This is a genomic window from Burkholderia contaminans (genome assembly GCF_029633825.1).
Classification (GTDB): domain Bacteria; phylum Pseudomonadota; class Gammaproteobacteria; order Burkholderiales; family Burkholderiaceae; genus Burkholderia; species Burkholderia contaminans.
This window is the reverse complement of the sequence record NZ_CP090640.1, coordinates 2,232,627-2,463,312: the sequence shown is the minus strand read 5'-3', so window position 1 is coordinate 2,463,312 and position 230,686 is coordinate 2,232,627. Positions and strand designations below refer to the sequence as shown.

At 67.5% G+C, this 230,686-nt stretch carries 199 protein-coding genes, 4 tRNA genes, 6 pseudogenes and 1 riboswitch (2 of these 210 only partly in view); of the genes and pseudogenes, 75 read left to right on the top strand and 134 right to left on the bottom strand.

All coding sequences use genetic code 11. From position 1 onward, the window contains the following. The 6 genes from carB to gloB form a co-directional block, all read right to left on the bottom strand. Positions 1-546 carry the beginning of a carbamoyl-phosphate synthase large subunit gene (gene carB / locus LXE91_RS11490; RefSeq protein ID WP_039347683.1) on the bottom strand. 2,709 nt of this gene lie to the left of the window's left edge, so only the first 546 of its 3,255 coding nucleotides appear in the window; its start codon is at positions 544-546; its stop codon lies beyond the left edge, outside the window. A gap of 49 nt (positions 547-595) precedes the next feature. After that, positions 596-1,255 carry a leucine efflux protein LeuE gene (gene leuE / locus LXE91_RS11485; protein ID WP_039347686.1) on the bottom strand — a complete coding sequence of 220 codons (660 nt, stop codon included), beginning with the start codon at positions 1,253-1,255 and terminating at the stop codon, positions 596-598. A gap of 37 nt (positions 1,256-1,292) precedes the next feature. Further along, positions 1,293-2,438 (bottom strand): glutamine-hydrolyzing carbamoyl-phosphate synthase small subunit, encoded by a 1,146-nt coding sequence (gene carA, locus LXE91_RS11480; protein ID WP_039347690.1) that lies wholly within the window; start codon positions 2,436-2,438, stop codon positions 1,293-1,295. Between the two features lie 355 nt (positions 2,439-2,793). Continuing rightward, positions 2,794-4,011 (bottom strand): MFS transporter, encoded by a 1,218-nt coding sequence (locus LXE91_RS11475; RefSeq protein WP_039347692.1) that lies wholly within the window; start codon positions 4,009-4,011, stop codon positions 2,794-2,796. 157 nt (positions 4,012-4,168) lie between these two features. Continuing rightward, positions 4,169-5,728 (bottom strand): transglycosylase SLT domain-containing protein, encoded by a 1,560-nt coding sequence (locus LXE91_RS11470; protein ID WP_039347695.1) that lies wholly within the window; start codon positions 5,726-5,728, stop codon positions 4,169-4,171. Between the two features lie 151 nt (positions 5,729-5,879). Further along, entirely contained in the window at positions 5,880-6,686 is an 807-nt protein-coding gene (gene gloB, locus LXE91_RS11465) for a hydroxyacylglutathione hydrolase (RefSeq protein WP_039347697.1), read from the bottom strand. An 18-nt stretch (positions 6,687-6,704) separates the two neighbouring features. Between gloB and LXE91_RS11460 the strand changes: the two genes are divergently transcribed. From LXE91_RS11460 to dnaQ, 3 genes are read left to right on the top strand one after another with little or no spacing between them, the layout of a single operon-like run. After that, positions 6,705-7,517, top strand: a complete 813-nt coding sequence (locus LXE91_RS11460) for a class I SAM-dependent methyltransferase (protein WP_039347700.1) — start codon at positions 6,705-6,707, stop codon at positions 7,515-7,517. Continuing rightward, entirely contained in the window at positions 7,514-7,957 is a 444-nt protein-coding gene (gene rnhA, locus LXE91_RS11455; RefSeq protein ID WP_039347704.1) for a ribonuclease HI, read from the top strand. Before LXE91_RS11460 ends, rnhA begins: the two co-directional genes overlap by 4 nt. 38 nt (positions 7,958-7,995) lie before the next feature. After that, positions 7,996-8,727, top strand: coding sequence for a DNA polymerase III subunit epsilon (gene dnaQ, locus LXE91_RS11450; protein WP_039347707.1), 732 nt, complete (start codon positions 7,996-7,998; stop codon positions 8,725-8,727). Between the two features lie 34 nt (positions 8,728-8,761). Here the strand turns inward: dnaQ and LXE91_RS11445 are convergent, their stop codons facing one another. After that, positions 8,762-9,094, bottom strand: a complete 333-nt coding sequence (locus LXE91_RS11445; RefSeq protein ID WP_039347710.1) for a YnfA family protein — start codon at positions 9,092-9,094, stop codon at positions 8,762-8,764. Between the two features lie 539 nt (positions 9,095-9,633). Here LXE91_RS11445 and proP point away from each other — a divergent pair. Continuing rightward, positions 9,634-11,121, top strand: a complete 1,488-nt coding sequence (proP, locus tag LXE91_RS11440) for a glycine betaine/L-proline transporter ProP (RefSeq protein WP_046543655.1) — start codon at positions 9,634-9,636, stop codon at positions 11,119-11,121. A gap of 109 nt (positions 11,122-11,230) precedes the next feature. Here the strand turns inward: proP and LXE91_RS11435 are convergent, their stop codons facing one another. After that, a complete protein-coding gene (locus LXE91_RS11435) occupies positions 11,231-11,425 on the bottom strand; it encodes a hypothetical protein (protein WP_039352510.1) in 195 nt (64 codons plus the stop codon). A 215-nt stretch (positions 11,426-11,640) separates the two neighbouring features. Next, positions 11,641-12,270, bottom strand: a complete 630-nt coding sequence (locus LXE91_RS11430) for a glutathione S-transferase (protein ID WP_039352474.1) — start codon at positions 12,268-12,270, stop codon at positions 11,641-11,643. A gap of 261 nt (positions 12,271-12,531) precedes the next feature. Between LXE91_RS11430 and LXE91_RS11425 the strand changes: the two genes are divergently transcribed. After that, positions 12,532-13,749: a polyhydroxyalkanoate depolymerase gene (locus tag LXE91_RS11425; protein ID WP_039352471.1), complete on the top strand. Its 1,218-nt coding sequence runs from the start codon at positions 12,532-12,534 to the stop codon at positions 13,747-13,749. 7 nt (positions 13,750-13,756) lie between these two features. Here LXE91_RS11425 and LXE91_RS11420 read toward each other — a convergent pair whose 3' ends face one another. From LXE91_RS11420 to madL, 11 genes and pseudogenes are all read right to left on the bottom strand, one after another. Beyond that, positions 13,757-14,401: a phosphoribosyltransferase gene (locus tag LXE91_RS11420; protein ID WP_039352468.1), complete on the bottom strand. Its 645-nt coding sequence runs from the start codon at positions 14,399-14,401 to the stop codon at positions 13,757-13,759. Between the two features lie 125 nt (positions 14,402-14,526). Beyond that, on the bottom strand, positions 14,527-15,048 hold the full coding sequence (locus LXE91_RS11415) for a phospholipase D-like domain-containing protein (RefSeq protein ID WP_039352466.1): 522 nt from the start codon (positions 15,046-15,048) through the stop codon (positions 14,527-14,529). Positions 15,049-15,165: 117 nt separating this feature from the next. Then, positions 15,166-16,097 (bottom strand): annotated as a pseudogene (locus LXE91_RS11410) (acyltransferase domain-containing protein). Then, positions 16,094-16,959 (bottom strand): annotated as a pseudogene (gene mdcB, locus LXE91_RS11405) (triphosphoribosyl-dephospho-CoA synthase MdcB). The pseudogenes LXE91_RS11410 and mdcB overlap by 4 nt, the downstream one beginning before the upstream one ends. After that, a complete protein-coding gene (gene mdcG, locus LXE91_RS11400) occupies positions 16,956-17,624 on the bottom strand; it encodes a malonate decarboxylase holo-[acyl-carrier-protein] synthase (protein WP_039352500.1) in 669 nt (222 codons plus the stop codon). Before mdcG ends, mdcB begins: the two are co-directional and overlap by 4 nt. After that, on the bottom strand, positions 17,611-18,318 hold the full coding sequence (gene mdcE, locus LXE91_RS11395) for a biotin-independent malonate decarboxylase subunit gamma (RefSeq protein ID WP_039352453.1): 708 nt from the start codon (positions 18,316-18,318) through the stop codon (positions 17,611-17,613). The genes mdcG and mdcE overlap by 14 nt, the downstream gene beginning before the upstream one ends. Then, a complete protein-coding gene (locus tag LXE91_RS11390; RefSeq protein ID WP_039352452.1) occupies positions 18,305-19,243 on the bottom strand; it encodes a biotin-independent malonate decarboxylase subunit beta in 939 nt (312 codons plus the stop codon). Before LXE91_RS11390 ends, mdcE begins: the two co-directional genes overlap by 14 nt. Continuing rightward, positions 19,240-19,557 carry a malonate decarboxylase acyl carrier protein gene (gene mdcC / locus LXE91_RS11385; protein ID WP_039352451.1) on the bottom strand — a complete coding sequence of 106 codons (318 nt, stop codon included), beginning with the start codon at positions 19,555-19,557 and terminating at the stop codon, positions 19,240-19,242. The genes LXE91_RS11390 and mdcC overlap by 4 nt, the downstream gene beginning before the upstream one ends. 10 nt (positions 19,558-19,567) lie before the next feature. After that, positions 19,568-21,214 (bottom strand): malonate decarboxylase subunit alpha, encoded by a 1,647-nt coding sequence (gene mdcA, locus LXE91_RS11380; protein ID WP_039352450.1) that lies wholly within the window; start codon positions 21,212-21,214, stop codon positions 19,568-19,570. A 131-nt stretch (positions 21,215-21,345) separates the two neighbouring features. Next, positions 21,346-22,113 carry a malonate transporter subunit MadM gene (gene madM, locus LXE91_RS11375; protein ID WP_039352449.1) on the bottom strand — a complete coding sequence of 256 codons (768 nt, stop codon included), beginning with the start codon at positions 22,111-22,113 and terminating at the stop codon, positions 21,346-21,348. 11 nt (positions 22,114-22,124) lie between these two features. Then, positions 22,125-22,520 (bottom strand): malonate transporter subunit MadL, encoded by a 396-nt coding sequence (gene madL / locus LXE91_RS11370; protein WP_039352428.1) that lies wholly within the window; start codon positions 22,518-22,520, stop codon positions 22,125-22,127. A 327-nt stretch (positions 22,521-22,847) separates the two neighbouring features. On the opposite strand from madL, the gene LXE91_RS11365 reads away from it, so the two are divergent. Together LXE91_RS11365 and LXE91_RS11360 are read left to right on the top strand one after the other, a co-directional pair. Further along, the gene (locus tag LXE91_RS11365) at positions 22,848-23,696 is read left to right on the top strand and encodes a LysR substrate-binding domain-containing protein (protein WP_039352412.1); all 849 of its coding nucleotides are present in this window, start codon (positions 22,848-22,850) and stop codon (positions 23,694-23,696) included. A 166-nt stretch (positions 23,697-23,862) separates the two neighbouring features. After that, entirely contained in the window at positions 23,863-24,144 is a 282-nt protein-coding gene (locus LXE91_RS11360) for a DUF4148 domain-containing protein (protein ID WP_039352410.1), read from the top strand. A gap of 34 nt (positions 24,145-24,178) precedes the next feature. Here LXE91_RS11360 and LXE91_RS11355 read toward each other — a convergent pair whose 3' ends face one another. Continuing rightward, entirely contained in the window at positions 24,179-25,096 is a 918-nt protein-coding gene (locus tag LXE91_RS11355) for a 3-hydroxyacyl-CoA dehydrogenase NAD-binding domain-containing protein (RefSeq protein ID WP_039352407.1), read from the bottom strand. Between the two features lie 247 nt (positions 25,097-25,343). On the opposite strand from LXE91_RS11355, the gene LXE91_RS11350 reads away from it, so the two are divergent. Continuing rightward, the gene (locus tag LXE91_RS11350) at positions 25,344-25,784 is read left to right on the top strand and encodes an Hsp20/alpha crystallin family protein (RefSeq protein ID WP_039352404.1); all 441 of its coding nucleotides are present in this window, start codon (positions 25,344-25,346) and stop codon (positions 25,782-25,784) included. A gap of 16 nt (positions 25,785-25,800) precedes the next feature. Then, positions 25,801-26,211 carry an Hsp20/alpha crystallin family protein gene (locus LXE91_RS11345; RefSeq protein WP_039352402.1) on the top strand — a complete coding sequence of 137 codons (411 nt, stop codon included), beginning with the start codon at positions 25,801-25,803 and terminating at the stop codon, positions 26,209-26,211. A gap of 87 nt (positions 26,212-26,298) precedes the next feature. Here the strand turns inward: LXE91_RS11345 and LXE91_RS11340 are convergent, their stop codons facing one another. Both LXE91_RS11340 and LXE91_RS11335 read right to left on the bottom strand, forming a co-directional pair. Then, positions 26,299-26,634, bottom strand: coding sequence for a TFIIB-type zinc ribbon-containing protein (locus tag LXE91_RS11340; protein ID WP_039352399.1), 336 nt, complete (start codon positions 26,632-26,634; stop codon positions 26,299-26,301). Positions 26,635-26,737: 103 nt separating this feature from the next. Further along, positions 26,738-27,493 carry a TerC family protein gene (locus tag LXE91_RS11335; protein ID WP_039352397.1) on the bottom strand — a complete coding sequence of 252 codons (756 nt, stop codon included), beginning with the start codon at positions 27,491-27,493 and terminating at the stop codon, positions 26,738-26,740. Positions 27,494-27,601: 108 nt separating this feature from the next. Here LXE91_RS11335 and LXE91_RS11330 point away from each other — a divergent pair, with 108 nt between their 5' ends. Both LXE91_RS11330 and LXE91_RS11325 read left to right on the top strand, forming a co-directional pair. Continuing rightward, on the top strand, positions 27,602-28,495 hold the full coding sequence (locus LXE91_RS11330; RefSeq protein WP_039352394.1) for a LysR family transcriptional regulator: 894 nt from the start codon (positions 27,602-27,604) through the stop codon (positions 28,493-28,495). A 115-nt stretch (positions 28,496-28,610) separates the two neighbouring features. Beyond that, positions 28,611-29,725, top strand: a pseudogene (locus LXE91_RS11325) (DUF2242 domain-containing protein). Between the two features lie 275 nt (positions 29,726-30,000). On the opposite strand, the gene LXE91_RS11320 reads toward LXE91_RS11325, so the two are convergent. Then, positions 30,001-30,921, bottom strand: a complete 921-nt coding sequence (locus LXE91_RS11320) for a pyridoxal-phosphate dependent enzyme (RefSeq protein WP_039352391.1) — start codon at positions 30,919-30,921, stop codon at positions 30,001-30,003. Between the two features lie 156 nt (positions 30,922-31,077). On the opposite strand from LXE91_RS11320, the gene LXE91_RS11315 reads away from it, so the two are divergent. After that, positions 31,078-31,998, top strand: a complete 921-nt coding sequence (locus tag LXE91_RS11315; RefSeq protein ID WP_039352498.1) for a LysR family transcriptional regulator — start codon at positions 31,078-31,080, stop codon at positions 31,996-31,998. Between the two features lie 478 nt (positions 31,999-32,476). On the opposite strand, the gene LXE91_RS11310 is transcribed toward LXE91_RS11315, so the two are convergent. Beyond that, a complete protein-coding gene (locus LXE91_RS11310; protein WP_135370766.1) occupies positions 32,477-32,662 on the bottom strand; it encodes a hypothetical protein in 186 nt (61 codons plus the stop codon). 71 nt (positions 32,663-32,733) lie between these two features. Between LXE91_RS11310 and LXE91_RS11305 the strand changes: the two genes are divergently transcribed. From LXE91_RS11305 to LXE91_RS11285, 5 genes are all read left to right on the top strand, one after another. Continuing rightward, entirely contained in the window at positions 32,734-33,939 is a 1,206-nt protein-coding gene (locus LXE91_RS11305; protein WP_039352388.1) for an MFS transporter, read from the top strand. Positions 33,940-34,514: 575 nt separating this feature from the next. Further along, a complete protein-coding gene (locus LXE91_RS11300; RefSeq protein WP_039352385.1) occupies positions 34,515-35,018 on the top strand; it encodes a Csu type fimbrial protein in 504 nt (167 codons plus the stop codon). A 15-nt stretch (positions 35,019-35,033) separates the two neighbouring features. After that, a complete protein-coding gene (locus LXE91_RS11295; RefSeq protein ID WP_039352382.1) occupies positions 35,034-35,753 on the top strand; it encodes a fimbrial biogenesis chaperone in 720 nt (239 codons plus the stop codon). 169 nt (positions 35,754-35,922) lie between these two features. Further along, the gene (locus LXE91_RS11290; protein ID WP_222181017.1) at positions 35,923-38,145 is read left to right on the top strand and encodes a fimbria/pilus outer membrane usher protein; all 2,223 of its coding nucleotides are present in this window, start codon (positions 35,923-35,925) and stop codon (positions 38,143-38,145) included. Next, positions 38,127-39,104, top strand: a complete 978-nt coding sequence (locus LXE91_RS11285; protein ID WP_046196275.1) for a Csu type fimbrial protein — start codon at positions 38,127-38,129, stop codon at positions 39,102-39,104. Before LXE91_RS11290 ends, LXE91_RS11285 begins: the two co-directional genes overlap by 19 nt. A gap of 47 nt (positions 39,105-39,151) precedes the next feature. Here LXE91_RS11285 and LXE91_RS11280 read toward each other — a convergent pair whose 3' ends face one another. The 4 genes from LXE91_RS11280 to LXE91_RS11265 form a co-directional block, all read right to left on the bottom strand. Further along, a complete protein-coding gene (locus tag LXE91_RS11280; RefSeq protein ID WP_039352374.1) occupies positions 39,152-39,448 on the bottom strand; it encodes a hypothetical protein in 297 nt (98 codons plus the stop codon). 104 nt (positions 39,449-39,552) lie between these two features. Beyond that, entirely contained in the window at positions 39,553-40,575 is a 1,023-nt protein-coding gene (locus LXE91_RS11275) for a histone deacetylase family protein (protein ID WP_039352371.1), read from the bottom strand. 49 nt (positions 40,576-40,624) lie between these two features. Next, complete coding sequence (locus LXE91_RS11270; protein WP_039352369.1) at positions 40,625-41,896, bottom strand: Zn-dependent hydrolase; 1,272 nt, start codon at positions 41,894-41,896, stop codon at positions 40,625-40,627. Between the two features lie 31 nt (positions 41,897-41,927). Continuing rightward, complete coding sequence (locus LXE91_RS11265) at positions 41,928-43,238, bottom strand: MFS transporter (protein WP_039352367.1); 1,311 nt, start codon at positions 43,236-43,238, stop codon at positions 41,928-41,930. Between the two features lie 189 nt (positions 43,239-43,427). Between LXE91_RS11265 and LXE91_RS11260 the strand changes: the two genes are divergently transcribed. Next, complete coding sequence (locus LXE91_RS11260) at positions 43,428-44,384, top strand: LysR family transcriptional regulator (RefSeq protein ID WP_039352364.1); 957 nt, start codon at positions 43,428-43,430, stop codon at positions 44,382-44,384. A 60-nt stretch (positions 44,385-44,444) separates the two neighbouring features. On the opposite strand, the gene LXE91_RS11255 is transcribed toward LXE91_RS11260, so the two are convergent. From LXE91_RS11255 to LXE91_RS11215, 9 genes are all read right to left on the bottom strand, one after another. Then, the gene (locus LXE91_RS11255) at positions 44,445-45,515 is read right to left on the bottom strand and encodes a porin (RefSeq protein ID WP_039352361.1); all 1,071 of its coding nucleotides are present in this window, start codon (positions 45,513-45,515) and stop codon (positions 44,445-44,447) included. A 161-nt stretch (positions 45,516-45,676) separates the two neighbouring features. Continuing rightward, positions 45,677-47,107, bottom strand: coding sequence for a purine-cytosine permease family protein (locus LXE91_RS11250; RefSeq protein WP_039352359.1), 1,431 nt, complete (start codon positions 47,105-47,107; stop codon positions 45,677-45,679). Between the two features lie 303 nt (positions 47,108-47,410). Beyond that, positions 47,411-48,088: an SOS response-associated peptidase family protein gene (locus LXE91_RS11245; RefSeq protein ID WP_039352354.1), complete on the bottom strand. Its 678-nt coding sequence runs from the start codon at positions 48,086-48,088 to the stop codon at positions 47,411-47,413. 229 nt (positions 48,089-48,317) lie between these two features. Next, positions 48,318-48,947, bottom strand: a complete 630-nt coding sequence (locus tag LXE91_RS11240; RefSeq protein ID WP_039352351.1) for an NAD-dependent epimerase/dehydratase family protein — start codon at positions 48,945-48,947, stop codon at positions 48,318-48,320. Between the two features lie 434 nt (positions 48,948-49,381). Further along, on the bottom strand, positions 49,382-50,773 hold the full coding sequence (gene lpdA / locus LXE91_RS11235; RefSeq protein ID WP_039352496.1) for a dihydrolipoyl dehydrogenase: 1,392 nt from the start codon (positions 50,771-50,773) through the stop codon (positions 49,382-49,384). A gap of 5 nt (positions 50,774-50,778) precedes the next feature. Then, positions 50,779-52,107 (bottom strand): dihydrolipoamide acetyltransferase family protein, encoded by a 1,329-nt coding sequence (locus tag LXE91_RS11230; protein WP_039352344.1) that lies wholly within the window; start codon positions 52,105-52,107, stop codon positions 50,779-50,781. A gap of 1 nt (position 52,108) precedes the next feature. Further along, a complete protein-coding gene (locus tag LXE91_RS11225; protein WP_039352341.1) occupies positions 52,109-53,149 on the bottom strand; it encodes an alpha-ketoacid dehydrogenase subunit beta in 1,041 nt (346 codons plus the stop codon). 2 nt (positions 53,150-53,151) lie between these two features. Next, positions 53,152-54,384, bottom strand: coding sequence for a 3-methyl-2-oxobutanoate dehydrogenase (2-methylpropanoyl-transferring) subunit alpha (locus tag LXE91_RS11220; RefSeq protein WP_039352338.1), 1,233 nt, complete (start codon positions 54,382-54,384; stop codon positions 53,152-53,154). Positions 54,385-54,821: 437 nt separating this feature from the next. After that, positions 54,822-55,448 (bottom strand): flavin reductase family protein, encoded by a 627-nt coding sequence (locus tag LXE91_RS11215; RefSeq protein WP_039352336.1) that lies wholly within the window; start codon positions 55,446-55,448, stop codon positions 54,822-54,824. A gap of 1,071 nt (positions 55,449-56,519) precedes the next feature. On the opposite strand from LXE91_RS11215, the gene LXE91_RS11210 reads away from it, so the two are divergent. The 8 genes from LXE91_RS11210 (at position 56,520) to LXE91_RS11175 (ending at position 65,174) form a co-directional block, all read left to right on the top strand. Further along, on the top strand, positions 56,520-57,635 hold the full coding sequence (locus tag LXE91_RS11210) for a hypothetical protein (RefSeq protein WP_039352331.1): 1,116 nt from the start codon (positions 56,520-56,522) through the stop codon (positions 57,633-57,635). 320 nt (positions 57,636-57,955) lie between these two features. Then, positions 57,956-58,981 carry a LacI family DNA-binding transcriptional regulator gene (locus LXE91_RS11205; protein WP_039352327.1) on the top strand — a complete coding sequence of 342 codons (1,026 nt, stop codon included), beginning with the start codon at positions 57,956-57,958 and terminating at the stop codon, positions 58,979-58,981. 69 nt (positions 58,982-59,050) lie between these two features. Further along, entirely contained in the window at positions 59,051-60,079 is a 1,029-nt protein-coding gene (locus LXE91_RS11200; protein ID WP_039352324.1) for an ABC transporter substrate-binding protein, read from the top strand. Positions 60,080-60,096: 17 nt separating this feature from the next. Further along, complete coding sequence (locus LXE91_RS11195) at positions 60,097-60,921, top strand: ABC transporter permease (protein WP_039352321.1); 825 nt, start codon at positions 60,097-60,099, stop codon at positions 60,919-60,921. Positions 60,922-60,931: 10 nt separating this feature from the next. Continuing rightward, positions 60,932-61,828, top strand: coding sequence for an ABC transporter permease (locus tag LXE91_RS11190; RefSeq protein WP_011351507.1), 897 nt, complete (start codon positions 60,932-60,934; stop codon positions 61,826-61,828). 13 nt (positions 61,829-61,841) lie between these two features. Beyond that, positions 61,842-62,873 (top strand): ABC transporter ATP-binding protein, encoded by a 1,032-nt coding sequence (locus LXE91_RS11185; protein ID WP_039352318.1) that lies wholly within the window; start codon positions 61,842-61,844, stop codon positions 62,871-62,873. Positions 62,874-62,957: 84 nt separating this feature from the next. Continuing rightward, the gene (locus tag LXE91_RS11180) at positions 62,958-63,782 is read left to right on the top strand and encodes a phosphodiesterase (protein ID WP_039352316.1); all 825 of its coding nucleotides are present in this window, start codon (positions 62,958-62,960) and stop codon (positions 63,780-63,782) included. 192 nt (positions 63,783-63,974) lie between these two features. Continuing rightward, positions 63,975-65,174, top strand: a complete 1,200-nt coding sequence (locus tag LXE91_RS11175; protein ID WP_039352313.1) for an MFS transporter — start codon at positions 63,975-63,977, stop codon at positions 65,172-65,174. A 21-nt stretch (positions 65,175-65,195) separates the two neighbouring features. On the opposite strand, the gene LXE91_RS11170 is transcribed toward LXE91_RS11175, so the two are convergent. Further along, positions 65,196-66,440: an EamA family transporter gene (locus LXE91_RS11170; RefSeq protein WP_278068079.1), complete on the bottom strand. Its 1,245-nt coding sequence runs from the start codon at positions 66,438-66,440 to the stop codon at positions 65,196-65,198. A gap of 504 nt (positions 66,441-66,944) precedes the next feature. Between LXE91_RS11170 and LXE91_RS11165 the strand changes: the two genes are divergently transcribed. Beyond that, entirely contained in the window at positions 66,945-67,298 is a 354-nt protein-coding gene (locus tag LXE91_RS11165) for a type II toxin-antitoxin system RelE/ParE family toxin (RefSeq protein ID WP_039352308.1), read from the top strand. Beyond that, positions 67,295-67,576 (top strand): helix-turn-helix domain-containing protein, encoded by a 282-nt coding sequence (locus LXE91_RS11160; protein ID WP_039352305.1) that lies wholly within the window; start codon positions 67,295-67,297, stop codon positions 67,574-67,576. Before LXE91_RS11165 ends, LXE91_RS11160 begins: the two co-directional genes overlap by 4 nt. Positions 67,577-67,656: 80 nt before the next feature. On the opposite strand, the gene LXE91_RS11155 is transcribed toward LXE91_RS11160, so the two are convergent. From LXE91_RS11155 to LXE91_RS11145, 3 genes are all read right to left on the bottom strand, one after another. Further along, complete coding sequence (locus tag LXE91_RS11155; RefSeq protein ID WP_039352302.1) at positions 67,657-68,445, bottom strand: molybdopterin-dependent oxidoreductase; 789 nt, start codon at positions 68,443-68,445, stop codon at positions 67,657-67,659. Between the two features lie 29 nt (positions 68,446-68,474). Then, entirely contained in the window at positions 68,475-69,107 is a 633-nt protein-coding gene (locus LXE91_RS11150; protein ID WP_039352299.1) for a cytochrome b/b6 domain-containing protein, read from the bottom strand. 93 nt (positions 69,108-69,200) lie between these two features. Further along, positions 69,201-69,476: a pentapeptide MXKDX repeat protein gene (locus LXE91_RS11145; protein ID WP_039352296.1), complete on the bottom strand. Its 276-nt coding sequence runs from the start codon at positions 69,474-69,476 to the stop codon at positions 69,201-69,203. A gap of 271 nt (positions 69,477-69,747) precedes the next feature. After that, positions 69,748-69,864, top strand: a riboswitch (TPP riboswitch). 124 nt (positions 69,865-69,988) lie between these two features. On the opposite strand from LXE91_RS11145, the gene thiC reads away from it, so the two are divergent. From thiC to LXE91_RS11120, 5 genes are all read left to right on the top strand, one after another. Continuing rightward, positions 69,989-71,920: a phosphomethylpyrimidine synthase ThiC gene (thiC, locus tag LXE91_RS11140; RefSeq protein WP_039352294.1), complete on the top strand. Its 1,932-nt coding sequence runs from the start codon at positions 69,989-69,991 to the stop codon at positions 71,918-71,920. A 250-nt stretch (positions 71,921-72,170) separates the two neighbouring features. Beyond that, complete coding sequence (locus LXE91_RS11135; protein ID WP_039352291.1) at positions 72,171-72,383, top strand: glycine zipper 2TM domain-containing protein; 213 nt, start codon at positions 72,171-72,173, stop codon at positions 72,381-72,383. A gap of 192 nt (positions 72,384-72,575) precedes the next feature. Continuing rightward, positions 72,576-72,824 (top strand): hypothetical protein, encoded by a 249-nt coding sequence (locus tag LXE91_RS11130; protein ID WP_039352288.1) that lies wholly within the window; start codon positions 72,576-72,578, stop codon positions 72,822-72,824. A gap of 143 nt (positions 72,825-72,967) precedes the next feature. Then, a complete protein-coding gene (locus LXE91_RS11125; RefSeq protein ID WP_039352285.1) occupies positions 72,968-73,894 on the top strand; it encodes a DMT family transporter in 927 nt (308 codons plus the stop codon). A gap of 451 nt (positions 73,895-74,345) precedes the next feature. Continuing rightward, entirely contained in the window at positions 74,346-75,626 is a 1,281-nt protein-coding gene (locus tag LXE91_RS11120) for a sensor domain-containing phosphodiesterase (protein WP_039352495.1), read from the top strand. A gap of 58 nt (positions 75,627-75,684) precedes the next feature. Here the strand turns inward: LXE91_RS11120 and arfB are convergent, their stop codons facing one another. The 4 genes and pseudogenes from arfB to recC form a co-directional block, all read right to left on the bottom strand. After that, positions 75,685-76,089 (bottom strand): alternative ribosome rescue aminoacyl-tRNA hydrolase ArfB, encoded by a 405-nt coding sequence (arfB, locus tag LXE91_RS11115; RefSeq protein WP_039352282.1) that lies wholly within the window; start codon positions 76,087-76,089, stop codon positions 75,685-75,687. After that, entirely contained in the window at positions 76,086-78,395 is a 2,310-nt protein-coding gene (locus LXE91_RS11110) for an AAA family ATPase (RefSeq protein WP_039352494.1), read from the bottom strand. The genes arfB and LXE91_RS11110 overlap by 4 nt, the downstream gene beginning before the upstream one ends. Before the next feature lie 2 nt (positions 78,396-78,397). After that, positions 78,398-82,108 (bottom strand): exodeoxyribonuclease V subunit beta, encoded by a 3,711-nt coding sequence (gene recB / locus LXE91_RS11105; protein ID WP_039352279.1) that lies wholly within the window; start codon positions 82,106-82,108, stop codon positions 78,398-78,400. Next, positions 82,105-85,442: pseudogene (gene recC, locus LXE91_RS11100) on the bottom strand (exodeoxyribonuclease V subunit gamma). The gene recB and the pseudogene recC overlap by 4 nt, the downstream one beginning before the upstream one ends. A 182-nt stretch (positions 85,443-85,624) precedes the next feature. Here recC and LXE91_RS11095 point away from each other — a divergent pair. Further along, positions 85,625-87,916 (top strand): FUSC family protein, encoded by a 2,292-nt coding sequence (locus LXE91_RS11095; protein ID WP_039352276.1) that lies wholly within the window; start codon positions 85,625-85,627, stop codon positions 87,914-87,916. A gap of 290 nt (positions 87,917-88,206) precedes the next feature. Next, entirely contained in the window at positions 88,207-89,574 is a 1,368-nt protein-coding gene (locus tag LXE91_RS11090) for an amino acid permease (protein WP_039352275.1), read from the top strand. Between the two features lie 147 nt (positions 89,575-89,721). Here LXE91_RS11090 and LXE91_RS11085 read toward each other — a convergent pair whose 3' ends face one another. After that, positions 89,722-89,883 carry a hypothetical protein gene (locus tag LXE91_RS11085; protein ID WP_006476417.1) on the bottom strand — a complete coding sequence of 54 codons (162 nt, stop codon included), beginning with the start codon at positions 89,881-89,883 and terminating at the stop codon, positions 89,722-89,724. A gap of 243 nt (positions 89,884-90,126) precedes the next feature. Here LXE91_RS11085 and LXE91_RS11080 point away from each other — a divergent pair, with 243 nt between their 5' ends. From LXE91_RS11080 to LXE91_RS11070, 3 genes are read left to right on the top strand one after another with little or no spacing between them, the layout of a single operon-like run. Then, on the top strand, positions 90,127-91,170 hold the full coding sequence (locus LXE91_RS11080) for a Fe(3+) ABC transporter substrate-binding protein (RefSeq protein ID WP_039352274.1): 1,044 nt from the start codon (positions 90,127-90,129) through the stop codon (positions 91,168-91,170). After that, the gene (locus tag LXE91_RS11075) at positions 91,160-92,836 is read left to right on the top strand and encodes an ABC transporter permease (protein WP_046196278.1); all 1,677 of its coding nucleotides are present in this window, start codon (positions 91,160-91,162) and stop codon (positions 92,834-92,836) included. Before LXE91_RS11080 ends, LXE91_RS11075 begins: the two co-directional genes overlap by 11 nt. A 4-nt stretch (positions 92,837-92,840) precedes the next feature. Beyond that, on the top strand, positions 92,841-93,614 hold the full coding sequence (locus LXE91_RS11070) for an ABC transporter ATP-binding protein (protein ID WP_039357677.1): 774 nt from the start codon (positions 92,841-92,843) through the stop codon (positions 93,612-93,614). Positions 93,615-93,683: 69 nt separating this feature from the next. On the opposite strand, the gene LXE91_RS11065 is transcribed toward LXE91_RS11070, so the two are convergent. The 4 genes from LXE91_RS11065 to LXE91_RS11050 all read right to left on the bottom strand — a co-directional run bounded on the left by LXE91_RS11065 (position 93,684) and on the right by LXE91_RS11050 (position 96,153). Next, positions 93,684-94,154: an Lrp/AsnC family transcriptional regulator gene (locus LXE91_RS11065; RefSeq protein ID WP_011351482.1), complete on the bottom strand. Its 471-nt coding sequence runs from the start codon at positions 94,152-94,154 to the stop codon at positions 93,684-93,686. A gap of 253 nt (positions 94,155-94,407) precedes the next feature. Then, on the bottom strand, positions 94,408-95,049 hold the full coding sequence (locus LXE91_RS11060; RefSeq protein WP_039357674.1) for an NAD(P)-dependent oxidoreductase: 642 nt from the start codon (positions 95,047-95,049) through the stop codon (positions 94,408-94,410). 129 nt (positions 95,050-95,178) lie between these two features. Next, positions 95,179-95,634, bottom strand: a complete 456-nt coding sequence (locus LXE91_RS11055; protein WP_039357672.1) for an Rrf2 family transcriptional regulator — start codon at positions 95,632-95,634, stop codon at positions 95,179-95,181. 90 nt (positions 95,635-95,724) lie between these two features. After that, on the bottom strand, positions 95,725-96,153 hold the full coding sequence (locus tag LXE91_RS11050) for a BCAL1086 family glycoprotein (RefSeq protein ID WP_039357669.1): 429 nt from the start codon (positions 96,151-96,153) through the stop codon (positions 95,725-95,727). A 192-nt stretch (positions 96,154-96,345) separates the two neighbouring features. On the opposite strand from LXE91_RS11050, the gene LXE91_RS11045 reads away from it, so the two are divergent. The 3 genes from LXE91_RS11045 to LXE91_RS11035 all read left to right on the top strand — a co-directional run bounded on the left by LXE91_RS11045 (position 96,346) and on the right by LXE91_RS11035 (position 100,232). Next, positions 96,346-96,681: a hypothetical protein gene (locus LXE91_RS11045; protein WP_278068129.1), complete on the top strand. Its 336-nt coding sequence runs from the start codon at positions 96,346-96,348 to the stop codon at positions 96,679-96,681. Between the two features lie 233 nt (positions 96,682-96,914). Further along, positions 96,915-98,108 carry an ammonium transporter gene (locus tag LXE91_RS11040; RefSeq protein ID WP_039357663.1) on the top strand — a complete coding sequence of 398 codons (1,194 nt, stop codon included), beginning with the start codon at positions 96,915-96,917 and terminating at the stop codon, positions 98,106-98,108. A 159-nt stretch (positions 98,109-98,267) separates the two neighbouring features. Further along, a complete protein-coding gene (locus tag LXE91_RS11035) occupies positions 98,268-100,232 on the top strand; it encodes a PhoX family protein (RefSeq protein ID WP_039357660.1) in 1,965 nt (654 codons plus the stop codon). Positions 100,233-100,365: 133 nt separating this feature from the next. Here LXE91_RS11035 and LXE91_RS11030 read toward each other — a convergent pair whose 3' ends face one another. From LXE91_RS11030 to LXE91_RS10970, 13 genes are all read right to left on the bottom strand, one after another. Further along, on the bottom strand, positions 100,366-100,974 hold the full coding sequence (locus LXE91_RS11030) for a type II secretion system protein (RefSeq protein WP_039357658.1): 609 nt from the start codon (positions 100,972-100,974) through the stop codon (positions 100,366-100,368). Continuing rightward, entirely contained in the window at positions 100,971-101,387 is a 417-nt protein-coding gene (locus tag LXE91_RS11025; RefSeq protein ID WP_039357655.1) for a type II secretion system protein, read from the bottom strand. The genes LXE91_RS11030 and LXE91_RS11025 overlap by 4 nt, the downstream gene beginning before the upstream one ends. Positions 101,388-101,396: 9 nt before the next feature. Further along, positions 101,397-101,939 (bottom strand): type II secretion system protein, encoded by a 543-nt coding sequence (locus tag LXE91_RS11020; RefSeq protein WP_039357652.1) that lies wholly within the window; start codon positions 101,937-101,939, stop codon positions 101,397-101,399. Between the two features lie 3 nt (positions 101,940-101,942). Next, a complete protein-coding gene (locus LXE91_RS11015) occupies positions 101,943-104,234 on the bottom strand; it encodes a type IV pilus secretin PilQ (RefSeq protein WP_039357649.1) in 2,292 nt (763 codons plus the stop codon). After that, positions 104,235-104,840, bottom strand: a complete 606-nt coding sequence (locus LXE91_RS11010) for a hypothetical protein (RefSeq protein ID WP_039357646.1) — start codon at positions 104,838-104,840, stop codon at positions 104,235-104,237. Beyond that, positions 104,837-105,403: a hypothetical protein gene (locus tag LXE91_RS11005; RefSeq protein ID WP_039357643.1), complete on the bottom strand. Its 567-nt coding sequence runs from the start codon at positions 105,401-105,403 to the stop codon at positions 104,837-104,839. Before LXE91_RS11005 ends, LXE91_RS11010 begins: the two co-directional genes overlap by 4 nt. Beyond that, positions 105,400-105,930 carry a hypothetical protein gene (locus LXE91_RS11000; protein ID WP_039357640.1) on the bottom strand — a complete coding sequence of 177 codons (531 nt, stop codon included), beginning with the start codon at positions 105,928-105,930 and terminating at the stop codon, positions 105,400-105,402. The genes LXE91_RS11005 and LXE91_RS11000 overlap by 4 nt, the downstream gene beginning before the upstream one ends. Then, positions 105,927-106,802: a hypothetical protein gene (locus LXE91_RS10995; RefSeq protein ID WP_039357639.1), complete on the bottom strand. Its 876-nt coding sequence runs from the start codon at positions 106,800-106,802 to the stop codon at positions 105,927-105,929. Before LXE91_RS10995 ends, LXE91_RS11000 begins: the two co-directional genes overlap by 4 nt. Further along, complete coding sequence (locus tag LXE91_RS10990) at positions 106,783-108,510, bottom strand: GspE/PulE family protein (RefSeq protein WP_039357636.1); 1,728 nt, start codon at positions 108,508-108,510, stop codon at positions 106,783-106,785. The genes LXE91_RS10995 and LXE91_RS10990 overlap by 20 nt, the downstream gene beginning before the upstream one ends. Before the next feature lie 18 nt (positions 108,511-108,528). Continuing rightward, positions 108,529-109,731: a type II secretion system F family protein gene (locus tag LXE91_RS10985; RefSeq protein WP_039357633.1), complete on the bottom strand. Its 1,203-nt coding sequence runs from the start codon at positions 109,729-109,731 to the stop codon at positions 108,529-108,531. 47 nt (positions 109,732-109,778) lie between these two features. After that, complete coding sequence (gspG, locus tag LXE91_RS10980) at positions 109,779-110,261, bottom strand: type II secretion system major pseudopilin GspG (protein WP_046196279.1); 483 nt, start codon at positions 110,259-110,261, stop codon at positions 109,779-109,781. 151 nt (positions 110,262-110,412) lie between these two features. Beyond that, complete coding sequence (locus tag LXE91_RS10975; RefSeq protein WP_223274458.1) at positions 110,413-111,147, bottom strand: response regulator; 735 nt, start codon at positions 111,145-111,147, stop codon at positions 110,413-110,415. Then, on the bottom strand, positions 111,147-111,773 hold the full coding sequence (locus LXE91_RS10970; protein ID WP_039357683.1) for an SCO family protein: 627 nt from the start codon (positions 111,771-111,773) through the stop codon (positions 111,147-111,149). The genes LXE91_RS10975 and LXE91_RS10970 overlap by 1 nt, the downstream gene beginning before the upstream one ends. 626 nt (positions 111,774-112,399) lie before the next feature. Between LXE91_RS10970 and LXE91_RS10965 the strand changes: the two genes are divergently transcribed. Continuing rightward, on the top strand, positions 112,400-113,518 hold the full coding sequence (locus LXE91_RS10965; RefSeq protein WP_039357628.1) for a sensor histidine kinase: 1,119 nt from the start codon (positions 112,400-112,402) through the stop codon (positions 113,516-113,518). Positions 113,519-113,530: 12 nt separating this feature from the next. Here the strand turns inward: LXE91_RS10965 and LXE91_RS10960 are convergent, their stop codons facing one another. Next, positions 113,531-114,310, bottom strand: coding sequence for a response regulator (locus tag LXE91_RS10960; protein WP_039357627.1), 780 nt, complete (start codon positions 114,308-114,310; stop codon positions 113,531-113,533). A gap of 523 nt (positions 114,311-114,833) precedes the next feature. Between LXE91_RS10960 and LXE91_RS10955 the strand changes: the two genes are divergently transcribed. Then, positions 114,834-115,457 carry a lytic transglycosylase domain-containing protein gene (locus LXE91_RS10955; RefSeq protein WP_039357624.1) on the top strand — a complete coding sequence of 208 codons (624 nt, stop codon included), beginning with the start codon at positions 114,834-114,836 and terminating at the stop codon, positions 115,455-115,457. Between the two features lie 48 nt (positions 115,458-115,505). Here LXE91_RS10955 and LXE91_RS10950 read toward each other — a convergent pair whose 3' ends face one another. The 11 genes from LXE91_RS10950 to LXE91_RS10900 form a co-directional block, all read right to left on the bottom strand. Next, on the bottom strand, positions 115,506-116,015 hold the full coding sequence (locus LXE91_RS10950) for a hypothetical protein (RefSeq protein WP_039357621.1): 510 nt from the start codon (positions 116,013-116,015) through the stop codon (positions 115,506-115,508). A 132-nt stretch (positions 116,016-116,147) separates the two neighbouring features. Further along, positions 116,148-117,371 (bottom strand): c-type cytochrome biogenesis protein CcsB, encoded by a 1,224-nt coding sequence (gene ccsB, locus LXE91_RS10945; protein WP_391527319.1) that lies wholly within the window; start codon positions 117,369-117,371, stop codon positions 116,148-116,150. 146 nt (positions 117,372-117,517) lie between these two features. After that, positions 117,518-118,189, bottom strand: coding sequence for a c-type cytochrome (locus tag LXE91_RS10940; RefSeq protein WP_039348192.1), 672 nt, complete (start codon positions 118,187-118,189; stop codon positions 117,518-117,520). A 43-nt stretch (positions 118,190-118,232) separates the two neighbouring features. Then, positions 118,233-119,621, bottom strand: a complete 1,389-nt coding sequence (locus LXE91_RS10935; RefSeq protein WP_039348458.1) for a hypothetical protein — start codon at positions 119,619-119,621, stop codon at positions 118,233-118,235. A 158-nt stretch (positions 119,622-119,779) separates the two neighbouring features. Beyond that, a complete protein-coding gene (locus LXE91_RS10930; protein ID WP_423191621.1) occupies positions 119,780-121,387 on the bottom strand; it encodes a c-type cytochrome in 1,608 nt (535 codons plus the stop codon). Between the two features lie 76 nt (positions 121,388-121,463). Further along, positions 121,464-122,294, bottom strand: a complete 831-nt coding sequence (locus LXE91_RS10925; protein WP_039348198.1) for a LolA-like protein — start codon at positions 122,292-122,294, stop codon at positions 121,464-121,466. A 5-nt stretch (positions 122,295-122,299) separates the two neighbouring features. Further along, entirely contained in the window at positions 122,300-123,139 is an 840-nt protein-coding gene (locus LXE91_RS10920) for a LolA-like protein (RefSeq protein ID WP_046543654.1), read from the bottom strand. Between the two features lie 64 nt (positions 123,140-123,203). Then, the gene (locus LXE91_RS10915) at positions 123,204-123,707 is read right to left on the bottom strand and encodes a hypothetical protein (protein ID WP_039348204.1); all 504 of its coding nucleotides are present in this window, start codon (positions 123,705-123,707) and stop codon (positions 123,204-123,206) included. Continuing rightward, complete coding sequence (locus LXE91_RS10910) at positions 123,704-132,631, bottom strand: choice-of-anchor Q domain-containing protein (protein WP_223274330.1); 8,928 nt, start codon at positions 132,629-132,631, stop codon at positions 123,704-123,706. Before LXE91_RS10910 ends, LXE91_RS10915 begins: the two co-directional genes overlap by 4 nt. Before the next feature lie 17 nt (positions 132,632-132,648). Further along, positions 132,649-134,298: a multicopper oxidase domain-containing protein gene (locus LXE91_RS10905; RefSeq protein WP_039348207.1), complete on the bottom strand. Its 1,650-nt coding sequence runs from the start codon at positions 134,296-134,298 to the stop codon at positions 132,649-132,651. Positions 134,299-134,365: 67 nt separating this feature from the next. After that, entirely contained in the window at positions 134,366-135,949 is a 1,584-nt protein-coding gene (locus LXE91_RS10900; protein WP_039348209.1) for a multicopper oxidase domain-containing protein, read from the bottom strand. Between the two features lie 775 nt (positions 135,950-136,724). Between LXE91_RS10900 and LXE91_RS10895 the strand changes: the two genes are divergently transcribed. The 5 genes from LXE91_RS10895 (at position 136,725) to LXE91_RS10875 (ending at position 146,153) form a co-directional block, all read left to right on the top strand. After that, positions 136,725-137,549, top strand: coding sequence for an IclR family transcriptional regulator (locus tag LXE91_RS10895; RefSeq protein ID WP_039348211.1), 825 nt, complete (start codon positions 136,725-136,727; stop codon positions 137,547-137,549). Positions 137,550-137,803: 254 nt separating this feature from the next. After that, positions 137,804-139,174 (top strand): MdtA/MuxA family multidrug efflux RND transporter periplasmic adaptor subunit, encoded by a 1,371-nt coding sequence (locus LXE91_RS10890; protein ID WP_039348213.1) that lies wholly within the window; start codon positions 137,804-137,806, stop codon positions 139,172-139,174. Positions 139,175-139,189: 15 nt separating this feature from the next. Then, complete coding sequence (locus tag LXE91_RS10885) at positions 139,190-142,309, top strand: MdtB/MuxB family multidrug efflux RND transporter permease subunit (RefSeq protein WP_039348218.1); 3,120 nt, start codon at positions 139,190-139,192, stop codon at positions 142,307-142,309. Positions 142,310-142,312: 3 nt separating this feature from the next. After that, complete coding sequence (locus LXE91_RS10880) at positions 142,313-145,621, top strand: efflux RND transporter permease subunit (RefSeq protein WP_039348220.1); 3,309 nt, start codon at positions 142,313-142,315, stop codon at positions 145,619-145,621. A gap of 148 nt (positions 145,622-145,769) precedes the next feature. Next, positions 145,770-146,153, top strand: coding sequence for a VOC family protein (locus tag LXE91_RS10875; RefSeq protein WP_039348224.1), 384 nt, complete (start codon positions 145,770-145,772; stop codon positions 146,151-146,153). Between the two features lie 79 nt (positions 146,154-146,232). On the opposite strand, the pseudogene LXE91_RS10870 reads toward LXE91_RS10875, so the two are convergent. Beyond that, positions 146,233-147,724 (bottom strand): annotated as a pseudogene (locus LXE91_RS10870) (NYN domain-containing protein). 327 nt (positions 147,725-148,051) lie between these two features. Here LXE91_RS10870 and LXE91_RS10865 point away from each other — a divergent pair. Next, on the top strand, positions 148,052-148,681 hold the full coding sequence (locus LXE91_RS10865; RefSeq protein WP_039348230.1) for an NAD(P)H-binding protein: 630 nt from the start codon (positions 148,052-148,054) through the stop codon (positions 148,679-148,681). A gap of 87 nt (positions 148,682-148,768) precedes the next feature. On the opposite strand, the gene LXE91_RS10860 is transcribed toward LXE91_RS10865, so the two are convergent. Next, positions 148,769-149,320 (bottom strand): peroxiredoxin, encoded by a 552-nt coding sequence (locus LXE91_RS10860; RefSeq protein ID WP_039348233.1) that lies wholly within the window; start codon positions 149,318-149,320, stop codon positions 148,769-148,771. A gap of 279 nt (positions 149,321-149,599) precedes the next feature. Between LXE91_RS10860 and cdpA the strand changes: the two genes are divergently transcribed. After that, positions 149,600-151,342: a cyclic di-GMP phosphodiesterase CdpA gene (gene cdpA / locus LXE91_RS10855; protein WP_194128506.1), complete on the top strand. Its 1,743-nt coding sequence runs from the start codon at positions 149,600-149,602 to the stop codon at positions 151,340-151,342. 27 nt (positions 151,343-151,369) lie between these two features. Then, entirely contained in the window at positions 151,370-152,869 is a 1,500-nt protein-coding gene (locus LXE91_RS10850) for an HDOD domain-containing protein (RefSeq protein ID WP_039348240.1), read from the top strand. Positions 152,870-152,987: 118 nt separating this feature from the next. Here LXE91_RS10850 and LXE91_RS10845 read toward each other — a convergent pair whose 3' ends face one another. The 7 genes from LXE91_RS10845 to LXE91_RS10815 form a co-directional block, all read right to left on the bottom strand. Next, a complete protein-coding gene (locus tag LXE91_RS10845; RefSeq protein ID WP_039348242.1) occupies positions 152,988-153,782 on the bottom strand; it encodes an ABC transporter substrate-binding protein in 795 nt (264 codons plus the stop codon). A 354-nt stretch (positions 153,783-154,136) separates the two neighbouring features. Beyond that, a complete protein-coding gene (astE, locus tag LXE91_RS10840; RefSeq protein WP_039348244.1) occupies positions 154,137-155,186 on the bottom strand; it encodes a succinylglutamate desuccinylase in 1,050 nt (349 codons plus the stop codon). Then, positions 155,170-156,510, bottom strand: a complete 1,341-nt coding sequence (astB, locus tag LXE91_RS10835) for an N-succinylarginine dihydrolase (protein ID WP_039348245.1) — start codon at positions 156,508-156,510, stop codon at positions 155,170-155,172. Before astB ends, astE begins: the two co-directional genes overlap by 17 nt. A gap of 14 nt (positions 156,511-156,524) precedes the next feature. After that, entirely contained in the window at positions 156,525-157,988 is a 1,464-nt protein-coding gene (gene astD / locus LXE91_RS10830) for a succinylglutamate-semialdehyde dehydrogenase (RefSeq protein WP_039348246.1), read from the bottom strand. Positions 157,989-157,995: 7 nt separating this feature from the next. Then, entirely contained in the window at positions 157,996-159,027 is a 1,032-nt protein-coding gene (astA, locus tag LXE91_RS10825) for an arginine N-succinyltransferase (RefSeq protein ID WP_039348249.1), read from the bottom strand. Next, positions 159,024-160,076 carry an arginine/ornithine succinyltransferase subunit alpha gene (gene aruF, locus LXE91_RS10820; RefSeq protein WP_039348251.1) on the bottom strand — a complete coding sequence of 351 codons (1,053 nt, stop codon included), beginning with the start codon at positions 160,074-160,076 and terminating at the stop codon, positions 159,024-159,026. Before aruF ends, astA begins: the two co-directional genes overlap by 4 nt. 30 nt (positions 160,077-160,106) lie before the next feature. After that, positions 160,107-161,339, bottom strand: coding sequence for an aspartate aminotransferase family protein (locus tag LXE91_RS10815; RefSeq protein ID WP_039348254.1), 1,233 nt, complete (start codon positions 161,337-161,339; stop codon positions 160,107-160,109). Between the two features lie 306 nt (positions 161,340-161,645). Here LXE91_RS10815 and LXE91_RS10810 point away from each other — a divergent pair. The 5 genes and pseudogenes from LXE91_RS10810 to LXE91_RS10790 form a co-directional block, all read left to right on the top strand. Beyond that, positions 161,646-162,333: pseudogene (locus LXE91_RS10810) on the top strand (transposase); the annotation flags it as partial. 548 nt (positions 162,334-162,881) lie between these two features. Next, positions 162,882-163,511, top strand: a complete 630-nt coding sequence (locus tag LXE91_RS10805) for a DUF1120 domain-containing protein (protein WP_039348257.1) — start codon at positions 162,882-162,884, stop codon at positions 163,509-163,511. A gap of 47 nt (positions 163,512-163,558) precedes the next feature. Beyond that, on the top strand, positions 163,559-164,197 hold the full coding sequence (locus LXE91_RS10800) for a DUF1120 domain-containing protein (protein WP_039348259.1): 639 nt from the start codon (positions 163,559-163,561) through the stop codon (positions 164,195-164,197). Positions 164,198-164,244: 47 nt separating this feature from the next. Next, on the top strand, positions 164,245-164,862 hold the full coding sequence (locus LXE91_RS10795; RefSeq protein WP_046196592.1) for a DUF1120 domain-containing protein: 618 nt from the start codon (positions 164,245-164,247) through the stop codon (positions 164,860-164,862). 47 nt (positions 164,863-164,909) lie between these two features. Then, positions 164,910-165,530: a DUF1120 domain-containing protein gene (locus tag LXE91_RS10790; RefSeq protein ID WP_046196593.1), complete on the top strand. Its 621-nt coding sequence runs from the start codon at positions 164,910-164,912 to the stop codon at positions 165,528-165,530. A gap of 446 nt (positions 165,531-165,976) precedes the next feature. Here the strand turns inward: LXE91_RS10790 and LXE91_RS10785 are convergent, their stop codons facing one another. From LXE91_RS10785 to hpnI, 9 genes are all read right to left on the bottom strand, one after another. Continuing rightward, the gene (locus LXE91_RS10785) at positions 165,977-167,020 is read right to left on the bottom strand and encodes a GlxA family transcriptional regulator (RefSeq protein ID WP_039348267.1); all 1,044 of its coding nucleotides are present in this window, start codon (positions 167,018-167,020) and stop codon (positions 165,977-165,979) included. A gap of 21 nt (positions 167,021-167,041) precedes the next feature. After that, on the bottom strand, positions 167,042-167,842 hold the full coding sequence (locus tag LXE91_RS10780; protein ID WP_039348269.1) for an ABC transporter ATP-binding protein: 801 nt from the start codon (positions 167,840-167,842) through the stop codon (positions 167,042-167,044). Between the two features lie 20 nt (positions 167,843-167,862). Next, the gene (locus tag LXE91_RS10775; protein WP_011351456.1) at positions 167,863-168,576 is read right to left on the bottom strand and encodes an ABC transporter permease; all 714 of its coding nucleotides are present in this window, start codon (positions 168,574-168,576) and stop codon (positions 167,863-167,865) included. Further along, on the bottom strand, positions 168,573-169,262 hold the full coding sequence (locus tag LXE91_RS10770; protein ID WP_039348273.1) for an ABC transporter permease: 690 nt from the start codon (positions 169,260-169,262) through the stop codon (positions 168,573-168,575). The genes LXE91_RS10775 and LXE91_RS10770 overlap by 4 nt, the downstream gene beginning before the upstream one ends. Before the next feature lie 276 nt (positions 169,263-169,538). Next, positions 169,539-170,096 (bottom strand): hypothetical protein, encoded by a 558-nt coding sequence (locus tag LXE91_RS10765; protein WP_011351454.1) that lies wholly within the window; start codon positions 170,094-170,096, stop codon positions 169,539-169,541. An 87-nt stretch (positions 170,097-170,183) separates the two neighbouring features. After that, a complete protein-coding gene (locus LXE91_RS10760) occupies positions 170,184-171,227 on the bottom strand; it encodes a lysylphosphatidylglycerol synthase domain-containing protein (protein WP_039348276.1) in 1,044 nt (347 codons plus the stop codon). Then, entirely contained in the window at positions 171,224-172,108 is an 885-nt protein-coding gene (gene hpnK / locus LXE91_RS10755; protein WP_039348278.1) for a hopanoid biosynthesis-associated protein HpnK, read from the bottom strand. The genes LXE91_RS10760 and hpnK overlap by 4 nt, the downstream gene beginning before the upstream one ends. Before the next feature lie 3 nt (positions 172,109-172,111). After that, on the bottom strand, positions 172,112-173,554 hold the full coding sequence (gene hpnJ, locus LXE91_RS10750) for a hopanoid biosynthesis associated radical SAM protein HpnJ (protein WP_306453768.1): 1,443 nt from the start codon (positions 173,552-173,554) through the stop codon (positions 172,112-172,114). A 135-nt stretch (positions 173,555-173,689) separates the two neighbouring features. Beyond that, positions 173,690-174,865 carry a bacteriohopanetetrol glucosamine biosynthesis glycosyltransferase HpnI gene (gene hpnI, locus LXE91_RS10745; RefSeq protein WP_039348284.1) on the bottom strand — a complete coding sequence of 392 codons (1,176 nt, stop codon included), beginning with the start codon at positions 174,863-174,865 and terminating at the stop codon, positions 173,690-173,692. Between the two features lie 640 nt (positions 174,866-175,505). On the opposite strand from hpnI, the gene LXE91_RS10740 reads away from it, so the two are divergent. Then, positions 175,506-176,504, top strand: coding sequence for an LLM class flavin-dependent oxidoreductase (locus LXE91_RS10740; protein ID WP_039348464.1), 999 nt, complete (start codon positions 175,506-175,508; stop codon positions 176,502-176,504). Positions 176,505-176,540: 36 nt separating this feature from the next. Here LXE91_RS10740 and LXE91_RS10735 read toward each other — a convergent pair whose 3' ends face one another. Then, positions 176,541-177,602, bottom strand: a complete 1,062-nt coding sequence (locus LXE91_RS10735; protein WP_039348467.1) for an alpha/beta fold hydrolase — start codon at positions 177,600-177,602, stop codon at positions 176,541-176,543. Positions 177,603-177,775: 173 nt separating this feature from the next. On the opposite strand from LXE91_RS10735, the gene pdxY reads away from it, so the two are divergent. The 3 genes from pdxY to LXE91_RS10720 all read left to right on the top strand — a co-directional run bounded on the left by pdxY (position 177,776) and on the right by LXE91_RS10720 (position 182,573). Next, positions 177,776-178,636 (top strand): pyridoxal kinase PdxY, encoded by an 861-nt coding sequence (pdxY, locus tag LXE91_RS10730; RefSeq protein WP_039348286.1) that lies wholly within the window; start codon positions 177,776-177,778, stop codon positions 178,634-178,636. A gap of 275 nt (positions 178,637-178,911) precedes the next feature. Next, the gene (locus LXE91_RS10725; RefSeq protein WP_039348288.1) at positions 178,912-181,056 is read left to right on the top strand and encodes a phosphocholine-specific phospholipase C; all 2,145 of its coding nucleotides are present in this window, start codon (positions 178,912-178,914) and stop codon (positions 181,054-181,056) included. 368 nt (positions 181,057-181,424) lie between these two features. Beyond that, complete coding sequence (locus LXE91_RS10720; protein WP_039348291.1) at positions 181,425-182,573, top strand: branched-chain amino acid ABC transporter substrate-binding protein; 1,149 nt, start codon at positions 181,425-181,427, stop codon at positions 182,571-182,573. A gap of 137 nt (positions 182,574-182,710) precedes the next feature. Here the strand turns inward: LXE91_RS10720 and LXE91_RS10715 are convergent, their stop codons facing one another. Continuing rightward, positions 182,711-183,460, bottom strand: coding sequence for a FadR/GntR family transcriptional regulator (locus tag LXE91_RS10715; RefSeq protein ID WP_039348294.1), 750 nt, complete (start codon positions 183,458-183,460; stop codon positions 182,711-182,713). A 358-nt stretch (positions 183,461-183,818) separates the two neighbouring features. On the opposite strand from LXE91_RS10715, the gene gudD reads away from it, so the two are divergent. After that, positions 183,819-185,171, top strand: coding sequence for a glucarate dehydratase (gene gudD, locus LXE91_RS10710; RefSeq protein WP_039348297.1), 1,353 nt, complete (start codon positions 183,819-183,821; stop codon positions 185,169-185,171). 92 nt (positions 185,172-185,263) lie between these two features. Here gudD and LXE91_RS10705 read toward each other — a convergent pair whose 3' ends face one another. The 3 genes from LXE91_RS10705 to LXE91_RS10695 form a co-directional block, all read right to left on the bottom strand. Continuing rightward, positions 185,264-185,728, bottom strand: coding sequence for a DUF2214 family protein (locus tag LXE91_RS10705; RefSeq protein ID WP_039348300.1), 465 nt, complete (start codon positions 185,726-185,728; stop codon positions 185,264-185,266). A 39-nt stretch (positions 185,729-185,767) separates the two neighbouring features. Beyond that, positions 185,768-186,574, bottom strand: a complete 807-nt coding sequence (locus tag LXE91_RS10700; RefSeq protein WP_039348303.1) for a hypothetical protein — start codon at positions 186,572-186,574, stop codon at positions 185,768-185,770. A 237-nt stretch (positions 186,575-186,811) separates the two neighbouring features. Then, positions 186,812-187,876, bottom strand: coding sequence for a glycosyltransferase family 4 protein (locus LXE91_RS10695; protein ID WP_006476459.1), 1,065 nt, complete (start codon positions 187,874-187,876; stop codon positions 186,812-186,814). Between the two features lie 563 nt (positions 187,877-188,439). Here LXE91_RS10695 and LXE91_RS10690 point away from each other — a divergent pair. Further along, a complete protein-coding gene (locus LXE91_RS10690) occupies positions 188,440-190,272 on the top strand; it encodes an ABC transporter ATP-binding protein (RefSeq protein ID WP_039348308.1) in 1,833 nt (610 codons plus the stop codon). A 77-nt stretch (positions 190,273-190,349) separates the two neighbouring features. Here the strand turns inward: LXE91_RS10690 and otsA are convergent, their stop codons facing one another. Together otsA and otsB are read right to left on the bottom strand one after the other, a co-directional pair. After that, positions 190,350-191,729 (bottom strand): alpha,alpha-trehalose-phosphate synthase (UDP-forming), encoded by a 1,380-nt coding sequence (gene otsA, locus LXE91_RS10685; RefSeq protein ID WP_039348312.1) that lies wholly within the window; start codon positions 191,727-191,729, stop codon positions 190,350-190,352. Then, positions 191,726-192,478, bottom strand: a complete 753-nt coding sequence (gene otsB, locus LXE91_RS10680; RefSeq protein WP_039348314.1) for a trehalose-phosphatase — start codon at positions 192,476-192,478, stop codon at positions 191,726-191,728. The genes otsA and otsB overlap by 4 nt, the downstream gene beginning before the upstream one ends. Before the next feature lie 282 nt (positions 192,479-192,760). Between otsB and LXE91_RS10675 the strand changes: the two genes are divergently transcribed. Genes LXE91_RS10675 through LXE91_RS10665 form a run of 3 tightly spaced genes read left to right on the top strand, consistent with a single transcriptional unit; the run spans position 192,761 to position 194,735 of the window. After that, positions 192,761-193,396 (top strand): SCO family protein, encoded by a 636-nt coding sequence (locus LXE91_RS10675; RefSeq protein ID WP_039348316.1) that lies wholly within the window; start codon positions 192,761-192,763, stop codon positions 193,394-193,396. Between the two features lie 12 nt (positions 193,397-193,408). Beyond that, positions 193,409-193,855 (top strand): copper chaperone PCu(A)C, encoded by a 447-nt coding sequence (locus LXE91_RS10670; protein WP_011351435.1) that lies wholly within the window; start codon positions 193,409-193,411, stop codon positions 193,853-193,855. A 10-nt stretch (positions 193,856-193,865) separates the two neighbouring features. After that, entirely contained in the window at positions 193,866-194,735 is an 870-nt protein-coding gene (locus LXE91_RS10665) for a cytochrome c oxidase assembly protein (protein WP_039348319.1), read from the top strand. A 25-nt stretch (positions 194,736-194,760) separates the two neighbouring features. On the opposite strand, the gene LXE91_RS10660 is transcribed toward LXE91_RS10665, so the two are convergent. Both LXE91_RS10660 and LXE91_RS10655 read right to left on the bottom strand, forming a co-directional pair. Then, positions 194,761-195,246: a GNAT family N-acetyltransferase gene (locus tag LXE91_RS10660; protein WP_039348323.1), complete on the bottom strand. Its 486-nt coding sequence runs from the start codon at positions 195,244-195,246 to the stop codon at positions 194,761-194,763. 126 nt (positions 195,247-195,372) lie between these two features. Then, entirely contained in the window at positions 195,373-196,245 is an 873-nt protein-coding gene (locus LXE91_RS10655; RefSeq protein WP_039348325.1) for a pirin family protein, read from the bottom strand. 109 nt (positions 196,246-196,354) lie between these two features. Here LXE91_RS10655 and LXE91_RS10650 point away from each other — a divergent pair, with 109 nt between their 5' ends. After that, positions 196,355-197,272, top strand: a complete 918-nt coding sequence (locus tag LXE91_RS10650) for a LysR family transcriptional regulator (RefSeq protein ID WP_039348327.1) — start codon at positions 196,355-196,357, stop codon at positions 197,270-197,272. A gap of 102 nt (positions 197,273-197,374) precedes the next feature. Beyond that, positions 197,375-197,878 carry a GAF domain-containing protein gene (locus LXE91_RS10645; protein WP_039348330.1) on the top strand — a complete coding sequence of 168 codons (504 nt, stop codon included), beginning with the start codon at positions 197,375-197,377 and terminating at the stop codon, positions 197,876-197,878. A 157-nt stretch (positions 197,879-198,035) separates the two neighbouring features. Here LXE91_RS10645 and map read toward each other — a convergent pair whose 3' ends face one another. Together map and LXE91_RS10635 are read right to left on the bottom strand one after the other, a co-directional pair. Continuing rightward, the gene (gene map / locus LXE91_RS10640; protein WP_039348332.1) at positions 198,036-198,842 is read right to left on the bottom strand and encodes a type I methionyl aminopeptidase; all 807 of its coding nucleotides are present in this window, start codon (positions 198,840-198,842) and stop codon (positions 198,036-198,038) included. Next, positions 198,842-199,078 (bottom strand): ParD-like family protein, encoded by a 237-nt coding sequence (locus LXE91_RS10635; protein WP_039348336.1) that lies wholly within the window; start codon positions 199,076-199,078, stop codon positions 198,842-198,844. The genes map and LXE91_RS10635 overlap by 1 nt, the downstream gene beginning before the upstream one ends. 141 nt (positions 199,079-199,219) lie before the next feature. Between LXE91_RS10635 and LXE91_RS10630 the strand changes: the two genes are divergently transcribed. Together LXE91_RS10630 and LXE91_RS10625 are read left to right on the top strand one after the other, a co-directional pair. Then, on the top strand, positions 199,220-199,843 hold the full coding sequence (locus tag LXE91_RS10630; protein ID WP_039348340.1) for a helix-turn-helix domain-containing protein: 624 nt from the start codon (positions 199,220-199,222) through the stop codon (positions 199,841-199,843). A 58-nt stretch (positions 199,844-199,901) separates the two neighbouring features. Then, positions 199,902-200,450, top strand: coding sequence for a GNAT family N-acetyltransferase (locus LXE91_RS10625; RefSeq protein WP_039348343.1), 549 nt, complete (start codon positions 199,902-199,904; stop codon positions 200,448-200,450). Positions 200,451-200,566: 116 nt separating this feature from the next. Here the strand turns inward: LXE91_RS10625 and LXE91_RS10620 are convergent, their stop codons facing one another. The 7 genes from LXE91_RS10620 to uvrC all read right to left on the bottom strand — a co-directional run bounded on the left by LXE91_RS10620 (position 200,567) and on the right by uvrC (position 204,505). Beyond that, positions 200,567-200,896 carry a GNAT family N-acetyltransferase gene (locus tag LXE91_RS10620; RefSeq protein WP_223274327.1) on the bottom strand — a complete coding sequence of 110 codons (330 nt, stop codon included), beginning with the start codon at positions 200,894-200,896 and terminating at the stop codon, positions 200,567-200,569. 257 nt (positions 200,897-201,153) lie between these two features. Next, positions 201,154-201,227: transfer RNA gene (locus LXE91_RS10615), tRNA-Cys, on the bottom strand. Positions 201,228-201,327: 100 nt separating this feature from the next. Beyond that, positions 201,328-201,403 (bottom strand) — tRNA-Gly (locus tag LXE91_RS10610). Positions 201,404-201,454: 51 nt separating this feature from the next. Continuing rightward, positions 201,455-201,530, bottom strand: a tRNA-Gly gene (locus LXE91_RS10605). 52 nt (positions 201,531-201,582) lie between these two features. Further along, positions 201,583-201,658: transfer RNA gene (locus LXE91_RS10600), tRNA-Gly, on the bottom strand. 135 nt (positions 201,659-201,793) lie between these two features. Next, on the bottom strand, positions 201,794-202,381 hold the full coding sequence (gene pgsA, locus LXE91_RS10595) for a CDP-diacylglycerol--glycerol-3-phosphate 3-phosphatidyltransferase (RefSeq protein WP_039348345.1): 588 nt from the start codon (positions 202,379-202,381) through the stop codon (positions 201,794-201,796). Between the two features lie 90 nt (positions 202,382-202,471). Beyond that, on the bottom strand, positions 202,472-204,505 hold the full coding sequence (uvrC, locus tag LXE91_RS10590) for an excinuclease ABC subunit UvrC (protein WP_039348348.1): 2,034 nt from the start codon (positions 204,503-204,505) through the stop codon (positions 202,472-202,474). Positions 204,506-204,581: 76 nt separating this feature from the next. Here uvrC and earP point away from each other — a divergent pair, with 76 nt between their 5' ends. The 3 genes from earP (at position 204,582) to LXE91_RS10575 (ending at position 208,115) form a co-directional block, all read left to right on the top strand. Then, a complete protein-coding gene (gene earP / locus LXE91_RS10585) occupies positions 204,582-205,775 on the top strand; it encodes an elongation factor P maturation arginine rhamnosyltransferase EarP (protein ID WP_039348351.1) in 1,194 nt (397 codons plus the stop codon). A 127-nt stretch (positions 205,776-205,902) separates the two neighbouring features. After that, positions 205,903-206,460: an elongation factor P gene (gene efp / locus LXE91_RS10580; RefSeq protein WP_011351421.1), complete on the top strand. Its 558-nt coding sequence runs from the start codon at positions 205,903-205,905 to the stop codon at positions 206,458-206,460. 269 nt (positions 206,461-206,729) lie between these two features. Beyond that, complete coding sequence (locus LXE91_RS10575; RefSeq protein ID WP_039348354.1) at positions 206,730-208,115, top strand: sigma-54-dependent transcriptional regulator; 1,386 nt, start codon at positions 206,730-206,732, stop codon at positions 208,113-208,115. A gap of 190 nt (positions 208,116-208,305) precedes the next feature. Here the strand turns inward: LXE91_RS10575 and nagZ are convergent, their stop codons facing one another. Beyond that, a complete protein-coding gene (gene nagZ / locus LXE91_RS10570) occupies positions 208,306-209,334 on the bottom strand; it encodes a beta-N-acetylhexosaminidase (protein ID WP_039348357.1) in 1,029 nt (342 codons plus the stop codon). 83 nt (positions 209,335-209,417) lie between these two features. Here nagZ and LXE91_RS10565 point away from each other — a divergent pair, with 83 nt between their 5' ends. Next, positions 209,418-210,479: an RNA-guided endonuclease InsQ/TnpB family protein gene (locus tag LXE91_RS10565; RefSeq protein WP_039348360.1), complete on the top strand. Its 1,062-nt coding sequence runs from the start codon at positions 209,418-209,420 to the stop codon at positions 210,477-210,479. A gap of 33 nt (positions 210,480-210,512) precedes the next feature. On the opposite strand, the gene acpS is transcribed toward LXE91_RS10565, so the two are convergent. The 21 genes from acpS to LXE91_RS10460 all read right to left on the bottom strand — a co-directional run bounded on the left by acpS (position 210,513) and on the right by LXE91_RS10460 (position 229,249). Next, positions 210,513-210,941: a holo-ACP synthase gene (acpS, locus tag LXE91_RS10560; RefSeq protein ID WP_011351418.1), complete on the bottom strand. Its 429-nt coding sequence runs from the start codon at positions 210,939-210,941 to the stop codon at positions 210,513-210,515. 72 nt (positions 210,942-211,013) lie between these two features. Continuing rightward, entirely contained in the window at positions 211,014-211,790 is a 777-nt protein-coding gene (gene pdxJ / locus LXE91_RS10555) for a pyridoxine 5'-phosphate synthase (RefSeq protein WP_039348363.1), read from the bottom strand. After that, entirely contained in the window at positions 211,787-212,623 is an 837-nt protein-coding gene (recO, locus tag LXE91_RS10550) for a DNA repair protein RecO (RefSeq protein WP_011351416.1), read from the bottom strand. Before recO ends, pdxJ begins: the two co-directional genes overlap by 4 nt. Then, the gene (gene era / locus LXE91_RS10545) at positions 212,610-213,509 is read right to left on the bottom strand and encodes a GTPase Era (protein WP_006476493.1); all 900 of its coding nucleotides are present in this window, start codon (positions 213,507-213,509) and stop codon (positions 212,610-212,612) included. Before era ends, recO begins: the two co-directional genes overlap by 14 nt. A gap of 60 nt (positions 213,510-213,569) precedes the next feature. Then, entirely contained in the window at positions 213,570-214,796 is a 1,227-nt protein-coding gene (rnc, locus tag LXE91_RS10540; RefSeq protein WP_039348367.1) for a ribonuclease III, read from the bottom strand. 153 nt (positions 214,797-214,949) lie between these two features. Further along, positions 214,950-215,843, bottom strand: coding sequence for a signal peptidase I (lepB, locus tag LXE91_RS10535; protein ID WP_039348369.1), 894 nt, complete (start codon positions 215,841-215,843; stop codon positions 214,950-214,952). 16 nt (positions 215,844-215,859) lie between these two features. Further along, entirely contained in the window at positions 215,860-217,653 is a 1,794-nt protein-coding gene (lepA, locus tag LXE91_RS10530; protein ID WP_039348372.1) for a translation elongation factor 4, read from the bottom strand. Between the two features lie 171 nt (positions 217,654-217,824). Next, positions 217,825-218,067 (bottom strand): glutaredoxin family protein, encoded by a 243-nt coding sequence (locus tag LXE91_RS10525; RefSeq protein WP_039348375.1) that lies wholly within the window; start codon positions 218,065-218,067, stop codon positions 217,825-217,827. A gap of 7 nt (positions 218,068-218,074) precedes the next feature. Next, positions 218,075-219,577 (bottom strand): DegQ family serine endoprotease, encoded by a 1,503-nt coding sequence (locus LXE91_RS10520; protein WP_039348378.1) that lies wholly within the window; start codon positions 219,575-219,577, stop codon positions 218,075-218,077. Between the two features lie 16 nt (positions 219,578-219,593). Then, positions 219,594-220,646, bottom strand: coding sequence for a MucB/RseB C-terminal domain-containing protein (locus LXE91_RS10515; RefSeq protein ID WP_039348382.1), 1,053 nt, complete (start codon positions 220,644-220,646; stop codon positions 219,594-219,596). A 5-nt stretch (positions 220,647-220,651) separates the two neighbouring features. Beyond that, a complete protein-coding gene (locus tag LXE91_RS10510) occupies positions 220,652-221,269 on the bottom strand; it encodes a sigma-E factor negative regulatory protein (RefSeq protein ID WP_027788009.1) in 618 nt (205 codons plus the stop codon). A gap of 86 nt (positions 221,270-221,355) precedes the next feature. Beyond that, positions 221,356-221,955, bottom strand: a complete 600-nt coding sequence (gene rpoE, locus LXE91_RS10505) for an RNA polymerase sigma factor RpoE (protein ID WP_006490873.1) — start codon at positions 221,953-221,955, stop codon at positions 221,356-221,358. A gap of 91 nt (positions 221,956-222,046) precedes the next feature. Continuing rightward, positions 222,047-222,511 carry a hypothetical protein gene (locus LXE91_RS10500; protein WP_039348392.1) on the bottom strand — a complete coding sequence of 155 codons (465 nt, stop codon included), beginning with the start codon at positions 222,509-222,511 and terminating at the stop codon, positions 222,047-222,049. A 12-nt stretch (positions 222,512-222,523) separates the two neighbouring features. Next, the gene (gene fabF / locus LXE91_RS10495; RefSeq protein ID WP_039348395.1) at positions 222,524-223,756 is read right to left on the bottom strand and encodes a beta-ketoacyl-ACP synthase II; all 1,233 of its coding nucleotides are present in this window, start codon (positions 223,754-223,756) and stop codon (positions 222,524-222,526) included. A gap of 167 nt (positions 223,757-223,923) precedes the next feature. Next, positions 223,924-224,163, bottom strand: a complete 240-nt coding sequence (gene acpP, locus LXE91_RS10490) for an acyl carrier protein (protein WP_004197638.1) — start codon at positions 224,161-224,163, stop codon at positions 223,924-223,926. Between the two features lie 144 nt (positions 224,164-224,307). Next, positions 224,308-225,057 carry a 3-oxoacyl-ACP reductase FabG gene (fabG, locus tag LXE91_RS10485; RefSeq protein ID WP_006476504.1) on the bottom strand — a complete coding sequence of 250 codons (750 nt, stop codon included), beginning with the start codon at positions 225,055-225,057 and terminating at the stop codon, positions 224,308-224,310. Positions 225,058-225,093: 36 nt separating this feature from the next. Then, on the bottom strand, positions 225,094-226,026 hold the full coding sequence (gene fabD / locus LXE91_RS10480) for an ACP S-malonyltransferase (RefSeq protein ID WP_039348400.1): 933 nt from the start codon (positions 226,024-226,026) through the stop codon (positions 225,094-225,096). A gap of 83 nt (positions 226,027-226,109) precedes the next feature. Continuing rightward, complete coding sequence (locus LXE91_RS10475) at positions 226,110-227,099, bottom strand: beta-ketoacyl-ACP synthase III (RefSeq protein ID WP_039348403.1); 990 nt, start codon at positions 227,097-227,099, stop codon at positions 226,110-226,112. Continuing rightward, positions 227,100-228,206: a phosphate acyltransferase PlsX gene (gene plsX / locus LXE91_RS10470; RefSeq protein ID WP_039348406.1), complete on the bottom strand. Its 1,107-nt coding sequence runs from the start codon at positions 228,204-228,206 to the stop codon at positions 227,100-227,102. Between the two features lie 129 nt (positions 228,207-228,335). Then, positions 228,336-228,515, bottom strand: coding sequence for a 50S ribosomal protein L32 (rpmF, locus tag LXE91_RS10465; RefSeq protein WP_006051932.1), 180 nt, complete (start codon positions 228,513-228,515; stop codon positions 228,336-228,338). Between the two features lie 98 nt (positions 228,516-228,613). After that, positions 228,614-229,249, bottom strand: a complete 636-nt coding sequence (locus tag LXE91_RS10460; protein ID WP_039348421.1) for a YceD family protein — start codon at positions 229,247-229,249, stop codon at positions 228,614-228,616. A gap of 230 nt (positions 229,250-229,479) precedes the next feature. Here LXE91_RS10460 and LXE91_RS10455 point away from each other — a divergent pair, with 230 nt between their 5' ends. Together LXE91_RS10455 and LXE91_RS10450 are read left to right on the top strand one after the other, a co-directional pair. Continuing rightward, positions 229,480-230,112: a Maf-like protein gene (locus LXE91_RS10455; RefSeq protein WP_039348423.1), complete on the top strand. Its 633-nt coding sequence runs from the start codon at positions 229,480-229,482 to the stop codon at positions 230,110-230,112. Then, positions 230,109-230,686, top strand: partial view of an SAM-dependent methyltransferase gene (locus LXE91_RS10450; protein ID WP_039348425.1) — the 5' portion only. 145 nt of this gene lie beyond the right edge of the window; 578 of the gene's 723 nt are visible here — the first part of the coding sequence; its start codon is at positions 230,109-230,111; its stop codon lies beyond the right edge, outside the window. Before LXE91_RS10455 ends, LXE91_RS10450 begins: the two co-directional genes overlap by 4 nt.

The window sequence follows — 230,686 nt, the reverse complement described above, 5'->3', positions numbered from 1 at the left end:
GCCGAGCGTGAACGACGGACGGATCACGACCGGGTAGCCGCTGCCGCCGGTGAGCGCCATGATCTCGGCGTGCACCTGGGTCGCTTCTTCCATCGAGTGCGCGATGCCCGACTTCGCGGAACCGAGACCGATCTTGGTCATCGCTTCCTTGAACTTCTGGCGGTCTTCGGCCTTGTCGATCGCTTCCGGCGACGCGCCGATCAGCTCGACGCCGAACTTCTCGAGCACGCCGTGGTGGTGCAGGTCGAGCGCGCAGTTCAGCGCGGTCTGGCCGCCCATCGTCGGCAGGATCGCGTCCGGGCGCTCCTTCTCGATGATGCGCGCGACGACTTCCCACGTGATCGGCTCGATGTAGGTCACGTCGGCCGTGTTCGGGTCGGTCATGATCGTCGCCGGGTTGCTGTTGACGAGAACGACCTTGTAGCCCTCCTCACGCAACGCCTTGCAAGCCTGCGCGCCCGAATAGTCGAACTCGCACGCCTGGCCGATGATGATCGGGCCGGCGCCGATGATGAGGATGCTTTTGATGTCTGTGCGTTTTGGCATGGCTTGTGAATTCAATAAGTAATCGTTGTCGTGGGTCGGCCGGCTGCGCTCAGCTCATCGTGGCGAGCGCGAGCTTCACCGAGAATCCGATGAACAGGCCGCCCACGCTGCTCGCCGCGCCTGCTGCAAGCTTGCGGCGGCGGCGGAAGTGCTCGGCAAGCCGCGCACCCGCGAAGATCAGCGTGCTCAGGTACAGGAAGCTCGCGCATTGCGCGATCGCCCCGAGCACGACGAACGACAGCGCGGGATGCGGGAATGCCGGGTCGACGAACTGGATGAAGAACGAGATGAAGAACAGGATCGCCTTCGGATTCAGCAGGCTCACGATCAGCGCCTTGCGGAACGGCCGTTCGCCGTCCACCGCGGGCGCTGCCTCGACCGGCTCGTCGCCGCGCGCGCGCAGCTTCTGCCACGCGCTGCGCAGCATGCCGGTGCCGATGTAGAGCAGATACGCGGCGCCGCCGTACTTGACGACGGAGAACAGCAGCGGGTTCGCCTTCAGCAGCGACGCAACACCGGCGGCGGACAGCACCATCAGCACCGTGTCGCCGACGAACACGCCGCACGCCGCGCGATAGCCGGCCTTCACGCCGCGCTGCGCCGCGAGCGACAGCACGTACATCGAGTTCGGCCCCGGCAGCAGGATGATGAAGATCACGCCGAACACGTAGGTCCAGATATCCGTGATGCCGAGTGCGTGGCCGAACATGATGCGAATCTCCCGTTCTTCGGTTGCGTCGTTGACGTCAGGCGTTGCGCCGCTTCGCCGCGTCCATCAGCGCGGTGAAACGGTCGAACAGGTAGCCGATGTCGTGCGGGCCGGGCGACGCTTCCGGGTGGCCCTGGAAGCAGAATGCCGGCTTGTCGGTCAGCTCGAAGCCCTGCAGCGTGCCGTCGAACAGCGACACGTGCGTCACGCGCGCGTTGGCCGGCAGCGAATCCGCATCGACCGCGAAGCCGTGGTTCTGCGACGTGATCACCACGCGACCGTCGCCGAGATCCTTCACCGGGTGGTTCGCGCCGTGGTGGCCCGTCTTCATCTTCAGCGTCTTCGCGCCGACCGCGAGGCCCATGATCTGGTGACCCAGGCAGATGCCGAAGGTCGGCACGCCGCGCTCGATGAACTGCTTCGTGGCCGCGATCGCGTAGTCGCACGGTTCCGGATCGCCGGGGCCGTTCGACAGGAACACGCCGTCCGGATTCAGCGCGAGCGCATCTTCCGCGCTCGCCTGCGCCGGCAGCACCGTCACGTGGCAGCCGCGCTCCGCGAGCATGCGCAGGATGTTGTACTTGACGCCGAAATCGTACGCGACGACGCGGTACTTCGGCGCTTCCTGCATGCCGTAGCCGCCTTCGAGGCGCCATTCGGTCTGCTTCCACTCGAACGGCTTCGTGGTCGACACGACCTTCGCGAGATCCATGCCGGCGAGACCCGGGAACGAGCGCGCGAGCTCGATTGCCTTCGCTTCGTCGTCCGAGCCCGTCAGGATGCAGCCGTTCTGCGCGCCCTTGTCGCGCAGGATGCGGGTCAGCTTGCGGGTGTCGATGCCGGCGATCGCGACGACGCCTTCGTCGCGCAGGTAGTCGCCGAGCGTGCGGTCCATGCGGAAGTTCGACGCGAGCGAGGGCAGATCACGGATGATCAGGCCGGCGGCATGGACTTTCGTGGCTTCGACGTCTTCGGCGTTGACGCCGACGTTGCCGATATGCGGATAGGTGAGCGTGACGATCTGGCGCGAGTAGCTCGGGTCAGTCAGGATTTCCTGATAGCCGGTGATCGCGGTATTGAACACGACTTCGCCGATCGTGTGGCCTTCGGCCCCGATCGAATAACCACGAAAGACCGTGCCGTCGGCGAGTGCAAGCAAGGCGGGAGTAAAAGACGGCAACACGGGAGGCTCCTTGGGGAACACCCTGCTGCCGACCTGCTTACCCTGCCGCGCAAGCGCCGCGCTGCGTGGGCGCGCGCGGTCGCTTGCTGGACGCGGCCTGCGTTGTCGAGACGCGAACCCGGCGCGTGGCGCACGAGGCTTCGCGGCATCGCCCGGCAGGCGGCGTGCGGCGGATGAACGGGATGAATGAGGTAGGCGCTAGGGTGCGAGGTTGATCAGCACAAACTTTCAAATTATAGCCTGAAAATGGCCCTATCTTCAATTGATATGGCCGTCCGATCGTCCGCGCGCCGCGTCCGGCACCGCGCTGCGGCCCCGTTTACGCGGCCGCCCTACCCGCCAGCGTACCGCCGGATCAGTGCGCTTGACCAGTGCCGCGCGCGGGCCAGACGTACCAGACCGCGCTCGCGAGCTGCAGCGCGAGCAGCACGCCCCAGGCGGTGAAGTGCGCGGCGGCCGGATAGCGGCCGTCGACCGCCGGCCAGTGCGACAGCACCGCGCCGACACCGATCTGGAACGCAAAGATCAGCAGGAAGATCACGAGCGTGAGCGTCGTGTTCGCGCGGCCGATCAGGTGAGCGGGAAAATGCCCGGCCATCACCGCGTAGGTCAGGATGCCGACGCCGCCGAACATCCCGTAGGCGGCCCACAGCACGGCCGGCGGCACCGGCACGCGCGCGACGATCGCGGCCTGCGTTGCGACGAACAGCGCCATGCCGACGCCGCAGAATGCGTACACCGATACGCCGCGCCGCTCGAGCACGCGCGCCGCGGCGCCGAAGCCGACACAGCCGGCCATCATCGCGAAGCCGAGCACCGATACGAGGCGCGCGGCATGCGGCGCATCGAACCCCGCGACATCGCGCAGGTACGGCCCGACCCACAGCGACTGCATCGCATAGAACACGCCCTGCGTGACGACGGAGAACGACGAGATCTTCCAGAACGCACGGCTGCTCAGGATGTGCCACGTCCCCTTGAACTGGCTGACGAGCCCACCCTGGTGGCGCACCTGCTTCGCTTCCGGTGCGCCCAGCCCGATCGACGCGGCGACGATCACCGTCAGCACCGCGAGGCCGAAACAGATCGCGCGCCAGCTCGTCCAGCCGAGCAGCCAGGTCAGCGGCGAGCCGACCATCACGCCGCCGAGGCCGCCCACGGCCATCACGAGGCCGTTGACGAGCGGCAGCCGGCCAACCGGGAAATGCTGCGCGAGCGCCTTGAACGCTGCACCGAGACACACCGAGACGCCAACACCGATCAGCAGCCGGCCGACCATCATCGTGCCGAGGGTGTGCGCGGTGCCGAACACGGCCGCCCCGGCGGCCGCGAACAGCAGCATGCCGGCCGTCACGCGGCGCGGGCCGAAGTGGTCGAGCATCACGCCGGCGGGGATCTGCGCGCCCGCGAAGCCGAGGAAATAGAGGCTGGTGAGCAGGCCGAGATCGGCGGCCGACAACCCGAGCTCGTGCGTGACGAACGGCGCGAAGCCGAGATTGACGCCGCGAAACACATACGACACGAAATACCCGACCGAAAACAGCGCGAGCACCCTCACCTGCACCGACGACATCACTTCCCCTTGTCATATGAAGACATTCGAAGCAGCGCCCCCGCGCCGCGCACAAACAAAAACGCCGTCACCTCGGTGACGGCGTTTCCCTGCATTTCGTCGGATGATAGCGCAATCGCGCGAACCGGGCCGGCCGCACGACGCGATCGCGACTGCGTTACTTCTTCTTGCCCTTGTGCGCGGCGGCCTTGGCCGGTGCCGCTTTCGCCGATTTGGCCGCCGGCTTCGCCGCGCCGCGCTTCGCACCGTGCGACTTGCCGCCCACCGCCAGGCTCGCGCGCTCGATGTGCGCGCCGCCGGCCGACGTCGCGATCCGCTCCGGACCGGGTTCCGCCGGTACCGAACGGCCGACCGGCACGTGCAGCACGAGCGCCTGGCCCGGCATCGCCAGATCGCGGTGCGTGCGGTTCCACGCCTTGAGCTGGCCGACCGACACGCCGTAGCGGCCGGCGATCGCCGCCATCGACTGCTTGCGGCGCACGCGGATCAGCATCTTGCGCGTGTCGGGTACGTCGGGTTCCATCGCGAGCGCGCCGTTTTCGGCGACGTCCGCGCTGATGTCCTCGTCGTCGTCATCGCCGCGCGGCACGACAATCGTCGAGCCCGGCTTCAGGCGCATGCCGGCCGGAATCTTGTTGATCGACATCAGCGTATCGGCGTCCACGCCGATCTTCTCGGCGATCGCGGCCGGCCGCGCCCGTTCGCTGACCGTATAGGTGGTCCACGACGAAAGCTGGCCGTTGTACGCCTTCAGGTTCTTCTCGAACGCCGACGCGTTGTCGAACGGCAGCAGGATCTGCGGCTCGGTCGCGCCGAGGATCACCGGCTTCGAGAACGACGGGTTCAGCGAGCGGAATTCGTCGAGCGACAGGTTCGCGAGCTTCGCGGCCACCGCCACGTCGATGTCGCGCGACGTCGTGACCGTCACGAAATACGGGTGGTTCGGGATGTCCGGCAGCGCCAGGCCGTACTGCTGCGGATTCGCGATGATGTTCTTCACCGCCTGCAGCTTCGGCACGTAGTTGCGCGTCTCGTTCGGCATCCGCAGGCTCAGGTAGTCCGTCGGCAGGCCGGCCGCCTGGTTGCGCGCGATCGCGCGCTGCACGTTGCCCTCGCCCCAGTTGTACGCGGCCAGCGCGAGATACCAGTCGCCGAACATGTCATGCAGGCGCGACAGGTAGTCGAGCGCGGCGCTCGTCGACGCGAGCACGTCGCGGCGCTCGTCCTGCCACATGTTGCGCTTCAGGTTGTACGTGCGGCCCGTGCCGGGCATGAACTGCCACATGCCGGCCGCCTTCGCGACCGACAGCGCCTGCGGGTTGTATGCGGACTCGATGAACGGCAGCAGCGCGAGCTCGGTCGGCATGTGACGCGCCTCGAGTTCCTCGACGATGTGGTACAGGTACTTCTGCGAGCGCTCGGTCATGCGCTGCACGTAGTCCGGGCGCTGCGTGTACCACGTGGTCTGCATGTCGACGAGGTCGGTCTGCAGGTCGGGCATCTGGAAACCGCGGCGGATGCGACCCCAGAGATCGGAGTCCGCACTGGTCAGGTCGCCGACGGATTGCTTGTCGACGTCGACAGTTTCTTTGGCGGTGGCTGATTTACGGAGGTAGGTGGACGTCGCCTGAGAATCGGCGGCGTTGTTGGCGACAGGGGCCTGGCTCGCACAAGCGGCGAGCAGCAGAACCACCATCGCACTCAATATAAGTCGCATGAAAATCTCTGCTTCCGACGGCTGGAAATTGCAGGCGATACTACGGAAGTGCGTGCTTCACGTCAATAAAAACACCGAAAACTCAGCGAAATCCTACATTTGGAGCAATTTTTACAGACACCGCTTGAGCTTTGGAGTCCTCCGGAAATCGTCATCGGAACCGGTTTTTCCATTCGCGCATCAGCGTGAACGCCGTCAGGCGATCCGGCACCGTTTCGTGCAGTTCGGCCTCGAGCGTCGCGCGGATCGCATCGCTGTCCGCACGCATGAACGGGTTAACGGCACGCTCATGCGCGATCGTAGTGGGCAGTGTCGGCACGCCGCGCGCGCGCAGCGCCTGCGCGTCGTCGCGCCACGTGGCGAGCGCCGCATTGCCGGGTTCGCACGCGAGCGCGAAGCGGATGTTCGACAGCGTGTATTCGTGTGCGCAATGCACGTGGGTGTCGCCCGGCAACGCCGCGAGCGCGTCGAGCGACGCGAGCATCTGCGCGGGCGTGCCCTCGAACAGGCGCCCGCAACCGCACGAGAACAGCGTATCGCCGCAGAACACGTGCGGCGCCGCGTTGCCCGGCCCGGCCGCCTGGAAATAGGCGATGTGGCCGCGCGTATGGCCGGGCACGTCGAGCACGTCGAACGTGGCGGCGGGCGCCTCGAGCGTCACGCGCGCGCCGCCCGAAAGCGGCTGCGTAACCACGCCGATCGCCTCGGCCGCGGGGCCGTAAACAGCGAGCGGAGCATCGTCCGGTTGGCTATCGCGCAGTGCCGCGACACCGCCGACGTGGTCGGCGTGATGGTGCGTGAGTAAAATAGCGGTCAACCGCCAGCCTCGTTCGGCTAGAACCCGGCGTACCGGCGCGGCTTCACCCGGATCGACGGCGATCGCATCGCGGCCGTCCGAGACGAGCCAGATATAGTTGTCATCGAATGCCGGAACCGGCACGTATTCCAGCTCGTTCATGGGCGCGCAATCATCGTTATGTCTGACCGTCAAATTATAGACTGGCCCGCCTGGACCGACTCACCGCCCGGCCGCTACGTGCTGGGCTGGGAACAGGCGCAGCTCGACCGGATCGTGTCCGACGTCTTCGGGTTCCACGCGCTGCAGCTCGGCCTGCCCCAGCTCGACGCGCTGCGCGAGAACCGCATGCCGTATCGCGGCCTCGTGCTCGATCCGGCGAGCGGCGCGAGCGCGCCTTACCAGTATCCGTGGGCGCGCGAAGCGCATGCGCCCGAGCACGCGCCCGACGGCCGCAGCACGACCTGGTGCGACCTGCTCGACCTGCCGTTCGAGTCGCAGAGCGTCGACCTGATCGTGATGCCGCACACGCTCGAATTCACGTCCGACCCGCACCGCCTGCTGCGCGAGGCCGAGCGCGTGCTGATGCCGGAAGGCCAGTTGGTGATCACGGGCTTCAATTCGCTCAGCCTGTGGGGCATGCGGCAATCGTTCGGGCGCATGGCGAACCATCCGTTCGTGCCGGCCACGCGCGACCAGATCGCATTCATCCGCCTCAAGGACTGGATCAAGCTGCTCGGCTTCGACCTCGAACGCGGCCGCTTCGGCTGCTACCGGCCGCCGCTCGTCACCGACAAGTGGCTGGCCCGCTATGGCTTCATGGAAGCCGCCGGCGACCGCTGGTGGCCGATCTTCGGCGCCGTCTACATGGTGACGGCCGTCAAGCGCGTGCGCGGCATGCGCCTCGTCGGCCAGATCCGGATGAAGAAGCCCGTGCTCGCACCGGGCCTGACGCCGGCGGCCTCCCCGACCACTCATCAAGAACATTCATGACTACCGATACGATCGACATCTATACCGACGGCGCCTGCAAGGGCAACCCCGGCCCCGGCGGCTGGGGCGCACTGATGCGCTACGGCGACAAGGAGAAGGAGCTGTTCGGCGGCGAGCCCAACACGACCAACAACCGCATGGAGCTGATGGGCGTGATCGCCGCGCTCGAAGCGCTGAAGCGGCCGTGCCAGGTGATCGTGCATACCGACTCGCAATACGTGCAGAAAGGCATCAGCGAGTGGATCCACGGCTGGAAGAAGAAAGGCTGGGTCACCGCGGCGAAGACGCCCGTGAAGAACGCCGACCTGTGGAAGCGGCTCGACGCGCTCGTCGCGCAGCATGAGGTCGAGTGGCGCTGGGTCAAGGGTCACGCGGGCCATCCCGAAAACGAGCGCGCGGACGCACTCGCGAATCGCGGCGTCGAATCGCTCACGGCCTGAACGCGGGCCGCTCCCCTGTTTCCTACGTATTTCCCGACATGCGCCAGATCATTCTCGATACCGAAACCACCGGCCTGAACGCCCGCACGGGCGACCGCCTCATCGAAATCGGCTGCGTCGAGCTGCTGAACCGTCGGCTCACCGGCAACAACCTGCACTTCTACGTGAACCCCGAGCGCGACAGCGATCCGGGCGCACTGGCGGTGCACGGGCTCACGACCGAATTCCTCAGCGACAAGCCGAAATTCGCGGAAGTCGCCCACCAGATCCTCGACTTCGTGAAGGACGCCGAGCTGATCATCCACAACGCGCCGTTCGACCTTGGCTTCCTCGACGCGGAATTCGCGCGGCTCGGCCTGCCGCCGTTCACCGAGCACTGCGGCGGCGTGATCGACACGCTGGTGCAGGCCAAGCAGATGTTCCCGGGCAAGCGCAACTCGCTCGACGCGCTGTGCGACCGCTTCGGCATCAGCAACGCGCACCGTACGCTCCACGGCGCACTGCTCGACTCGGAGCTGCTCGCCGAGGTGTATCTCGCGATGACGCGCGGCCAGGACAGCCTCGTGATCGACATGCTCGACGACGTGGGCGCCGACGGCGGTGCGGGCAACGGCCAGCGCGTGTCGCTCGCCGCGCTCGACCTGCCCGTGGTGGCCGCGAGCGACGACGAACTCGCCGCCCACCAGGCGCAGCTCGACGAGCTCGACAAGTCGGTCAAGGGCACCTGCGTATGGCGCACGTCCGCCGACGCCGCCGCCGAAGCGGCTTGAAGCAGGCGGCCGGCGGCACGCGCCGCAGCCGCGCTCACGCGCGCGGCTGCAGCGCGATGACCGCCATTCCGCCGAGCGCGAGCACCGCCCCGGCCACGTCCCAGCGGGTCAGCGCGACACCGTCGACCACCCGCAGCCAGGCCAGCGCCACCGCGATATACACGCCGCCGTACGCCGCATAGGTGCGCCCCGCCGCGCTCGGGTGGAGCGTCAGCAGCCACGCGAACAACGCGAGCGACAGCGCGGCCGGCACCAGCAACCACGCCGGCCGCCCCTCCTTCAGCACGAGCCACGGCAGATAGCAGCCGACGATTTCGGCCAGCGCGGTGGCGGCGAACAGCGCCGCGATCCTCATCAGTTCGGTCATCCGGTTCCTCGTGAATTCGGCCACCGTCACCCGGGGCCGCACGGCCCCGCCGTGCGCCGCCGATCATACCCGAGCCGCCCCCGCCGGATGCCCCGCCAGCCGGGCGTTTCCCGGCAATTTGCACGATCATCAGTCATCGTGCTATCATGTCGCCTGTTTCAACATTCAATCTCTGTCTATTCGATTTCGAGAGAAGTCCGTCCGCGCGTTGCGGGTCGGCGCTTCGACCGAAATTGCACACACAGGAAAGCCCGCCCGACAGGCCCGCTTTTCTCGTTTCGCTGCCCCTCCGGGGCGCTTGCCGGAACGCTGGACACCGTCCGCACCGGCATCTGCCGCCTGCATCACGCGGCCCATTCTTCATGAGCGCACTGTCGCGACGGCCCATCGGGCCCGCGTCGAAGCAGCCCCTTACGGCCCATTACCGCCTGTCATGCAGTAAGTGCTTAAAGGTCTGCCCCGACGCGTCGCACTCGACACCGCGCTCGCCGGCAAACCGTGTCGGACGGCCCGCCCGTTCGGCGCAGTCAAAGGAGTGCATGACCTTGACCGCAACACACGTCAGCCCGACCGCTGCTTCTTCCACCGCTTCGTCGTCCGGCGAAGCCCCGCTCGTCGCTGACGACATCACCGTCGTCGACCAGAGCCTCCTCAAGCGCGCCGTCAGCGCCATGGCCATCGGCAATGCGATGGAATGGTTCGACTTCGGCGTCTACAGCTACATCGCCGTCACGCTCGGCAAGGTGTTCTTCCCGTCCAGCAGCCCGTCCGCGCAGCTGCTCGCAACCTTCGGCACGTTCGCCGCTGCCTTCCTCGTGCGCCCGCTCGGCGGCATGGTGTTCGGCCCGCTCGGCGACCGCATCGGCCGCCAGCGCGTGCTCGCCGCCACGATGATCATGATGGCAGTCGGCACCTTCGCGATCGGCCTGATCCCCAGCTACGCGTCGATCGGCATCATGGCGCCCGTGCTGCTGCTCGTCGCCCGCCTCGTGCAGGGCTTCTCGACCGGCGGCGAATACGGGGGCGCCGCCACCTTCATCGCCGAATTCTCGACCGACAAGCGGCGCGGCTTCATGGGCAGCTTCCTCGAGTTCGGCACGCTGATCGGTTACGTGATGGGCGCGGGCGTCGTCGCGCTGCTCACCGCATCGCTGTCGCAGGAAGCGCTGCTGTCGTGGGGCTGGCGCGTGCCGTTCCTGATCGCCGGCCCGCTCGGCCTGATCGGTCTCTACATCCGGATGAAGCTCGAGGAAACGCCCGCGTTCAAGCGCCAGGCCGAAGAGCGTGAAGCGCAGGACAAGGCCGTGCCGAAGACGCGCTTCCGCGAAACGCTGATGCGCAACTGGCGTGCCCTGCTGCTGTGCGTCGGGCTCGTGCTGATCTTCAACGTGACCGACTACATGGTGCTGTCATACCTGCCGAGCTTCATGTCGTCGACGCTGCATTTCGACGAATCGCACAGCCTCGTGCTCGTGCTGATCGTGATGGTGCTGATGATGCCGCTGACGCTCGCCGCCGGCCGCCTGTCGGACAAGATCGGCCGCAAGCCCGTGATGCTCGCCGGCTGCGTCGGCCTGCTCGTGCTGTCGATCCCGTCGATGATGCTGATCCATGCGGGCACCACCGTGTCGGTGTTCAGCGGCCTCCTTATCCTCGGCGTGCTGCTGTCGTGCTTTACCGGCGTGATGCCGTCGGCGCTGCCGGCGCTGTTCCCGACCGAGATCCGCTACGGCGCGCTGGCGATCGGCTTCAACGTGTCGGTGTCGCTGTTCGGCGGCACGACGCCGCTCGTGACCGCCTGGCTGGTCGACGTCACGCACAACCTGATGATGCCCGCGTACTACATGATGGGCGCCGCCGTGATCGGCATCGTGTCGGTCATCGCGCTCGCCGAAACCGCGCGCCAGCCGCTCAAGGGCTCGCCGCCGGCCGTCGCGTCGCGCCGCGAAGCCCATCAGCTCGTGCGCCAGATGCGCGAGGGCGACGAATCGGATATCTACAGTGTCGCGTCGCCGGCACGCGCCTGAGCGTCACCCATGAAAAAGCCCCGGCCGAAGCCGGGGCCTGATCGAACCCGATCCGCCCGACCGGCTTGCGCCGGCCGGGCTTTTTTTCATCCATTCGACGCCTGCGCGCTCATGCCTGCGCTTCGCATTGACGGCAGAAAATCAGCGCCCGCGAGCGCGACACGGCGGCCTGCGCACCGCGCGCCGCGACGATCAGCCCGACCTGACCGAGATTGAAATCGCGCTCGACCATCAACTGCGTCAGCGCGGCCAGCGGCAACACGAGGGACGGGTGGTACAGGCTCGATTCGATCAGGGCTTTCATCTGCGGCTCCATCAGGCAAGGCGTCATTCGATGGAGTGGATTCTAGGGATCGGCCGCGTCCCGATAAACCGCGCGAATGCGAAGTCACTTGTCAGTTGCCGAGAACAATCGACAGCGGCTTGCCCGACAAGGCCGAGCGGGCGACGGGCAGCGGCACGGGGCCCCGCCGCACGTCGCCGCGACGCCCTGGGGCCTGTTCACGCTAATAGCGGGCCCTAGACGAGCGGTGTTTCGACGAACGCCGGCAGCGTTTCCGCCCGCGCCGAATGCGCGGCCAGTGCCGGATAACGGGCCGGATCGATCCGCGCGAGCACCGGGTAGTCGGCCGCCATGAACTGCGTGAAGCGCCATGCGACCGCGACCGTCACGTCGGACTGCAGCAGGCGCGCGCCGCCGAACCAGCCGTTCGCGCCCGCGACGAGCGGCTCCAGCGCGCCGTACGCGCCCTCGATCTGGCTCAGCACGCGCTCCAGCCACGGCGCATGCTGCTTGTCGGCCGGACGCAGCGCCTGCTCGTAGATTACCTGCACGGTCTTCTCGGCGGCCGCCAGCGCGAAACCGACCGGCACGAGCGCGCGCAGCCGTGCATCGGCGGTATCGGGCAGCAAGCGCCGCTCGGGCGCAACCAGGTGATCGAGATAGTCGACGATCAGTGACGAATCGAGCAGCGTCGCGCCGTCGCCGGTCACGAGCGTCGGCGCCTTGACGACCGGGTTGGTCACCCTGAACTGCTCGAAATGACGGAACACCGAGAGCGACTCGTGTTCGAACGGAAGGTCGAGCAGCTTCGCCGAAATGGCGACCCGACGCACGAACGGGGAATCCAGCATGCCGATCAGCTTCATCGCGAACGCTCCGCTTGATGGGGATGGGAGCGACGACTGTAGCAGCACCGCTCGGCGTCGCCTAGGGCCCGTTCCCGCCGGCAACGGGCGGGTGCCGGCCCCGCAAATGCGTTTGCCGCAATGACGGAACGTGCTCGGCCGGCCTTCGCGCCCGTGCGCCTGATGCACCTGATGCACATCAACCGACCTCGCGCGGGACTCACGATGTCCGGCCACAGTGACCATAATGCAAGTTCCCCCCCTTCCGCCCCAAGGTTCGCCATGTGGTACGCCCTCGTCGAGCAGCAGCGGGAATGGATGCGTGCCTGGCGCGCGGCGACGCGGCACGCGTTCGACGCATGGCCCGCGGCCACGCTGCCGCACGCAGCGTCGTCGTGCTACGACGACCTGTTCGAGCCGCTGCTCGGGCCGCCGGACGGGCCCCCGCATTTCGACATCGGATGGCCCGCGCTCGGCGAGCGCGTCGTCGCGCGCACGCCGTTCTGCGACCTGCGGCGCTTCACGCGCGCGGATGCGCCGCGCACGGTGCTGCTGTGCGCGCCGCTTGCCGGGCACGCGGCCGTGATGATGCGGGAAACCGTCGAGACGCTGCTCGCGGACGGCGATGTGTGCGTGACCGACTGGCGCAATGCACGCGACGTGCCGCTCGCGGCGGGCCGTTTCGGGCTCGACGAGTACGTCGCGACGCTCGATGGCTTCGTCGACGGGCTCGCGCACGACGACCGGCCGCTGCATGTCGTCGCCGTGTGCCAGGCGACCGTGCCGGTGCTCGGCGCGCTCGCGCTCAGGGCGGCGCGCGGTCTCCCGTCGCCCGCGAGCCTCACGCTGATCGGCGGCCCGCTCGACGCGCGCCGGAATCCGAGCGCGCTCGGCACCGCCGCTGCCGCCCATTCGCTCGGCTGGTGCCGCCGCCACCTGATCGACGTCGTGCCACCCGGCTTCGCGGGGCACGGCCGCCACGTGTTTCCCACCTATCTGCAGCAGGGCGAGATCGCGCTCGTCTACCCGCAGCGCTTCCTGTCGCTGATCGAAGGATACGCGCTGGCCGCGTCGCGCTTCGACATGACCGGACTCGCCTGCGCGCGGCGCGCGCTGCTCGAATACACGGCGCTGCTCGACATGCCGGCCGAGTATTTCCTCGATACGGTCGACATCGTGTTCCAGCGCATGAGCCTTGCGCTCGGCACGTGGGACGTGGGCGGCCAGCGCGTCGAGCCGGCGGCTTTGCGCGGCATCGTCCTGCTGACCGTCGAAGGCGCATGCGACAAGGTCACGGGCGCCGGCCAGACGCACGCGGCGCTCGACCTGTGCAGCGGCCTCGCCGACGACGAGCGCTTTCGCATCGACATCGACGATTGCGATCACTACGGGCTGTTTACAGGGGCGCGCTGGCACGGGGATGTCCATCCGATGCTGCAGCGCGTGTTCGCTTGGGCCGAAGCCCGCAGCCCTCGCCCGCGCCGCATCCGGCGGACGTGACGCCGAATCAGCGCCGCGCCGCGTCGAGCAACGCGCGCACCTCGTCGTCACTCGTCTGCTCGAAGCGCGCGTAGAATTGGCTGATCCCGAAGAACGGCTGCGGCAGCGTCACCGTGACGAACGCGTCTGCCAGATCGTCGAACACATGCCGCGCGCCCGCCGGCGCGACCGGTGCAGCCGCGATGATCCGCGCCGGGTGCCGCTCGCGCAACGCCTGCAGCGCGACACGCATCGACGCGCCGGTCGCGACGCCGTCGTCGACGACGATCGCAATGCGCCCTTCGACCGGCAGCGGCGGCGCGGCACCGCGATACAGCGCTTCACGTCGATGCAGTTCGGCCGTCTCGCGCGCGATCACGTCGGCGAGCTGCGCGTCGGACACCTTCATCGAACGCAGCACCGAACGCTGCAGATGAATCGCCCCGCCCGTCGCGATCGCGCCCATCGCGAGCTCGGGATCGTACGGCACGCCGAGCTTGCGCACGACCAGCACGTCGAGCGGGGCATGCAGCGCGCAAGCGACCGGATAGGCGACGGGCACACCGCCGCGCGGCAATGCGAGCACGACGACATCGTCCCGCCCCGCGTATTCGCGCAATGCACCGGCCAGCTGGCGGCCGGCATCGGCGCGATCGGCAAAACACTCGAACACGATCGGCTCCCTGCCGTTGCGCCGGATGCGCGAAACCCGCGTCGGCGCCTGTCAACGAGCATGGTTCATCGGCCGCGCCGATGCAAGCAGGGTCATACCGGCGCGCGTGGCGCCGAGGGAAAGGGTCAGAGGCCGGCGGCCTGCCGGTACAGCCGCCAGAACGACTGTGCATAGGATTGCGCGAGCTCGGGCGCACGCTGGAACACGTTCACCGTTTCCGCATGTGCGGCCGCCCCTTCGGACAGCGTGGTCAGCGCGACGCTGTCGTCGACGATCACGAAGCGCGGCGCAGGATCGCCGTGCCGCGAATCGATCGCCACGTCGATACCGGAAGATTTCAGATAGCCCGCACCGCTGTATCTGCCCGCGCGCGGCGAACGCAAGAGCACGACACGCACCTCGACCCCGCGCGCGCGGGCCGCGCACAGCGCGCTCGCGACCGCCGGCGGCACGTGCGTGTAGCCGGCCAGCAGCACTCGGCGCTGTGCCTGCCCGATCAGGTCGACGGTCGCGTCGGCCGCCGCATTGTCATACGAAAAGTATGTGCCGACCGATGCGGCATCGGACGGAATCTGGCTGGCGTGGGCGCTCGCCGCGCAACAAAGCGCAGCGAGAAGGAAGGCGGCTGGTCTCATGGCGGGCGCCATTGTAGCGACGCCAATTCGCGTGGCAAGCACCGACTGCGATGCTGCTGCGCCGGCGCAACACACAGCGCAAAACCGGGGCCCGGCGAACGGGTTACAGCGCGTTTTTCACGCGGTCGATCAGCCCGCGGCGACGCGCGCGAGCCAGCTCTCGATGCCGTCGACGGAACGGAAATCCGCGAGACTGCGCGCCGGCAGCGCCGGATAGGCGCCGCCCGCCATCTCGGCCAGCGCGCGGCCGGGACCGAGCTCGAGGAACGCGGTCGCACCGGCCTCCACGCAGGCGGCAAGACAGGCCGCCCACTCGACCGGCTCCGCGATCTGCCGCGCAAGCTTGTCGAGGCCGGCGTCGACGTCCAGTACCGATGCGCCGTCGATCCCCGAAACGAGCCGCGTGCCGGGCAACGGCCGCCGCACGTCGGCCACGGCGAGCGACGCGCGAAACTCCGGCACGGCCGCGGCGAGCCGGCGCGTGTGCGACGCGATCCGCACGCAGACGGGCGCGACACGCAGCGCGCCGGCGCGCGACGCGTCGTCGGCCACCGCGTCGACATCGGCCTGCCGGCCCGCGACCACGAACGCGTCGCCGGGGTTCGCGATCGCGATCGCCGCGTCGCGGCCTTCGCACAACCGCGCGAGTCGGGCGCGCGTCAGGCCGCGGACGAACACCATCCGCTCGTCGCCGCCGCTCGCGGCATCCATCGCGCGCGCACGTGCATCGGCCGGTCGAGCGCGGCGTGGGGCTCGATCATCCCGGCGACGCTCCACGACGCGACTTCGCCGACGCTGTAGCCTGCGACGCAGCGCCGGCGCGGCCACAGCGCGTCGAGCAGCGCGGCGGCGGCGAGCGCCTGGACCGTGCAGAGAATCTGCGCAGCACGGTTCTCGCGCAGCGCATCCGGCCCGGCCTGCCGGACCCACGCGCGCGGATCGTCGCCGAGGAGCCGGCCGGCGTGCGCGAACAGTGCGTCGGCCTGCGGCGCGGTGCCGGTCAGGTCGAACATGTCGGCGCGCTGCGCACCCTGCCCCGAACAGAGGATGGCCAGCGTCATCGCACGCCCTCGTCAACGTCGAGCGCATCGACGAAGACGCTCATCGCGAGCAGGTCGGCCGCGCCGCCCGGGCTCAGTCGCCGCGCCACGAACGCACGATGCGCGGCGGCCGCGCGCAGCCGCCAGTCGCGCGCACGCACGCCGCCACGCGCCACGAACGCGCGTGCGGTCGCCCGCGCGAAGTCGAGGCCGGCCCGCCGCCCCGGTGCAGCAGGTTCGTATCGTCGAGCGCGGCGATCAGCTCGAAGCACGCTTCGACGCGCGCGGCTTCCCGGTCGCCAGGCAGGTCGCGCTGCGCGCGGCGCAGCGCGGGCAGCCCGACCGCATAGACGGTCGCGAACCCGTCGGCCGCCTCGCGACGCGCACCGCCGACGCCGTAGCGGCGGCTCGCGCGTTCGCCGTGGCTGTCGGGCAAGCGTGGGCCGCCGAGGATATCGGCACCCCAGCGGCGAGAGACGAACGCACCGAGCGTCATCCCCGTCGGCATGGCTCCCGGCATCGCGCGCCGACCGGCAGCCGCACACAGCAGCCCGAGCCCGAAGATTGCGCCGCGATGCGTATTGACGCCGCCGGTCGCGGCGAGCATCGCGTGCTCGGCGCGCAGGCCGATCTTGCGCAGCACGGCCATGTCCGCATCGCGTGCGCCCGCATCGGCCAACTCGGCGAAATACGGCCGCAGCACGGCAGCGCTGCGGGCGAACGTCGCGGCATCCATATCGGTATGACTGCCGGTGTCGACGTGACTGACGAGCCCCGGCTTCGGATAGGTTTCGATTTCGAGCACGAGGCTGCGCTCGGCCAGTTCAGCGATGCGCTCGGCGTCGGACGGCGCCGGTACGCGGCAGGCAGCCCATGCGCTCATCGCGCACCTCCGATGAACGCGTCGGCCGGCATCAATTCAACGGTGATCGCGGTCTTGACAGCGACTTCAGGCTGCCGCGCGTGCAGCTCGCGCCAGTTGACGCCCGCGCCATCGTCGCGCAGCAGTTCGCCATCGATGCGCATCGGCGCGCGCGCGTCGATCGCCGCGAGGCCGTCGAGCAGCGGCGCGAGCGATGCGGGATGCGGCAGCGGGAACACGATGTCGAGATCGGACGATGCCCCCAGGTAGGGCTCGCCCGTCAGCGCCTGCCATGCAAGGCTGCCGAACACGCGACCCTGCACGCCGTAACGCGCGCCGAGCGCATCGAGCTCGCGCAACGCCGTGCGCCATGCGTCGGGCGCGGCGGCAAGCACGTCGGACAACGCCGGCAGCGGGCCGACCGTCGCGAGCGCGTCAGCGGCCGCGTTCAGCGCGATGCGCCGCTTGCCCGCGGAAGGCGGCAGCGGCAGGCCGAGCGGCACGCGGCCGGCATCGGCCTCGTCGGGCGACGCGCGGCGCACGATCAGCGGCCAGCCGCGTTCGGCCCACGCGCGCACGAGCGGATCGGCCGCGAGCGCGGCGTCGCGCGCGAATGCCGCGCCCCACCCCGCCGCCGTCAGCGTGACGAGCGTGTGGCGGCGCAGCGGCAGCTCAGCGTGCGGCACGCGCGAGTGCCTCGACGCGCCGGGCGACATCGGCGGCAACCGGCCGGCCGCGTGACGCACGCGGGTCGACGCGGTCGGCCGGCTTGCCGAGCCATTCACCGACCTGCGCGTCGAGCGCACGGGCCGGATCGAGCACGGCGTCGACGGCGCCCATCTTCACGAGATTGTCGAGCCCCGGCGCGAACACCGGCGTCGAGCGCGACATCTCCTTCAGTACGTCGATCGGCAACTTGGTCACGCGCGACATCGACGGCAGGTCCATCACCTCCGGCTCCGCGCCCGGCACCGCGAGCAGCGTGCGGGTCGCGAGCGCGGTCGCGATGAACGCGCCCGCGGCCGTGTGGCCATACAGCACGCCGATCGTCCGGTGCCCGGCGAGATCCGCGTGCATCAGGCATTTCGCGAGATGCGACAGCCCTTCGTTCAGGCCGAGCAGTTCATCGCGCTTGCTCATCCGCTGGCTGTCGCTGTCGACCAGCACGAGGATCGGCGTGTCGCCGCCGCGCTCGATCGTGTCGAGCACGTGCGCCGCGAGCGTCAGCGCCTCGTCGATGCCGAACGGCAACCGGTCGGCGACGCCGATCACGTCGACACGCGTGCCGGCCAGTTCCGCGTGGCCGGTCAGCAGGCCGCCGTGACGGGCGATCGAATGGCCTGGCGGGAACAGCGAATTCAGCACTTCATCGAGCGTCATGCGAGCTCTCCTGCAATTGGTCGGCGAGCGTGACGAACGCATCGTCGGGCATCCCCGGGATCGCTTCCGGTGCGCTGGCACCGAGCGAGCACCACACGTCGAGCGCATCCTTGCACGCGCCGAACCGTTCGACGCGCGCTTCGAGGCGGGCCTGCTCCGCGCGCAGCATCGCCGCATCGAACTTCGGCGCACGGCCGATCAGCTCGAGCGCCGCCGCACGGAATGCGTCGGGCGTATCGGCTACGTAGCGCTCCGCGCCGCCGATCAGCCGCCGGTGCTTGCCGCCCATCGTGCGCCAGATCAGCGCGCGGTCCTTCGCATCGAATTCCTCGACGCCGCGATTGGTCTCGATCACTTCGGGGCCCGACACGCTGATGCGGCCCTGCTCCGATACCGCGAGCGCCGAGCAGCACGCGGCGAGCAACCCGCCGCCGCCGTAGCAGCCCGCGCGCCCGCCGATCAGCCCGATCACCGGCACGCCGGCCGTGCGCGCTTCGACGAGCGCGCGCATGATCTCGGCGATCGCGAGTTCGCCCGCGTTCGCTTCCTGCAGCCGCACGCCCCCCGTATCGAACAGGATCAGCACCGGCTTGCCGACTTCACGCGCGGCGCGCAGCAGCCCGGTGAGCTTCGCGCCGTGCACTTCGCCGAACGCGCCGCCCATGAAACGGCCTTCCTGCGCGGCGACGAACACCGGCTGGCCGTCGAGCCGGCCGTGGCCGACCACCATCCCGTCGTCGAACTGCTGCGGCAGGTCGAACAGCGGCAGGTGGGGGCTCGTCACGCGCTCGGCCGGGCCGAGGAATTCGCTGAAACTGCCCGCGTCCAGCAGCCCGTCGATGCGCTGCCGTGCAGATGCTTCGTACCAGCTCGCGGCATTCGCGACGAACGCGGGGGCGTCGTGATCGTGCTTCACGTCGTTCATGCTGCCTCTCCCTCGATCGCCCGCACCGCCTGCGCGAGCCGCAGCGACACCATGTCGGGCCGCGCGCCGCCGTCGTTGATCGACAGCTTCAGGCCGCCCGGCGTGCGCCGCTCGACGAAATCCGCGACGACGGCCTGCCATACCGCGCCGAACCCGACCGCCGCCGTGCGGATGTCGATCTCGCATTCGTTGCCCGGCAGCACGCGCTCGACGAGCACTTCGAGATTGCCGGATGCCACCACGCCGACGAGCGCCGCGGCCTGCTCGCCCTTCGCGCGCTCGCGCGCGGTGAAGCGATAGTTCAACTGTTCCATGCCGTTGTCCTTACCAGTTGCGGAACCGGGCCGGCGGCGCATACAGGCCGCCCGACCAGTGCACGAGATCCTTGATCGAACGCGCGGCGAGCCAGCGGCGATCGGCGTCGAGCGGATCGATGCCGAGATCCTCCGGGCGACGGATCACGCCGCGCTCGCGCAGCCGTTCGACCATCTTCCGGTCGCGGCCGCGGCCGATCTCCGTATAGCCGGCGACACCGCGGATCGCATGCTCGCGTTCGTCCTTGTCGCGGCACATCAGCAGGTTCGCGATCCCTTCCTCGGTGACGATGTGCGTGACGTCGTCGCCGTAGACCATGATCGGCGCGAGGTCGAGCTGCAGCTTGTCGGCGAGCTTCAGCGCGTCGAGCTTCTCGACGAACATCGGCACGTTCTTGTCGCCGAACGTCTCGCCGATCTGCACGACGAGCTTGCGGCCGCGCCTGAGCGCCGCCGGCGTGTCAGGGTCGGCTTCCGCGCCGGCCTTCAGCCACGGCTCGCTCGGATGGCGCCGGCCGCGCGCGTCGCTGCCCATGTTCGGCGCGCCGCCGAAACCGGCGATGCGCTCGGCCGTGACCGTCGACGAATGGCCGGACAGGTCGATCTGCAGCGTCGAGCCGATGAACATGTCGCACGCATAGAGGCCGGCCGTCTGGCAGAACGCGCGGTTCGAGCGCAGCGACCCGTCGGGGCCCGTGAACCAGATGTCGGAGCGCGCGCGGATGTAGTCGTCCATCCCGACTTCCGAGCCGAAGCAGTGGATCTGCTCGACCCAGCCCGACTCGATCGCGGGGATCAGCGTCGGGTGCGGATTGAGCGCCCAGTGCGAGCAGACCTTGCCCTTCAGCCCGAGCTTCTCGCCGTAGGTCGGCAGCAGCAGCTCGATCGCGGCCGTGTTGAAGCCGATCCCGTGGTTCAGGCGCTTGATGCCGTACGGCTCGTAGATGCCCTTGATCGCGAGCATCGCGGTAAGAATCTGCGTTTCGGTGATCGCGGCCGGATCGCGCGTGAACAGCGGCTCGACGTAGAACGGCCGGCCGGCCTCGACGACGAAATGCACGCGGTCGCCCGGGATGTCGACGCGCGGCACCTTGTCGACGATCCGGTCGACCTGCGCGATCACGATGCCGTCCTTGAACGCGGTGGCCTCGACGACGGTCGGCGTGTCTTCGGTGTTCGGGCCGGTGTACAGGTTGCCGTCGGCGTCGGCGCTGACGGCCGCGATCAGCGCGACCTGCGGCGTGAGGTCGATGAAGTAGCGTGCGAACAGCTCGAGATAGGTGTGCACCGCGCCGAGCGCGATCTTGCCGCCGAACAGCAGCTTCGCGATGCGCTGCGACTGCGGGCCCGAATACGCGAAGTCGAGACGCTTCGCGATGCCGCGCTCGAACACGTCGAGATGCTCGGGCAGCACGACGCCCGACTGCACCATGTGCAGGTCGTGGATCTTCGCGCTGTCGACGTCGGCGAGCGCGGTGGCGAGCAGGTCGGCCTGCTTCTGGTTGTCGCCTTCGAGGCACACGCGATCGCCGGGCCGCAGTACCGCTTCGAGCAACGCGACGGTGTCGCGCGCATCGACCCGCTTGCCCTGCGCGTAAGCCGCGCCGGCCGCGAGGCGTGCATCGCGCGCCTGCCGCGCGTGATTCCATCCGGTCATGAACAGTTCTCCGCTTCGATGGTTCAGCGGCATTCTAAGCCTGGCGCCGCCGCCGATTGATGATGTTGACGAATGCGACTCAGAGGACGCCGCGATGGATACGGCCCGCATGCGGGCCGCGTCGCATCGCCCTACGCACCGACCAGCGCGCGCGTCGTGAAGAACAGCAGCGAGGGCCCGAGCAGGCAGCCGACGCCGGTATGGAACGTCGCGACCAGCGCGCCGTACGGCACGAGCCGGCGGTCGGTCGCCGCGAGCCCCGCGCTCACGCCGCTGACCGTGCCGGCCAGGCCGCCGAAGATCATCGCGGAGCGCGGCGTCTTCAAGCCCATGAAGTTGGCCGCGACCGGCGTGCCGACCATCACGATGATCGCCTTGACGAGCCCCGTTGCGATGCTGAGCGCGATCACGTCGGAGCTTGCGCCGATCGCCGCGCCCGTCACGGGGCCGACGATGTAGGTGACCGCGCCCGCGCCGATCGTCGTCATGCTGACCGCGTCGGTATAGCCGAATGCGCGCGCGATGCACGCGCCGACGATGAACGGCAGCACGGTGCCGAGCAGCAGCGACACGACGCCGATCAGCCCGGCCTTGCGCGCCTCGGCGGGCTGCACTTCGAACGCGGTCGCGACGATCGCGAAATCGCGCAGCATCGCGCCGCCCATCAGGCCGATGCCGGCGAACAGCTTGACGTCCGCCAGCCCCTTCTCGCCGCCGGTGAATGCGCCGCCGACATAGGCCAGCACGAGACCGATCACGATCGCAATCGCCGAGCCGTGCACGCGGCCGAACGTGAGCTTGCGCGACGCGATCGACGACAGCCACATGATCAGGCCGACCAGCGCGAACGACGCGACGAGCCCGTTGTGGGCGACGGTTTTTTCGAGCATCTGCAGCATGGCGGCCTCCGTTACTGTTCTTCGAACTGCGGCACGCCCGCGAAGGCCGTGTCGTCGCGCCCGGTGCGCACCAGTACCGCGATGCAGCATGCGCAGATCGCGACCGCGGCGACTGCGGCCAGCAGCGCAACCGGGCCGCCCTTCAGCGCGGCGACGACGTTCTGGTTCGCGGCCATCGCGACCACGACGGGGATGTACATCGCGCCCCAGAAACCGACGCCGGCCTCGGTCTCCTTCGGCAGCCAGCCTCGGCGGTGCAGCCACAGGCGCAGGCAGATCAGCAGCAGCATCGCGATGCCGACGCCGCCGACGTTGGTCTTCACGCCGATCGCACTGCCGAGCAGGTCGCCGAGAAACAGTCCGGCCAGGTGGCAGAACGCCAGCAGCGCGGTTCCGTAGATGATCATGAGTCGTCTCCAGTCTCTTCGTGACGGGCGCATTGCCGCCAGCAGGAGCCGAACCTTGCCCGCCGATCCCGTGCCGGGCGTGTCTCCTGCGGCGGTGCGCCGCGGCCCGGCGGCTCGTCGTGCGAGCGCGTTCTCGGGGGTCGATGGGATGATGCGGTTACGGGCCGGACGCCGGATGCCGTAGACTGAATGAAGCAGCCGCCGGCACGACGCGGGTTACGCGTCCGGTGCGCCCCGTTGCGGGCCGCACCGGGGCGTGATCCGATACTAGCGCCGCAATATCCGGCCATTTATGAAGTTGTCGAAACCGATTCAGTGGATTTAGCAATGCGTCCGTTACCGCCCGAGCTGCTGCGCAGCTTCGTCGCCGTCGCCCAGTCCGGCAGCTTCACCGCCGCGTCCGAGCGCGTGAGCCTGTCGCAGTCGACCGTCAGCCAGCACATCCGCCGCCTCGAGGAGCTGCTCGACCGGCCGCTGTTCGAGCGCGACACGCGCAACGTGCACCTGTCGCAGCACGGCGACGCGCTGTTCCGCTACGCGGTGCGCATTCTCGAACTGATGGACGAGGCCGTCACGTCGGTATGCGGGCCGCCGCTGTCGGGCAAGGTGCGGCTCGCGATGTCGGAGGATTTCGCGTCCGCGCACCTGACGGCCGCGCTCGCCAGCTTCGTGCAGCGCAATCCGGAAGTCGAGCTCGCGATTTCGACCGGGCTATCGGGCGACCTGTTCGACGCGCTCGACGAGGGGCGGCACGATCTCGTGTTCGCGAAGCGCGTCGCCGGCAGCCGGCGCGGCCGCGTGATCCGCAGCGAACCGCTGTACTGGTGCACCGGCCCCGATTCGCGGATCACCGGCCACGAGGCCGTGCTGCCGCTCGCGATGCATCCGGAGCCGAGCGTGTCGCGCCGCCGTGTGCTCGAATCGCTCGAGGCGGTCGGCCGCCCTTACCGGATCGCCGTCGTGAGCAGCAGCATCGCGGTGCTGCGCGCGGCCGCGAGCGCGGGGCTCGGCGTCAGCGCATTCGCCGGCTACGTGATTCCGGCCGGGCTCGCGCGGCTCGACGCCGGGTTGCCCGAACTCGGCGAACTCGAATACGTGATCGACCGGCCGGCGGCTGCGTCGCGTTCGACGCTCGCACTCGAAGCCACGCTGATCGCGGCGGCGTCGGAGTTGTAACCGTAGCGGGTGCGCCGTACGCAAGAGCACCCACACCCGCACCTGACAGCTTTGCCCGGAACGCGTCATCGTCCGCGCAGCACCCGCTCGCGACAATGGGATCCATCGGAACGCACGGCCAGCCGCCGCGCGCATCCGGTGTCCCGTCCCTTGATCGGAGCACGCCATGAAAGTCTTGCGATTCGCCGTCGCGACCGCCGCCGCCGCGCTGCTGTCCCCCGCCTTTGCCCAGACGTCCGACGCCGCGGCGCCCGCGCAGGGGCTGACCCGCGCGGAAGTCATTGCACAACTCAAGCAGGCCTATCTCGACGGCGAACTGCCGACGAACGACGGCAACTACCCGCCGAACGCCGCGACCCGCGCGCGCAACCGCGAACTGGTGCAGGCCGCGAGCCCGGCGTGGCTCGCGCAGACGCCGCAGGCACCGCAAACCGCCGCGCAGCAGTAGCCGGCCGCAGCCCGTACGCGACGCCGCCGCGCAATCACGGCAGGAAGCTGCGGCGCCGCGCGTCGATCAGCTCGACGAGCAGGCGGTCACGTTCGGCCGCCAGTTCCTGCATCGAATGCTCGCCCTGGATCGCGCGCAATGCGTCGTTCAGCTTGCGATCGACTTCCGGGTCGAATGAAGGCGTGCCGAGATCGTCCCACCAGCTCGTGATCGGCCCCGACAGGTGTTCGAGAAAGTGCGCGATCCCGCCCGCGCCGCCGCCGAGGTGATAGGTCAGGCACTGCCCCATCAACCCCCAGCGCAGGCCGGGCCCCCATGCGACAGCCTTGTCCGCATCGGCGACGCTCACGACACCTTCGCCGACGAGGTGATACACCTCGCGGAACAGCGCGGCCGCGAGCCGGTTCGCGACATGGCCGGTCATCTCCTTGTTGAGGACGATCGTCTGCTTGCCGAGCGCATCGTAGAAATCCTTCACGCGTGAGATCACGTCCTGGCTGGTGGCATCGCCGCCGACCAGCTCGACGAGCGGAATCAGGTGCGGCGGATTGAACGGATGCGCGATCAGGCAACGCTCCGGGTGCTTGTCGCACGCGGTCTGGATGTCCGACATCTTCAGGCCCGACGAACTCGATGCGATCGGCACGTGCGCAGGCAGCACGTCGTCCATCCGCCGGTACAACTCGCGCTTCAGGTCGAGCCGCTCCGGGCCGTTCTCCTGCACGAAGTCGACGCCGTCGAGCGCGCGCACGAGATCGGCGTCGAACGACAGCCGCGCGGAAAGTTCGGCCGCCCGGTCGCCGAGAAACGCGGCGAGTGCGTCGCGCAACCGCGCGTCGGCTTGCGGCGCCGGATCGGTCGCGACGACTTCAAAGCCTTGCGTCAGATAGAAGGCGGCCCAGCTTGCGCCGATCACGCCGGCGCCGACGATCGCGATGCGTCGAATGTCCATGATTGTCCCGTGTCGTTGGTCTGCAAAAACATCGCGGCGATTGTCGCATCGAATCGCGCGGGCCTGCATTGACGCAGATTGCGGATTCCCTCTTGAAATGCGCCTCGGCTGCCACTAATTACGCGTCGTCGGGCAGTGCAACATGCAACGCACTGCCCCCGTTTCGACCCAGTGGAGCTTCCACGACGCGCCCGCCGCAGGCGTCGCGCCGTCACGTCTCCCGCGTTCCCTGTTCAGGAGGACCAACATGAGCGGTATCCATTTCGGCAGCGACCTGTTCGACGAATTCGCCCGCGTGCAGCGGCAAATGGCCAACCTGCTCGGCGATCGTCCGGCCGGCATTCGCGCGGTACGGCCCGGCGCCTTTCCCGCACTCAACGTCGGCGCCACCGACGGCGCCATCGAGATCGTCGCGTTCGCCCCCGGCATGGCCGCGGCCGACTTCGACGTGTCGATCGACAAGGACCTGCTGACGATCAGCGGCGAGCGCAAGCCTGCGCCGCGCGGCGAAGGCGACGATCTGCGCACCTATGCGCAGGAACGCTTCCACGGCGCATTCCGCCGTGTCGTCGAGCTGCCGCGGGACGCGGATCCCGACCAGGTCAGCGCCCGCTACGAAAACGGCTGCCTGCTGATTCGCGTCGGCCGGCGCGAGGCATCGAAGCCGCGTGCGATCACCGTTCAATAATATTCAGGATACCGACATGAATACGAACCCGACCCTGGCCGAGCGTCAGACGAACACCGTCCACCCCGCTGCCGCCGAAGCGGCCCGCCGTCCGGCGATCACGCCGGCTGTCGACATCGTCGAGAATCATCTCGGCGTCACGCTGCGGGCCGACCTGCCCGGCGTGCCGCGCGAGAATCTCGACGTGAAGGTGCACGACAACACGCTGACGATCGAAGCCGACACGCATATCGACACGCCGGCCGACCTGCGCGTGCGACATGCCGAAATCCGCGCGACGCGCTATGCGCGCAGCTTCGTGCTGAGCCCGGATCTCGACACGTCGAGGATCGACGCGAACCTGCGCGACGGTGTGCTGACGCTGACGATTCCGCGCCGCGAGGAAACCCGGCCGCGCCGTATCGACGTGACGGCCGGCAACGCGTAAGTTCCCGGGCGGGCGACCCTCCCGCACGCATGAAAAAGCCCCGCCGGGTACGCGCCCGGCGGGGCTTTTCTGCGACATGCGGCGCAATCAGTCGAAGTCGAACAGGTCGAACACGGATTTCTTGCGACGCTGGCCGTCGTGCTTGTAGCGATCGTCGTGCGAGCGGCCATCGTATCGGTCACGGCTGTCATGCGAGCGAGCGTCGCGCCCCCACCCGCCGTCGCGGCCGCGCGGTGCTTGCGCATCGTGCCGCACGGGCGGCTCGTCGCGACGCGCTGGCGCATCGCCGGTTTCGCGCGCGATCAGCTTGTCGAGCTCACCACGATCGAGCCACACGCCGCGGCAGGTCGGACAGTAGTCGATCTCGATCGACTGGCGCTCGGCCATCAACAGGTCGGGCGTCTTGCAGACAGGGCATTTCATCGCGCTTCTCCTTTCCGTGCGAATTTCGTCTGGATTCCGGATGAGTCCGGATGACGCGCGTGACGCCGGCCGCCGCAGCGGCAGCCGAGTCACGCGCGGTGGCTCAGTGGCCTTCCGTCGGTGCCGAGCGCTTCGCCTTCGCGCGCCGCGCCAGCATGTTCATGCCTTCGACGAAAGCCGAGAACGCCATTGCCGCGTAGATGTAACCCTTCGGCACGTGCGAACCGAAACCTTCGGCAATCAGCGTCATGCCGATCACGACCAGGAACGACAGCGCGAGCATCACGATGGTCGGGTTGCGGTCGATGAAACGTGCGAGCGGCTGTGCAGCGAACAGCATCACGGCGACGGCGACGATCACCGCGACGAACATGATCGGCACGTGCTCGGTCATGCCGATCGCGGTCACGATGCTGTCGATCGAGAACACGATGTCGAGCATCACGATCTGGCCGATCGCGGCCCACATCGTCAGGCCGACCGCACCGCCGGCACCGCCCGCGCCCTCACCGTCGCGCGACACGTGGTGATGGATCTCGGTGGTCGCCTTCCACACGAGGAACAGGCCGCCCGACAGCAGGATCAGGTCGCGCCACGAGAACGCATGGCCGAACAGCGTGAACACCGGTTCGGTGAGGCTCGCGATCCACGCGACGCTGCCGAGCAGCGCGAGGCGCATCACCAGCGCGAGCGCGATGCCGAGGCGCTGCGTGCGGGCGCGCTGCGCGTCGGGCAGCTTGTTGCTGAGGATCGAGATGAAGATCAGGTTGTCGATGCCGAGCACGACTTCCATCACGACGAGCGTCAGGAGCGCCGCCCAGACGGCGGGGTCAACGGCAAGCGTCAGCAGGTAGTCCATGAAATGGGCCGATACGAAAGTGGAAAGCCAGATCATAGGCCGCCCCGAACTTCGAAAAAATCAGAGAGAATCTGATTTTTGGTTCGGTTTTTCCGAAATCACGATCCGATGCTGAATTTTCGCCACCTGTACTATTTCTGGGTCGTCGTGAAGGAAGGCGGCTTCGCGCGCGCGGCCGCGCGGCTCGACATGGCCGTGCAGACCATCAGCGCGCAGGTACGCGAGCTCGAAAAAGCGCTCGGGCACCAGTTGCTGCGCCCGGCCGGGCGCGGCGTCACGATGACCGACGCCGGCCAGGCCGCGTTTGCGCGCGCGGAGGCGATCTTCGAGATGGGGCGGCTGATTCCCGACGAAGTACGCGCGGCGGCCAGCCAGCCGACCGTGCGGCTCGCGGTCGGCCTCGCGGACGGCATTTCCAAGCTCGCCGCGCACGCAATCCTCGCACCCGTGCTGGATACCCCCACGTTGCGGCTGCTGTGCCACGAAGGCGAGCACGATGCGCTGCTCGCGGAGCTGGCGCTGCATCATCTCGATCTGGTGCTGGCCGGCCAAGGCGCGCCGTCCGGTTCGAACCTGCGCGTGACGAGCGAGCGGCTCGTCGCGTCGCCGGTCGACTGGTATGGCCCCGCATCGCTCGTCACGCCGGCCGCGCGGCAGCACTTTCCGCTGTGCCTGGCCGACCTGCCCGTGCTGTTGCCGACCGCGCATTCGGCGCTGCGCGCGCGCCTCGACCGGTGGCTGGAGGGTGAACGGATCGTGCCGCGCGTGGCGGGGGAATTCGAGGACAGCGCACTGATGGCCGTGTTCGCGGCGCGCGGCCTCGGCGTGTTCCCGCTGAGCGAACTCGGCGCAAACGATGCGTCGCTGCTGCGCGGGTTGCGGCGGCTCGGGCGGGCGGGCGACGTGACCGAGGAGATCCACGCGATCCGCTCGCGACGCGGCGAACACCATCCGCTGACGTCGCAATTGCTGGCCGCCGCACGCCGCGCACCGGCCGACTGAAGCGAGCGCGACATCAAACGAAACTATAATGGCGCCCCGGCCTTACGAGATTGCCGCGCGCTTCATCCAGGCACCGCCGTTGCGCGAGCTCTCGCCAAGCCTTCTGAAAGACGCCATGCACAACCGATTTCGCCTGTTTTCCGTTTCGTGCGCGCTCGCGGCCGCGACCGTGCTGGCGGCGTGCTCGTCGCCGCCCAAGCCGATCTACCAGCAGGAACAGTTCGACGCGACCAGCAGCCCGTACGCGCATACGTTCCACTCGAAATCCGACGCAGCCTGCGAGGCCGCGCGGCGCGCGCTGCTGAGCCAGGGCTATGTGGTGTCGTCGTCGCGCAGCGATGCGGTCGACGGCAGCAAGAATTTCCAGCCTAACAACGACATGCACGTCGTGATCGAGTTTCATGTCGTGTGCGCGGACGCGAACGCGGACGGCTCGTCGAGCATCGCGTACGTGAATGCGGTGCAGGATCGCTACACGCTGAAGAAGTCGAATACGTCGGCCAGCGTGGGCTTGAGCGTGTTCGGCTCGCTGTCGCTGCCGATCGGGTCGAGCGATGACGCACTCGTCAAGACCGCCAGCGAGACGATTCCCGCCGGCGTGTTCTATGAGCGCTTCTTCAATCTCGTCGAGCATTTCCTGAAGATCGACCCGGCCCGCCGCGACCGTGCGACCGTCAAGGCCGCCGAGAAGGAGCCCGTCACGCCGCTGCCCGAACCCGCGCCGACGCCGCAGGGCGAGCCGATGAAGATGACGACCCCGGTCGTGCCGACGCCGCCCGCGGCGCCAGTGCCGCTTTCGTTGCCGGCGGTCGCGCCCGAGTCGGGGCAAACGCGGTGCCGGCCGCCGCGTCGGCCGTGGTCGCGCCGGCGGCGATGCGGGCTGCCGCGCCGGTGGCAGCGTCGGGTTCGGGGTCGGTATCGGCTTCGGGTGCGGCGCCTGCGGCAGCCGCGTCGTCGACGCCCGCACCGGCATCCACGCCGGCTTCAGCCCCCGTGCCGGCTTCCGCCTCCGGCCCGGCATCGTCACCTGCCGCGGCAGCATCGACGCCTGTGGTATCGGCACCGGCGGCTGCAACACCGGCACCGGTCGCGCCTGCGCCCGCACCCACCGCTTCGGTCCCCGTATCGGCATCGGCATCGATTCCGGCAAGTGCATCGCCTGCGCCCGCTGCCGCCAATCCCGTCGCATCGTCCGCACCGTCCGGCGCGAGCGCACCGGCCGCACACTGACCGGCCGTCCGTATCGTCGCGCGCGGCCGCATCCGGCGCCGCGCGACGATACGCATCCTTCCCTTTCATTCATCACGGAAATGCTGCGCCGCCGGCGGCCTACCCGCCGGGTCGCTGAATTGCTTCGATGCTTCGCGACGGACACACACGATCGATGTCGACGTTCGCCGGGATCGACGGTCGCCGTCACGCCACCGCAGGCGATCACGGTGACATCCGTCGTCGACCGCCATCCGGCCATCCCACGACAAACCGGCCAGCGCCGGCCGCCCCGCCTACCGCAACGTCGCGCGCAGCGTCTGCATCTGCTCGACGGTCGCCGTCACGCCGCCGCAGACGATCACGGCGACATCCTTCGCCGACGCGAGCACGGGCACCGGCCGCTCGAGCACGGCCAGCGCGGCACCGCACGCGGGCTCGACGACGATCCGGTGCTCGTCGAGGAATCGCAGTGACGCAGCCACCGCATCGGCATCGGACACGACAACCGGGTGAATCTCGTGTCGTGCGGCCCATTCGACCGCCGCGTCGCACGGACGCTTCGCGCCGAGCGACGTCGCGATGCTCGTGATCGCCGGCAATTCGACCACCTGCCCCTGCGCGAGCGAGCGCGCATAGCAGTCGGCGCCTTCCGTTTCGGCCGTGACCACCGGCACGTCGTGCCAGCCGTTGCGCGCCAGCCCTTCGAGCACGCCGCACAGCAACCCGCCTCCGCCAACCGCGAGCACGATCGCGTCGGGCTTCGGGCCGGCCGCCGCCATCTCGTCGATCATCGTCGCGTGGCCCTGCCACAGCATGCGATCGTCGAACGGATGCACGAACGCATCGTGCTCGCCGAGCGCCGACTGCGCGAACGCGTTCGCCTCGGCCCAGCTCGCACCGTGCACGACGAGCTCGGCGCCCTCGACGCGGATCAGCTCGCGCGCACGGGCCGATGCGCTCTCCGGTACCACGACGAGCACCGGCACACCGAGTTCGCGGCCGCAATACGCGACCGCGATGCCCGCGTTGCCGCCCGACGACGACACGAAGCGCCGCGCGCCGGCCGCATGCCGCGCTTCGCAGACTGCGCCGATGCCGCGCAACTTGAACGAGCCCGACGGCTGCAGCGCATCGAGCTTCAGCCGGACGGTCCTGCCGAACCGGCGGGATGCGATTTGCGAGCGGATATAAGGGGTCGGGATATGAATCGGCATGGGGCAGGACCAATGGGAACGGAGAGAACGCACGCGACGTGCAACGGCGAGCGGCAGTGACGGTCATCGTACGGCACGCCACCCATGCTTTCCAATACCATCGAATGGCGTTTGCTATGCTCCACAGGTATATCGATGAACCTGAATGGATGCCGCATGCGCCAGATCGAATTTCGTCACCTGCGCTACTTCGTGGCCGTCGCGCAAGCCGGCAGCGTAATGGCCGGCGCCCGCGCGGCCGGCATCGTCCAGCCCGCGCTCTCGCGACAGATCCGCGAACTCGAGGACGCGATCGGCACGCCGCTGCTGGTGCGCCGCGCAACGGGCGTCACGCTCACGGCGGCCGGCGCCAGTTTCCTGCAGGACGCGACCGGCCTGCTCGCGACGCTGCAGGACAGCCGTGAGCGCGCACTGCGCAGCGCGGCCGGGCAGCTGGGCGAACTGCGGCTCGGTGCGTTGCCGAACTGCCTGCCGCTGCCCGTCGTCGGAACCGTCCTCAAGGCGTTTCGCGACGCATGCCCGGACGTGAAGCTGTCGATCGCGCCGATGCTGTCGGCCGAGCAGGCGAACGCGCTGATGCGCGGCCAGCTCGACGGCGGGATCATGGCGTGGCGCCGGGACGAGGCGCCGCACCTGTCGGGCGTGCGGCTGCTCAGCGACCGCTTCGTGCTCGCGATGCCCGCGCCGCCGGGCGGGCGCTTCACCGCGCCGCGCACGCTGGCCGACGTCGCGAACGAGCCGTTCGTCTGGTTCGACGCGCAGCGCTCCGCCGCGCACCACCGGTTCCTGATGGCGCAGTGCCAGCAGGCCGGCTTCACGCCGCGCATCGCGCAGGTCGGCAGCGACATTCCGACATTGATCGGCCTCGTTGCGGCCGGGATGGGCTGTGCATTCGTGCCGGAAAGCGCGTCGCCGACCTGCCCGCACACGGTCCGGCTCATCGCGCTCGACGAACTCGCGAGCCGCTTCGACATCGAGTTCGTGTTCGACGGTGCGGCCGTGCCACCGTCGCCCGTCGTCGCGCGGTTTCTCGAGGCCGTGCGCGATGCGACCGGCGACGCGGGCCGAGCGGGCTGAACATGCGGCAGATGCGGCGACCTCGCCCGGCACTCGAGCGCCCCGATTCGCGGTGCCGAATGCCGGCGGAATCCCCTTTCATCCAACCGTCGCTTCGGCTGTCGAAACACGCTAAACAACCGCATCATTTTTGCGCAAATTCTTTCAAAATGATAACGCGCGACGCCATCGCACCGGTGTTTTTAAATTGGCACCAAAAACAGCCGTTTAACGTCGATTCGAATCGTCATGGCTCGAAATATACTGCGCGCGCATCCAACCCTCGTGCCAAAGAGAGGATGCATTTCCGCCCCGGTCACGGTCCCCCTGTGATCGGGGCTTTTTTTGCCCGCGATCCTTGTGGGCAAAGAGTTTGCGGTGATGATGCGAGATTCGCCAGGCGTGATGCCAGCCGCCTGAACGGCCCGTCCGATCTGCGCGGCCACCCGTCGCCGGGCAGTCTGTGGACGGCTTCCGGTTCATCCGGCGGGAGCGACCGTCAGTCCGCGTCGGAGCGTCGATGGATCGCGATCGCCGGGCCTGAAGCCGCCCGCCGATCTTTACGAAAATCTTTCACAAGAACATCGCTTTCACCCGCTCCGCCACCGGCTCCAAGCGCCCGCTGCATTGTTGACATGAAATCAAGATAATTTCGTCCGCACATGGCTTTTTCCGCAAAAGTCATGCAGGCACACTTCGTCCTGTCCTCAACGGCCCCGTGCCGGTCGTTATCCCTCGACTACAGGAGCCCATCGCGTGAACTCCACGACTTCCTCTCCTTCCCGCCCCGGCGGCAGCGCCGCACTGCCGCTGCTGGCACTGGCCGCCGGTGCGTTCGGCATCGGCACGACCGAGTTTTCGCCGATGGGCCTGCTGCCCGTGATCGCCGACGGCGTGCACGTGTCGATTCCGCAGGCCGGCATGCTGATCAGCGCGTATGCGATCGGCGTGATGATCGGCGCGCCGCTGATGACGCTGCTGCTCGCGCGCTGGTCGCGCCGTTCGGCACTGATCGCGCTGATGTCGATCTTCACGATCGGCAACCTGCTGTCGGCGTTCGCGCCGGACTACACGACGCTGCTGCTCGCCCGCCTCGTGACGAGCCTCAACCACGGCGCCTTCTTCGGACTGGGCTCGGTGGTCGCGGCCAACCTCGTGCCGCGCGAAAAGCAGGCCAGCGCGGTCGCGACGATGTTCATGGGTCTCACGATCGCGAACGTCGGCGGCGTGCCGGCCGCGACCTGGCTCGGCCAGATCATCGGCTGGCGCATGTCGTTCGCGGCGACCGCGGGCCTCGGCCTGGTTGCGATCGCCGGGCTGTTCGCCGCGCTGCCGAAGGGCGAAGCCGGCACGATGCCCGACCTGCGTGCGGAACTCTCGGTACTGACGCGCCCCGTCGTGCTCGGCGCGCTCGGGACGACCGTGCTCGGCGCCGGCGCGATGTTTACGCTCTATACGTATGTCGCGCCGACGCTCGAACACGTGACCGGTGCGACACCCGGCTTCGTGACCGCGATGCTGGTGCTGATCGGCGTCGGCTTCTCGATCGGCAACATCGCGGGCGGGCGCCTCGCCGACCGCTCGCTCGACGGCACGCTGATCGGTTTCCTGCTGTTGCTGATCGCCACGATGGCCGCGTTCCCGGTGCTCGCCCGCACGCATGCCGGCGCCGCCGTCACGCTGCTCGTGTGGGGTATCGCCACGTTCGCGGTCGTGCCGCCGCTGCAGATGCGCGTGATGCGGGCGGCCCATGAAGCGCCGGGCCTCGCGTCGGCCGTCAACATCGGCGCGTTCAACCTCGGCAACGCGCTCGGCGCGGCCGCCGGCGGCGCGGCGCTGTCGGCGGGCTTCGGTTATGCGGCCGTGCCGCTCGTCGGCGGGCTGATTGCCGCGGCCGGGCTCGCACTGGTCTTCCTGCAGATCGCGCAGCAGCGCCGCGCACCGGCCGCCGCGAATTCGTAATCGCGACACGTCGCGCACCGGCATGCATGCCGGACCGCCAATCCGTACCGACGCATGGTCACGGCCGCTCAATGCGGCCGTTTTCGCTTTCCACGGTCCATTCCGATCCAGCGCGCATCAATCGGAAAATATCCTGAATCTTCTCCAATCTTTCAGCCCCCCCGATTCAATACATTTGCAGAGTGGAATACGACTCAATTCATTCGCATGACTCACTTTCATTTCTTCTTCACCGCATCCAGCACATTACTTACCCCATTCACCACCGACCGGCTCGCCCCCCCAATCGGCCCGCCAAACAGTCTCGAACCCCGCATGAATTACCCGCTTTTGCTGCGAAGCAAGGTAATGATATATGCGAATCCCACACGAAAAATCGAAAAACGAAATACTCCCGACCTTTATTCAATCAATAGCCCCATTAAATGTAACAAAATGAAACAGAGTGAATTTAAAGATTGAAAGAATTGCCGATTCGTATCAGGATTTGCGAAAAAGCAGCACGATCAAGCGCGGCATAAATCCAACGAAAAATCGATCGATGAGGGATCAGTGTGAAAGTCGCCATCGCTTCCATGACATTGTCGCTCGCGCTGTCAATCGGCCTGTCGACACCCGCCGCCGACGCAGCCACCTATTCGAACGGCACCGCGACCGCCACCTTCACCGTCACGCTGACGCTGCAGCCGAACTGCACGATCGCCGCGAACCCGCTCGCGTTCGGCACCAACGGGGTGCTGGCCACCGCGATCAACCAGCAGACGACCGTCAGTGTCACCTGCACCAATACGACGCCGTACAACGTCGGCCTCGACGCCGGCACGGTCACCGGTTCGACCGTCGCGAGCCGCCTGATGGCCGGCACGGCGACCGGCAACACGACGACGACCGTCGACTTCCAGCTCTACCAGGACGCCGGGCGCACGACGATCTGGGGCAACACGCAAGGCACGAACACCGTGGCCGGCACCGGCACGGGCGCGGCACAGTCAATTACCGTCTACGGCCAGGTGCCCGCGCAGGCGACGCCGAAACCGGACACCTATCAGACGACCGTCACCGCAACCGTCTACTTCTGACCGGCGCCGCATCGCATGACTGCATTCCGTCGAACGCTCGTCGCGCTGCTGTGCGCGGCCGGCGCCGCGCACGCCGCGTCGCTGCAGATTTCCCCCGTCACGATCGAGTTCGGCGCCGACGACACGGCCAGCGGGATCACCCTGCGCAATCCGGGCGAACGCCCGGTGTACGGACAGGTGCGCGTGTTCCTCTGGAACCAGGCCGATGGCCAGGACACGCTGACGCCCACGCAGGATCTGCTGGCCAGCCCGCCGCTGATCGAGGTCGGCACCCAGTCCGAGCAACTGATTCGCGTGGTGCGCGCGTCGCGCGTGCCATCCGGCACCGAGCAGGCCTACCGGCTGCTGATCGACGAATTGCCGCCGCCGGGCGAAACACCGGCCAACGGCGTGTCGATCCGGCTGCGCTATTCGATTCCGGTGTTCGTCGAGCCTGCCGCCGACGGCGCGCCGCAGCTCGACTGGGCGCTGCTGCGCAACAACGGCGGCTGGGTGCTGCGGGTGCGCAACGGCGGCACGCGGCGCGCGCAACTGGCGTCCGTCGAACTCGTGACCGGCGACGGTCACACGTACCCGCTCACGCGCGGCCTGCTCGGCTATGCACTCGCGGGCCGCACGGGCCAGTGGAGCGTGCCGCTGCCGGCCGGCGTCACGCTCGGCGGCAAGGTCACGGTGCGGGCAGCCGTCAATTCGCAGCCGGCCAGCGCGGTCGTCGCGGTGGAGCCGCCGGGCTGAGTCCGCCGGTGCGCCGCCCGGCCCCTCCCCTTCGCCACACACCGGCTCGGTCCCGGCCGACGGACGCGGTGCGCCGCGACGCTCCCCGCGCACCGCGGTCGCGGCCGTCGTGGCCGGCGGCCTGTTCGCGTTCGGCTGCGCGCATGCGGACGAACCCTCGGCGCTCGTGATGACCGACAGCACACACGACGTGATCCTCGAAGTCAGCGTCAACGGTGAGAACACGACGCTGCTCGCGCACTTCCGCGAACGCGACGGCCACCTGTCGGCGAGCGGCGCAGACCTGCATACGATCGGCGTCGCGACCGACCGGCTCGGCATCGCCGATGCGGCGACGGTCGACCTCGACACGATTCCCGGCCTGCGCTACCGCTACGACGCGGCACGCCAGAGCGTCGAACTGCAGATGCCCGATACGCTGCGCCGCCCCTACGCGATCGACAGCCGCGCATTGCCGCCCACGCAGGCGGCCAGCGCGTCGCGCGGGCTCGCGATCAACTACGACGCGTACGCGCAGACGCTCGGCGACCGGCAGTACTCGCTCTACACCGACGTGCGCTACTTCGATCCGGGCGGCGTGTTCGACACCACGGGCGTCGCGACCTTCTATGACGGCCGCCGGCGTTACACGCGCTTCGATACGTCGTGGAGCCGCTCGGACCCGGCGCGGCCGAGCACGACGCAGATCGGCGACACGATCTCGGGGTCGCTCGCGTGGACGCGCTCGGTGCGCCTCGGCGGCTTCCAGTGGCGCAGCAATTTCGCGCTGCGCCCCGATCTCGTGACGTTCCCGATCCCGTCGCTCGCCGGCTCCGCAGCCGTGCCGTCGGCCGTCGACCTGTACATCAACAACGTGCGCCAGTACACCGGCAACGTGCCGAGCGGCCCGTTCATCATTCACGACGTGCCGGGCATCACGGGCGCCGGCCAGGCCACCGTCATCACGCGCGACGCGCTCGGGCGCACCGTCGCGACGTCCGTGCCGCTCTACGTCGATACGCGGATGCTGTCCGCCGGGCTGTCGAGCTATTCGTTCGAGGCCGGCTTCCTGCGGCGCAATTACGGGCTGCAGTCGTTCGACTACGACGCGCGGCCGGCCGTCAGCGGCTCGCTGCGGCGCGGGATCAGCAACGCGCTGACCGTCGAAGGGCATGCGGAAGCAACCGGCGGCGTGGTGAACGCGGGCGTCGGCGGGCTGCTGCGCCTCGGCTACGCGGGCGTCGTGAGCGGTGCGGTCGCGGGCAGCGCCGGGCGCTTTCCGGGCACGCAGGTGAGCGCCGGCTACCAGTTGATCGAACCGCGCTTCTCGATCAACGCGCAGACGATCCGCGCGTTCGGCCGCTACGGCGATCTCGCCTCGCGCGACGGCGCCACCGTGCCGGCGGCAACCGACCAGGCGACGCTCGCGCTGCCCTTCATCCACCGCCAGACACTGTCGCTCAGCTACATCGGCTTCCGGATGCCGCAAGGCCCGAGCGCGCGGATCGGCACCGTGTCGTACACGCTGGGCCTCGGCGATCTCGCGTCGCTGACCGTGAGCGCGTACCGCGATTTCGCGCAGCAGGGCGCGAGCGGCGCGTTCATGTCGCTGAACGTCGGGCTCGGTCGCAACACGTCGATCAACACGACCGTCGGGCGCCAGCGCGGCCAGTCGAACTACACCGTCGACGCGAGCCGCCCGCCCGACTACGACGGCGGCTGGGGCTGGGGCGTACAGGCCGGCGGCACGGGCGCGGTGCCGTACCGGCAGGCGCAAGTCCGCTATCTCGGTCATGCGGGCGAAGTCATCGCGGCTACGCAGAACATCGATCGCCGGACCGGCGCGTCGCTCGACGTCAGCGGCGCGCTCGTGTTCATGGACAGCAGCCTCCTGTTGTCGCGCCGCATCACCGACGGCTTCGCGCTCGTGTCGACCGACGGCGTCGCGGGCATCCCGGTGCTGCACGAAAACCGCGTGATCGGCACGACCGATCGTGCCGGGCACCTGCTTGTGCCCGACCTGAATGCGTACCAGAACAACCGGATCGCGATCGATGCGATGAAGCTGCCCGCCGATGCGCGGATCGCCCGCACGTCGATGACGGTCGTGCCGCAGGCGCAATCGGGCGTATTCACGCATTTCGGCGTGTCACGCTATCGCGCGGCATCGGTGATCCTGCATGACGATACCGGCCGCGCGCTGCCGGCCGGAGCGCGCGTGCATCACGCCGAAAGCGGCGCGGATACGATCGTCGGCTACGACGGGCTCACGTTCATCGACGGATTGAAGGACGACAACCACCTCGCGATCGACTACGGCACGCAGCACTGTGTCGCGGCATTCGCGTTCACCGCGCCCGGCAACGGCACGCTGCCGACCATCGGGCCCGTCACTTGCCGGACGACACCGTGAAGATCGCGCTGCTGGTCCTCGTCGCCTTCATCGCGTGGTGCGGCTCGCCCCGTCACGCACAGGCCGAAAGCTGCACGGCGACCGCATCGAACGTGAGCTTCGGCTCGGTCAGCCCGATCTCGAACGCGCCGGTCGCCGCGACCGGCACGGTCAGCGTCACCTGCACGTGGTCGACCGTCTCGCTGACGCCAAACGTGCTCGTGTGCCTGAACCTCGGCGGCACGAGCCCGCGCAGCCTCGTCAACGGCAGCAACGCGATGCAATACGACCTCTATCTGGACGGCGGGCATTCGGTCGCGTGGGGCTCGGTGTATTCCGGCACGACACCGGCATCCGTCACGCTGGTCAAGCCCGCGCTCGGCACGAGCGCGTCCGCGACGGTCACCGTGTACGGACAGATCACCGGGAACCAGCCGACCGTTCCGACGACCGGCAACAGCACCACCATTTACTCGCAGACGTTCGGCGGCAACACGACATCGATCAACACCGGGTTCTACCTGCTCGGTGCGCCGACCTGCGCGACGCTGACGACATCGAACGGCACCTTCCCGTTCAGCGCGACGGCGAACGTCGTCAACAACTGCAACATCAGCGCGACCAATGTGAGCTTCGGCACCGCGAGCCTGCTGTCGGGCTCGCTCACGGCGAGCGGTTCGATCACCGCGCAGTGCACCAACGGCGACGCATGGCAGATCGCGCTGAACGGCGGCAGCAGCGGCAGCGTGACGGCGCGCCAGATGCAGCGCAGCGGCGGCGGCGGCGCGATCGGCTACGGGCTTTACACGGACGCCGCGCGCTCGATCGCGTGGGGCGACGGCACGGGCGGCAGTTCGACGGTCACGGGTGTCGGCACGGGCACGTCGCAGGTCGTGACCGTGTACGGCGCGGTGCCGGCGCAAACCACGCCCGCGCCCGGCAACTACAGCGACACGATCACCGCGACGATCAGCTTCTAGCGTTCAGCAGTACCAGCGGGCACGAGCGCACGCGCCGCGCCGCCCGCTCAAAACATGACGGTCCATGCGGACGGCGCGCCCGCCCCGCGCGACGCCGACCGTGCATCGGGCAGCGGCGCGTGGCTGAGCATGAACGGCGTGCCGTGCGCGCAACTGACACTCGGGATGCCGGCATCGGCAGCGCCCTGCAGCGCGCCGGTGCCGATCGTGCAGGTTTCCGGAATGGTGAGACTGACGCGCAGCGGAATCGAGGGCTCCGTCGCGTTCGCGACGGACCCTACGCCGGGCGCGGCCAGCGCGATCGCGATCGAGATCGCACCGCGTCTGATTGGGTCGGCTGTCATCGTGCGGCTCTCCTTCGTGCATCCATTCAGCATATGCGCGAATTATCGGCGGGCGGGCGGAAAACCTGAACCCGCACGCACGTGGCCGTGCCCCGCCGCGCCGGTCAGCGCGCGGCGGCGAACCCGCCGAAAAACGCACGCGCATTCGCATCGAGGCTGTCGAGGTGATAGCCGCCTTCCTGCACGATCACCGTCGGCAGCCCGAGTGCGCCGATCGCGCCGCCGAGCCGCCCGAAGCCGTCGGTCGTGACGGCCACCTGCGATTGCGGATCGTCCTTGTAGATATCGAAGCCGAGCGCGAGCACGAGCGCATCGGGCTGGAACCGCGCCAGCGCGCGCAGCGCGTCGTCGAGGCGCGCGAAGAACGCCGACTCCGGCGCGCCGTGCGGCATCGGCAGGTTGAGGTTGAAACCGTCGCCGGCCCCGGTGCCCGTCTCTTCCTCATAGCCCGCGACGACCGGGTAGAAGTTGGTCGGGTCGCCGTGGATCGACACGTAAAGCACGTCGTCGCGGCCGTAGAAGATCTCCTGCACGCCCTGCCCGTGATGCATGTCGGTGTCGAGGATCGCGACCCGGCGATGGCGGCCGAGCAGCGACTGCGCGGCGATCGCCGCATTGTTCAGGTAGCAGAAGCCGCCGGCCCCGTCGCGGCGTGCGTGATGGCCGGGCGGCCGGCACAGCGCGTAGGCCTCGCGTGCGCCGTCGTTGACGTCGGCCGCGGCCGCCAGCGCGCCCTGCGCGGACCAGTACGCAGCGCGCCACGTGTTCGCACCGACCGGACAACTGCCGTCGGCGAGGTAGCGCGCGGCTTTCGCGAGCACGCCGCGCAGCGGGTTCGGGTCGCGCACGAACACGTTCGACATCACTTCGTCGCCCCAGTCGTCTGGCATCTGCTTCCAGTCGCGATGCGCTTCCTCCAGGAAGCGCAGGTAGTTCATGTCGTGCACGGCCGCGATCGGCGCGGTGCCGCGGTCGGCCGGCTCGCGCACGTCGAAGTCGAGCGACCGGACGGCGGCGACGAGCCGCGCCGCGCGCTCGGGCACTTCCTGCGGCTCACGCATCTGGCCGCGCGACAGGTAGCTGCGCGGATGGTGCAGCAGCTGTTCGGGATGGAAATAGGTTTTCATCGTTCGCCCTCGTCGGTGTTTCGATTTGCCGGCTTGCCGGTTCGCCGCGTCATGCGTCCTGCGTGGCGGCCGCCACCGCAACGCCCGATGCAACACCCGCACGCGCGAGCACCGCATGAAGCAGCACGTTCGTGCCGCGCGTCACGTCATCCGGCAGCGCATCCTCGGCCTCGTTGTGCGACAGGCCGTCGACGCACGGGATGAACACCATCGCGGTCGGCACGCGACGCGCAAGCAGGATCGCGTCGTGCCCGGCGCCGCTGACGATCCGCTCGTTCGTATAGCCGAACGCGGCGGCCGCCTGCGCGACCTGTTCGACGCAGTCGCGATCGAACGGCGTCGCCGGGCTGCGCCAGCACGTTTGCATCGCCACCTGCACGCCGCGCGCAGTGGCGACACGTGTGCACGCATCGCGCAACTCGCGCTCCATCGCGTCGACTTGCGCATCGTCGTGATGGCGAAGGTCGACCGTGAACGTCACCTCGCCGGCAATGGTGTTGCGCGACGCATTGCGAATGCCGACCTGACCGATCGTCGCGAGCCCGCGCGGTGCATGACCGGCGACGATCCGTTCGAGTTCGAGCGCCATCTGCGCGCTTGCGAAATACGCGTCCTTGCGATACGGCATCGGCGTCGTGCCCGCATGCGCGGCCACGCCCGTCACCGTCACGTCGAGCCAGCGGATCGCCTGCCCGCCCGTGACGACGCCGATCGTCGTGCCGTTCGCCTCGAGCACGGGGCCCTGTTCGATATGCGCTTCGAAATACGCATCGACCGCGCCGCCTGTCGCACGCGTGCCGCGATAGCCGCAGGCGTCCAGCGCCGCGCCGAGCGTGATACCGTCGGCGTCCTGCTTCGCGAGCGCTTCGTCGAGCGGCAATGCGCCCGTGAAGACGGCCGAGCCGAGCATGGCCGGCGCGAAGCGCGCGCCCTCCTCGTTGGTCCAGGACACGATTTCCAGCGGCTTGTCGGTCGCGATGCCTGCGTCGTTCAGCGTGCGCACGAGTTCGAGCGCGGCGAGCACGCCATAGACGCCATCGAAGCGGCCGCCTTCGGGCTGCGTGTCGAGATGGCTGCCGATCAGCACGGGAGCTGCCTGCGCATCGGTGCCGTCGCGCCGCGCGAACAGGTTGCCGACGGCGTCGACGCTCACCGTCATCCCCGCGTCGCGGCACCACTGCGCAAACAGGTCACGCCCGCGACGATCGTCGTCGGTGAGCGCGAGGCGCCGCACGCCGCCGCGCGGCGTCGCGCCGACGCGCGCCATGTCCTCCAGGCTCTGCCACAAACGGGCGCCGTCGATTTCCAGCAGGTCTTTCATGTGCACTCCGGATGAATTCGTTCGTTGAGGTTCACTGCGAGCCGAGCGCTTCGGCGGCGGCCGGCCGTGCCGCGCGGCGCGCGTCGAGTGCGACGATGCACAGCAGCGAGATGCCGGCGAGACACGTGTAGAACACCGCGAGCGGCCACCACTGGCCCGCGAAGCGATGCGCGAGCCACGTGCCGACGAGCGGCGTCAGGCCGCCCGCGATCGCGCCGCAGATCTGGTAGGCGAGCGAGATCGCCGAATAGCGCACGTGCGCGGGAAACACATCGCTCACGAAACCCGCGATCACCGAATAGAAGCCCGCCATGCAGACCACCGCGAGCGCGATGCCCGCGATCAGCGACGCGGACGTGCCGCCCTGCACGAGCATGAACATCGGATACGGCGACAGCATCGCGAGCAGCGCCGCGAGCTTCAGGAAGCGTGCGCCGCCGATGCGCTCGGCGATCCACGCGGCGATCGGTTGCGCGATGAACTGGATGATCGCGACCGCGAACAGGCTGTCGAGGATCAGCGAGCGCGAGACGCCGACGTACTGCGTCGTGTACGCGATCATGAACGTGTTCGTGAAATAGACGCCCGCGATACCGATCGTGTTCGCGCCGATGCAGAGCGCCACGAGCCCCGACGCGGAGCGGAACACTTCCGCGACCGGCAGCTTCACCGTGCGGTTGGTTTCCTTCACGCGCGCGAATTCCGGCGATTCGTTCACGCCGAGCCGGATCAGGATGCCGACCACGAGCAGCACCGAACTCGCGAGGAACGGCAGGCGCCAGCCCCATGCGAGGAAGTCGGCCTTGTCCATCGACGTGACCGCGCGAAACGCGATCAGCGACAGGATCAGCCCGGCCGGGCTGCCGAGCTGCGCGAACGACGCGAAGAACGTGCGGCGCCCCTGCGGCGCATGCTCGCCCGCCATCAGCACCGCGCCGCCCCATTCGCCGCCGACCGCGATCCCCTGCACGACGCGCAATGCGACGAGCAGCACCGGCGCGAGCATGCCGACCTTCGAATAATCGGGCAGCAGCCCGACGCAGACGGTCGCGACGCCCATCATCATCAGCGTCGTCATCAGCGCCTTCTTGCGGCCGATGCGGTCTCCAAGATGGCCGAAGATCACGCCGCCGAGCGGCCGCGCGAAGAAGCCGACCGCGAACGTCGCGAACGACGCCATCGTGCTGACGAAGCGGTCATGCGACGGGAAATAGAGTTCGCCGAATACGAGCGCGGCGGCGGTCGCGTAGATGTAGAAGTCGTACCACTCGATCATCGTGCCGATGAACGCGGCCGTCGCGGCGCGCCCCGGCTGACGGGCGGAAGGAAGGGACTGGGTCATGCGGGCTCCTGACGCGCGCCGCGGCAGGCGGCGCGCAATGTCGTGTGACGGCCGTCTGTCGCGGCGTTGCGCCGCACGCTGCGGCACCCCTCCTTTATCGGCGACCGCAAATCATTAGTCAAATTTCAAGTTATTATTCGCTGTATAAATTCAACTAATGTCATTGACGATGCCCCGCCCGGAGACCCGATGCGCCCCGACCTCGCCCCGTTCCTGAACGACCGACTCGACTGGAACCTGCTGCGCACGTATCTGGTGATCATCCAGGAGCGCAGCGTGAGCCGCGCGGCCGCGCGCCTGCACGTGACGCAGCCGGCCGTGAGCCAGGCATTGCGGCGGCTCGAGGACACGCTCGAGCGCAAGCTGATCGAACGGCGCGGCACGCACTTCGCGCCGACGCCGGCCGGCGAAGCCGTCTACCGGATCGCGAGCGACATCTACGGCGGCATCTCGCGCCTCGAAACCGAAATCGACGACAGCACCGCCGACCTGACCGGTTCGATCCGGCTGCTGACGGTGAGCCGCATCGAGTCGCCCGTCTATGACGAATTCCTCGCGGACTTCCATCGCGCGTATCCGCGCATCGACCTGCAGATCGAGGTGATGCGCTCGTCGGACATCCTGTCTTCGCTGCTGCAGAAGACGGCCACGGCGGGGCTCGGCCTGTGCCGCACGCCGCACGACAAGCTGGAGATGCGCTGCTTCCTGCGCCAGCGCTATGCGATCTACTGTGGCCGCCATCACAGGCTCTTCGGGCAGACGCAACTGCGGATGGACGATCTGCTCGCCGAGAATTTCGTGTCGTTCACGAGCGACCAGATCGGCGACAGCCTGTCGCCGCTCACCGTGTTTCGCGACCAGAAGGGCTTCACGGGGCGCATCGTCGCGTCGTCGCCGAGCCTCGAGGAAGTGCGGCGGCTGATCTTCGCCGGCTACGGGATCGGCTGCCTGCCCGAGCACATCGTGCGCGACGACATCGCGCAGCAGCGGCTGTGGCGGCTGCCGCCCGACGACGGGCTCGTCGACGTCGACGTGTTCCTGCTGTGGCATCGCGATCGCAAGATGAACGCGGCCGAGCACGCGTTTCTCGACGCAATGGAGCGCTGCATGCAGCGCCATTCGCTCGCCGAGCGGCTGGGGAAATAACGGCGCGATGCGCCCCCCGCGGCAAGCGCCGGGCGCACACGGCCCGGCGCGCCGGCTGCATCAGAACCGATGCACGACGCCGAGCTGCACGCCGCGTGCATTCGCCCCCGGGTACGCGAGCGGCAGCCCCGGGTTCGCCGCACCGGCGAGCGTATAGCCGGCCTGCTTGCGGTTGCGCAGGTAGGACAGCGCTCCGTAGAAGCTCGTGCGCTTCGACAGGTCGTACTCGTACATCAGCCCGAGCTGGTCCGCATGGTTGCCCTGCGACGACTGGTCGTGCAGATACGCGTAGCCGAGCGCCACGTAGTTCGCCGGATTGAACTGGTATTTGACCGACAGCCCGTACACGCGCGAGTCGATGCCGAGATCGGCCCACTTCACCGCGGAGAAGCCGCCGTACACGGTGGCCTTGCCGATCGCGTACGACGCGCCGGCCATGATCGTGCGATCGGTGGTGGTCGCCGTCGCGTTCTTCAGCCACTGGCCCGCGACGAACGCGCCGAACGGCCCGTGTTCGTAAGTCAGGTCGAACTGCTGGCTGGAGCCTGCCGAGCGCACGCCGCCCGCATCGCCGAACCCGAAGTACAGCCCGCCCTGGAAGCCCGCGATCTCCGGGCTCTGGTACGACAGCGTGTTGCTGGTGCGGAACGCGAACACGGTCAGGTTGTCCATGCCGGACGCCTGCGTGACGCCGCCGAACGCATCCTGGCCGCCCTGGTCGTTGAACAGCGGAGAATTCTGGCGGCCCGCGCGCACCTTGCCCCACTGCCCCGCGATACCGACCCACGCCTGCCGATTGAACAGGCGGCCGGAACTCGCGAGCGAACCGTCGTTCGGGTTGAAGCCGTTCTCCAGCGCGAACTCGATCTTCTGCCCGCCGCCGATGTCCTCGCCGCCTTTCAGTCCGAACCGGCTGCCCCACTGGCCGCCCGAATTGATCGCCGCCGTGTAGCCGTTGCCCGTATTCACGTATTGCGCGAATTCGTCGATCACGCCGTACAGCGTGACGCCGTCCTGCGCGAACGCGGCGCCCGGTCCGGCGATGCACGCCACTGCGAACGTCATGCGAAGACCGGCGTGCGCCGTCCGCGCCCGGGAGTCGCTTCCGCGGGCTGTCTTTTGTTTAGTCATACTATTCAATGGTCAGAGAATGAAACGACACCGGGCACGGCAGTCGTGCCACACCGGCATCGCGGGAAAGGAAGCGTGGGGGAAGCGCCGGGCGCAGGCAGCGCCCGGCTCGCGCAACGGTCAGGACCGCAGGCGGCCGGCCCGATGCGCGTGACGTGTCGTCAGTGGTGAACTTCGCCGCGTTCGAGCGGCAGGATCAGGCGTTCGGGAATGCTGCGGCGCGACGCACGCGCGCCGATGTAGTACAGCACCGCCGGCACGACCAGGCCGAGAATCCACGAGATGTCGGTGCCGCCGAGCGCATCGACGAGCGGCCCCGTGTAGATGTGCGTCGACATGAACGGCAGTTGCACGAGGATGCCGACCACGTAGATCGTGATGGCCATCATGTTCCAGCGGCCATAGCGTCCGTCCGGATCGGACAGCGCCGGCACGTCGTAGCGCGAACGCGTGAAGCAGTAGTAGTCGACCAGGTTGATCGCGCTCCATGGCGTGAAGAACGCAAGCAGGAACAGGATGAACGCGGTGAACTCCTTCAGGAACGAATGGCGGCCCGCGAGCGCGATGAGCGTGGATACGCAGATCATCCCGAAGATGTACACGAGGCGGCTCTTCGACGACACCGCACCCTTGCCGCGAAAGCCGCTGACGATCGTCGCCATCGACATGAAGCTGCCGTATGCGTTCAATGCCGTCACCGTCACCTTGCCGAACGCGATGCTGAAGTACAGCAGCGCGGCCACGGCGCCCGTCGAGCCGAGGCCGACGATATACGACACTTCATGGTGCGCGAACTGGCTGCCGGCCAGTGCCGCCGCGAACACGCCGAACACCATCGCCGCCTGCGCGCCGATCACCGAGCCGAGCCCGACCGCGACGAACGTCGCGACCGACGACGTCGAGCGCGGCAGGTAGCGCGAATAGTCGGCGACGTACGGGCCGAACGCGATCTGCCACGACGCGGACAGCGACATCGACAGCAGGAAGCTGGCGAGCGAGAAATGCTTGTTCGCGAGCAGCGCGCCGATGTCGTGGTTCGCGAACAGCTGCGAGAACATGTAGACGAACGCGGCGATGCCGACCACGCTCGCGATCCGGCCGACGGCGTGGATCGCGCGATAGCCGAATACCGTCAGCACGACGATCACGGCCGCGAACAGCAGGATGCCGGCCGCGTCGTCGACGTTCAGCAACTGCGCGACGGCCTGCCCGGCCAGCACCGAACCGCTGGCGGAAAAGCCGATGTACATCAGGCACACGAGCACGATCGGGATCATCGCGCCATACACGCCGAACTGCACGCGGCTCGAGATCATCTGCGGCAGCCCGAGCTGCGGCCCCTGCGCGCCGTGCAGCGCCATCACGGCGCCGCCGATGAACTGGCCGAGCAGCAGCGCGACCAGCGACCAGAACACGTCGCCGCCGAGCACGACCGCGAGTGCGCCCGTGACGATCGCCGTGATCTGCATGTTCGCCGACAGCCACAGCGTGAACTGGCTCAGCAAGCCGCCGTGGCGCTCGGCGTCGGGAATGAAGTCGATCGAACGGACTTCGATCAGGCCGCCGGCTTTTCCACTGGGATTCGTTGACACGGGGAAATCTCCAAAATACTCAGGATCACAAATGGTTTGAACGTGGCAGGAAGCTGCGAGCCGCCCTTTCGGCTCTTTGAATGCGGGGCGCCGTGGATCGCCGGCATGCGCCACGCACGCACGGTCTGCACGCTGGCGCGCAAGCGGCACGACGTGTGCCGACATTGCCAGCGGATGATCTTGTATATACAACTTGTGAGGTATCCGTGATTACCCGGTATCGACCGATTTTCGAATTCGTTCGAATAATCGGCGCACGCTCGGGCAATTTCGCCGCAAGCCAGGCGTTGGAAAAATGAAAGGTCAGGTACCGGCCGGCGGCGCCTGGTCAGGTTCGGCCGTCATGTCGTCGGCGGGAAACGGGTTCAGCATGCGCCGTGCGGCTTCGATGTCGCGCGTATGCAGCCATTCGTCGTAGTCGTCGCTGCGCAGGATCACGACGCCGCGCTTCTCGTCGCCGGGCCGATGCATTCGCGCGAACAGCGGATGACCGTCGGCATTCACCGTGAGCATCGTCATGCCGATGCATACGCGCCCGTCGCTGTCTTCGTAGCGGCGCCAGATACCGGCGACGCAGTACGGCTGCCAGCCGTCGATGCCGATCCGGTGCCACACGTTGCGGCCGGTCTCGTAGCACGGCTCGCAGATCCAGCGCACCGGGATCAGGCAGCGCTGGCCGTTGCGCCAGGCATTCGCGTAGAGCCGCGACGCGCCGACCGTTTCCGCACGCGCATTCACCGTGTCGAGCTTCTTTTTCTTCCGGCCGTTCTCGTCGAGCCGCTCGGGCTGCATGAATTTAGGCCAGAAGCCGAACACGGCCGCGACGACCTCCAGGCCGTCGCCAGCGGCGCGCGCGATCGGTGCCGCGTAGTCGGGATACACGTCGGGTGCCCAGGGGTCGCGACGGTACAGATCGCCGATGCCGATCTTCAGTTCGCTGATGCCCGGGTCTTCGTCGGGGGCGCGGTAGTGGGTGCACACGGCTCTGCGGACGTTGGACGCAATGTTTCCATCGTAGGACAGTACAGGCGCCGCGAGCACGCTATCGCTGGGTATGACGAAACAGTTTTACGAACCGATGATGCGCCGCGCGTTACCCGACGCGTGCCGTCACGCGCGTGGTTAGGCGTTCACGGCGGCGCTCGCCGAACAGTTCGGCGAGCGCGACGGTTTCGCCGGTCAGTGACCGGCGCGCGCCGCCCATGTTGCGTCAGACGAGCCGGTCCGACGCGATGACCTGCACGCCCGGCCGCGCGTCGATTGCCGCGTCGAGCATCGCGCGGGCGATCCGCGACGCGGGATTCACGCGCCACTTCGCCGGCAAAACAGGCTGGGCCACGTTCAACACGAACACGAGCAGCCGCTCGCCGAACCTGAACTCGTCGCGGCTGCCGCCGATCAGGCCGGGGCGCACGCAAGTGAGTGACGCGAACCCGACACCGGCGAGCGCCTGCTCGACCTCGCCCTTCACGCGGTTGTAGAAGATGCGCGACGCCGGATCCGCACCGAGTGCGGAATTCAGCACGTAAGCCGGTGTGCCGTAGCGGTGCGCCAGCCGCGCGACCGCGAGCGGATAGTCGTGGTCGACGCGCCGGAATGCCGCCTGCGAGCCTGCAGCCCGCATCGTGGTGCCGAGCGTGCAGATCACGGCATCGGCGTGCCACCAGTCGGCCGTGTCGGGCAAATGATCGAAATCGACCTCGAGCGCACGCATCTTCGGATGCGGCGACAGCGGCCGGCGCGCGAGAACGATCACCTGGTCGACCCGCGCATCCGCGAGCGCGATTTCGAGGACGTGGCGCCCGACGAGTCCGGTCGCGCCGACGAGCAGCAATTTCATGTCCGGTTTTTCCATGTGGAGCCGGCGTCGGGGGCAAGGAACGACCCGCTTTCCGGCTTCCTGCATGATCGCCGGCCGACTCGGCGACGACAACCTCCCAACATCTCGAAAAATTACAGGATGCGCCTGCTTCGCCGGGGTGCACGCCACGAACCGGCCGCCGCCTGTCTCGACACGCCCGGCGCGACACTTGTCCGGCGCCTGTACACCTGCGAGAACGACGACATGCCGCCGAATCCCGGGTTCCGCGCGATTTCCTCGATCGACAACCGCCGTTGCGCGATCAGCGCCTGCGCGCGGATCTTGCGCACCGCGCCCGACATGTCCCTGACGCATGCGCCGTCGTCCTGCAACCGGCCGAGCCGGCACGGCAAACGAAAAGCCGCCGATGCGCACGCTGCTCATCGGCGGCTTCGTGTCACGCGCGAGACGCGTCAGACGTGCAATGCGTGCCCGAGCGCGCGCAGCGCGGCTTCCTGCAGCGCTTCGCCGAGCGTCGGGTGCGCGTGAATCGTGCCGCCGATGTCCTCCAGCCGTGCGCCCATCTCCAGCGACTGCGAGAACGCGGCAGCCAGTTCCGACACGCCGCGCCCGACCGCCTGCCAGCCGACGATCAGGTGGTTGTCGCGCCGCGCGACCACGCGCACGAAGCCGTCGGTCGCCTGCAGCGTCATCGCGCGCCCGTTCGCCGCGAACGGGAACGCCGCGTGTACGCAATCGACATCGGCCGCCCGCGCGTCGTCCGGCGACCAGCCGGCCGTGACGATCTCCGGATCGGTGAAGCACACGGCCGGGATCGACGCGGGCACGAACTTGCGGCGCTTGCCGGCGATCAGCTCGGCCACCATCTCGCCCTGCGCCATCGCACGATGCGCAAGCATCGGCTCGCCGGCGACGTCGCCGATCGCCCAGACGTTGCGCATCGAGGTCCGACATTCGTCGTCGATCCACAGCGCGCGGCCGTTGCGATCGAGCGGCAGCGACTCGAGCCCGAAACCGTCGACCCGCGGCCGGCGGCCCACCGCGACCAGCACGCGATCGGCCGGCAGCGTCTGCTCCGCGCCGTCGGCGGCCTGTACGCGCACCGCGCCGTGTTCCGCGAGCCCGAGCACCTTGTGGCCGAGCAGCAGCCGCACGCCCAGCCGCGCAAGCGAATCGGCAACCGGCCGCGCGAGTTCGGCGTCGTACGCGGGCAGTACGCGCTCCGCCGCTTCGACGACGCTCACGTCGACGCCGAGCTTGCGATAGACGATCCCGAGTTCGAGCCCGATATACCCGGCCCCGACGACGACCAGCCGCTTCGGCAACGTCGCGGGCGACAGCGCCTCGGTGGACGACACGACGTGTCCGCCGAACGGCATCGACGGCAGCGCGACCGGCTCGGAACCGGTCGCGAGCAACAGATGCTCGCAGCTGATTCGCGCCGCGTGGCCGCCGGCGACGACGTCGACGGTCTTGCCGTCGACCACGTGCGCGTCGCCGTGCAGCACGCGCACGCCGTTCTTCTTGAGCAGCGCGCCGACGCCGCGCGTCAGCCGGTCGACGATGCCGTCCTTCCAGGCGACGCTTTTCGCGATGTCGATCTCGGGCGTGCGCACGCGGATGCCGATCGCGCCTTCGCCCGCGTGGCCGCACGCCTGTTCGAATGCGTCGGCCACATGAATCAGCGCCTTCGACGGAATGCAGCCGATGTTCAGGCACGTGCCGCCGAGCCGGTCGCGCTCGACGAGCACGGTCGGAATGCCGAGCTGGCCGGCGCGAATCGCGGCGACGTAGCCCCCCGGGCCGCCGCCGATGATGAGCAGTGTGGTGTGTTCGTTCTTCATCGTGCTCACTCCACGAACAGCAGGGCCGGGCGTTCGAGCACCGCGCGCACGGCCTGGATGAACTCGGCCGCGTCCGCGCCGTCGACGACGCGATGGTCGAACGACGACGAGAGATTCATCATCTTGCGCGCGACGACCGCGCCGTCGCGGATCATCGGCCGCTCGACGATCCGGTTCACGCCGACGATGCCGACCTCGGGATGATTGATGACCGGCGTCGACACGATGCCGCCGAGCGCACCGAGGCTCGAAATCGTGATCGTCGAACCGCTCAGGTCGTCGCGCTGCGCACGGTTCGCGCGCACGGCGTCGGCAAGCCGCGCGATTTCGGCGGAGATCGACCACACGTCGCGCGCTTCGGCATGACGCAGCACCGGCACCGTCAGCCCGCCGTCCGTCTGCGTCGCGACGCCCATGTGCACCGCGCCGTAGCGCGTGACCACGCCGGCTTCGTCGTCGAAGCGCGCGTTGATCTGCGGGAAGTCGCGCAGCGCGAGCACCATCGCGCGGATCAGCAGCGGCAGCGGCGTGAGCTTGCCGCGCGTATCGCCGTAACGGCGGTTCAGTTCGGTGCGCAGCGATTCGAGCTCGGTCACGTCGATTTCCTCGACGTAGCTGAAGTGCGGAATGCGGCGCTTCGCTTCCTGCATCTTGCGCGCGATCGCGCGCCGCAGGCCGATCACCGGTACGTCGGTTTCGTCGTTGCGTTCGTCGTAGCCGCGCGCCTGCGACGCATGGCTCGTCCCGCTGCCCGTACGCGCATACGCATCGAGATCCGCGTGCAGGATCCGCCCCGCTTCGCCGGTGCCGCGCACATAGCGCAGCTCGATACCCATGTCCCACGCGCGCTGGCGCACGGCCGGCGACGCGAGCGGCCGTTCACCCGGCGCGAGCGCCGCCCGCGGCGGTTCCGCTTTCTCCGCGTGATCGGCAGGCTTCGCACGACGCGGCTCCGAGGGTGCGTGCTTCGCCGCCGGCTTGGCGGACGATTCCGCCGGCGCGTCGGTAACCGCCTGCGACGGCGCCGACGCGACCGGTGCGGTTGCTACCTTTGATTCCCGCACCGGTGCGCCGGCCTTCAGGTTGCCGTCGCCTTCGACCTCGAGGCGGATCAGCTCGCTGCCGACCGCCATCATCTCGCCGATCCGGCCGCCGAGCTCGATCACCTTGCCCGTCACCGGCGACGGAATCTCGACCGCCGCCTTGTCGGTCATCACGTCGGCGAGCGGCTGGTCTTCCTTGATCGTCTGCCCGACTTCCACGTGCCAGGCCACCAGCTCGACCTCGGCAATCCCTTCGCCGATATCCGGCATCTTGATGACATGAATCCCCATCTCACGCCTCCATCACGCGTCGCAACGCTTCACCGACCCGGGCCGGGCCCGGAAAATACGCCCACTCCTGCGCATGCGGGTACGGCGTGTCCCAGCCCGTCGTGCGCTCGACCGGCGCTTCGAGGTGGTAGAAGCAGTGTTCCTGGACCAGCGACACCAGTTCCGCACCGAAGCCGCAGGTGCGCGTCGCCTCGTGCACCACGACGCAGCGCCCGGTCTTGCGCACCGACGCGACGATCGTGTCGAGGTCGAGCGGCCACAGCGTGCGCAGGTCGATCACCTCCGCATCGATGCCCGTCTCCTCGGCCGCGGCGAGCGACACGTGCACCGTCGTGCCGTAGGTCAGCACCGTCACGTCGTTGCCGGGCCGCACCACGGCGGCCGTATCGAGCGGCACCGTGTAGTAGCCCTCGGGCACCGCGCTTGCCGGATGCTTGAGCCACGACGTGACCGGCCGGTCGTGATGGCCGTCGAACGGCCCGTTGTACAGCCGCTTCGGTTCGAGGAAGATCACCGGATCGTCGTTCTCGATCGATGCGATCAACAGCCCCTTCGCGTCATACGGATTCGACGGCATCACCGTGCGCAGCCCGCACACCTGCGTGAACATCGCTTCGGGGCTCTGGCTGTGCGTCTGCCCGCCGTAGATCCCGCCGCCGCAGGGCATGCGGATCGTCATCGGCGCGGTGAACTGGCCGGCCGAGCGATAGCGCAGCCGCGCGCCTTCCGACACGATCTGGTCGGACGCCGGGTAGAAATAATCGGCGAACTGGATCTCGCACACCGGGCGCAGCCCGTATGCACCCATCCCCACCGCCGCGCCGACGATCCCGCTTTCGGAGATCGGTGCATCGAACACGCGCGACTTGCCGTATTTGTTCTGCAGTCCTTCGGTACAGCGGAACACGCCGCCGAAATAGCCGACGTCCTGCCCGAACACCACCACGTCGCTGTCGCGCCCGAGCATCACGTCCATCGCCGAGCGCAGCGCCTGGATCATCGTCATCGGCTGCGTTGCCGTGCCTGTCTCTTGTTGCGCCATGATCACGCTCCCAGTTCCTGGCGCTGACGGCGCAGGTGCGCGGGCAGCTCCTTGTACACGTCGTCGAACATCGAGGCCGGCGACGGAATCCGGTCGTCGGCCAGCGTCCCGTACTTTTCCGCCTCCTTCTGCGCGGCGATCACCTCGGCCTCGAGCTCGGCCGTCAGCGCTTCATGCGCGCTGTCCGACCAGATGCCCTTGACGATCAGGTGGCGCTTGAAGCGCTCGACCGGATCGCCGAGCGGGAAATGGGACCAGTCGTCGCTCGGCCGGTACTTGGTCGGATCGTCCGACGTCGAATGCGCGCCCGCACGGTAGGTCACCCATTCGATCAGCGTCGGGCCGAGATTGCGGCGCGCGCGTTCGGCCGCCCAGCTCGACGCCGCATAGATCGCGAGGAAGTCGTTGCCGTCGACGCGCAGCGACGCGATCCCGCAGCCGACGCCGCGGCCGGCGAAGGTCGTGCCCTCGCCGCCCGCGATCGCCTGGAACGTCGAGATCGCCCACTGGTTGTTGACGACGTTCAGCACGACCGGCGCGCGATACACGTGCGCGAACGTGAGTGCGGTATGGAAGTCGGATTCGGCCGTCGCGCCGTCACCGATCCACGCGGACGCGATCTTCGTGTCGCCCTTGATCGCCGACGCCATCGCCCAGCCGACCGCCTGGATGAACTGCGTCGCTAGGTTGCCGGAGATCGAGAAGAAGCCGGCTTCGCGGTCCGAGTACATCACGGGGAGCTGGCGGCCTTTCAGCGGATCGCCTTCGTTCGACATCAGCTGGCAGATCATCCGTTCGAGCGGGACGTCGCGCGCGATCAGGATGCTCTGCTGCCGGTAGGTCGGGAAGCACATGTCGCCGTCGCGCAGCGCCATCGCATGCGCGGTGCCGATCGCCTCTTCGCCGAGGCTCAACATGTAGAAGGAGATTTTCTTCTGACGCTGCGCGATCATCATGCGCGCGTCGAAAATGCGGGTCTTGAGCATCGCGCGCAGGCCGGCGATCAGCCGCGCATCGTCGAGATCCGGGGCCCATGGGCCGACGGCCTTGCCGCTGTCGTCGAGCACGCGCACGAGGCTGCGGGCGAGATCGGCGGTGTCCGCCGCGGCAACGTCGATCGGCGGGCGGCGAACGGCGCCGGCCGGCGATAGATGCAGATAGGAAAAGTCCGTCTTGCAGCCCGGGCGCCCGGTGGGCTCCGGCACATGCAGACGCAATGGCTCTGACAGGCTCATCGTGTCGTCTCCACGCTCGATTGTGTCTCACGCTGTTTGGGAACGCGCAGGCCGGTTGCCGGCCTGCGCGCGAGCTGGCGTGCGGATAGGCACGTCAACCTTGGAAATCTATGCCTTGCGGCGGCGGGCGTCGATGCCCAAGCCGCTCGTTCGTCGTGAGCAGATTTGCCATGGGGAATCGCTTTGGCGCGTCGGGGCGACCGGTGGCCGGCGCAGCGTGGGTTTGCTGCGGTGCAGGGTCGCTGGGTCGCCTGGCCGGCGGCGATCGGGCATCGGCGCACGCACGGGTCGGCGCGCGGCGGCCGTGCGAAGGTGCGACGTAAAAGACCCCGCGAAATCATCGATCTCGGCGGGGTCTTTCGGGGCGGGCGCGGCCGGGCCCGGTGGCCCGGTGGCCCGGTGGCCCGGCTTGCCGGCCTACTCCGGCGCGCGACCGGTCAAGCGTCCGGGCGGAAGATGTCGAAGCGGCTGTCGGGCTTCACGTGCACGTAGGCGGACGGGCCGCCCGCACGAAGAATGATGCCGGCGCCGAACGTATCGAAGATGCCGTCCTTCAGCAGGTCATGGCGGATATGGACCGCGACGACCTCGCCCAGCACCAGCGTGGCCGGCGTCTCGACGCCATGATGATCGCGCAGCCGGATCACGTCGGTCACCTTGCATTCGAAGTTCACGCCGCTTTCCGCGACGCGCGGCACGTTGACGACACGCGACGGCACCGCGGTCAGGCCGCCGAGTTCGAATTCGTTGACCTCGTACGGCACGGCGGCGCAGGTCTGGTTCATCCGCTCGGCGAGATCGCGCGTCGCGAGGTTCCACACGAACTCGCCGGTCTCCTGCACGTTGCGCAGGCTGTCCTTCGCGCCGGTGCTCGAAAAACCGATGATCGGCGGACGATAGTTGAACGCATTGAAGAAACTGTACGGCGCGAGATTGAGCGTGCCGTCGCTGCCGCGGGAAGCAATCCAGCCGATCGGGCGCGGGCCGATGATCGCGTTCAGCGGATCGTGCGGCAGGCCGTGGCCTTGCGAGGGTTCGTAATAGTGGTGGGTCGAGTCGGTCATGACGGGTGGTGTGGCGCAAGCGATGGCGGAATCGGCCGGCGCGCTGCGTTCGCCGGTGGCGGCGAGCGCGTGCGGCGCGACGTGCGTGTCAGTATCACATGGCGCCGTTTTCGCCGCAGCGAAGCAGCACGGACGATGAAGGCTTCACGTGTCGCACCAACAAAAAACCCGCGAGAAATGAAGCGCTCGCGGGTTTTTCACACCTTCGCCAAATCGAATCGCGTCGACGCATTCGATGGTGCCGGGGACCGGACTCGAACCGGCAAGCCAGTTAAGGCGGCGGATTTTCGTCACACTGCTTCTTTCAAAGCCGGCGTCGCGTGTGCGAACCGTTCGTGCGCTGGACTATGCCTTCGCCATCGCGCATGGGCGTGCCTGCTGCCCGTGCGCCTTAGGCGCCCCCCGTCTAGTCTCTACACCTTCCTCGCGGATGCCGCGAGGCTTGGCTCGGCGTTGCCTCGATGCGCGCATCAGGGGTTTCGCCGAATTTGAAGGGTTCTGCACCGATCGTTTCCGGTCGGGCACTCAATCGTTTAAGTCCGCTATGTTTACCAATTTCATCACCCCGGCAAGAGGGCGGACCGGATTCTACCACTGCCCGGCCGGATCTTCCGCATTTGACCCTGTCACCCCGCAATCGCCGACACCCGACTTCACCGTCGCCGTCCCGGCAGCCCATGCCTCCTGCCGCGTTGCGTCCGCCATCGAGTCTCAATCGCATGACGCTCGCTGGATGCCAGCCAAATCGATGCCGCCATTCGGCACTCGCCATTTCAGTCGCATCACGAATATATTTGATTTTGCTTGATATCGACTTACGAATTTCGCTCATTCCCTCGCGCCATTTTCATTGAATATTCGCCGGTCCGCACGATTCGAACGACACCCTTAATCCCGGCTTAAGCTTCGCCGTGCTAGCGCCGGCAATCCTTTCGCGCAATCGCGGAGGGTGCGCGACATTTGTCACCGAAAAGAAACATGTGCGGCATAGCCTCACCCGCGTTGCCCGTAACAGACGGTAATAAGCACATTCAATCCATCCTGCAGCATCAATTCAGTTAGGAAACCATAATGTTAAGAAAGCCCCTGTTAATCGCCATGTCGGCATCGGTCTTTCTTGCCGCCTGCGGCGGCGACGACACAACGTCCACCCCCGGCATCGCACCGACCAATACCGCGGCCGTGCCGAACACCGCCACCGCGTCCGGCTATACGTTGTCCGTGTTCGCCAAAGCACCGACGTCCACGGACAAGCCCGATTCGATCGTCCAGTTCAACAACACGGTCTTCATCGGCTACCAGAAGGCAGGTGACGTAAAGGACGGCTCGGTGCCCAGCCTGACCAACGACATCGTCCAATACGACCTGAGCGGCAACGTGCTCAAGACGTACACGGTGCCGGGCCACGTCGACGGCCTGATGGCCCGCGCCGATACGAACACGCTATGGGCGATGGCCAATGAGGACGGCAATCCCGAACTGACGATCGTCGACCTCAAGGCCGGCACGCAGAAGACCTACACGGCGACCGTCAATCCGACCGCACACGGCGGCGGCTACGACGACATGCAGTTGCTCAACGGGAACGTGTACGTGAGCGCGTCGAACCCGACGACGCCCGGCGCCGCCGCACCGACCGTCGGACAACTCACGCTGAACGCGAACGGCACGACGTTCGACGTCGCACCGGTGCTCGCCGGTAATGCACAGGCCACCGACGTGACCCCGTCCGTTGGCGGATCGCCGAATCCCACCTTCAACCAGCAGGTGACACTGAGCCTGACGGACCCCGATTCCGAAGCGATCGATTCCGCCGGCGATCTCGTGCTCGACAGCCAGGCCGACGGCAAGCTGGTGTTCATCCACAATCCGGGCGCGAGCCAGACCGTCAGCGTGCTGACGCTCACCCTTTTCAGCGACAAGGACGGCCCCGTCTATCCGGTCGACGATACGCGCTGGGTGCCGGCTCCGGGCCCGCAAGGCAAGACCTTCATGCTGTTCACCGATGCCAGCAACACGACCTACCGCGTCGATGCGCCGTTCTCGCAAGGCGACGCCTACAGCGCCGGCCAAGGCCAGGTGATGAAACTGGACCCGAAGTCCGGCCACCTGACGCCCGTCGCGACGAGCGTCGGCAATCCGTCCGCCCTTCAGGACCCGCACGGCATGCTGTTCGTCGCGCTGTAACGCCAGCCCGCCCCGCGGCAGCGCCGCGTGATCGCCGCGGACCAGCGGCGAGACGCGGCGTGCGCATCCCGCCCGCAAGCGGGTGCACGCCCGGCCGCCTCGCACCCGACGACGGACATCGCGCACCGCGCCCGCGTTCGCCGATACAATCCACGGCGGCGCCGCGCGGCCGATCCTTCACATGAATCCACCCTGCCCGGCGCGCCAACCGTCTGACGTTTGTATCGTACTTTCCGCGAAACAACGTCGCGTGCGTCATCGCGAAGTCACAAACGTTTTCGATAATTCCCCGGCCGAAAACGTTTACATCGCATGACTTCATGACCTCGACCATCAAGGACGTCGCTGCTCTCGCGGGCTTCTCGATCGCCACCGTTTCACGTGCGATCAACGCACCGCATACCGTCAGCCCCGCCACGTTGCAGACGATCCGCACCGCGATCGACACGCTGCAGTTCCGCCCGAGTCCGCTCGGCCGGCAACTGCGCGGCGAGCGCACGCGGCTCGTCGGCGTCGTCCTGCCGACGCTCTCGAACCCCGTGTTCGCCGACTGCCTGCAGGGCATCGACGAGCTCGCGACCGCAGCCGGCTTCAAGCTGATCCTGATGACGACCGAATACGATGCCGCGCGCGAGCGTCATGCGATCGAGACGCTGCGCGAGCAGCGCGTCGAAGGGCTGATCCTCACCGTCGCCGACGCGGACACGCACCCGCTGCTCGACATGCTCGACCGCGACGGCCCGCACTACGTGCTGATGCACAACGACACGCAGCGCCGCCCGTCGGTGTCGGTCGACAACCGCCGCGCCGCGTATGACGGCGTGCGGCTGCTGACCGCGCACGGTCATCGCCGCGTGCTGATGCTGGCCGGCTCGCTCGCGGCGTCGGATCGCGCGCGCCAGCGCCATCTCGGCTATGCGCAGGCACTCGAGGAAAGCGGCGTCGCCGCACTGCCGCCCGTCGAAGTCGACTTCAACGCGCCCGAGCTGCCCGACGCCGTGCTTGCGCATCTCACCGCGCACGCGACGCGTCCGACCGCCCTCTTCTGCAGCAACGACCTGCTCGCGATGGTCGTGATGCGCGGGCTGCGCCGCGCAGGCTTCTCGGTGCCGGACGACCTGTCGGTGCTCGGTTTCGACGGGATCGCGATCGGCGAGTTGCTCGCACCGCCGCTCGCGAGCGTCGCGACGCCGAACCGCGACATCGGTCGCCATGCGTGGCAGCGTCTCGTCGAATGTATCGGCGGCGTCGCCATCGAACGCACGTCACTGATCCTGCCGCACGTGGTGCGCGACGGCGCGACGATCGCGCCGCCGGCCACCGACCTGCAATTGCGCAAGGCCTGAACGCGCGCACCGCATACCCCGCACACCGCCACGCCACCCCAGCGCCTCACCCTCGCCCGGAGACCTACCGTGTCCTTTCGCCTGACCTCGCTGCTGCGCGCGCTTGCCGCTCCCGTAGCCCTTGCCGCGCTCATCGCCGGCGCACCCGCCGCTCACGCCGACGAAACGGCGATCTGCTACAACTGCCCGCCCGAATGGGCCGACTGGGCCGCGCAGATCGCGGCGATCAAGCAGAAGACCGGCATCCGCGTGCCGTTCGACAACAAGAACTCGGGCCAGTCGATCGCGCAGCTGATCGCCGAGCAGAAAAGCCCGGTGGCCGACGTCGTCTATCTCGGCGTGTCGTCGGCGTTCCAGGCGAAGGACAAGGGCGTGATCGCGCCGTACAAGCCGGCGCACTGGAACGACATCCCCGCGAACCTGAAGGACCCGCAAGGCTACTGGTTCGCGATCCACTCGGGCACGCTCGGCTTCTTCGTCAACAAGGACGCGCTCGACGGCAAGCCGGTGCCGCGCTCGTGGGCCGATCTGCTGAAGCCGGAATACAAGGGCATGGTCGGCTATCTCGATCCGTCGAGTGCGTTCGTCGGCTATGCGGGCGCGGTCGCCGTGAACCAGGCGCTCGGCGGCAGCCTCGACAACTTCAAGCCGGCGCTCGACTGGTTCAGGAAGCTGAAGGCCAATGCGCCGATCGTACCGAAGCAAACCGCCTATGCGCGCGTGCTGTCCGGCGAGATTCCGATCCTGCTCGACTACGACTTCGACGCGTATCGCGCGAAGTACAAGGACAGCGCGAACGTCGAGTTCGTGATTCCGAAGGAAGGCACGATCGCGGTGCCGTACGTGATGAGTCTCGTGAAGGGCGCACCGCACGACGCGAACGGCAAGAAGGTGCTCGACTTCGTGTTGTCCGACGAAGGCCAGAAGCTGTGGGCCAATGCGTACCTGCGCCCGGTGCGCGCACAAGCGCTCGGGGCCGACATCGCATCGAAGTTCCTGCCGGCGAGCGAGTACGCCCGCGCGAAACCGGTCGACTTCGGCAAGATGGCGGCCGGTCAGCAGGCATTCGGCCAGCAATACCTGCAGGTCATGCAGTAAGCGGCCGGACATCATCGATGCTTGACCTGACTTTCCCGCTGCGCTGGCGCGTCGCGCTCGTCGCGCCGGCGCTTGCGGTGTTCGCCGCGTTCTGGCTGCTGCCGATGGCGGCACTCGTGCAGGTGTCCGCCGACGGCGCGTTCTTCTCGCACTACGCGGCCCTGCTCGGCAATGCGCGCTACATGAAGAGCCTCGGCGAGACCGTCGCGCTGTCCGCGGGCGTCACGCTCGCGACGCTCGTGCTGTCGACGATCTCGGGCCTGCTGCTCGCACGCCGCGAATTCGCGGGCAAGCGCGTGCTGCTCGCGCTGCTCACGTTCCCGCTCGCGTTCCCGGGCGTCGTGGTCGGGTTCATGGTGATCATGCTCGCGGGCCGGCAGGGGCTGATCGGCATGCTGTCCGCGAAGCTCACCGGCGACAAGTGGGTATTCGCGTACTCGGTCGCCGGGCTGTTCGTCGGCTACCTGTACTTCTCGATTCCGCGCGTGATCGTTACCGTGATCGCGGCGGCGTCGAAGCTCGACGCGTCGCTCGAGGAAGCCGCACGCTCGCTCGGCGCGTCGCCGTGGCGCATCTTCGTTGACATCGTGCTGCCCGCGCTCGCGCCGGGCCTGATCGCGGCCGGCGCGATCTGCTTCGCGACCGCGATGGGCGCGTTCGGCACCGCGTTCACGCTCGCCACCGACCTGAACGTGCTGCCGATGACGATCTATACCGAGTTCACGCTGAACGCGAACATCGCGACGGCGGCCGGCCTGTCGATCGTGCTCGGCATCGTCACCTGGGCCGTGCTCGCGCTCGCGCGCCGCTTCACCGGCCACACCGCCGCCGCCGCGGCCTGAGGATTCCTGCATGCAATCGCTTTCCGGCTCTTCCGCGCCATCGCCGGCCCCCGCTCCCGCACAGGCGAACGGCGTCGCCCGCCGCGCGCCGCGCGTCACCGGCGCGCGCGCGATCGCCGCGCTGCAATGGGGCGTCACGCTGCTGCTGTGCGCGTTCCTGATCGTGCCCGTCGTGATGTCAGTGCTCGCGGGTCTCACCGTCAACTACTTCCGCGGCCTGTCGAGCGGCCTCACGCTGCGCTGGCTCGAGCAGGTGTGGCAGCAGTATCACGGCTCGGTCGCGCTGTCGCTCTACGTCGCATTCGCGACGCTCGCGATCGTGCTCGTCGTCGGCGTGCCGGCCGGCTATGCGCTCGCGCGCAGCAAGAGCCGCGTCGCGCGCGCGATCGAGGAGGCGCTGGTGCTGCCGGTCGCGCTGCCCGGCCTCGCGTCGGCGCTCGCGCTGCTGGTCGTGTACGGCGGCTTCACCGCGTTCCGGATGAGCCTGTGGTTCATCGTCGTCGGCCACGTCGTGTTCACGCTGCCGTTCATGGTCCGTGCGGTCGCGGCCGTCGCGGCCGGCGCCGACCTGCGCACGCTCGAGGAAGGCGCGGCGAGCCTCGGTGCGTCGTTCGTCACGCGCTTCGTCACGATCGTGCTGCCGAACCTGCGCCCCGGCATCGTCGCGGGTGCGCTCGCCGTGCTCACGCTGTCGATCGGCGAATTCAACCTCACGTGGATGCTGCATACGCCCGACACCAAGACGCTGCCGGTCGGGCTCGCCGATACGTATGCGTCGCTGCGCCTAGAAGTGGGCAGCGCGTACACGATCCTGTTCCTGCTGATGACACTGCCGCTGCTCGTCGCGATGCAGTGGCTCGGCGTCGATCCGTCCGGCACGCGGGCACTCAAGAAGCGCCCGCGCTGAATTTCTCGCAGACATGAAACTCGATTCCACTCCCATCACCCTGACCCGCTGCGCGAAGACGTTCCGCGGCACGCGCGTGCTCGAACCGCTCGACCTGTCGATCGGCGCGGGCGAAACGCTCGTGCTGCTCGGGCCGTCGGGCTGCGGCAAGACCACGACGCTGCGCCTGATCGCGGGCCTCGACACGCCGGACGCCGGCGGCACGATCGCGTTCGGCAACGACGACGTCACCGCGCTGCCGATCGAGCGCCGGCAGGTCGGCATGGTGTTCCAGAACTACGCGCTGTTTCCGAACCTGACGGTGCGCGGCAATGTCGGCTACGGGCTGAAGATCCGCAAGACCGAGCCGCGCGCGCTGCGCGAGCGTGTCGACGAGCTGCTCGCGATGATGCGGCTCGACGCGCACGCGGACAAACCGATCGACCAGCTGTCGGGCGGCCAGCGCCAGCGCGTCGCACTGGCCCGCGCCCTGGCGGTGCGGCCGCGCGTGCTGCTGCTCGACGAGCCGCTGACCGCGCTCGACGCGAAGCTGCGCGACACGCTGCGTCGCGAGATGAATACGCTGCTGCGCGAACTAGGTGTGACGACGGTCTACGTGACGCACGACCAGGCCGAGGCGATGGAGCTCGGCGACCGGATCGTCGTGATGGGCGCAGGCCGCATCGAGCAGATCGGCACGCCGCGCGACATCTACTACCATCCGGCGAATCGCACGGTCGCGCAGTTCATCGGCACGCTGAACCGGCTCGCCGGGCAATGGCGCGACGGCACGCTGGTGACCACGGGCGGCGCGATCGCGACGCCGCACGCCGCCGACGAGTGGTTCTTTCGCCCCGAGGATGCACAACTCGCCGATCCCGCGCATGCGCCGCTGCGCGGTGCCGTGAGTGCGTGCGCGTTCCTCGGCGAGCGCACGCGGCTCACGATCGAGCACGCGGCACCCGATGCGCTCGTGATCGACGTGCCGGGCCGCATCGCGCTTGCACGCGGCACGGCGGTCGGCCTCACGGTCGCGCCGGAAGGCCTGATCGCGCTCGGCGCCTGATCCGTCATTCCGGCATCATTCATGCAGCACCCCACCGCGGCGCACGACGCCGCGACAACAACCATACGATTCCGAGGAACGACGATGCTGCTTGCTCAAATCAGCGATCTCCACATCAAGCGCCCGGGACAGCTCGCGTACCGGCGCGTCGACACCGCGGCCGCGCTCACGCGTTGCATCGAGAGACTGAACGCGCTCGTGCCGCGCCCCAACGCCGTGCTCGTCACCGGCGACCTGACCGATTTCGGCCACGACGAGGAGTACGACAACCTGCACGGGCTGCTCGCCGCGCTCGAGATTCCGTACTACCTGATGATCGGCAATCACGACGACCGCGCCGGGCTGCGCCGCGCGTTCGCCGATCGCGCCGAGCTGCAGGCGGGCGAATTCGTGCAGTACGCGCTCGACATCGGCGCGGTGCGCGTGCTCGCGCTCGATTCGCAGGTGCCGGGCGCCAGCTACGGCGACCTGTGTGACGCACGGCTCGCCTGGCTCGCCGCGCAGCTCGACGCCGCGCGCGACCGGCCCGTGATCGTCGCGCTGCATCACCCGCCGTTCGCGTCGGGAATCGGCCACATGGACAAGCTGCGCCTCGCGCCCGCCGCTTCCGCGAAACTCGACGCGCTGCTGCGCGGCCACCCGAACGTCGAGCGCGTGCTGTGCGGCCACGTGCATCGCACGACGTTCACGCGCTTCGGCGGCACGCTCGCAGTTGCGGTGCCTTCGCCCGCGCATCAGGTCGCATTCGACCTGCGAACCGATGCGCCCTCCGCGTTCCGGCTCGAACCGCCGGCCTTCGCGGTCCATCACTATGTGCCCGATGCGGGGATGACGTCGCATCACGTGTATGTCGACGAAGGCGCCGGGCCTTATCCGTTCTATGAACCGACGGGTGAGCTGGTCGACTGACGGGTCGACGCACGCGCGATGACGGGCAGCGGCCGGCCGGATACACCGGTTCGGCCGGTTTGGCCGATTTGCCGCCGTCCGGCAGGATTCACGTCGCTCCGGTATGATCGGCAGCCTCGACGGCGCCCCGCCCGCCTGCGCACCCGACGCGTGCGCCGCGCGCTGCGCCGCCCCACTTCCGTTCGCGCAGCCATGTCCACCGCCTCCACCGACCGCCCGACCGACGCCGCCTCGCCCCACTATTCGCGCAGCCTGCTGTTGCTGCTCGCGACGATCGCGGGGGTGTCCGTCGCGAACATCTACTACAACCAGCCGCTGCTCGACAGCTTCCGCTCGGCATTTCCCGACGGCGCGTCGTGGATCGGCGCAGTGCCGACCGCGACGCAGCTCGGCTATGCGGCCGGCATGTTCCTGCTCGCGCCGCTCGGCGACCGCTTCGACCGCCGCGGGCTGATCCTGATGCAGATCGCCGGCCTGTCGATCGCGCTGATCGTCGCAGCTACCGCGCCGTCGCTGGCCGTGCTCGCCGTCGCGAGCCTCGCGATCGGCGTGCTCGCGACCATCGCGCAACAGGCCGTGCCGTTCGCCGCCGAGATCGCGCCGCCCGCCGAACGCGGGCATGCGGTCGGCACCGTAATGAGCGGCCTGCTGCTCGGCATCCTGCTCGCGCGAACGGCTGCCGGCTTCGTCGCCGAGTATTTCGGCTGGCGCGCGGTGTTCGCCGCGTCGGTCGCGGCGCTCGTCGCGCTCGCCGCCGTGATCGTGCTGCGGCTGCCGCGCAGCTCGCCGACGTCGACGCTGTCGTACGGCAAGCTGCTCGGCTCGATGTGGCATCTGGCGGTTGAATTGCGCGGGCTGCGCGAGGCGTCGCTGACGGGCGCCGCGCTGTTCGCGGCATTCAGCGCGTTCTGGCCCGTGCTGACGCTGCTGCTCGCCGGCGCGCCGTTCCATCTCGGCCCGCAGGCCGCCGGCCTGTTCGGGATCGTCGGCGCGGCGGGAGCGCTCGCGGCACCGTACGCGGGCCGCTTCGCGGACAAGCGCGGCCCGCGCGCGATCATCTCGCTCGCGATCGCGCTGCTCGCGCTGTCGTTCGTGATCTTCGCGCTGTCGGGTTCGAGCCTCGTCGGGCTCGTGATCGGCGTGATCGTGCTGGACGTCGGCGTGCAGGCCGCGCAGATCTCGAACCAGTCGCGCATCTATGCGCTGAAGCCCGAGGCGCGCAGCCGCGTCAACACGGTGTACATGGTGTGCTATTTCATCGGCGGCGCACTCGGCTCGTCGGCCGGCGTCGCGGCATGGCACGCGTTCGGCTGGATCGGCATGTGCACGACCGGGCTGGTGTTCACCGCGCTTGGGGGCTGGTCCCACCATCGCGGAGGCCGGCGCGGCTGAGCGCGACCGGCCACGGCCGCGTCACGCGTCGGCGCGGGGTGCGGCCGGTTCGGCGGCGCGCGGCGGCGCAAATGCCGGTTCCGGTTCGGTAATGGGCGGCGGCACGAACGCCTGCTCCGGCTCGGCGCTGGGTGGCGTAGCAAACGCCGGTGCCGGGTCGACGACCGCGGCAGGATCCATCACGGCGCTCGGCGTCGGCACGGCCAGTTGAACGGCCGAAGGCGCCAGGATCGGTGCCGCATCCGGCACCGCGATCGGTTCGGGCGCCGATGCAGCCTCCACCGTAGACGCGGCTGCCGCGGCCGCCGAACTGGCAGCTGCCGCGCGCGCCGCGGGCCGGCGCGCCGGATCGAACACGAACGACAGCCCGACGCTGCCGAGGATCGCGACGGTCGCGACCACGGTGGCCATCGTCACCGGCTCGCCAAGCAGCAGCGCACCGAGCGCGACCGCGACGATCGGGTTCACGTACATGCAGCTGCTCGCGATGATCGGGCTCGTGTGGCGGATCAGGTAGCCGTACGCGACGTACGCGGCCATCGTGCAGAACACCATCAGGTACAGGAACGCGAACACCGGCCCCACCATCAGGTGTTCGACGCGTTCGCCGACCAGCCACGCGACGAGCGTCGAGATCATGCCGCCGAGACCGATCTGCAGCGACGTCGACAGAAACAGGTCGGACGGCAGCTTGAGCCGCGTCGCGAGATGCGCGCCGCCGGCCCAGAACAGGGCGCCGGCCAGCACGCAGATCGTGCCGAGCGCCGAACTCTGCGCGGCCGCGCCGCCGGAGTTCAGCACGACGATACCGACCATCCCGAGCGCGACGGCCGACCACTCGCCTTTCGTGACCGGCCGCCCGGCCACCGCCGCGATCACGGTCGCGAACAGCGGCACCGTCGCCACCATCACCGCGGCCGAGCCGCTGCTGACCAGACTGATCCCGAGCGCGATCGTGCCGGACGACAGCGCGACGAGCATCGTGCCGACGATCCCTGCATTGCGGATTTCGAGCAGCGTCGGCCATTCGGGCTTGCGCCGCAGCGCGAAGATGAACAGGCCGATCCCGCCGAGCAGGTTGCGCAGCCCCGACAGCAGCAGCGGCGGGAACGACTGCAGCGCGAAATGCAGGCCGCTGTAGGTCGAACCCCAGACGAAATAGATGAAGACGAGCGCCAGCGCGACGCGACCGCCGCGACTTTGCGGCAGGCGGATCCGGAACGAGAAGCGGGCGAAGAAATCGAGGAGACGGTCGAGCGGCGTCATTGCGCAGCCTGCCCGCACATCACGCCGAGTGCTCCGCTGAAAGACGCCGGCGATGCCGGCAAACGGCCCTGGCGGGACCGGGAAGGCAGAGCGAACGTGCGGAACGACATGGCAGTGCGAACGGCGACGAAAGAGAACCGGCAAGCGGCGGCAGAGGGACAAAAAAACGCGCGCAACCGTTTCGGCTGCGCACGCTCGGCATTATGGCATCAAGGATTCGAAAGCATCGTCGGACCTGTCTGAAAGGAACCCGAATGATGTTTCCGCGCGACATTTCCCGGCCGGCGGGCGGGTGAAATCGGGGGCCGGATACGCGACACGCATGCGTTGCCGGGATGTCGATCCGACCCGCCATCCACGCCCTCCGTCGCAACCGGGTCAGCCATCGGCCGAACGGCCAGTCCTGCACGCCGGCCAGCGCTTCCCCCTTATCGTGACGGTCGGCTCACGCACCTCATGCGCCGGACGACCTTCCTTCGACACCCGCACTATCTATACAAAATTTTGTATAATCCAGCCATTCTCCCGCCGAAACCTGTTGTTTTCGTCGGCAGCGCGCTCGCGGATCTTCGCGGCTTTCCGCTGCCTGCGCGACGCGAAGCCGGCCACCAGATCGACCAGGTACAACGCGGGTTCGCGCCCGACGACTGGAAGCCGATGCGTACCGTCGGTGTCGGCGTGCGGGAAATTCGCCTGCGCGATGCGAGCGGCGCGTTCCGGATCATTTACGTCGCGACATTCGCCGACGCCGTCTACGTGCTGCACTGCTTCCGGAAGCAAGCGGCGCGCACGACCCGGGCCGATATCGAACTGGCCGCCCGGCGCTATCGCGCGCTGACGATGGAGAGGAAACGATGACCAACGACCGTTATTCAAGCGTCTGGGACGCACTCGAGGGCCAGCCGGCCGAAGCCGAGAACATGAAGCTGCGATCCGGGCTGATGATCGCGCTCAAGCAGCGCATCGCGCAGCTCGAGCTCAGTCAGGCCCAGGCCGCGAAACAGCTGGGCGTCACGCAGCCGCGCGTCTCCGACCTGATGCGCGGCAAGATCAACCTGTTCGGGCTCGACGCCCTCGTGAACATGGCGGCGGCCGTCGGCCTGCGCGTCGACCTCCAGGTGCGCGAATCCGCGTGACGCATCACGTGCGATGCCGCGATGCCCGATGCATCGCGGCACGCGCATGCGCCGCCACCGCCCGCCACGCACCGCACCGCTCACGATCCGCCGAACCAGTTGTACCCCTGGTCGACCCAGTAGCCGCCCGGAAACGTATCGGTCACGAAGATCTCCATGATGTGTTTCGGATTCTTGTAGCCGAGCTTGGTCGGCATCCGCAGCTTCATCGGGAAGCCGAACTCCGGCGGCAACCGCTGGCCGTCGTAGTCGAACGCGAGCAGCGTCTGCGGATGCAGCGCGGTCGGCATGTCGATGCTCTCGTAGTAATCGTCGGCGCACTTGAAGCCGACGTACTTCGCCCGCGTATCGGCGCCGGCGCGGGCGAGAAACGCACCGAACGGCGTACCGCCCCAGCGGCCGATCGCGCTCCACCCTTCCACGCAGATATGCCGCGTGATCTGTTCCGCGTGCGGCAGCGCATACAGTTCGTCGAGCGTCCACACGCGCTTGCCCGTCACGCGGCCGGACAGCACGAGCCGGTACGTCGACGCATCGACGTGCGGCACGTCGTCGATCCCGTAGTACGCGTTGAACGGGAACGGTCGCGTAATGTCGGCTTCGGTGTAGGTCGGCGCGAGCCGCTCGCCGCTGAACAGCCAGGCCTGCACGCGGTCGTTCATGCGCGACACCGTTTCGAGGAACGTGTTGACCGACGCGTCGTCCTTCAGCGTGCAGCCGGTCAGCATCGTCAAGCCGCCGAGCGTCAGCACGCGCCGGTTGAACAGCCGCCGCGACGGCATCTCGAGCTCGCGGCGCACGTCGAGTTCGAGCGACTTCCGGTCGAGCGTCCAGCGCGAACCGTCGCGCTTGTTTTCGGATTCCGACATGATGATTTCCTTCACCCGAGGTTGACGGGTCAGCGTCCGCGCAGCATCGCGAGCAGCGAGCGCGGCACCAGCAGCGCCATCGCGACGTGAACGACGACGAATGCGACGAGCAGCGACATCGCCCAGAAGTGCACGACACGCGCGTTGTCGTAGCCGCCGAACAATTCGCGCAGCAGCGGGAATTGCACGGATTTCCAGATCGTGAGCCCGGAGAGCACCAGCACGACGAGATCGACGATCGCGGTCAGGTAGGCGGCACGCTGTACCGCGTTGTAGACGCTCAGGTCGGCGTGCGACAGCCGCCCGCCCAGCGCGGCACGGACATCGCGCCAGATCGACGCCGGCGTGACGGGCAGCATCTTGCGCGCGAGGCGCCCCGTCGCAATCGACATCGTCAGATAGAACAGCCCGTTGAAGACGAGCAGCCACATCGCCGCGAAATGCCATTGCAGCGCGCCGCCGAGCCAGCCGCCGATCGTGATCCCGTGCGGGAACGTGAACGGCGGATAGATCGGCGACGCGTCGTAGATGCGCCAGCCGGACAGCACCATCAGGATCGCCGCGAGCGCGTTGAGCCAGTGGCTCGCGCGCACCCACAGCGGATGGATCGGGCGCGCGGGCGGCGTGGCGGCCGCGCGGCCGGTGGCGGGAACGGTTTGCATGATGAAGACTCCCGGTATGAGTCGACGGGACGGGACGCGATGCGGGCGGCCGTCGTGCGACGCACGCGCCGGCCGCGCCGCGTCCGCCTTTCGTCAGTTCGACGGCGCCATCTTGTCGCCCGACGGCTTGCCCATCTCGTCGTGCGACATCGCGTCCTTCTTCATCGCGTCTTTCTTCATCGCATGCTTCTTCATGCCGTCCTTCTTCATCGCGTCATGGCCCATTGCATCCTTGGCCATCGCGTCGTGACCCATCGCGTCCTTCGACATCGACGAACCCGGCTGCGACATCGCATCGTTCTGTGCATGGGCGCCCGTGGCGATCGTGGCGAAAGCGGCGACGCAAGCGGCAATCAGTACTTTTTTCATGACATCTCTCCAAAACAACATGGGTTTAAGGAGCCGAATAGACGGACGACGTCGCGGGAAATGACAGCCGCTGCGAAATTTTTTTTGAAGTTGCGCGAAAGCGCGTCATGCTGCACCGCTTCGCCGTGGCCGGCCATGCCGGGAGGCCATGCGGCGGCGACGCGCGCTGCCATTTCGACGGGCCACCGTACCGCCCGTCATGCTGCGGCCGCACCGGGACAGCCGATCCTCTGCCGGTTGAAACCGCCGCCAAGCCAGTGTATCGTGTGCCCTGCTAACGCGGGGGTCCTGCAATGCGCCCGGTCAAACAACCGGCATTGCGGGTGAGAAATACCCTTTGAACCTGATCTGGATAATGCCAGCGCAGGGAAGCGTACGGAATTCGCCGCCATCCTTCTGACGAAATCCGCCGCCTCACCAAGCCTCGTCTCCTGCTTAGCTCGAGCCCCACATACGTCAAGGGCTCCGGGCAAGCGCCGAAGCGCCTGTCCGGCGCTCACACAGGAGATTGCATGAACGCCAATCCGAAGTTTCTGTCCGCCGACGCTCATGTCGATGCCGCGGCCGTCGCCCCGCTGCCCAATTCGCGAAAGGTCTATGTAACCGGCTCGCAGCCCGACATCCGCGTGCCGATGCGTGAAATCACGCAGGCCGACACGCCGACCGGCTTCGGCGGCGAGAAGAATCCGCCGATCTACGTGTACGACACGTCGGGCCCCTACACCGATCCGGACGCGAAGATCGACATCCGCGCGGGCCTGGCCCCGCTGCGCCAAGGCTGGATCGTGGCACGCGGCGACACCGAAGTGCTCGGCGGCCTGTCGAGCCAGTACGGCCTCGAGCGCGCGGCCGACCCGGCCACCGCCGACCTGCGGTTCCCGGGCCTGCACCGCAATCCGCGCCGTGCCCGGGCCGGCAAGAACGTCACGCAGATGCACTATGCGCGCCAGGGGATCATCACGCCGGAAATGGAATACATCGCGATCCGCGAGAACCAGCGCCGCGCCGAGTACCTCGAGAGCCTGAAGGCGAGCGGCCCGAACGGCGCGAAGCTCGCCGCGATGATGGGCCGCCAGCACCCGGGCCAGGCGTTCGGCGCAGCGGCATTCGGCGCGAACGCGCCGGCCGAGATCACGCCGGAATTCGTGCGCTCGGAAGTGGCGTGCGGCCGCGCGATCATCCCCGCGAACATCAATCACCCGGAATCCGAGCCGATGATCATCGGCCGCAACTTCCTCGTGAAGATCAACGCGAACATCGGCAACTCGGCCGTCACATCGTCGATCGGCGAGGAAGTCGACAAGATGACGTGGGCGATCCGCTGGGGCGGCGACACGGTGATGGACCTGTCGACCGGCAAGCACATCCATGAAACGCGCGAGTGGATCATCCGCAACAGCCCGGTGCCGATCGGCACGGTGCCGATCTACCAGGCGCTGGAAAAGGTCAACGGCAAGGCCGAAGACCTCACGTGGGAAATCTTCCGCGACACGCTGATCGAACAGGCCGAGCAAGGCGTCGACTACTTCACGATCCACGCGGGCGTGCGCCTGCAATACGTGCCGCTCACCGCGAACCGGATGACGGGCATCGTGTCGCGCGGCGGCTCGATCATGGCGAAGTGGTGCCTCGCGCACCACAAGGAAAGCTTCCTGTACGAACACTTCGAAGAGATCTGCGAGATCATGAAGGCATACGACGTGAGCTTCTCGCTCGGCGACGGCCTGCGCCCCGGCTCGATCTACGACGCGAACGACGAAGCGCAGCTCGGCGAGCTGAAGACGCTCGGCGAGCTCACGCAGATCGCATGGAAGCACGACGTGCAGGTGATGATCGAAGGCCCCGGCCACGTGCCGATGCAGCTGATCAAGGAGAACATGGATCTCCAGCTCGACTGGTGCAAGGAAGCGCCGTTCTACACGCTCGGGCCGCTGACCACCGACATCGCACCGGGCTACGACCACATCACGTCCGGCATCGGCGCCGCGATGATCGGCTGGTTCGGCACCGCGATGCTCTGCTACGTGACGCCGAAGGAGCACCTGGGCCTGCCGAACAAGGACGACGTGAAGGAAGGCATCATCACGTACAAGCTCGCCGCGCACGCCGCCGATCTCGCGAAGGGCCACCCGGGCGCGCAGGTGCGCGACAACGCGCTGTCGAAGGCGCGCTTCGAGTTCCGCTGGGAAGACCAGTTCAACATCGGCCTCGATCCGGACAAGGCACGCGAATTCCACGACGAAACGCTGCCGAAGGATTCCGCGAAAGTCGCGCACTTCTGCTCGATGTGCGGCCCGCACTTCTGCTCGATGAAGATCACGCAGGACGTGCGCGAGTTCGCGGCGCAGCAGGGCGTGTCGGAAACCGAAGCGCTGAAGAAAGGGATGGAAGTGAAGGCGGTCGAGTTCGTCAAGACCGGCGCCGAAATCTATCATCGTCAGTAAGCGAACGCGCGGTCCGGCGAGGGCTGCCGCACCGCCTCGCCAGGCACGAAGCCCGCTTTCGAGCGGGCTTTTTTGCGCATGTCGCGTGCCTGCCGCCGCACCGGAAAACCACCCGAAACAATTCATTACGAAACCGCGCGAGCCTTAACAAGTGCTTACAGCAGCGTCGGAGGACGGCGCGTAGATTGGGTTCATGCGCGGCCGCCGGCCGGTCGCGCGTCCTCTGTTCACAACCGCAAGGACAACGATCATGAATTCGATACGGCGTATTGGGATATGCACGCTGCTCGTCGCGACCGTGGCCAGCCTCTCGGCCTGTGACTCGATGTCGAGACGCCAGCGCGACACGGCAATCGGTGCGGGCGTCGGCGGCGTCGCCGGCGCGGCAATCGGCGGCAGTGCGCTGTCGACGCTGGGCGGCGCAGCGGCGGGCGGCATCATCGGTAACCAGGTCGGCAAGTAAGCGGCGCAACGCGCCGCGACGGTCAGCCAGACGGCGTTTCCGCGATGCGGAAGCGCCGTTTTCGCATGCGGCGCCGCAACGTGACGGGCAGCCTGCCGCGGAAATGATCCGTTACCGTTTTGCACACCGTGTCATCGGCGCGCGGCCTAAGCTTAAGCATCTGCCGATTGCCGGCTCCGCCGGAGAGACATCATGAACAGGACCCTCGTCGCTGCGGCGCTCGCCTGCGTGACGCTCGCCGGCTGCTACTACCCGTACGGCTATTATCCCGGCGGTTATTACACGGCGGCTCCGGTGCAGCCGGCTCCCGTCTACGTCGATCCGGGCCCGGCCTATTACTATCCGGCACCGGCCTATGCACCTGCGTGGGGCGGCTATTGGGGACCGGCGGTTTCGCTCAACTTCGGCTTCGGCGGACGCGGCGGCTGGCGCCATCACTGATCGGGCAAGACCGCCGGCGGGCGGCCGCCCCACGCCGCCCACCGGCGACATTCCCGTTTCTTGTCATTTCATCGAAACGTGAAACGACGGCACGGTAACGCGGTGTAAGATTCTCCGCATCCCGTCCCTGCCCTTCACGATCGATGTCACCCAAGAACGCCCTGCTGCTGACCGTGCTCGCTGCCCTGTGGGGTGCGTCGTTCCTGTTCATCCGGATCGGCGTCGTCGATCTCGGCGTCGCGCCGCTGATGGCGTTGCGGGTGGGCATCGGCGCGCTGTTTCTCGGCGGCTTCGCGCTCACGCGCTTCAAACCCGCCGATCTCGGCGCCCGGCTGCGCCGTCATGCGTGGCCGCTGTTCGTCGTCGGCGCGCTGAACTCGGGCATCCCGTTCTGCCTGTTCGCATTCGCCGAACTGACGCTGTCGGCCGGCGTGACGTCGGTGATCAACGCGACGACACCGCTCTGGGGCGCGCTCGTGGCCTACCTGTGGCTGAAGGACAAGCTGTCGCTGCCGCGCGCGCTCGGCCTCGTGATCGGCTTTGCCGGCGTACTCACGCTCGTGTGGAACCAGATCGCGAATGCGCACGGCGAGGCGGGCGCCGCCGCGACCGCGCTCGCCGCCGCGGCAGCCCTCGGCGCGACGCTGCTGTACGGCATCGCGGCCAACTACACGAAGCGCAAGTTGACCGGCGTCGATCCGCTCGTCAACGCGACCGGCAGCATGATCGGCTCGACCGTCCTGCTGCTGCCGTTCGCGATCGCCACCTGGCCGGCCGCGCCGGTCAGCGCGCACGCGTGGGCCTCGGTGCTCGCCCTGGGCGTCGCCTGCACGGGCATCGCATATTTCATCTTCTTCCACCTGATCGCACACATCGGCCCCGCGCGAGCGATTACCGTGACGTTCGTGATCCCCGTGTTCGGTCTGCTGTGGGGCGCGCTGTTCCTCGGCGAACACGTGTCGGCCGTGATGATCGAAGGCTGCGCGATCGTGCTCGTCGGCACCGCGCTCGCGACCGGCGTGATCAAGCGGATTCCGGGGATCCGGCCGCGCAGCGGCGAAGCGACCTGACGATACATTCGGGTGCACGCGCCGCCGTTCGTTCCGGCCGTCATGCCTGACGACCGGGCGCCGATCGTTCATCGCCGCGCCGCGGATGGTGCCGCAGCGCGGCCGGCATTCCGCTGACGGCGACCGTCGCTCGCCATGTGCCGGCTGTCGGGATTTCCCGCCTCGCCGCGCGCCTGCCATGCTGACGGATTGTCATGTGCGGCGGCGACGCCCGACGCTACGCGGCGATCTTGCGCGGCGCGCATGCGGGCAGCGCCGGCCGCAGTCGCATTCCCGCGTGCGTCTGGAGTTTCCCTGATACGCGAGCGGCCGCATTCCCGTTACACTCCAGACACTTACCCGCAGAAGGCGGTCTCGATGCCCCACGTCCTTTCGCGTCCGCCGGCGCGTGCGACTGCTTCGGCGTGGCGGCGCGCTGCCGTTGCGCCGCTCATTCCCGGGCATCGTTGACATGAAGCCCGCCCGCGACCTCTCGCTCGACTCCCTGCTCGAACGCCTCACGCCGACACCCGGCGGCTGGGTCGCCACCTATCGCACCACGACATTGCGCAGCGTGTTCCAGCCCGTGCTGTCGATCACGCACAAGCGGGTCGTCGGTTACGAGGCGCTGCTGCGCGTCGTCGATTCGAACGGCGCAATGATCTCGCCCGCCGCGCTGTTCGACAGGACGCGCGCCGACGCCGACGCGCTGCTGCTCGACCGGCTCGCGCGCTGCCTGCATACGGCCAACTTCGTCGCGCAGGGTATCGGCGACGGCTGGCTTTTCCTGAACGTCACGCCGCGCGTGCTCGACTCGGGCCTCGTGCAGCGCGAATTCGTCGAGGCGCTGTGCCGGCATTTCTCGCTGCCGCCGAACCGCATCGTGCTGGAAGTCGTCGAACAGCCTGCACGCGACGAAGCCGCGCTCGCGCGCACGATCGACATGATCCAGCATCGCGACTTCCTGATCGCGATCGACGACTTCGGCACGGGATTCTCGAACTTCGACCGCGTGTGGCGCACGCGACCCGACATCGTCAAGCTCGATCGCTCGCTCGTCGTACGCTCGACCGGTTCGGCCGAGGACCGCCGCATCATGCATCACCTCGTGTCGATGCTGCATCAGGCCGGTGCGATGGTGCTCGCCGAGGGTGTCGAGAGCGACGACTCGCTGCAGGCGCTGATGGAAGCCGACATCGATTTCGTGCAGGGTTTCCAGTTCGGCCAGCCCGATGCATCGATCGCGCATGCCAGCGCGGCAGCGCCCGCGATGCTCGACGCCGCGTGGCGGCGCTTCATCGCACGCCGGCACACGCCGGTCGCCGCCGAGCAGCCCGGCTTCGACGCGATCGAGCGGCTCGTGCTGTCCGGCGCGGCGGCGTTTTCCGCGAGCGGCAACCTGCAGGACGCCGCGCAACGCGTGTTCGCGGTACCGGCCGCGCGCCGCGTGTTCGTCACCGACGAAACCGGCGAGCAGTTCCTGCCGTCGATCGGCGCGCGCACCGACGACGGCCAGGCGGGCGTCACCCGCCTTTCACCGCTCTTCCCCGAAACCCACAGCAACTGGTCGCGGCGCCCATATTTCCAGCGCGCGATCGCCGCGCCCGGACGCGTCGCGCTGATGGGCCCGCACTTCTCGCTGACGGAAGGCCGCGACTGCTATACGGCCGCCGTCGCGATCCACGCGCTGAGCCGGCTGGTCGTGTTCTGCGTCGACTTCGTGCTCGACAGCGCCGGGACCGTGATGCGCTAGCCGGCACGACGGCGGACGACCGGCTACCGCACCCGTCGTTCGTCCGCTCATCCGTTCGTCAGTCGATCACCTTCCCTCTCCCCGACTTCACCACGCTGCGGCGCGACTTGTGCTCGAGCCGCCGCTCCTTCGACGCACGCGTCGGCCGCGTGGCGACCCGCGCGCGCGGCGTGAACGCAACGCCGCTGATCAACGCATCGAGTCGCGCCAGCGCGGCTTCGCGGTTCTTCTCCTGGGTGCGATATTCCTGCGACTTGATCACGACGATGCCGTCGCGCGTGATGCGCTGGTCGGACAGCGCGAGGAGCCGCTCCTTGATGACGGGCGGCAACGACGACGCGCGGATATCGAAGCGCAGGTGGATCGCGCTCGACACCTTGTTCACGTTCTGCCCGCCCGCGCCCTGCGCGCGCACGGCCGTCCATTCGACTTCGGCCGGATCGAGCGTATAGCGGATCATCATCGCGAAGCCTCCGTGCGACGCCGTGCAAGCGCCTCGTCGACGCGTGCCGCGAGCCCCGAATCGCGCTGCGTACGCGTCGCGACCGCCTGCGCCAGCACGCGCCGCGGCCCGATCACCTGCACGCGCGTGCGGGCACGCGTGACGGCCGTATAGACGAGTTCGCGCGTGAGCACGCGGCCGAACGACGCCGGCAGCACGAGCGCGGCTTCGTCGAATTCCGAGCCCTGCGATTTGTGGACGGTCAGCGCGAACGCGGTTTCGTGCGGTGGCAGCGCGGCCGGCGACACCGCGCGCGCGGTGCCGTCCGCACGCCTGAACCACACGCGCAGCACGCCTTGCGCGTCGGGCAGCGCGATGCCGATATCGCCGTTGAACAGCCCGAGCGCATAGTCGTTGCGCGTCACCATGATCGGCCGCCCCGTGAACCAGTGCGCGCCGACCGCCAGCGGCACCCGCGCCGCGTGGCGCACGTGCGCGGCCACGAGCGCATTGACGTGCTCCGCGCCGCGCAAGCCGCTGCGGGTTGCGCACAGGATCCGGAACCGGTTGAGCGCGTCGAACAGCGGCAGCGGATCGGGCACCGGCGCGGCCAGCGTGTCGCGCAACGCGTCGAGGTAAGCACCGAAGCGGCGCGCGAGCCGCTCGACCGTCGACGACGCGAGCGACTCGCCCGCATCGTCGTGGAATGACGCGGCGGCCGAATCGTCGGCGGGCAGCGCGTCGAGCGCGGCCTGCACGTCGCCGCTGCGGATCGCGAGCGACAGCCGCCCGATCGGCGAATCGAGACCGAAGCGGTAATTGCGCTCGAGCCAGACCACGCAGTCGGCGAGCGGTGCGGGTGCGGGCGCGGCGGGCGTGGCTGGCGCGGCGGCCGGTTCGCCGGGCAGTAGCGACGTGACCGATGCAAGCGCCGCGTCGCCCGCGTCGAACGGCGGCAGCTCGACGGCGTCGAGCCACGCAAGTTCGTCGACCTCGATCCACGCGGGGGCCTCGCCTGCCGCGCCGGCCTCGCCCGGCTCACCGGTTTCGGTCGGCACCGGACCTGCGACCGGCGGCGGCGCGACGCTGGTCGGCGAAACTTCGTCCTCCTGCGGTTCGTCGTCGAAGAGCGATGCCTGTCGCTCATCGACTTTCCGGCGCGACGCAGGTTTGGGCGTAGCGGCCGCGGCCGGCGCCGGCGCCCGGGCCACGGCGCTCGCCGGATGCGCGACGTGAATCGCTGCGGTCGCGGCTTCGTCCTGCACCGGCAACGCCGCGACGAATGCCGCCTCGTCGATGCCGAGCGCCTGCGCGATGCGCGTGCGCGCCGCGGCGGTAAACGCCGGCCGCGCGCTCAACTCTGCAAACACGGCGCCCGCCTCGACCGCGGCCAGTTGGTCCTTGTCGCCGAGCAGCACGAGCCGCGCACCCGGCGCGAGCGCATCGAGCAGATGCGCGGCGAGCGCAACGTCGATCATCGACGCCTCGTCGACGACGATCAGGTCGTACGGCAGCGGATTGTCTCGGTGATGCCGGAAGCCGGCCGCCCCGCCGCCGCCCAGCAGCCGGTGCAGCGTGAACGACGTCTCCGGCAGGCGCGCCGCGAGTTCGGGCGGCAGGTCGCCGGCCCGTGCGTGCAGTGCTTCCTGCATCCGCTGCGCGGCCTTGCCGGTCGGCGCGGCCAGCGCGACGCGCAGCCCCGGATGCGCGTCGAGCAGACAGGCCAGCACGCCGACGACGGTCGTCGTCTTGCCCGTGCCCGGGCCACCGCTGACGATCGTCACGCGGCCCGTCAGCGCGACGATCGCCGCGACGCGCTGCCAGTCGACTTCGCCGGTTGCCGGCCCGAAGTAACGCGCGAGGCTGTCGCGCAACCGGTCGGGCGCGAGACCTTCGTCCGGCGCGGCCACACCGGCCTGCGCGACGAGCGCATCGGCAAGCCGCCGTTCGTAGTCGAAATAGCGCGACAGGTACAGGTGGTCGTGGCGGTCGACGATCAGCGGCCGCTCGTCGCCGCGTGCGAGCGTGCGGAATGCGACCACGCCGCTCGCGGCGAGCGCCGAGCGGACTTCGTCGAGCGGTGCTTCGTAGCGCTGCGCGAGCGCGCCGAGCGCGACGCATACGTGGCCGCCCGCGGTCGCGCGACTCGTCGCGAACGCGGCGCGCGCCGCCCACCGCGCGGCCGCGGCCGGCGCACCGGCGCGACGAGCCAGATCGCCGATGCGGCGCGCGAACCCTTCCGCGAGTGCAATGCCGAAATCGGCGGGTTCGGGCAGCCGCGCGACGAGGCCGCCGGTAAATTCGAGCGTGTCGTCCTGCACGTTCATGTTCATGCGCGGCCCCCTTCCATCATCCGGTCGAGTGCGTCGACGAGCGCGCGCTCGGGCCGCCGCGCATGCACGCCGGCCGGTTCGCCGCCGCTGCGCCAGCCGGGGCGCACGCCACGCACGAACAGGTACAGGTAGCCCGCGACATGCGTGTCGTAGTCGTAGTTGGGCAGCCGCCCGCGCAGGTAGCGATGCAGTGCGACCGTATAGAGCAGCGCCTGCAGGTGATACGCGTGATCGGCCATCGCGACGTCGAGCGCGCGCGGGCCATAGGCGTCCGGCGTCGTGCCGAGATGGTTCGACTTCCAGTCGACGATCCAGAAGCGGCCGTCGTGTTCGACGATCATGTCGATGAAACCCTTGATGAAACCGGCGAGCATGCCCGCCTCCAGTGCAACGTCCGGATAGCCGTGCGCGACCAGCAGCCGGCGCAGCGCCATCAGGTCGAGCGCGGGCGCCGGGAACAGGAAACCCATTTCGTCGAGCCGCTTCGCGGGATCGAGATCGGCGAGCCGCATGCCCGGCACGAGCTCGGTATGCACGACATCGTCGACCAGTTGCACCATCATTGCCGGCAGGCGCGCGGCCAGCTCGGGCACGGCCTCGACCGGCCGGTCGTGCAGCGCGCCGAGCGCGGCCCTGGGCCACGACTCGGGCTCGGTGAAGCGGCTGAGCTCGAACAGGCGGTGCAGGCACTCGCCGGCCGCCGCGCCGCGCGGGAACACGAGGATATCGTCGTCCGGCGGCTCGGGCGCGACCGTATCGGCCAATAGCCATTCGCCATCCGGCACCACCGCGGCAAGCGCATCGTGATCGGGCCGCAGCTCGTCATCCGGCACGGCCGCGACGCCCGCCTCCTCGCGCGCCATCGACGCGGTCAGCGAACTGAAGCTGGCCATCCGCCACGCATCGCGCAGCACGCGCGTCGCATGGCGCGCCGCGAGGGTCTGCGATGCGTCGTGCCCGGCCGCGAGACGCTCGGGGCGCGCGGGCGCCGGCAGCGGCGCGACGCTCACGGGGCCACCCGCGAGCGCCTGCCACGCTGCATCGAGCACCGCTTCGTCGGGCGGCTCGTCGAGCCATGCATCGAACGACTGGCCCGCGCCTGCGACGAGCCAGTTGAGCACGCTGCGTCGTGATTCACGCGTCGAGCGCGACGACAGGTACGGCCCGGCGACGACGTAGCAGCGATAGACCGCGCGCGTGAGCGCCACGTAGACGAGCCGCGCGCGTTCCGCCGCCTGCTCGCGCAGCGCCTGCCGCGCCGCATGCTCGGCTGCCTCGTCGTCGCACCCGTAATGCAGCACCGCGTCGCCCGCGTCGTCGTGATACTCGCGCGCATCGGGCAACGCGGACGCGGGCGGCTCGCGCAACCCGCCGTCGTTCAGGAACGGACAGAACACGATCGCGTATTCGAGGCCTTTCGACTTGTGCACGGTGACGATCTGCACGAGGTTGCGATCGGATTCGAGCCGCAGCTGCGCTTCCTCGCCGCCGCCGTCGAGCCGTTGCGCGGCGAGCCAGCGCAGCGTCGGCGCGATGCCCGGCTGCGCGGACGCGCGAGCCTGCGTCAGTTCGGCCAGATGGTTGATGTCGGTCACGCGGCGTTCGCCGTCCGCGCCGGCCATCAGGCGCTCGGCAATCCTCAGTTCACGGGTGAACGTGCGCCACATCACCGCGAAGCCGCGTTCGCGCCACAACAGCCGATAGCGCGAGAAGCGCTCGACCCAGCTCATCGCGTCGGCGCTGTCCGCCGCCGATGCTTGCCGTTGCGGGTCGCCGTCGCCCTGCTCCATCCGCCACAGCGCGCCGGCGTCGAGCCCGAACCAGTCGGATGCGAGCGCCGCGCGCAAGCGCCGCAGGTCGCCCGGTGCATCGATCGCCGCCAGCACGCGTTCGAGCTGCTCGGCGTCGCCGGTCGAGAACACCGAGGCCTGCGCCAGTTCGACGCTGCCGATGCCCCACGTGGCCAGCACGCGCTTCACGAGACTGCCCTGCCGGTGCGTCTGCACGAGCACCGCGATGTCACCCGGCGACAGCGGCGACTCGCCGAGCCGCACGCGCCCTTCGCGCGCGCCGCGCATCAGCCGTGCGATCTCGGCGGCACAGGCCTGCGCGGCCTGGGCCTGCGCATCACGCTTGAGCAACGTGCCTTCGCCTCCCGGCAACGCCCATACCCGGAAGTCGCCTGCCGGGCCCGGATCGGTTGCGTCGACGAACGGCGCGCGCACGCGCGTGCCCGCGCGCACCGCGTAATAGTCGAGCCCGTCGAGCACGAACGCGCGCGGATTCGACATGAAGAAGCGGTTGCACGCATCGACGATCGCGGGCGTCGAACGCTGGTTGACCGCGAGCGTGTAGCACGCGCTCGCCCGTGCGCGCGCGGCAAGATAGGTATGCAGATCGGCCGCGCGGAAGCTGTAGATCGCCTGCTTCGGATCGCCGACCAGAAACAGCGGGCCGCCCGGTGCGAAGATCCGGTCGAAGATCGCGAACTGCAGCGGGTCGGTATCCTGGAACTCGTCGATCAACGCGGCCGGATAGCGCGCGCGCAGCGTCTCGGCAAGCCACGGATGCGCATGCAACGCGTGGTACAGGTTCGCGAGCAGATCGTCGAACGAGACGACGCGCCGCGTGCGCTTGCGCTCGGCCAGCTCGCCCGGCGCCATGTCGAGCCATTCGGCGATCAGCGCGAGCCAGCGTGCGCGCTGCGCGGCCTCGGCCGCCGCCACGGCCGCTTCGAGCGCGTCGGCCACGTCGAAGAATGCATGCTCGGGCGTCGCGCCGCCTTTTTTCGTCGCCTTCACGAGCGCGGTGCGCGTGAGCTTCAGCGCGGCCTTCGGCAGCGCAGCCGTCGCGTCGCCCTGCGCGAAATGCGCGGCCCACGCGGCCAGTGCATCGGCCACGGCTTCGGGCTTGTGCGAACGCTGATTGAGCGCGGGCTGCGCGGCGCGCAGCAACGCATCGATCGCTTCGCGCTCGTCCGCCCACATCCGCCCGGCCTCGGCAAAGCACTCGGCCGCCGCCGCCTCGGCCGATTCGTCCGGCTCGGTCACGCCGTCCCAGCGCAGCGCGGCGAGCGGCTTCTTCAGCCGCCGCGCGAGCTGCGCATCGAGCGCGGCCGGGCCGGCGCCCGATTCGACGAGCCAGGTCGCGAAGCCCGGCCAGCGCGCGGCCGCCGGTTCGACCCGTGTGCGCCAGAAATCCGCTGCGAGCTCGAAGCGCAGCGACGCATCGTCGGCCTCCATGTCGAACGCGAACGGCATCGCCGCCGCGAACGGCGCTTCCTGCAGCGCGCGCTGGCAGAACGCGTGGATCGTATGGATCGCGGCCTGGTCGAATGCGCGCAGCGCGCGCCGGATCCGCTTCGCGGCCGTTTCGGGATCGAGCGCACCGTCTTCGCCGAGCGTGGTTTCGAGCAGACGCTCGATGAACGGATCACCACCGTCGTCACCCGTGTCGAGCGCATGCGCGAGCTGCGCGAGCCGGCCGCGAATCCGCTCGTGCAGCTCGGCGGTCGCCGCTTTCGTGAAGGTCACGACGAGGATTTCGTCCGCGCCGAGATCCTTTTCCAGCAGCAGGCGCACATACAGCGCGCAGATGTTCCAGGTCTTGCCGGTGCCGGCCGACGCCTCGATCTGGTTGACGCCGTCGAGCGGGCACGCGAACACGTCGAGTTCGAGCGCCTGCTGCGGCTGCGACACGGCGCTCATGCGACCTCCTTCAGATGCTCGACGAGCGGATCGAACACGAGGTGCGCGAGCGTGCCGAACGGCTCGTCGAGCGATGCATGCGCACCGCGCCACGCGATCGCGATGGCAGGATCGTCGGCTTCGCTCACGACCCGTTCGTTGATCCAGACGCTGGCGGCCTTCGCCTCGCCGTCGGACACCCTCGCCCACGCGCTGCGCGGGAAAAACCGCAGCGGCATGCGCCGCCCCGCGCGAAATAGCGCGGCCAGCGGCGCGAGCTGCTCGAGCGGCGCCGCGACGGGCGTCAGCTCGAATGCGCCGCCGCTGCCGAACCACAGCGTGCGGCGCGGGCCGCCGGGCTCCACCGCGCAGTAGACGAGATGGGCGAGCCACGCGGACAAGTAGTCGCGCGCACTCGGCCGTGCATAGCGATAGATGATCTGCCCGGCCGGCGTAAGCCGGTTCAGCGTGCCGTGCAGGTCGAGCGGCGCGCTCACCGCGTCGGCCGACAACCGCGCGTCGTCGGCGCCGAACAGCGCTTGTTCAGTGTCCGGCCAGGCCGGCACGACGGTGAGCGTGAACGGCCGCCGCTCCATGCCGTCGGCCAGCGCGCGGCGCACGTTCGACGCCAGCTGCGTCATCGAACCGAGCGCCTGGTCGCGCCATACGGCGCCTGTCGCACCGCCCGGCAGTTCGGGGCTCGCGTCCGCAATGCGTAGCGCGTGATCGTGCACGCCGCCCTCGTCCGACTCGATCAGTAACGGCAGCACGCGCTCGGCGAGCGCATCGCTGCCGGCGAAGTCGAGCGCGAACGGCTCGGTGTCGAGCAGCTCGGCCTGCGCGTCGGCGAGCACGATGCCGAGCCGCGCGCGCAGCAGCGCACGTGCGGGATGGCGCCAGAAGCGTTCGAATTCGCTGAATGCGACCGGCTCGACCGGTTCGGCCGGCAGCGGCTGCGCGAAGAACGGCAGCTCGCGCGGCCCGTCGCGCGACGCCTCGGCGGCCAGCAGCGACGCGAGCGTCGCACGCTCGGCGTCGAAGGAAACGAGTTCGCTGCCGGGCTGGAAATACGCGGCCGCGAACGGTTGCAGCGGATGCTCGACGACGAATGCGCGCCGCGCGGCATCGACCGCGTCCGGCGCCGCGTCGGGCCCTGCCGTGACGAGCGCGAGATGGTCGAGCAGCTCGTCGACGAGTGCCGCGGGCGGCAACGGCGCGTTGTCGCGAATGCTGCGGCCCGTGTAGGCGATCATCAACCGGTCGCGCGCGGCGAGCAGCAGGTCGAGAAAGAGGTTGCGCTCGTCGTCGCGGCGCTGGCGGTCGCCGAGCTTCGGCAATACGGCCATCAGATCGAATTCGTCCGCGCGCGCGAGGCTCGGCAGCACGCCATCGTCCATCCCGAGCAGGCAGACGACGCGATACGGCAGGCCGCGCAGGCTCGTCAGCGACGAGAACGTGACACCGCCCCACGGCACGCCGCCGCGCGCCGGGTCGTCGAGCGCGGCGGCCAACCCCGCCCGGACGACGGCCGCCGGCAACGCTTCATCGGGCGCGCCCTCCGTCATCGCGGCCAGCATCGCGTCGAGCGCGTCGCGCACGCCCGCGAGCGCGTCCGCGTACGCAGCGCCCGAATCGAAGAAACGTGCGAGCGTATCGGCGAACAGTTCGCTCCAGCCTTGCGGCGTATGCGATTCGGCCAGCCGCCGCGCGAAGCCGTCGAGATCGTCGGTGAAGCGCGCGAGCCGGCCGAGCAGTTCGGCCTCGCTGCCGGTGGCCGCCTCGATCGGCAGCCACGCGCCGACCGGCGCCGCGCCCTCCGGCATCGCGTAACCGAGAAAGAGCCGCGCGAGCGCATCGGAGAACGTATGGCGCGGCGACGGCACCGCCGCGTCGTCGCTCGCGCGCGGCGACAGCCCGCGCCGCGCGCCGGCGGCCGCGAGCCGGTCTGCACCGTCTCCAGCGCCGCCGCATCGATGCCGTAGCGCGCCGCCACCGCGTCGACGCGCAACCATTCGACCAGTTCCGGCGCGCCGACCTGCCGCTCCGGCAACGCGAGCCAGTCGAGCAGCACGCGCGCGACCGGGTTCGCCTGCGACGGCGGCAGGCCGGTGATCCGGTAAGGCACACGCGAGCCGCCGGCGCCGGCCGTGCCGAACACCGCGTCGATCAGCGGCCCGGCCGCGGCGAGATCGGCCACGGCGACGAGCACGTCGGACGGCTGCAGGCTCGCGTCGGCATCGAACCATGCGAGCAGCCGGTCGTGCAGCACCTCGAGCTGGCGCGCGAGGCTGTGGCACACGTGCACTTCGATCCCGCGCTCGGCCGGCGTGTCGCCGGTTTCCGCCTCCGGCCGCAGTTCGAGGATCGCGTTCTGCACGCGCGCGAGCCACGTCGGCGCGGGATTCTCGACGAAACGCGACGCGTCGCCCGACGCGGCGCTTTCGGTCAGTTCGTGCAGCATGTGCAGCTGCGCCTGGGTCTGCCTGCCCCATTCGGCGAGCAGCGGATGGCCGACTTCCTGGTAGTCGAGCCGCCCGGCCGCATCGAGCGCCTCGGCATGCGCGGCGGTCACGATGTCGAACCAGAATTCGCGGCACGGGTTCAGCGCATAGACGCGCACGTCGATCCAGCGCGACAGCTCGCGCAGCAACGCGACGTGCAGCGGCGGCATCGTCGGCAGCGCGAACACGCTGACCGATTCCGGCCAATCCGCACGCGCGATGGTTTCGGGATCGAGATGGCGCGCCTCGACGAGGAAACGGTGCGCCGGCGGCGTGCCGCTGTCGCTCAGCTCCGCGAGCAGCGCGCGCCACAGCGCGGCCTGCCAGCGCTCGTCGTCGCGCGCGGCGTCGCTGACCCCGCGCGGCGCGCCGTCGCCCGCGAGCACGGACTCGCCGGCCTGCCATGCGGCCAGCCATTCGGGGCGATAGGTCAGGTAATGATCGAGCACGGCCGCCACGCGGTGTGCCAGCTCGTAGCGCATCGCATCGTCGGACGCGGACAGGTAGGCGGCCAGCCGCGGCGATGCGAGCCACGGCGCCCCGTCGTTCGCCTGTGCAAACAGCCGGTAGCAGCGCCACACGAGGCGGTCGGGTGCGAACGGCGAACGCTTGGGGACCTCCATCACGTGGCCGATCTGCGCCCACAGCCATTGCGCGAGATAGGTGAACTCGACGTTCGCACACACGCCGTTGCGCGCGGCGATGTCGAGCTCGAGACGGCGGCGCAGCGCCGCACTCGGCACGATGACCTGTTGCGGCGCCCACGGGCCATTGCGGGCCGGGAACGCGGCCAGATCCTCGAGCAGCGCATCGGCCAGCGTTTCGTGACGGTTCGAATAGAAGAGATGGAGCATGAAGCGGGCGTCGGAACCTCGCGCCGGCCGGGCCGGGCGAACAGGATCACCAAGGATAGCAAATGGGCCGCCGTCGCGGACCTCGTCCGGATAGCCAGGTTTTACGGATCGCGAAATACGATAGACTCGTCGCCAGTCAAGATGCCGCCCCCGGGCGTCTTCGTCTGCCATTCAGCCCATCGATGCGCTATTCGGTCGAAATCAGAAAGTTTTTCTACAGCCAGTACTTTTTCGGCGGCCTGCGGATCGCGGTCGGCGTTTCGCTGCCGGCCGTGCTGTGCCTGATCGTGTTTCACAACCGGGAGCTCGGCTTCACGATCTCGACGGGCGCGCTCGGTGCCTGCGTCGTCGACATGCCGGGCCCGCTCAAGTACAAGCACAACGAAATGCTCGCGTGCAGCGTGATCGGTTTTCTGGCAGCGCTCGCCACCGGCCTCGCGACGCCGAACATCTTCGTGCTGTGGCTCACCATCGTGCCGCTCACCTTCGTGCTGTCGCTGATCGTCGTCTACGGCAACCGCTGGCCGCAGATCAGCTTCGCGACGCTGTTCATGATGGTGATGACGCTCGAGGAGAAGTTTACGCCGCTGCAGGCGTTCATCAACGCCGGCTGGATCCTCGCGGGCGGCCTCTGGTACACGTACTGGGCCACGCTCGTGTCGCAATGGCAGGCGCGCCGGATCGAGCAGCAGGCGCTTGCCGAGAGCCTGTTCGCGTGCGCCGACTACCTGCTCGCGCGCGCGCAGTTCTACGATCTCGATGCCGATCTCGACGAGTGCTACCGCAATCTCGTCGCCAAGCAGATCACCGCGGTCGAAACGCAGGAAACCGCGCGCGACATCGTGCTGCGCAACCTGCCGAAGCTGCGGCGCGGCAAGCTCGACCCCGGCCGCACGACGATGTACAACCTGTTCATCAACAGCGTCGACCTGCACGAGCTGTTCGTCGGCGCCCATACCGACTACCCGCTGGTGCGCAATACGTTCGGCGGCTCCGATCTGATCATTTTCTACCGCGACCTGATCCGCAAGGCGGCCGCCGATCTCGAGGAGATCGGCCTCGCGGTGCTCGAGAACCGCGCACCGCATTCGCGGATCAGCGTGAAGGCCGAGCTGCGCGCGATCGAGTACGAGATCGAGCTGATGCGCAAGAAGAACTTCCCGGCCACCAACGCGGAAGCGTACGCGGCCGTGCTGGCCACGTTCCGGCGCATCTGGAGCGCGACGCGCCTGATCGACCGGATGCGCCGCAACCTGTCGGGCCACGCCGATCCGCAGCAAACCGAACTGAAGATCGACAAGGCGCTCACGCGCTTCCTGCAGCGCCGCCGGATGTCGCCGCTCCTGATCTTCTCGAACCTGAACATGCGCTCGCCGAGCTTCCGCCACGCGCTGCGCGTGACGATCGCGGTGGCGGTCGGGTTCTGGCTCGGCCGGCTGCTGCCGCTCACGAACGCGTACTGGATCGTGATGACCACCATCATCATCCTGAAGCCCGGCTACTCGCTCACCAAGCAGCGCAACGCGGCGCGTATCGTCGGGACGCTGATCGGCTGCGCGGCGAGCGTCGCGCTGATCTACACGGTCAAGGATACGCACCTGCTGATCGCGATCATGTTCGGGTCGATGGTGATGAGCTACAGCCTGCTGCTGTTCAACTACGCGGCGAGCGTCGTGTTCACGTCGTCGTACGTGCTGCTGATGTTCCACCTGCTCGCGCCGGGCAGCATGCGGATCATCGGCGAGCGCGCGATCGACACGGTGGTCGGCTGCATGATCGCGATCGCCGCGAGCCGGCTGTTCCCGTACTGGGAATACCGGCTGATGGGCAAGCAGGTCGCCGACATGCTCACCGCCACCCGCAAGTATTTCGAGGCGGTGTGGCGCGCCGGGCGCGGCATGTCGCCGCCGCCGGTGCCGGCCGCCGACGGCGCGGCCGTCGTGCCGGTCGTCGCCGCGGCCATCGAAACCCCGGCCACGGCCCTCGACGACGACTACCGCTACCGCCTCGCGCGCAAGGACGTACACATCGCGTTCGCGAATCTCGGGCAAGCGTTCCAGCGGATGATGATCGAGCCGAAGGCGCACCAGCGCTTCGTGCCCGAACTGAACGACCTGCTCGTGCAGACGCACGTGCTCGGCGCGCAGATCACGGCCGCCGCGCCGCTGATCCGTGCGGCCTGCGCGGCCGACGGCAGCATCCTCCACGACGACGCGCTGCATCGCGGCCTCGCCGCTGTGCTCGACAATCTCGAGAAGGCCGAAGCAGGCGAGCCGCCGCCCGCCGACCAGCTCGACGCGTCGAAGCAGATCACGCGCGACCTCGACGCGATGGTCGTGTCCGCGGAGAAATCCGATGCGGTGGGTGCCGAGCTCACGCACGACCTGAAGGTACTCGCGCACCAGTGCAAGCAGATGCTGGCTTCGTCGCTGCTGATCCGCAAGGATGCGAGCGTGATCCGCCTGCCCGCCTGAGCGCGGCTCTACCCCGCCGGTGGCCGGCCCGCGCGTGCCGCGGATCGGCCCCGGCGCTCCCCGATTCAACGATCCCCGAAGCATGACCTGCCCGTTCCATGCGGCCTGCGCCCTCGAAGCGCGACCGCCCAGCCCCCTGTTGTGCCCGTCGCGCCAGTCAGGGAATACCCGATTCCGGTCACCCGGCCCGGCTTGTTATCATTCGTTCACATTTAAGTTGTATAGACAACTTGAGTCAATCGGATCGGCCCCGCTCGCGCGGTCCGTCGCATAACGATATCGGAGACACGATGAAAAACTTGCAGCGCCACCTGAGCGCGCGGCACATACGCTTCCTCGCGCTGGGGTCGGCGATCGGCACGGGCCTGTTCTACGGTTCGGCGTCCGCGATCCAGCTCGCGGGCCCGGCCGTGATCCTGGCGTACATCCTGGGCGGCGCGGCCGTCTACATGGTGATGCGCGCGCTCGGCGAGATGGCCGTGCGCGACCCCGTCGCAGGCTCGTTCGGCCACTATGCGACCGAGAACCTCGGCCCGTTCGCCGGATTCGTCACCGGCTGGACCTACACGCTCGAAATGGTGATCGTCGCGATCGCCGACATCACCGCGTTCGGCATCTACATGGGTTTCTGGTTTCCGGATGTCCCGCAATGGATCTGGGTGCTCGGCGTGGTCGCGATCATCTGCGGGCTGAACCTGTGCCACGTGAAGGTGTTCGGCGAGCTCGAGTTCTGGCTGTCGATCATCAAGGTCGGCGCGATCATTGCGATGATCGGCGGCGGCGTCGCGATCCTGCTGACCGGCATGCACTTCGGCCACTCGGCCGACGTGCCGACGTTCGCGAACCTGTGGAACCATGGCGGCTTCCTGCCGAACGGCGTCGGCGGGCTGATCGCATCGCTGTCGGTCGTGATCTTCGCGTACGGCGGGATCGAGGTGATCGGCATGAGCGCCGGCGAGGCGAAGGATCCGGAGCGCGTGATTCCGCGCGCGATCAATGCGGTGCCCGCGCGCATCCTGCTGTTCTACGTGCTGACGATGGTCGTGCTGATGTCGATCAGCCCGTGGACGGGTGTCGGCAACGACGGCAGCCCGTTCGTGCAGATCTTCTCGGCGCTCGGCGTGAAGTCGGCGGCAACGATCCTCAACCTGGTCGTGATCAGCGCGGCGATCTCCGCGATCAACAGCGACATCTTCGGCGCGGGCCGGATGATGTTCGGGATGGCGCGCCAAGGCCAGGCGCCGGCCGTGCTGATGACGACGTCGCGGCACGGTGTGCCGTGGGTCACGGTGCTCGTGATGGCGGTCGCGCTGCTCGTCGGCGTGCTGCTCAACTACCTGATGCCGAAGGACGTGTTCCTGATGGTCGCGGCGATCGCGACGTTCGCCACCGTGTGGGTGTGGCTGATGATCCTGCTGTCGCAGGTCGCGATGCGCCGCCGGCTGTCGAGCGCCGAAGTCGCGGCGCTGAAGTTCAAGGTGCCGTTGTGGCCGGTCGCGCCGGCGCTGACGATCGCGTTCATGGGCTTCGTGATCGTGATGCTCGGCTGGTTCGAGGACACGCGCGTCGCGCTGTATGTCGGCGCGGCCTGGCTCGCGCTGCTCGCGGCCGTGTTCTACGCACGGATCCGCCCGAAGTTCGCGCCTGCGTCACGTTGACGCACGACTGACTGCATACGCGGCGCGCCGGTTCCGGCGCCCGCTTCTCTCCCGGCTCAGCGCGGCATCCAGCGCGCCAACCGCCGGGAATTCATCCCCTTCGCATGCCCGCTGCGTGCGCGGCCCGCCGGGCCGCGCATCGGCACGTCAGTGCGACGCCGCGCTCGCGGCCTCGGCCGGATGGGCCTCGTCGTACGCGTGCTTCTGCGAAATCGCGTTGTACAGGATCGTCCCGATCACGAGCAGCACGGCCACGACGATCAGGATGCTCACGTTGCGGACAGGGTTCTTCTTGCGCTGATCGTTCATGGTCGGGGCGACTCCGTCAAATTCATCGAAGCGGGCATTCTACGCGCTTGCGCGCCCGCTGCGACGCGCCTTTGCCGGTCCCCATCCTTCGTCGCCTCCCGCCCGCCGCAAGCTTTCATTTGATAATCATTCCCATTTCGATCTAGAATCACGAGTCTTTCATTTTGTAATGTTCCGGGTCGCTCGGGCGGCAGGCGTGCCCCGGAACGCTCCCATCGTCCACCTGCCCCTTCCGGAGTCTTCATGTCGAATCCGCGCACCCGCCTGCTGCCGCTTGCCGGCGCCCTCGCCCTTGCCGCCGCCGCATTCGCGCCGCTGGCCCACGCGGCCGAGGAAGTGAGCCTGTACACCACCCGCGAACCGAAGCTGATCCAGCCGCTCATCGACGCGTTCACGAAGCAGAGCGGCGTCAAGGTCAACACGGTGTTCGTGAAGGACGGCCTGCTCGAGCGCGTGAAGGCGGAAGGCGCGCAGTCGCCGGCCGACGTGCTGATGACGGTCGACGTCGGCAACCTGCTCGATCTCGTCGACGGCGGGCTCACGCAGCCGGTGCGCTCGAAGGCGCTCGACGACGCGATTCCCGTGAACCTGCGCGGCGCGAACGGCGACTGGTACGCGCTGTCGCTGCGCGACCGCGTGCTGTACGTCGAGAAGGACCTGAAGGTCGATGCGTTCCGCTACGAGGATCTCGCCGATCCGAAATGGAAGGGCAAGGTCTGCATCCGCTCGGGCCAGCACCCGTACAACACGGCGCTCGTCGCGGCGATGATCGCGCACGATGGCGAAGCGGCAACCGAGAAGTGGCTGCGCGGCGTGAAGGCGAACCTCGCGCGCAAGGCGACGGGCGGCGACCGCGACGTCGCGCGCGACATCCTCGGCGGCATCTGCGACGTCGGCCTCGCGAACGCGTACTACGTCGGTCACATGAAGAACGCGGAGGCCGGCAGCGACGCGCGCAAATGGGGCGACGCGATCAAGGTCGTGCGGCCGACGTTCGCGAACGCGAAGAGCGGCGGCACGCACGTGAACATCAGCGGCGCGACGGTCGCGAAGCACGCGCCGCACAAGGCCAACGCGGTGAAACTGCTCGAATACCTCGTGTCGCCGGAAGCGCAGGCGCTGTATGCGCAGGCGAACTACGAATACCCGGTGCGCGCGAACGTGAAGCTCGACCCGGTGATCGCCAGCTTCGGCATGCTGACGATCGACCCGCTGCCGCTGGCGGACATCGCGAAGCATCGCAAGCAGGCGAGCCAGCTGGTCGACAAGGTCGGTTTTGACAACTGACGCGACCCTCGCCGGCGCGCGCCGGCCGCGCGTGCTGCCGCGCGCGGGCAGTCTGTGGCTGCTCGCGGCGCTGGCGATCGCCGCGGCGGTCGCGGCGCCGCTCGCGGTGCTCGTGGCCGCCGCGTTCGACGCCGATCTCGCGCACTGGCGCCATCTCGCCGAATTCGTGCTGCCGCAGGCGCTCGTCAATACGCTGCTGCTGCTCGCGGGCGTCGGCGCGATCGTGTCGATCGTCGGCACGGGCTGCGCGTGGCTCGTCACCGCGTACGACTTTCCCGGGCGCCGGATGCTGACGTGGGCGCTGCTGCTGCCGCTCGCGGTCCCCACCTATATCGTCGCGTTCGCCTATCTCGACCTGCTGCACCCGATCGGCCCCGTGCAGGGCGCGGTCCGCTGGCTGCTCGGCTTCGACAGCCCGCGCCAGTTCCGCCTGCCCGACCTGCGCTCGCTGCCCGGCGCGATCTTCGTGCTCGGCTTCGTGCTGTATCCGTATGTTTACCTGAGCACGCGCGCGATGTTCGTCACGCAGTCCGCAAGCCTGCTCGAAGCCGCCCGCACGCTCGGCGCGGGACGCGTCGCCACGTTCTGGCGCGTCGTCGTGCCGCTCGCGCGGCCCGCGATCGCGGTGGGCATGAGCCTCGCGCTGCTCGAAACGCTGAACGATATCGGCGCGTCGGAATTCCTCGGCGTGCAAACGCTGACCGTGTCCGTCTACACGACGTGGATCACGCGCTCCGATCTCGCGGGCGCCGCGCAAATCGCACTCGCGATGCTCGCGATCGTCGTCGGCATGATCGTGCTCGAACGCTACGGGCGGCGGCGCCAGCGCTACGCGCATGGCCGGCGCATGCGGCCGATCGCGCCGCGCCGACTGACGGGCACGGCCGCATTCGGCGCCGCCGTGCTCGGCTGGCTGCCCGTGCTGCTCGGCTTCGGCGCACCGGCCGCGTACCTCGCGGTCGAGACGGCCAAGCGGCTGCATCTGGTCGGCGGCGTATCCGCACAACTGATGACGGGGCTCGCGAACACGCTGACGATCGCCACCGCCGCCACCCTCGCGACGCTCGCGTGCGGACTCGTCGTCGCATGGGCCGCGCGCGCGCAACGCGACAGCGCTCGCGCGGGGCCGGCCCGCGTATGCGCGAGAATCGCGAGCCTCGGCTATGCGGTGCCCGGCACCGTGCTCGCGATCGGCCTGCTGATCCCGTTCGCGGCGGCCGACCGGCTGTTCGGCGCGGCGCTCGGCCGCGACGGGCTGCTGCTGATGGGTTCGACCGCCGCGCTCGTGATCGCCTATACCGTGCGCTTTCTCGCGATCCCGGCCGGCAGCATCGAGGCCGGCCTCGCGCGCATTCCGCCGTCGCTGGAACAGGCGGCCCGCTCGCTCGGCGAAACGGCCGGCGGCACGCTGCGCCGCGTGCACCTGCCGCTGCTGCGGCCCGCGCTCACGACGAGCGCGCTGCTGGTGTTCGTCGACGCGATGAAGGAATTGCCGGCGACGCTGTTGCTGCGCCCGCTGAACTTCGACACGCTCGCGACCTGGCTGTATGCGGAAGCCGCGCGCGGCACCTACGAGGAAGGCGCGGTCGCCGCGCTCGCGATCGTGCTGGCCGGGCTCGTGCCCGTGATCCTGCTCGCCCGCACCCGCCACAAGATCGGAGCCTGACACCGTGAACCTGCTCGAACTCGATGACCTCTGCCTCGCCTACGACACGCCGCACGGCCGCCGCACCGTGGTCGACGGGCTGAGCCTCGCGCTGCCGCGCGGCGACATCGGCTGCCTGCTCGGCGCATCCGGCTGCGGCAAGACCACCGTGCTGCGCGCGATCGCCGGCTTCGAGCCGGTGCGGATGGGGCGCATCGTGCTGGACGGCGTGCCCGTCGCGGCGCCGTCGCTCGACGTGCCGCCCGAGCGGCGGCGCATCGGCATGATGTTCCAGGACTACGCGCTGTTCCCGCACCTGAGCGCGGCGGACAACGTCGCGTTCGGCCTGCGGCGCATGCCGAAGGCCGAACGGCGCCTGCGTGTCGCGGAGATGCTCGAACTCGTCGGCCTCGCCGATTCCGGCGGCGCGTATCCGCACGAGCTGTCGGGCGGCCAGCAGCAGCGCGTCGCACTCGCGCGTGCGCTCGCGCCGTCGCCGGAGCTACTGCTGCTCGACGAGCCGTTCTCGAATCTCGACGTCGATACCCGCGAGCGGCTCGCGTTCGAGCTGCGCGACATCCTGAAACGCACGGGCCACACCGCGATCCTCGTCACGCACAACCAGGCCGAAGCGTTCGCGATCGCCGACCGGATCGGCGTGATGAAGGACGGCCAGCTCGCGCAATGGGATACGCCGTACGCGCTGCATCACCATCCGGCCAGCCCGTTCGTCGCGGATTTCGTGCGCCGCGACGCGCTGGCCGACGAACGCGCACGCGCACTGGCGCGCGGCCGCTGAACTCGCGGGCGCGATGCGCGCGCCCGTGTCGTTTCATCGCCGCGTTTCGTTGCTGCGTTTCATCGCGCGTCAGGCCGGCTCGGCAAGGTCGCGCACGGGCAGCGCGGTCGAATACTTGATCTGCTCCATTGCGAACGACGAACTGACGTCGAACAGCGGCACCGCACGAATCAACTGTTTGTAGACGCGGTCGTAATCGTCGATGCCGGCCACCACGACGCGCAGCAGGTAATCGGTCTCGCCGCTCATCCGGTAGACCTCGACCACTTCCGGCATGTCGCGCACGGCCTGCGTGAAACGCTGCGCCCATTCCTCCGTGTGCTGGTTGGTGCGGATCGCGACGAACACGGTCGTGCCGACCCCGAGCTTGCGCGGATCGCACAGCGCAACCTGCGCGCGAATCGCGCCGGTTTCCTTGAGCCGCTGCACGCGCTTCCAGCACGGCGTCTGCGACAGGTTCACGCGCTGCGCCAGTTCCGCGATCGGCAGCGTGGCATCCGCCTGCAACAGCTCCAGCAGCTTGCGATCGATGGCGTCCATTTCTCCAGTCCCTCGTAGATAGAAATTTATTCTATTCATCCTGCACAACGGGGAACAATATGGAAACGGCTTTGCCGCGTCGACCGGTATAAATACCGATCCGGTACGCGCGCGGAGCGAGCGAATGCTCCGCCACGCCGCATGCGCCAAATGAAACAGGCGATCCCGCCCGTGAAGGTGGAATCGCCTGGCGTTACTGCACGGTGCGGCCAGCCGGGCGCTCACGCGCCACTGGCCAGCGTCAGCGCACCGCTCAATACGCGACCGTCGCGATCTCGCGCACGAAGCCGTCTTGCTCGAGCGCGTCGACGAACGCGATCGCGTAGTCTTCCGCCGAGATCTTGCTGTTGCCTTGTGCGTCCACGATCAGCTTGCCGACGCCCGTGCGGAACGTACCCGTGCGCTCGCCCGGGGCGATCAGCGCGGCCGGCGCGAAAAACGTCCAGTCGAGATCGCCAACCGTCTTCAGGTAGTCGAACGCGTCGCGGTGCGCGAGCGCGACCGCCTTGTATGCTTCCGGGAAACCTTCGCTGTCGACGAGCTGCTTGCCCGGCGCAACTTCGAGCGAACCGGCGCCGCCCACCACGACGAGCCGCTTCAGCCCCGCCTGGCGCGTGCCGGCGACCAGCGCCTTCGCAGCTGCGACGACCTTCGCCGCATCGTCCTGCTTCGGACCGTACGCGCTCGCGACGACATCATGGCCCGGCAGTGCGGCCGCAATGCTGGCCGCGTCGAACAGGTCGGCCGCCTTCGCGGTAATGCCGTCGGCGGCTGCACCCGGATTGCGCGACAGTGCCGTCACGCGATGGCCGCGTCGTGCAGCTTCCGCGGCGATGCGCGAGCCGATCGTGCCGGTGGCGCCGAACAGCGCGATATTCAAGGTACGTTGCGTCATATCGATTCTCCAGTAAGAAAAATATGTAACGTAGTTAATTACATATAAGACCGAAAAAAACGGGGCAAAGCCCCCGTCACGCCGGTCGCCGCGCCTCTCGCGCCGTCCGGCTTCCTGCCCTGCCGCCTTTCACCCGCCGGCGCGTGCCGCCTGCTGCGTGCGCTGCTCCAGATCCAGCACGTCGGCCGTGACGTCGGCCAGCGTGCGCGTAGCCAGCGATGCTTCCATCGCCCGCTGTGCGTCGCCGATGTAGCCGATCAGCGCGCCCTGGATGTGCCGCCCGACGAGACACGCGGGATTCGGCGCCTCACGGTGCAGCGCGAACAGTTGCGCATCGTCGACCGCGCGATACACGTCGAGCAGCGTGATCGCGCCAGGCTCACGCGCCAGCAGCGCACCGCCGCCCGCGCCCAGTTGCGACGTGGTCAGCCCTGCGGCCGCCAGCATCGACAGCAAGCGGCGGATCAGCGCCGGATTCGTGTTCACGCTGCCCGCGATGATGTCGGACGACAGCGGCACGCCTTCCTGCATCGACAGCAAGGCAAGCACGTGGACGGCAAACGCGAACCGGCTGCTGGTATTCATTCCTGACTCACTTGACGACGCCGGCCCATCCCGCAGCCGGCGACATATGTAACTATCATAATTACATTTAACGGATCTTGCAAGCCCGTGTCACTCGCCGCTCGCGGGCTTCGCGCCCGGCGCGTTCTGCTGGCTCCACTGCTGGAGCTTCTTGCCGGCTTCGGCGATCTTCGCGCCGGCTTCGGAAGCCGCATGCGCGACGACCGCGGAGGCGGCCGCGTCGATCTGTGCCTGCGCGGCGGATGCGAGACCGCTCGCGGACAGCGGCGGCACGGCCGACGCCGCGGACGCGATGCCGGCCTTCGCGGCGTTGAGCTGCTGGTTGACGGTGCTCGCCACCTGGTCGATTGCCTTGGCCGCATTGTTCGCGGCATCGGCGGCCGCGCTCGCGGCCGTATCGGGTTGGGTGGCCGGCGCACCGGACTTCTCGCAGCCCGCGAGCAACAGCAGCGCACCGGCGGCCACGGCCGCCAGTACGGACCCGGGCACGCGACGCGCCCGCGAAGTCTTCATGTTCATCAGCAATCTCCGGCCGCGCGCCGCGCGGCCTCGTGGTTGGACCGATGTCGATGATACCGCCTGCGGCACTGGGCCAATCGCGCGCCGTGATTAAAAATGGCTTTCAATTTCGGACTCGTCTGATTTAATCGCACACGCGAGAACATTAAAGTGGGCACGCTTCAATCCGCTTTGGACGTGCCCCTTTTTCTCATGGATTTCCTCGTCGACTGGTTCATCGCCCTGGCCGCCGTGCTCGCCGCCACCCTGTTCCTGTGCCTGCGCCCGCCGTCGGCGCGCCGCCCGGCCGAATCCGGGCGCCCGCGCCGCGTCGCGTGCGCGCGCCTGCTCACGCAGGCCGTGATCGGCTTCTGGACGGCCGCGCTGATCGTCGCGGAAGGCATCCTCGGCTCCACCGCCGACGGCCAGTCGCTGGCGGGCTTCGCGGCACTCGCGTTTGCCGCGCTCGGGCTGACGACCGTCGCCGCCTACTGGTCGGCGTGCGCGCTGCGGCTGCGCCGGCCGCCGCTGCTGTTCCCGCGCCACTGACGCGCCGCAACGGTGCGCGGCAATGCCCCACCGCGCACCAGTTCTGCACGCGTCGCACCACACGCGTGCACCCGGCATCCCGTCACGTCCGCACCGGCCGCGCCCCCTTCCCGTGCACGATTCACCGGATTGCCGCACCACACCGTGCTGAAGCACCAACTCCACGCAGTCGTTCACCAAGTTGGCTCGATACTTGCGTTCCTTGCCCGTTTTTTGCGCAAGGAAGCCACGGCATGGTTGGTCTGAAATCCGGCATCGACACACTGTTCCTGTTGATCGGCGCCGTCATGGTGCTCGCGATGCACGCGGGCTTTGCATTTCTCGAACTTGGCACGGTCCGCAAGAAGAACCAGGTCAACGCGCTCGTGAAGATCCTGGTCGACTTCTCGGTGTCGACGCTCGCGTATTTCTTCATCGGCTACACGATCGCGTACGGCGTCGAGTTCTTCGACGACATCGGCACGCTGTCGCAGCACAGCGGCTACGCGCTCGTGCGCTTCTTCTTCCTGCTGACCTTCGCGGCGGCGATTCCCGCGATCGTGTCCGGCGGCATCGCCGAGCGTGCGAAGTTCAATCCGCAGCTCGTCGCGACGCTGATCATCGTCGGCTTCATCTATCCGTTCTTCGAAGGGATCGCCTGGAACGAGCGCTTCGGCGTGCAGGCCTGGCTCACGCACGCGTTCGGTGCGCCGTTCCATGATTTCGCGGGCTCCGTCGTCGTGCACGCGTTCGGCGGCTGGGTCGCGCTGCCCGCCGTGCTGCTGCTCGGCGCGCGCCATGGCCGCTATGCGAAGGACGGCCGGATCGCCGCGCACCCGCCGTCGAACATCCCGTTCCTCGCGCTCGGCGCGTGGGTGCTCGCGGTAGGCTGGTTCGGCTTCAACGTGATGAGCGCGCAGACGCTCGACAAGATCAGCGGCCTCGTCGCCGTGAACTCGCTGATGGCGATGGTCGGCGGCACGCTCGCCGCGTGGATGGCCGGCCGCAACGACCCGGGCTTCACGTACAACGGGCCGCTCGCGGGCCTCGTCGCCGTGTGCGCCGGCTCCGACGTGATGCACCCGATCGGCGCGCTCGTCACGGGCGCCGCGGCCGGCGCGCTGTTCGTCGCGATGTTCACCTGCGTGCAGAACAAGTGGCGCATCGACGACGTGCTCGGCGTGTGGCCGCTGCACGGCATGTGCGGCGCGCTCGGCGGCCTCGCGGCCGGCGTGTTCGGCCTGCCCGCGCTCGGCGGCCTCGGCGGCGTGTCGTTCCTGTCGCAGCTCGTCGGCACGCTCGGCGGCATCGCGATCGCGACCGCGGGCGGCACGCTCGTCTACGGCGCGCTGAAAGCGACCGTCGGGCTGCGCCTCGACCGCGAAGCCGAGTTCGACGGCGCGGACCTGTCGATCCACCGCATCTCGGCAACGCCCGAACGCGATTGAGCACCTGACGAACGCCCGACGCATCATTACGTTTTCAATTCAAAAAACTTTCATCGAGCATCCTTACACTTCCGTCCAGTTTTCAATAAGCCTTCGCAAAGCTTGCCGACCGCCTGCTCCGCGAAGGCCATTCTTCCAACAACCGAAACTGGACTCCACATGCCCGCGTTGCCCAACACTTCCCGTCGTCAGGCCCTGAAGATCCTCGCCGGCGCGCCGATGCTTCCGCTTTCCGGCCTCGCGCTGCCGGCCCTGCTGACGGGTTGCGGCGGCGACGACAATCCGGCGTCGACGCCGGCCCCGGTCGCCGCCGCGTACACGTCGGCGACGTTCTCGGCGATGGCCGCCCCCTCGCTCGACAACGCGGCCGCGATGGCCACGACGACGGTCGGCTCGACGCTGTCGGTGTCGTTCTCGGACGGCTCGGCACGCAACTTCAAGCTGGCCTACCGGCCGTTCTTCGTGACCGGCGACCTGATGCCGGACGGCAAGGGCGGCACGACGCTCGCGGGCGGCTACTACGACATCAACAACCAGCCGATCATCGATCGCTCGGTGGCCGGCAAGGAGCGCCAGTTCTATTCCGACTGCCCGGACGGCAGCTCGCTGCTGACGCTGAAGAACGCGAACGTGCCCGGCGTGAAGGGCAACACGGTGTTCGCCGTCGTGCAGTTCGAATACACGACGCGCGACCAGGCCAGCGCATCGCAGTACGGCCAGTTGCCGTCGCCGATCGCGGTGCTGACGCTCGACCAGGATCCGGCCAACGGCGCGCTGAAGGTCGTGAAGTACCACAACGTCGACACGTCGAAGGCGCACGGGCTGTGGATCACGTGCGGCGCGAGCCTGTCGCCGTGGGGCACGCACCTGTCGAGCGAGGAATACGAGCCGGACGCGACGAAGGCCGCGACCGACGCGCAGTTCAAGGCGTTCAGCAAGAACACGTTCGGCGACGAGACGAAGGCGAACCCCTACCACTACGGCCACCTGCCCGAGATCACCGTGAATCCGGACGGCACGGGCACCGTGAAGAAGCACTACTGCCTCGGCCGCATCTCGCACGAGCTGATCCAGGTGATGCCGGACCAGCGCACCGTGATGATGGGTGACGACGCCACCAACGGCGGCCTGTTCATGTTCGTCGCCGACAAGGCGGCCGACCTGTCCGCCGGCACGCTGTACGTCGCGAAGTGGACGCAGACGTCGTCCGCCGGCGCAGGCGCCGCGACGCTCACGTGGATCAGGATCGGCCACGCAACCAGCGGCGAGATCGAAGCGCTCGCGAACACGCTGAAGGCGTCGGACATCATGGACCTCGCGACCACCGACCCGAACGATGCGAGCTACACGAAGATCCACTTCGGCGGCAAGTTCAACTGGATGCGCGTGAAGCCGGGGATGGAAAAGGCAGCCGCGTTCCTGGAGACGCACCGCTACGCGGCGCTGCTCGGCGGCAGCATGGGCTTCACGAAGCTCGAAGGCACGACCGTGAACGCGAAGGACAAGATCGTCTACACGGCGATGTCGCGGATCGAGACGTCGATGGTCAAGGGCAACGCGGTATCGCGCGACGTCGCGGTCGACAAGAAGATCGCCGCGGGCGCCGTCTATGCGCTGAACCTGAAGGGCAGCCAGCGCGACACGACGGGCGGCACGATCGACAGCGAGTGGGTGCCGGTCGACATGAGCGCGCCGGCCGCGCTCGTCGGCGAGGATCTCGCCGCGGCCGACGGGCTCGGCAACCTTGCGAACCCGGACAAGATCGCGAACCCGGACAACCTGAAGTTCTCCGAAAAGCTGCGCACGCTGTTCATCGGCGAAGACTCGGGCATGCACGTGAACAACTTCCTGTGGGCGTACAACGTCGACACGAAGGCGCTGGTACGCGTGCTGTCTTGCCCGGCCGGCGCCGAATCGACGGGCCTGCACGCGGTCGACGAGATCAACGGCTGGACCTACATCATGAGCAACTTCCAGCACGCGGGCGACTGGGAATCGCCGCTGCACGACAAGGTCAAGCCGACGCTCGACCCGCTCGTGCGCGCGAACTTCAAGGACCGCTTCGGCGCCAGCGTCGGTTACCTGACGGCCGAGCAGACCAGCATCAAGCTCGCGAAGGCCTGACCCGGTCACGCGAGGCGGGTCCGCCACCGCTGGTGGGCCCCTTTCTTCATCACGTTCATTCGTCGGCGCTCCACGCCGTTTGATGCGCGATGCCCGTTGCGGGCGTCGCGCTTTTTTTTGTGCGGCCGGCGCGTCAATGCCGGCCGGCCAGGCCCTGCCCCGGCAGCGCGCCCCCCGGAAAACCGGACAGGCTCGGCGCACTGGCCGGCATCGCCGGGGCAATCGCCGGCGCGTCGGCAGCCGGTGCGGACAGCCCGGGCGCGAGGTACAGGAACTTCCATTGCCGATAGGTCTCGGCCCCTTCGAAATCCATGTACCGATCCGGAAATCCCGCGCGCTTGATCGTCGCGCCGTCCGAGCTGCTGAACACGCCGTAGAAGCGGTCGCCCCGCCACAGGAAGGACCAGTCGTTCTTGCCGCTGACCGGATCCGGATACGCACGGCGCAGGTGGTGCATGGGCTTCGCGAAGCGGGTGTCCTCCAGCAGATCGTCGACCGTCTGCGGGTACGCGCGCGCGAGCCGGTAGTAGCTGACGATGGCCTTGCGGTACTGGTCGCCGACGAACAGCAGTTGCCGCTCCTGCTCGCGGCGCCGCTGCAGCGACCAGACGTCCAGCGCGCCGGCCAGTGCGATCGACATCAGCATCAGCGCGATCAGCAACGCAAGCAGCACGAGCCCGCGCTGCCGCCGGCGGCAGCGGCCATGCGGCGCGCGCGCGACGCGGCGCCCGGCCCGCTTCATTTCGCCGCCCCAGCCGGAGCCCCGGCCGCAGCTGTCGCCGCACCGCCCGGCAGCACGCCCTGCGCGCCGCTCGCGGGCCCGACGTCGTACACGCCGGGCTTGTTCTCGTCCGGCGATGCCAGCGTCGCCCATTTGTCGTCGCCGTTGACCGGATCGACCGGCACCGCCCGCAAATAGTGCTTCGCGACCAGCTCGTCAAGCGTCTCGGGATACTGCCCGTTGTCGCCGTAATACTGGTCGATCGCATTGCGCATCACCGCAAGGTTCTGCAGCCTCACCTGCTCCTTGCCATGCTCGATGCTGTGCATGTAGCGCGGCACGGCCAACGTCAGAAGCAGTCCGATGAGCGCCATCACGACCACGATTTCGATCAGCGTGAAGCCGCGGATCCTGCGGATGCGAGCGAGTTTCATGATGGACGGTCACCACTGTTTGTACGGAATGCCGTTGATGCCGATACGCGCCGATTTCGACGTCACGTCGAACACGTCCTTGCCGGGCTCCATGCCCCCCGGAGGCCCATCGGCCGCGGGCTCCGGCGGCGTGCCGTACGCACGCACGTCCCAGGTGTCCTCGTCCGGCGTATCGGGGTCTCCGGTGAAGAACGGATCGCGCGGCACGCGGCGCAGGAACATCACCAGGCCGCCCTTCGGGTCGCGGGCGTTTTTCACGCCCGTCACGAGCACGGTCAGCGACGGCGGATAGCCGGACGATTCGGCCTCCTTGTCAATCTTCCCCGCGTCGCTCGCCTCCTTGTACGCATCGAGCGCGGTGCGGATCTCGCGCAACGCGGCGCTCAACGCCTGCTCCTTCTGCCGCTGCACGAGCAATTCGGAGAACGGCATGATTGCGAGCGCGAGGATCGCCACGAGCGCGAGCGTGATGACCATCTCGATCAACGTGAAGCCGCGCTGGCCGGTGCGGCTGCCGCGGCCGACGCAAGTCGCTGCATTGCGCGCGGCCACGGCTCACTTCCCGACCGGGCGAAGCGGGTTTTCGCTCGGAATGTCGCCCGCCGGCATCTGCAGCGTCGGGGGCGGGGCCGCCGGTGCGGCGGCGGGTGCATTGGCGGCCGCGGCAGACTGCTCGGCCGGCGCGGGCGACGCAACCGGCGTCACGGTAGTGCCCGGCGCGGGCGCGACTTCATTGCCCGTGGGCGGCTCCGCCGCGGCTGCCCCGCCGACCCCGCCGGCAGGTGCAGGCAACGCCGTTTGCGGCCTCGAGAACCGCCCGCCGTAAGGTTCGGGGGGCGGCGTCGTACGCGGTGCGGCCGGCATCTGACCGAACGCGCCGCTCTCGGGCGACGGCTGCGCGCGGATCGCGGCAGCCTCCAGGGGCGTCGGCGCCCTGCCGCCCGACGTCCCGCCCCCCACGCTGCCCGGAACGACCTTCGCCGTCGGCGCGGCGGTTACCTCGGCGTTCTGCGCCTCCGCGTTCAGCGCAACCGGATCGAGTCGCAGCTGGTCGGCGTGCACGTTGACGTCGGTGCCCGACCATACTTCCTGGGTGTCCGCATCCGCCGCCACCTGCGGCCGGACGATATGCGGCGTGATCTGCAGCACGATCTCGGTCTTCTTGTGATCGCCGCCGTGATCGGAGAACAGGCGGCCGAGCACCGGCAACTGCCCGAGCCCCGGCACCTTGTTCGCGTTGCGGCGATCCTCGTCCGAAATCAGGCCGCCCATGATCTGCGTTTCGCCGTCCCGCAGCCGCAGGCTGGTCGCCGCACTGCGCGTACCGATCTGGTAGGCGAGCGAACTCAGCCCCTGCGAGTTGCCGCTCGAGATCGTGTTGGTGATGTTGCTGACCTCGAGATTCAGCTTGATGCCGACGTCACCGTCGCGATAGACCTGCGGCTCGACCTCGAGCTTGATGCCCACGTCGAGGTACTGGATCATCTGCGTAAACGACGGACCGCTGGTGCTCGGCGTGCTCGAGCTCGAAATCACCGGGACCTTGTCGCCGATCATGATGCGCGCCTTCTCCTTGTTGCGCGCGCGGATGCGCGGACTCGCGAGCAGGTTCGCGTCGGTATCGGTCAGCTTGAAGTCCGCGGTGGCCGACAGGCTGCTGACGTTCAGCGCATTGATCGGCAGATGGTGCAGCACGCCCCAGGTGTCGGCCGAGCTCGGCGTCGACACCGTAAAGGAGCTGGGCCAGTTGATGCCCAACTGCGACATCCGGTCATGCGACACCTCCAATACCTCGACCTCGAGCATGACTTCCGGCTCCGGCAAGTCCTGGGCGGCGATCATCTCCTCGGCGACCTTGATCATGTCGGGCGTGCCGCGGATCGTCACCGTGTTCGCGCGCTCGTCGATCACGGCTTCCTTCACCTTCAACAGACTCTTCAGCAGCGACTGCACCTGCTTCGCGTCGACGTTCGACAACTGGAACGTCCGCACCTTGAGCTCCTGGTACTCGAGTTCCTTGGCCGGCGTCGCCGGGTAGATGAACAGCGTGTTCGCGTTCATCTGCTTCTTGTCGAGCTGGTTCTGCAGCAGGATCATGTCGACCGTGTCCTGCAGCGACGCGTTCTGCACGAAGATCGTCGTCTTCAGGTCGGCGCGCACGTCGCGATCGAAAATGACGTTCAGCCCGGATGTCCGCGACAAGGCCTCGAACACCATCCGCACGTTCGCGTCGCGGAACTGCAGCGATACCGGCGTGCGCATGATCGACGACGCCGCGAGCTTGTCGTCGCGCTCCGCGTGTTGCTGGCGGCGCTTCTCGCTGAGCTCCGCCTGCATGCGTGCCGCCATCGCATTGGCCGGATCCTCGACCAGCACGCGATGCACGCGCTCGGCCGCCTGCGCGTACGAACCGCGCTTCATCATGCGGTCCGCTTCCTGCAGAATCGCGAGATGCTTGCGGTCCTGGTCGATCATCGTGCCGATCCGGCGCGCGCGCTCGCTGGTCGGATCGAGTTGCATCGCCATGTAGACGGAGCGTGCCGCGTCGTCGAACTCGTTCTTCTGGCGAAACGCGTCCGCGTTGTCGAGCAGATCGTCGACGGCCTCCTTGCGGTCGTGCATTGCGTCGATCTTCACCTGTGCGTTGGTCGGATCGTCGTGAAGGTTCGGCACGTGCGCACATCCGCCGCACGCGAGCAGCGCCACGGCGATCGCCAGCGCGCGTTTCGTCGCGCAGCGGCCGGCCGGCGGCGCCGATCGCGCAGCGGCCCGGGGGGCGGAGCAAAGACATGTCGACCGGCCGTCGTCCCCATCGCGGCGCGCATCCCGTGTACGTATGGTTTTCATTTACTTTCCTTCCACTGGAATGAGCACCGTCTGGACCTGGTTCAGCGGCAGATAGGTAAGCACCACGTTCGACCCGGACACCGACTCGACCCGATACTGGCCGCCGATCACGTCACCCGGCGAAACGATCAGCAACTGATCTCCGTTGCCGAGAAACACCTGCGGCTTCGCCGACCTGGCATCCTGCTGGCCGAGATAGACGAACGGCACCGGCGGCGCGGTCGGCGGCGCCGGACGCGTTTCGGGCGGCGGCGGCACGACGGGAGGCGGCGGCAGCCACGACGACGCCGTGAACGGATCGTGTGCGGCTTCGACGGACACGGGCGCACGCAACGCGGCGAGCTGCTCGCGCGGGGTCGGCGCCGCTGCATGCGGCGCGGGCGCAGGCGCAGGCGCTGCGGCATGAGGGGCCGGCGCGACGTGCGCACGAACCGGCGCGGACGCCGCACGCACACCGTCGTGACGAACCACGATGCTTGCGGCAGCCGGCGCCGGCTGCTGCATCGCCGCCACCAGCACGCGATATCCGGTACCGGCGACGACGAGGCAAGCCAGCGCGAGCGCGAGCCGATGGCGCGAAGCGGGCTTCATGGCGGCGGAGATCATGGCTGGGCGCTCCGGTAGACGAGCTCGAAACGCACCCGCGCATCGAGAATGCTGCTGCCCACTGCCGGACGCTCGACGTGGATCTCCTGCAGCGCCGCGTTCGGCACGTTGTTCAGCACCGAGGCGAGAAAATGCCGGATCGCGCCGTACTGGTCCTTCACGGGCAGCAGCACCTGGTAGCGCGCGAAGCGCCCGCCCGACTCGGTCGTCATCTGGTACTCGGCCGACCCGAGTGTCAGATGGCTGTCGCGCGCCTGCTCGAAGATCGACGCGATGTCTTCCGCGCTTTGCGAAGAAGCCGGAAAGAGCGCGGGCAGCGCGTCGAGCGTGGTCGCGTCCGCCGCCGTGCCGCGCACGTCGACGAGACGATGGCCCGGTGCGGCGCGCACCACGCCGGCCGGCGCAAGCATCGCGCGCGTGTCGGACTCGACACCCGCGATCGCCGCGTACGTGATGGCGGCGGCGCCGAGCATCAGCACCCCGGCGAGCCCCGGCAGGCCGAAGGCGCGTCGCCACTCGAAGCGAAGCGTGAGCAGGCGGTCCGCGAAACGATCGGCTTTCATGATTTCCTCCAGACGGCCGTGATCTGGAAACGCACCGGTTTGCCCGCCACGTTCTCCTCGACGAGATGACCGTTGAGCGTCGCCTCGCGCAGCACGACGCTCGTCTGCAAGTACTTCAGGTACGCGATCATCGCGTCCGGATCCTTCGCTTCGGCCGTGATGCGAATCTGGCCTTGCGCCGGGTTCTGGTCGATGCCGATCAGTGCGACGTCATGGCCCGGATAGTCCTCGACGATCGAGAAGAGCGTCTGCCACGGCACGGTCAGCTCGCGCAGCACGGCCTGGCTCTGCTTTTCCGCAAGCCGGGCGGCCGCGGCCGGCGGCGGCTTCGCGACGTGTTGCTGCGCGAGCATGCGATGCTGGACGACCGTCAGGCTCTCCCTGACGCGGTCGTTTTCCGCGTACGTGTGCCAGAGCCGGACGGCGCACGCGCTCCACAGCAACGCGGCGACACCGAGGAGGATCATTCCGCCGGCGCCGATGCGCGCGCGGCGCCGGCAAAAATCGATGTCGAGCGTGCGGATCATGGCGCGTACTCCAGCAACCGGCGCGCGGGCGAACCGTCGTGCGCCGCGCGGCCCGGCAGCGCGACCGCGGCGAAACGCGCGTCGAACGGCGCAACGTCGATGTCGGCGCCGGACAGATAGACCTTGCAGGCGTCGGGCTTCAGGCCCGTGCGCATCGCCGAACGCTCGAACAGCTGCTCGGCGAGCTCGGCGAGTCGCGACGCGTCGCCGGACTCGCCCGGAAAGAGGCGCTGCGTGTCGTACGCGGCCCACTCGCCGCGCTCGATCATGACCGCTTGCAGCAGCGTCTCGTCGACGACGAGCAGCATCGCATCGCCGTCCGGCTTCACCGCGAACCGGTTGAGCGTCTCCGGAAGGGCCGCGCGCAGGCAGCGGATCGGCACGTCGCCGGATGCACCGGCACCGAGGATGCCGTCGTACAGCGTGCGCGGCAGCGCGCTGGCAAAGAGCACACGGCCACCGCGCCGCACGTCGAAGCGCGCAACCAGCGACTCCGCGGCGACGCCGTACGTGTCGGAGAAATGCGCGAGTGCGATTTCCTCCAGCTCGCGTGCGTGCAGCGCGCGGAAGTCTCCGCGCAGGATCGCATGGCAACACCAGAAATCGTCGAGCACGACATGCGCGCCGCCGCGCACCGGCGCGCGCTTCGCGCCGGCATCGGCATCGGCATCGTGCGTCGCGGCCAGCGCGGCGCGCAGCGCATCGAGCATCCCCGTCTCGCTGCCGAACTGCTCATCGGGAATGGCGACGCTGAGCGGATCGGCGGCGAACCCGCGCCGGTCCGGCCGCCACGGTGCGCGCGTGCGGATGCCGACGGCGATCTCGCGCGTCCCGACACCGACGGCAAGACGATCATTCGACCATGGTGACACGATTGATCTCCTCGAGCGTCGTTTCGCCGCGCCTGACCAGGTCGAGCGCCGACGCGCGCAACGTCGTCATCCCGTAGCGCAGCGCCGCGGCCTTGATGTGCCCGAGCGGCGCGCGCTCGGACAACAGTTGCCGCAGTTCGTCGTTCATGCGCAGCGCCTCCGCGATCGCCCGCCGGCCGCGATAGCCGCTGCCGCGGCACATCGCGCACCCGGTGCCGCGTCGAAACAGGTAGCTGCCGGCCGTATCCGGGTCGATGCCCGAACGGGCGAGCGCATCCGCGTCCACCGTGTCCTCGTCGAGACAGTCCGTGCAGCACTGGCGCAGCAGCCGCTGCGCGATGACGCCGTTCAGCGCCGATACGAAGCTGTACGGATCGACCTCCATGTTCGTGAAGCGGCCGATCACGTCGAACACGTTGTTCGCGTGCACGGTGGTAAATACCTGGTGGCCGGTCAGCGCCGCCTGCACCGCGATCTGTGCGGTTTCGGGATCGCGGATCTCGCCGACCATGATCTTGTCCGGGTCGTGCCGCAGGATCGAACGCAAGCCGCGCGCGAACGTCAGGCCCTTCGCCTCGTTGACCGGAATCTGCAGGATCTCGCCCAGCTGGTACTCGACCGGATCCTCGATCGTCACGATCTTCTCGAGCCCGTTGTTGATTTCGGTGAGGATCGCGTAAAGCGTCGTGGTCTTGCCGCTGCCGGTCGGCCCCGTGACGAGCAGCATGCCGTACGGCATCGACGCGACCGAGCGCATGAAGCGCGTGTCGGCCGGCTGGAACCCGAGCGCCTCGAGCGTCAGGCCGCCCGACGCCTGGGAGAGCTGATAGCGGTCGAGAATCCGCAACACGGCATCCTCGCCGAACTGATTCGGCATGATCGACACGCGGAAATCGATTTCGCGTCCCGCGTACATCGCCTTGAAGCGCCCGTCCTGCGGGATGCGGCGCTCCGCGATGTCGAGTTCGGAAATCACCTTCACGCGCGACAGCACCTGATCCGCGACGTCGCGCCCCTCCACGCGCCCCACCACCGTGAGCACGCCGTCGACGCGGCACTTGATCATCAAGCCGGCCGCCCTGCATTCGAGGTGGATATCGCTCGCCAGCATCTTGAGCGCATCGTAGATCGTCGAATTGAGCAGGCGCACCACCGGGCTGTCGTCGCTGCTGATGCCCTGCAGCGTCAACGCGAGCGACGCCGGATCGGGCGCGCACTGGATCGGGTCGTCGAACGCGAGCGAATCCATCGCGCGGATGTCCTTCTCGCGCACCGCAAGATAAGCACTCAGGTCGCCCGCGCTCGCGAGCGCCCATCGGTACGGCAGCGTCGGATGCGCGCGCATCCGGTGTTCGACCCAGCCGCGCGTGCGGGCATCGAGCGGATCGGCGACCGCGAACAGCAGCGCGCCGCTGTCGGGATCGCGCAGGCACACGCAGAGACGCGCCATCGCCTCGACGAACGGCACGAGCTCGAAATCCGGCTCCAGGCGGTTCAGCTCGCGTATGCCGATCGGCTTCATCCTGAACTGCATGGCGAGCCGCTCGCGGATTTCGTCCGCGCCGAGCGCCGTGTGCGCCGTCAACGCCTCGAGCGCGCGAATGCCGGACCCGTGGCGCTCGCCGAGCGTGCGAAGCAGGTCGCGCAGGTCGCGCCGGCCGGCATCCGCGTCGGGATCGGGATCGACGGGAGAAGTGACGGTGTCCATGCGAGTCTCCGGGGCGGCCTACTGAATGCTCGACGCGATCTCGAAGATCGGCATGTACATCAACACGACGATGCCGCCGATCACCACGCCGATCACGATCATCATCGCGGGTTCGATCAGTCGCGAGATCAGGTCGATCGTGCGCGAAACCTGCGCTTCCTGGAATGCGGCGATCCGGTCGAGGACGGGCCCGAGCGCGCCGGTCTTTTCGGCCACCGTCAGCAGGCGATAGCCGATCGCGTCCGCGAGGCCGGCCTGCTGGAACGCATCGGACATCTTCGCGCCGTTGCGGATCTGCTGAAGCGCGGCTGCGAGCGCGGCCTGATCGGCACGGCCCACCAGGCCGCGCGCGAGGTCGAACGCGCGAATCGCGGGAATCCCGCCGTCGACCAGCATCGCGGTCGTGCGATAGAACTGCGACTGGCGGAACACGCGGAAGTGTTGCCCGATGCCGGGCAGCGCCAGCAGGCGATCGGCGAGCCAGATCCGCAGGGCCGGCCGCCGCAGCGCGATGCCGGCGGCGACCGCCAGCACGGCCAGGCCGACGGCCAGCCCGGTGCCGTGCGCATGCACCATGCCGCCCCACGCCATCAGCAGCCGGGACATCAGCGGCAGTTCGCGCCCGCTGTGTTCGAGGAGCGTGGCGAACCGTGGCACCACGAAGCCGAGCAGGAACAGCACGACGGCCGCGCCGACGAACAGCAGCACCGTCGGGTAGATCGCCGCCGACACGACGCGTGCGCGCAGTTCCCGCAGCGTCGCGCTGTTGACCGAATAGCGCGTGAGGCTGTCGGCCAGTCCGCCGGTCTGCTCGCTCGCCTTCACGCACGCCACCAGCACCGGCGGAAAGATCGGGCTCGCGTGCTCGAGCGCCATCGACAGCGCCTGCCCTTCCTCGAGATGCCGCAGCAGGTCGTGATACACCTGTACGGACGCTTCGCGCCGGGTGCTGCCGCCGAGCGTGCGCAATGCGTCGACGAGGCCGACACCCGCATCGAGCAGCGCCGCCAGCTCACGCGCGAACATGTCGACGTCGAAGCGCGCACGCGGCATTCCGAACCGGTTCGCGCCGCGCCGCTGCCGCGCGGCGTCCGCGCTGACCGACACGACGCGCAGGCCGCGCGCGCGAGCGAGCGATGCGGCGTTCGACGGCGAATCGCTGTCGATCCGCAGCGTCTGCACCGAACCGCTCGTATCGAATACCCGCAGCACGAATTTCACGTCGACTCTCCTTGCGGCGGCTCACGCCACGCACAATGACCGCGCCCCTACCACGACGAGATCGTCACGTTCTCGCCGGTACCGCCCCCGCGTCCGTCCTTGCCGAGCGAATACAGGTCGTAGTCGCCGTGTTCGCCCGGTGAACGATACTGATAGGGCCGATCCCACGGATCCACCGGGACGGCCTTCTGCAGATACGGGCCGCTCCACCGCGATGCGCTTTGCGGCTTGTTCACGAGCGCATCGAGCCCTTCCTCGGTGGTCGGATACGAACCGACGTCGAGCCGGTATTGATCCAGTGCCTGGCCGAGCGACACGATCTGCGCGCGCGCGACCTTCACGTTCGACTTGCCGACCTGTTCGAAATACCGTGGCGCGACGAGCCCCGCCAGCAACCCGATGATGACCATCACGACAAGCAGTTCGAGCAACGTGAAGCCGCGGCTCGCGCATGCGCGGCACACGCTTCGTTCGTCGCGCGGCCGCCGGCCCGGCGCGCCGGCCGGTATCGAGGACGATTCATGGCTCACGGCTTTCCTCCCTGTATCAACCCGCGGCGTCGGCGCCGCGGATGCCGTTGATTGCATTCTTGTTCACGCGGGTACGCGCCAGAAGTAGGGAGTGCCGTCCATCCCCATGGGTAGATCCCCCCCAGTTGGGCGATGCGCCAATGGAGGGAATTCACACACGGTCGTCGTCGTTCAGCGCGAGCACGCCGATGTCGATCGCGAAATGAACCAGGCCGGTCAGGTTGGCGATGCCGAGCTTGCGCATCAGATTGGCGCGGTGCTTGTCCACGGTTTTCGGACTGACCTTGAGGCACTCGCCGACCTGCCGGCTCGTGTGCCCCTCGACGACGAGGCGCAACACCGTGCGCTCGCGATTGGTCAGCGCGCTCCACAAGCGCGCCTTGTGCGCGTTCGCGTCGCGCACCCCATGCAGGCCGGCGCGGGCGCGATAGGCGTCGAGGCTGACCACGCACTTGCCCTGCATCACGAAGCGCATCTCGCGCACCAGGTCGGCGAACGGCGAGTCCTTGAGCACGTAGCCGTCCGCACCCGCGGCGAACGCGTCGTTCACGTCGTCTTCGCTGTGATGAACCGTGAGGACGATGATCCGCGCATGCGGCACGTTGCGCTTGATCGTCGCGATGGCCTCGAAGCCGCTGCCGCCCGGCATCGACAGATCCATCAGGACCAGGTCGGGCCGGGTCTTCTCCGCGAGATGACAAGCCTCGACCCCACCGCTCGCCGCGCCGACGATGCAGTAGTCGGCCAGCTCGGACACCAGATGACTCAGGCCGACTCGCAACAGATGCTGATCCTCGACGATCAGCACACGATGCTTATTGTCCAATTTCGACGCTCCCTCGCAGAAACGTGGCACCCACGGCCCACTGTCGGCGGGAACGGGCACTAGTTGGACGCGACGACGTCGCGGTAGGCCGCGAGCAATTCGGTGGGCGTCGCGAAACCGTCGATCCGCAGCCACGGCTGGCCCGGCGTGGCCCGCACGAACGTCACCGGCGTGTGGTTCATCTTGTCGCCGCGATACACGTTGAACGCGCGCTGCGCGGCCACGCTCGCATCGACGGTCCCGGTGTAGTGCTGCCATTCGGGACCGGCGCCGAAGCGCGCCGCGTAGCTCCTGAGCCGCTCGGGTGTGTCCGCCTCCGGATCGATCGAGATCGACATGATGTGGACCTTGTCGCGATCGGCGCCGAGTTCGCCCTGCAATTGCTCGAGCGTCTGGCTGATCATCGGGCAGATGGTCGTGCAGCTGGTGTAGATGAACGTCAGGATCACCGGCCGGCCGTCGTCGAGCTCCCTGGCCAGCGAGACGGTCCGACCGTCGTCGCGCACGAGCTGAACCGTCGGCACCGCATACCGGACCATCGTGTGCACGGTGCCCGGCATCACCGCGTGATGCATGTGCATGCCGGCGGCGCCCGTCGCGCCCTCGGTCATGCCGGCCTTGTCGACCGCGTTGCCGGCAGGCGCGGCCGGTGCAGGCTGCGCGGGGGCGTCGGCCGGGGGCGCCATCGCGGGTCCCGCGGCGGGCTCCGCGGCGGGGTCACTCGCCGGCTCCATCGCGTGCTCCATCGGGTGCGCCATCGGGGGCTCCGACACGGGCGTCGCCGCGCCGGCGGCGGCATTTCCGTCGGTGCCGTCCGCTGCGTTTCCGGCAGCGTGTTCGACACCGTTCTGCATGTCCTTGTCCATCGAATTGTCGACGGCTTCCGGTGCCGCGTTTTCCGTGGCGCTCCCGTTCGCCGCCGCGCTTTCGACCGCCGCTGCGCCGCCGTCCTCCATCGCGCCGCCATCGGACGCGCACCATGCGGGCGCTGCGGCGAGGGCGACGCCCGCGACCACGAATGCGCCCATCGTCGATCTGGCGATCCTGTTCATACCGGCCTCCATGACACGAGCGAGGCAGCGGACAATTCCGTGCCTCGCTCATGCAGTGTCATGAATTTGCCGCAGAGCGTCATGGGATGACGCCCCCCAAAGGCCGGTAGGACATGCCCGCCCGGCACGATCCCGAGATGCGCGCGGCAGGCGTTTCCCCATGACGAACGCGCGCAATCCCCATGTTGCGGCCCGCATCGGTCACGTCCTAGAATGGTCGAAACCTTACGTTTTCCTGAAGACGCGCCTCGGGAGCCACCATGACTGAACGCCAGCCGGAAGGGCCAAGGATCAGGCTGCTCGATCTGATCGACGCAATGCGCAAGCTGCGCCGTGCGCTTCGTCACGACGATCGCCGCCGCGCCATCGTCACCGACGCACGGGGCGCAGCGCTCGCCATTCTCGCCGATGACGGCGCCTTCGTATCGGTCAATCGCAGCACCGCCGCGCTGTTCGGATACAAGAGCGCCGAACTCGTTGGACGGCCGCTGCGCGACCTGGCACCCGACGACACCCAAGTCGCGCTGGCGGACGAACTCTCCGCGAGCGCCGCGCTCGAGCATCATTCGTTCACGGCGATGCTCGGCGGGCGAAGCGGCCATCCCGCGCAATTCGTCATACATCGGCAGGCACTGCCCGGCACCCGGATGTGGCTGACGCTGTTCGAGGAATCGCCGATGCCCGAGCCCGCACGACGCGGCGACGCGGCCAACGATGCGGGCGTGCATGCGTGCCACACGTATCTGCTGATGGGCCAGCAGAAGGAGCGGCATCGGCTCGCCGCGGAATTGCACGACGGGCTCGGCCAGGCGCTGACGCTCGTCAAGCTGATGAATGAGGACGCGCTCATGCGGCTTCGTCGCGGCGAGATCGCCGACGCGACGGCACTGCTCGACGTCGCCGTGCTGCGGATTCGCGAAACGATCGGCGAAGTGCGCCAGATCTGCGGCGAACTGAAGCCGCCGATGCTCGACAGGCTCGGCCTGCCGGCCGCGCTCGCGTCGCTGTGCCGCCGGATCGAGCGTGACGCGAGCCAGCTGTCGGTCGAGTTCAATTGCGACGTCGACGACGACGAGATTCCCGAGCATCTGAAAGCGGACATGTTCCGGGTCGCGCAGGAGGCGCTGCACAACGTCGTCAAGCATGCGCAGGCCACCGAAATCATGCTCGGCCTGCAACACGATGCCGGTGGGCTGCTGCTGACGATCGACGACAACGGCGTCGGCTACGAGCGCCATCCGCTCGCGACGGACGACGCACGCGCGGCGGGTCTCGGGCTGATCGGCATGCAGCACCGCATCGAGTCGCACGGCGGCACGTTCGGGATCCAGTCGTCCGCCACGACGGGCACGCGCGTCTGCGCAACCTGGCCGCTCTGATACCGGCAACGCTCAGCGCTTCGCGCCGCCGGCGGGATAGTCGTCCAGCCGCGCGACGGCGTCGGGCACCTGCACGCCGTCGACGGCCGGCCTGGCCGGCACGTCGGCCACATCCGTTTCCGCGCATTTCGCCGCGAGCGTGGTCAACAGCCCCATGTTCATCGCGACGAGCACCAGTTCCGTCAGGTTCGCGAGATGGAGCTTGTGCATCATGCTCGCCCGGTACTTCTCGATCGTCTTCGGGCTCAGGCTCAGGTACTGACCGACCTGCCGGTTCGTGCGCCCTTCCGCGATCAGCTTCAGCACGCTGCGTTCGCGCGCGGTCAGGATGTCCCACGCCTTCTTGGGCGCGGGCGTTTCGCGGCCGGTCACGAACGAGTCGACCATGTAGCCGTACACATCCGCGCTCAGGTGCCGCTTTCCCTGCATGACCATGCGCATCGCGAGCAGCAATTCGTCGAACGAAACGTCCTTGAGCACGTAGCCTTCGACGCCTGCACGCAGCGCCTCGCGCACGTACTCCTCGTTCTGATGCACGGTGAGCACGACGATGCGGATCGTCGGCGCACGCCGCTTGATCGTCGCACTCGCATCGATACCGTTCATCCCCCGCATCGACAGGTCCATCAGGATCAGGTCCGGAGCGAGCGTCATGGCCAGGTGGCACGCTTCCTTGCCGTCGCGCGCTTCGCCGACGACTTCGTAGTCGCCTTGCGCGGAAAGCATCGACCGTAGCCCGTTTCGCAGCAGATCGTGATCCTCTGCGATCATCACGCGACATTTTGTATTCACGGCTTCCCCCAAGTTTTCCGCGCTTGCACCACGTCGGATCTCGACGCCTCGTTTGCACGGTGCCGGACATGTTCTTGTTGCCTTGTCCGGTCTGGCAACCTGTCTCGCGAACGACGGGTCGCACCCGTGTTCAGTGCAAGGATCGGGCCAGCGCGCCGCGCGCGAGCGTCCGCGACGGACACGCACTCGCCGAAACGTGGCGCACTGGCGGGAATGTTTCAGGGCTGAATCGAATTGACTGCGTGCGTCCCATCAGTAGGACTACGGATGGCGGGACTCCCCGATCGTTTACCGCACGCAGGAAACAAATCATTCTGCAACGGCGCGGGCAGTGAGCAGAAACCAACTGTTCCGCGTAAGAATCGTCAACTTCGCCCGTCGACCGGGTATTACCGGCGATTTCTTTTGTAACAGTTTTGCATCGCCGCGCAGGGTGCCGCTTGCGGTATCGAAGTGTAGGAGGTCGCCCCATTGCCGATCCGATGTACCCGCAACGACAATGCAGATGCAGGAGGCCAGAAAGATGCACAGCCGCCCTTCATCCGTATTGGGAACAGCGCTCGTTGCCGCATGCGCGGGATTCGGCTCGGTGTGGTCGTGCACCGCGCACGCGCAGATCTTCGGCACGGTGGCGAGCAATGGCACCATCGTCCTGACCAACGAGCCCGGCACGGCCAATCTGAAAGTGATCGTCGCCGCCGAAAGGCCGAGCGCACCGGAAGCGAAGCGCGCCGCGCCGAAATCGGCGATCGCGTCGTCATTGGCGGACGTCATCGCCGAGGCAAGCCGGTCGTTCAACATTCCGCCCGAGCTCCTTCGCGCGGTGATCGACGTCGAATCGGGATACAACCCGAAGGCCGTCTCGGACAAAGGCGCGCTCGGGCTCATGCAATTGATGCCGGAAACGGCGCGGCGCTTCGCCGGCGTCGACATGTTCGATCCGCGCGACAACGTGCTGACCGGCGCGCGGTATCTGCGCTTCCTGCTCGACCTGTTCAAGGAGAACGTCGAGCTCACGCTCGCTGCCTACAATGCCGGGGAGAATGCCGTGATTCGGGCAGGTTATCGCATTCCGTCGATGCCGCAGACGCGCGAGTACGTGCCTCGCGTCCTGGCGCGCTACAAACGGCTGCTCGCCGCGAGTTGAAACGCCGGCGCCGGCCGGCGCGACACCGGCCGACGGGGCAAGCGGCGATCACGGAAACGCCGGGATGGTCGGATCTTCGCCCTGCAGATGCGCATCCGTGTGATGAAGCTTGATCGCGTCTTCGATCTCGTGAACGCGGTCGGTCGGAACGTCGATCATCATCAGCAATTCACCGTGCTCGATGCCGTCCTCGAAGCGCTTCAGGCGCGTGCTCGGCACGTCGACGCCGATCATCGTCGCCACCCATGCGCCGAAGGCCGCGCCGAACAGCGTGATCGCCACGACGACGCCGCCGCCGATGTGCAAACCATCGGGCGGGAACACCATCAGGAGCAGCCCGAGCAGCATGCCGGTCCCGAAGCCGACGGCGGTGCCGCGCGCGAGCGACGGCAGCAGGTCGCTGCGCTGCGCGAGCGTCGCCTCCGGCAACCCGTCGCGCATCACGGCGTGATTCGCGAGGCAATGGATATGTCGCCACTCGATTCGCATCGACAGCAACTCGCCGACGATCGACTGCGCGCATTGCGTCGTCGGCAACAGGAAATAGACGCGTCTCATGGCTCCTCCTACGTCACCGCGCAATGCGGCGATACGCCCTTGAAACATTCTGGTTCGGCGCGCATCCGGCTTGTAGTGGTAATGCTCGCCAAAGTGCATGGGTAGAACACGGTAGGCGCCGCCGTGCGCGCGTCAGAGCCGCCCGTAGCTGTGCAGCCCGGACAGGAACATGTTGACGCCGAGGAACGCAAAGGTCGTCACGAGCAGGCCCGTGAGCGCCCACCATGCGGCCACCGTACCGCGCAGGCCCTTCATCAGGCGCATGTGCAGCCACGCCGCGTAGTTCAACCACACGATCAGCGCCCAGGTTTCCTTCGGGTCCCAGCTCCAGTAGCCGCCCCATGCTTCGGCGGCCCACAGCGCGCCGAGGATCGTCGCGATCGTGAAGAACGCGAAACCGACCGCGATCGACTTGACCATCACGTCGTGGAGCACGTCGAGCGTCGGCAGGCGATCCGCGAGCACGCCGCGCTCCTTCATCAGGTACGCAACCGACACCATCGCCGACAGCGCGAAGCTGCCGTAGCCGATGAAGTTCGCCGGCACGTGGATCTTCATCCACCAGCTTTGCAGCGCCGGTACGAGCGGCTGGATCTGCTGCGCGTCGCGCGCGACCGAGTACCACATCAGGAAGCCGACGGCCGCGCTGATCACCAGCAGCACGAACGCGCCGAGCGCGCGCGTGCCGTAGTGGCCTTCGTAATACAGATACAGCAGCGCGGTGATCAGGCTGAACAGGACGAACACCTCATACAGGTTCGACACCGGAATGTGCCCGACGTCCGCCCCGATCAGGTAGGACTCGTACCAGCGCACCATCAGGCCGGTGAAGCCCATCAGCACGGCGACCCACGTGAGCTTCTGTCCGATCGCGGAACCCGACGCCGAGCGCGCGAGCAAGCCGATCCAGTAGAAGATCGTCGCGAGCACGAACAGCGCGCTCATCCACAGGATCGCGGACTGGCTCGACAGGAAGTACTTGAGGAAGAACGCCGAATCGGCGCGCGCGAGATCGCCCTGGTAGATCCGGATCGACAGCAGCGCCAGCACGGCGATCGATGCCATCATCAGCCGCGCGGGCTTCCAGCGCCAGCCGAGCGCGATGAGCGCCGGCACGGTGCCGATCATCACCGCCTTGTCGTAGTCATCCATGCGCGCGTGGTAGTGCACGAGCGCATGGCCCGCGCCCACCACGAGCGCCAGGGCGAACAGCCAGTCGACGACCGACAGGCGCGCGAGGAACGAACGATCGTCGCCCGGCTCGCGCGAGCGAACCGCGGCCGGCGCACGAAGTCGCCGATGCAGCGACGCGGCGACGGACGCCATGCTGCCGCGCGGGGTTTGAATGGCCTTCATGTGCTTCACCGGAATGGAACTGCCAGTTTTAAAAGAAGGTGCCCCGCCCCGGGGAAGACGAGACACCCAAATGGTCGCCGCCGGCGCCGTTCGTCTGTCCGCTGCGCGGCACCCGCCGCATGCGACGCCGATTCAGCGGCGCGTGTTCATTGCTCGGCCGCCGGGCTCGCCGGTGCGCCGGCTTCCAGCGGAAACGCCTCGACGTATGCCGCGACGGCGCGCATGTCCTGCTCGCTCATGTTCGCGCACACCGACTTCATGACAGCGCCGCGCGGCCGCGTGTCGGTTTCCCGGAAAACCCTCAGTTGCTTCAGCACGTAGTCCGCGTGCTGGCCGGCGAGCCGCGGGAACCGGCTCATGCCCTCGCCATGCTGGCCATGACACCCGACACAGGCCGACACGCCCTTGTCGGGCAGCCCCGACACGAAGATCGCCTTGCCCGCATCGAGCAGCGCGTGATCGTCGGACGCGCCGAGGACCGGCGGCTGGCCCGAAAAATAGTCGGCGATCTCGTCGATCTGCGCATCGGTCAGATGCGTGAATCCCCACATGTAGCGCTTCGCATTCGGATCGGCGCGCGCGTGATGCTTGAAGTCGGTCAACTGATCGACGAGATATTCCTTGCGCTGTCCGGCGAGTTTCGGAAACATCGGCGACACCGACACGCCGGTCGCGCCGTGGCAGTTCGAGCACACCTGCAGCGCGATGGTCCTGCCCGAGACGGCCGGATTGTCGACTTCCCGCGACCGCTCCAGGTCATGACAACCCGATGCCGCCAGCACCAGCGCAAGCCAAGCGAAATGGGTCACCTTGTTCATGTCAGCGCTCTCCCTGCCGTAATGTCCGCTGCCCCGCCCGATGTCAGAACGAAGCGAGCCATAGATAGATGAACAACGTATCGTTGTCCCTCGCATTGCGTCCGTTGCCGTCGTAGTTGGTCGTCGCGCCGAGGTACTTGGTGAAATGCGTGTACTGGATGCCGACGCGCACGTGTTGATCCGGCATCCAGAATATTTCCGGCGTCCAGCCCTGCGTATTCGGATGGAAGTTCGCACTCGCCGCATAGGCAGTACTGTCCGCGGTGCCCGTCGTGTTGAAGAACGACAGGCTGACGCCGTACTTGGCCTGGTAGACGTACGACGCCTTGAGCCGCAGCGAATTCAGGTTCGCGGACGTGTTGTCGCTCACGATGAAATTGTTCGGATCGTGAATGTTCTCCCGCACGTAGCGCGCCTGCGCGGTGATCGTGTGCGGCTCGAGCAAGTATTCGTATTGCGCGTCGAGACCATAGTCGCGAAAACGCGTGACGCCGGTTCCGAAAATCGGGAAATTGTTCGCGTCGTTCGGGTAGATGTCGACGCTGAAGCCGAATGCGCCGACCATCACGCTATGCGGGCCCCAATCGTGGGTCAGCGCGATGCGCGCATACGGGTTGTAGCCGCGCAGATAGATCTGCGGGTGATTCGGATTCCCTTCGTTGTTCCCGTGGCTCAGGAACGACCAGATGCCGTCCGCGGTGCTGTAGGTGGTCAGCTCCGCGTACAGCAGGCTGTTCCAGTACAAGTAGGCGCCGGTGCCGACCGCCTGAGTCGCGAGCGACCCGCTTTCGAGCACGGGCAGGTTCGGGATCTTCGCCACCGGGCTGATGGTCGAGGAAATGTACGGGTAACCCCATGCCGGCGCGGTGTTGAATACGTCCTGCACGGTCGGGTTGTTGTGCACCGTCAAGCCGACGATCAGGTCGTTCGCCGACGACATGATCCGGTCGACGAAGCGGAAGTCGGTATTGTCGGACGTCCAGTGGCCTTTCCATCGCCCGTCCCCGTCCTGATGATCGTGGGCGATGTAGGTGAACTGCGCGAAGCCGCCGAGATGGTCGGTGATCTTCCCGGCGAGGAACACGCTCGCGAAGTCGAAGATCGGCAGGCCGTCCTTGGGGTTGATCGGCGCGCCGCTGGAATCGCTGTTGTAGCGCGTCTTGCTCAGGTCGCCGATCGCCATCGCGGCAAGCGGAATCGTGCGTTCGCCGAACGTGTAGCCGTTCAGCTTGAACTCGCGCCCGTACGGCGTGAGTTCCGGAAACTGTCCGCCGGCATGGCACGCGACGCAGCTCTGCCCGGTCTGGCGCGCGAAGATCGGCAACGCGTGCGCGACGGGCAATTGCAGCAACGCGAGCACCGCGAGCGCGGCCAGCCAGCCGCGACGCGCCCGGCGATGTCGAACATCATGGCCGGCCAGGAACGTAGTCATGACGGTTTCCCTCCCCGCATCGTATGCCGCGATGCTCCGGCGCGACATCGCCATGTCGCACGATGTCTCCAGTGTGCGATGCGCGCATCGAAACCGACATGGGGCGACTCCCTCCATACGCAGCCTGTTTCCTACTCCATCCGAAGGCGCGCGACTGCTCAGGGAACGATCCAGTCTCCGTCGGCGGAGATCTTCGTGCGGTCCGGCCCGGCGAACCGGACGATATAGCCGCCCTTCGACGCGAAGCGCTGCCCGGTCGCGAGCGTCAGGCGCGGGTAGTAGCCGGTCAGGATGCGGCGTTCGAGCATGTCCTGGATGCGCTCGACGAGATACTCGCGCACGAACGCGTCGACGACGTGGCTCAGCGTCTCGGCGAGCAGGCCGCACGCGAGATAGGTATCCGCCTGCACCTGCGGCGCGACCATCGGAATCTTCCGGATCGTGAACCAGCCGAACGCGTAGTCGACGCGCACGCGCCGCCCCTCCGGCAAGTCGAACGGATAGGCAACGCGCGTGACGGCGCGCCAGCTCGTCGGCAGCGGCGTGCTGTCGAGCCCGCCGAGCAGCCCCGACATGAACACGGTGTCCACCGCCGGCGGCACATGCTCGAGCGCCGCGAGATCGGGCGGCCTCAGCCACAGCACGAGCACATCGTCGCGCGGCATCCCGCGCAACGCGCGCGCGACGCCGTCGTGCGGTGCAAGCGCATGATTCGACACCGCGATGCCGCGCGCCTTCAGCGCGGCGGCGAGCGCCTGTGCGCCGCGCTCGCCGTTGTCGCCCGCGCGATAGACTTGCCTGACCGTCTTCACCGGCCGCGCGCCGACTTCGTCCAGCACGCGCTTCGCGATCAGGTCCGACTCGAGCAGCACGCCGCGCGAGAAGTACACCGAGTAGAAATCGTGCTCGGCTTCGACCGGCACCTCGACGTTCGGAAAGAGGCAGGGCACGGCCTGCGCCTCGCAGAAGTCGTGAACGGGCGCCCAGTTCCTGCCGCCGAGCCCCGACACCACGGCCAGCACCGGCTGCCGGGCGAGAAACTGCGTCAACTGCGCGCGCCACGTGTCCGGCGGACCGTTCAGTTCCCACACGTGCAGTTCCCAGCGGCGATTGACCATGAACATCATTTTTCGCGTGGAACGCAGCGGCGGCGTCGTGCCGAACGGAAACGCGTTCTTGTCCGCGAAGTAGTGCTGCAGGACGTCGAGCATGCCCGCCCGCTTCACCGGGTCCGCGTCCGGCGTGACGATCGTCGCGAAATGCAGCACCGTGTCGGTCACGCCCGACGGCGTGCGGCGATCGAGACGCTTCAGATAGCCGGTCAGCGCGGCCATGTCGGCGTCGCCGAGCGCGTATTGCGGCATCAGTCTGCCGAGCGGCCTGCCCTCCGGATCGATTCCGTCACGCACGGCGCGCGCGAGCCGTTCTTCCGTGTACGGCTCGCGATCGGCGCGCATGCCGGGAACGTACGGGATATCGAGATCCTCGGCGGTCTGCGCGCGCGGATGCACCAGGTAGCGCCACGTGATCGGCGGAATGATGTTGTTGCCCTCCTTCGAGCCCAGCCCGCTGCGCCGATGGCAATTGATGCAGGCAGCAGCGGCGCCTTGCAGGCGCACGCCGTCCTGATGCACGGCTTCGAGCGGCGCACCGGAACCGAGGATGCCACGCTGGAAGATGGCTTCTCCCGCGTCCGCGGGCACGACGGGTGCCGCCGGCTCGCCGCCGATCGCGTGGCCCGCGCTTGCGCACAAAGCGGCCAGCACCAGCCACCGCGCCAGCCGCCCGCGCGAGGCCGGCGGCCACGCCGCCGCGAGGGCGCGCGCTCGCCCCGGATGCCGTTCATGGCCGTGCCGTCGGCCGGGCTACGCCCGGCGGGGCCGCCGACACGCGCGCATCGATCGACGCCGCACGGCGTCCGCCCGGCGACACGGGCCGGCCGAAGAGCGCATCGTCGAGCGGCGGATTCAGCGACACCTTGTCGATGATCAGCGTGTCCTTGGTCGGCGAGGCTGCCGTTCCGCTCTCGATCCTGAGCGGGATTTGCAGGCCGTCGATGAGCTTGAAGTTGCCGTAGTTCACCTCCACCGTGAGCGGGCCGCTCGGCCCGCGCACCTGGCGGTCGGCCTTCACGTCCAGGAAACTCCGCCCGTCGATCCACACATGCCGTACCGCGCCGGACGGCAACTTCACCGCCAGGCGGTACGCATCGTGCCCGCCGATCGGGTCGACGCCCTCCAGCGTCACGCCGATGCCCTTCGCATCGTGGTCGAACAGCGGGCCGTCGATCACCTGCTCGTCGCGCGCGGACATCAGCTCGCCCGGCGTATACGGCCGCACGCCGGCGCTGCCGCTCGCGGCCTGTTTCCAGCCTTCGCGGCCATCGAACACGCGCACGGCCTTCTGGTTGAGCACGGTGATCTCGAAGCGCGTCTTGTTCGGGCGCTTCATCGCCAGGATGAACGGCATGCTGCGCACCGGCGCGTTCGGGCTGTCCACATGGCCCGACCAGACCATCGTCTGGACCTTGCGCCACGCGTCGAGCCCGCCTCTCGCCGCGATGTTCTTCTCGACGATCTGGTCCACGCCGAGGCCCTGCCCCGGCAATTGCTCGCACCCGCACAAGGCCGCCATCGCGCAGCCGGCGAGCACCCACGATCCGATCCGTCCCATGGCCGTCACCTCGTCCGGGTCTCGGCCGGGTGACTCGGCGCCTTCGCGAAGGTGAGCGGCGGCTTGCCGAACATCGCGTCGTCGGCCGGCTCGTTGAGCGCGACATGCTCGATCGTGATCCGGTGCGCGCCCTTGACGCCGCTCACGACGGTCTCGAGCGTGTGCGGCATGACGAGGCCGTTCTCCTTCCTGTAGTCGCGATAGAACACGGCGACGCTGTGCGTCTTGCCGTCCAGCACGCGCGGCTCGCCGTCGATCTTCAGTTCGAGAAAGCTCGACGCGTCGACCCACAGGCGGCGCGTCGCGCCCTCCTTCGACGTCAGCTTCAGCACATACGCGCGATGCCCTTCCACCTGCTCCGTGCCGAGCGCCTGGATCGTGGTGCCCTTGGCCGCGTAATCGATCAGCGGCCCGTCGAGCTCGGCCGATGACGCGGCGGACTTGAGTTGCGCCGGCGTATACGGCTCGACGTCGTTGCGGCCGAGGTACGGCCGGACCAGCCAGCCCTGCGCGCCGTCGTACACCTGCAGCGCCGTTTGCTGCTCGAACTGGATCTCGAGCCGGCTCTTGCGCGGACGCTTCAACGTCAGCGTGAACGGCAGCCTGACGTTCTTCGTGCCGCCCGCATCGAGCTGCCCCGTCATCCTGATCGACGACACCGCCCGCCACGCCTGCAGCCCGCCGTTGGCCGCCGCATTGCGCTCGGCGATCTGCGCCGCGTCCATGTGCGACGCCGACGCCTCCTGCGCATTCCCCGCCGCCGAGGCCGCGGATGCGACCTGGCTGCAAGTCAACAAGCCGGCGGCACACGCCGCCGAAATCGACTTGAAAAGAAACCGGTTCATGACTGCTCTCCCCGCATGCAGGCCGCCCGTTGCCGATGCGCGACGACATGCGCATGTATGTGATTTACTCGACCACCAGCCCGTCGATGTGCAGCGAATCGATCAGGATGCTGACCCGTTCGCCGCGCTTGATCGGCCCTCCCTTGTTGGAAAACACCATCCAGTATTCGCGTCCGGTCTCGAGCTGACCGGTCTGCCGCAGCGCGCCGATCTGGTCCATCACCGGAATCACGAGCATCGCGTGGCTCGTTTCGCCGTACAGGTAGACGGTCGCTTTCGTGTCGCCGAGCAGCCGCGCCTTGTCGGGATCGGTCACGCGGTAGCTGAAACGGATCAGGTTGCCGGACGCGGTGCTGCGCACGTGCAAGTTGTCGATGCCTTTCGCCATCTGGTAATAGGCCTTCGCCTGCCGCGGCAGGCTCACCGGCAGGTAAGGCGAGTGCCGGGCGGCCGCGGGGCCGGCCGGCGCATCCTGCCCGGCCGCGGCCGGCTGCGGCCGGACCGCGGCGAGGCAGGCAGCGCCCGCGAGCAGCAGCATCGATGCCGCACGGACGGCCGCCCGTTTCATTGCATCGCTCCCGTGAGGGGCGCGGGCAGCGCCTGCGCCGGGGTCGGCGCCGGCAGCCGCACGGGCGGCAGCGCGCGGGTCTGCGCAGGCGTCTGCCCGGGCGTCTGCGTGCGGGCGCGCGGCGTCGTCCGGGTCGGGGCCTGCAGCAGCGCACCCGATTGCGGCCGCGCCAGCGCCGGAGACTGCGCCAACGCGCCGGTCGGCAGCGGCCGGGTCACCGGCGAAGCCAGCCGCGCCCCTGCAAGCGGCCGCCTCAGCGCCGGCGCCGTGATCGGCGGCAGCGGCGCGTTACGGCTGAAGATGGCCGGGATTCCGCCGATGCCCGGGATGCCGCCGACACCCGGGATGCCACCGCCGCCCGGAATTCCGCCGCCACCCGGGATTCCACCGCCGCCCGGAATTCCGCCGACACCCGGGATTCCGCCACCGCCCGGAATGCCGCCACCGCCCGGAATGCCGCCGCCGCCCGGAATTCCACCGCCGCCAGGAATTCCACCGCCGCCCGGAATTCCACCGCCGCCCGGAATTCCGCCGACACCCGGGATGCCACCGCCGCCCGGGATGCCGCCACCGCCCGGAATTCCGCCGCCTCCAGGGATAAGTGCTGCCAGGCCGGTCGGCTGGCTCCCCAGTGACAGCGGGTCGATCGGCGTACCGCCACCGAGCAGGCCGCCGAGCAGGCCGGGCGCCACGTACTCGACCGCGCCGATGTCGTAGCCGTTGGCTTGCGGCCGCGGCGTGCCGAAGATGTCGTGATTCGGCGCGCCGTTCGCGGTAGCCGCCCCGATCGCCGGCGACGTGCCCTTGATCGAGTAGTTGCCCATCATCACGTTGTAGCCGGCACTGCCCGGCTGGAGCGCCTCGTTGGACAGCGACAGCGGCCCGTACGACATGTTGATCCACTGGTTGCCCTCATCGGGCGTGGCCGACGGCATCAGCCCGAACAACGGGTTCGGCAACACCGCGTCGGCGATCCCGGGCGGCACGGCAAAGCCGTTCCCGCCGGCTTCCGGCGGCACGCGCGAGCCGTTGCAGTACTGGCTGGTCGTCTGCGGGTCCGCTGCCTTGTTGGTCGCGGCGTAGCCCGCCGTGCTGGTCATGATCGAGTACTGCGGATTCATGGTCAGCCCGGACTGGTGATTGGCCGGCCCGGTGTCGCCGTACGCGCCGATGTCCCAGTAGAACGGCGGGGTCGCACCGCCCGTCACGCAGAAGCCGGTCGATTGCCCTTTCTGGTTCAGGACCGGGTTCAGCGTGACCGCGTTCTGCACGCCGGGTATGTTCGGGTTCGGCTGCGAACTCACCGAGATGTAGAACGAGCGGTTTTGCCAGAACAGGTTGTTGCTCAGCACCGGATTCGAGAACTTCGTGCAGTTCGGCGCGTTCGCGGGACAGGTGACTTGCCCCGTGAAACCCGCGGGCGGGACGAACGCCGCCATCAGGTTCTGCGTATGCGTCGTCGTCTCCAGTCCGGCCGGCTGCTGCGTCGATGTCTCGATGAAACTCGTGCAGGTCGATTCCGCGCTGGTCGTGCTGCTCGTGCATCCCGGCGGCGCCACGTTCGACTGCGCCGCGGCCGGCGTATTGAAGAGCACGCCCGCCGACGCCGTCGCATCGTTCGCGATCACCGTGTTGTTGATGAAGCTGACGCGCACCGCATCCTGCAGCGACACGCCGCCGCCCGACCAGCCGGCCACGTTGTCCGCGATGATGTTGTTGATCACGCGCACCTGGTACCAGTTGTTCGGATTGCCGAGATTGCGTTGCACGTCCGTGCCGTTGACGTTCTGCAGCCGCAGCCCGCCGCCCTTCCCGCTTTCCGCCGTGTTGCCCATGATCAGGTTGCCGTCGATCACGAGATTCGGGCCGATGCCGTCGGACAGTTGCGGCGCGCAATCGACGTCGACGGTCGAGTTCTCGCAGAACGTGCCGTCGGGCGGCACCCCCTGCGCGATGATCCCGCCGCCGTATGTCGGCAACGTCGGGTTGTTGCTCTGGTTGAACAGCACCACGTTGTGCGACAGGTCGCCGTTGTAGCTGAACCCGAAGTGCGCGACGCCGCCGCCGTCACCGCTGCTCATGTTGCCGCAGACCCAGTTGTAGTTGAAGCGGTAGTAGTCGGCGCCCGAGCACAGGGTCACGCCGCCGGCCGAAGACGGCGTGGTCGAGTTGATCTCGTCGCCATACGACGCGTTTGCCGTGACGGCGTTGTGGTGCACGTTGACGAACGTGTTGTACATGAACGGCAACTGCGTCACGCCGTCCGCGGCGATGTTGCCGTCCGGCACTTCCACCTGGCCGACCGTGATGCCGCCCGACAGCGTGCCGGCATTGCCGGTCACGCGGTTGTTCGATACCTCCGTGTAGTGGTTCCAGCCGTGCAGGAAGATCCCGCCGCCGCCCTGCGAGCTGTTGGTGACCGTGATCCCGTCGATGCGCGACGGGTTGCACAGGAAGTTGCCGTAGTTCGGGTTGTTCGGGTCCGTCGTGCAGTCGTGCGCGGTGAGCATCGTGCAGATCCCGTTCGCGGTGCAGTTCGTGCTCGGCTGCACGCCCTTGGCCAGCACCGTGATGCCTGCGCCTTCATACGCGCCCAGCAGCGACGGCTCGATCAGCAGCTCGCCCAGGTTGCCGTTCTGATTGCTGTCCCAGCCGACGGTCGGCTCGAACGGAATCGGATCCACGTGCCCCTGCATCTGCGCCGGGCACTGGTAGGTGCCTGACGGATCGTACGGGTTGTTGGTCGACGAGATCGGCTTCGTCGGGTCGTACGTGGCCGAAATCAGCCCGCCGTCCAGCGACGTGCCGAACAGGCACGCGATCAGCCTGCGCCACGGATCGAGCTTGCCGGACGGATGCGTATTCGCATTGATCGTCACCGACGCGGCGCCCACGCCTTGCAGCCGGATCGGCTTCCACATCACCAGCATCTCGTTGTACGTGCCCGGACCGACGACGATCATGTCGCCCGCGCTCGCATTGTTGATCGCCGTCTGCAGCGCATTGCTCGCGCCGTTCTCGCCGCTCACGTAGGTCGGCGCCTTGCCGCCGATCGTCACCGTGACCGCGTCGATCGACCGCTTGCCGTTGCCGGCCGTGATCACGAGCTCGCCGCACTGCGTCGCGGGTGCGCCCATCTGCTGGATCGTGCAGGTCGACGGCACCTTCAGCGACGGGAGCGACGGAAGGCTCAGGTCCGGTGCGAGCACCACGATCTTCGAGTCGCTCCACGACACGACCGGCGCAGTGACGCCCGCGATCGTGACCGAGCCGTTACCCTGCGACGCGCCGAAGCCGTAGTGGCGCGTGATGAACTTCTGGTTGAACGGCGCCGCGGTCTGGCTCGGCCCCGTATACGCGTGGTTCACCACCTGCTGGTCGCCCAGCGCATTGATCGTCAGTTGCCTGCCGGGCGCGCTGACCCACGGGCCCGCGCCGGCGCCGATCGCATCGCCGGTCACGCTCGAGATCGCCGGCGTCGCATCCGGATACGCGCAGTCGGGCTGGTTATAGCCGTCCGCGAAGGACTGCACCGGCACCACCGGCGTATCCATGTACTGCGTCTGTCCGGGCATGAACGGAATCTCGTAACAGAACTGGCTGTATGCCGGGTTGTACAGCGGATCGGCAATCGTCTTGCCGGGGTGCTGCGGATCGGGGATCGGGCCAGGATCGTTCATGCAGGCGACCATCATCGTCGGCGCATAACCGGTCGGGTTCGGCGGGTTCACTTCCCAGGTCGAGAACGTCAGTCCGTTGTAGATGCCCCATTGATCCGTATAGGTGCGCGAGGTTTCGTTGCCGGAGAAATCCTTGAACGAGATCGGCACGTTCGGCACTGCGAACTTCTCGCCGAACTGCGGCGAATACGGGTCGAACTCCGACGAGAAGTCGTCGAGCATGAAGCCCGTGTAGTGCGCCGCGACGTGCGTCGAGCTGAAAATCCAGAACTTCGCGAGCACCGATTCCTCGTCGGTGAGCATCACCTCCTTGCGATCGCACAGATGCCGGGAAGCGCCCGCGAACGGTGCGACTTCCTTCGATCCCGGGAACAGGCTGATGTAGTCCGGCACGATGCGCAACTCGCCGACGCACGGCCAGAACCGCTCGACGCTGCCGGTGTCGCCTTCGGCATGCGGCGTCGAACCGAGGTTCGTGGTCGGGTTCTGCGGGTTGTTCTTGTTGTACGTCGAATTCACCGCGGCCTGGTCGGGCAGGATGAAGACCGCGCCGATGCCGGCGAACTGCTGCGTCACGGGCGCGATGTAGTTGTCGCCGATCAGGATGTTCTTGTCTTCCTCCTTCACCAGTTCGTAGCCCGGCGGCACGATGATCTCGACCACGTACTTGCCGGCAGGCAGCATCGGCGTGCCGTCGACGGGGTTCTTCCCGACACAGATCGTGCAGTTCGACGCGACCGGCTTGCCGTTCGCATCCGTCGCGGTCACGCTCGGGAACTTGTACATCCCGTCATACGGCGCCGGCTGGATCTGGTTGAACGCATGCATGCCGTCGTAGCACTTGTACTGCGCGTTCGCGGGCAGCTGGCGATGCTGCGGATCGAGCCAGTTGGTGCTGTTCTTCAGCGTGAAGTAGAACGGGTCGTTCGGATCCTGGCCCGGGCAGTTCATGTTCGGCGTCACGCCGTCCGCGCGGAAGCCCTGCGCCCAGTCGTCCCAGCTCGCCGTCTTGGTCGTGTCCACCAGCGTCAGGTTGGTCGTGCCGTCCGTGGCCGTGCCCTCCTGGTACAGGTTGACCGTGACGTTCGGCACGTTGGGGGTCCACTTCGTGTGGATCAGCAGCGTCGGATCGTCGAACGGCCGCGTCGACGCGTAGATCACCTCGCCGCGTATCCCGCCGTTCTCGCCCTTCGCGAACGGCGTCTTGCCGTACTCGATGAACGAGTTCTGGCCGGAGAAGCCCTGCCATGCCTCCGTGGTCACCCAGGGCGGATCGACCCGCCCGGTCGAACCGCTGCCGGTCGACGCGCAATCCGCGTCCGCGCAATACCGGGCGCCCGGCACATGCAGGTTCGACGGCAGCGGCACGGTTTCTGTCGTGTTCGCGAAGTTCGCGGCCACCGTCGAGTGCCCGCTGCCGGCAGAGTTGGTGCCGTCCACCGGGCCGCCCGCGTCGTACACCACGTGCGTGCCGGTCGGCTTGAAGCGCGTCAGGTCGTCGTCGACCACATACCAGTTGAACAGCGGAAACACTTCGTTGAACGGCGCGTAGCCATTGCCGTCGGTCGCATTGAAGTTCGAGAAGCTGCCGTCGCGGAACCGCATGTTGACCGACGCCAGCGCGATGCCGGGGTCGTCCGGATGCGAGACGCCGTCGCCGTGCAGGTCGATGAAGGTCCGCGTATAGAGGTTCGTATGCCACTGCAGCACCGCCAGGTCGCCGACGTCGACCGTCGTGCTCCCGTTGGCCGCGGGCAACTGGACCGCCTTGGCCAGCCCGTCGACGATCTGGTCGTTCCACTGATCGAACACGGTGATGCGCGTCGTGCCGCTCGGCAGCCCGCTGATCGTGAACCGGCCCTGGCTGTCGCATTTCGTGAAGCCGTAGTCCTCGCTGTCCGGATCGCCGACGCTCACATAGCATTGCGAGAACGCCAGCGAATCGCGCGAACCGCTGCTGTACAGGTTCTCGTTCGGCGGGCGGCTGTAGTGCAGGTTCGTCACGCGGCCCGTGAGCGTGTTCGGGCACGGGCCGGTGTCGCAAATCCCGGTCTTGGCCGCGTTGGTCCTGCGCGCGTTGATGATCTTCGGATTCGCGAAGCCGATCGACACGTGGTAGCCGGCCGGCCCGAACTCCTGGAAGTAAGCGGGGCCGCCGACCTTGATGAACGCGTCGTGCGCCTTCTGTCCGTCGAGCGTGTTGGTCTGCAGCCATTCCTCGCCGCGGCCGATCCGGTCGGCCGCCGGCGTCGCGATCACGCCGTAGCGGCCCGGCATCAGGTTGGCGATGATGGCCTGGCCGACGAGCGGCGACAGCGTCTTGCCGTCCGATTCGTATTTCGGGCAGGTCGGAATCATGCCGACCAGGCCGTCGGTCGCCGTCGAGATCGGGCACGCATTGAGCCCGGTGAGCGGATCGATGGTGCCCTGCAGCGAATTCGACAGCGGCATGTTGAACATGTCGTAGGTCATCTGTCCGGTCGGGTCGCCGGTGCCGCCCGCATCGTCCCAGAGCTTGATCTCGAATCCGCCGAGGCCCGGCTCGCGCGCGGTGCCGAATCCGTCGGACCCGCCGCTGACGTCCACTTCGCCGTTCAGCGGCGCGTCGTCCTCGAACACGAACACCGACAGCTTCGCGGTCTGGTACGGCGTTTCCGTCAGCAGCACGTTGAGCTGTCCGGCCTGTCCCGCACCGGTCTGTCCGGCCTTCGCCGCCGCGATCTGCGCGGGCGCGATCGGCGAGCCGCCCATGCTGTGGCCGCACTTGCCGGTGCCCGGCGCGAAGTCCGCGCCGCTCGGGCCCGACGGGCAGTCGAGCGCGATGCTGAATTGCCGCTTGCCGTCGGGCGACACGCCGCCGCCGTTCGTGAACGTGTTGCCGGCGTCGCCGGGCAGGATCGAGATGTAGTAGTGCTTGGCCGGATCGAGCGCCACGTACTTCGGATCGACCGGCGTCTGTTGCGATACGTTCGTGCCCGTGCGGCACGCGCCGTTGCCGACGTCGCACACGGTCGGCAGGTGCGTGTTGGACACCGGGTCGTACACGGTTTGCCCGGATTCACATGCGACGGGGCCGACGCAGCCCGACGCCACCACCGGCATGTAGCTCGTATGGAAGTTCGTGCCGAGGCTCGGGACCGGCAGCGGCGGGCAGTTCGCCGGCCTTCCCGTCGCGGAATTCACCTGGCAGGCCGGATCGATCTGCATCGTGCGGTCTTCCTCGATGATCCAGCGATAGTCGGTGAGCTTGACCGCCTTGTTCGGCGCGGTCGCATCCGGCGCCATGCTCGGCGCGTCCATCACGTTCACGACCAGCCCGCTGCCGGGATTGAACGTCACGGTCACCGTCCCTGCATTCGCGCTCGTCTGCATCTGCGTGTTGGTGACCTTGTACTGGAACGTCATCGTCTGCGCGGCCGCACCGCTGCCGACCCGCGGCGTCGTCGGCACCGCGGTAAACGAGCCGTCCGGATTCAGCGTCACGGTGCCGTTCGTCGCGCTCGACGCGACGATTTGCGCGGTGAGCGGCAACCCGGCCGGATCGCTCGCGCTGGCGAGCACGCCGGGCGCGCCGACCTGGATCTGCGACGCGATGTTGCTCGCGAAACTCGCATTGCCGGCCGTCGGGACCGACAGGCACTTGTTGCTCGTGGTGCAGGCGGTCAACGTCACCTTCGCCGTGACCGGCGGCGTGCCGTTGGTCGATTGATAGACGAAGCTGTCGTTCGCCGTGCTGCTCGACAGATACGTGAACGTACCGTCCGTGTTCAACGTGAGCGTGCCGCTCGCGGGCGGTGTCTGGACCTTCACGCCGTACACGCCGGAGTCGTTCGCGATCACGCCCTTGGCCGGATCCGACACGCTCAGCGTCGTGCCCGGCACGAAGTAGTAGTTCGCGCCCGCGGCGGTCGGCGTTTCGCCGATGCCGGCGGTCGCCGACGGTTGGGCGTTGTTCACCGCGATGTAGCCTTGCATCCCGCCATCGCGCATGTTGTTGGTCGACAGGCTCAACTGCCGGTCGTACACCGGCATCGCCCCCGCGGCCGGCGCGTTCAGCATCAGGTCGTAGGTCTTGCCGGCCGCCATGAACACGGCATTCTGGATGCGCGCGGCGCCGGGAATCACGTTGCCGTCCTCGGCGATCAGCGTGAAGCCGGGAACGGACGGATTGCCCGTTTGCGCGCCGACCACGGCCGGAACGTGCATGCGCAGCCCGGCATTCACCAGGCGCACGAGCACCTGCCCGGTCGACGGCGGCACCGTCGCGCTCGGCGGGAAGGCCGACGCGTTCGGGTTGGTGCGATCGAAGGCCACGCCGTTGATCAGGTAGTAGCGCGGATCGTAGTTCACCACCGGCGGATAGCAGGTGCCGAACGTGACCGACTTCGAGTCGCCGCAGCCGCCGGGCTGGCCCGACCACGCGGCGGTTTCGCTGAAGCCCTTGGTCGCCACGGCTGCGGCAACGGCGGCGTTCTGCACCGGATCGATCTCGCTCATCACGAGCGGCACGTCGGCGTCATAGCAGGACACCGAATTCGGATAGGCCTGTTTCGTCGATGCGCACGTCGAGCTGGGGACGCTCGGGCTCTTCACCACCAGCACCCCGTAGAGGCCCATCGGCCCCTGGATCGACGGGTGCGTGCCCGACTCGAGCAGGTACGTGCCGGGCTTGAGATTGGTCCACGTGAGCGTCGTGTGCGATTTCGGATCGGTCGACGGCGCCACCTCGGTCCCGAACGACTGCACGCGCGGCCCCTGTGCGGGCGGCACGAACGATGCCATCGGCGCGGTCGAGGTCGCCGTGACGGTCGGCCAGCTCGTGGCCGTCTGCGTCGGATGGACCGGGCTCGGCGTGGTCGTCGGCTTGTCGCCCAGACCGCCGCCCAGCTGGCCGACGATGACGAGCGAGGTCGGCACGGGCGCAGGCAGGTTGTTCGTCAGGTTGATCTGCAGCTGCCCGGCCGGCACGGTGACGACCACCGGCGACCAGTTCGCGCCGGCGGCCGGATTCGCCGCCGCGCAGGTCGCATTCGCGGCCGGCACCGTCGCCACGGCAGCCGGCGTGCAGCTGTAGCCCCACATCGGCACGGCCTGCCCGTCCGGCATCATCGCCGTGGACGCCTTCGCCGTCAGATTGACGACCGCTTGCGCGAAACAGGCTTCGCCTGCCGTCAGCAAGATGGATGCCGCGACCCCCGCCTTGAACAGATCAAGGAGCGTCGCCGTGAGCTTGGTGGATCTCATCGTCTTTCTCCCCACCCCTAATTGGATTCGTCGATCGGAAATACCGGAGGATCAACGAGCATCATCATCATCATTCCGCCCGGGAAGATGTTGTTCGTCGTGATCTCGCGCTCGTTATGCGAGTGCCACATGAACGCGAAGCCTGCTTCCGTCGCCGGCGGGTTCAGGATCGTGTTGCTGGGCGGCGACGTGCCGGTCGGCGCCGTCGCACGCACGGTCGCGTCCGGCCCGAGATACGGACTGCCGCCATACCAGAAACCGTTCGTCAGGATGTTCGAGTCCGGCAACGTGACCGGCCCGCCGCTGGCGACCTTGCCGAACGGCGCCTTCTCGAGCGCCTTGCCGTGGTCCTGGCACCACTCGTAGTAGTTCGGCGCGCTGCGCGGCGCCGGCGGGTTCGACGCCGTCGTGTAGTAGCCGTTCGCGTCAGGCACGCACACCGAGCCGTCGCCCGGGTAGTGCGCGTAGACGTCCCAGTTCAGGCCCTTGCCGGTCCAGTAGAAGATCCCGTCGAGGGTGGTGCCCGGCGTCGTGGTGGTCGTGAACAGCAGCGGGCCGGCCGGCAGCCGCGGGTTCGCCGGGTGGCTCGGGTCGACCGGGCTGAGCAACAGGTTGCCGTCGCGCGCGAGCACGCGCACGTGATTGCCGTGCTCGTGGAACGGATGCTGCCAGCGGCCGGTGCCGATGATCCGCAGCAGCACCAGTTCGCCCGGATGCATGTGCGGGTTGCCGTTGTACGGCTGGTGCGGGTACTGCGGCGCGTAGTTCGGATCCATGTCGTCCGGCATCGAGCGGCCGTTGACCATGAAATACGCCGGGTGATAAGGCTCGGTCTCGACCGTCATGCAGCCGGTCGGCTTCGTGCACGACGTATTGGCCGCGACCTGCTGCTCCGCCTGCTGATGGATGCGCGGATCCATTTCGGAGAACTGAAAAAGATACTCACGGTCATAGCAGGCGGCGCTGTTGTCGAATGCCGCCACTGCGTTGCGGAAATCGCGCTGGCCGAACGGCCTGCCCGAATCCGGCAGCGCCATGCAGCCCGCCGTGTTGGCTGCCGTGTTCGGCAGCACGATGATCGCGCCGTACAGCCCCATCTCGATCTGCAGGTCGCCCTGCGTGCCGCTGTAGTACGTATGCGTGCCGGGCGTCGCCGCGACGAACGTGTAGGTGACCGTCGCGCCGTGCTGCGCTTCCTGCGCCAGCAGCCCCGCCACGCCGGAGGTGCCGGTGCAGGTCTTGCCGTCCGGGCTCAGGGTGCCCGTGCACACGACGAAGCCGGGAAACAGCATCGACGTGTTGCCGGCCGCCGCCGGCAGGTTGTTGGTCAGGGTCACGGTGATGATGTCGCCCTGCCTGACGATCAGCGTCGGGCCCGGAATCTGCATCGTCGGACAGGTCGCGCCGGTAATCGTCGACGGCGAGAAGACGAGCGGCGTCGCGCTGGTCGCCGCGCAGCCGTAGCCCCACGAATAGACGCTCGTGCCGTCCGGCTGGGTGATGCGCGCTTCCTGGGCCGTGAGGTTGAAGACCTTGCCGGTGATGCCCGGCGCGGCGGCGTGCGCGTGCACCGACAGCAACGCGGCGAGCGTCGCGACACCGACGCGTGCGAGCCGTCCGAGACGGGCGAGCGTCGCGGTCCAGGCATGATGAGTGATGTGTCCCACGGCTTTTCTCCTCAGGGCAGGACTTCCCGGCCGGGGCCCGCCCGATGATGCGGGCGGCCCCTGGTCATCAAAGAGTGCAATGCTTCGTGACCGGGTCCACGGCGCTGCAGATGTGGACCTCGGTCATCAGGCCGCCGAAGTTCTCCTGATCGTTCGACAGGTGATCGAGGTTCGGCGTGTACAGATAGAAAATCTGGCCCGAGTGGTACTTCGTCTTGTCGCTCGCGTCGAGAATCAGGTCGAGCGACTCGCCGCCTCCGAGCGTGATCGAGTTCGTGTCGTAGGCCATGTTGTTGCCGGCCATGTCGCGCAACATGCGGGCATTGAGCGCGATCACGTGCATCGGGATGCCGAGCGACGCCAGCGTCTGGTATTCGGTCACGTCGAGATCCGAGATCCGCAACAGCGCGCGGCCGCCGGCCGGAATGTTGACCAGCGTCGGCAGCGGTTGCGACGGATGCATCGCACTGTCGGACGCGGGCGTCGACATCGCCCCTGCGGTCACCGTGTCCGGATAGCTGCGGCCGTTCAGCAGGAAGAACTTGTCCTTCATGTCGGTGAACGGCTCGGGATTGAACGTCATGCCGACGAAGTGGAAGTTCGGATCGAAGCCATGGATCTGGATCGGATACTCGACGTCGTACGCGGTCGAGCCGTCGCCGTCGTTGTACGCGTAGAGCGACAGCGTCTCGGGCGTGGTCGCCGGAATGTTGGCGTTGGCCGCCCGCACGAGGCCGTTGTTCTGCGGCGGCAGCGGCGTCGAGCACAGGATGTCGTTGCCGCAGCGCGTGCGCAGGTCCGACTGCTGCGTCACCAGCGCCTCGTACAGCGACACGCCCTTCGGCACCCGGTCCTGGCGCGGCCGCACGTAGATCTGGCCGACCATGCCCATCTGCAGGTGCTCCGGTGGCGTGATGTGGCAATGCCAGAAATAGGTGCCCGCATCCGGCGCGAGATAGTAGTACGTGAAGCTCGCGCCGATGTTGATCGCGACCGACGCGTCCGGCACGCCGTCATAGAACGACGACGCGTTCGGATAGCCGTGGAAGTGCACCGTATGCTTCTCGAACAGGTCCGGGCGCATGATCATCCCGACGTTCGTGAGCGTGAGGAAGAACTCGTCGTCCTCGTCGATCGCCATCATCGGCGCGGGCTGGTTGCCGTTCATCACGCCGATGTCCATGATCGGGCGCGGATCGACGTGGCCGGTCAGCGCGCCGCCGGCATCCGGATCGGGCGCGAGGCCGACCGCGCCGTTGTAGGTCGGGTCCGTCCTGGGGTCGCCGACGGTGTTGAACACCGACGCGAGCTCCGTGCCCGGCAGCCCGGCCTTCACGTCCGCGAGCCCGGACAGCGGGCCGAACGCGAACAGGTAGGTCTGCACGCCGTTGGCCATCGTCGCGTAGCCGTCGCCGCCCGAGATCTGCTGGCACTTGATCGCGCCGTTCACCGCGCCGGTCGACGTGGAATTCTGGCCGGTATAGGTCGGCTTCGTGTAAGCGGGTTCGCCGACACCGGGCGCCAGCGCGGTCGGGTGCGACGGCGTGGTGAACGGGCACTGGACCCGGAACGACTGGGCGAACGAGGGAACGGCGCACATCAGGAGCAACAGTGCCGCCACACTGCTGCAACACGCGCGGGTACTGAACATATGACCTCCATCCAAGGGGTCAACCAGCGATACGGGCTGGGCGTCATGCTGTGCTGCGGACGCGGGCCGGCGAAGTCTTCGCATCGGCCCGTATCTGGATTCTGCAGATGTGCGCGTCCGGCCGGGATGGGTCACCCCCCTACTTTTGCATAGGGGGGCTCCGGCACCCGCAGGGGCAACATGCTCCGCACGGATGGACGTGCGACGTTCGGGCAGACTCGCCCGGGCACGGGAGGGGGCCGATGCAACGCGCACGACGACCGTCGACCGGCGACGTATTGCCGGAATTTTCCCGATAGCAGAAATTAATTAAAATCGCGGGGGCAGGCGGTGGATCGTGCAGGACGCGGCAAGCGGTGCCGGCCCCGATGCAACGAAGCGGCGGGCTTTCGATCGCGGCAAACCGGGCGGTCGCCGGAAAACGGGCAAAAAAAAGCGCCACGGAGACCGTGGCGCTAAAAAAGTTCTAGCCATTCCGAGGGCCGTGCTAGAACCTGAGAGACTGCGCGAAACATCGTTGCCGGTTAAACTCTTGAAACGATGTTTCGAAAACGTGAGACATTCTTTCCGTTTCCGCCCGACAAGTCAAGCGGTATTTGCACCGATTCATGCACTTTCTGGCAACGCTCAGTTGAGCGTTTTCCTAATAAACCAAGGGTGAACCCGTAAAATATCATCCGATGACCGGTTCACCAGCGGAACATGCATCCTTTGACAATAGTCCTACAATTCCAACAAAATTGAAATCGAGTTTCGGAATTAGAGAGAATCCCTCGTGTCGACAACTGTAACCCCTCCCGCGTCGCGGGACCGTGAATCGTCGCCCGACGAGATCACCGCCCTCGCCCGCGGCCTTGCCGTGCTGCGCCGCATCGCGGCGGCCGACGCGCCCGTCAGCAACCGCGAGCTGACCGAACTGACCGGCATCCCGAAGCCGACCGTTTCGCGCATCACCGCGACGCTCGTCAGCGCCGGCTTCCTGTTCCAGTTGCCCGACAGCGAGCGCTTCGTGCTCACCGCGTCGGTGCTCGAGCTGAGCCACGGCTTCCTGCGCAACTTCGACATCCGCGCGCGTTCGCGGCCGTTCATGATCGAGCTGGCCGAACGCACGTCGCTGTCCGTGCACCTCGCGGTACGCGACCGGCTCGACATGGTCGCGATCGACGTGATCCGTCCACGCTCGGCCGTGCTCGTCACGCGCCTCGAGATCGGCTCGCGGATGGACATCGCGCGCACCGCGGTCGGCCGCGCGTACCTCGCCGCACTCGAGGACGACGAACGCCGCCTGCTGCTCGAGTCGCTGCGCACCACGGCGGGCGACGACTGGCCGCATGTGTCCGCCCGCCTGACCCCCGCGCTGGACGATGCGATGCGCGACGGCCACGCGATCGCGATCGGCGAATGGCGCGAGGGCCTGAATGCCGTCGCGGCCGGTTTCGTCGGTCCGTCGGGCCAGCGCTATTCGGTGAATTGCGGAGGCGCGTCGCACCAGTGCCCGCCCGAATGGCTCAACGAACACGTGGTACCCGCGCTGCACGAATGCATCGCGAAAATCACCCGCGAGATCGGCGGCGCACCGGCCCGTCGCATCGGCGTGTAATCGTTTCGTCATCGTACTGTCGCGTTCTGTAACGACCGTAACCCGTTGAAAGATAGACCACTGGACTGTAACGGGGACGGGACGTAGGATCATGCCCATCGTCGCGCCGCACTCGCGGTGCGCACCGCTCTTTTCCCGCGCATACCGGCGGGGGCCCGGACCGAGCCGGGCGCCCCCTCCCCGGCACCGCTCGCCCACGCGCAGCCCAGCAGTCCGATTTCCGGCCCGCCGCGCCGTCTTCCTGACAGATCACGATGGATAACGAACAAAAGCCCACGCCCCCTTCGAAAGACCCTGCGTCGCCCGCCGCGCGGCGCCCGCGCCGCACGCTGATGGCCGGCGCACTCGCGGTCGTCGTCATCGGCGGCCTGCTGTGGTGGCATCCGTGGAACCGCACGCCGGCGTCCGGCAGCAGTGCGGGCGGTGCGGGCGCAAGCGCGGCCAGTGGCGCCGGCGGCCACCGCGGCCGTGGCGGCCCCGCCGCGATGGCGAACGTTCCGCAGCCCGTGCAGGTCGCGACCGCGACCCAGGGCGAGATGCCGATCGTGCTGTCCGCGCTCGGCACCGTCACGCCGCTCGCGAACGTCACGGTCAAGACGCAGCTGTCGGGCTACCTGCAGTCGGTCGCGTTCCAGGAAGGCCAGATCGTCAAGAAGGGCGACCTGCTCGCGCAGATCGACCCGCGCCCGTACCAGGTCGCGCTCGAGAACGCCGAAGGCACGCACGCGCGCGACTCGGCGCTGCTCGCGACGGCCCGCCTCGACCTGAAGCGCTACCAGACGCTGCTGTCGCAGGACTCCATCGCGTCGCAGACCGTCGACACGCAGGCATCCCTCGTCAAGCAATACGAAGGCGCGGTGAAGACCGACCAGGCCGCGATCGATTCCGCGAAGCTGAACCTCACGTATGCGCGCATCACCGCGCCGGTGTCGGGCCGCGTCGGCCTGCGCCAGGTCGACCCCGGCAACTACGTGACGCCGGGCGATACCAACGGCCTCGTCGTGATCACGCAGCTGCAGCCGATGAGCGTGATCTTCACCACGTCGGAAGACAACCTGCCGCAGATCCTCAAGCAGGTGAACGCGGGCCAGAAGCTGTCGGTCACCGCGTACAACCGCAACAACACGGTGCCGCTCGAGACGGGTTCGCTCGCGACGCTCGACAACCAGATCGACACGAGCACGGGCACCGTCAAGCTGCGCGCGAACTTCGATAACAAGGAAGGCATGCTGTTCCCGAACCAGTTCGTGAACACGCGCCTGCTCGTCGACGTGCTGCGCAACGCGACGATCGTGCCGACCTCGGCCGTGCTGACCGGCTCGATCGGCCAGTTCGTCTACGTCGTGAAACCCGACAACACGGTGACCGTGCGCAAGGTCACGATCGGCCCGGTCGACGGCGAACGCACCAGCATCGTCAGCGGCGTGTCGGTCGGCGAGCGCGTGGTGACCGACGGCTCCGACCGCCTGCGCGAAGGCGCGAAGATCTCGATCCCGGCCGACAAGCCGAAAGGCGCGTCGGGCGCACGCGGCGCCGGTGCGGCGTCGGGCGCATCGGGCGCCGGCGGCCATCGCGGCGAACACCGGCACGGCGCGTCGCAGGCAGCGGCCTCCGCGGCCCAGTAACGCGCGGGCCGCTCGATGAATCCATCCCGCCTCTTCATTCTCCGGCCGGTCGGCACCGCCCTCCTGATGGCGGCGATCATGCTGGCCGGTCTCGTCGCGCTGCGCTTCCTGCCGCTCGCCGCGCTGCCGGAAGTCGACTATCCGACGATCCAGGTCCAGACCTTCTACCCGGGCGCGAGCCCGGAGGTGATGACCTCGTCGGTCACCGCACCGCTCGAACGGCAGTTCGGGCAGATGCCGTCGCTGAACCAGATGTCGTCGCAGAGTTCGGCCGGCTCGTCCGTGATCACGCTGCAGTTCTCGCTCGACCTGCCGCTCGACATCGCCGAACAGGAAGTGCAGGCCGCGATCAACGCGGCCGGCAACCTGCTGCCGTCCGACCTCCCTGCCCCGCCGATCTACGCGAAGGTCAACCCGGCCGACGCACCGGTGCTGACGCTCGCCGTCAAGTCGAAGACGCTGCCGCTCACGCAGGTGCAGGATCTCGCCGACACGCGCCTCGCGATGAAGATCTCGCAGGTCGCGGGCGTCGGTCTCGTCAGCCTGTCGGGCGGCAACCGCCCGGCCGTGCGGATCCAGGCGAACCCGACCGCGCTCGCGAAGTACGGGATGAACCTCGACGACCTGCGCACGACGATCTCGAACCTGAACGTGAACACGCCGAAGGGCAACTTCGACGGCCCGACGCGCTCGTACACGATCAACGCGAACGACCAGCTGACGAGCGCCGACCAGTACAACAGCGCGGTCGTCGCGTACAAGAACGGCCGTCCGGTGATGCTGACCGACGTCGCGACGGTCGTCGCCGGCTCGGAGAACACCAAGCTCGGCGCGTGGGTGAATTCGGACCCGGCCATCATCCTGAACGTGCAGCGCCAGCCGGGCGCGAACGTGATCGCGACCGTCGATGCGATCAAGGCGCAGTTGCCGAAGCTGCAGGAAACGCTGCCGGCCGCGCTCGACGTGGAGATCGTCACCGACCGCACGACGATGATCCGCGCCGCCGTGCGCGACGTGCAGTTCGAACTGCTGCTCGCGGTCGCGCTGGTCGTGCTCGTGATGTACCTGTTCCTCGCGAACGTCTACGCGACGATCATCCCGAGCCTGTCGGTGCCGCTGTCGCTGATCGGCACGCTCGCGGTGATGTACATGGCCGGCTTCTCGCTGAACAACCTGTCGCTGATGGCGCTCACCATCGCGACCGGCTTCGTGGTCGACGACGCGATCGTGATGATCGAGAACATCGCGCGCTACGTCGAGGAAGGCGAATCGGGGCTCGAGGCCGCGCTGAAGGGCTCGAGGCAGATCGGCTTCACGATCATCTCGCTGACGGTGTCGCTGATCGCGGTGCTGATCCCGCTGCTGTTCATGGGCGACGTGGTCGGGCGCCTGTTCCACGAGTTCGCGATCACGCTCGCGGTGACGATCGTGATCTCGGCGATCGTGTCGCTCACGCTCGTGCCGATGCTGTGCGCGAAGCTGCTGCGCCATTCGCCGCCGCCCGAGAGCCATCGCTTCGAGGCGCGCGTGCACCGCGCGATCGACTGGGTGATCGCGCGCTACGCGGTCGCGCTCGAATGGGTGCTGAACCGACAGCGCTCGACGCTCGTCGTCGCGCTGCTGACGCTCGCGCTGACCGGCCTGCTGTACGTCTACGTGCCGAAGGGCTTCTTCCCCGCGCAGGATACCGGCGTGATCCAGGCGATCACGCAGGCGCCGCAGTCGATCTCGTACGGCGCGATGGCGGAGCGCCAGCAGGCGCTCGCGGCCGAGATCCTGAAGGATCCGAACGTCGAGAGCCTCACGTCGTTCATCGGCGTCGACGGCAGCAACATCACGCTGAACAGCGGCCGGATGCTGATCAACCTGAAGGCGCGCGACGAACGCTCCGAAACCGCCGCGCAGGTCATCCGCGACCTGCAGCACCGCGTGGCGAACATCACCGGCATCTCGCTGTTCATGCAGTCGGTGCAGGACCTGACGATCGACTCGACCGTCAGCCCGACGCAGTACCAGTTCATGCTGACGAGCCCGAACTCGGAAGAGTTCGCGACCTGGGTGCCGAAGCTCGTTGCCCGGCTGCAGCAGGAGCCGTCGCTCGCCGACGTCGCGACCGACCTGCAGAGCAACGGCCAGTCCGTCTACATCGAGATCGACCGCGCGAGCGCCGCGCGCTTCGGCATCACGCCCGCGACCGTCGACAACGCGCTGTACGACGCGTTCGGCCAGCGCATCGTGTCGACGATCTTCACGCAGTCGAACCAGTACCGCGTGATTCTCGAGTCCGAGCCGAAGGACCAGCACTACGCGCAATCGCTGAACGACATCTACCTGCCGTCGGCGGGCGGCGGCCAGGTGCCGCTGACGTCGATCGCGTCGTTCCACGAGCGGCCGTCGCCGCTGCTGGTCGCGCACCTGTCGCAGTTCCCGTCGACCACCATCTCGTTCAACCTCGCGCCGGGCGCGTCGCTCGGCGAGGCGGTCAAGGCGATCGACGCAGCCGAGAAAGACATCGGGCTGCCCGCGTCGTTCCAGACGCGCTTCCAGGGCGCGGCGCTCGCGTTCCAGGCGTCGCTGTCGAACCAGCTGTTCCTGATCCTCGCCGCGGTCGTCACGATGTACATCGTGCTCGGCGTGCTGTACGAGAGCTACATCCACCCGATCACGATCCTGTCGACGCTGCCGTCGGCCGGCGTCGGCGCACTGCTCGCGCTGATGATCACCGGGCACGACCTCGACATCATCGGGATCATCGGCATCGTGCTCTTGATCGGCATCGTGAAGAAGAACGCGATCATGATGATCGACTTCGCGCTCGAGGCCGAGCGCGTCGAAGGCAAGCCGCCGCGCGAGGCGATCTACCAGGCGTGCCTGCTGCGCTTCCGGCCGATCCTGATGACGACGCTCGCCGCGCTGCTCGGCGCGGTGCCGCTGATCGTCGGCTCCGGCGCGGGCTCCGAGCTGCGCCAGCCGCTCGGGATCGCGATCGCCGGCGGCCTGATCGTGTCGCAGGTGCTGACGCTGTTCACGACGCCCGTGATCTACCTCGGCTTCGACAGCCTCGCGCGCCGTGTGCGCGGCTGGTTCGAGCGGCACGGCCCCGGCGCCGATGCCGGCACGCACCCGGGCGCGTAAGCGATGAACCTGTCGCGCCCCTTCATCACCCGCCCCGTCGCGACGACGCTGCTCGCGATCGGCGTCGCGCTCGCGGGCCTGTTCGCGTTCGTCAAGCTGCCGGTGTCGCCGCTGCCGCAGGTCGACTTCCCGACGATCTCGGTGCAGGCGTCGCTGCCCGGCGCGAGCCCGGAAACGGTCGCGACCAGCGTGACGAGCCCGCTCGAGCGGCACCTCGGCTCGATCGCCGACGTGTCCGAAATGACGTCGACGAGCACGGTCGGCAACGCGCGGATCATCCTGCAGTTCGGGCTGAACCGCGACATCGACGGCGCCGCGCGCGACGTGCAGGCCGCGATCAACGCGGCGCGCGCCGACCTGCCCGCCGCGCTGAAGAGCAACCCGACCTACCGCAAGGTCAACCCGGCCGATTCGCCGATCATGATCGTGTCGCTGACGTCCGAAACGTCATCGGCCGCGAAGCTGTACGACGCCGCGTCGACGGTGCTGCAGCAGTCGCTGTCGCAGATCGACGGGATCGGCCAGGTGTCGGTCAGCGGCTCCGCGAACCCGGCCGTGCGCGTCGAGCTCGAGCCGCAGGCGCTGTTCCACTACGGGATCGGCCTCGAGGACGTGCGCGCGGCGCTGGCCTCCGCGAACGCCAACGCGCCGAAGGGCGCGATCGAATTCGGCCCGCAGCGCTACCAGCTCTATACGAACGACCAGGCATCCCAGGCGTCGCAATACCGCGACCTCGTCGTGGCCTACCGCAACGGCTCGGCCGTGCGGCTGTCCGACCTGTCGGACGTCGTCGATTCGGTCGAGGACCTGCGCAACCTCGGCCTGTCGAACGGCAAGCGCGCGGTGCTCGTGATCCTCTACCGCTCGCCCGGCGCGAACATCATCGACACGATCGACCGCGTGCGCGCGGCACTGCCGCAGCTCACCGCGTCGCTGCCGGCCGACATCACCGTCACGCCCGTGCTCGACCGCTCGACCACGATTCGCGCGTCGCTGAAGGACACCGAGCACACGCTGCTGATCGCGGTCAGCCTCGTCGTGATGGTCGTGTTCCTGTTCCTGCGCAACTGGCGCGCGACGCTGATCCCGAGCGTCGCGGTGCCGATCTCGATCATCGGCACGTTCGGCGCGATGTACCTGCTAGGCTTCTCGATCGACAACCTGTCGCTGATGGCGCTGATCGTCGCGACCGGCTTCGTCGTCGACGACGCGATCGTCGTGCTGGAGAACATCTCGCGGCACATCGAGAACGGCAAGTCGCGCATGCAGGCCGCGTTCGACGGCGCGCGCGAGGTCGGCTTCACCGTGTTGTCGATGAGCATTTCGCTCGTCGCGGTGTTCCTGCCGATCCTGCTGATGGGCGGCATCGTCGGGCGGCTGTTCCGCGAGTTCGCGCTGACGCTGTCGCTCGCGATCGCCGTCTCGCTCGCGGTGTCGCTCACGGTCACGCCGATGATGTGCGCGCGCCTGCTGCCCGAGTCGCACGACCCGCAAAACGAAGGCCGCTTCGGGCGCTTCCTGGAACGCTGTTTCAGTCGCATGCAGCGCGGCTACGAACGCTCGCTGACGTGGGCGCTGCGCCGGCCGCTCCTGATCCTGCTGACCCTGTTCGCGACGATCGGGCTGAACGTCTACCTGTACATCGTCGTGCCGAAGGGTTTCTTCCCGCAGCAGGACACCGGGCTGATGATCGGCGGCATCCGGGCCGACCAGTCGACGTCGTTCCAGGCGATGAAGCTGAAGTTCTCCGAGATGATGCGGATCGTGCAGAGCAACCCGAACGTGAAGAGCGTCGCGGGCTTCACCGGCGGCACGCAGACCAACTCGGGCTTCATGTTCGTCACGCTGAAGGATCGCACCGAGCGCAAGCTGTCGGCCGACCAGGTGATCCAGCAACTGCGGGTCCCGCTGTCGGACGTCGCCGGCGCGAGCACGTTCCTGCAGGCGGCGCAGGACATTCGCGTCGGCGGCCGGCAGAGCAACGCGCAGTATCAGTTCACGCTGCTCGGCGATTCGAGCGCCGACCTGTACAAGTGGGGGCCGATCCTCACCGAGGCGCTGCAGAAGCGCCCCGAGCTGACCGACGTGAACTCCGACCAGCAGCAAGGCGGCATGGAGGCAATGGTGACGATCGACCGGGCGACGGCCGCACGGTTCGGCATCAAGCCCGCGCAGATCGACAACACGCTGTACGACGCATTCGGCCAGCGCCAGGTCTCGACGATCTACAACCCGCTGAACCAGTACCACGTGGTGATGGAAGTCGCGCCGAAGTACTGGCAGAGCCCCGAGATGCTGAACCAGGTGTGGATCAGCACGTCGGGCGGCAGCGCGAACGGCTCGCAGACCACCAACGCAGCGGCCGGCACCTACGTCGCGACCTCCGCCGGCACGTCGAGCGCCGGCACGGCCACGCAGAGCGCCGCGGCGATCGCGTCGGACTCCGCGCGCAACCAGGCGCTCAACGCGATCGCGGCGAGCGGCAAGTCGAGCGCGTCGTCGGGTGCGTCGGTGTCGACGTCGAAGTCGACGATGATTCCGCTGTCGGCGATCGCGACCTTCGGGCCGAGCACGACGCCGCTGTCGGTCAACCACCAGGGGCTGTTCGTCGCGACGACGATCTCGTTCAACCTGCCGCCGGGCGTGTCGCTGTCGCAGGCGACGCAGGTGATCTACCAGACGATGGCGCAGGTCGGCGTCCCGCCGACCATCGTCGGCAGCTTCCAGGGCACCGCGCAGGCGTTCCAGCAGTCGACGAACGACCAGCCGATCCTGATCCTCGCGGCGCTGCTGGCCGTCTACATCGTGCTCGGGATCCTGTACGAGAGCTACATCCACCCGATCACGATCCTGTCGACGCTGCCGTCGGCGGGCGTCGGCGCGCTGCTCGCGCTGCTGCTGTTCAAGACCGAGTTCAGCATCATCGCGCTGATCGGCGTGATCCTGCTGATCGGGATCGTGAAGAAGAACGCGATCATGATGGTCGACTTCGCGATCGACCAGACGCGCAACAACCAGAAGTCGTCGTTCGACGCGATCCACGAGGCGTGCCTGCTGCGCTTCCGCCCGATCATGATGACGACGATGGCAGCGCTCCTCGGCGCGCTGCCGCTCGCGTTCGGCAACGGCGACGGCGCAGAGCTGCGCGCGCCGCTCGGGATCGCGATCGCCGGCGGCCTGATCGTGTCGCAGGTGCTGACGCTCTATACGACGCCGGTCGTGTACCTGTACATGGACCGCTTCCGCGTATGGGCCGAGAAGCGGCGCAACCGCCGCGGGAACAACGGCGGGCCGGCCGTCGCCGGGGAATGACGACGGGAGGCGGCGGCTCGACGGGCCGCCGCCGCGCGCGTGAGCCGCACGTGCGGCCCATTGCGAGCGGCGCGCCGGCTTGAATGCGCGTGCCGATCGACTATCGTGTGTCCATGCGCGTCGCCGCGCGCTGCCTTGAGGACACGCGATGAACGTCCAGTTGAACCACACGATCGTCTGGTGCCGCGACAAGCGTGCGTCGAGCCGCTTCCTCACCGAGTTGCTGGAATTGCCGCCGCCGACGCCGTTCGGCGCGATGCTGGTCGTCGCGCTCGGCAACGGCGTGTCGCTCGATTTTTATGAACGGTCGGGAGAGATCGCGTCGCAGCATTACGCGTTCCTGATCGACGAAGCCGGCTTCGATCGCGTGCTCGCGCGCATTCGCGAGCGCGGGCTGCCCCACTGGGCCGATCCGGCGAAGCGGCAACCCGATGACCTCTACCGCCACAACGGCGGCCGAGGCGTGTACTTCGACGATCCGGACGGCCACTTCCTCGAAGTGATGACGCAGCCTTACGCGGTGAACGGCTAGTTCAACGGGCCGGCATTGCACCGGCCAGTTACATGGCGCGGATGCCGCCCCGCTCGGCGCGGCATCCGGACGACCGGCGTTACTCGGCAGCGTCCGCCGCCGTCTTGCGCGGACGACGTGCGCGCGGTGCGGCCTTGCGTGCCGGCTTCTTCGGCTTGGCTGCGGCCGGCGCTTGCGCAGCCGCTTCGGCATCGGCTTCAACCGGCGCCGCGTCGTGTGACGGCTGGGCGGCGGCACGCTCGCCGCCGGCATCGCCTGCCGCCGGCCCGGCGTGCGTCGCCGCGACATGCCGCTCGCCGCCCTGCTCCGCGTCGCGATGCGCGTCGTCGGCATGCTTGCCGTGCGCGTGCTGCTCGCCGCCGTGCTTCGGCCCATGCCCGGCGTCGTCCGGCTTCCCGGCTGCCTGACGGCCTGCGCTCTTCGCGGCGGCGCCCTTCTTCGCGCCAGCCTTTTCGCCGCGGTCTTGCGCGCGCGCTTGCGGCCATCCTTCGCGTCGCCATGCGCGTCGGCCGTGTCGGGCACATCGACCGTCTCCGCCGGCGGCATCATCGGTACCCCTCGGCAACCTCGGCCACTTCGGCCTCCGCCGCTTCGACCTGCGCGCTTTCGTGCACGACCGCTTCCGCCCGCTGCCCGCGACGTTGCGCATTGCGCCCGGCCCGCGCCGGCTCGGCCGCGCGCGCACCGTGGTGCGCGCCACCGTGGCCGCCGCTTTCACCGCCCGTCGAGACATGCTCCGCGGCCGCCGACTGGCGGGCTCGCGACACGAACGCGCCCGACTTGTCGTCACGCCCCACTTCGAGCAGGCCCCGCGCCTGCGCCTCGTCGAGCAGGTTGCCGAACGCGCGGAACCCGTAGTACGACTCGTTGAAATCCGGCTTGCGGCGCTTGATCGCGCTCTTGAGCACCGACGCCCAGATCTTGCCGACGTCGTCCCGCTCCGACGCGAGCGCATCGAACGTCTCGACCGCCAGCGCAATCGCCTCGGCCTTGCGCGCGTCGAGGTCGTGCTTGCGCGACGGCTCGTCGGGCCGCTTCGCGCCGCCGTTGCCGGCGCGCTGCTGCTGTTCGCGCTTCGCGAGCGTGCGCTGCTGCTCGCGCACCAGGTCGTCGTAGAAAATGAATTCGTCGCAGTTCGCGACCAGCAGGTCCGACGTCGATTTCTTCACGCCGACGCCGATCACCTTCTTCGCGTTCTCGCGCAGTTTCGACACGAGCGGCGAAAAATCCGAGTCGCCGCTGATGATCACGAACGTATCGACGTGCGACTTCGTGTAGCAGAGGTCGAGGGCATCCACGACGAGCCGGATGTCGGCCGAGTTCTTGCCCGACTGGCGCACGTGCGGAATCTCGATCAGCTCGAAGCTCGCCTCGTGCATCGACGCCTTGAAGCCCTTGTAGCGATCCCAGTCGCAATAGGCCTTCTTCACGACGATGCTGCCCTTCAGCAGCAGGCGCTCCAGCACGGGCTTGATGTCGAACTTCTCGTACTTCGCGTCGCGCACGCCGAGCGCGACGTTCTCGAAGTCGCAGAACACGGCCATGCTGACGTTGTCCAGGGGTAATGCCATGTGTACTCCAACCAGTGGGCCGATGCGTTGTATGACGTAACGGCGAAAAATGCATCGCGCACATGATAGCCGGTCGGCGCGTCATTCCCGCATCCGTTTGAATGATTGGCGACCGGAATGTCAGTGTCGGCCGCGCGGCCGCAGATCGCGTGCCCGCGCCGGGCCGCCCTGGCCGGCGCCCGGTGCCGGTACGCCCGGTGCCGGTACGCCCGCAGCCGGTACGCCCCTTAATACACACCCGCCGCATCGGCAAATCGACATTACACTTGAGTTATCGGTCGTCCGTCCCTATCTGGACGGATGACGCATCGAGCAAGGAGCGGTTTCATGACGACGAAGGTACTGCTGATTGGTGCGACCGGCCGGACGGGCCAGGCCTGCGCGGATCTGCTGCTCAAGCAGCCGGAGTTCGAGGTCACGGCGCTCGTGCGCCGGCACGGCTATGCGCTGGCAGGCGCACGGGTCGTCGAGGCCGACCTGACGAACGATTTCTCGCACGCATTCCAGGGCGTCTCGCACGTGATCTACGCGGCCGGCTCGGCCGAATCGGAAGGCGCGGCCGAAGAGGAGCAGGTCGACCGCGACGCGGTCGCCCGCGCGGCCGAATACGCGCTGGCTTACAACGCGCAGAAGCTGGTGGTGATCAGCTCGCTGTCCGCGTACCGGCCCGAACTCGGCCCGGACGCGCTGCGCCACTATTCGCAGATGAAACGCGAAGGCGACGATCGCGTGATCGCGTCGGGCGTCGACTACGTGATCCTGCGCCCGGGCCCGCTCACGGACGATCCGGGCGTCGGCAAGATCGCGCTCACCGACGCATGGTTCGATGGCGCCCCACCCGTGTCGCGCCAGGATGTGGCCTGGGCCGCGATCGAGGCGATCAAGCTGGGCATCTCGCGCAAGATCGTCGGCTTCGTCGGCGGCAGCGTGCCGATCGAGCAGGCATTGCGGGCCTAGCGGCCTCGCACGCGCCGCCCCGCGGCGGCCCGTCGTTCCGTACCGGCGGCCCGCACGACGGGCCGCTTTGCCGTGCGGAGCGCCCGCTTACTGCTTCGGATGCGCGTCCGCCCACGCCTTCACGGCGGCGAGCGTGTTCTCGACGTGCTTGTCGGGCGACAGGCTCGTGTATTCGTAGAGCACCTTCCCTTCCGGCGAAATCACGTAGGACACGCGGTTCGCCTTGTCGATCGCCGGCAGCTTCGCATCGTATTCCCGGATGATCTTCGCGTCCGGATCGGCCGCGACCGGGAACTTGCTCCGGCACTCGCTCACCGAGAACTTCGTCAGCGTGTCGATCTTGTCAGCCGACACGCCGATCACCGTCGCACCGTAAGCCTTGTAACGGTCGACCGCGTCCGCGAACGCATGCGCCTCGATCGTGCAGCCCTTCGTGAACGCGGCCGGGTAGAAATACAGCACGACCGGCCCCTGCTTCAGCGCGTCCGCGAGCGAGTACGTGTAAGTCTTGCCGCCCAGCGACGCCTGCGTCGTGAAATCGGGCGCCGCGGCGCCCGGCTTCAATTCCGCCTGCGCCGTCAGCGCATGGCCGGCCACCAGCGCCGCCACGGCGGCGCCCAGCAACAGTTTTCGCTTCATCTGCGTCCTCATTTCTTATAAAGTCAGCCTCAATGTAGGCCCCGCCGGCGTTCGCCTGTCGAACACCCGCGTGACCAATCCGGTCCAGCGGCAACGCCGTCCGCGGCCGGTCCGTTAAAGATTCCGCACAGTCTGCCGTTATTCCTTCCGGACAACCGGTTCCAGCCCTTCACGTCAGCGAGAAACATGGAAGCCAACAGGAAACAGACGTCACGCAAGGGCTCCTGGCGCAGCGCCTTGCATACGCTGCGCCGCTTCGCCTGGTCGGGCGGCGCGCTGATGCCCGCGCGCGCCGGCGCGCCGCGACGCGACGACTCCGTGCGCAACTGGCTGGAACAGACGGTCGGCACGGTGGATTTCCTCGCCCATGTCGACCGCGAGCTGCGCTTTCTGTACGTGTCCGACGCGAGCCTGCGCTTCATCGGCTACCACCGCGACTACCTGCACACGCTGACGCTGCGCGACCTGATCGCCGAACAGGATACCGCGACGCTCGAAGGCCTGCTTGCACGCGCCGCGCGTTCCGGCCAGGTCGAGAAGGCGACGATGTGCATCGTCAAGTCGCTCACCTATCCGCTGGACGTCGAGATCCGCGCGTTCAAGAGCCGCCACCACGGGGTCGACGGGTTCGCGATCGCGGCATTCGACGTGTCGTCGTGGCGCGCGCTCGAGGCGCGCCTGACCTACGAAATGCACCACGACCCGATGACGGGGCTCGACAACCTGTCCGCGCTCGTGCCCGCGCTGATGCGCGCGCAGCAGACCGCCGACGGGGACGGCTCCTGCGCGGCGCTGCTGCTGCTCGACCTCGACGACTACCAGCGGATCAACCGCGCGCTCGGCTACGACGCGGGCGACACGCTGCTGCGCGAGACCGCGCAGCGGCTGAAGGCGCTCGTCACGCCGAACGAGCAGCTCGCGCGCGTCGCGAGCGACAAGTTCGCGGTCGTGCTCGGCGCACCGGACCGCACGCAGGCGAGCAATGCGGCCGACGCACTCGCACGCCGGCTGCAGGCCGCGGTGCGCGAGCCCTACGTGTACCAGGGGCAGACCGTGCACCTGTCCGCGAGCATCGGCATCGCGCTCTACCCCGACGAGCGCTCGGCGCCGCATCGCGCGCAGCACCACAGCCCGCTGCTGCGCCGCGCCGACCACGCGCTCGCGCAGGCGAAGGCGTCGGGCGGCAATGCGCTCGCGTTCCACGCCCCCGTCGACGATCCGGCCGACGCCGAACGGCTGAAGCTCGAAGCCGACCTGTACGACGGCGTGCGCAACGGCGAGTTTTCGCTCCATTTCCAGCCGATCACGCGCAGCCAGTCGGGCGCAGTGGTCGGGGTCGAGGCGCTGATCCGCTGGCGCCATCCGGTGCACGGGCTCGTGCCGCCGGCGACCTTCATTCCGCTCGCCGAATCGATCGGCCTGATCAACTATCTCGGCAACTGGGTGCTCAAGGCGGCGTGCATGCAGCTCGTCGCCTGGGACCGCCAGGGGCTCGCGCTGCAGTACGTGGCGGTCAACGTGTCGCCGCAGCAGTTCCGCGACCCGCGCTTCACGCAGAGCGTGCGCGAGGCGATCGCGCTGACGGGCATCGACCCGCGCCGCATCGTGCTCGAGATCACCGAAAGCCTGCTGATGCACGATCCCGCGCAGGCGAAGGGGCTGCTCGAGGAGCTGACCGATCTCGGCATCCGCTTCGCGATCGACGATTTCGGCACCGGCTATTCGAGCCTCGCGTACCTGCAGCGCTTCCCGCTCGCGAAGCTGAAGATCGACCGCAGTTTCGTCGAGAACCTGCTGACCTCGCGCAACGACCGCGCGATCGTGTCGGCGGTGGTCGGCCTCGCGCAGACGCTCGATCTCGAACTCGTCGCCGAAGGCGTCGAGACCGAGGCGCAGCGCGAATTGCTGACGGAGATGGGCTGCAACCATATCCAGGGCTGGCTCGTCTGCCAGGCGCTGCCGTCCGAGGAGCTCGCGCGGCGCTTCGAGGCGCAGCAGCTGCACCTGCACGCCGCCGCCTGACGCGCGCGGCGAACCGGACAGATCCGTATGTCAATCACCGAACACCTGCCCCGCACAGCATTGCTCGACAAGCTGTGGGCCCGGATGAACGAACGGGGCGATTTCCCGCTGCTGTCGGAATCGCTGCGCGCGACGATGGCCGCGATGAAGAACGACGACCTCGACTTCACCGCACTCGTGCGCGTCGTGCTGTCGGACTTCGCGCTCACGCAGAAAGTGCTGCGGCTCGCGAACTCCGCGATGTACATGGCGTTCGGCGGCAACATCACGACCGTGACCCGCGCCCTGATGGTGCTCGGCATGGACGCCGTCGGCCACCTGGTCGTCGGGCTCAAGCTCGTCGATCATTTCCACCACAGCACGCCGCGGCGCATCGACGCGAAGCTCGAGCTGAACCGCGCGCTGCTGTCCGGCTGCGTCGCGCGCAAGCTCACGGAGCGCGCCGAGCTGCGCTCGGGCGAGGAAGCCGTCGTCTGCACGCTGATGCGCCAGGTCGGCAAGCTGCTCGTGGTCTGCTATCTCGACAGCGAATGGGACCGGATCCGCCGTCGCGCGGTCGAGCTGAACGGCGACGAAACGGCCGCCTGCATCGACGTGCTCGGCGTCGGCTTCGACGAAATCGGGCTCGAGGCGGCCGCGCGCTGGCGCTTGCCCGACGTGATCCGTGCGGGGATGGCCGATCACGACCACATGGTCCATGCCGACGCGTTCGGCAACGAGATTGACGACCACGATGCGGGCCATGCGGCCGATGACGGCCCGGCCGACCGCGTGCGCTGGCTGCGCGCGGTCAGCCGCTGCTCGACCGACGTCGCGGGCGCACTGGTGATGCCCGCGAGCCCGCAGCGCGACGCGCGCATCGCGGCGCTCGCGCAGCACTACGGCGCGGAACTCGACATGGAATCCGACGCGCTCGTCGAGATCGCCGAGCGGCTCGCACGCGAGGAAGCGAGCGACACCGTGATGCGCGAGATCGTTGAGCTGCGCGCGAACGCCGATGCGATCGCGCGCGCCCAGGCCGCGCCCGAGGCATGCCTCGAAGCTGGTCTCGCGGACCTGCGTGCGCTGCCGTCCGAGCACGTGCTGACGCCGGTGCTCGCGCTCGCGTCGGAAAGCCTGCTGGCCGGCCTCGCGTTCACGCGCACCGTGATGTTCGTGCGTCACGACGACGGCATGTTCGCCGCGCGCCTCGGCTTCGGCCCCGGCGTCGATACGACGCTCGACCGGCTGCGCTTCGACGAGCGCTTCGAGCCGGACGTGTTTCATCTCGCGATCTCGAACTCGGTCGGCATCTTCATCGAGCAGGCGCAGGAGCCGAAGATGCTCAAGCGCCTGCCCGCGTGGTATCTCGACGCATTCGACGACACGCGCGCGTTCGTGCTGCTGCCGGTGCGCGTCGGCACGACGACCGTCGCGCTGCTGTACGGCGACTGGGCCGGCGCGCAGCCCGCGCGCAAGATCACGCAGCAGGAGATGGCCGTGCTCAACGAGCTGGCGCGCGAACTGGGCCGGTTCTTTCCGGCCTGACGCTGCCGCCGGCCGCTGCTCCGCGGTTTCCCGCCATTCCCCGCCAATTCCCGCTCCCAAAAGCAAACCGGCCGCATCAGCGGCCGGTTTGCTTGCATCGTGCGATCGAACGCAACGCTTACTTGAGCGTCACGGGCACGCTGAAGTACTTCTTCGCGAGGTTGTCGATCGTGCCGTCGGCCTTCAGTTCCTTCAGCGCCTGATCGAGCGCGGTCTTCAGCGCCGCGTCGTTCTTGCGCAGGCCGAAGCCGACGCCCGAGCCGAGGATTTCGGCGTCGCTCACGGTACCGCCCGCGAACGCGAAGCCCTGGCCTTGCGGCTTCGTCAGGAAGCCCTTCGAACCGGCTTCCGCGTCCTGGAACGTCGCGTCGAGACGGCCCGACTTCAGGTCGGCGTAGGCCAGGTCCTGCGTCTGGTACGGCACGACTTCGACGCCTGCCGGCGCCCACTTCTTCTTCGCGTACGCTTCCTGGATCGTGCCCTGCAGCACGCCCACGCGCTTGCCCTTCAGCGATTGCGGCGTCGGCAGCAGGCCGCTGCCCTGCTTCGCGATCAGCTGGTTCGGGATCGTGTAGATCGCGTCGGTGAACGCGATCGCGTGCTTGCGCTGGTCGGTGATCGTCATGTCCGAGTTGATCGCGTCGAACTTGCGCGCCTGCAGCGCCGGGATCAGGCCGTCGAAGTCGTTCTCGACCCACACGCACTTCGTCTTCAGCTTCGCGCACACCGCGTTGCCGATGTCGATGTCGAAGCCGGTCAGCTTGCCGTCGGGCGTCTTGTATTCGAACGGCGCGTACGAGGCTTCGACGCCGAAACGGAGCTCTTTCAGATCCGCTGCCATCGCGCTGCCTGCCGCCACGGCCGATGCCGCCACCACCGCGTGCGCGGCCACTTTACGCCAATCCAACTTCATCAGGTGTTCTCCTCGATACTCGAATGTTCCGGAACTACGGGCGCTTGCATCATTGCAGGGTCGGATGACCGCGGCAATGCCGCCACCACGCCGTGATGCGGCGCAACAGCCGCAAGGCCGCGATTGTACCAATCCGCGCGGCCCGATACGGCAAAGCAGCCGCCGGCACGTGATGCTGCGCTGCGGATGCCGACGTCAGCCGGGCGGCCCGTCGAACTTGCAAGACGATGTCGCAAATACGCAAGCGCGACCCGCGGGCGTTCTGCGCGGCGGGCGTGTGTTATCTCGCAAATGGAATGTCGGCCGGACGATGCGCGGGCCGCGGTCGCCGCGGCCACGCGCAACCGGTCACCGTCAGACGAGCGCCGCGACTGTCTCGCGGGTCGTGTCGACGACGAGCAGGCCCGCGCGCAAACCCGGCTTCACCGACGGATTCGGGAACACGATGCGCTCCTCGTCGTGCGTCACCGTGTAGCGGTAATCGCCATCCTGCGCGAGCACCGTGCCGCGTGCGAACGCGGTGAAGTTCGCGACGTCGGCCGCGACGAACAGCTCGAGCGCATCGCTCTGCTTCGTGATCTGGTCGATCACCGTGAAGACGCGCGGCAACGGAACGTCGGCCTCGCAAGCGGCGCCCGACACGAGCTTGCGCACCGCGCGGTCGGCCGGCGCGAAGCGCGCCAGGTCGTTCTGGCCGAACGGGCGCACCTTGCCGAGTTCCAGCGTGCACGCGAGCGCGCCGCAGTGCTCGGCCGTGAAATGCGAGTACGTGTTGCCCTTCGCGGTATGCAGCAGCACGGCCGCGATCCGCGCGTCGCCGAGCCATTCGAACATCGTGCGGGTCGGCGGCATGCCCGTGTGCGGCAGCAGCGCGAACTGCTCGAACACCGATGCGCGGATCGCCGTGTGCATGTCGATGTGCCAGCGCGCGCTGCCGGCCGGCGCGGCCGCGAAGAACGCGGCGGCGGCGGCTTCGAGCTGCATCGCGCGCGGCGCTTCGCGGCTGGCAGGCACCTGCGCGTGACGGCCGCTGAACAGGCGGTTCAGGTCGTCGTCGAGATAGCGTTCGCCGGCGCGCATCGCCGGCACGTTGCCGAGCACGACGAGCAGCCGGCACGCGAGCGGCAGCGCACCCGATGCGAGATCGCGCACGAGCATCGACAGCAGCTCGATCGGCGCCGTCTCGTCGCCGTGCACGCCGGCCGACACGAGCACGCTCGCCGTGCCGGCGGCCTCGGCCGCCGCCGGTTCGAGCGCGAGCAGCCCGTCGCCGCGCCATTGCCAGCGCACGGCGCCGGCGGCGCAGGTACCGTCCGTCGCGGACGGTGCGCCGCCGGTCAGCGTGAACGCGAGGAAGTCGTCGAGCAGCGCGTCGGCCATGCGGGAATCAGCGCTGGAAGTCATACAGCGAACCGACGCGCAAGATCTGCGTGAGCTCGTCGAGCGCAGTGCGCGATTCGTCGAGCAGCGCCGGATCGGCGAGGTCTTCCGGTGCGAGGCGATCGCGATAGTGCCGGTCGATCCACGTGTCGAGCGACGCGAACAGCGTGTCGTTGATCCACACGTTCGACGTGACGGCCGCGCGCTCCGCTTCGTTCAGCACGACGCGCAGGCGCAGGCACGCCGGGCCGCCGCCGTTCTTCATGCTTTCGCGCAGGTCGAACACCAGCACGTCGTGAATCGGGCCGTTGCCGGCCGCGAGTTCGTCGAGATAGGCCGCGACGTTGCCGTTCTCGCGACATTCCTGCGGCACGACGAGCACCTGCGAGCCGTCCGCGCGCGACAGCAGCTGGCTGTTGAACAGGTACGACGTCACCGCGTCGTTCACGCTCACGGCGGCCTCGGGCACCTCGATCACGTTCAGGCGCGCACCGCGTGCGTCGAGCGCGGCGGTCAGCGTGTCGTAGATCGCCTGCTTGTTGACGAACGCGCGCTCGTGCGTGAACAGCGTGTCGCGGTTGCCGACCGAGATCACGTCGTTGTGAAACACGCCCGCGTCGATCACGTCCGGATCCTGCTGCGCATAGACCGTCGCTTCTTCGGCGAGGCCGTGGCGATGCGCGACCGCGCGGCTCGCCTCGAAGGTCTGGCGCGCCGGGAAGCGCTTCGGCTCGGGCCCGCGGCGGTATTCCGCGCGGCCGTACACGAAGAACTCGACGCCCGGCTTGCCGTATTCGGCGCAGAAGCGCGTGTGGTTCGCCGCGCCTTCGTCGCCGAGTGCCGGCGTGCCGGTCAGCGCTTCGTGCACCGCGAAATGCGCGGGATCGGCGAACAGCGTCGACAGCGTGCGGCGCGTCGCTTCGTGCTCGATCGCGCGATGCAGCTTGCTGCACAGGTTCGCCGGCGTGAAGTGCACGCGGCCGTCGCTCGTGTCGGCCGACGGGCTGACGGTGGCCGCGTTCGCGGTCCACATCGCCGAGGCCGAGCTCGCCGCGGCGAGCAGTTCGGGCGCCTGTTTCGCGGCCTTCGCGATCACGTCCGCGTCCTTGCCGGAGAAGCCGAGCTCGCGCAGCAGGCGCAGCGAGGGCCGCTCCTGCGGCGGCAGCACGCCTTGCGCGAAGCCGAGATCCGCGAGCTGCTTCATCTTGCGCAGCCCCTGCTTCGCGGCGGCCTTCGGGTTCGCGGCCGACTTCTCGTTGTTGAGCGACGCCACGTTGCCGAACGACAGCCCGGCGTAGTTGTGGGTCGGGCCGACGAGCCCGTCGAAATTGGCTTCTTGTGCGTTCATCGTCGTTCCCTCGATCAGAAATGCAGGCCCGGCGACAGGCTCGCGGGCAAGGTCAGTTGCGTGCTTTCCACCGACGCCATCGGATACGCGCAATAGTCGGCCGCGTAGTACGCGCTCGGGCGATGGTTGCCCGAGCGGCCGGTGCCGCCGAACGGCGCGGCGGACGACGCGCCGTTGGTCGGCCGGTTCCAGTTGACGATCCCGGCGCGAATCGTGCGGCGGAAGTGTTCCCATGCCTTCGCGTCGTCGGCCAGCAGGCCGGCGGACAGGCCGAACGCCGTGTCGTTCGCGTGCTCGATCGCTTCGTCGAACGTCGCGTAGCGGACGATCTGCGCGAGCGGGCCGAAGTGTTCTTCGTCCGGCAGGTTCGCGACGCCCGTCACGTCGACGATCGCCGCGTTCACGAAGCCCAGGCGCGGATCCCGCTGCGTCATCGCGATGATCGGTTTCGCGCCCTGCTCGATCAGGCGCGACTGCGCGTCGACGAGCTTCGCCGCGGCACGCGCCGAGATCACCGCGCCCATGAACGGTTGCGGATCGGCGTCGAACACGTCGGCCGTGATCTTCGACGTGACGTCGGCGAAGCGTGCGAGGAAACGGTCGCCGAACGCGCCCTGCGGCACGAAGATGCGGCGTGCGCACGTGCAGCGCTGGCCGGCCGACAGGAACGCCGACTGGATCGTGTGGTGGACGGCCGCGTCGATATCCTCGACTTCGCCGATCACGAGCGGGTTGTTGCCGCCCATCTCGAGCGCGAGCACGATTTCCGGACGGCCGCCGAACTGCTTGTGCAGCAGCGTGCCGGTATCCGAGCTGCCGGTGAAGAACAGCCCGTCGATCTGCCGATGATTCGCGAGCGCGATGCCCGTATCCTTCTCGCCCTGCACCAGGTTCAGCACGCCATCCGGCAGCCCCGCTTCCTTCCACACTTCGACCGTCGCACGCGCGACGCCCGGTGCGAGTTCCGACGGCTTGAACACGACTGCGTTGCCGGCGATCAGCGCGGGCACGATATGGCCGTTCGGCAAGTGGCCGGGGAAGTTGTACGGGCCGAACACCGCGACGACGCCATGCGGGCGGTGACGCAGCACCGCGACGCCGTCGGCCATGTCCTGGCGCTTCTCGCCGGTGCGTTCCTGGTAGGCCTGGATCGAGATGCCGACCTTCGCGGCCATCGACGCGACTTCGGTGCGTGCTTCCCACAGCGGCTTGCCCGTCTCGCGGCCGATCGCGGTCGCGATGGCTTCCTTGCGTTCGTTGAGCAATGCGGCGAAACGCTTGACGATCGCGCAGCGCGATTCGAAGTCGAGCGCCGACCAGCCGGCGAATGCGCGGCGCGCGCTTGCGACCGCGCGATCGACGTCGGCCGCCGACGCGCTTTCACCCTGCCATGCGATCTCGTCGGTGCCGGGGTTGCGCGAAGCGAACACGGGGCCCGAGCCTGCGACCCAGGCGCCGTCGATGAAGAGTTCCGTCATGATTCGTTTATCCCTGTTTGACTTTGAGCGGCAGCACGCGCACCGGATCGCCGGCCTTCACGTCGAGCGCGACGGCGTCGTCGGCCGACAGCACGAACGCGCCGTTCGCGACCACGCCCGGCGCGACGCCGACGCGGAAATCGGTGAGCGACGTGTTCGACACGAGCGACCTTGCAGCGTCATCCCGTGCATCGGGCACGCCGATCGCGACCGGTACGACGACGCTCTCGCGCACCGTGCGCAAGTCGTTGACGTGGCATTCGAGCACGGGGCCCGCGTCGAAGATGTCGACGTGATTCTGGTAACGCAGCCCTTCCGCCTCGAGCATCTTGCGGGCCGGCAGCGTGTCGCGGTGCGTGAGGCCGACCGCGTCCTGCGCATCCTGCGGCAGCAGGTCGACGTACACCGGGTAGCGCGGCATCAGTTCCGCGAGGAACGACTTGCGGCCGTGCGAGCTGAGATAGTCGGCTGCGTTGAAATCGATCTGGTAGAAGTGCGAACCGACTGCGCGCCAGAACGGCGACGTGCCGTCTTCGTCGAAGTGGCCGCGCAATTCCGCGCAGATGCGTTCCGGAAAGCGTTCGCGGAACTGCGCGATGAACATGAAGCGCGAGCGCGACAGCAGGCCGCCCACGCCGCCCGTGCGATAGCGCGGGCTCAGGAACAGCGAGCACACTTCCGCGTAACCGGTCAGGTCGTGCGAAATGTTCAGCGCGGACATCCGCGTCCACACGCCGAGCTCCTGGCTCGCATGCACGACCGTGCTCACGCGGTAGTTGTAGAACGGCTGTTCGAGGCCGACCTGCGTCTCGATCCCGCACACGCCCGCGATGTCGCCCGTCTTCGATTCTTCCATCACGAAGAAGTAGCCGGCCTCGCCGGCCGCCGCCTCGCCCGCGAGCGTGCGGCGCGTGCGCTCGATGCGCGCGGCGAGCGCGTCGCGGTCGGGCTTGAACGTGGTCAGGCCCGGCCCGGTTTCCTTCGCGAGCGACACGAGCGCGTCGACGTCGCCCGTTTGTACGACCCGAACGACGATCATGCTGCGTCTCCCTTCAAATCTTCATCGTCGCGGCGGTGCAGCGGCACGCAGCGCACGACATCGCCATCCTTCACGTCGAGCACCGCGCGCACGTCGCCGGCCAGCGGTGCATCGCCCGCATCGCCCGGCAGGTCGGCCAGCACGCAGCGGAACGATTCGCCGCTGCCCGTCGACACCATGTACGCCACGTCGCCCTGCTGGTGCGCGGCCTCGCGCACGATGCGCTCGGCGCCCTGCTTCACGCACGCGGTGCGGTCGACCTGCGCGGTCAGCACCGGGCCCGCGTCGAAGATGTCGACGAAGCGGTCGGGCTCGAAGCCTTCCTCGAGATGGATGTCGTAGGCGAGCAGCGCCGATTCGTTCGGCTCGCCGAGCACGCGCTGCGCGGCTTCCGGCAGCAGCGGCACGTAGAGCGGGTATGCCGGCATCACTTCCGCGATGAAGGTCCGGCTGCGGCCGCCCGACGCGATGTCGACGTCGGTGAAGTCGCGGCCGAAGAACTTGCGCCCCACCGCTTCCCAGAACGGCGATGCGCCGTTGCCGTCGCTCACGCCGAGCAGCAGCGTGAACACTTCCGGCGTGAAGCGGCGGCGGTTCGCGGCGATGTACATCATCCGCGCACGCGAGATCAGGTGCGCGGCCGCGTCGCCGCGCAGCGACGGATCGACGTAGAAGCCCGCCAGCCGGCTCTTGCCGGTCAGCTCGTGCGACATCGTGAGCGCGTGGATCTTGCGGTTCACGTGCAGCTCGCGCGACGCGTGGATCAAGGCGTCGTTGCGGAACGCGTAGAACGGTTCCGAGTAGCCGGCCGCGGCCACGATGCTCGCCGTGCCGAGCAGCTTGCCCGTCGACGAATCCTCGAGCACGAAGAGGTAGAACTCCTCGCCGGCGAAGTCGACGTCCGCGCGAAACGAATCCTCGGAGAGCGCCACGCGCGCTTCGAGCGCCGCGCGGTCGTGCGGCAGCGAGTGCAGGACCGGCTGCGCGGTGCGCGCCATGTGCGCGAGCGCATCGAGATCCGTGAGTTTGCCGGGGCGAACAAATAGCATCGTCGTTCCTGTCTGCGATGAGTGCGCCGATCAGCGCGCGGTGGCTTCCTGGGCCGCGAGCACCTGCTCGACTGCCTTCTCGAAGCGCTTCATGCCTTCGTCGAGCTGGTCGAACGGGATCACCAGCGACGGCACGAAGCGCAGCACGTTCGGGCCGGCGATCAGCATGATCAGGCCGTTCTCGGCGGCGGCGGTGACGAAGTCCTTCGCGCGGCCGTCGAATGCGGCGGTGAGTTCGGCGCCGACGAGCAGGCCCTTGCCGCGCACGTCCTTGAAGATGCCGAAGCGCGCGTTGATGCGCTCGAGCGCGCCCTTCAGGCGCACGCTGCGTTCACGAACGCCTTCGAGCAGTGCCGGGTCGCTGATCAGTTCGACGACCTTGTCGGCGATTGCCGATGCGAGCGGGTTGCCGCCGTAAGTCGTGCCGTGCACGCCGACCTTGAAGTGCGCGGCCAGCTCGTTCGTCGTCAGCATCGCGCCGATCGGGAAGCCGTTGCCGAGCGCCTTGGCGGTCGTCAGGATGTCCGGCGTGACGCCGGTATCCATATAGGCGTAGAACTGGCCCGTGCGGCCGACGCCCGTTTGCACTTCGTCGAAAATCAGCAGTGCGCCGTTCGCGTCGCAGGCTTCGCGCAGCGCCTTCAGGAAGGCCGGATCGGCCGGGATCACGCCGCCTTCGCCCTGCACCGGCTCGACGATCACCGCGCAGGTTTGCGGGCCGATCGCGGCCTTGGCGGCTTCGATGTCGTTGAACGGCAGGTGCTTGATGCCTTCCGGCACCGGGCCGAAGCCTTCCGAGTACTTCGGCTGGCCGCCGACGCTGACCGTGAAGAACGTGCGGCCGTGGAACGACTGGACGAACGACACGATTTCATATTTGTCGGCGCCGTGGCGGTCGAATGCGACGCGGCGTGCGAGTTTCAGGGCGGCTTCGTTCGCTTCCGCGCCGGAGTTCGCGAAGAACGCGCGGTCGGCGAAGGTCAGCGATTCGAGGCGCTTCGCGAGGCGCAGCACCGGCTCGTTCGTGTAGCCGTTGCCGATGTGCCAGAGCTTGCGGCCTTGTTCGTCCAGGACTTTCAGCAGTTCCGGGTGGCCGTGGCCCAGCGACGTGACCGCGATGCCGCACGCGAAGTCGATGTACTCGCGGCCAGCCGTGTCCCACACGCGGGAGCCCTCTGCACGGTCCGGCACGAACGGCGCGGGGGAAAATACCGGCACCATCACTTCGTCGAATGTCTGGCGGGTCACGGTCGAGGTCGTCATGGTCGTTCCTTTCGGTTTCGTAAGAGGGTTCAACAGGATCAAGTTTAGGTAAGGGTGACGCAAGCGTCTTGCGGAATTGCGACGGGTTCTATCGGAAGCGGATAGTGCGCTTTGTTTTTGCCCTTTCGGGCGCGGGCTGATTGGTTGGGTGTCGGTATTTTGAGGCTTTTTGGTGGTTCGCTTGCGTTTGGCGTGAAGCACCCGTGATCTTGTCGGTCTATTAGCGTCGCCCCTGCGCGGGGCGGCGGTTACTTTTCTTTGTCTTGCCAAAGAAAAGTAACCAAAAGAAAGGCGCTCGGGGAACACCTGACTTCCCGCAAGGAACGCGTTGACGACGAGCCATGGTCACTCATCGAACCGTTGCCGCCCGGGCGGGCGCCGCGCGATCGCAGATACGCTGGACGCAAACCGGCGCTGGATCGTGCGCTACTCAACGGTATCGTGTTTGTTCTGCGCCCAAGTATCGACTGGAACCTGCGACCGCAGGAGATCGGTTGGGGGTCAGGCACCGGCTGTTGGCGACGGCCGGTTGCATGCACCCGAAGCCTGGCAGCGCATCCACGTGATGCTGCCGGTCGTGCTGCGGCGTCGCGGCCAACTCGATATGGCACGCGCCATCGTCGACAGCGCTTCAGCTCGCACCATGCCGGCGGGAAAAACCGGCCCGAATTCGCCGGATCGGCGCAAGCTCGGCAGCAAGCACGACCTCATCGTCGACGCGCAAGGTTTCCCGTCCGTGTTCATCCTGACCCGCTCGAGGCGCCACGACATCACTCGGCTCGACGCACGGGTGGCCGCAATTCCTCACGTTCGCGGCAAGCACGGACGTCCTCTGCACTAGCCGCATGTCCGCATGTCGGCATGTCGGTCAGGCTCCGAGCCGCATCAGCAGCGCCTGCGAGAGCGCTGCATCACGCCGTTGCTCGCCCAGATCCGCGAGCCCCATCGGAGTGGGCTGGGCAAAACGCCCCGGGTCGTCGAGCGTTCGATTGCTACCCCCACCTGGGCCAGCCGCCGGCAGGTGTGTGGCAGCACGAATACGACACGCTCGACCCGCGCGCAGCCAGCGCGTCAACTGGCTCAACTCCGGCGGCGGCCACTGCTGGCACCACTGCTCGATGAGCGCGAACGGGTCAGCGGCGAACGCGACGGCCCGCACCGCGAAGTCGCGCGCCCGCAAGGCAACCGGCTGTCAGTGCGCCGCTCACCACATTTGAATGCGGATTGGCGGCGAATGGCTGGTGTGCATTTTCAGACATGTCGGAACGAAAAACAGATTGTTCCCATAGCTTGGACAGGCGCGGGGCCGACACACTTGTCGACGTGATGGCCCGGTGGTTTTTGGAGCACGTGTGCCAACTGACGTTGGCACGGCCTGCGCCCTCGAGCGTGCGAGCACGGGTGCGATGTTTCCGAGTGCCGATGCTATGCGCGCGATCACGATTTGAAGGGGTTCTCGACGTCGGAACGGAACCCTAGACCAGCATGCGCGTTACCGCGGTGTGCGCCTGTCCAAAGCGTTTCAAATGAGCGAGATATTCAATGAGCTTGAAAAAACTGTTCTTTCTTTCCGTGTCTGTCTGCAGTTTGTCGAATCCGTGCGTAACGTCGGCGGCTGACCTGAGCGTCAACGGTCATATTCAACCGGGTGGCGCCTGCAGCATTGCGCTGGGCAATGGCGGCACCGTCGACCTTGGCACGCTCTCGCGCAAGGATTTGAAGGAAAGCGATGAAACGATCTTCTGGGGGCACGGCGTCACGCTCGCCGTCGATTGCCAAACACCGGCGAAGGTGGCGATCAAGGCGATCAACAACCGTGAAACTGTGGTCGAAGGGAGATATGGCTCCTTTGGGCTGGGCCCCATCGGCAGCAAAATCCGGTTCCTGATCTATCCGCTCAACCGCGTTGGCGACGGCAAGCCGCTCCTGCATTTGTACAGTGAGGATGGCGGTCAATCTTGGAGAGCAGCAGGCGGGAGTACCGCCACAGCAGGGATATCGCCATCCGACCTTGCCTCCTGGGCGGAAGAAGGCGAAACCCTGCCGCAAGCGTTCCGGACCATCCGTAGCGAACTGGGTTTCCGTGTCGCGCTGCCCGCGCTTCGCGATCTCGACCTGAGCAAGGAAATCGCCCTCGACGGCTCTGCCACGCTGGAGCTGGTTTACCTGTAATAGCCGGCCCTCGCCATCTACCCATTCGGACTCCGATACATTTCATCATGACCATGAAACGCCTGCCCCCCTCCCTGCTCGCCAGCACGCTGCTGCTGAGCGCCGGCCATGTCCTGGCCGGCACCGACCTGAGCGTCACCGGACACATCCAGTCCGGCGCCTGCAACCTGACGCTGAGCAATGGCGGCACCATCGACCTTGGCACGCTCTCGCGCAAGGATCTGAAGGAAAACGAGGAAACGTACCGTTGGCGACGCGACGTCACGCTCGCCCTCGACTGTCAGACACCGGCGAAGGTGGCCATCAAGGCGATCAACAACCGCGAAACTGTTATGGACCCGAAGGTTGATGTGCCGATGTATCAACTGGGCCCCGCCGGCAGCAAGAGCCGGTTCTGGTTTGGGCCGCTCGACCGCTTTGGCGACGGCAAGCCGCTCCTGCAGTTGTACAGTAGTGATGGTGGTCAAACTTGGGGAGCAAGCGACACTGTCACTAGCCTATCGGCGACGATGTATCCATCCAGCCTTACCGCCTGGGCGGAAGAAGGCGAAACCCTGCCGCAAGCCTTCCAGACCATCCGCAGCAAACTGGAATTCAATATCTGGCTGCCTGCGCTTCGCGATCTCGACCTGAGCCAGGAAATCGCCCTCGACGGCTCGGCCACGCTGGAACTGGTTTACCTGTAATGGCCGGCCCTCGCTATCCACCCATTCGGACTCCGAGACATCGCATCATGACCATGAAACGCCTGCTCCCCTCCCTGCTCGCCAGCACGCTGCTGCTGAGCGCCGGCCATGCCCTGGCCGGCTCCGACCTGAGCGTCACCGGACGCATCCAGTCCGGCGCCTGCAACCTCGCGCTGGGCAATGGCGGCACCATCGACCTTGGCACGCTCTCGCGCAAGGATCTGAAGGAAAACGATGAAAAGTCCCTCCACGTCCCCGACGTCACGCTCGCCATCGACTGCCAGACACCGACGAAGGTGGCCATCAAGTCGATCAACAACCGCGAAAATGCGTACGGCGCCTATGGACTGGGCTCCACCGGCAGCAAGGGCTGGTTCACGTTCTTTCCGTTCGAGCGCGTTGGTGACGGCAAGCCGCTCGTGCATTTGCGCCGTCCGGATGGTTTGCCATATTGGCAAACAACTGGTGACACTATCTCCGCATGGTCGATGTCCTCCTCCAGCCTTAACTCCTGGGCGGAAGAAGGTGAAACCCTGCCGCAAGCCTTCCGGACCATCCGTAGCACACTGCGTTTCACTGTCATCCTGCCTCCGGCTCGCGATCTCGACCTGAGCCAAGAAATCGCCCTCGACGGCTCGGCCACGCTGGAGCTGGTTTACCTGTAGTAGCCGGCCCTCGCTACCCACCCATTCGGACTCCGATACATTGCATCATGACCATGAAACGCCTGCTCCCACCCCTGCTTGCCGGCACGCTGCTGCTGAGCGTCGGCCATGCCCTGGCCGGCACCGACCTGAGCGTCACCGGACGCATCCAGTCCGGCGCCTGCAGCCTCGCGCTGGGCAATGGCGGCACCATCGACCTCGGCACGATCATGCGCAAGGATCTGAAGGAAAGCGATCTAACGTACATCTCGCCGCACTACGTCACGCTCGCCATCGACTGCCAGACACCGACGAAGGTGGCCATCAAGGCGGTCAACAACCGCGAAAGTGTGTTCAACTACTACTACGGACTGGGCCCCACCGGCAGCGAGAGCTATTTCTCCTTCGCTCCGTTTCAGCGCTTTGGCGACGGCAAGCGGCTCGTGCAGTTTCTCAGTAGGGATGGCGGTCAACTTTGGATCAAACCCGGTCACCTCGATTACGCATACGAGATGGCTCCATCCACCCTCACCGCTTGGGCGGAAGAGGGCGAAAGCCTGCCGCAAGCCTTCCGAACCATCCGTAGCAATCTGTCCTTCTATATCACCCTGTCCGCGCTTCGCGACCTCGACCTGAGCCAGGAAATCGCCCTCGACGGCTCGGCTACTTTGGAAATCGTGTACCTGTAAAGCACACGTCGTGGACCTATCCGAATGAAAGGGACTTCCCCGTCCCGAGCTGCGGCGGAAACCGCGAGTCGGCATCGAAGTGCCGTGATGGTGTATCGAAACTCGTCAACGCGAATAGGCAGGGAGGTTCATGCCTATAGTCGCCGTCTGGATAGATCGTGCCAAGAAGGTGTTTGCCGTCCTCGACGAGGATCGATTCGTTTGACCGTCCGTGTGAATCTCAACCCGCATTGAACACGGAAATCCTGACACACCCAAACTGGTGCGATCCACTTTGACGACCATGGCACCGGGAAGTCATGCGTTATCCGGGCGCCTTTCTTTTGGTTACTTTTCTTTGGCAAGACAAAGAAAAGAAACCGCCGCTGCCCCGCGCAGGGGCGACGCTAATAGACCGACAAGATCACGGGTGCTTCACGTCAAACGAAAAGCGCACCACCAAAAAATCAATCCTTCGCCCCGCGCTCGACAAGCGCGCCCCCGCGAGGCTCGCCCCCGCCGCCGGTCTGCTTCTCGAGCCATGCCCGTCGATCTTCCCGAGGCGTCACGCCAAACCGCTCACGGTAGGCATTAGAAAAATGCGCAGCAGAAGAAAACCCGCAAGCGAGAGAAACCTGCACAACCGACTTGCTGGTCCGCTGCAACTGCGTGCGAGCCTTGAGCAACCGAAGATTGAGGTAATACTTGGACGGCATCGCCCCGAGATACTGCCGAAAGAGCCGCTCCAGTTGCCGGCGTGAAACGCCAACGAGCTCGGCGATCTCATCGGTGGTCAGCGGATCCTCGACATTGGCTTCCATCAACAGCAAGGCATCGTTCAACCGAGGATGCCGCTCGCCCGGCGCAGTAACGAAAGGAATCCGCTGCCGCTCCTCGCCGCTGCGCAAAGTCCCGGCCCCGAGCGCATCCGCGATCCTCTCGGCGAGGTCCGGTCCATGTTCCCGGCCAATCATGGCCAGCATGAAATCAACGGTAGCCTGCCCCCCGGCACAGGTCGCCCGATCGCGATCGATCTCGAAGATCTGCTGCGTGACGATCGACCGCTCGAACTGTTCGGCGAACTGCTGATATGTCTCCCAGTTCACGCTGACGCGATATCCGGAAAGCTGCCCGGCCATCGCAAGCCACCACACGCCATGATGAATCCCGGTGACGACAGGCGTGCGCTGCCCCACCCTCGCGAGGCTCGCGAGAAACAACCGATAGTCGGCAAACTGCTGAAACCGCTCCGACACGACGATCACCCAGTCACACGCGATCGCATCGTTGAACGCCGCATCGGCGTGCCATTGCGCACCGCCGGCGAGCGGCACGGGCCGCCCGTCCCACGAACACACCTGCCACCGATACAGCAGCCGCCCGTCGATCTCGTTCGCGAGGTTCAGCGCATCGACGATCGGACCCACGCCCGACATCGACACGGGCGGCAATGCAACGATCGCCACCTGCGTCGTGCGGGTGGCGCCTGCGGGACGAGACACCGGTACCACGTTGAAACCTGCCCTGTCGCGTTACTTGAGGCTGCCCGACAGGAACTGCTTCAGCCGCTCGCTCTGCGGACGCACCAGCACTTCCTTCGGATCGCCCTCTTCCTCGGTCCGCCCCTGGTGCAGGAACATCACGTGGTTCGACACGTTGCGCGCGAAACCCATCTCGTGCGTGACGACGATCATCGTGCGGCCTTCTTCCGCCAGCTTCTGCATCACCTTCAGCACTTCGCCCACCAGCTCCGGGTCGAGCGCCGAGGTCGGCTCGTCGAACAGCATCACGTCCGGATGCATCGCGAGCGCCCGTGCAATCGCCACGCGCTGCTGCTGGCCGCCCGAAAGATGCGACGGATACTGCTTTTCGACGCGCGGCGGCAAGCCGACCTTCTCCAGGTACTCGCGCGCCCGCTCCTCGGCTTCCTTCTTCGAAATGCCGAGCACGTGCACCGGCGCTTCCATCACGTTCTCGAGCACGTTCATGTGCGCCCAGAGGTTGAAGTGCTGGAACACCATCGCGAGCTTGGTGCGAATGCGCTGCAACTGCTTGTGATCGGCGACTTCGAGCGCACCGGCGCGGTCGGTCTTCGTGCGCACGGCCTCGCCGTCGACGACGATCTGCCCCGCATTCGGCCGTTCGAGAAAATTGATGCAGCGCAGGAACGTGCTCTTGCCCGAGCCGCTCGCGCCGATGATGCTGATGACGTCGCCGGCCTTCGCGTTCAGCGATACGCCCTTGAGCACTTCGTTGTCACCGTAGCGCTTGTGAATGTCGACCGCGGCAAGCTTGGTGGAAGCGGCAGCGCTCGTTTGAGTGATCTCGGCCAACTGGCTCTCCTCGAAGTGATTCAATGACGGGCGGCTGCAAGATACGCAAGCCAGTGGCGCTCCGCGCGACGAAACGCCGCGACGAGTGCGAACGATACCGCAAGATAGATCAGCGCGGCGATCCCGAACGACTGGAACGCCATATAGGTCGCGGAATTCGCGTCGCGCGCGACCTTCAAAATGTCCGGCACGGTCGCCGTGAACGCGACGGTCGTCGCGTGCAGCATCAGGATCACCTCGTTGCTGTACAGCGGCAGCGCGCGGCGCAGCGCCGACGGCAGGATCACCCGGCGGTACATCGTGAACGGCGACATCCCGTACGCCCGCGCTGCCTCCACTTCACCGTGCGGAATCGCACGGATCGCACCCGCGAAGATCTCCGTGGTGTACGCGCAGGTGTTCAGCGCGAACGCGAGAATCGCGCAGTTGAAGCCGCTGCGGAAGAACGCGTCGAGCAGCGAGTGCGAACGCACGAACTCGAGGCTGTACATGCCCGTGTACAGCAGCAGCAACTGCACGTAGAGCGGCGTGCCGCGGAACACGTACGTGTAGAACCGCACCGGCGTCGACACCCACTTGTTCTTCGACACGCGTGCAACCGCGAGCGGCACCGCGCACACGAAGCCGAGCGAAATCGACGCGACGAGCAGCCACAGCGTCACCGCGAGGCCGGAGAGGCGCTGGCCGTCCCAGTAAAGGAACGCCTGGCCGAATTCCTGGAGGATCTCGATCATAGTTCTGCGTGCCGCACGCCCATGGAATAACGCTTCTCGAGCTGGATCAGCACGAGGTTGGAAACGGTCGTGATCGCGAGATAGATCAGCGCCGCGACGAGGATGAAGAAGAACATGTTGAACGTGCTCTTGCCGGCGTCCTGCGCGGCCTTCACGACGTCCGCGAGGCCGATGATCGACACCAGCGCGGTGGCCTTCACGAGCACCTGCCAGTTGTTCCCGATCCCGGGCAGCGCAAAGCGCATCATCTGAGGAAACATGATCCGCGCGAACACGCGCGCGCCGCTCATCCCGTAGGCCGCACCGGCTTCGAGCTGGCCACGCGGCACCGACAGGAACGCGCCGCGGAACGTCTCGGTGAAGTACGCGCCGTAAATGAAGCCGAGCGTCAGCACGCCGGCCACGAACGGGTCGATGTCGATCTGGTTCCAGCCGACGAAGTCGGTGAACTGGTTCAGCCAGATCTGGATGCTGTAGAACAACAGCAGCATCAGGACGAGATCGGGCACCGAGCGGATCAGCGTCGTATAGCCGGTCGCGATCGCTCGCAGCACCCGGTTGTGCGACAGCTTCGCCACCGCGCCGATCAGCCCCAGCGCCACCGCAGTGGCGAGCGACAGCACCGACAGCTCGATGGTCTGCACGGTGCCGGCCCAGAGGACAGGACCAAAGCCGTAAAGGAACACGCGCGTCTCCAGAGTTGGAATGGATGCCGACGCGTCTGCCTGTCCCGCGCCGGGCTGACGCGGATAGTCGCAAGCGAAATTGATTGTCTCAAATCACCTGATACGCGATTGCTGCGTCGCAGCAATCCGTTCCACCATTTGCAACTCCGGCCTACATCGCTGTTTCAAAAGGAAAAAAGCCGCTCCCTGACAACCGGATAACGTGCAGGGAAGCGGACTTTTTGCAATTTTCCGGTCGCTTTTTCGATATAGCGCCGAAGACGGCTGCGGCTGCGCTTACCGCCCTTTCAGGATGTCGGAGCGCGAAGTCGTATAGACAAGCCCGTCCGGGCCGAAATGGACGTTGAAGAATGCGTCGGTGTTGACGCCGTCCTCGAGCCAGCGCCAGCTCCAGACGATCTCGGGCTTGAGCGGATACTGCGCGATGTCGCCGGGCTTGCCGAGCAGGCGCCGAACCTCGTCCTCGTTCATCCCCGGGCGCACCTTCGCGAAATTCTCGGCGGTCAGCACCTGTGTGGCGCCCGTATAGCGGCCGTTAGCGTCGAGGTCGACGAACCACGTCTGGTTGCCCATCGGGCCGCGCGGGTATTCGAGCCGCTTCGAGCCGTCGGTGAAGTCGCGCTCGGTCTCGGGCTTGCCCATCGTGCCGCGCACGTCGGCCTCGGTCGATTCGCCGACCTTCAGCCCCTTCAGTAGCAGCGGCGCGGGCTTGATCGCGTTGAAGAAATCCCTGATACGTTGCACGTCGAGGTTGCCTTGCTTGTCGTCGCAGCCGGTCAGCGCCAGCGCGGCGGCCAGCATCGTCACGGGAAGCAGCCGGAAACGGAAATTCATCGGAAGAAATGCGCGTCGAGAAAACACGCGGCAAGGATACCCGTGCGACGCCAAAAGCGCGAGACGGGCGCGCGGCCCGTCTCGTGATCAATGCATCGTTTCGGTTTCGGTCTCGGCCACGCGGCGCTGCGCTTGCGGCGCGCGCGGCACGGCCGGCGGCGCACCAACGCGGCGCCGCGTACGCACGAGTTCGGCCAGTTGCCACGAACCGAGCGCCAGGCAGCCGAACAGCACCTCGCGGCCGCGTTTGACCAGCGCGAGCGACAGTGCCGTCTCGCGGTCGACGCCGAACATCTGCGCGAGCAGCACGACGGTCGCCTCCTGCACGCCGAGGCCGCCCGGCACCATGAACGCCGCATGGCGTACGGCCTGCGTCATCGCCTCGATCGCGATCGCGCCGCCGATCGACACCGGATGGCCGAGCAGCGCGAGCGCCCAGTAGATTTCGAGCGCGCCGAGCACGTAGCCGCCCAGTTGCCAGAAGAATGCGCTGAACAGCAGGCCCGTGCGCGACATCAACCCGTCGATGTCGGCATCGAGCCGCTTGCCGTCGACGCCCTGCAGAAGCCGGTGCGAATCGCCGAGCAGGCGGCCCGCGAAACGCTCGATCGCATGGAAGATCCCGCCGCGGCGCATCAGCACGACGCCGAGCACCGGCAGCGGCAGCGTGAGCAGCAGCGCGAGGCCGATCGTGCCGCCGCCCATGTTGTCCGTCGTCGCGAGCAGCAGCACGAGGCCGAGCGCCGCGAACGCATACTGGACGACGATCGTCACGAGCACCTCGACGATCACCGATGCCGTCACGCGGCTCGCGTCCGGCACCTGCCAGCGCGCGAGCCGGATGCCGACCAGCTCGCCGCCGATCCCGACCACGGGCAGCAGCCGGTTCACCGCTTCGCGCACGGTCGCGATCCACCACAGGAACGGCAGCGACGAGCGCTTGTCGAGCAGCAGGTGCCACGCGTAGGCGTCGAGCAGCAGCGGCAGCGCATGGAACGGCACGAGCCACAGCAGCGCGTAACCGGCGCGCGCGAGCATCTGCGACACGTCGCCGATGCCTTCGTGCAGCCCCAGCGCGAGCAGGATGCCGATGCCGAGCGGCCAGCCGAGCCATTTGATCCACTTGGTCATGACGGCTGCGCTCCCGGTGCGCGCGACGCCGGCGCGCCGCGTCGTGCGGCGGGCTGGCCGAACACGTCGGCAAAGCCGCCGGTCGCGACGCCCGCGGCCTTCAGCGCGGCCGCGACGCGCGGCGACAGCAGCGCATCGAGTTCGTCCACCGGACGGTAGCCGGCCATCGTCGGCGTGATCGGGCCGTCGCCGGCCTCGGCCGGATGGCAGTAGATCTCGCCGACGCCCGGCGGCAGCTTGGCGAGCGCGTCGAGCAGCACGGCCTCGTCCATCGCGCCCGTATGCTCGATGCCGACCACGTAGTCGTTGTGCGCAAGCCCGGCACGGTCGAGCCGTGCGCGCACGAGCGCGATCCACGGCTTGAGCAGCGCGGGCGCGCTGGTCTCGTACGGCAGCCGCACCGCGCGCAGCCCGTAGTCGCGGCCGATCTCGATGATCATCGACAGCACGGTCGGATGCAGATGGAAATGCTTGTGCGCGTTCACGTGGTCGAGCGGCAGCCCGCTCGCCGCGAACGCGTCGAACTGCGCGCGAATCTCGCGGCGCAGCTGCGCCCGCACGTGCGGCAGGAAGAAGAAGCGACAGCCGTCCTTCGCCATCGCATCGCCGAACCGCCCGTCGGGGCCGACGAGCGCGGGAACCTCATGCGCGGGCAGCGTGGCCGGCCCGTCCGCGAGCACCAGATGCAGGCCGACCGCGAGCGACGGCAGCCGCCGCGCGCGTTCGATCGCATCTTGCGCCGCCGGCGCGCCGACCATCAGGCTGGCGGCGTTCAGCACGCCGTCGCGGTGCGCGCGCTCGACCGCCGCGTTGACGCGCGGGTGCAGCCCGAAGTCGTCCGCGGTGAAGATCAGCGCCCGCGCCGCCGGCTGCGTCGCCACGAATCAGGCCTCGTGCGCGCGCAGGAAGCGGAAGAACTCGACGCCTTCGCGCAGACGGCGCTTCATCATGTCCCAGCTCGTCAGCATCTCGCGGACGATTTCCCAGATCTTCGACGGGCGGAAATAGAACTGGCGATAGAACTGCTCGAGATGGTGATAGATCTCGTCGCGCGACAGGTGTTCATAGCCGATCGCGGCGAGCTGCACGCCTTCCTTGCTGACCAGGTTGATGGTCTTGTTCTCTTCCATCCAGCCGTTTTCCACGGCCTGCTTGTAGAGCGTCGTGCCCGGATACGGCGCGGCGAGCGACACCTGGATCGTGTGCGGATTGATTTCCTTCGCGTACTCGATCGTCTTCTTGATGGTCTCCTGCGTCTCGCCCGGCAGGCCGAGGATGAAGGTGCCGTGGATCTTGATGCCGAGCTTCTTGCAGTCCGCGCTGAAGCGGCGCGCGAAATCGGTGCGCACGCCCTTCTTGATGTTCACGAGGATCTGGTCGTCGCCGGATTCGAAGCCGACCAGCAGCAGGCGCAGGCCGTTTTCCTTCATGACCTTCAGCGTCTTGTACGGCACGTTCGCCTTCGCGTTGCACGACCACGTCATGCCGAGCTTGCCCAGGCCGATGGCGATCGCTTCGGCGCGCGGCAGGTCGTCGGTGAAGGTGTCGTCGTCGAACATCAGTTCCTTCACTTCCGGCATGTTGTCGCGGATCCACTTCGCTTCCGCGAGCACGTTCTCGACCGAGCGCGTGCGGTAGCGATGGCCGCTGACCGTCTGCGGCCACAGGCAGAACGTGCAGCGCGACTTGCAGCCGCGGCCCGTGTAGATCGACACGTACGGATAGTTCAGGTAGCCGATGAAGTAGTTGTCGATCTTCAGGTCGCGCTTGTAGACGGGCGCGACGAACGGCAGTTCGTCCATGTTCTCGAGGATCGGACGCGCTTCGTTGTGCTCGATCGAGCCGTCCTTCGCGCGCCAGCTCAAGCCCTTGATCTCCGGGAACGGCTTGCCCTCGGCGATTTCCTTGCAGGTGTAGTCGAATTCCTCGCGGCACACGAAGTCGATTGCCTCGCTCGCCGTGAGCGAGTTGTGCGGATCGACCATCACCTTCGCGCCGACCATGCCGACCAGCATCGACGGCTTCATCTTCTTCAGGTCCTGCGCGAACATCGCGTCGGTCGGGAACGACGGCGTGCTCGTGTGGATGATCACGAGGTCGTAGTCGTTCGCGATCTTCAGCGTTTCCTCGACCGACAGGCCGTCGGCCGGTGCGTCGACGACGCGGCTGCCCGGCACGAGCGCGGCCGGCTGCGCGAGCCACGTCGGATACCAGAAGGAACGGATTTCGCGCTTTGCCTGGTAGCGCGAGCCGGCTCCGCCGTCGAAGCCGTCATACGAAGGGGCCTGCAAGAACAGCGTTTTCATGAATGCTCCGGTAGCCTGCATAGTTCGATTCGTCACAACGATTCAGTCAAAAAACCGCGGGCCGCCCTGCCGGCGCCCGCCTCTCTGTCATGTCGCGCCGCGCGGACTCGCCGCGCAGCGCGTCTCGGCCCTCGGGCCGGGTTCGGTCGGAACGGCCTAGCGGCCGTCCACTGCTTCCACTGCCGCCGCCGCACGTTCGCCGCCGACGACCGTCATCCTCGCACCGCGCCACACCACATGCGTGCCGAACGCGGCCACGAGCCATTCGAGCGCCAGCAGCGTGTCGCGCACCGCGACGAGCGGCAGGTCGCGCCAGAACGCGCGCCAGCCGTCCTCGCCGCGCGCGTGCAGGACGAGCCGCCCGAACGCGCCCACCACGGCCGCCCAGCCCGCCAGCGAGCCGGCGAAGGTGCCGTCGAGGCGCAGCGCGAGCGTCGCGCCGATTGCGAGCCACGGCACGGTAAACGTAATGAACAGGAACGCGAAGCCGGCCGGGTTCAGCGAGCGGATCGTGCGCAGCCAGCGCGTCTCGCGGTGCCACAGCGGCCCGAACGACGGCTCGATCACGTCGGTCGCGACCTCGACCTCCGACAGCACGGTGCGTCGCCCGAGGCGGCGCGGCAGCTCGGCCAGCCAGAAATCGTCGGCCAGTTCGTCCTTCAGCGCGGGAAAGCCGCCGATCCGGTCGAGCGTGTCGCGCGTCAACGCGAGCGTGGCGCCGAAGCCGAAGCGGCTCGAGCGGCCGAGGTGCGTGATCCGGACCGACGGCGCGAACCATGCGTCGACGAACTGCGCGCCGATCCGCGTCCAGAACCCGCCGACACTGCGCGCATGATACAGGCACGTGACGACACCGACCGACACGTCGGCGAGCGGCGCCGTCACGCGCTCCAGATAGTCGGGCTTCACCGCGATGTCGCTGTCCGCGATCACGATGCGGCCGTACTTCGCGCGCTCGGCGAGGTTGATCAGGTTGCTGACCTTCAGGTTCTTGCCGTGCACGCGCGCATCGACCACGAGCGTGATGTCGCACTCGGGATAATCGGCGCGCAGCCGTTCGACCACGGCAATCGCCGGATCGGCCGCCGATGCGACGCCGAACAGCACTTCATACCGCGGATGGCGCTGCTCGCAGAACGTCGAGAGGTTTTCGTACAGGTGCGGCTCCGCGCCGCACAGCGGCTTGAGCACGCTGACCGGCTCGAAGCCGTCGCGCGCGGCCGTGCGCGGCGTACGCGGCCGCGGCGCGAACGCCGCGACGAGCGCATAGCCGGCCGCAGCCAGCGTGAATACGATCAGGAGCCAGTCGAGCATCGTTGCGGTTGCCGTCATGCGCGACGCCTCCCGGCGACCTGAACGCCATGGAGAATGCGTGAGCGTGATTGAGCGTGATTCGGTATTCCGGCAACGGCGAACGCGGGCACGACCCGACTCCTTGTTCCAGCAGCGTCTGTGTATGAGGGAGGCTCGACCCATCCTGTGGGTATGGCCATGCCCGGCTTCGCGTGGTGCATTTCCGCGCGACACCCGGACGGGATACGGGAAGACGCGTATGGCTACCTTCGGCACAACATGGGCAGGCGCCGGATTTTAGCAGCCTGCGGCACCCTGCGCTCGGCACTACGAGAAACGGACTGGTGCAATTCCGGCAAAGCTGCGCAGACTGCGAACCATTTGGCTGCATCCGCGTCGACATTAGCGTAAGCGGTTTGCAGGCGTATTGCAGTCTTGAAAATCAAACGTTTCGTGCAGATTTGTACGTCGATGCGGATTCACACCCAATCGACGTAAAGATCGGTAATTAATCGGCGATTAGATTGATTTTCGCAACAATCACCGAATTCGACCCGGCACCCCTGAAAGGCGCATGGGTATCGGGCCGCCTCCAGCACGTTCCGGAACCCTTTGGCAAAATCCTTGGCATTTGTTGCGTCAGCGCATCACCGCGCGCGCCCCTTTCGAAGGCCATCCGATGACTCCGTTTTCCGTACTCGATCTCGCCCCCATTCCGGCCGGCGCCGACGCTTCCCAGGCATTCCGCAATACCGTCGATCTCGCGCAGCATGCGGAACGCTGGGGTTACCGGCGCTACTGGCTCGCCGAGCATCACAACATGCCCGGCATCGCGAGCGCGGCGACGGCCGTCGTGATCGGCCATGTCGCGGGCGCCACGCGGACGATCCGGGTCGGGTCCGGCGGCATCATGCTGCCGAACCATGCGCCGCTCGTGATCGCCGAGCAGTTCGGCACGCTCGCGTCGCTGTATCCGGGGCGCATCGACCTCGGCCTCGGCCGCGCGCCCGGCACCGACCAGACCACGTCGCGCGCGCTGCGCCGCGACCTGATCGGCAGCGCCGACTCGTTTCCGGATGATGTCGCCGAGCTGCAGCGCTACTTCGCGGAGCCGGTGCCCGGCCAGCGCGTGCGCGCGGTGCCCGGCGCAGGGCTCGACGTGCCCGTGTGGCTGCTCGGCTCGAGCCTGTTCAGCGCCCAGCTCGCCGCGATGCTCGGGCTGCCGTTCGCGTTCGCTTCGCACTTCGCGCCGGATTACCTGATGCGCGCGCTCGAGATCTATCGTGCGCAGTACCGGCCGTCGGACGCATGGCCGAAGCCGCATGCGATGGTCGGCGTCAACGTGTTCGTCGCCGACACCGACGACGAGGCGCGGCGCCTGTTCACGTCGCTGCAGCAGCAGTTCATCAACCTGCGGCGCGGCACGCCGGGCAAGCTGCCGCCGCCGGTCGACGTGCTCGAGGCGAACGAGCTCGAACTCGCGACGGTTGCGCATTCGCTGTCGTTCGCCGCCGTCGGCTCGCGCGACACGGTGCGCGACAAGCTGCGCGACCGCATCGCGCAGACGGGCGCCGACGAGCTGATCGTCACCGCACAGATCTACGATCACGCGGCACGGCTGCGCTCGTTCGAATTGACCGCGCAGATCCGCGACGAGCTCGCGAGCGAAACGCGCTGACGGCGCACGCCCGGGCCGCCCGCGGCCGGCCCCGCATCACTGCGGGCGCACGGCCTCCAGCCCGTCGAGCAGCGCCTTGTGGAACGCGTCCGGATCCTGTATCTGCGGCGCGTGCCCGAGCGCCGGGAACTCGACGAGTTGCGCGCCGGGAATCGCCGCCTGCGTGCGCTTCGCGAGTTCCGGGTAGCGGCCGAGCTTCGCATGCACGTCGGGCGGCGAAACGTCCTTGCCGATCGCGGTCGTGTCCTTGTCGCCGATCATCAGCAGCGTCGGCACGCGGATCGCGCCGAGTTCATAGACCACTGGCTGCGTGAGGATCATGTCGTAGATCAGCGCGGAGTTCCATGCGACCGCGTCGCGACCGGCGCCACGGTACATCCCGGCCAGCATCTGCACCCAGCGCTCGTACGACGGCGACCACTTGCCCGCGTAGTACGTGCCCTGCTCGTAGCGGCGGATGCCGTCGGCCGTGGTCTTCAGTTCGCGCGCATACCAGTAGTCGACCGGCAGCGGCGGCACGCCGAGCGCCTTCCAGTCCTCGAGGCCGATCGGGTTCACGAGCACGAGCTGGTCGGTCGCCTTCGGATACATCAGTGCGTAGCGCATCGCGAGCATCCCGCCCGTCGAGTGGCCGACGATCGTCGCCGACTTTACCCCCACCGCTTCGAGCAGCGCGTGCGTATTGCGTGCAAGCTGCTGGAAGCTGTACTGGTAGCGATCGGGCTTCGACGACTTGCAGAAGCCGATCTGGTCCGGCGCAATCACGCGATAGCCGGCGCGGCTCAGCACGCCGATCGTGTCCTCCCAGGTCGCCGCGCAGAAGTTCTTCCCGTGCAGCAGCACGACGGTGCGGCCGTTCGGGTGGGCCGGCTGCACGTCGAGGTAGGCCATCTCGAGGGTTTCGCGCTGTGACACGAACGTGTAGAGATGCACGGGCGCCGGATAGGTGAACCCTTCCAGGCGCGGGCCATACACGGGCCCGTCGTTGCCGGCGGGCGATGCGGCGGCCGCCATGGCAGGCAGGGCGCACGCAACGGCGACACCCGCGCCGAGCACGGCAGCGCGCGCGACGAACAACATCTTGCGAATCGAAAGCATGGCGATCACGGTGATTGGAGACGCACGCGGGCGGCCGGGCCGCCTCGCGCCCCGCGATTCTACGCGGTCGCGCTGACGACGGCGCGCAACACTCCGGGGCCGCGCGACTTACGCGCGCGCGACGAACTCGGGTATCGTGTGACGTGACCCTGAAACGCGTGCAGGCGATTCCCATGAAAAACGTCCTCAGCATTCAGTCGCACGTCATCTACGGCCATGCCGGCAACAGTGCGGCCGTGTTCCCGATGCAGCGCCTCGGCGTCAACGTCTGGCCGCTCAATACCGTGCAGTTGTCGAATCACATGCAGTACGGTCACTGGGCCGGCAGCGCGATCGATGCCGCGAAGATGGAGCAGCTCGTCGACGGCATCGCCGCGATCGGCGCACTCAAGCGCTGCGACGCCGTGCTGTCCGGGTTCCTCGGCTCGCCGCCGCAGGCGCGTGCGGCTGTCGAGATCGTCCGCTCGGTGAAGGCGATGAACCCGAACGCGTGGTACTTCTGCGATCCGGCGATGGGCCAGACGGGCGGCATCCGGCCCGAGCCCGGCGTCGAGGAGTTCATCGTCCAGGAAATGCCGGCGCTCGCGGACGGCATGTCACCGAACCACACCGAACTGCAGAAGCTCGCCGGGCGGCGTATCGAAACCGTCGCCGAAGCCGTCGAAGCCTGCCGCTCGCTGATCCGCCGCGGACCGCAGATCATCCTCGTCAAGCACCTGCACGACCGCAACAGCCCCGCCGATCGTTTCAACATGCTCGCGGTCACCGAAACCGAAGCATGGATCGGCCAGCGCCCGCTGTATGCGTTTCCGCGCCATCCGGTCGGCGTCGGCGACCTGACCAGCGCGATCTTCGTCGCATGCCGGCTGCGCGGCGACTCCGTGCGCGCGGCGTTCGAGCACACGCTCGCGGCCGTGCATGCGGTCGTGAAGGCCACCTACGATGCGCGCCGCTACGAGCTCGAACTCGTCGCCGCGCAGGACGAAATCGCGCGCCCGAGCGAATGGTTCGGCGCGTGGGTCACGGACGCCTGACACGCCGGCATCGCCTTCCGCTTTACCGGTGCGCCTCCCGCACCGCATTCCCGCCTCATCCCTGCCGCACCGCGACTGCTGCGAATGGATGTCCTGACGCCGCTGCGATATCGCTTCGACGCGAATGCAAACGTTTCCGGACTTCACATGAATGACACCGATTCCTCGCTATGCTCGCGGCGGCACCACCCGGCGCAGCCGCATCCTGCGACCCGGGCGCGCCCTTCCAGCAGGTCCTGCCAATCGGCTCCCCCCTTTATCACACGATAACGACCATGACCCGATCGAACCGTCGTGACTTCCTGCGCGTCGCTGCCGGCACCGCCGGCGCCGCCGCGCTGAACCTGTTCCCCCCGGTGATTCGCGATGCGCTTGCGATTCCCGCGAACCGCCGCACCGGCACCATCCGCGATATCGAACACATCGTGATCCTGATGCAGGAGAACCGCTCGTTCGACCACTACTTCGGCACGATGCGCGGTGTCCGCGGCTTTGGTGACCCGCGTCCGCTGCGCCTCGCGAACGGCAAGTCGGTGTTCCACCAGCCGGTCGGCCCGGCCGAGCTGCTGCCGTTCCACCCGGGCGCGGACAAGCTCGGCCTGCAGTTCCTGCAGGACCTGCCGCACGGCTGGCAGGACATGCACGCCGCCTGGAACAAGGGCCGCTACGACCAGTGGGTGCCGAACAAGGGCACCACGACGATGGCGTACCTGAAGCGCGACGACATCCCGTTCCACTACCAGCTCGCCGACGCGTTCACGATCTGCGACGCGTACCACTGCGCGATCCCGAGCTCGACCGACCCGAACCGCTACTACATGTGGACCGGCTACGTCGGCAACGACGGCACGGGCGGCGGCCCGGTGCTCGGCAACGAGGAAGCGGGCTACGGCTGGACGACCTATCCGGAAGTGCTGGAGAACGCCGGCGTGTCGTGGAAGATCTACCAGGACGTCGGTACCGGCCTGAACGCCGCCGGGTCGTGGGGCTGGACGCAGAACCCGTACATCGGCAACTACGGCGACAACTCGCTGCTCTACTTCAACCAGTACCGCAACGCGCTGCCCGGCACGCCGCTGTACGACAAGGCGCGCACCGGCACCAACATCAGCGCGGGCGGCACGCTGTTCGACGTGCTGCAGCAGGACGTGAAGAACGGCACGCTGCCGCAGGTGTCGTGGATCTGCGCGCCGGAAGCGTATTCCGAGCATCCGAACTGGCCGGCGAACTACGGCGCGTGGTACATCGAACAGGTACTGCAAGTGCTCGTGTCGAATCCGGAGGTGTGGAGCAAGACCGCGCTCTTCATCACGTACGACGAAAACGACGGCTTCTTCGACCACGTGCCGCCGCCGTTCGCGCCGCAGTCGCGCGACAACGGGCTGTCGACGGTCGCGACGACCAACGAGGTGTTCCCCGGCGACGCATCGCACATGGCCGGCCCGTACGGGCTCGGGCCGCGCGTGCCGATGCTCGTCGTGTCGCCGTGGACGAAGGGCGGCTGGGTCTGCTCGCAGACCTACGATCACACGTCGCTGCTGCAATTCATCGAAGCGCGTTTCGGCGCGCAATACCCGGTCAAGGCCGGCAACATCTCGCCGTGGCGCCGCACGGTGTGCGGCGACCTGACCGCCGCGTTCGATTTCGCGACGGCCGATGCCGGCTGGCCGACGCTGCCGGACACGAGCGGCTATGCGCCGCCTGACCGGCTGCGCCATCCCGACTACATCCCGGTGCCGCCGGTGCTGCAGAAGCTGCCGAAGCAGGAGGCCGGGCTGCGTCCGGCGCGCGCGCTGCCGTACGAGCTGTTCGTGCATGGCCGCGTCGAATCGGTGAACGGCCAGTTCCGGCTGACCTTCGCGAACACGGGCCGGGCAGGCGCCGCGTTCCAGGTGCAGTCGCGCAATCGCCTCGACGGCCCGTGGGCGTACACGGTCGAAGCCGGCAAGCGGATCGCCGACACGTGGAGCGCCGCGGCGTCGCTCGGCCTGTACGACCTCGACGTGTACGGCCCGAACGGCTTCTACTGCCATTTCCGCGGCCCGTTCGCGACCGGCGTCGGCAGCGCGAACGTGAACCCCGAGGTGATCTACGGCTACGACGTCGCGAACGGCAACATCACGCTGCGCCTGATGAACCGCGGCCACAAGGCCGTGCGGCTCAAGGTCACGAACGCGTACGACCACGGCCGCGCGCGCACGTTCGACCTCGCGCCGGGCCAGCAGGTCGACGACTACTGGGATCTGCGCGGCAGCCACGGCTGGTACGACCTGACCGTCAGCGACGGCCGCCTGCTCGGCTTCCTGCGCCGCTTCGCGGGCCACGTCGAAACCGGCCGCCCGAGCACCAGTGATCCGCTGATCCGCACGCACGCATCGCACGACGATGCCGAAGCCGCATCGGACGCCCTGTCCGACTGACGGCATCCCCTGCGCGGCGCGGCCCCGGCGGGCCGCGCCGCCTTCCCGCCCCTCGCTCCCTCCTCTCCACCCGCTCCGTTCGCGACGGGAAACTCCCGATACCGGCTGCCCCCGCTCGCGCGGAAGCTATGCGCAAATCCGCACCGAATGCGCGGCGAATCGCCAAGACCCGGGCATATCGGCGACCTATATATCGAGGCGATCGGGGCGCTTCTTCGCGGAGCCCGACGGGAGATTCTTCCGAGGATAACGATGCCGACCTCCCCGCCCGATTCCGAGAAGCGGTCGAACCGCCCGCCCGTCGCACGCGTCCGGCCCGCCCGAGCGCATGCGGTACTCACTCGCACGTGTCGAACAAGAGGAACAACATGAAATTCCGTCATTCCCTGCTGTCGGTGTCGATTGCATCCGCGCTTGCCCTCCTCTCGCAACAGGCCGCCCAGGCCGCCGATTCGACCGACGTGAAGGTCGGCTTCGCCGCGCCGCTCACGGGCGTGAACGCCGGTTACGGCAAGGACCTGCAGAACGGCGTGCAGCTCGCGCTCGACGACGCCGTCGCGCAGAAGGTGCAGATCGCCGGCAAGCCTGCCCACTTCAACCTCGTCGTGCAGGACGACCAGGCCGACCCGCGCATCGGCGTGCAGGCCGCGCAGGCGCTCGTCGACCAAAACGTGTCGGTCGTGGTCGGCCACTTCAACTCGGGGACGACGATTCCGGCGTCGGTGGTCTACGACAAGGCCGGCATCCCGGTGATCGATCCGGCCGCGACCAACCCGACGCTCACCGCGCGCGGGCTCGCGAACATGTTCATGGTGATCGCGACCGACGGCCAGAACGCCGGCAATGCGGGCAAGTACGCGGTCGACGTGACGAAGGCGAAGCGCATCGCGATCATCGACGACCGCACCGCGTTCGGCCAGGGCGAGGCCGACGAGTTCGAGAAGGCCGTGAAGGCCGCAGGCGGCAACCTCATCGGCCGCGAGTTCACCAGCAACCAGGCGGTCGACTTCCGCGCGCAGATCACGAGCCTGAAGGCGAAGAACCCCGACCTGATCTTCTTCGGCGGCCTCGATTCGCTCGCCGCGAACTTCATCAAGCAGATGCGCCAGCTCGGGCTGAACGCGCAGTTCGTCGGCGGCGGCGGCGTGAAGGACAACGAGTTCATCAAGATCGCGGGCCCGGCCGCCGAAGGTGCGATGGCGTGGGAATACGGCCGGCCGCTCGACGAGTTGCCGCAAGGGAAGGATTTCGAACAGCGTTTCAAGAAGCGCTTCGGCGTCGACGTGCTGTCGTACGCGCAGTTCGGCTACGACGCGGCGTGGGCGGCGATCAAGGCGATGCAGGCGGCCGGCTCGATCGACCCGAAGGTCTATCGCCCGGCGCTGAAGAAGATCGACTTCGAAGGTGTCACCGGCCGCATCTCGTTCGCGAACGACGGCTCGCTGAAGAGCGGGATGTCGACGTTGTACCAGGTGAAGAACGGCGCGTGGAAGACGATCACGACGAAGGGAGGCTGATCGGAGGTGCCGGCGGCCGGCGGCGGCAACGCCGCCCGGCCCCGGTGATCGATGAATGGATATCGACCTTGTATGACGACTGATGTTAGGGCGATTCGACCGGGCCGGCGGCACGGCGGGCCGCGCGGCCCGGTGCGTCAGCCGGCCTCGGCCTCCGCCGCCTCGTGCGCGCGGCGCAGCCGCTCGCGGCTGTTGGTGAGGTGCGTGCGCATCGCGGCGCGCGCCGCTTCCGGGTCGTGGCGCGCGATCGCCTCGTAGATATCCTCGTGCTCGTGGTTCAGCCGGCCGACGTAGCGCTCCAGATCGTCGCCGGCAAAGCGGGCCGAATTCACGCGCGTGCGCGGGATGATCGACGTGCCGAGCTGCGTCATGATGTCGACGAAATAGCGGTTGCCGGTGGACTGCGCGATCTGCAGGTGGAACTGGAAGTCGAGCTGCGCCGTGTCGCGGCCGCCGCCCGCCCCCGATGCGATCGCGTCGAGCGCGCGCCGCAGCGCGGCCAGGTCGGTATCGTTCGCGCGTTGCGCGGCAAGGCTCGCGCATTCGCTCTCGAGGCTGATGCGCAGTTCCAGCACCGCGAGCACGTCGCGCAGCGTCGTGATCGTCGCCGGGTCGATGCCGAGCGTCTGGCGGCGCGACGGCTCCAGCACGAAGCTGCCGATGCCGTGGCGCGTCTCGATGAGGCCGCTCGCCTGCATCCGCGAGATCGCCTCGCGCACGACCGTCCGGCTCACGCCCTGCGCCGCCATGACTTCGGTTTCGGTCGGCAGCTTGTCGCCGGGACGCAGCGCGCCGTTTTCGATCTGCGCGGTCAGCGCGTCGACGACATCTTGTGCGAGGCTGCGTGCGCGACGGCGCGGCGCTGCGGGAAGCGTAGGCACGGACATGAGGCCGGTTCCTTTTTGAATGATCGTAATGTGGGCCGAGGGTTTACGCGGGGTTTGAGCGAAAGCCGATGATTCATTATACTGCGTCACAAGTCATCCGACGACTGATGATCGAAACACGGATCTCCTGTCGACTCAAGCGAGCATTCCTGCGTCGCCCGGTCCCATGCTTTACGATCAGCCAGCGTTCGCGTTCCGCGCTCCGCTGGTCAGGTTGTCGCTCCCACCCCGTTTCGGGTTGCGTCGACCTGCGGGGCTTGCGCGCCGCGCACGTCGGTTGTCGAATGATCGCACCTCCCGTCGCGCGCGGCAAAGCATTTGCCGCACGGCATTGCCCACCCTTTCGCCATCGCCGCCCATGAACGCCGTCACTGCCTCGCCCTCCCACGACACGCCGCGTATCGTCGACCTGCAAGCGATTCCGGTCGCCGGCCACGACAGCATGCTGCTCAACCTGAGCGGCGCACACGGCCCGTTCTTCACCCGCAACCTCGTGATCCTGAAGGACAGCGCGGGCCGCACCGGCGTCGGCGAAGTCCCCGGCGGCGAAAGCATCCGCCGCACGCTCGACGATGCGCGCGCGCTCGTCGTCGGCCAGCCGGTCGGCAATTACCACGCGGTGCTCAACGACGTGCGGCGCACCTTCGCCGACCGCGACGCGAGCGGCCGCGGGCTGCAAACCTTCGACCTGCGCACGACGATCCACGCGGTCACCGCGCTCGAAGCCGCGCTGCTCGACCTGCTCGGCCAGCATCTCGGCGTGCCGGTCGCCGCGCTGCTTGGCGAGGGCCAGCAGCGCGAGCGCGTCGAAATGCTCGGCTACCTGTTCTACATCGGTGACCGCACGAAGACCGCGCTCGCCTACCGCGACGGCAGCGGCGCGACCGACGACTGGACGCGCGTGCGCGACGAAGCCGCGCTGACGCCCGAGGCTGTCGTGCGGCTAGCCGAGGCAGCACATGCGCGCTACGGCTTCAACGACTTCAAGCTGAAGGGCGGCGTATTCGAAGGCGCGAGCGAGATCGAGGCCGTGACGGCGCTCGCCGAGCGCTTCCCCGACGCGCGCGTGACGCTCGACCCGAACGGTGCGTGGTCGCTCGACGAGGCCGTGCGGCTGTGCCGCGACCAGCATCATGTGCTCGCGTACGCGGAAGATCCGTGCGGCGCGGAGAACGGCTACTCGGGCCGCGAGGTGATGGCCGAATTCCGCCGCGCGACGGGGCTGCCGACCGCCACCAACATGATTGCGACCGACTGGCGGCAAATGGGTCACGCGGTGCAGCTGCAGGCCGTCGACATCCCGCTCGCCGATCCGCACTTCTGGACGATGCAGGGTTCGGTGCGCGTCGCGCAGATGTGCCGCGACTGGGGCCTTACGTGGGGCTCGCATTCGAACAACCACTTCGACGTGTCGCTCGCGATGTTCACGCACGTCGCGGCCGCCGCGCCGGGCCAGGTCACCGCGATCGACACGCACTGGATCTGGCAGGACGGCGAGCGGCTGACGCGCGAACCGCTGAAGATCGAGAACGGGCTGGTCGAGGTGCCGAAGCGGCCGGGGCTCGGCATCGATATCGACATGGATGCCGTCGCGGTCGCGCACGAGCTGTACAAGCAGCACGGACTCGGTGCCCGTGACGACGCGGCGGCGATGCAGTATTTGATTCCGGGGTGGACCTTCAACAACAAGCGCCCCTGCCTCGTGCGCTGAGTGCGGGACGGACCGGGCGGCAGGGTCGCCCGGTCGAGCCTGGACCGCACCTGCCCGGGCAGGCCTAGCCCGCCACGCCTAGCCGGCCGCGCCTAGCCGGCCAGCCCAATCCCCCGCGCCATCCCCGACGCGGCGAACACGATGACGATCACCAGCACCGCCTGCCAATGGCCGATCCGCACATAGGTGCGCGCACGGTCGAGATCGGGCATCTGCTGCTGCCGCGCGGCGGCGCGCCACCGGATCAGCCCGAGCATCGGCACGACCTCAAGCAGCAGGATCAGCACGAGCGCGGTCATCTTCAGGTGAAAGAGCGGTTCGTGCAGGTAATACGCGGAACCCTTCTCGAAACCGCCGAACGCACGCATCAGGCCCGTCACGATCAGCACGAGCGCCGATAGCCCCCACGCGGCATCCGCCTTGAATACGCCGGGCAAATCAGCCGCCTGCGCCGACGCGACGAGCCGGCGCAACGCGCGGTTACGCCCCGCGATCGCGGCAAACGCGACGCCGAACGCACTCAGGTGAATGGCAGCCAGCAACCAGCGGACGATCATCACGCCTCCTTGTCGCCCGCCTGCCGCGCGCGGGACTTGTCAGACGATCTGTTTGAGCGCGGCGTCGAGCGCGAGCACCGCGACGCGGTCGCCTTCGGTCGCGAGCGGCGCACGCATGACGATCTGCCGGTTATGGCCGACGGCCGCCGGCGAATCCCACAGCAGTTCGACCTTCGGTCGATTGAAGAAGCTGCCGCGGCGCGGCGGCACGACGGCCGGCTGTGCGTCCGCTGCACCCTCGGCTGCGGCAGGCGCCGCCCGGCCGGGCCAGCGCACCGACAGTTCGCGCGCATCGTACTGGCCGACCTTGCGGCTTTCCATCCACACGATTGCAGTGCGCGTCAGCACGTCGAGCGAAATCGCATAACGGCCGACCGCGAAGCGGCGGGCAGCCACGTTGGTCCGCCACAGCGGCCGCGGGCGGCAGATCCACACGATCGCCGCATAAAGCGCCGGCGCGGCGACGAGCCAGCCGTTGGTCGCCGTCACCGCATGCAGCGCGAGGCGCCAGCCGTCCACCCAGACGAACATGCCGATCGACCACACGGCGAACAGGAAACCGATCAGCGCAAAGACGCGCAGTGCCTGGCGCAGCCACTGCGGCAGCGGATGGAACGGCCGTTCGGCGCGCGCGACGGCGCCCGGCAGCGCGAGCAACAGGAAGATCAGCAGGAGGTAGACGAAGGCCCAGGGCGACGACACCATCGCCGACAGCGACGAGCGGTAGCCCATCTGGGACATCGAGAACAGCCAGCGCGCGAGCAGCACGAGACCGATCGCACGCAACGCGAAGATCACACCGGCGCCGGGGGCCGGCGCTGCGCGCGTGGATTTCGTTCTCGCCAAGACTGCTCTCCTCTGGATATTCGTGCGGGGCCGGATTTCACGGCACGGCCATTATAGGGACATTACCGTCTGGACAGACGGACGGATGCCCTGCCGGGCCGCTTCGGGGGCCGTTCGCGGCGTCGGGCGCGGCGAGAATACAACAGATCCGCGCCGCGGATGTGACAACGCCCCGCCGGGAACCCGGACGGGGCGTCGTTGGCAAGCCGCGCGCCGCAGCGCCGCGGCGGCCCGCAATCAGCTTGCGTTGACTTCGCGGAGCACCGTGCGGCGCTTCTGGCGCAGCAGTTCCTCGTAGCCCTTCACGTAGTTCTGCGCCATCACCTTCGACGAGAAGCGGGCTTCGAATGCAGCGCGGACCTTCTCGCGCGGCAGCGTATCGAGGCGCTTGAGCGCGGCAACCGCCGACAGCTCGTCTTCGACGACGAAGCCCGACACGCCGTTGTCGATCACTTCCGGCACCGAGCCGCGCTTGAACGCGATCACCGGCGTGCCGCAAGCCATCGCCTCGATCATCACCAGGCCGAAGGGCTCCGGCCAGTCGATCGGGAACAGCAGCGCGTGCGCGTTGCCGAGGAATTCGGTCTTTTCGGACTCGCTGATTTCGCCGATGTACTCGACGTGCGGCAGCGCGAACAGCGGCTTGATCTTCTCTTCGTAGTACGCGCGGTCAGCCTTGTCGAGCTTCGCGGCGATCTTGATCGGCAGGCCGGCCTGCTCGGCGATACGGATCGCCGTGTCGACGCGCTTCTCGGGCGAGATGCGGCCCAGGAACGCGAGGTAGCTCGGCTTCACGTTCGGGATCGGCGTCAGCAGGTTTTCCGGCAGGCCGTGGTAGACGGTCGACAGCCAGTTCGCCTGCGGCAGCGGGATGCGCTGGTTGTCGGAGATCGACACGACCGGCACGTCGCTGAATGCGTTGAAGATCGGCTGCAGTTCCGGCAGGTCGAGACGGCCGTGCATCGTCGTCAGATGCGGGACCGGCTGGCGCGAGAACAGCGAGAACGGGTAGTAGTCGATGTGGCAGTGCAGGACATCGAACTCTTCCGCGCGGCGGCGCACCTGCTCGAGGAGCAGCATGTGCGGAGCCATCACGTCGCGGATCGTCGGGTCGAGGCGCAGCGCCTGCGGCCAGCAGGCTTCGAGCTTCGCGGAGGTTTGCGAATCGCCGCTCGCGAAGAGCGTGACGTCATGCCCCATCTCGACGAGCGCTTCGGTGAGGTAGGACACCACTCGCTCGGTACCACCGTACAGTTTCGGGGGCACCGCTTCGTGCAACGGAGCGATTTGGGCGATTCGCATGCGTAACTCCTAAAAAATCGGCTAAAAACCAGGTATGGGTCGGCAACCTGCCGGCGGTCCGGGCTGGATGCGTGTCGTCCGAAGATCGGACGAATCAGCCTGCCGGGGGCGTCAAACCCGCGCTGCTCAAGGAGCGTCGGCGACGCGACAGGCATAGAACGTTTGAAACGAAGACCCGTTGACAGGGGTTCGTAAAAAACCTGGAATCGAACCCGGAGCCGATTATCTAGGGTTAATCCCGATACGGCGCACAACATTTCAAACACTTTACTTTGTTACAAAGGTGCAACACTTTGCAACCCGCGGACTTGGGTGTCCGTTCTAGAGTGGAAGGCCCTTTTGGCATTCCTTGACCCCGTGACCGCCGGCAGCGTGATTCCGGCACATGAGGCAGGACGGGATGCCGGATTTTATCTCAAAATCGACCGCGAGCCCCTGGCCAAGGCAAGATTCGCGCAGCGCGACACGCGGGCTTGTTTACAATGCCGGATTATTCAGTCCGGGCGAACGCCGGCCTGCGACCCAGCCGCCACGCTCACTCACCGAATCACCGCACGCATATTTTGGAATCTCTCACCCCTGCCCAGCGCAACGCCCACAACGCGAAGCTGTCGAGCTACGCGCATCGACCGATTGCGTTCCTGTTCCGCTACATCCGCCTGCATCCTGTCGCCCACCTGATCGTGCTCTGCAGCGTGCTGGCCGCCGTCGGCTGCGCGCTCGGCTCGCAATACGCGATCAAGCACCTGATCGACGTGCTGGCGACCGGGCGGCATCACCCCGGCCCGCTGTGGAGCGCATTCGCGCTGCTCGTCGGGCTGATCGCGGCCGACAACCTGCTGTGGCGCGTCGGCGGCTGGTTCGCCGCGCACACGTTCGTCGCGGTCACCGGCGATCTGCGGCGCGACCTGTTCCAGTACCTGATCGGCCATTCGCCCACCTACTACGCGGAAAAGCAGCCCGGCACGCTCGCGAGCCGCATCACGGCCACGTCGAACGCCGTCTACACGTCGGAGAACACGATGGCGTGGAACGTGCTGCCGCCGTGCATCGCGGTGATGGGCGCGATCCTGATGATCATCGTCGTCAATCCGATGATGGCCGCCGGCCTGCTCGGCTGCTCCGCAGTGCTCTCCGTCGTGCTGTTCAAGCTGGCCGGGCGCGGCTCGGCGCGCCACCACGCGTTTGCGGCGAAGGCTGCGGCGGTCGACGGCGAGCTCGTCGACGTGATCGGCAACATGGGCCTCGTGCGCGCGTTCGGGATGACGCTGCGCGAACAGAAGCGCTTCGGCGCAACGGTCAAGGCCGAGATGGATGCGCGCCAGCAGAGCCTGCTCTATCTCGAGAAGCTGCGCCTGCTGCACGCGGTGATCACCGCGATGCTGTCCGCCGGCCTGCTCGGCTGGGCCCTGTGGCTGTGGGACCAGGGCCGCGCGACGTCGGGCGACATCGTGCTCGTCAGCTCGCTCGGCTTCACGATCCTGCACGGCACGCGCGATCTCGCGGTCGCGCTCGTCGACGTCACGCAGCACATCGCGCGCCTGTCCGAAGCGGTGAAAACGCTGCTCGAGCCGCACGGGATGCCTGACCGCTCCGACGCGCAACCGCTGTCGGCCAAGGGCGGCCGCGTCGATTTCGAGCGCGTGACGTTCGCGTATCCGCACCGCCGCGCGATCCTCGACCACTTCGACCTCCATATCGAGCCGGGCCAGCGCGTCGGCCTGATCGGCAAGTCGGGCGCCGGCAAGTCGACCGTGCTCGCGCTGCTGCAGCGCTTCTACGACACGCAGGACGGCGCCGTGAAGGTCGACGGCCAGGACGTGAAGACGATCACGCAGGACAGCCTGCGCCAGGCGATCGCGCTCGTGCCGCAGGACATCTCGCTGCTGCACCGGACGATCTACGACAATATCGCGTACGGTCGCCCCGAAGCGACCCGTGACGAAGTGCTCGCCGCCGCGCGCGACGCCCGCTGCGCGGAATTCATCGAAGCGATGCCGGAAGGCTATGACACGATCGTCGGCGACCGCGGCGTCAAGCTGTCGGGCGGCCAGCGCCAGCGTATCGCGATCGCGCGCGCGATCCTGAAGGATGCGCCGATCCTGCTGCTCGACGAAGCGACGTCCGCACTCGACAGCGCGTCCGAGGAAGCGATCCAGAGCGCGCTCGACCGCCTGATGGTCGGCCGCACGGTGATCGCGATCGCCCACCGCCTGTCGACGCTGCGCAACTTCGACCGGATCATCGTGATGAACAACGGCAAGGTGATCGACGACGGCGCGCCCGACGTGCTGCGCAACCGCCCCGGCCTGTACCGCGACCTGCTCGCCAAACAGCACGGCCGCCACCACCCGGCCCCCGACGGCAGCACGCCGACCGGCGAACGCGTGGCCTGACATACCGGCCCGCAGCCGACAAAAAAGCCGCAGTGCGCGACGCACTGCGGCTTTTTCATTGCTCGATGAACCGTCGGTTACGCGTGCTGCAGATCGCGCAGGAAGTTGTCGCGCCACACCGACACGTTGTTCTCGCGAAGCTGCGCGATCATGTCCGTATAACGCGCACGCCGTTCGGCGAGCGGCATCGTCAGCGCCTGCGACAGCGCATCGGCCATCCCGTCGATATCGATCGGATTGACGATCAGCGCTCCCGTCAGCTCGCGTGCGGCGCCCGCGAAGCGCGACAGCACGAGCACGCCCGGATCCTCCGGGTTCTGCGCGGATACGTACTCCTTCGCGACGAGGTTCATCCCGTCGCGCAGCGGCGTCACGTAGCCGACCCGCGCGAGCCGGTACAGCGCGGCAAGCAGCTGGCGGTCGTACTGGCGATGGATATAGAGGATCGGCGCCCAGTCGAGCTCGGCGAAGCGTCCGTTGATGCGCCCGGACTCCCCTTCGAGCTGCAGGCGGATGTCCTGGTACGCGCGCAGCTCCGCGCGGGTCGACGGCGCGATCTGCAGGAACGACACGCGATTGCGATGCGACGGCTCGTGCTCGAGCAGCTTCTCGAACGCACGGAAGCGCTCGACGAGCCCCTTCGAATAATCGAGCCGGTCGACGCTCATGATCAGCTTGCGGCCGCGCAGCGAGGTCGCGAGCGTGCGCACCGCCTTGCCGTGCTCGCCGGCCTGCGCGAGCGACGCGATCTCGTCCGGATGCACGCCGATCGGATACGCGGCCGCGCGCAGCGTCCGGCCGAATGCTCGCACCGTCGCCAGGTGGCCGTCGCGCTCGATCGCGCCGTCCGCCTCCGATTCGATGTAGTCGCAGAATGCGCGCAGGTCGGGTTCGGTCTGGAAACCGAGCAGGTCGAACGCGCACAGCGACTCGACGAGGTCGCGATGCGGCGGCACGCTGACGAGCACCTGCGCAGCCGGAAACGGGATGTGCAGGAAGAAGCCGATGCGATTCTTCACGCCGGCCGCGCGCAGTGCGCGCGCGAACGGGATCAGGTGATAGTCGTGCACCCAGATCACGTCGTCGTCCTGCAGCAGCGGCACGAGCTGCTGGGCGAGCCACACGTTCACGCGGCTGTAGCCTTCGAACTCGTGACGGTCGTACTGGATCAGGTCGGTGCGGTAGTGAAACGCCGGCCACAGCGTCGCGTTCGAGAAGCCGCGGTAATACTGGTCGTAGTCGCGCCGCGACAGGCCGATGGTGGCGAACGTGACCGGCCCGTGCTCCTCGACGCGGATCTGCGGCGCGCCGGACGCGACGACCTCGCCGCTCCAGCCGAACCACATGCCGCCCGTCTCCTTCAGCGCATCGTAGACGCCGATCGCGAGACCGCCCGCCGCCGGTTCGCCTTCCGAAATCGGCGCGACGCGGTTTGAAACAATGATGAGGCGACTCATGCGTCCGGCTGCTCCGCACCGAGCCAGCGCGCGATCTGCTCATGCAGCGCGTCGACCGAATCGAGCCGCGTGCGGGCGGACGTCTCGCCCGCGCCGACCTTGATCGACAGCCCGCCGCGCGCGTTGACCACCGCGAAGCCCTTCTCGTCGGTCAGGTCGTCGCCCGCGAATACCGGCACACGGCCGGCAAACGGCGGCTCGTCGAGGAACGCAGCGAGCGCGCGCCCCTTGTCGACGCCTTTCGGCTTGATCTCGAACACCATCTTGCCCGGCTGCAGCACATACGCATCGGCATAGTCGGCGACGAGGCGCTCGGTGGCCGCGCGCGCCGCCGCCTCGCGCTCGGGCGCGTTGCGATAGTGCAGCGCGACGGCCGCGCCCTTGATTTCGAGCAGCATGCCCGGATGACGGTCGACGACGGCCGCCAGCTCGCGCTCGATGCGCAGCAGGCGTTCGTCGTTGAAGCCGATGCGCTGCGTGTCGCCGTTCGCATCGCGGCGCTCTGCACCGTGCAGGCCGGCGATCGGCATGCCGGGCATCTTCAGGAACGTGTCGATATTGTCGATGCCGCGCCCGGACACGATCGCGACCGCGCCGTGCGAGCGGCGCTGCAGCTCGTCGAGCAGCGTCAGCAGCGACGGCGGAACATGAATGCTGTCGGGCGTCGGCGCCAGTTCGACGAGCGTGCCGTCGAAGTCGAAGAAGAACGCGGTGTCGGTCAGGGACAGGGAAGCCGGAACGGATTGCATCGACTCGATAGTGTGAGGGTCGGCCGGCAAACGCCGGGCGGCCGCTGCGCGAATGGAATTGTGCGCATCTTACCGCGCCTGCGCATCGAGATGGGCGAAACCGGCGCGGCGCCGGCATGGCGCTGCCGCCTGCGTCAACTGCGACATATTGCCCCGCTCGCCCGCGGCGTACGGGTTTCGAAAGGACGCGGGCGCGCGAATTGCGCTACAGTCGCAACCGCCTGCCGCGCGACGCATGGCACCGCGCCGGCCGGTCAACCTTCCGTCCGATCGAGCCCCAGGATGTCGTCTGCCTGCACCACGCCGCACCGGCGCTTTTCCCGCCTCATCCGCACGGCCGCGGCCCTCGCCGCCGCCGTGGCGCTCGCCGCGTGCACGCACGACGAGCCGCGCTGGAACCTGACCAACGTCACCGGCCACCTGCCCGACCTGTCGTTCACGCTGACGGGCGGCGACGGCCACCCCGTCGACGCCGATGCATTCCACGGCCAGGTCTCGCTCGTCTACTTCGGCTATACGCACTGCCCCGATGTCTGTCCCGAAACGATGGCGCGGCTGATGGAGGTGCTGGCGAAGCTCGGCCCGAAGGCAAGCAACGTGCGCATCCTGTTCGTCTCGGTCGACCCTGCGCGCGACACGCCGCAGGCAATGCAATCGTATGTCGCCGCATTCGACGCCGCGCATGCACGCGGCCTGACCGGCACCGATCGCCAGATCGAATCGCTCGCGAAGCGCTATCGCGTCGCATACCAGATGGAGAAGCGCGATCCGTCCGGCGGCTACGAAGTCACGCACAGCTCGGCCGTCTACATCTTCGACGCGAGCGGCCGCGCCCGCCTGCTTGCGACCGACCGCGACTCGCCCGACGCCATCGCCGCCGATGTGCGCCGGATCATCGACACCGCCTCCACTACCTGAATTCATCCCGACATGAAAACGAAAACGACCCTCAAGACGCTCGCCCTCCTCGCCGCGCTGTGCGCAGGCGCCCACGCGTATGCCGCCGGCGCGATCACCGCACAGAACGCGTGGGTGCGCTGGCTGCCGAACAAGCTGCCGGCCGGCGGCTACGTGACGCTCGTGAACACGAGCGACAAGCCGGTCGATCTCGTCGACGTCGACAGCCCCGACTACGGGATGGCGATGCTGCACCAGACCGTCTCGAACGGTTCGACGCAGAAAATGGAAATGGTCGACAAGCTGACGATCCCCGCGCGCGGCAAGGTCGACATCGCGCCGGGCGGCTATCACTTCATGCTCGAGGAGCCGAAGCACGCGATCAAGCCGGGCGACACCGTGCACCTGCGCCTGAAGTTCTCCGACGGCGAAACGGTCGATGCGCCGTTCGCCGTGAAGTCGCCGGCCCAGGCGAAGTGATGCGCGCGCGATGAACGTCCTGTACTGGCTCGATCCGTGGGAACCGTCGCCCACCGTGGTGATCGCGGTACTGACCGCCGCCGTGCTGTTCGCACGCGGCGCGAAGAAGGCGAAGGTGTCACCGCTGCGGCAGTTCTCGTTCTGGTTCGGGCTGACGGCGCTCTACATCGCACTGCATACACGGCTCGACTATTTCTTCGAGCACGAGTTCTTCCTGCACCGCGCGCAGCATCTGGTGCTGCACCACCTCGGGCCGTTCTTCATCGCGCTGTCGTATCCGGGCGCGTCGATTCGCGCGGGCATTCCGTTTCGCTGGCGGCAGCGTTTCGTGCGCCCCGCGCTCGCGTGGGCGCCCGTGCGCGCGACGCTCAACCTGGTGTTCCATCCCGTCGTCGCGGTCGTGCTGTTCGTCGGGCTGATCTATTTCTGGCTGCTGTCGCCGATTCACTTCATCGCGATGCTCGACTGGCGTCTCTATCGCGTGATGAACTGGAGCATGGTGATCGACGGGCTGCTGTTCTGGTGGCTCGTCGTCGATCCGCGGCCCGCGCCGCCCGCACGGCTGTCGCCGGGCCGCCGGATCCTGATCGTCGTCGCGGCGATCCCGCCGCAGATCGCGCTCGGCGCGCTGATCTTCTTCACGCCGCACGAGCTGTATCCGATCTACTCGATCTGCGGACGCGCGTTCACGTGGCTCAGCCCGCTGCGCGACCAGCAGATCGGCGGCCTGCTGCTGTGGATTCCGGGTTCGATGATGAGCGTGATCGGCGCGCTGATCGCGCTGCGGCACTGGCTGCGGCTGTCCGCGCGCGGCCGTCTGGTCGATGAACGGGCCGCGCAGCGCGCGGACCAGCCGCCGGTGGCGCACGCCGCGCACTGACTGCTGCTGCGCGGCGCGTCGCGCATCACGCGCGTGCGCTGCTCATCCACACGTGCGGGATGCCGTCCTCGTCGTGCACTTCCGAACTCGGCGCAAAGCCGAATGCCCCGTAAAAACGCTGCAAGTGGGCCTGCGCATGCAGGCTCACCGGCGTATCCGGCCACTGCGCGCGGATCTGCTCGAGCGCGCGCGACAGCAGTTCGTTGCCGAGGCCTGCGCCGCGAAACGCGGCGGTCGTCAGCACGCGGCCGATGCGTACGTCGGTGTTCTGCGCATCGGGCAGCAGCACACGCAGATAGCCGGCCACGCGACCGGCCGGATCGAAGGCCGCCAGGTGCCATGCGGCCTGATCCGCGTCGTCGATGTCGCGATACACGCAGTTCTGCTCGACGACGAACACCGCGCTGCGTGCTTCGAGGATCGAATAGACTTCGCGCGCCGTCAGCGCGTCGAAGGATTTCCAGCGCCAGTCGAGATCGGCGGCGCTCGGGGATGCAGCGGATGCGTTCATGGTCGGTCCTGATTCGGGCGCGCCGGCCGGCGCGCGGCAATCGACGATTATGCCTCGAAGCACCCTCGCCGCGCGACCGACCGTCCGCGCGCAAAAAAAGGCCCCGCATTGCGCGGGGCCTGTCCGTCATGCCGGCATCTGGCCGAAGCGGCCGCTGTTGAAGTCCTCGATCGCGGTACGGATCTCCGCTTGCGAGTTCATCACGAACGGCCCGTAGCCGACGACGGGTTCGTCGATCGGTTCACCGCTCAGGATCAGCAGCTTCGCGTCGCCGTTCGCTTCGATCTCGACGTCGCTGCCGTCGCGGCCGAGTTGCACGAACTGCGCTTCGCGGGCGACCGTTTCGCCGTTCACCTGCACGGTACCGCCCAGCACGACCACCGCGAGCGTACTCCCTTCGGCGACCGGGAATCGCGCATGGCCGCCGGCCACGAGCCGCACGTCCCATACGTCGATCGGCGTATGCGTGCGGGCCGGGCCGCGCCGCCCGTCGAGTTCACCCGCGATGATCCGCGCACGCCCCGCGCCGTCCGGCAGCTCGACCACGGGGATGTCGGCGTTCAGCAGCGTCTGGTAGCCGGGCGCGCCCATCTTGTCCGCGGCGGGCAGGTTCACCCACAGCTGCACCATCTCGAGCGGGCCGCCCCGCTGCGTGAATCCTTCCGAGTGGAATTCCTCATGCAGGATCCCGCTCGCAGCCGTCATCCACTGCACGTCGCCCGGGCCGATCACGCCGCCCGCGCCGGTCGAGTCGCGGTGCGCGACCTCGCCGTCATAGACGATCGTCACCGTTTCGAACCCGCGGTGCGGATGCTGGCCGACACCGCGCGGCGCCGAGACCGAACCCGGCTCGAACGTGGTCGGGCCGGCGTAGTCGAGGAGCAGGAACGGGCTCAGGTGCGCGCCGTGGGACTGGTAGCTGAACATCGAACGCACCGGGAAACCGTCGCCGACCCAATGGCCGCGCGGCGCACTGTACACACCCTGGATCTTCTTCATTGCCTTCTCCGAATTGCGGCGAAACACGTGTTTCGCATCCTGGGTAGAAATATAGTGGTGGAACGATCGATCCGGTAGACTGCCAAAATCGCACTCAGCGTTCCATTTCATGAACGATAAAGCGCGGGATCTGAACGATCTCTACTACTTCGTGCAGGTCGTCGAACACGGCGGCTTCGCACCGGCCGGGCGGGCGCTGGACATGCCGAAATCGAAGCTGAGCCGACGCATCGCGCTGCTCGAGGCGCGGCTCGGGATGCGGCTGATCCAGCGCTCGACGCGCCGCTTCACGGTTACCGACGTCGGCCAGACCTATTACGCGCATTGCCGCGCGATGCTCGTCGAGGCCGATGCCGCCGACGAAGCGATCGCGCTGCTGCACGAGGAGCCGCGCGGCATCGTGCGCGTCAGTTGCCCGATCGTGCTGCTCGATTCGCTGGTCGGCACGATGATCGCCGCGTTCATGGTCGCGTGCCCGCGCGTCGAGATTCATCTGGAAGCGACCAACCGGCGCGTCGACGTGGTCGGCGAAGGGATCGACGTCGCGATCCGCGTACGCCCGCCGCCGCTCGAAGACAGCGATCTCGCGCTGCGCGTGCTGGCCGAGCGCGGCCAGTGCCTTGTCGCAAGCCCGGCTCTGCTGCGCGAGCAGGGTGCCCCGGCCGTTCCCGCCGATCTCGCGCGCCTGCCGAGCCTGGATCACGGCGCCCCTCAGTCCGCGCACGTGTGGCGGCTGCGCGGGCCCGACGGCGCTCACGCGGAAATTCATCACCAGCCGCGCTTCGTGACGGGCGGCATGCTCGCGCTGCGCGCGGCGGCCGTGGCAGGCGTCGGCATCGTGCAGTTGCCGACGATGATGGTGCGCGATGAGGTCGCGCGCGGCGAGCTGGTGATCGTGCTGCCCGACTGGGCGCCGCGCCGCGAAATCGTGCACGCGGTGTTCGCGTCGCGCCGGGGGTTGCTGCCCGCGGTGCGTGCCCTGCTGGATTTTCTCGCGGAGCGGTTTGCCGAACTCGAACCCGATTGAGCGCGCCGCTTCACGCGTGACCGGCCGCTGCAAACCCGGCGCGCGTGCCGTAGACTGCGGTACGCGCATCGCGCATTTCACAACCCTGATCGCTTTCCCGCCATGTTCACGCTGTCCAACGACCCCAACGCCTCCAAGGCCGATCAATACGCGACGCTCGTCGAGCAAGCTCGCGCGCTCGTCGAATCCGAACGCGACCTGACCGCGAACGCGGCCAACTTCTCCGCGCTGGTCTACCACTCGCTCGACCGTCTCAACTGGGCCGGCTTCTACTTCTTCGACGGGACGGAACTCGTGGTCGGGCCGTTCCAGGGCAAGCCCGCCTGCGTGCGGATCGCGCTCGGCAAGGGCGTGTGCGGCACGGCCGCGCAGACGCGCGAGACGCAGGTCGTGCGCGACGTGCATGACTTCCCCGGCCATATCGCGTGCGACGCCGCATCGGAGTCGGAAATCGTCGTGCCACTGGTGGCCGCCGACGGCACGCTGTTCGGCGTGTGGGACGTCGACAGCCCGGTCGCCGCGCGCTTCGACGACGAAGACCGCAAGGGGATGGAAGCGCTGTGCCGCGTGTTCGTCGAACACGCATGGCAGAAGGCGCGCGGTTGAGCGGCGGCCTGGCCGCGCGCCTCCACCGAACAACCGGTCGCCGCGTTCGCGCGTAAATCGCGCGCACCGCGCAACCTCGAACGAAAACGAAACGGGCCCCGCAAAGGGGCCCGTTCCACTGTGCTACCGCACCACCCTTCGTGGCGCCCTGCAGGTATCAGGCGGCGTGCGTGCCCGACAGCGCCGGGAACGCCTGCGGCTTCGCGTCTTCGGTCAGCACCTCGAAGCCCGTTTCCGTCACGACGACCATGTGCTCCCACTGGGCCGACAGCGAATGGTCCTTCGTGACGACCGTCCAGCCGTCCGCCAGCATGCGCGTGTCGCGCTTGCCCGCGTTGAGCATCGGCTCGATCGTGAAGATCATCCCCGGCCGAAGCGGCACGCCGGTGCCCGGACGGCCGTAGTGAAGCACCTGCGGTTCGTCGTGATAGACATCGCCGATGCCGTGCCCGCAGTATTCGCGAACCACGCTGAAGCCTTCGCGATGCGCGACCTGCTGGATCGCGTAGCCGACGTCGCCGAGCGTCGCACCCGGACGCACCGCGCGAATGCCCGCGTGCATCGCCTCATAGGTCGTCGCGACGAGGCGTCGTGCGAGCTCGTTCGGTTCGCCGACGAAATACATGCGGCTCGTATCGCCGAACCAGCCGTCCTTGATCACCGCGATGTCGAGGTTCACGATGTCGCCGTCGCGCAGTGGCCGCGACGTCGGAATGCCGTGGCACACCACGTGGTTGACCGACGTGCACAGCGTCTTCGGATAGCCGTGGTAGCCGATGTTCGCCGGGATCGCGCCAAGCACGTCGACGATGTATTCGCGGCAGAGCACGTCCAGTTCGTCGGTGGTGACACCCGGCTTCACGTGCTCGGTGATCATCGTCAGCACCTGCGACGCGAGCTTCGCGGCTTCGCGCGACTTGGCGATTTCCGCGGCACCGCGGATCGGGATCTCTCGTTTCGCCATTACGCCACCTGCTCGATGCCGTGCTCGACCGGTTCCGCCGGCCCCGTCTCACCGCCCCGTGCTTCGGCCTCGATCAGCATCCGGCAGATGTCGCCATAGGACAGCGCCGGATTGAGTTCCGCCAGCATCCCGACCCGCAGCCAGTGTTCGGCCTGCGCATTGATCGAGCGGCTCAGCGCCGTGCTGGTCGAGCGCAGCCGCTCGTGCATGTGCTCGGAAATCTTGATGATGCCCATATATCCCCAATTAAACGAAACGTAGTCAATTCGTATATTACGCCGTGCACGACTGCCGGGCAAGCCGTTCGAATTCCGTCGAGCCGCCTGGGATCGATACCGTTGACATCGAATTCCAGTTTGCTGGAAAATAAATCCATCATGAAAGAATCAGCCACCGCCGTTGCCGACGACACCGGCATCAACGAACGCATCGCCCGGCGCGTACGCGACCTGCGCACCGTGCGAGGCTACACGCTCGACGCGCTGGCCGCGCGCTCGGGCGTCAGCCGTTCGATGATCTCGCTCATCGAACGCGCGTCGGCCAGCCCGACGGCCGTCGTGCTCGACAAGCTCGCGGCCGGGCTCGGCGTGTCGCTGGCCGGGCTGTTCGGCGGCGACCAGGACGACACGCCCGCGCAGCCGCTGGCCCGCCGCGCGCAGCAGGCCGAATGGCGAGACCCTGCGTCCGGCTATGTGCGCCGCAACCTCTCCCCGGCCGGCTGGCCGTCGCCGATCCAGCTCGTCGAGGTGGATTTCCCGCCCGGTGCACGCGTCGCGTACGACAGCGGCGGACGCGAAAGCGCGCTGCATCAGCAGGTGTGGGTGATCAGCGGCCGCGTCGACGTCACGTTCGGCGACGCGCTTCACGAACTTAACGAAGGCGACTGCCTGGCCATGCGGCTCGACCGGCCGCTGATTTTCAGCAATCCGTCGCCGCATGCCGCCCGCTATGTCGTCGCGATCTGCGATGCGCCTGCTGCCGCCGGCGTGCGGAACCTCTGATGAGCGCGTCGTCGCAGCAGCAATGCGCGCGCCCTATTTGTTGCCTACAGGAGCCGGTATGAATTCCCCGAAACAGCGCGACGACGTGCGCCTGATCGATTGCAGCGAGGCCGAGCACGCACCGGCCATTCTCGAGATCCTGAACGACGCGATCGCGAACTCCACCGCGCTGTACGACTACAAGCCGCGTCCGCCGGAAGCGATGGTCGCATGGTTCGCGGCGAAGCGCGCGGGCGGCTTCCCGGTCATCGGCGCGGTGGATGCATCGGGCACGCTGCTGGGCTTTGCGAGCTGGGGCACGTTCCGCGCGTTTCCCGCCTTCAAGTACACGGTCGAACACAGCGTGTACGTGCATCGCGACCAGCGCGGCCGCGGGCTGGGCGAGGTGCTGCTGCGCGAAGTGGTCCGGCGCGCGCGCGAAGCACAGGTGCACGTGGTGGTCGGCTGCATCGACGCAACCAACGCAGGAAGCATCGCACTGCATACGAAGCTGGGATTCGTGCACTCGGGCACGATCACGCAGGCGGGATTCAAGTTCGGCCGGTGGCTCGACGCGGCGTTCTATCAGTTGACGCTCGACACGCCGGCGCAGCCGGTGGATGGTTGAGCGAAGCGCGCGACAAACGAGCGGCATCGCACAGCCGAAGCCCGTTCGAGCATCGCGCTTCAACCGCTGAAACCAAAAAAGTCCGCTCACACCGGGCTTTTGCTTTTAGGCATGCGCTACGGATGCATTTTCCGGGAGAGCCGCTGCCCGTCTCGCACGAAACCATGATGCGCATAAAAACGGTGAGCGTCCGGGCGTTGATCGCCACTCGTCACCTCCAGCTTCACACATCGGCCGCTCTCGAACCAACGTTCTGCAGTCGCCATCAGTGCACCGCCAATTCCGCATCCCCTGTAACGCTCGTCGACGACCATGCTCGTGATGCGCCCGAGATTTCCGGCTGCATGAAAGAGCGGCAGGATGTGCAGGCTGATGCTGCCGACCACCTCGCCGCCCATCGTTGCCACACATACCCGGTCACCTGGCTTGTCGGCGAACGACTGCAATTTTTCGTGAATCAGCGCGGGCGTTGCCTCTTATCCAAGCTGGCACAGCAGCCTCGCGATTGCGGCGCAATCGGCTAGCCGCGCCGCTCTCACTTCAAGCCCGGGGTGGTCAATTCGCTTCACCTGGTTTCGCCATCGATCGCCTCGGCGTCTCGTGCAGGACTCGAACGCCCGCTGATCGCGCCATGCTACCGCACCCGCCCCCCCTCCGAACCGGACGCAGAAAAAGAAAAGCCCCGCCGAAGCGGGGCTTTTTCTGGAGGCGCGAGCCGGAGTCGAACCGGCCTAAACGGCTTTGCAGGCCGCTGCATAACCGCTTTGCTATCGCGCCAAAAGCGGACTGTACGAATGCCGTGAGGCAAGCGACAGATTTTTTATTCGAGGACCGAAAGTCCATCAAATAAAAAGGGAAGCTTGGCTTCCCCATTACTTGGAGCGGGAGACGAGTCTCGAACTCGCGACCTCAACCTTGGCAAGGTTGCGCTCTACCAACTGAGCTACTCCCGCATTGTCCTGCATCTGCAGCGCTTCGCCGTACAACACGCTGCCAGAAAAATCTGGAGCGGGAGACGAGTCTCGAACTCGCGACCTCAACCTTGGCAAGGTTGCGCTCTACCAACTGAGCTACTCCCGCATGTGTCCTGCATCTGCAGCGCTTTGCCGTACAACACGCTGCCAAAAAAATCTGGAGCGGGAGACGAGTCTCGAACTCGCGACCTCAACCTTGGCAAGGTTGCGCTCTACCAACTGAGCTACTCCCGCGTATTGCTGCGCTACCGCTTCCCCGTCACACACTTACTTCGTCGTGCAGCGGAGAAGCGAGATTATGTCGAAGGCACATTCGTGTGTCAAGGGCTTTTCCAGCCCTTTTTACAAAAACCTGCTCGACCGGCCCCATCACGCGCCGCCGCGCTCGCGAATCTGCGGCCATGCGAGCTTCATGTAGTACAGCATCGACCAGATCGTCAGCACCGCGGCAAGATACATCAGCCATTCGCCCCACACACGCGTGTCGATCGTCGCGATACCGAGCGGCAGCGGAGCGTAGAACAGCAGCATCGGAATTGCGACCATTTGGCATGCAGTCTTGAACTTGCCGAGCTGGTTCACCGCGACGCTCTTCGACGCGCCGATCTGCGCCATCCACTCGCGCAGCGCCGAAATCGCGATCTCGCGGCCGACGATCACGAGTGCGATTGCCGCGTCGACCCGCGAAATCTGCACGAGGATCAGCAGCGCGGCCGTCACCATCAGCTTGTCCGCCACCGGATCGAGAAATGCGCCGAACGACGACGTCTGGTTCCACTTGCGGGCCAGATAGCCGTCGAACCAGTCGGTCAGCGCCGCAAGAATGAAGATCGCCGCCGCCGCGAGGTTGCGGTGCGCGCCGCCCATCACCGTGTCCGGCAGGTAGAACACGCCGACGACGAGCGGAATCAGCACGATCCGTACCCACGTCAGGAAAATCGGGAAATTGAACGGCATGGCATGCGGGACAGTAAAGGATTCGCAATTGTGCCGTGTCGACCGGCCTGCCACAAGAACGCTGGCAAGGCAGCCGGCCGCACGGCCGCGTCAGTGAAGCTGCTTGTAGATCTGCTCGGCGAGCGCGTGCGAGATGCCCTCGACGCTCGCGAGTTCCTCGACGCTCGCGGCAACCACGCCGCGCAACCCGCCGAACCGCGCGAGCAGCCGCTGCCGGCGCTTCGCGCCGACACCCTCGAGCTCCTCGAGCCGCGATGTCTGGCGCGCCTTCGCCCGCTTGGCACGCATGCCGGTGATCGCGAAGCGGTGCGCCTCGTCGCGGATCTGCGCGACGAGCATCAGCGCGGCGCTTTCCTTGCCGAGTTCGAGGGGTGTGCGGCCGTCCGCGAACACGAGCGTCTCGAGGCCGACCTTGCGCCCTTCGCCTTTCGCGACGCCGACCAGCATCGACGTGTCGAGGCCGAGCTCGGTGAACACCTGGCGCGCGATTTCGACCTGCCCCTTGCCGCCGTCGATCAGCACGATGTTCGGCAACAGGCTCGACGCTTCGGCCTGGCGCGTCGACTCGCCGTCGATGCCGGCCGCATCGTCGGCGGCCGCCGCCTGCGCGGCCTGCTCGACCATCTTCTCGTAGCGGCGCGTGAGCACCTGCCGCATCGCCGCGTAATCGTCGCCCGGCGTGATCCCGGTGATGTTGTAGCGGCGGTATTCACCCGACTGCATCTTGTGATGGTGGTAGACCACGCACGACGCCTGTGTTGCCTCGCCCATCGTATGGCTGATGTCGAAGCATTCGATCCGCAGCGTCGCGAGATCGTCGCATTCGTAGCTGAGCGTCTCCGCGAGCGCACGCGTGCGCGCCTGCTGCGAGCCCTGCTCGGACAGCAGCCGCATGAGCGCAATCTGCGCATTCTGCTCGGCCATCGACAACCACGCACGCCGCTGCCCCTGCGGCTGCCGCACCAGCGACACCTTGTGGCCGGCCTGCTCGGACAGCAGCTCGAGCAGGTCGCGGCTCGCGGGCGCATGGCTCACGACCAGCACGGGCGGCACGCGGTTGCCGAGATAGTGCTGCGCGATGAACGCGTCGAGCACTTCGGCCTCGACCGACGCCGCCGCGTCACCGCGCGTGCGGCCGGACTCTTCCGCGGGCAGGTCGGGCAATGCGTCGGCGGACGCATCGACCGCCTCCGCCAGCTCGGACTCGTCGCCGATCCCGCCCTCGGCGAGCGTCAGCGCGCTTTCGACGTGCGTCGGGAAGTACGCCTTGTCGCCGAGATGCCGGCCGCCACGCACCATCGCGAGATTCACGCACACGCGCCCGCCCTGTGCGACGACGGCCAGGATGTCGACGTCGCTGTCGCTGCCGACCTCGATCGCCTGCTGGTGAAGCACCGTCGCGAGCGAGCTCATCTGGTTGCGCACGGCCGCCGCCTGCTCGAATTTCAGCTCGGCCGCGAATGCGTGCATCTTCTGCTCGAGCTCCTTCATCACTTCGGACTGCCGGCCGAGCAGGAAGCGCGCGGCGTTCGAGACGTCGATGGCGTAGTCCTCGTCGGAGATCGCGCCGACGCACGGCGCCGTGCAGCGCCCGATCTGGTGCAGCAGGCACGGCCGCGTGCGGTTGTTGAAGACCGAATCCTCGCAGGTGCGCAGCTGGAACACGCGCTGCAGGATCTGGATGCTCTCGCGCACGGCCCAGGCGCTCGGGAACGGTCCGAAATACTGGTTCTGCTTGTCGACCGAGCCGCGGTAGTAGGCCATGCGCGGAAAGCGGTGCGCGGTGAGCTTCAGGTACGGATACGACTTGTCGTCGCGAAACAGGATGTTGTAGCGCGGCGCGAGCGCCTTGATCAGGTTGTTCTCGAGCAGCAGCGCCTCGGCCTCCGAGCGCGTGACGGTCGTCTCGATGCGCGCGATGCGCGTGACCATCATCGCGATGCGCGGCGACAGCTGCGTCTTCGTGAAATAGCTCGAAACGCGCTTCTTCAGGTCGCGTGCCTTGCCGACATAGAGCACGGCGCCCGCCGTGTCGTAATAGCGATAGACGCCGGGCATGTGCGGCAACTGCGCAAGGATCTTCTTCGGTTCGAACGGGGTATCGGAAGCTTCAGGGGATGTCATGCGTGATCCGGGCGCCTTGTAACGCGGAACGGGTCTATTAGAATCGCCAGTTTAGAGCATTCACCGGCCCGCTTCGATGTCCCGCACCCCCGCTGCCCCCCTGCCTGCTACGCCGCTCGCGCCGGGCGAACCGATCGCCTGCGACCTCTTCTGTACAGTGGTCGACAATTTCGGCGACATCGGCGTCTGCTGGCGCGTCGCGCGCCAGCTCGCGCACGAGCACGGCTGGCAGGTTCGCCTGTTCGTCGACGACCTGCGCACGTTCGCGCGCCTGCTGCCCGGGGTCGATCCCGACGCGGGGCGGCAGACGGTCGATGCGATCGTGATCGAGCACTGGCATGCGGAAGTCGGCGACGCGCTGGAGATTGCCGATGTCGTGATCGAAGCGTTCGCGTGCGAGTTGCCCGGCGCGTATCTCGCGGCGATGGCGCGCCGCGAACGGCGTCCCGTGTGGATCAATCTCGAATACCTGAGCGCCGAGGACTGGGTCGCCGATTTCCATCTGCGGCCATCGCCGCATCCGCGCTACCCGCTGCTGAAGACGTTTTTCTTCCCGGGCCTGTCTGCCGGCACCGGCGGCGTCCTGAAGGAGCACGATCTCGATGCACGCCGCGCGGCCTTCGAAACCGACGCGGCGGCACGCGACGCCTGGTGGCGGCGCGCGACCGGCGGCCCGGCGCCTGCCCCGGGCACGACCGTCGTCAGCCTGTTCGCGTACGAGAATCCGGCCGTCGACGCGCTGCTCGCACAGTGGCGCGACGGCCCGACGCCGGTCGTCGCACTCGTACCGGCCGGCCGCGTGTCGCCTGCGGTCGCGCGTTTTTTCGGGGTCGAGTCGTTCGGCGCGGGCATGCATGCGCGCAGCGGCAACCTGACGGCGCATGGGCTCGCGTTCGTCCCCCAGGCCGACTACGATCCGTTGCTGTGGGTGGCCGACGTCAATTTCGTGCGCGGCGAGGATTCGTTCGTCCGGGCGCAGTGGGCCCGCAAACCGTTCGTGTGGCACATCTACCCGCAGGCCGACGACGTGCACCTGCCAAAGCTCGACGCCGCGCTCGCACACCTGTCAGCCGGCCTCGCCGATGCGCCGCGCGCGGCGCTCGAGCGGTTCTGGCACGCATGGAACGGCGTCGGCACACCCGACTGGGCCGATTTCTGGCAGCACCGCGCCGCACTGGACGCCAACGCGGCCCGCTGGGCCGATGCGCTCGCGGCCGTCGGCGATCTCGCCGGAAAGCTGGCGGAATACGCAAAATCTCAGTTAAAATAAGCGGTTATCCGACGGCTGACCAGGCAAGCGCTCGCTTTTGGCGTCCACCGGAACGCACCGCTTGCGCCGTCAGCCGTTGCGCAACGCTCAGGCACCTATTTATTTGATTTGATCAGGACAGTTTTTTATGAAAACCGCACAGGAACTCCGCGTAGGCAACGTCGTGCAGATCGGCAGCGACGCATGGGTCATCGCCAAGGCTGAATACAACAAGTCGGGCCGCAACTCCGCCGTCGTCAAGATGAAGATGAAGAACCTGCTGACGAACGCAGGCCAGGAAGCGGTCTACAAGGCTGACGACAAGTTCGACGTCGTCGTGCTCGACCGCAAGGAAGTGACGTACTCGTACTTCGCCGATCCGATGTACGTGTTCATGGACGCCGACTACAACCAGTTCGAAGTCGAAGCGGAAATGATGGGCGAAGCGCTGAACTACCTCGAAGACGGCATGGCTTGCGAAGTCGTGTTCTACAACGAAAAGGCGATCTCGGTCGAACTGCCGACGGTCCTCGTTCGCGAGATCACCTACACGGAGCCGGCAGTCAAGGGCGACACGTCGTCGGGCAAGGTGCTGAAGAACGCCAAGCTCGCAACGGGCTTCGAACTGCAAGTGCCGCTGTTCTGCAACACCGGCGACAAGATCGAAATCGATACGCGTACGAACGAATACCGCAGCCGCGCGTAATCGCCAGCGGTACCCGCATCGAACAAAGCGCCCTTCGGGGCGCTTTTTGTTTGTCCGGCGCCAACAACCGGGCGAGAGTCAGGCTCATGTAAAGCACAAAAGCCACCGGTAAAGATATTCAATTTGTATCATCGGTAACTGTTTTATAGCGCCGGAGAAATAATGCTCGTGACGCGTTCAGCGGGGCATAAAATCAGTTTTTAATCTGACATGCGGCTGCGGCCCCGACGGCCGACAGCCCGCCTCTCTTGACTCGACTCGCGTCCACCATGCCACACGCCCTGATTGTCGAAGACGATCCCAACAGTCTGTCCGGCCTCACCGCGCTGCTCGCCGCAGACGGCTTCTCGGTCGACACGGCCACGTCGCTCGCCGAAGCACGCACGGCGCTCGGCCGCTCGATTCCCGACGTCGTTCTCGTCGACCTCAACCTGCCGGACGGCAGCGGGTTCGACCTGCTCCAGCACCTGCCGCAGCAACAGCCGAACGGCTCGTTGCCCGTCATCGTGCTGACCGGCAATGCGACGGTCGAGAGCGCCATCGAGGGCCTGCGTCACGGCATCTGGGACTACCTGCTGAAGCCGATCAACATCCCGCGCCTGCGCAGCCTGCTCGCGCGGATCCCGCGTCCGTACGAACTGATCGACGAAGTGCAGTCGTTGCGCGCCTCGCTGCGCCATCTCGGCCGCTTCGGCGCGCTGGTCGGCCGCAGCGACGCGATGCAGCACGTGTACGACATGATCGAGCACAACGCGCGCACCGAAACGGCCGTGCTGTTCTCGGGCGAAGCCGGTACCGGCAAGAAGCTGGCCGCGCGCACGCTGCACGACCTGAGCCGGCGCCGCAAGGGGCCGTTCGTGTCGTTCGACTGCCGGACGATCGCGCAGGCCGGCCGGCATGGTGCGTCGCTCGACAGCGTGCTGTTCGGCCATGAGCGCGGCGCGTTCGACGGCGCCGAGCGCCGCGAATCAGGCCTGTTCGAACAGGCCGGCGGCGGCACGCTGTTTCTCGACGAGATCACCGCACTGCCGCTCGTGCTGCAGGAAGCCCTGCTGCATGCGCTCGATTCGCAGAACTTCATGCGGATCGGCGGCACGAGTTCGATCACGAGCGATTTCCGGCTGATCGCGACCACGCGCCGCCCGGCGCGCGAAGCAGTCGCGAACGGCACGCTGCGCGAGGATCTGTGGCTGCGCCTCGATGCGGCGTCGATCACGATGCCGCCGCTGCGCGAGCGCGACGGCGACGCGCTCGCGATCGCGGACGCGCTGATCGACGAACTGAACCGCGACGCGCGCGCAACCGGCCGCAGCACGACCGACAAGCGCGCGGCGCCGGGCTTCGTGCGCGAATGCCTGTCCTACGAATGGCCGGGCAACGTGCGCGAGTTGCAGGAGCGCGTGCGCTTCGCGTACGACGCATCGGGCGATTTCATCGAGACGCTGCGCGCGGGCGAGCCGAGCTTCTCGGCCGGCGCCGCACTGAACGGCAGCAGCGTGCAGATCAAGGTCGGCACGCCGCTGTCAGACGTCGAGGATCTGCTGATCCGCGCGACGCTCGATGCCGTCGGCGGCACGCGCCACCGCGCCGCAACGCTGCTCGGCATCAGCCCGAAGACGCTGTACAACAAGCTGCAGCGGATGAAGGTGAACTGAGCGGGCGGCGATGCTCGAAGGCGCTGGCAGGGTTTGACCGTTAGTTGCACTAAAGCGCACGTCGTCAACCTGCTTGACGCCTGAAGCTGCCCGGTTCGCACCGGTAGCAATGCATAAAAAAGCCGCGCGATTGCGCGGCTTTCTTGTTTCGGTGACCGGAACGGCGCAGACCGCGCCATCCCCTCCCCGCTCAGGCCAATGCGCTGCTCAACAGCGCCTGCGCCTGCAGATACTCGGGCTGCACGATCAGCTTGTCCCACTTGAACGCCTTGCCGCGCGCACGCATCCGCTTGAAGCGTCGCACCGACTCGTCCGTTGCCCGTGCTTTCAGCCCGTTCAGCACGACCTCGGCCGCGTCCGGCTGGTTGCAGACGAGCACCATGTCGCAACCGGCCGCGAGCGCGGCGTCGGCCGCCTGCGTGAGCGTGCCGCCTTCGCGCGCGGCCTCCATCGACAGGTCGTCGCTGAAGATCGCGCCAGTGAAGCCGAGCCGGCCGCGCAGGATGTCCTGCAGCCACACCCGCGAGAAACCGGCCGGCCGCTTGTCGACCTGCGTGTAGATCACGTGCGCGGGAATCACCGCGGACAGCGACAGGCCGAGCCAGTCGTACGGTGCGACGTCCTGCTTGAGGATCGCGTCGAGCGGACGGTCGTCGGTCGGCAACGCGACGTGCGAGTCGGCCTCCGCGAAGCCGTGCCCCGGGAAATGCTTGCCGCAATTTGCCATCCCGGCGAGCGACAGCCCCTGATTCAGGCTCTTCGCGAGCAGCGTGACGACGCGCGGATCGCGATGGAATGCGCGATCGCCGATCACTTTCGAGTGCCCGTAGTCGAGGTCGAGCACGGGCGTGAAGCTCATGTCGATCCCGCATGCGCGCAGCTCGGCGGCCAGGATGTAGCCGACGGCCGTGGCGACCTTCGTCGCGAGCAGCACGTCGCGGTCCCACAGCTCACCGAGGCGGCGCATCGCGGGCAGCACCGTGAAGCCGTCGGTGCGGAAACGCTGCACGCGCCCGCCCTCGTGATCGACGGCGATCAGGATGTCTTCGCGCACCGCGCGGATCGCGTCGGTCAGCGCGGTCAGTTGCGCGCGGTTCTGGAAGTGCCGCGCGAACAGGATCACGCCGCCGGTATTCGGATGCGCGAGGCGCCGCGCATCGTCGCGCGACAGGGTCGTGCCGACGACGTCGAGCATGACCGGGCCGGGAGTCGTTTTCATAAAGATTTGCTCGGAGAAACCCCGCAACTCATAGCGGGAAGGAAAGGAGTGCCGTTGACAGGCAGCTTCTTCCACAGATTAGGATCACCGGTACGATTCTCGTCTACCGCTACCGGGTGAAATCGCTCAACAGACTGCTTAACAAGCAGAGCCGTGCAGTGAACTACGTCTGGCACTTCTGCAACGACACGCAGAAGCACGCGCCCAAGTGGAACAAGAGGTGGCCAACGGGTTTTGATTTGAATGTGCCGACCACGGGTAGCAGCAAGGAACTCGGCATCCACTCGGGCACCGTCAACGCAACGTGCGAACAATACGCGAAGTCTCGCAGCCAGCACCGGCGCCCTTGGCTGCGCTATCGCAGCAGGAAATCGCTCGGTTGGGTGCCGCTGAAGGGCCGTGATCTGAAACGCGAGGGCGACGCGTTTCGTTTTGCCGGTAACACGTTTCGCGTGTTCAACAGCCGCCCGCTTCCCGAAGGCAAGATCAAGGACGGAACCAGCTTTGCGCAAGACGCGCGCGGCAATTGGTTTCTGAATATCGTGATCGAAATGCCCGATGTTCACGCCCGACCGATTCGTTCCGGTGTCGGCATTGATCTCGGCCTGAAAGACTTCGCCACACTTTCGACCGGTGAGAAGCTGCCTAACGATCGGTTCGGTCGATGCGCGGCCGAAAAGCTCGCGAAAGCGCAACGGGCGCGCAAACACAAGCGGCATATCGCGAAGCTGCGCGCGAAGGTCGCGAACGCCCGCACCGATTTCCAACACAAGCTCGCGCTCGATCTGGTGCGGCGTTTCGATTACATCGTGGTCGGCAACGTGTCTGCCGCCAAACTCGCCAGAACCAGGATGGCGAGGAGCGTTTACGACGCATCCTGGTCGTCCTTCCGAAACAAGCTCCGCTACAAAGCGATCGCGCACGGAGTCACGTTCGAGGAAGTCGACGAAAGCGGTTCGACCCAGTCCTGTTCGGCGTGCGGATCGAAAGACAGCTCGACGCGGCCGAAAGGTATCGCGGGACTGAGAATAAGAGAGTGGGCCTGCAGTGACTGTGGTGTCGAGCATGATCGGGATACCAACGCTGCGCTGAACATTCTCCGATGCGGACGTGCATCGCCAGGTGTGGGAATCAACTGCCTTTAGGTGGATGAGGACGTCAACGAATCGGGAATTCCGTCAGGAGGAGGTTCGGGAAACAGGTGCAGGCGCAGCGTCCGTCTCGGCGACCACGAACGACACCGCGTAGTCGCGTTCGTCGCTGACCGTCACGCGCGCCGTGATGCCACGGGCGGCAAGCCAGTCGGCCAGCTCGCCCGACGCAACCACGTACGGCTCGCCGCTCGGATGGTTGAGGGTCTGCAGCGCACGCCACGTCATCGGCCAGTGCATGCCGAGCCCGATCGCCTTCGAGAACGCTTCCTTCGCGGAAAAGCGCGTCGCGAGGAACGCGATGCCGCGCGCCTCGGAGCGGGCACGGCGCGCATGGAACACGCGCAGCTCGTCGGGGCCCAGCACCTTCTCGGCAAACCGGCCGCCCGTGCGTTCGAGCACGGCCGCGATGCGGCTCACCTGGGCGATGTCGGTACCGATGCCGTAGATCGCCATGTCAGTACGCGCCGGTACGACCCGGCCGGGCCGGGTCAGGCATGACGCGCGACGCGCAGCGGCAATTCATCTTCAGCGCGCGCCGCCATGCAGCGCGGCAACGCGTGCGGCGACCATGATCGCCTTCATTTCGCGCACCGCGTTGTCCCAGCCCGCGAAAATCGCGTGCGCGACGATCGCGTGGCCAATGTTCAGTTCGACGATGCCGTCGATCGCGGCGATCTGCTGCACGTTCGTGTAGTGCAGGCCGTGGCCGGCGTTGACCTTCAGGCCGAGCTGCGCGCCGGCCTGAACGCCCGCGACGATGCGCTCGTATTCGCGTTGCTGCTCGGCTTCGTCGTGCGCTTCGGCGTAACGGCCCGTATGCAGCTCGATCACCGGCGCGCCCGCTTCGTGCGCGGCACGGATCTGCGTCTCGTCCGGGTCGATGAACAGCGACACGCGCACACCCACGTCGGCAAGCTGCTGGCATGCCGCACGCACGGCTTCGAAGTGGCCGGCGACATCGAGACCGCCTTCGGTCGTCAGTTCCTCGCGCTTCTCGGGCACGAGGCACGCGTCGTGCGGACGCACTTCGCATGCGATATCGAGCATCTCGGCAGTCACCGCGCATTCGAGGTTCATGCGCGTCTTCAGCAACGGGCGCAGCTTGCGCACATCCGCATCGACGATGTGGCGGCGATCTTCGCGCAGGTGCAGCGTGATCGCATCCGCACCGGCTTCTTCGGCGGCGAGCGCCGCGCGGATCGGATCGGGATAGGTCGTGCCGCGCACATTGCGCAGCGTCGCGACGTGGTCGATGTTGACGCCGAGGTCGATGGCGGTGGGCGTTGTCAGGAAAAAGCTCATAGGTTTTGCAGGTCGATCAGGATCTGACGCGTGGCAAGCGGCGTACCGCCGAGATAGGTGTTCAGCAGGAAGCGCATCAGCGTCTTGCTTTGCGCAACCGTCTGGGCTCGATGGTAATCGTCCTGCTCCATGTCGAGCAACGTCTGTCCGGAAATGACCGGCCAGTGCGACGGGACTTCGTCGTCCGCATTGCGCACGCCACGCTCGGGATCGAACACGTAGCGACGGTCAGGCTCGACCGCGCGGCGCGCGACCGTCCGGTTCAGCGCCATTGCGTAGCCCGTCTCGCGCAGCAGCACGCGCTCGAACGAGCGCAGCACCTGCACCGCGGGTTCGCCGTGCGCAAGGCGCGTGAGGGTCAGCACGTAATGATTGAAGAGCGGCGGCTGCGGATCTTCGCGGGCGCAGAACTTCACGAGCAGTTCGTTCGCGTAGAAACCGCACAAGAGCCCGTCTCCGCCGAGCGGCAGCATCCCTCCTACCCATTCGGCACCCGTCAGCGTGCGCACCTCGGATTTGCCCGACCAGGACAGCAGCAGCGGCTGAAAGGTCTGCAGTACGCCGCGCAACGCGGAGTGCGGGCGTTTCGCGCCCTTCGCGACGAGCGCGAGCCGGCCATGATCGCGCGTCAGCACGTCGATGATCAGGCTCGTTTCCCGATAGGGATAACTGTGCAGCACGTACGCCGGCTGCTCGGCGACACGGAAATCGGACGTGCGTGACGTCGCGCGCCGCGCCTTGCGCGGCGGTTCAGGCGGTGCCGGCAGCGGCGCGTCGTTCGCGCCGGCCGTCACCGCGTCTTCGGTCGACGTCAGCGCGTCATTCGTACCCATAGGCGCGCAGCCCCGCCTCGTTGTCGGCCCAGCCGCTCTTCACCTTCACGAAGGTCTCGAGGTACACGGGGCCGTCGAACAGCTTCTCCATGTCCATCCGCGCCTCGGTGCTGATCTGCTTGAGCTTCTCGCCCTTCTTGCCGATCACCATTGCCTTGTGCGAATCGCGCTCGACGAGGATCGTCGCGAAGATACGCTTCAGGCGCCCTTCCTCCTCGAACTTGTCGATCAGCACGGTGCTCGTGTACGGCAATTCGTCGCCGGTCCAGCGGAACACCTTCTCGCGCAGGATTTCGGCGGCGAGGAAACGCGAGCTGCGGTCGGTCAGCTCGTCCTCGCCGTAGATCGGCTCGCCTTCCGGCAGGTACGGCTTGATCGTGTCCAGCAGGCGCTTGATGTCTTCCGGCTTCTGAGCCGACAACGGCACGAGCTCGGTGAATTCGCGCAGCTCGCTCACCTTCTGCATGAACGGGAACAGCGTGGCCTTGTCGTTCACGCGGTCGATCTTGTTCGCGATCAGCAGCGTCGGCATGCCGGGCGGGATCAGGTCGAGCACCTTCTGGTCGTCCGGCCCGAAGCGGCCGGCCTCGATCACGAACAGGATCACGTCGACCGACGTGAGCGTCGACGTGACCGCGCGATTCAGCGAACGGTTCAGCGCGGTGCTGTGGCGGGTCTGGAAGCCCGGCGTGTCGACGAACACGAATTGCGCGTCGTCGAACGTATTGATGCCGGTGATGCGGTGGCGGGTCGTCTGCGCCTTGCGCGACGTGATGCTGATCTTCTGGCCGACGAGTGCGTTCATCAACGTCGACTTGCCGACGTTCGGGCGGCCCACGATCGCGATCATGCCGCAACGGAAACCGGTAGGAGCGGGAGTGTTCATATCGTTTGGGAGACAGGTTCGGAAACGGCCGCGCGGCGCGCGGCACGATCGATGGGCAATTCAGTGGTCGGCATCGGCCACGCGCGCCTGAGCGGCGGCGAGGCTCGCGCCGCCCGGCGGCGTCTCGGAATCCGGTGCCGCGGTGTCGCGTGTGCGCGCAGCCGCACGCGAAGCGGAGTCGGTACCGGCGGAAGACTTGTCGGCGGACGACGATGCCGGATCGGCGGCCTGGCCAGCCGGCTTGTCGGCTGCGCGTGCAGCGGGCACGGCTTCCACGGGCTTCTCCGCGGCCTTGTCGGCTCGCTCGGCCGGCTTGTCGACAGCCTTGTCCGCCGCCGGCTTCGCCGCCCGTTCGCCCTTTTCCGCCGCCGCGTCGACATGCGCCGCGCGAATCGCGGCCATCGGCGCCGCTGCCGGCTCGGCACCGGTCGCAGCGGTGGCCGCGGGCGCCGCACCGGCCGCCCTCGCCTCGCGCGCCGCCGCGCGTTCCTTCCGCTCCGGCGAGCGCAGGTCGAGCGCTTCCTGCACGCCCTTCACGCCCGGCACGATTTCGGGTTCGACGTGTTTCGACCCGCGCGCGTTTTTCGAGCGCTTCGGCTTTGCGGCCAACATCGGCGCGGCCGCCATCACTTCATCGAGCGCCTTCTTCGCGGCAGCCTGCTCGGCTGCGCGCCGGCTCGCACCGGAGCCCGACACCTTCACGTCGAGCTTCGGCACCGTGCATTCGACTTCGAATTGCTGGTTGTGCGCCGCACCATGCGTCGCGACCACCGTGTAGGTCGGCAGCGCGATCTTGTGCCCCTGCAGGTATTCCTGCAGCAGCGTCTTCGCGTCCTTGCCGAGCGTGCGCGGATCGATGTGATCGAGAATCGGGATATAGAGGCGCTTGATGACCCCTTGGGCGGCTTCGAAGCCGCCATCGAGGAACACGGCCCCGATGATGGCTTCGAACGCGTCCGCGAGGATCGACGGGCGGCGGAACCCGCCGCTGCGCAGCTCGCCTTCGCCCAGCCGCAACCCGTCCGAAATATTCAGGGCCTGAGCGATTTCGTACAGCGACTGCTGTTTGACGAGGTTGGCGCGTACGCGCGACAGATCGCCTTCGTCCAGCTTGCCGAAACGCTGGAACAAAAGGGCGGCCACCGCGCAATTCAGAACGGAATCGCCGAGAAACTCGAGCCGTTCGTTGTGCGTGGCACTGTGACTGCGATGGGTCAAAGCCTGGCGCAGCAATTCCGCATTGCGAAATTCGTAGCGCAGCCGGCTTTCCAACTGGGATGAGGGCATGTGCAGGAGTATAACGCGGGCGCCCGGTCGAGCCGAAACGGCACGGCCGGACGCAAAAGGCGTGACGAAGCGGTGTTACCGCCGGTTCTTAAAGTAGTTCGGCACTACGCGACGCGGCCCGTGCGTTGCGTAGTGCGAGTGAGTCGAATGCGATCAGTTGAAGGAACCGATGCGCTTCAGGTCGCTGAAGTTCATCCAGATGAAGAACGCGCGGCCGACGATGTTCTGGTCCGGCACGAAACCCCAGTAGCGGCTGTCCGCGCTGTTGTCGCGGTTGTCGCCCATCATGAAGTAGTGACCGGGCGGCACCTTGCAGATCACGCCGCGGCTGTTGTACGTGCAGTTGTCGCGATACGGGTAGTCGTATGCGCCCATCACGAACGGCGGCACGGCCGGGTTGTTGAGGATCGCGTTCTTCTTGTTGCCGATCGTTTCCTCGAACTGCTTCGCGTAATTCTGGCGCTCGTCGTCGAAGAAATCGGGCAGCGGCGTTTCGGGCACCGGCTGGCCGTTGATCGTGAGCTGCTTGTCCTGGTACGCGACGGTATCGCCCGGCAGGCCGATCACGCGCTTGATGTAGTCGACCGACTCGTCCTTCGGATAGCGGAACACGACGACGTCGCCGCGCGACAGCGGGCTGCCCTGCGTAATCTTCGTGTTCGTGACCGGCAGGCGCAGACCGTACTCGAACTTGTTGACGAGGATGAAATCGCCGACGAGCAGCGTCGGCACCATCGAGCCCGACGGAATCTTGAACGGCTCGACGACGAACGAACGCACGACGAACACCGCCAGGATCACCGGGAAGAAGCTCGCCGTGTACTCGAGCCACCACGGCTGGCGCAGCTTCTCGTCGCGCAGCTTCGAACGCGTCTGCGCCGCGTTTTCATCCGCGAAGCGCTTGTCGATGCGCGACTGCTGACGATCGAACTCCTCGATCGCCGAGTCGGCCGCCTTGCGACGCCGCGGCAGGAACACCAGTTTGTCCAGCACCCACGCTACGCCCGTCAAGATGACGAGCACAAAAAGAATCAGCGCAAAATTCATAAAAGGATCAGTCCTGTTATTTGTCTTCGACGCGCAAGATCGCGAGGAACGCTTCCTGCGGGATCTCGACCGAACCCACCTGCTTCATGCGTTTCTTACCTTCTTTCTGCTTCTCGAGCAGCTTCTTCTTTCGCGAGATGTCGCCGCCGTAGCACTTCGCGAGCACGTTCTTGCGCAGCGCCTTGATGTTCTCGCGCGCGACGATGTGCGCGCCGATCGCGGCCTGGATCGCCACGTCGTACATCTGGCGCGGAATGATCTCGCGCATCTTCGCGGCGACTTCACGGCCGCGATATTGCGACTGCGAACGGTGCACGATGATCGACAGCGCATCGACCTTGTCGCCGTTGATCAGCATGTCGACCTTCACGACGTCCGACGAACGGTATTCCTTGAACTCGTAGTCCATCGACGCATAGCCGCGCGACACCGACTTCAGGCGATCGAAGAAGTCGAGCACGATCTCGGCCATCGGGATCTCGTACGTGAGCTGCACCTGGCGGCCGTGATACTGCATGTTGATCTGCGAGCCGCGCTTCTGCTCGCACAGCGTGATCACCGAGCCCACGTAGTCCTGCGGCATGTACAGGTTCACGGTGACGATCGGCTCGCGGACTTCGGCGATGCGGCCCGGATCCGGCATCTTCGCCGGGTTCTCGACCATGATCTTCGAGCCGTCGCTCTGTACGACCTCGTAGACGACCGTCGGTGCGGTCGTGATGAGGTCCATGTCGAACTCGCGCTCGAGCCGCTCCTGCACGATTTCCATGTGCAGCAACCCGAGGAAGCCGCAGCGGAAACCGAACCCGAGCGCCTGCGACACTTCCGGCTCGTACTGCAGCGATGCGTCGTTCAGCTTCAGCTTCTCGAGCGATTCGCGCAGCGCGTCGTACTGGTTCGCCTCGACCGGATACAGCCCCGCGAACACCTGCGGCTTCACTTCCTTGAAGCCCGGCAGTGGCTCGGCGGCCGCCTTGGTCGCGTGCGTGACGGTGTCGCCGACCTTAGCGGCCGTCAATTCCTTGATGCCGGCGATGATGAAGCCGACCTGCCCTGCCGACAGCGAATCGAGATTGCGCGACTTCGGCGTGAATACACCGACGTGCTCGACCGGATACTGCGCGCCGGTCGCCATCATCTTGATCTTGTCCTTCGGACGCAGCGTGCCGTTGACGATACGCACGAGCATCACGACGCCGACGTAGTTGTCGAACCAGGAGTCGATGATCAGCGCCTGCAGCGGCGCGGCCGGATCGCCCTTCGGCGGCGGCACCTTCGCGATCAGTGCTTCGAGCACGTCCTCGACGCCGAGACCCGTCTTCGCGCTGCAGCGTGTCGCGTCGGTCGCGTCGATGCCGATCACGTCCTCGATCTCCTCGATCGCGTTCTCGGGGTTCGCGGCCGGCAGGTCGATCTTGTTCAGCACCGGCACGACCTCGACGCCGAGCTCGATTGCCGTATAGCAGTTCGCGACCGTCTGCGCCTCGACGCCCTGGCTCGCGTCGACCACGAGCAGCGCACCTTCGCACGCGGACAGCGAACGGCTGACCTCGTACGAGAAGTCGACGTGCCCCGGCGTATCGATCAGGTTCAGGTTGTAGACCTTGCCGTCGCGCGCGCGATAGGACAGCGCGGCAGTTTGCGCCTTGATCGTGATGCCGCGCTCGCGCTCGATATCCATCGAGTCGAGCACCTGCGCTTCCATTTCACGGTCGGCGAGGCCGCCGCATACCTGGATGATGCGATCCGCGAGCGTCGACTTGCCATGGTCGATGTGGGCGATGATCGAGAAATTGCGAATATGATCCATTCAGTGCCGATCAAGCGAAAAAGGCGCGCTCGACGACTGCGGAGCACGCCTTGTAAGTCGGTGAAAAAACGGCTTATTTTAGCCGAAAAGGCCTTCGCCGGGCGGTATTTCCAACGCCGGGGGCGCCCGCCGGGTCGAGCCCCATGCGAAGCGACGCCCGCCGGAGGCAGGTCAGGCTCGTCGCCGGGCCGTCAGCGCATCGCGCACCCGGGCGTCGTCGAACCGGTGGCGGCATACCTCCGCTCCGTCCAACAGCAGCACGGGCACGTCCTCGTCGTAGCGGGCGACGAGCGCCTCGTCGGCGTCGATGTCGACGTAATCGACCGCGACACCGAATTCGGCCGCCACCGGCGCCAGTGCGTCGCGCATGTCGTCGCACAGGTGGCACCAGCCGCGGCCGTAGAGCGTGAACATCGGCGCGTTACTTCTGGCGCGGCCGCACGGGCACGAACTGCGTGTTGTCGCCACGCCGCACCAGCACCGCAACCGCCTTCTGCGGATCGAGCTGCGCAGTCACTTCGGCGAACTGCTTCGCGTTCGTGATGTCGGTGTCGCCGACGCGCAGCACGATGTCACCGCGCTGCAGGCCCGCACGGGCGGCCGGGCCGTCGACGCCGTCGATCTGCACGCCGTTCTTCAGCTTCAGCGTCTTCATCTGGTCGGCCGTCAGGTCACTGACCGTCAGACCGAGCGAATTGGTCTGGCGCGGCTTCTGCGGCGCGTTCTTGCGCTGCTCGGCCTTCGCCGTCGTTTCGGCCGGCGTTTCAGCGATCGTGATCGGCAGATCGCGTGCCTGACCCTTGCGCCACACGCTGACCGTCGCCTTCGTGCCGGGCTTCGTGTCGCCGACCATGCGCGGCAGGTCCGACGCCGTGTCGACCGAACGGCCATTGAACTTCAGGATAATGTCGCCCGGCTGGATGCCTGCCTTGTCGGCCGGACCGCCCGGCTCGACGCTGCTGACGAGCGCGCCCTCGGCCTTCGGCAGCCCGATCGAATCGGCCACGTCCTTCGTCACCTCGCCGATCGCGACCGCGATCCGGCCGCGCGTGACCTTGCCCGTCGCCTTCAGCTGGTCGGCCACGCGCATCGCCTCGTCGATCGGAATCGCGAACGAGATGCCCATGAAGCCGCCGGTACGGCTGTAGATCTGCGAGTTGATGCCGATCACCTCGCCCTGCATGTTGATCAGCGGGCCGCCCGAGTTGCCCGGGTTCACGGCGACGTCGGTCTGGATGAACGGCAGGTAGTCGCCCGTGTTGCGGCTCTTCGAGCTGACGATGCCGGCCGTGACCGTGTTGTCGAGGCCGAACGGCGAACCGATCGCGACGACCCACTCGCCGACGCGCACCCTGTTCGAATCGCCGATCGCGACGACCGGCAGGTTCGACGCCTGGATCTTGACGACCGCGACGTCCGTGCGATCGTCGACGCCGATCAGCTTCGCCTTGAATTCGCGCTTGTCGGTCAGCGTCACGTAGATGGTGTCCGCGTCGTCGACGACGTGCGCATTGGTCATCACGTAACCGTCGGCCGACACGATGAAGCCCGAGCCGACGCCGCGATTCTGTTCGGTGTCGGGCGGATTGTCCGGCGTCGGCGCGTTCTTCGGATTGCCGCCGCCATTGCCGCTACCGTTGCCGGGCGCCTGCGGCAACGGAATGCCGAAGAAGCGCCGGAAGAATTCCGACATGTCGCCGTTGTCGAAGCCCGGCGGGAGCATCCCGCGCGGGCCGCTGCTCGTCGGCACGTTGGCGGTTGTCCGGATGTTCACGACGGCCGGCCCGACCTTCTCGACCAGGTCGGCGAAGTCGGGCAGGCTGGCAGCGGGAGCCGTCACCGCGAACGCGGTATGCGGCACGAGCGGCAGGCAGGCAGACAGCGCCGCCGCTGCGAGCCATTTGCGCAGCGTGAGTTTCATCATGTCGGAAGCCGTAGCGTTACTTGGAAGCCTTGTATTCTATGGCAGACGCGAACTGTTGCAACGTAGCCGGCGGCACTTCGCCGAGCACGGTGATCCAGTAGTCGCCGCGGCGCTTCACGAGAACGTTCGTTGCACCGGTGCTGCCCGCGCCTTCCTTGCGCGTATTCTTTTCGGCCGGCTCGATGAAAACCGAGATCGTCGCGAGACCGTCGGTGAAGACGGCCTGATCGACCGGGATCGGCGGCTCGCCCGCGTCACGCGCGGCCATCGGCCGGCGCACTTCGCGAATCTTCTGGAAACCGGCCACGCTCGGGGCGAGCTGCCAGCCTTGCGCTTCCATGTCGACCGTCGCGACCGGCGGCCGTACGACCGTCCAGCCGTTCAGGTTGCGCATGCCGGCCGCGATTGCGGCCTTGTCGCCGCTTGCACCGCCCGTCTGCAGTTGCGAAAACGCGATCTGCTCGAGCACGTGATCGTTCGCATCGAGCGTCTGCGAGCGCAGCAGCAGCCCGGTGCGCGCGTCGGCCCACAGCTTGTACGTGAAGCGGTACGCATCCTTGGGCACGAGCTCGACCACCTGCGCGTCGATTCCCGCCACGCGGTCCTTGCCGAGCGACTTCGCGTCGTAGACGGACATCACGTGCTCGCCGCTCGCGCCGAGCAGCGCGGGGAACGAGTCGCGCGTCTGGCGGCGCTCGACCACGCACAGCTTGCGCTCGGGTACGAACGTGTACAGCTCGTCGTTATGCCGCAGCAGCTTGCGCGGCTTGCCGTCGAGCGTCTCGATACGCTCGAACTCGCCGTCGCGGGACGCGACGTGCGCGATGCGCGACGACTGGACATACCCGCCGCGCTGGTAGACGAACGTGCCTTCGTAGCTCTGCTGCTGCGCCGCTTGCTGGACACGGTCGAGCCAGTCGGCGGCACCCTTGCGGGTCGCGACGGGATCGTCCGGTTGCTGGGCGCTGGCAGGAAGTGATTGAACGGACAACAGGGCGGCTGCGCAAAGCAGGAGGGCCGGCAACCGCTTCCATCCGGAGATGGCGTGATTCAACTGCAATGTCCGCATCGGGTTTATTGGCCTGGCGTGGTGGTCACGGCAGCGCGGATCAGCGGCATCGAACCCGTGACGACGGGCTGCTGCGCGAATTGCTGGTGCGCTTCAAGATATTGGTCGAGGCTGGCGTCGCGGATGATGTTGACGTCCTGCAGGCCCGGCTGGGCCGATGCCTGCGCAACCGTCACGCGCTGCAGGTTGCCGCCTTGCGGCGCACCGGCCGACGCGACCTGGACGGCGCCCGGGGCACCGGCCGTCTGCATTTGCGGGACGACGATCCACGTCAGCGTGGCCGCCGCGGCAGCGACCGCGAACGCGGGCACGACGCGCCGGCGCAGCGACAGCAGCTTGCGCGCGACGGGTGCGGCTGCCGGCGCGAGCAGGTGCGGCTCGCTTTCGAGCGCAGCCGACATGCGCGCGGTGAACGCAACGCTCAGCGCAGGCGACAGCGCGAGCTCGTCCGAGCGCAGCGCATCGCCGATCAGGTGGTAATGGGCCCACGCAGCGCGATCCGCGCGGTTGAGCTCAGCCAGAAACTGCCCGTTGTCCGGGCCATCGAACATTTCGCCGTCGACCAGCGCGGAAAGGCGCTCGCCGCGCGAGCACGCCTGCGACTGCGTATTGACCGACCCCATGATGCTCCCCATCTTGCACACCCCGTCGTGACTTCACGACTCTAACCGTAACTAGACCCCGACCCGCGTCGCTCCGCCTGTCGCGCTTACCAGCGCTTGCCTTCGGGCGTATCGAGCAGCGGACGCAATTTGGCAGCGATTGCCTCGCGTGCGCGGAAGATCCGCGACCGGACCGTCCCGATCGGACAGCCCATCATTTCCGCGATCTCTTCGTAGCTCAGGCCCTCGATCTCGCGCAGCGTAATTGCCTGGCGCAGTTCTTCGGGCAGCAGAGCCATGGCAGCGTTGACCGTCTCGGCAATCTGCTTGCTCATCAACATCGACTCAGGCGTGTTGATATCCCTTAGTTGGTCTGCGTCGGAGAAAGTTTCCGCTTCCTCCGCATCGGCCTCGGTCGAGGTCGGCGCCCGGCGGCCTTGCGTCGCAAGGTAGTTCTTCGCCGTGTTGACGGCAATTCGGTACAACCACGTATAGAACGCCGATTCGCCGCGGAATTGCGGCAGCGCACGATACGCCTTGATGAACGCGTCCTGGGCCACATCCTCGACCTCGGCGGGATCCCGCACGAGGCGCGAGATCAGCCGAATGATCTTGCGGTGGTATTTGGAGACCAGGAGTTCGAACGCTGCCTTGTCGCCCTTCTGTACGCGCTCGACCAGAGCCTGATCGATTTCTTTTTCACTCACCTGACAAATCCGTTAACTAGGGATGCAACGCGGAGCGCTATTGTAGCGTTCCCGCGCCGGCCGCTGGTTACGGTAGGTAACCGTGCCGCCGTCAAACCCGCCCCGCCGCGCCCGCCGTTCGCGCCAGCACGGAAAGCGCGCTGAACGATGCGGCGTCGAGCGCATCGGCCGGAATCAGCAGCGGCCGGGCCCGCCGGGCGCCCTGCCCGACCGACAGCACCAGCAGCAGGCTGCTCCAGTGCGCATGACCCGTCACGCGGCCGCGGGCCAGCAGGCGCCCGGTGCGGCCAAACGCCGCGACTTCCCCGAAGGCGTCGATCTGCAACTCGGCCGGCAGCCGGCGGGCACAGGCCCGCGCCGCACACACGGCCAGCAGCGCGGCCGTCACGGCCGACACGCCTGCGCCGGCGGTAGCGCCCGCGCGCGGCGCCCAGAACAGGTAGGCCGACGCGGTAGCCGAAGCGACGAACACGGCCAGCACGAGATACGACACGGCCGAGGCCCGCAACGCAAAGCGCTGCGGACGCCCGGCCGGAGCATCGAATGGACTCGTCAAGCGATTGCGGCGTCAGACGCGCTTGAACACCAGCGTGCCGTTGGTACCGCCGAAGCCGAAGTTGTTCTTCACGGCAACGTCGATCTTCATGTCACGCGCGGTATTCGCGCAGTAGTCGAGATCGCACTCCGGGTCCTGGTTGAAGATGTTGATGGTCGGCGGCGACACGTTGTTGTGCAGCGCCAGCACCGTGAACACCGATTCGAGGCCGCCCGCGCCGCCCAGCAGGTGGCCCGTCATCGACTTCGTCGAGTTCACGACGATCTTGTACGCATGCTCGCCGAAGGCCGCCTTCACCGCGTCGGACTCGTTCTTGTCGCCCAGCGGCGTCGACGTGCCGTGCGCGTTCAGGTACTGGACCTCGTCCGGGTTCACGCCGGCGTCGCGCAGTGCCGCGACCATGCAGCGGCGCGGGCCGTCCATGTTCGGCGCGGTCATGTGGTACGCGTCGCCCGTCATGCCGAAGCCCGAGACTTCCGCGTAGATCTTCGCACCGCGTGCCTTCGCCGCTTCGTACTCCTCGAGCACCATCACGCCGGCACCCTCGCCCAGCACGAAGCCGTCGCGGTCCTTGTCCCACGGACGCGACGCGGTGGCCGGATCGTCGTTGCGAGTCGACAGCGCGCGCGCGGCCGCGAAACCGCCGATGCCGAGCGGCGACACGGTCGATTCGGCGCCGCCCGCGACCATCACGTCGGCGTCGCCGGCCTGGATCAGGCGCGCTGCGAGGCCGATGCTGTGCAGGCCGGTCGTGCAAGCCGTGACAGCCGCGAGGTTCGGGCCTTTCAGCCCGAACATGATGCTCAGGTGACCCGAGATCATGTTGATGATCGAACCCGGCACGAAGAACGGCGAAATCCGGCGTGCGCCGCGATCGACGTAGGTCTGGTGGGTATCTTCGATCATCGGCAGGCCGCCGATGCCGGAACCGACCAGCACGCCGATGCGTTCCGCATTGGCCTCGTTCACTTCCAGCCCGCTGTCCTTGATGGCCTGGACGCCGGCGGCGATGCCGTAATGGATGAACGTATCCATGTTCCGGGCTTCCTTCGCCGGGATGTACTCCTCGGCGCTGAAACCCTTCACTTCACCCGCGAAATGGCAGGCGAGGTTCGACGCATCGAACTTCGTGACGGTGGCAATACCGGACTTGCCGGCGACGAGATTGGCCCAGCCGTCGGCAACATTATTGCCAACAGGCGAAATCAGCCCCAGGCCTGTAACAACAACACGACGGCGGCTCACGGTAACCTCTTTTCCATTATTGGATGACAAAAACAAAAGCCACAGTGGCCACAGGAACCAGCCCTGCGAGCCCTGTGGCTGTTAGTCCGTCCGGCGCGAAGCCGGCAGGATGGCGCGTCAATCGCGAAGATCGCGGCGACGTGGCGGACAAGCGCGAAAGGCGCTCGTTACGCCTTGACGTTTGCGCGAGCGTAGTCGATCGCTTGCTGAACGGTCGTGATCTTCTCTGCTTCTTCGTCCGGGATTTCCATGCCGAACTCGTCTTCCAGAGCCATCACCAGTTCGACGGTGTCGAGCGAGTCGGCGCCCAGGTCGTTCACGAACGAAGCTTCGTTCTTGATCTCGGCTTCCGCGACGCCCAGTTGTTCAGCGACGATCTTCTTGACACGTTGTTCGATGTTGTCCATTACCCCTCCGAGGGAAAGTTCAGATTTACAAGTGCGCGCATTTTATCAGGTTTGCTGACGCCAAAACGCGCGTTGGCTTGATGGTCGATCAAGCGCCGATCCGCCTGAAAAACGGGATACGGCGCGGATGGTAAACGAAAATCGTTACGACATGTACATGCCGCCGTTCACGTGCAGCGTCGTACCGGTGATGTAACCGGCTTGCGGCGATGCGAGGAACGCGACGGCATGGGCGATGTCTTCCGGGCTGCCGAGGCGGCCGAGCGGAATCTGGGTCTTGAGCGCGGCCTGCTGTTCTTCCGGCAGCGTCTTCGTCATGTCGGTGTCGATGAAGCCCGGCGCCACGCAGTTCACGGTGATGCCGCGGCTGCCGATTTCACGCGCAAGCGCACGCGTCATGCCCGCCACGCCGGCCTTGGCGGCCGCGTAGTTGACCTGGCCCGGGTTGCCGGCCGAGCCGACCACCGACGTGATGTTGATGATGCGGCCGCCACGCGCCTTCATCATCGGGCGCAGCACCGCGCGCGACAGGCGGAACACCGACTTCAGGTTGGTGTCGATCACCGCGTCCCAGTCCTCGTCCTTCATGCGCATCGCGAGCTGGTCCTGCGTGATGCCCGCGTTGTTGACGAGCACGTTCAGCGCGCCGAATTCCTTCACGGTCGCGTCGATCAGCGCCTCGGCGGCTGCCGCGTCGTTGACGTTCAGCACCGCGCCGCGGCCCGTGACGCCCGCTTCCGCGAACGCTGCGGTAATCGCAGCGGCGCCCGATTCGCTCGTCGCCGTGCCGATCACCGTCGCACCCAGGCGCGCGAGCTCGAGCGCGATCGAGCGGCCGATGCCGCGCGATGCGCCCGTGACGATCGCAACCTGTTTATCGAGAGTCTTGTCCATGAATCGAATATCCGTCTCTTGAGAAAAGGCGCCGCGTCAGGCGGTCACCAGCTTGAGTGCTTCGTCGAGCGAAGCCGGATCGAATACCGACGCGCCCGTCAGGTTGCCGTCGATGCGCTTCGTCAGGCCGGTGAGCACCTTGCCCGGACCACATTCGATCACGTGCGTGACGCCCGTGCCCGCGATGTGCTGCACGCACTCGACCCAGCGCACCGGGCCCGCGGCCTGGCGCACCAGCGCATCCTTGATCGCAGCCGGATCGCTGACCACGGCGACGTCGATGTTGTTGACGACCGGAATCTGCGGCGCCTTGACGTCGACGTTCGCAAGATAGTCGCGCAACTGGTCCGACGCCGGCTTGAGCAGCGACGAATGGAACGGCGCCGACACCGGCAGCGGCAGTGCGCGCTTCGCGCCCTTCGCCTTCGCGATCTCGCAGGCCTTTTCGACTGCGGCCTTGTTGCCTGCGATAACGACCTGTGCGGGTGCATTGAAGTTTACCGCTTCGACGACGCCCGCTTCCGCGGCTTCGGCGCAGACCGCGCGCACCGTGTCGTCGTCGAGGCCCAGGATCGCGGCCATGCCGCCCTGGCCGACCGGCACGGCCGTCTGCATCGCCTGCGCACGGAAGCGCACGAGCGGCACCGCGTCCTTGAACGCGAGCGCGCCTGCAGCGACGAGCGCCGTGTATTCACCGAGGCTGTGGCCGGCGACGATCGCCGGCGCCGGGCCGCCTGCCTGCTGCCACGCGCGATAGCACGCATACGCTGCGGTCAGCATCACGGGCTGCGTGTTGGTGGTGAGGTTCAGCTCTTCGGCCGGGCCTTCGGCGATCAGCTTGCCGAGATCCTGATTGAGTGCATCGGACGCTTCCTGGAGCGTCTCGCGCACGACGGCCAGATCGGCGAATGCATTGAGCATGCCGACCGCCTGCGAGCCCTGCCCCGGAAATACGAATGCAAATTTCATATCGTCCCCAATTGAATCGATTCGGACGGCGCGCGCGAATGGCGCGCCGATGGGATCCGCGCGCAGCAGTCGCGCGCCGCGGATCAGTAGCGGAAGACCGACGCGCCCCAGGTGAAGCCGCCGCCGACGCCTTCGATCAGCACGTGCTGGCCGCGCTGGATACGACCGTCGCGCACCGCGGCGTCGAGCGCCAGCGGGATCGACGCAGCCGACGTGTTGCCGTGCTGGTCGACCGTCACGACCATGCGCTCCTGCGGCAGGCCGAGCTTGCGGCAGGTGCTGGTCATGATGCGAATGTTGGCCTGGTGCGGAATCAGCCAGTCGATCTGCTCGGGCGCGAGATTCGCCTTCGCGAGCGCCTCGATCGCAACCTTTTCGAGCACGTTGACCGCGAGCTTGAACACGGCCTGCCCGTCCATGTGCAGGAACGCGCTGCCCTCGATCACGCCGCGATTGACGTTGCCCGGCGTGCAGAGGATGTTCGAATAGCTGCCGTCCGCATGCAGCGCGCTGCCGAGCACGCCCGGCTCTTCCGATGCGGACAGGATCACGGCACCCGCGCCGTCACCGAACAGCACGCAGGTCGTGCGGTCCTTGAAATCGAGAATGCGCGAGAACGTCTCAGCACCGACGACGAGCGCCGTGCGGTGCTGACCGCTGCGGATGAAGCTGTCGGCCGTCGCCACCGCGTACGCGAAGCCCGAACACACGGCCTGCACGTCGAATGCCGCGCCGCCGTTCTTGATGCCGAGCTTGTTCTGCAACAGGCACGCGGTGCTCGGGAACACGAAATCGGGGGTCGAAGTCGCGACGATGATCAGGTCGATCGACTGCGGATCGATGCCGGCGGCTTCGATCGCGCGACGCGACGCCTCGAGCGCGAGGTCGCTGGTCGTGACGTCCGGTGCGGCGAAATGGCGCGCATGGATACCCGTGCGCGCAACGATCCATTCATCGCTCGTCTCGATGCCTTCCTTCGCAAGACGATCGGTCAACTGCTGGTTCGTGACGCGGTCAGGCGGCAGGTAGCTGCCCGTGCCGAGCACGCGGGAATAGAGAGTCGATTGGGCCATTTATGCTTTAGAGGATTGCGCAGCGGAAGGTTCGGCGTGATGGCCTGCGGCAGGGCTTGCATGGCCCGCACCGCCCGCGTCGTGTTCGCCTTCGCCGAGCGACACTGAATTATCCGCCATCGCGCGCGCGAGGCGCTCCAGCACGCCGTTTTTGACGGCATCATACCCGCGTTTGATCGCCCACTCAAACGCGTAGGCATCGGCCGAACCGTGGCTCTTGATCACGAGGCTTTTCAGCCCCAGCAGCGCCGCGCCATTGTACTGGCGGTGGTCGACGCGCTTCTTGAACCGCATCAGGACGGGTAGCGCGAGCAGCGCCATCAGCTTCGACATCAGCGAACGGCCGAACTCCTCACGGATGATGTCCGACAGCATCTGTGCGAGCCCCTCGGACGTCTTCAGCGCGACGTTGCCGACGAAGCCGTCGCACACGATCACGTCGACCGTGCCCTTGTAGATGTCGTTGCCTTCGACGTTGCCGCGGAAATTGAGCGTGCTGGCGCGCAGCAGTTCGCCTGCGCGCTTGATCGTCTCGTTGCCCTTGATCACCTCTTCGCCGATGTTCAGCAGGCCGATCGTCGGACGCTCCTTGCCTTCGAGCGCCGCCACGAGCGCGTGCCCCATTTCCGCGAACTGCAGCAGGTGCTGCGGTTCGCAGTCGACGTTCGCGCCGAGGTCCAGCATCATCGTATAGCCGGTCGGGTTCGGCAGTGCGAACGCGATCGCGGGCCGCTCGATGCCGGGCAGCGTCTTGAGTACGTAACGGGAAACAGCCATCAGCGCGCCGGTGTTGCCGGCGGAGATGCAGGCCTGCGCCGCGCCTTCCTTGACGTGGTTGAGTGCGACGCGCATCGAAGAATCCTTCTTCTTGCGCAGCGCCACTTCGACCGGGTCGTCCATCGCCACGACTTCGGTGGCGGGAACGATGGTCAGCGCGGGATCGTCGAGGGCTTTCAGCTTTTTCAGCTGAGCGCGGATCGCGCTTTCGATGCCGACGAGCATCAGGTGCGCATCGGGATGCGCGCGGACGAACTTGACTGCCGCGGGAACGGTCACGGACGGGCCGTGGTCGCCTCCCATGCAATCGATTGTGAGCTTTACGGTCATGGAATGCGACGAATTTCAGGCACAAAAAAGCGGCAGTTGAATGCCGCCTTTTTGTTGAGCCAGGAAAGTGTCAAGCGAACCAGTTGTCACGCGAACGGCAAGCGTAGCGCGCAACGCGTGACTTGACGCTTAGTCGTTCTTCGTCTTGACGACTTTCTTGCCGCGGTAGTAGCCGTTCGGGCTGACGTGGTGACGCAGGTGCACTTCACCCGTGCTCGGCTCGACTGCCAGCGGCGCTGCCGTCAGGAAATCGTGCGAACGATGCATGCCGCGCTTCGACGGCGACTTCTTGTTTTGCTGGACTGCCATGACTAACTCCTAAATAATTTTCCGGATTCTAACACAGCCCGATCCGGCGCTTAACTACCCTGGCCCAAAGCCTTTACGCCTTCCCGCGCCACAACTGCTTAGTGTTTCTTGGTGCCGTCACCGTCCTTCTTCAGCGCTTCCAGCGCTGCGAACGGATTCGGCCGTTTGCCTTCGTCCGCGGTTTCGCCGGACTCTTCGTCCGCCTCTTCCACAGGACCGCTCGCACCCGACACGAGGCTTTCGTGAACTGCCGGGCAAACCTCGTGCTTGGGCACGAGCGGCAACGAAAGCAGCAATTCCTCTTCGATCAAGTCGACGAGATCGAACTGGCGTGAGCCCACGATCACATCGGCTTCATCGTCGTCGAGCGGAAATTCTTCAGCTTCTTCTTCGGTCGCGACGACCCGGTACGTCATGTCGACGTCGAACGTCTGGTCGTACGGGGTCATGCAGCGCTGGCACGTGAGCCACGCCTGGCCGTGCACCGCAAGGCGCAGATACGGCTGCTGCCCATCGGCGCCGTCGTCCTGCAACTCCTTCTGGGTGAACCCTTCCGCCTGCCATGTGAAGACCGTGTCGCGATCTGGCGCGTCCGCAGGCACTTCGTTTAACATGCGCGGCAGTTGCGAGAGGCGCACCGCACCTGCTGCCTGCCGCCCGCTGCGGGCGAACTCGAACAGGTCGATCGCATGCGGATCAAGCGCCGCAGCCGGTTTGCCAGAAGAAGTGTTCATGTGCGCTCCTGCCTACAGGCTGACTTGCGGATCCGGCTTGGTACCGCTCGCGTACGGCTCATCCGCGGATGACGTACTTTACTTCCGAAGACCCGACAGGCGCCACCACAACGGAAGCCTGCCGACGAAAAGCGGGAAAGCATACCTGTTTTACCTTTTGCGGTCAATCACTTAAGCTTGCGTCCGCGCAACGCCGCACAACACCCGACGACTCACCGATCCAACCGACCATGCCGGATACCGCTTGCCGCCCACCGCGGCTGATTCTTGCCTCCAGTTCACGCTACCGCCGCGCGCTCCTCGAGCGCCTCGGCGTCCCCTTCGACGTCGTGTCGCCCGACCTCGACGAAACCCCGCACGACGGCGAAACGCCGGCCGCGACCGCCCTGCGGCTCGCCGGCGCGAAAGCGCGCGCCGTCGCCGCCACCATCGACGCACCGGACGGCGTGCTCGTGATCGGGTCGGACCAGGTCGCGACCTTCGACGGGCTCCAGATCGGCAAGCCCGGCACCCATGAGCGCGCGCTCGCGCAACTCGTGTCGATGCAGGGCCGCGAAGTCGAATTCCACAGCGCGCTGTGCCTGTACGACAGCCGGACGGGTGAAGCGCAGGTCGAGGACATCGTCACGCGCGTGCGTTTCCGCTCGCTGCCCGAGGCCGAACTCGACGCGTACCTGCGCGCCGAAACGCCGTACGACGTCGCCGGCAGCGCGAAGTCCGAAGGGCTCGGCATCGCACTGCTCGACGCGATCGACTCGAACGATCCGACCGCGCTCGTCGGCCTGCCGCTGATCGCGCTCACGCGCATGCTGCGCGCCGCCGACTATCCATTGTTTGCAACCACCCGTGGAGACCGCGCATGACCGCCGGCACGCTTTACCTCGTCCCGAACACGCTCGGCGAAGGCGACGAATCGATGCTCGCGGCCGTCCTGCCCGCGGCCGTGCAGGCGCGCGCCGGCACGCTCGGTTATTACATCGGCGAGAACGCGAAGACGACGCGTGCGTTTCTGAAGAAGATCGGCACCACACGCCCGATCCAGGAAATCGAGATCAGCGAACTGAACGTCAACACGCCGGCCGGCGCCATCGACCGGCTGCTCGCGCCCGTGCTGGCCGGCGCGGACGCCGGCCTCGTGTCCGAAGCCGGCTGCCCGGCCGTCGCCGATCCCGGCGCCATGCTGGTGCGCCGCGCGCACGAGCGCGGCGTGAAAGTCGTACCGCTGGTCGGACCGAGTTCGATCCTGCTCGCACTGATGGCATCGGGCCTGAACGGCCAGAGCTTCGCGTTCAACGGCTACCTGCCGGTCGACGCGGCGGCACGAGCGAAACGCCTGCGCGAACTCGAGCAACTGTCACGCAAGGCCCGCCAGACGCAGATCTTCATCGAAACGCCGTACCGGAATCAGGCGATGCTCGACACGCTCGTCGCGACCTG

Bases quoted from the DNA above. Each gene is read 5' to 3' on its own strand.
- LXE91_RS10720 (WP_039348291.1), top strand. From the start codon at position 181,425: ATGAAATTCCGTCATTCCCTGCTGTCGGTGTCGATTGCATCCGCGCTT.
- LXE91_RS10475 (WP_039348403.1), bottom strand. From the start codon at position 227,099: ATGGCCCAATCGACTCTCTATTCCCGCGTGCTCGGCACGGGCAGCTAC.
- efp (WP_011351421.1), top strand. From the start codon at position 205,903: ATGAAAACCGCACAGGAACTCCGCGTAGGCAACGTCGTGCAGATCGGC.
- recO (WP_011351416.1), bottom strand. From the start codon at position 212,623: ATGGGTACGAATGACGCGCTGACGTCGACCGAAGACGCGGTGACGGCC.
- LXE91_RS11330 (WP_039352394.1), top strand. From the start codon at position 27,602: ATGCTGAATTTTCGCCACCTGTACTATTTCTGGGTCGTCGTGAAGGAA.
- LXE91_RS10950 (WP_039357621.1), bottom strand. From the start codon at position 116,015: ATGAGACGCGTCTATTTCCTGTTGCCGACGACGCAATGCGCGCAGTCG.
- LXE91_RS11430 (WP_039352474.1), bottom strand. From the start codon at position 12,270: ATGAAGCTGATCGGCATGCTGGATTCCCCGTTCGTGCGTCGGGTCGCC.
- LXE91_RS10885 (WP_039348218.1), top strand. From the start codon at position 139,190: ATGAATCCATCCCGCCTCTTCATTCTCCGGCCGGTCGGCACCGCCCTC.
- fabG (WP_006476504.1), bottom strand. From the start codon at position 225,057: ATGGACAAGACTCTCGATAAACAGGTTGCGATCGTCACGGGCGCATCG.
- LXE91_RS11050 (WP_039357669.1), bottom strand. From the start codon at position 96,153: ATGAACATGAAGACTTCGCGGGCGCGTCGCGTGCCCGGGTCCGTACTG.
- LXE91_RS10515 (WP_039348382.1), bottom strand. From the start codon at position 220,646: ATGCGGACATTGCAGTTGAATCACGCCATCTCCGGATGGAAGCGGTTG.
- LXE91_RS10705 (WP_039348300.1), bottom strand. From the start codon at position 185,728: ATGATCGTCCGCTGGTTGCTGGCTGCCATTCACCTGAGTGCGTTCGGC.
- lpdA (WP_039352496.1), bottom strand. From the start codon at position 50,773: ATGAAGAACGAACACACCACACTGCTCATCATCGGCGGCGGCCCGGGG.
- proP (WP_046543655.1), top strand. From the start codon at position 9,634: ATGACCTTGACCGCAACACACGTCAGCCCGACCGCTGCTTCTTCCACC.
- LXE91_RS11475 (WP_039347692.1), bottom strand. From the start codon at position 4,011: ATGTCGTCGGTGCAGGTGAGGGTGCTCGCGCTGTTTTCGGTCGGGTAT.
- LXE91_RS10850 (WP_039348240.1), top strand. From the start codon at position 151,370: ATGTCAATCACCGAACACCTGCCCCGCACAGCATTGCTCGACAAGCTG.
- LXE91_RS11055 (WP_039357672.1), bottom strand. From the start codon at position 95,634: ATGAATACCAGCAGCCGGTTCGCGTTTGCCGTCCACGTGCTTGCCTTG.
- lepB (WP_039348369.1), bottom strand. From the start codon at position 215,843: ATGAATTTTGCGCTGATTCTTTTTGTGCTCGTCATCTTGACGGGCGTA.
- otsB (WP_039348314.1), bottom strand. From the start codon at position 192,478: ATGCAATCCGTTCCGGCTTCCCTGTCCCTGACCGACACCGCGTTCTTC.
- LXE91_RS11240 (WP_039352351.1), bottom strand. From the start codon at position 48,947: ATGAAATTGCTGCTCGTCGGCGCGACCGGACTCGTCGGGCGCCACGTC.
- LXE91_RS11280 (WP_039352374.1), bottom strand. From the start codon at position 39,448: ATGACAGCCGACCCAATCAGACGCGGTGCGATCTCGATCGCGATCGCG.
- lepA (WP_039348372.1), bottom strand. From the start codon at position 217,653: ATGGATCATATTCGCAATTTCTCGATCATCGCCCACATCGACCATGGC.
- LXE91_RS11000 (WP_039357640.1), bottom strand. From the start codon at position 105,930: ATGATCCGCACGCTCGACATCGATTTTTGCCGGCGCCGCGCGCGCATC.
- LXE91_RS11045 (WP_278068129.1), top strand. From the start codon at position 96,346: ATGGATTTCCTCGTCGACTGGTTCATCGCCCTGGCCGCCGTGCTCGCC.
- LXE91_RS11255 (WP_039352361.1), bottom strand. From the start codon at position 45,515: ATGACTAAACAAAAGACAGCCCGCGGAAGCGACTCCCGGGCGCGGACG.
- LXE91_RS10765 (WP_011351454.1), bottom strand. From the start codon at position 170,096: ATGAATTTCCGTTTCCGGCTGCTTCCCGTGACGATGCTGGCCGCCGCG.
- LXE91_RS10775 (WP_011351456.1), bottom strand. From the start codon at position 168,576: ATGATCGAGATCCTCCAGGAATTCGGCCAGGCGTTCCTTTACTGGGAC.
- pdxY (WP_039348286.1), top strand. From the start codon at position 177,776: ATGAAAAACGTCCTCAGCATTCAGTCGCACGTCATCTACGGCCATGCC.
- LXE91_RS10865 (WP_039348230.1), top strand. From the start codon at position 148,052: ATGACGACGAAGGTACTGCTGATTGGTGCGACCGGCCGGACGGGCCAG.
- LXE91_RS11425 (WP_039352471.1), top strand. From the start codon at position 12,532: ATGTGGTACGCCCTCGTCGAGCAGCAGCGGGAATGGATGCGTGCCTGG.
- LXE91_RS11220 (WP_039352338.1), bottom strand. From the start codon at position 54,384: ATGAGCCTGTCAGAGCCATTGCGTCTGCATGTGCCGGAGCCCACCGGG.
- pdxJ (WP_039348363.1), bottom strand. From the start codon at position 211,790: ATGAGCTTTTTCCTGACAACGCCCACCGCCATCGACCTCGGCGTCAAC.
- LXE91_RS11095 (WP_039352276.1), top strand. From the start codon at position 85,625: ATGCGCTATTCGGTCGAAATCAGAAAGTTTTTCTACAGCCAGTACTTT.
- LXE91_RS10635 (WP_039348336.1), bottom strand. From the start codon at position 199,078: ATGGGCATCATCAAGATTTCCGAGCACATGCACGAGCGGCTGCGCTCG.
- LXE91_RS11085 (WP_006476417.1), bottom strand. From the start codon at position 89,883: ATGAACGATCAGCGCAAGAAGAACCCTGTCCGCAACGTGAGCATCCTG.
- LXE91_RS10845 (WP_039348242.1), bottom strand. From the start codon at position 153,782: ATGAAGTTGGATTGGCGTAAAGTGGCCGCGCACGCGGTGGTGGCGGCA.
- astE (WP_039348244.1), bottom strand. From the start codon at position 155,186: ATGACTTCCAGCGCTGATTCCCGCATGGCCGACGCGCTGCTCGACGAC.
- LXE91_RS11185 (WP_039352318.1), top strand. From the start codon at position 61,842: ATGAAACTCGATTCCACTCCCATCACCCTGACCCGCTGCGCGAAGACG.
- fabD (WP_039348400.1), bottom strand. From the start codon at position 226,026: ATGAAATTTGCATTCGTATTTCCGGGGCAGGGCTCGCAGGCGGTCGGC.
- LXE91_RS10955 (WP_039357624.1), top strand. From the start codon at position 114,834: ATGCACAGCCGCCCTTCATCCGTATTGGGAACAGCGCTCGTTGCCGCA.
- LXE91_RS11030 (WP_039357658.1), bottom strand. From the start codon at position 100,974: ATGAAGCGGGCCGGGCGCCGCGTCGCGCGCGCGCCGCATGGCCGCTGC.
- LXE91_RS10990 (WP_039357636.1), bottom strand. From the start codon at position 108,510: ATGGACACCGTCACTTCTCCCGTCGATCCCGATCCCGACGCGGATGCC.
- LXE91_RS11190 (WP_011351507.1), top strand. From the start codon at position 60,932: ATGCAATCGCTTTCCGGCTCTTCCGCGCCATCGCCGGCCCCCGCTCCC.
- LXE91_RS10935 (WP_039348458.1), bottom strand. From the start codon at position 119,621: ATGACTACGTTCCTGGCCGGCCATGATGTTCGACATCGCCGGGCGCGT.
- LXE91_RS11040 (WP_039357663.1), top strand. From the start codon at position 96,915: ATGGTTGGTCTGAAATCCGGCATCGACACACTGTTCCTGTTGATCGGC.
- LXE91_RS10575 (WP_039348354.1), top strand. From the start codon at position 206,730: ATGCCACACGCCCTGATTGTCGAAGACGATCCCAACAGTCTGTCCGGC.
- LXE91_RS11365 (WP_039352412.1), top strand. From the start codon at position 22,848: ATGCGTCCGTTACCGCCCGAGCTGCTGCGCAGCTTCGTCGCCGTCGCC.
- LXE91_RS11225 (WP_039352341.1), bottom strand. From the start codon at position 53,149: ATGGCGCAACAAGAGACAGGCACGGCAACGCAGCCGATGACGATGATC.
- LXE91_RS11270 (WP_039352369.1), bottom strand. From the start codon at position 41,896: ATGAAAGACCTGCTGGAAATCGACGGCGCCCGTTTGTGGCAGAGCCTG.
- LXE91_RS11310 (WP_135370766.1), bottom strand. From the start codon at position 32,662: ATGACTTTTGCGGAAAAAGCCATGTGCGGACGAAATTATCTTGATTTC.
- arfB (WP_039352282.1), bottom strand. From the start codon at position 76,089: ATGATGATCCGCTATACGCTCGATCCGGCCGAAGTCGAATGGACGGCC.
- LXE91_RS11275 (WP_039352371.1), bottom strand. From the start codon at position 40,575: ATGAAAACCTATTTCCATCCCGAACAGCTGCTGCACCATCCGCGCAGC.
- LXE91_RS11120 (WP_039352495.1), top strand. From the start codon at position 74,346: ATGAAGCCCGCCCGCGACCTCTCGCTCGACTCCCTGCTCGAACGCCTC.
- LXE91_RS11230 (WP_039352344.1), bottom strand. From the start codon at position 52,107: ATGGGGATTCATGTCATCAAGATGCCGGATATCGGCGAAGGGATTGCC.
- LXE91_RS11350 (WP_039352404.1), top strand. From the start codon at position 25,344: ATGAGCGGTATCCATTTCGGCAGCGACCTGTTCGACGAATTCGCCCGC.
- LXE91_RS10675 (WP_039348316.1), top strand. From the start codon at position 192,761: ATGTCGTCTGCCTGCACCACGCCGCACCGGCGCTTTTCCCGCCTCATC.
- LXE91_RS11460 (WP_039347700.1), top strand. From the start codon at position 6,705: ATGTCTGACCGTCAAATTATAGACTGGCCCGCCTGGACCGACTCACCG.
- hpnJ (WP_306453768.1), bottom strand. From the start codon at position 173,554: ATGCAGGCTACCGGAGCATTCATGAAAACGCTGTTCTTGCAGGCCCCT.
- LXE91_RS11205 (WP_039352327.1), top strand. From the start codon at position 57,956: ATGACCTCGACCATCAAGGACGTCGCTGCTCTCGCGGGCTTCTCGATC.
- nagZ (WP_039348357.1), bottom strand. From the start codon at position 209,334: ATGAAAACGACTCCCGGCCCGGTCATGCTCGACGTCGTCGGCACGACC.
- LXE91_RS10965 (WP_039357628.1), top strand. From the start codon at position 112,400: ATGACTGAACGCCAGCCGGAAGGGCCAAGGATCAGGCTGCTCGATCTG.
- LXE91_RS10925 (WP_039348198.1), bottom strand. From the start codon at position 122,294: ATGGGACGGATCGGATCGTGGGTGCTCGCCGGCTGCGCGATGGCGGCC.
- LXE91_RS11145 (WP_039352296.1), bottom strand. From the start codon at position 69,476: ATGAAAAAAGTACTGATTGCCGCTTGCGTCGCCGCTTTCGCCACGATC.
- LXE91_RS10910 (WP_223274330.1), bottom strand. From the start codon at position 132,631: ATGAGATCCACCAAGCTCACGGCGACGCTCCTTGATCTGTTCAAGGCG.
- LXE91_RS10660 (WP_039348323.1), bottom strand. From the start codon at position 195,246: ATGAACGCATCCGCTGCATCCCCGAGCGCCGCCGATCTCGACTGGCGC.
- LXE91_RS10665 (WP_039348319.1), top strand. From the start codon at position 193,866: ATGAACGTCCTGTACTGGCTCGATCCGTGGGAACCGTCGCCCACCGTG.
- LXE91_RS11290 (WP_222181017.1), top strand. From the start codon at position 35,923: ATGACCGACAGCACACACGACGTGATCCTCGAAGTCAGCGTCAACGGT.
- LXE91_RS11260 (WP_039352364.1), top strand. From the start codon at position 43,428: ATGCGCCCCGACCTCGCCCCGTTCCTGAACGACCGACTCGACTGGAAC.
- LXE91_RS10650 (WP_039348327.1), top strand. From the start codon at position 196,355: ATGAACGATAAAGCGCGGGATCTGAACGATCTCTACTACTTCGTGCAG.
- LXE91_RS10655 (WP_039348325.1), bottom strand. From the start codon at position 196,245: ATGAAGAAGATCCAGGGTGTGTACAGTGCGCCGCGCGGCCATTGGGTC.
- LXE91_RS11180 (WP_039352316.1), top strand. From the start codon at position 62,958: ATGCTGCTTGCTCAAATCAGCGATCTCCACATCAAGCGCCCGGGACAG.
- LXE91_RS11470 (WP_039347695.1), bottom strand. From the start codon at position 5,728: ATGCGACTTATATTGAGTGCGATGGTGGTTCTGCTGCTCGCCGCTTGT.
- LXE91_RS10630 (WP_039348340.1), top strand. From the start codon at position 199,220: ATGAAAGAATCAGCCACCGCCGTTGCCGACGACACCGGCATCAACGAA.
- LXE91_RS11355 (WP_039352407.1), bottom strand. From the start codon at position 25,096: ATGGACATTCGACGCATCGCGATCGTCGGCGCCGGCGTGATCGGCGCA.
- LXE91_RS11080 (WP_039352274.1), top strand. From the start codon at position 90,127: ATGTCGAATCCGCGCACCCGCCTGCTGCCGCTTGCCGGCGCCCTCGCC.
- LXE91_RS11415 (WP_039352466.1), bottom strand. From the start codon at position 15,048: ATGGCGCCCGCCATGAGACCAGCCGCCTTCCTTCTCGCTGCGCTTTGT.
- LXE91_RS11435 (WP_039352510.1), bottom strand. From the start codon at position 11,425: ATGAAAGCCCTGATCGAATCGAGCCTGTACCACCCGTCCCTCGTGTTG.
- LXE91_RS10900 (WP_039348209.1), bottom strand. From the start codon at position 135,949: ATGTTCAGTACCCGCGCGTGTTGCAGCAGTGTGGCGGCACTGTTGCTC.
- LXE91_RS10800 (WP_039348259.1), top strand. From the start codon at position 163,559: ATGACCATGAAACGCCTGCCCCCCTCCCTGCTCGCCAGCACGCTGCTG.
- LXE91_RS11315 (WP_039352498.1), top strand. From the start codon at position 31,078: ATGCGCCAGATCGAATTTCGTCACCTGCGCTACTTCGTGGCCGTCGCG.
- LXE91_RS11210 (WP_039352331.1), top strand. From the start codon at position 56,520: ATGTTAAGAAAGCCCCTGTTAATCGCCATGTCGGCATCGGTCTTTCTT.
- map (WP_039348332.1), bottom strand. From the start codon at position 198,842: ATGGCGAAACGAGAGATCCCGATCCGCGGTGCCGCGGAAATCGCCAAG.
- LXE91_RS10915 (WP_039348204.1), bottom strand. From the start codon at position 123,707: ATGAAACGGGCGGCCGTCCGTGCGGCATCGATGCTGCTGCTCGCGGGC.
- LXE91_RS10760 (WP_039348276.1), bottom strand. From the start codon at position 171,227: ATGACCAAGTGGATCAAATGGCTCGGCTGGCCGCTCGGCATCGGCATC.
- LXE91_RS10875 (WP_039348224.1), top strand. From the start codon at position 145,770: ATGAACGTCCAGTTGAACCACACGATCGTCTGGTGCCGCGACAAGCGT.
- LXE91_RS10795 (WP_046196592.1), top strand. From the start codon at position 164,245: ATGACCATGAAACGCCTGCTCCCCTCCCTGCTCGCCAGCACGCTGCTG.
- rnhA (WP_039347704.1), top strand. From the start codon at position 7,514: ATGACTACCGATACGATCGACATCTATACCGACGGCGCCTGCAAGGGC.
- acpS (WP_011351418.1), bottom strand. From the start codon at position 210,941: ATGGCGATCTACGGCATCGGTACCGACATCGCCCAGGTGAGCCGCATC.
- madL (WP_039352428.1), bottom strand. From the start codon at position 22,520: ATGATCATCTACGGAACCGCGCTGCTGGCGTTCTGCCACCTGGCCGGA.
- LXE91_RS10520 (WP_039348378.1), bottom strand. From the start codon at position 219,577: ATGATGAAACTCACGCTGCGCAAATGGCTCGCAGCGGCGGCGCTGTCT.
- LXE91_RS11340 (WP_039352399.1), bottom strand. From the start codon at position 26,634: ATGAAATGCCCTGTCTGCAAGACGCCCGACCTGTTGATGGCCGAGCGC.
- mdcA (WP_039352450.1), bottom strand. From the start codon at position 21,214: ATGACCGGATGGAATCACGCGCGGCAGGCGCGCGATGCACGCCTCGCG.
- LXE91_RS11175 (WP_039352313.1), top strand. From the start codon at position 63,975: ATGTCCACCGCCTCCACCGACCGCCCGACCGACGCCGCCTCGCCCCAC.
- otsA (WP_039348312.1), bottom strand. From the start codon at position 191,729: ATGAGTCGCCTCATCATTGTTTCAAACCGCGTCGCGCCGATTTCGGAA.
- LXE91_RS11390 (WP_039352452.1), bottom strand. From the start codon at position 19,243: ATGAACGACGTGAAGCACGATCACGACGCCCCCGCGTTCGTCGCGAAT.
- LXE91_RS11150 (WP_039352299.1), bottom strand. From the start codon at position 69,107: ATGCAAACCGTTCCCGCCACCGGCCGCGCGGCCGCCACGCCGCCCGCG.
- LXE91_RS10695 (WP_006476459.1), bottom strand. From the start codon at position 187,876: ATGCGAATCGCCCAAATCGCTCCGTTGCACGAAGCGGTGCCCCCGAAA.
- LXE91_RS11265 (WP_039352367.1), bottom strand. From the start codon at position 43,238: ATGACCCAGTCCCTTCCTTCCGCCCGTCAGCCGGGGCGCGCCGCGACG.
- mdcC (WP_039352451.1), bottom strand. From the start codon at position 19,557: ATGGAACAGTTGAACTATCGCTTCACCGCGCGCGAGCGCGCGAAGGGC.
- astA (WP_039348249.1), bottom strand. From the start codon at position 159,027: ATGATCGTCGTTCGGGTCGTACAAACGGGCGACGTCGACGCGCTCGTG.
- LXE91_RS10725 (WP_039348288.1), top strand. From the start codon at position 178,912: ATGACCCGATCGAACCGTCGTGACTTCCTGCGCGTCGCTGCCGGCACC.
- LXE91_RS10970 (WP_039357683.1), bottom strand. From the start codon at position 111,773: ATGGCGCCCCCGGCCGACGCCCCCGCGCAGCCTGCACCGGCCGCGCCT.
- LXE91_RS11130 (WP_039352288.1), top strand. From the start codon at position 72,576: ATGAACAGGACCCTCGTCGCTGCGGCGCTCGCCTGCGTGACGCTCGCC.
- LXE91_RS10455 (WP_039348423.1), top strand. From the start codon at position 229,480: ATGCCGGATACCGCTTGCCGCCCACCGCGGCTGATTCTTGCCTCCAGT.
- LXE91_RS11155 (WP_039352302.1), bottom strand. From the start codon at position 68,445: ATGTCGGAATCCGAAAACAAGCGCGACGGTTCGCGCTGGACGCTCGAC.
- acpP (WP_004197638.1), bottom strand. From the start codon at position 224,163: ATGGACAACATCGAACAACGTGTCAAGAAGATCGTCGCTGAACAACTG.
- gloB (WP_039347697.1), bottom strand. From the start codon at position 6,686: ATGAACGAGCTGGAATACGTGCCGGTTCCGGCATTCGATGACAACTAT.
- LXE91_RS10940 (WP_039348192.1), bottom strand. From the start codon at position 118,189: ATGAACAAGGTGACCCATTTCGCTTGGCTTGCGCTGGTGCTGGCGGCA.
- recB (WP_039352279.1), bottom strand. From the start codon at position 82,108: ATGAGCGCCGTGTCGCAGCCGCAGCAGGCGCTCGAACTCGACGTGTTC.
- LXE91_RS11025 (WP_039357655.1), bottom strand. From the start codon at position 101,387: ATGAAACTCGCTCGCATCCGCAGGATCCGCGGCTTCACGCTGATCGAA.
- plsX (WP_039348406.1), bottom strand. From the start codon at position 228,206: ATGACCGTAAAGCTCACAATCGATTGCATGGGAGGCGACCACGGCCCG.
- astD (WP_039348246.1), bottom strand. From the start codon at position 157,988: ATGACGGAACTCTTCATCGACGGCGCCTGGGTCGCAGGCTCGGGCCCC.
- LXE91_RS11010 (WP_039357646.1), bottom strand. From the start codon at position 104,840: ATGATCTCCGCCGCCATGAAGCCCGCTTCGCGCCATCGGCTCGCGCTC.
- LXE91_RS10735 (WP_039348467.1), bottom strand. From the start codon at position 177,602: ATGCTTTCGATTCGCAAGATGTTGTTCGTCGCGCGCGCTGCCGTGCTC.
- LXE91_RS11195 (WP_039352321.1), top strand. From the start codon at position 60,097: ATGCTTGACCTGACTTTCCCGCTGCGCTGGCGCGTCGCGCTCGTCGCG.
- LXE91_RS11345 (WP_039352402.1), top strand. From the start codon at position 25,801: ATGAATACGAACCCGACCCTGGCCGAGCGTCAGACGAACACCGTCCAC.
- gudD (WP_039348297.1), top strand. From the start codon at position 183,819: ATGAACGCCGTCACTGCCTCGCCCTCCCACGACACGCCGCGTATCGTC.
- LXE91_RS11320 (WP_039352391.1), bottom strand. From the start codon at position 30,921: ATGCCGATTCATATCCCGACCCCTTATATCCGCTCGCAAATCGCATCC.
- LXE91_RS11170 (WP_278068079.1), bottom strand. From the start codon at position 66,440: ATGACGCCGCTCGACCGTCTCCTCGATTTCTTCGCCCGCTTCTCGTTC.
- LXE91_RS11060 (WP_039357674.1), bottom strand. From the start codon at position 95,049: ATGACGCAACGTACCTTGAATATCGCGCTGTTCGGCGCCACCGGCACG.
- LXE91_RS10525 (WP_039348375.1), bottom strand. From the start codon at position 218,067: ATGTTCACGCTCTACGGCCGCGGCTGGTGCCACCTGTGCGACGACATG.
- LXE91_RS11015 (WP_039357649.1), bottom strand. From the start codon at position 104,234: ATGAAAACCATACGTACACGGGATGCGCGCCGCGATGGGGACGACGGC.
- LXE91_RS10920 (WP_046543654.1), bottom strand. From the start codon at position 123,139: ATGAACCGGTTTCTTTTCAAGTCGATTTCGGCGGCGTGTGCCGCCGGC.
- madM (WP_039352449.1), bottom strand. From the start codon at position 22,113: ATGCTGCAGATGCTCGAAAAAACCGTCGCCCACAACGGGCTCGTCGCG.
- LXE91_RS11215 (WP_039352336.1), bottom strand. From the start codon at position 55,448: ATGACCGACTCGACCCACCACTATTACGAACCCTCGCAAGGCCACGGC.
- era (WP_006476493.1), bottom strand. From the start codon at position 213,509: ATGAACACTCCCGCTCCTACCGGTTTCCGTTGCGGCATGATCGCGATC.
- LXE91_RS10860 (WP_039348233.1), bottom strand. From the start codon at position 149,320: ATGAAGCGAAAACTGTTGCTGGGCGCCGCCGTGGCGGCGCTGGTGGCC.
- thiC (WP_039352294.1), top strand. From the start codon at position 69,989: ATGAACGCCAATCCGAAGTTTCTGTCCGCCGACGCTCATGTCGATGCC.
- LXE91_RS10625 (WP_039348343.1), top strand. From the start codon at position 199,902: ATGAATTCCCCGAAACAGCGCGACGACGTGCGCCTGATCGATTGCAGC.
- earP (WP_039348351.1), top strand. From the start codon at position 204,582: ATGTCCCGCACCCCCGCTGCCCCCCTGCCTGCTACGCCGCTCGCGCCG.
- LXE91_RS11360 (WP_039352410.1), top strand. From the start codon at position 23,863: ATGAAAGTCTTGCGATTCGCCGTCGCGACCGCCGCCGCCGCGCTGCTG.
- cdpA (WP_194128506.1), top strand. From the start codon at position 149,600: ATGCCCGCGCGCGCCGGCGCGCCGCGACGCGACGACTCCGTGCGCAAC.
- aruF (WP_039348251.1), bottom strand. From the start codon at position 160,076: ATGCTATTTGTTCGCCCCGGCAAACTCACGGATCTCGATGCGCTCGCG.
- rpmF (WP_006051932.1), bottom strand. From the start codon at position 228,515: ATGGCAGTCCAGCAAAACAAGAAGTCGCCGTCGAAGCGCGGCATGCAT.
- LXE91_RS10890 (WP_039348213.1), top strand. From the start codon at position 137,804: ATGGATAACGAACAAAAGCCCACGCCCCCTTCGAAAGACCCTGCGTCG.
- LXE91_RS11065 (WP_011351482.1), bottom strand. From the start codon at position 94,154: ATGGACGCCATCGATCGCAAGCTGCTGGAGCTGTTGCAGGCGGATGCC.
- LXE91_RS10460 (WP_039348421.1), bottom strand. From the start codon at position 229,249: ATGAACACTTCTTCTGGCAAACCGGCTGCGGCGCTTGATCCGCATGCG.
- ccsB (WP_391527319.1), bottom strand. From the start codon at position 117,371: ATGAAGGCCATTCAAACCCCGCGCGGCAGCATGGCGTCCGTCGCCGCG.
- LXE91_RS11090 (WP_039352275.1), top strand. From the start codon at position 88,207: ATGAAAAACTTGCAGCGCCACCTGAGCGCGCGGCACATACGCTTCCTC.
- LXE91_RS11135 (WP_039352291.1), top strand. From the start codon at position 72,171: ATGAATTCGATACGGCGTATTGGGATATGCACGCTGCTCGTCGCGACC.
- LXE91_RS10880 (WP_039348220.1), top strand. From the start codon at position 142,313: ATGAACCTGTCGCGCCCCTTCATCACCCGCCCCGTCGCGACGACGCTG.
- LXE91_RS11125 (WP_039352285.1), top strand. From the start codon at position 72,968: ATGTCACCCAAGAACGCCCTGCTGCTGACCGTGCTCGCTGCCCTGTGG.
- rnc (WP_039348367.1), bottom strand. From the start codon at position 214,796: ATGCCCTCATCCCAGTTGGAAAGCCGGCTGCGCTACGAATTTCGCAAT.
- LXE91_RS11300 (WP_039352385.1), top strand. From the start codon at position 34,515: ATGACATTGTCGCTCGCGCTGTCAATCGGCCTGTCGACACCCGCCGCC.
- LXE91_RS10510 (WP_027788009.1), bottom strand. From the start codon at position 221,269: ATGGGGTCGGTCAATACGCAGTCGCAGGCGTGCTCGCGCGGCGAGCGC.
- LXE91_RS11110 (WP_039352494.1), bottom strand. From the start codon at position 78,395: ATGAACGTGCAGGACGACACGCTCGAATTTACCGGCGGCCTCGTCGCG.
- hpnI (WP_039348284.1), bottom strand. From the start codon at position 174,865: ATGACGGCAACCGCAACGATGCTCGACTGGCTCCTGATCGTATTCACG.
- mdcE (WP_039352453.1), bottom strand. From the start codon at position 18,318: ATGACGCTCGATGAAGTGCTGAATTCGCTGTTCCCGCCAGGCCATTCG.
- LXE91_RS11295 (WP_039352382.1), top strand. From the start codon at position 35,034: ATGACTGCATTCCGTCGAACGCTCGTCGCGCTGCTGTGCGCGGCCGGC.
- LXE91_RS10670 (WP_011351435.1), top strand. From the start codon at position 193,409: ATGAAAACGAAAACGACCCTCAAGACGCTCGCCCTCCTCGCCGCGCTG.
- pgsA (WP_039348345.1), bottom strand. From the start codon at position 202,381: ATGCCGTTCAATTTCCCGATTTTCCTGACGTGGGTACGGATCGTGCTG.
- LXE91_RS11335 (WP_039352397.1), bottom strand. From the start codon at position 27,493: ATGGACTACCTGCTGACGCTTGCCGTTGACCCCGCCGTCTGGGCGGCG.
- LXE91_RS10815 (WP_039348254.1), bottom strand. From the start codon at position 161,339: ATGACGACCTCGACCGTGACCCGCCAGACATTCGACGAAGTGATGGTG.
- LXE91_RS10645 (WP_039348330.1), top strand. From the start codon at position 197,375: ATGTTCACGCTGTCCAACGACCCCAACGCCTCCAAGGCCGATCAATAC.
- astB (WP_039348245.1), bottom strand. From the start codon at position 156,510: ATGAACGCACAAGAAGCCAATTTCGACGGGCTCGTCGGCCCGACCCAC.
- LXE91_RS11005 (WP_039357643.1), bottom strand. From the start codon at position 105,403: ATGAAAGCCGATCGTTTCGCGGACCGCCTGCTCACGCTTCGCTTCGAG.
- LXE91_RS10805 (WP_039348257.1), top strand. From the start codon at position 162,882: ATGAGCTTGAAAAAACTGTTCTTTCTTTCCGTGTCTGTCTGCAGTTTG.
- dnaQ (WP_039347707.1), top strand. From the start codon at position 7,996: ATGCGCCAGATCATTCTCGATACCGAAACCACCGGCCTGAACGCCCGC.
- LXE91_RS10790 (WP_046196593.1), top strand. From the start codon at position 164,910: ATGACCATGAAACGCCTGCTCCCACCCCTGCTTGCCGGCACGCTGCTG.
- LXE91_RS11445 (WP_039347710.1), bottom strand. From the start codon at position 9,094: ATGACCGAACTGATGAGGATCGCGGCGCTGTTCGCCGCCACCGCGCTG.
- LXE91_RS11160 (WP_039352305.1), top strand. From the start codon at position 67,295: ATGACCAACGACCGTTATTCAAGCGTCTGGGACGCACTCGAGGGCCAG.
- LXE91_RS10715 (WP_039348294.1), bottom strand. From the start codon at position 183,460: ATGTCCGTGCCTACGCTTCCCGCAGCGCCGCGCCGTCGCGCACGCAGC.
- uvrC (WP_039348348.1), bottom strand. From the start codon at position 204,505: ATGACATCCCCTGAAGCTTCCGATACCCCGTTCGAACCGAAGAAGATC.
- LXE91_RS11035 (WP_039357660.1), top strand. From the start codon at position 98,268: ATGCCCGCGTTGCCCAACACTTCCCGTCGTCAGGCCCTGAAGATCCTC.
- LXE91_RS10740 (WP_039348464.1), top strand. From the start codon at position 175,506: ATGACTCCGTTTTCCGTACTCGATCTCGCCCCCATTCCGGCCGGCGCC.
- leuE (WP_039347686.1), bottom strand. From the start codon at position 1,255: ATGTTCGGCCACGCACTCGGCATCACGGATATCTGGACCTACGTGTTC.